Raw genomic sequence first — 230,686 nt, forward strand, 5'->3', positions numbered from 1 at the left:
CAGCGCATGCGCTATGCCCAACTGTGTGACGTTGCTGGCCCGGTACCGGCCGACATGGACGAGATACTGCGCCAGGCGCGTAACGAACGTCGCTTCCCGGGTGATGGCGATGCTGACCTGGTTGGCCTGTTACGCGCCTTGCCGCCGAGCATGCCGCTGAGCCTGGAAACCCCTACGCGGCAATTGCTGGAGCAGGGCATCAGCGGCGAACAGCGTGCGCGCATGGCGCTGGAGAAAGCCAAGGCGGTGCTGGCCGCAGTCTGATTGGGCGAACGTGGTGCATGGCACCGGCTACGTCACGTCCGTGGGGCAACCCGCTCACACACCGAACGTTGCAGTGGCGTTGTCCGCTTCTCAAAAATACCAGGCCAAAAAAAGGGCCCGCAAGGGCCCCGTAGAGGTAAGTGGTTAGCGCTCTCAGGCGCTCTCGACCTTGCGCGGTGCCATGAAATACATCCACACCAGCGCCAGGAAGTACATGGCGGGGATCATGGTAAACAGCACCGCATAGTTGTTGTTGGTAGCGGTCAGCACGCTGCCGACAATCTGCGTCATGAACATCCCGCCAATTGCCGCACACATGCTGCCGAAGCCGAATACGGTGCTCACCAGGTGCTTGGGTGTGTAGTCCATCACCAGGCTCCAGATATTCGCCGTCCACGCCTGGTGCGCGCCCACCGCGATCGAGATGGCCGCCACCGCGACCCACAGCCCACTGGCGTTGGCGGCAAAGATGACGCTGAGCATGGTGCAGGCGAAGATCAGCATGGACACCAAGCGCGCTGTCGTAGCACGCACGCCACGGCCAATCAGCCACGACGACAGGATGCCTCCCCCGATGCTGCCGAAGTCTGCCGTCAGCCAGATGATGATCAACGGGATCCCCATCTGGGTCACGTTGATGCCCAGGCTGTATTGCTGGTTCAGGAACGGCGGCAGCCAGTACAGGTAGAACCAGAACACCGGTGCGGTCATCGCATAGGCCACTGCAAAAGCCCAGGTGCCACGCAGGCGCAGGATACGGCTGAACGGCACGCGGGTCGGCTCTGGCTCATCATCCTGCTGGATGTACTGCACCTCGCTCTGACGCACGCGGGGGTGGTCTTCAGGGTTGTAGTACTTCAGCACCCAAAACACGACCCACACCAGGCCCAGGCTGCCCATGGCGATGAACGCAGCCTGCCAGCCCCACACAGCCAGGATCAGCGGCAACAGCGCGGGGGTGACCATGGCACCAACGTTGGTACCGGCGTTGAACAGCCCCGTTGCAATTGCCCGCTCACCTGCCGGGAACCACAGGCGCACGGTCTTGACGCAGGCCGGGTAGTTGGCGGCCTCAGTCAGGCCGAGGATGAAGCGGCAGACCATGAAACCTGCCGCCGAGGTGGCCAGGCCGTGGGCACCCGTGGCCAGGCTCCACAGCAATACAGCGAAGAAGAAGGCCCGTTTGACCCCGACTTTGTCGATCAGCCGGCCTTGCAGCAGAAAGCCGATGGCGTAGCCGACCTGGAACCAGAAATTGATGTTGGCGTAGTCCATCGCCGTCCAGCTCATTTCCTTGGCCAGCACGGGCTGCATGATGCCAAGGGCGGCTCGGTCGATGTAGTTCAGGGTGGTGGCGAAGAACACCAGGGCGAGCATGCCCCAACGGGTCTTGCCGACGCCGAAGGCGCCGCGAAGCTTGTCGCCGATCGAACCCTGGGACATCCGGGGCGCGGCGGGGGGGATCTTGGAGTGGTTCATAGACTGCTCGTTTCTTGAAATTGTATTCAGCTGCGGTGCTACGGGTGCGTGATCGTTTTCCAGGCAGGGGGCACGCAAGGCCGGTGCATGGTGAGCAGTGAAGACAGCAGCGTCAATTCGAGAGACGGGCTACTGTTCGGTTATCGAACGGTTGCGTTGGCCTGTGGGCGCGGCAGGTATTCACGTCACTGAAGGGTAGAAGGCTTGGGCCCTGGTTGCCTGATGGGCGCAGGTCAGGAGGGTGAGGGCAGGCTGTGATAGTTGTGCCGCACAGGGTATGGGATGCCTACAAGCCAGGTTTGTGTGAATACAGAGACCATGCAGTTGCCCAGCTCTCGACTTCGGCGCGGCCGTACTGCTGAATCCAGGACCGCACGGTTTTATGCAAGGTGCTTTTTGCTTCCACTTTCTCCCCTGTATAAGGGTTTATATAGTATTTGCTTTGCCGAGCCCTGTAACGTGGGGGCTGTGCGACAGGGCGGCATTGTTGATAGACATCCTCATCATTGCTCATGTGTTCGCTCTCGATGATCGCCAGTACATTCGACAGATTGAATTGATATTCGGCCAGCAGGTTGTGCAGCTTGCTTTCAAACTCGAATTCGCGGATGAGGCGAGGGTCGATTTTAATGAAGGAAAGCTCGTTTTTTTTTGCCGCTAGTAGTCGCTCGAGGGCGCGAAACTCTGCGAGTCGGGACATGTCTTATCTCCATCGGGTGATGGGCTTAGTGTTAGTGGTTGTTGGGCGTGAATGCAAGCGGTGAAATAATTTGATGGATTTTTCTTGGTGGTTAACGATGCTTTTTAAAGCGTGGAATTGTTTGGTGCCAGGTGCTCTGTGTAAGAATATTCCCACACTTTTGGCATTAATGATGTCACTGGTGTCTCGTGCCTGTGAGCGCTTGCCCGCTATTTGACGGGACGCCCCATAACTGTTGACTCACAGGCTTCGTCATCAAAGGAGTGGTTTCGTATGAACTCTGACGTTTAATCGCCTTTGGCTCAGAGGTCGGTAGTTGCTTCAATCAATGAGCCAACCCGGGTCCCCCTCGATCAAAGTCCCTCCATGGCTGGTAGTGTCACCCAGCCTTGCTGCGGGTTGGCCCTCGATAATCGTGCAGGCAGCGCCGGTTTCGATAATGGCACCACAATTGATGCGATCGCCCACGCGTGCGACGGCCTTGCCATCTACTAATGTTGCACTTGCGCCGGTTTCCACAGTGCCTTCGCCATGGAGCGGGCAGCTATGACGATGGCCTACCAGTACGATGGGTTTCATTTGCGCTTCCTTTTGCCGGGTTGAACGGGGGCTTCCTCAAAGGCAGCGGGTGGCGGGGGCGCTGCTTGGACATTGAACAGGCGGCAGATGCCATACCAGCAGAGGGCAACGGAGAGGTTGTAGGGAAACAGCACAGCCCAGAACGGCAATTGCCAGTTCTTTTTGCCCTGCATTTCACCGGGCTCGCCGGTTCGCCAGGGAGCATAGTGGCGCCAGGCATCTGCCGGGGTCAGGCAGATGGCGTGGAGTGGCTTGTGCCACCAGTTGGGTTCACCGGGCGGAGGGAGTTTGTCCGGGCCGTGGTCCATGAAGTGGCGGAGGTATTCCCATACCTCGGCGACATGCTTGACGCCCGGTTCGGTGGGTTCGTTGCTGTCGACCCAGAGGCAGTCCTTTTGATGCAGGCTGCCGTCTTCCCGGCGGGGGGCGAAGGCGAGGGCATAGCTGGTGGTGAAGGAGGAGCCGCCGTATTCGGTGCGCTTGAAGATGCCACCTCCGGTGTTGGCCCATTCGAGTACGAGTACTTTGCTCAAACGTTGGTAGTAGATTTTTTGGGTTGAACGATTGAAGCAGAAGCTTGATAAGCGTTTTATGAAATATATTCGATAAATGAGGAAAGGTAGGAAAGTGAAAGGCATAAGCAAGAATCCGGTGGCTAATAATGGAGCGGATTCGTACATGCGCCATATGTCTCTAGAGAGTAAGTGTGGGTAAAAGCCGGCAATTGAAAGAATAGTAATCGCGCAATACAGCTTTCCCATGAAGACAGAGTCTGTGACCCATGGATTCCTTAAGCATAAAATAGTGTCAGATAAGCTTAATAGTTGTCCTGTGATAGTGGGCTTGTGTCCAGAGTCTGACATTGAGTTGAATAGCCAGATGGTTGCCATGATCAACGCTCCAGACGAAAAACTGACAGGGTCTCATTATCTTCGTCCAGGCCTTGATTGGCGTTGTAGGTTAGATGAAGTGAGACATGATTTTGGTTGGCTAGGGTGTTTTCGAAATGTAGAACTAAGCCAGCACCTACGAGGTGGCCGGTCGGGCTGATTGGAAAAACGTCAATTCCGTGGTCGTCACGGACGGAGCTCAAACCTCCTGACCATTCACTTACGCCTAACCTGAACGCAGGCAACAGCACTGTGAATTCTACGGTTGGTTGGGATGTGACTACTTCGTTATGTGTGATAGCTGTCCAGTCTGGCGGCGACCAGTGGTTATTCTGATGCCATCGGGTGTCGGCTTTAGTTATGCCGAGGGATAGGGCCTGCTCGGTGGATAGTAGCTTGGGTCCATAATGTTCATTGTGCCAAGCCTTAATTTCTGTTTGCAGTGAGGTGAAGTAGGGTAGTTTTTTCTCATAGTCCAAGGTAATGCCAGGGTGCACTTCTCCATCATTTTTGCGATTCCCGAAAATACTACGTGCTGCCCAAAGTTCAATTGGCCTGTGGAGACGCTCATGTGCCTTGGCGTGTAGGTAGAGGCCTCCTGCAATGATGGCTACTCCTACGAGGACAAGGGCTGCTGCGGCCCATCCGGCAAAGGGCACAATCGATGTCACGCCCGCAATTGCAAGTCCTGCTTCAAGGACGACAGCGGAACTGACAGCCATGGTGAAACCACCAGTCAACGTGTAATCGGCAGCCGCTTGATTGCCGTTCGCTCTCTGGCGCCTTGTTTTGGAGATATCAGAAAGCAAGCTAAATGCTATTGCCGGGTAACCGGCTAACCGCGCAAACAGATTGCTACTCAAAAACTTGATAACCCCATTGGCAAAGGCCATGCCCGGCGCTGTGGCACTTAATATCAGCATGACGGCCTTTTGCGTTGCCCGTACGCTGGCCAACGTTGCCGCCGCTGCACCAAGCACCCTCTCGCCCAAAGGGCCTTCCATGAACACGTAGACATAGCCCGGTCGCAAAGCGCGGAGGGTGTAGGCCGAGTGCTGCAGTGGAGTGAAGCCTTGTTCCAGGTTGAAGCCTGCATCGGCATAGCGGCAGGCGGGCGTGTCGCCGGTGCGTGGCACGATGGCGTAGCGCACTGGCAGGATGGGTATACGAGCACTGCAAGCTGGGCCGGAGGTGGCGCGGCTGACGGAGGCGTCGCTCATGTACGCTTCCTTTGGGTTGAATGCGCTGGTGCCTCCTCAAATGCTTCGGGAGGCGGTGGCGCTGCTCGGACGTTGAACAGGCGGCAGATGCCATACCAGCAGAGGGCGACGGAGAGGTTGTAGGGGAACAGCACAGCCCAGAACGGCAATTGCCAGTTCTTTTTGCCCTGCATTTCACCGGGCTCACCGGTTCGCCAGGGGGCGTAGTGGCGCCAGGCTTCTGCCGGGGTCAGGCAGATGGCGTGGAGTGGCTTGTGCCACCAGTTGGGTTCACCGGGCGGAGGGAGTTTGTCCGGGCCGTGGTCCATGAAGTGGCGGAGGTACTCCCACACTTCGGCGACATGCTTGACGCCGGGTTCGGTGGGTTCGTTGCTGTCGACCCAGAGGCAGTCCTTTTGATGCAGGCTGCCGTCTTCCCGGCGAGGGGCGAAGGCGAGGGCATAGCTGGTGCTGAATGATGAGCCGCCGAATTCCGTGCGTTTAAAAATACCACCGCCGGTATTGCTCCACTCAAAGACCAGTACCTTGCTTAAACGTTGATAGTAGATTTTTTGGGTCGCCCGATTGAAGCAGAAGCTTGATAAGCGTTTTATGAAATATATTCGATAGGCTAAGAATGGGAGGAAGATTAAAGGTGCAATTAGTGTAAGGAGGATAAAGGTATAACTAAAGGTGTATGGGTTCCAGGCTTCACTGGTTAGTAAGTAAGGGTAGGTGAAGATAATGAGCGCAATGGTCATTGCACAGTATAGCTTTCCCATAAAGACTGAGTCTGTTACCCAGGGGTTTCTCAGGCATAAGGTGGTTTTTGACAAGCTTGATAGTTGCCCGCCGATAGCGGGCTTATGCCCTGAACTTGAGCTTGAGTTGAATATCCAGATGGTTGCCATGATCAGCGCTCCAGACGAAAAATTGACAAGGTCTCAGCCATGGCCGGGAAGTCGCGGGTGCATGGCGCGTTGGTGTAGTGCACCGTCAGGATGTGTACGCGTGAGCTGCAGACAGGGCCCGGAGGTAGCGCTGCTGACGGAGGCGTCGCTCATGTACGCTTCCTTCGGGTTGAATGCTCTGGTGCCTCCTCAAATGCTTCGGGAGGCGGTGGCGCTGCTCGGACGTTGAACAGGCGGCAGATGCCATACCAGCAGAGGGCGACGGAGAGGTTGTAGGGGAACAGCACGGCCCAGAACGGCAATTGCCAGTTCTTTTTGCCCTGCATTTCACCGGGCTCGCCGGTTCGCCAGGGGGCATAGTGGCGCCAGGCTTCTGCCGGGGTCAGGCAGATGGCGTGGAGTGGCTTGTGCCACCAGTTGGGTTCACCGGGCGGAGGGAGTTTGTCTGGGCCGTGGTCCATGAAGTGGCGCAGGTATTCCCACACTTCGGCCACATGCTTGACGCCGGGCTCGGTGGGTTCGTTGCTGTCGACCCAGAGGCAGTCTTTTTGATGCAGGCTGCCGTCTTCCCGGCGGGGGGCGAAGGCGAGGGCATAGCTGGTGCTGAATGATGAGCCGCCGTATTCGGTGCGTTTGAAGATGCCACCTCCGGTGTTAGCCCATTCGAATACGAGTACCTTGCTCAAACGTTGGTAATAGATTTTTTGGGTTGATCGATTGAAGCAGAAACTTGATAAGCGTTTTATGAAATATATACGATAAATAAGGAAAGGAAGGAAGGTGAAGGGGGCGAGTGTGAAGCCGGACATTAATACGGGGTTGGAATTAAAGTAGCCCAAGAATTCTCTGCCAAATAGATTTGGGTATAAGCCGATTATTAATGATAGAGTCATTGTGCAGTACAGTTTCCCCATGAATACAGAATCTGATACCCAAGGATTTCGCAGGCATAAAGTGTTTTTTGATAAGTTTGATACTTGCCCGCCAATAGCGGGCTTATGCCCTGAAGCTGACGTTGAATTGAATATCCAGATGGTTGCCATGATCAGCGCTCCAGACGAAAAATTGACAGGGTCTCATTGTCTTCGTCCAGGCCTTGATTGGCGCTGTAAGCTAGATGCAGTGAGATATGTTCTTGGTTGGTAAGCGTGTTCTCGAAATGCAGAACCAGGCCAGCACCTACGATGTGGCCGGTCGGGGCAATTGGGAATACGTCCATTCTTTGGTCATCATGGAGGGAGCTCAAGCTTCCTGACCATTCGCTTACGCCTAACCTGAAGCCAGGTAGCAGGACTGTGAACTCAACGGTTGGTTGAAATGTGCCTACTTCGTTATGTGTGATAGCTGTCCAGTTTGGCGGAGACCAGTGATTGTTTTGATTCCATCTTGTATCGACTTTGGTTATGCCGAGTGTGAGGGCTTGCTCAGCTGAAATTAGCTTTGGTCCAAAATGCTCATCATGCCAAGCTTTGATTTCTGCATGCAGCGATGGGAATGCAGGCAGTTTTTTTTCATGGTCCAAGATGATTTCAATGCGGATTTCTCCATCGTTAATACGATTGCCGAAGATGCTACGTGCTGCCCAAAGTTCAATAGGGCTGTGAAGATGTTCATGTGCCTTGGCATGTAGGTAGAGCCCCCCTGCAATGATTGCAATACCTACGAGTACAAGTGCAGCTGCTGCCCATCCAGCGAAGGGAATAATGGATGTCACGCCCGCAACTGCAAGTCCTGCTTCAAGGGCAACAACAGAGCCAGTAGCCATCGTTACCCCGCCGGCCAAGGTGTATCCGCCTGCAGTTGAATTACCACTGTCGAGTTGGCGCATTCCCTTAGATAGGTCAGAAAATAGGCTAAATGCAATTGCCGGGTATCCGGCTAAACGCGCAAACAAATTGCTACTCAAAAACTTGATAACCCCATTGCCAAAGGCCAAGCCCGGCGCTGTGGCACTTAATCTCAGCATGACGGCCTTTTGCGTTGCCCGCACGCTGACCAATGTCGCCGCCGCTGCACCGATCACCCCGAAAACAGATGAAGCGAACCCCAGGGTGTATTCCGGTGCATCGCTCTTCTGCAGGCTGCTGTACGCCGTCTTGAGCGATAAGATGTTGAACCACAGCATCCCTGCGTTTAAACCACCACCACCACCTGAGGTGAGTAACCCAAGGAAGTTAGGTTTCGCACGCGCAGTAGTGGTCAGCTCGATGGACACCGTGCGGCTACCCGAGATGCGCAACGCTTTCATCTCTTCAACCTGCGCCATGCCGCTCTTCAAATACCGCTGCACCTCCTGGCTAAAGGGGTTTTCCGTAATGGCCTGCTCGGTGATTCGATAGCGTGCCGCCAACAACCCCAGCGCTTTCTCGGCATTGGCCTCACGCGCTGCCAACTGCACCTGCCGCCGCAGGCCATGACTGGCATCCCAGCGGGTCTGCCCGCGCAGGCGCTTGAGCACCACGGTATTGACCGACTGGGCGGTGAGGTCGGTGATGTCAGCCATGGCCGGGAAGCGACCGGCCAGCCCTTCGATCACGTTGTCGCTGGCGCCGAACAAAGAGCCGATCGAATCGGCTTTGTCCTTGAACGGGTTGAACGGCGCCAAGGCGGTGTAAAGCGGGCTGTCGTGCTGGTCCAGCCATTGCTCCAGGCGTTTGAAACGCCGGTCATGATCTTCGGTGCCGGGTGTCGGCTGGCCCATTGGGTGAATCAGCAACGCCAGTGAGATTTCCAGACCGCGGGCGGAGGTGCGTTCGTTGCGGTCGTAACAGGCCAGCGCCGCAGCGAGGCTGTAGGGGTTATCGATGTGTTGGGATTCGGCCGTCGCCAGCCAGGCGTCATGATCGTTGCTGGCTTGCAAGGCCAGGTTGCGCAGGGCGGCAATCCGCCGTTCCAGCGCGTCGCGTTCGGCGAGGAAGCGCCGGTATTTGTCGACATCGAGGCGCTGTGCCAGGCGCGCGCCGTTGGGGGAATAGTCTTCATGGGTGAGGGCCTGGAAATGGGACTCGGCCGGTGACAGGGCGGGCCCCCGGCGTGACGTGCCCAGCCTGAACGCGGCCAGTTCTGGTGAGGGGGCATCCGCCGGGTACAGGCTTTCCAGCGTCTTGTTCAACAGCATGGCGACCAGGTTGCGATGGTGAAAGTCGCGGCTCTGCGGGCTGAGCTGCTCGGCATCCAGCCGGTAGCATGCCGGCACGCGCTCCTGCTCGGGAGGTTGAGCGGGTTTTGTGTGTTCCAGTTGCTCGGCGGGCATCAGGTCACGCAGTTGATGCTGGTAGGCCGAGACCGACAGGCTCAGGTCCAGGGCCATGCCTTCGGCGTCGGCGAGCGCCACCACCACTGGCACTTTCGGCTGGGTCCAGGGGTAGTGGCGGGCGATGGCAGTGAGGTTGCCGATGGGCAAGGTTTCGGTGACCGGGTCGCTGCTCCAGGTCAGCGGCATGCGCCGCTCGGTTGGCTTGAAGTCTTCGACCCAGGTTTGCAGGGCACTCACTGGCAACACATGGGGCTGGGTGGACGGCGCCTGGTTGCCGCTCACCAGCTCGGCCATGTCCAGCTGGCGCATGTGCCGTTTGCGCAGGGCTGGCGAACCGGTGATACGGGCGGTGATGGCGTTGGTCCACAGGTGCGGGCTGTAACCGATCCACACTTCCTTGGCGGTGTCCTGACAGGTGTCGGCCCACACCCAGCCCGTGCTCTGGCCGGACAGGTAGCGGCCACGCTGGTGGTAGTCCTCCAGCCCTTGGTAGCGCAGCTCCTTGTAGAGGCCCGCGCCGACGTGCTCATGAATGACCAGCTTTTCGCCCAAAGGGCCTTTCATGAACACGTAGACATAGCCCGGGCGCAAAGCGCGGAGGGTATAGGCCGAGTGCTGCAGTGGAGTGAAGCCTTGTTCCAGGTTGAAGCCTGCATCGGCATAGCGGCAGGCGGGGGCGTCGGCGGTGCGGGGCACGATGGCGTAGCGCACTGGCAGGATGGGTATGCGTGCGCTGCAGGCTGGACCGGAGGTGGCGCTGCTGACGGAGGCATTGGTCATGCGAGCTCCTTGCTCAGAGAGACAGTCTTTTCGAACCAGAGACGCACTGCGGCAACTTTCAGTACTGACAAGACTGAAATAGCGTTATTCATACTGTGCTGGATTTAAGCCCCAGATCTATGCTGTAAGAAGTTTCCTACTTACTTGCTGAAATGAACGGGTGGCCTAGTACCTGGAACTCAAGTGAAAGACAATGCCTCGAACGCTGCTTTTTGGTCGAGTTTGAAAGTGTAAGATTTTATTTGAATATATATTGTATTTGCGCAGCTTCGTGTGAAAAGTTGCAGTGTGTTTGTAGGAAGTTTCTTGCAGTAAGTTTTTATATGTTCAGTTCTTGCACTTGGCCAGCACTACCTGGCAAGTCCTGGGCGTGCCTCCCGAGCGGCTGGCATAACGCACGCAGTTGTTCAGCGATTTCTGTTGCGCAATGCTCAATGTATTGCCCCAGGCCAGGCCGCCTTCACCGATAGTGGGGACGGCCTTGGCGAAGCAGTTGGAGCCCACTGCAGGCGTGGCGTAGCGTGCCTGGCTGGCTTTGCTGGAGCAACCAGCGGTAAGTGCCAGGCTGAGGCCTAACAGGGTGGCCAGTACCCAGGACGTAGTAGGCCTGCTCATGTATTCCCCTTCTGCACTTGGCAGCAAATTCCTTGCAGGATATTTCATTACAGCGAAGCGGTGAACTATCTCGGCGTCAAGAGGCTCCTTTGCTAAGCGCACCCTGCGTTTACCTGATGGCGCAAGACCATCAGCCCTGGGTCACTGAATGAAAAGGAGGCACCGTGACCGCATCAGATCAAACCCTCTACCGCTGTACGCCCAGCCCGCTGCATGCCTTGCTGCTGGCAGGCAGTGTGCCGTTGTTCCTTGGCGCGCTGTTGAGCGATCTCGCCTACTACAACAGCTACCAGATTCAGTGGAGCAACTTCGCTGCTTGGCTGATCGCCGGTGCCTTGGTGTTCTGTGGGCTGGCACTATTGTTCGCGCTGGCCAACCTGATCCGCGCCGAGCGCAAGGGCGGGCGCGCTACGTTGTACTTCGTACTGCTGCTGGTGACCTGGGTGCTTGGGCTGATCAATGCCTTTGAGCATGCCAAGGACGCCTGGGCGGTAATGCCTTCCGGGCTGATGTTGTCGGTAATCGTGACAGTGCTCGCAGTGGTGGCCGCCTGGATCGGTTTGAGCAACCTGCGTTCAGGAGGTGTGGCATGAAGCCTTTGCATGCATTTAGCCTGTTGGGCGTGGCGCTATTGCTGAGTGCCTGTGGTGGCGACGGCGAGCCGACCCAGGCCCACGGCCCGGATCCGAAGCTGCCGGAACCTCAGCGCGGCTTGCTGCCGAGCATGAAGATTGCGCAACCGGCTGCCTGGGGCGAACTGAAACCGACCGTGCCGGAGGGCTTCAGTGTCACCGCCATCGCCACCAACCTGAAAATCCCGCGCCAGAGCCTGGTGCTGCCCAATGGCGACATTCTGGTGGCTGAGGGTCGGGGGGCAGCGCGGCCAAGCTCAAGCCCAAGGATGTGATCGCCAGCCAGATCAAGGCCAAGGGCAATACCCAGGTCAAGGGTGGCAACCGCCTGACCTTGCTGCGCGATGCTGACGGCGATGGCAACTACGAGCTACAGGCCGTGTTTGCGGAAAACCTCAACGCACCGTACGGCTTGGCCTATGCCAACGGCAAGCTGTATGTAGCCAACCAGGATGCGCTCGTGCGCTTTGACTACCAGGAAGGCCAGACCCAGGCCGACGGCCCGCCAACCAAGATCACCGACCTGCCGGCCGAGATCAACCACCATTGGACCAAGGCGCTGACCATCAGCCCGGATGGCCGCTTCTTGTATGTGGGTATCGGCTCGAACAGCAATATCACCGAGCGCGGCCTGGAGGTGGAGATCGATCGGGCCATGGTCTGGCAGGTCGATGCCGAGAGCGGGGCGCACCGGCCCTATGCCTCCGGCTTGCGTAACCCGACGGCATTGGCCATTCAGCCGCAGACCGGACAGTTGTGGACGGTGGTCAACGAGCGGGATGAGTTGGGCCCTGACCTGGTGCCCGACTACCTTACCTCGGTGCGTGAGGGTGGCTTCTATGGTTGGCCTTACAGCTACTGGGGGCAGCATGTGGATGAGCGGGTGCGGCCGCAGAACCCGGACATGGTGGCGGCGGCGATCAAGCCGGACTACAGCCTGGGTTCGCATGTGGCCGCTCTGGGTGTGGACTTCTCGACCCCGGCAATGGGCGAGCGCTTTGCCGACGGTGTGTTCGTGGGCGAGCACGGCAGTTGGAACCGGCCCAACCCGGTGGGGTACAAGGTTATTTTCGTGCCGTTCAGCAATGGCAAGCCTGCTGGGGAACCGATCGACTTCGCCACGGGCTTTCGCGGTGAGGATGGCAAGACCCGGGGGCGACCGGTTGGAGTGACGGTGGACCCGCGGGGGGCGTTGATCATTGCCGATGACCTGGCGAATACGGTGTGGCGGGTGACGCGTAATCGCTGAATGCTATCGGGGCAAATCGGCAAAGCTTGCTGGCGATGGGCCGCAGAGCGGCCCAATTGCTGACTGGCAGGCATTGCACACGGGTCAGAAGCGGTAGTTGAAGCTGGCTTCCAGCGTGCGCGGTGCCCCTGGGGTGATCAGGTCGACCGAGCCATGTGCCGAGGCATAGTAGTCACGGTCGAACACGTTCTTCAGGCGCAGCGCGGCATCCCACTGCGGCACGCTGTAGAGCAGCGCGGCGTCGAAGATGGTATAGCCCGGCATCACCACCACATTGTCGAGCGCTGTGTAGCGTTCGTCGACGTAGTTGGCGCCGGCGGCCACACGCCACTCCGGTGTCAGGGTATGTACCAGCCAGACGTTGGCGCTGTTGCGCGGCGTCAGGGTAGGGGTCTGGCCTTCGTTCGCCACGCCATTGGTCTTGCTGTTGGACTTGGTGATTTCGGCGTCCAGGTAAGCGTAACCGGCATAGATCTGCCACTTGTCGGTGAGATCCCCGCTGATGGTGGCTTCGAAGCCATCGGTACGCTGTTCGCCAGCCAATACGGTCAGGTTGGGGTTGGCCGGGTCGGCAGTCTTCATGTTGGTGCGCTCAAGGCGGAACACTGCGGCGGTCAGTGACAGGCGGCTGTCGAGCAGGTCCCATTTGGCGCCGATTTCATAGTTGGTGGTTTCTTCCGGCTCCAGGTGCTGGTTGCTCGGGCTCACCGCGAACACTTCGCCCGAAGGCTGGTAGCTGCGGCTGACCGACACGTAGTAGGACTGGAATGCGTCTGGCTGGTAGACCAGGCCGGCACGCGGGCTCCAGGTCTTGTCGGTACGATCAAGGTCGATGTTCTGCACGCGGTCGTCGTTGTACTCCTGGCCAAAGATGTCATAACGCACACCGACCAACGCCTTCCAGTGCGCGTTCAGCTCGATCATGTCCTGCACGTACAGACCGGTGGTCTGCTGGAAGTTGGTGCCCTTGGAAGACAGGTTGGCGGCATGCTCCGGTATCGGCACCAAGGCATCGCGGTAAACCGGTACCTGGGCCACGTTGGTCTGGCTCAGCACGCGCTGGTACTTGTCCTGAAAGCCTGCTTCCACGCCATACAGCAGGTTGTGCTGCATGCCGGCCAGTTGCGCCTGTTGCTTGAGCTCCGTCTGGTTGAACACACCGTACTCATCGCGAGCGACGTTGCCGCGGTTGAGCTTGATCAGCAGTTCACCATCAGGCGCGGTGACGAAGCGCGTCGGGCTGCTGTCGGCCAAGGTGTTGTTGCGGTCCAGGTCGTAGCGGTAGTAACGGCTGGTGTTGGTCAGGGTGAAGTTGTCGTTGATGCGGTAGTCCAGGCTGGCTGTAAGCGAGAACACCTCGCTGCGGGCGTAATCCTGGTCAGCATCGCCAGAGCCGAAGCGTTTGTCGCGGTCCACGTCCACCGGGCGGTTGCCCAGGGCCGGGATGCCGAAGTCGATCAGGCGCTTGTCGTACAGGTAGGTGGCGCCCAGGTTCAGTTCCAGGTCGTCCGAGAGACGGAAGTAGGCCGACGGTGCGATGGCCTTGCGGTCGATGTAGCCATCATCGCGGAAGGTGTCGCTGTCTTCGAAGGCACCCGTTACGCGGTAGGCCTGGTTGCTTTGCGGGTCGGCCCAGCCGGTGTCGAACTGGGTTCGGCGTTTGCCTTCGCTGTCGAAGTTCATGCCGACTTCGCGCTTGGGCGTGAAGCTTGGTTTCTTGCTGATGCTGTTGATCAGCCCGCCCGAGGAGCCACGGCCATACAGCACCGCGGCCGGGCCCTTGATCACCTCGACGCGCTCGATGTTGGACAGGTCGCGGAAGTACAAGGCGTCGTCACGCACGCCGTCGATGTACATGTCGCCAATGGCGCTGAAGCCACGGATGGTCACCTGGTCGCGCTGGCCGTCACCGTTTGACAGGCCGATGCCGGGCACGTTCTTGAGCACGTCTTCCATGGACTGTGCGCCCTGGTCCTTGATCACGCTTTCGGGAACGACGTTGACGGTTTGCGGGATATCGCGCAGCGGTGCGTCGATTTTCATGGCGGTGCGGCTTTCACTGGCCTTGTAGCTTTGCTGCTCATAGACGCTGGTGACGGCGGTGGCAGGCAGGGCGAGGCTACTTTGCGTATCGGTTTGGGCGGCAGCGTGTACAGCAGGCACAACGAGCAGGCCAAGCATGGAAATTGATGCTGTGGCAACAGACTTTTTTGCCATTACAGGCGACTCTTTGTTGTTATCGGGAGTCACGAATAGTAATGATTTGCAAATGTAAAGCAAGTGTAAAGAATTCGTATTAGCTATAACAGTGGTTTCGGCGCCGAAATGCGTCGCGCGCCGGAAGGGCCGGCAAGGCGGCAGGTAATGGCTATGCTTGATATCGCGTGAACCTTTCACGCGCCTATTCGGACTTGATCACAGGGAAGCACGCCTATGAACCCCATTCTTACTCTCGCTCGTGCTGTAGCCCTTGCCACGCTGGCCTCTGCTGCCAGCTTCACGGTACAGGCTGCCGGCATCCCCATCGGGAGCGAGGCGCTGGAAAGCCATGTCACCACACAGGTAACGGCTATCGACCTGGCCACCCGCCAAGTCACGGTGAAAGGCCCTGACGATAAGAAGGATGTGACGTTCCAGCTGACCGAAAAGGCCAAGGCGCTGCCCAACCTGAAAGTCGGTGACCAAGTCGACATCTACGTGACACGCGCCGTGGCCTATGTGCTCAATCCGGACGTGGGTGGGGCGCCGAAAGCGACTGAAGAGTCCGGTACCATCCGTGCAACCGAGCAAAACCCCAACCCGGGCGGCGAGGCGTTCCGCCAGGTCAAGGTTACCTCTCAGATCAAGAAGATCGACCTCAACACGCATGAGGTGAGCTTGTTGCCGCCGGAGGGCAAGCTGCAGGTGGTCAAGGTCGAGAATCCAGACCTGCAGAAACGGATGAAGAACCTCAAGGTTGGCCAGACGGTCGACGCGATCTACACCGAAGTGCTGCGCGTCGAAACCTCGCGCTGACCTCAGCCGTTGCCGACCTCGGTTACTCGCCTACGATCGGGCATTTACGGTCCGGGCAGCCCGGTGCCGGGGTGCGGGCCTCAGTGGCCCGCGGCTTCGATCAAAGCCTGGGGTTCGGCACGCTCGGAGTAGTCGACATTGACGAAGGCATGGCGAATGCGGCCATCCTGGCCGATGACGAAAGCGCTGGCCATCGGCAGGCTGAGGTCGTCGCATTCGTTCAGTGCCTTGAGGTCGGCGCCAAGTGCTCGGTATACCGCCTCCAGCTCTGGCTCCAGCTCGAAGACGATGCCGTACTGGCGCGCCAGCTGGTTGCCCGGATCGCTCAGCAGTTGGTAGCGCACGCCCAGGGATTCGCGGGTTTTCAGGGTGGCAGCGCGGCTCTGGGCGGAGACGGCGACCAGCGTGGCACCGCTGGCGGCCAGATCGCCTGCCATCTGCTGGTATTCGCTAAGCACTACATTGCAGAACGGGCACCACAGGCCGCGGTAAAACACCAGTACCAGCGGGCCGCGTGCCAGCAGGGCCCGCAGGTCCACGGCCTTGCCATCGGCATCCTCCAGCACGGCCAGCGGGGCGTTGTCGCCGGCTTTGAGCACGTGGTCCTCAGGATGCCTTGCGATCAGGGCTTGCAGCGAAGCGCCAAATTTTTCCAGCACCTCGGTGGGCAGTTGGGCCATCTGCTGTTTGACGGCGTCGAGTTTTTCCTTGAGTGACATGCTTGTTTCCTTGTGATGGTTCACTGGGGCAGGCTTCGGGTAGCACGGGCTTGTATGCGCTGCGAGGCCTTGCAGGCCGGGGGATGGCGCTGAAACAGCTGAAGTACCCAGTCGGGACGGGTCTTGCTGGCATCATTGAGCCAATTGGCGACCGAGTCCTGGGCATATTTCTCGGCTTCGGCCAGCAGCGGTACCAGCAACGGCTCGGCCACTTCTGGATGTTGCTTGAGCGTTGCAATGTGCTCGCACCAAACGCCGCGCGGGCGCAGGATCTCGATGCAGAACCGACGCACCAGTGGGTCTGCATCGCCGGTATGGCGACCAAGTAGCGCCAGGGCGGCTTCAGGGTGCTGGGCCAGGCGCGGGCGCAGGGCAATCCAGGCCCATTCACGCACGCCGAAATGCTCATCGCGGGCGAAGCGAAACTGCGCCAGCAGGGCATCTTCCACAGGCTGCGAGCGTGCAAGGTACGCCTGGGCGAACGCCGCCCAGCTGCGCACGGTATCGGACGGGTGCGTACAGCATTGCTCGAACACCTGCTGGCGCAAAGGCTCGGGGGCCTGCTCCAGCCACTTGCCCAGCGCCAGGCCAATGGCCGCCACTTTTTTTGACAGGCCCAGTGCCTGGGCCTGGTCTGCACTGGCAGCGAGGTGCTCTACCAACGCTGCGGGCAGTTGGCCTGCCAAGGCGTTGACCAGGGCGGCTTGATCCACCGCCAGGCACTCGGCCAGGTTGCGGGTTGGCAGTTGGCCAAGGTCGATCAGGGACTTTCGGTCGTCGCTCATTGCTGAGGTTCCATGGCGGTGGCACGGTGCACTCGATGACCGGCCAGGCACGTGTACAGCCTCGTTGATGTGCACATCCTCCAGTGGACGGCCCAGTGCCGAATCTTCGATGGGCGAAAGCTGAAACCCTCGATGGCCAGTGGCTGTCTGGCAAGGCGGCGGATGAACAGTCGCCGGTAAAGTGCCGCTGGCAGGCAGGCCTCGAGCCAAGGTTGGCGACGACTTGGCTGGTCGTGTTCGCTATGTACCCGGGGCTTCCTGCCAAGCCGGGCCAATACGCTCTGATTCTGCAACATTATCCACCTCCATGTGGTCTTGCGGGTGTGCCTTGGGTTCAGTGCTTGTCCGGTGGCAGTGCCAGGGCAGGACTGGCCGAGAGTGCCTGTAGCGTGATGGACAGGGCGTCGCGTTGCGTGTTGTCCAGTGACTGCATGATCGTGCCGATCCAGTCGGTGTGTTCGGCGAATACGGCGTCGAGTACCGCTATGCCTGCCGAGGTTAGGCTGATGCTCAGCTTGCGACGGTCATGGGCGTCCTTGCGGCGCTTGATAAAACCATCACCCTGCAGGCCGTCGAGCAGGCCGGTTACGGTGCCCGAGGTGATTGCCAGGCGCGTTGCCAGCTCCAGCGGTGTCAGGCGGCCGCCTGCGCCTTGCAAGGTCAGGAGGATTGCGAACCGCCCTTCCGACAGGTTATGGCGGGCCAACCGTGCGGCGCATACCCGGTTGATGGCCGCTGCAGCGGACAGGAGTTCGAAACACAGGCGCACGTTCTGTCTGGCGTCAGCGGGGGCCTCGGTCAGTGCATCGAGCATGATGTGATGCTTGTTCTCAAGCGTATTCATAAGGCGCAGTTTATCTTGGTGCCTTACTAAGTCAACAGCCCAGATGTCTCAGGGTGAAGACAGCCATGCGCACGCCGGCCGGAAGGGATGTTTCACTATGCAGGGTACGAATAGTTCAAGTGCAGGATTTTGATTTCTATCAGTACTGGGGAATGCAGCATCATGGTGGCCATAGATACCTTGGATGAGGATTGCCATGTTCAGTAAATCAATGCTCCTGCTGGCGCTTCCTGTGGCCATGGCGTTGCTTGCCGGTGCTGTATTGCCGTTTCAGGCCGCGGGTAATGCTGCGGTAGGCCGGGTACTTGGGCACTGGCTGTGGGGGGCTTTCACATCGTTGACGGTAAGCATGCTGGTGGTGATTGCTGCCCTGCTGATCATCCGGGTGCCGGCGCCAGACATGGGAAAGGCCCTGCAGGGGCCCTGGTGGTTGTGGATTGGTGGCGTGCTCGGGGCAATGTATGTAGCCGGCGCCGCAGCACTCACCCCCAAACTCGGCGCAGCAGGGTTCCTGGTGCTGGTGGTGGCAGGGCAGATCATCACGGCAGTGCTTGCCGACCACTTCGGGGTGATGGGCCTGGGTGGCAAGCCGCTTAGCCTGACCAAGGTGGCAGGCGTGGTGCTGATCCTGTGCGGAGTGCTGCTGGTACAGGGCTCTTGGGCAACGGCGTCACCGGCCCATTCCACGGCAGCTGTGAAGGGACAGGAAAACTGATCAGCGCCCTGGCTGGCTACAGGCCCATACGGTTTCGCGCAGCCAGCGGTGCCCGGGGTCACTGTCCTTGCGGTTGTGCCAGGCTTGCTGATAGTCGAAGGAGGGAATGGCCAGTGGCGGCGTGAACTGGCGCAGTGTCCTGTGCTGGCGCAACGACCCCACTGCGCGGCTGGCCACCGTCAGGATCAGGTCAGTGCCGGCCAGCACTTCAACCGCCGCACTCCAGTGTGGCAAGGCCAGGGCAATGCGGCGTTGCAGGCCCCGGGTGGCCAGCGCACGCTCGATTTCATCGAAAGCATCCGGACGCATGGCCATCAATACATGTGGGCGTGCCAGCCAGTCTTCCAAGGCCATGCCGCCGCTGGCAGGCAGGACCTGGCGATCGGCAACGCTGATGAAACGATCGGCAAACAGGGACTGGGCGGTGATGTTCTGAGGCAGTTCGGGGAACAGGCCCAGGGCCAGATCCAGTTCGCCATCGAGCAACTGCGCCAACATGGTTTCACGGCTGGCCTGGCTGATGGCCAGGTCCACTCCGGGCGCGACTTGGCGCAGGTGGCGCAGCAGGTGCGGCAGGATGATGCGCGAAGCGTAGTCGGACAGCGACAGCCGGAATCGGCGCTGGGCCCGGGCTGGGTCGAACAGCGGGGTGGCCAGCAGGCTGTCGAGATTGCTCAGTGCATCCTGTAGTGGCTGTGCCAGCGACTGGGCGCGGGCAGTGAGGACCATGCGGCCGCCTTGGCGTACCAGCAAAGGGTCGTCGAAGTGTTTGCGCAACTGCGCCAAGGCGTGGCTGACCGCTGGTTGGCTGCGGTGCAGACGCAAGGCTGCACGGGTCACGTGCTTTTCGCTGAGCAGGGCGTGCAGCGCGAGCAGCAGGTTGAGGTCGATCTTGCGCAGTTCATCCATCGGGTGAATGGCCTTGGTCAATTCTGGCGGCTTGAATCAGCTTATCAGATGCTTGAGTGTTGCACGCGCTTACAAACTGCTGGCGATAGAGGCCGCTTCGCAGCACATGGACTCTACTAAATGACTTTATATTTGCTATGTAATTTACTGATAAAAATAGAATTATCTTCTTGCAGTCGCATGCTGAACACACTGCTCAAAGTAAGTCCGCTTTATCGCTGCCGGCTTGAGCCGCGAGCGGCTGTTGTAGGTTTGTTCGGTAATGCCGAAGGCAGTCATGCGCATCCACGGTTTGGGAAACTTACGCACCTGAAGCTTCTTGCGTGTGGCGTACAGCGTTACCCCGGAAAGCTTGGCCTGCTGGGCCTCGGCGGCTATCTGCGCGCCCCAGCCACAGGTGTGGCGATCGTTCTGGCTCAGTGGCCTGGCCTGGGCGCCGAAAGCGAGGGTGGCCAGCAGGCAGCCGGCCATCGTTGCTAGAATTACTCGCATGTTGCTGTCCTAAGCATCTGAAAGAAAACGGAGTTTGCCTTCGCTTTCCGGTGCTGTGGGCCAGCAATTTGCCGTCAGGTCACCGCCATGCGCAGAGGGCTGGCCGCGGGCTTGCGCAAGCTTGTCCAGGCCAGGCTGGCAACCCAGAGCACCGACACGCCATAGTTGAGGCGTTGATACAGGCCGAACAGCTGGCCACTCTGCGCCGCCTGGCCCATCAACGCGACGGTGGTGATCGCCAGTACCACGCAAGCCAGCGAAAACAGCGCCAGAGCGGGGGAGCCGGCAATACGGTTGCCCAGCCATGCCCATAGGGCGCTGGCCAAGGTCAGCGAGAGGAACATCAGCAGGCCAAACAGGTTATGCAGTTGCTGCGAGGTAGATGGCTGTGCCGGTGCACAGCCCTGGTCGCAGGGGAACCAGCCGGTGCCCAAACTGCCCATGCCATGCAGCAACACCAGGCCCGCACTTAGCAGCGCCAGCTTCGAGCTGTGCCAGCGCCGTACCAGGCCCCAGGCGAACAGGGTAAACAGCAGGGCTAGAGGGTAGTTGTTGACCCGTGGCGACCAGCTGTGGGTGGGCGAGCCGGCCGCGCCAAGCTGGCTCATGGCCTGTTGCAGGTGGTCATAGCCAGGGTAGGCCTGGGCGGTGAGCCATACGCCCGCCAGCAGCCATAGGGGGATCAGCAGGCCACTGCCGAGCAAAAGGCGGTCGAGGGTTTTCATACTGCAGATTCCTTCCATGGATCAGTGAGCGTGAAGGCATACAGTACAGGCTCGCGCAGACCATGGGCCAGTGATTCTGCGCGTTTTTTCATGGGCCAGGGTCTACAAAGATGGGCAATAAATACCGCACCGGGTGTATGTGATCGTACAACCGCTTGCGCTATGATGAGCGCTGTCTTTCAAGGTGAAATACAGGGCAATGACAGAGCAGCAGGTACAGGCAAGGACCCGGCGCAAGCCGCGCAGTCTGGCCCAGGAACTGGTCACGGTGCTGACCGAACGCATTCGCAGCGGCCAGCTCAAGCGCGGCGACAAGCTGCCGACCGAATCGCAGATCATGGCCGAAGAGGGCGTCAGCCGCACGGTGGTGCGTGAGGCGATTTCGCGGCTGCAGGCTGCCGGGCAGGTAGAGACCCGCCACGGCATCGGCACCTTCGTGCTGGATGCGCCGGCTACGGGCGGTTTCCGTATCGACCCGGCCACCGTGGTCACCCTGCGCGAAGTGCTGGCGGTGTTGGAGTTGCGCATTGCCCTGGAGATCGAGTCGGCCGGGCTGGCGGCCCAACGGCGAAGCGACGAAGCCCTGGCCGGTATGCGGGCGGCGCTGGACGAACTCAACGAGGGGGCGGCCCACGCCACTGATGCGGTGTCGGCGGACTTCCAGTTCCACCTGCGCATTGCCCAGGCCAGCGGCAACCACTACTTCGCCGACATCATCAACCACCTGGGTACCAGCATCATCCCGCGCACCCGGCTGAATTCGGCGCGCCTGGCCCATGATGACCAGGCGCATTACATGAGCCGCCTGATGCATGAGCACGAGGCGATCTATGAGGCGATTGCCCGGCGTGACAGCGAAGGGGCGAAGATGGCCATGCGCATGCACCTGAGCAACAGCCGCGAGCGCTTGCGCCAGGCGCATGAGGCGGCGGAAGCACAAGGGACCTGAAGCCTTTGCTGCCTGTAATGGCCTCTTCGCGGGCAAGATAGCCCTGTAGGAGCGGGCTTGCCCGCGAAGAGGCCGGTACAGTCAAAAAGAAAAGCCCGCCGTGCGCAGGGCTTTCTTGTTGCTTGCAACCAGTCAGATCGCCCCGTCACTCCACTGCCCGTTCACCAACCGCCGCAGCCCCAGCGGGTTGCCGTCGCGCAGTGCTTCAGGCAGCAGTGTCTGCGGGTAGTTCTGGTAGCACACCGGGCGCAGGAAGCGGTCGATGGCCAAAGTACCGACCGAGGTGCCTCGCGCATCGGAGGTCGCGGGGTACGGGCCGCCGTGCACCATCGCATCACAGACTTCGACACCGGTCGGGTAGCCATTGACCAGGATTCGACCGACTTTCTCCTCCAGCAGCGGCACCAGCCAGGCGAAGGCATCGAAGTCCTCCGCTTCGCCGATCAGCGTTGCGGTCAGCTGGCCACGCAGGCCGAGCAGCGCGTCGCGCAGTTGGTCGTTGTCCTGCACCTCTACGGCCACGGTGGTGGGCCCAAACACTTCTTCCTGCAACAGCGGGTCGGACTCGACCAGCAGGCGTGCATCGGCCTTGAACAGCTGAGCGCGCGCCTGGTTGCCGTCCTGCACCTGGCCGGCCGCATGCTCGATACCGGCATGGGCATGCAGGTGTTCAAGGCCGCCAACGTAGCTGCGCAGGCCGCCAGCGTTGAGCATGGTTTGCCCGGCTTGCTGATCCAGGTACTGGCCAAGGTCGGCGAGCAACTGGCTGTACTGTGGCGACTGCAAGCCAATCACCAGCCCAGGGTTGGTGCAGAACTGCCCGGCACCCATGCACACAGACCCCGCCAACTCGCGGGCAATGGCCTCGCCACGTTTGGCCAGGGCGCCCGGCAGGATGATGACCGGGTTGATGCTGGACATCTCGGCGAATACCGGGATTGGCTGCGGCCGCTCAGCGGCCATGCGGCAAAGGGCATCGCCGCCTTTCAGCGAGCCGGTGAAGCCAACCGCCTGGATGGCGGGGTGCTTGACCAGCCACTCGCCCACGCCGCCACCAAACACCATGTTGAACACGCCCTTGGGCATGCCGGTACGCTCAGCGGCGCGCATGATAGCGCAGCCGACCAGGTCGGCGGTGGCCATGTGGCCGCTGTGCGCCTTGAATACCACCGGGCAGCCTGCGGCCAGGGCGGCGGCGGTATCCCCCCCGGCGGTGGAGAAGGCCAGCGGGAAGTTGCTGGCACCGAACACCGCGACCGGGCCCACGCCGATGCGCATCTGGCGCAGGTCTACGCGTGGCAGCGGCTGGCGCTCGGGCAGTGCCAGGTCGATGCGCGCTCCGAGGAAGTCGCCGCGGCGCAGCACCTGGGCGAACAGGCGCATCTGCCCGCTGGTGCGGCCGCGCTCGCCCTGGATACGGGCGGCGGGCAGGGCGGTTTCGCGGCAGACGATGGCGACGAAGGCGTCATCCAGTTCGTCGAGTTCAGCGGCAATGGCGTCGAGGAACTCGGCCCGACGTGCCGGGGCCAGCTGGCGGAACTCGGCGAAGGCAGCGGCAGCGGCCTTGGCGGCCTGGTCCACTTCGGCTTCGGTGGCCTGGGTAAAGCTGTAGGGCAGGGCTTCGCCAGTGCTGGCGTCCAGGCTCTGCAGGCGCTGAGGGCCAGCGGCACTGCGCTGACCGGCGATGAAATTATGGCCGAGGATCTCAGGCATGGGGTGCTCCTGTGGGATTGAGAGTGGAGTGCGTGAATGCGTGGTCAGGGCTGCGGCATCAGGTAATGGGCGCCGGGTTGAACAGGGTGATGTCGTTGTGCAGCCGGTGTTGTTCGGCCCAGGTCTGCTTGCGGCCGCTGGCCACGTCCAGGTAGTAATGGAACAGCTCCCAACCCAGCTCCTCGATGGTCGAGCGACCACTGGCGATGCGACCGGCGTCGATGTCGATCAGGTCGGGCCAGCGTTGGGCCAGTTCGCTGCGGGTACACACCTTGACCACCGGTGCCATGGCCAGGCCATAAGGGGTGCCGCGGCCGGTAGTGAAGACGTGCAGGTTCATGCCAGCCGCCAGTTGCAAGGTGCCACAGACAAAGTCGCTGGCCGGGGTGGCGCAAAAAATCAGGCCTTTGCGGTTGACCCGCTCGCCTGGGCCGAGCACGCCCTGGATAGCGCCGCTGCCCGACTTGACGATCGAACCCAGCGACTTCTCGACGATGTTCGACAGCCCGCCTTTCTTGTTGCCCGGCGTGGTGTTGGCGCTGCGGTCGGCAGCGCCTTGCTGCAGGTAGCTGTCGTACCAGTCCATTTCGCGCACCAACGCGTCGGCAACGTCCTGGTTTTCCGCGCGCGAGGTCAGCATGTAGATCGCGTCGCGCACCTCGGTCACTTCAGAGAACAGCACAGTGGCGCCAGCGCGGACCAGCAAGTCCGCGGCATAGCCCAGTGCCGGGTTGGCGGTGATGCCCGAGAAGGCGTCGCTGCCACCGCATTGCATGCCGAGGATCAGTTCGCTGGCCGGGACCGTTTCGCGGCGGCGCTGGTCGAGCCTCTTCAGACGGGTTTCGGCCAGGTCCATGATCTGCTCGATCATTTCTACAAAGCCAAGGCTGGCATCTTGCAGGCGGTACAGCCATGGGTCGCTGAGGTCCACCGACGGGTCGTTGTCGTGCATCACCTGGCCGGCTTGCAGTTTTTCACAGCCCAGGCTGATCACCAGTGCCTCGCCGCCGAGGTTGGGGTTGCGCGCCAGGTTGCGCACGGTGCGGATCGGGATGTAAGCGTCGCGGGCGTTGATTGCCACGCCGCAGCCGTAGCTGTGGGTAATGGCCACCACGTCGTCGACGTTGGGGTATTTGGGCAGCAGCTCGTTGCGAATGCGCTTGACCGCATGTTCCAGCACGCCGGTCACGCATTGCACGGTGGTGGTGATGCCGAGGATATTGCGGGTGCCGACAGTGCCGTCGGCATTGCGATAGCCCTCGAAGGTGAAGCCCTCCAGCGGCGGCAGCGGCTGTGGCACGGCGTCGCAGCGCGGCAGGCTGTCCAGTTCCGGGGCGGCCGGCATGGCCAACTGGCTTTCCTGTACCCAGCTGCCTTGGCGCAGCTCTTCCAGCGCGTAGCCGATGATTTGCCCGTAGCGGCGTACCGGCTCGCCCTTGGCGATGGCCACGGTGGCCACCTTGTGACTTTGCGGCACGTCTTCGACCAGGGTCAGGCCGTCGGCAAAGCGGGCGCCTTCGCCCAAGCCGCCGTCGTTGACGACCACCACGACGTTATCGTCGTCGTGCAGGCGGACGTAGCGGGGCGAGTCGGAATGTTCGATCAACTGCATGTTTGGGCCCTACTTGTCAGGTTCTCAGGCTTTTGTACATCCGCCTGCGCCGGGTGACCCGGCGCGGGCGTGTTCTTTCAGTGACGTGAGCTGGCCAGTTCGCCGTCGGTGGCAGGCTCAGCGTGTGGCTTTGGGGCGGCATCACGCAGCTCGATGCGCTTGATGGGGCCGACGATAACCAGGTAGCTGAATACCGCGACCAGCGCGTTGGCACCCACGTACACAAGCGCCCACTTGAACGAGCCGGTGGCGCTGATGATGTAGCCGATCACGATAGGGGTGGTGATCGAAGCGATGTTGCCGAAGGTATTGAACAGGCCACCGGACAGCCCGGCGATCTGCTTGGGCGAAGTGTCCGCCACCACCGCCCAGCCCAGCGCACCGATGCCCTTGCCGAAGAACGCCAGCGTCATGAAGCCAACCACCATCCACTCGGCATCGACGTAGTTGCAGAACACCATGGTGGTGGACAGCAGCAGGCCACAGACGATCGGCAGTTTGCGCGAGAAGGTCAGCGAGTTGCCGCGGCGCAGCAGCCAGTCGGAGATCACGCCACCCAGGACGCCACCGATGAAACCACACACCGCCGGCAGCGAGGCGATGAAGCCGGCCTTGAGGATTGTCATGCCACGTTCCTGCACCAGGTACACCGGGAACCAGGTGAGGAAGAAGTAGGTGATGGCGTTGATGCAGTACTGGCCCAGGTAGACGCCCAGCAGCATGCGGCTGGTCAGCAACTGCTTGATGTAACCCCATTTCGGGCCGTCGCTGCCGCGCTTCTGGTCCATGTCGACCAGGCCGCCGTTCTGCTCGATGTGCTCGAGTTCGCTTGGGCTGATGCGCGGGTGTTGGCGCGGGTTGTAGATGGTTTTCAGCCACACCATCGAGAAGATGATGCCTATCACACCCATGACCACGAACACGTGCTCCCAGCCGAAGCTGAACACGATCCAGCCCATGATCGGGGCGAACAGTGCAGTGGCGAAATACTGCGCCGAGTTGAAGATGGCCGACGCCGTGCCGCGTTCCTGGGTCGGGAACCATGCGGCGACGATGCGCGCGTTACCCGGGAATGACGGGGCTTCGGCGAAGCCCACCAGGAAGCGCAGGGTGAAGAGGGTGACCACGGCCCAGGCAACCGGCAGGCCACCGACAAAACCCTGCAGCAGGGTGAACAGCGACCAGGTGAAGATGCTGAAGGCGTAGACGTTCTTGGAACCGAAGCGATCGAGCAGCCAGCCACCAGGAATCTGGCCAGCCACGTAAGCCCATCCGAAGGCGGAAAAGATATAACCGAGGGTTACGGCGTCAATGCCGAGGTCTTTCTGCAGGCTGGAGCCTGCGATTGCAATGGTCGCGCGGTCGGCATAGTTGATCGTGGTCACCAGAAACAGCATGAACAGGATCAGGTAGCGCACATGCGTTTTCTTAGTCGCTTGCATGCTGGCAATACTCCCACTAGTTATTTTTGTGCGGGCTCACGAATTGTAACCGGAGTGGGGCAGGCCCACTCCGGGCGCGGCATCTGGCAGGCCGCGGGCAGCGCTTACTGCGGGCCCATCTTGTCCATCAACGCGGCGAGCATCTCGTACTCTTCGGCGGTGAGGTCGGTCAGCGGAGTACGCACCGGGCCGGCGTCGTAACCGGCAATTCTGGCGCCAGCCTTGACGATGCTGACGGCGTAGCCGGCCTTGCGGTTGCGGATGTCCAGGTACGGCAGGAAGAAATCGTCGATCAGCTTGGCCACGGTGGCGTGGTCGTCCCGGGCGATGGCGTTGTAGAAGTCCATGGCGGTTTTCGGCACGAAGTTGAACACCGCGGAGGAGTACACCGGTACACCCAGGGCCTTGTAGGCGGCCGCATACACTTCGGCGGTCGGCAGGCCACCCAGGTAGCTGAAGCGCTCGCCCAGACGACGACGGATCGACACCATCAGCTCGATATCACCCAGGCCGTCCTTGTAGCCGATCAGGTTCGGGCAGCGCTCGGCCAGTTTTTCCAGCAGGTCGGCGTTCAGGCGGCAGACGTTGCGGTTGTACACCACCACACCGATGTTTACCGATTTGCACACCGCTTCGACGTGGGCGGCGACGCCGTCCTGGCTGGCTTCGGTCAGGTAGTGCGGTAGCAACAGCAGGCCCTTGGCACCCAGGCGCTCGGCTTCTTGCGCGTATTCGATGGCCTGACGGGTGGAGCCGCCGACACCGGCGAGGATCGGCACCGAAGTGGCGCAGGTGTCAACCGCGGTCTTGATCACCTGGCTGTATTCGCTGGCGGCCAGGGAGAAGAATTCACCGGTACCGCCGGCGGCGAACAGCGCGCTGGCGCCGTAGGGGGCCAGCCACTCAAGGCGCTTGATGTAGCCAGCCGGGCTGAAGTCGCCCTGGGCGTTGAAGTCGGTGACCGGGAAGGACAGCAGGCCGTGGGAGAGGATGGATTTGAGTTCTTGTGGAGTCATTGTTGTTGGCATCCTGGGGCGCTTGGGTGAAGGGTGTTGTCTTGCGTCGGAGGTAAGTTATCGTACAACCTATTCGATGACTAGTCCTTTTTCAGAATTTTGTGTTCTCGCCAGGGTGGCCGTCTGGATAGGTGTGTTGTGGCGCAGATCGAGCGCCGCCCGCGCGGCGCTCGATTTCACAGGCGCAGCAGGTACGACGACAAACACATGGCAGTCATCGTATCTCTTGAGGGGAAGAAAAAAACGATCGCGGAGACAGGCACAAGCCCGCCGCCCGATTCCACGGGAAGTGTTCTGGGACCAGCAGAGGGTGACCGGGGAAACGGGGGCGGCCTTGCACCGCCCCGCGATCAAAGCAGAGGAAACTGAAGGTCAGGCCGCGTGCTGACGCTTGGTTTGCGCCTTGCGTACCTGGGCCCGGCAAGCGTCGCCGAAAGCCTGGAAGATCTTTATCGAATCAGGGTTCTTCGCCGCTTGCCATTCGGGGTGCCACTGCACGGCGAACAGGAACGGCGAAATGCTTGGCGCGTGAATCGCTTCGACCAGGCCGTCTTCGGCACGGGCGATGGCTTCAATACCGGCGCCGAGCTTGTGCAGGCCTTGGCCATGCAGCGAGTTGACGCGAATCTCGTCGGTACCCAGGGTGTCGTGCAGCCAGCTGCCCGGCTGGATCTTCACCCCATGCACCTGGGCGTACTGCACTTCGACCGGGTCTTCGGGGTTTTCCCGGTGGTCATTGAACCCAGGTTCGGCATACACCTTCTGGTAAATGTCACCACCCAGGGCTACGTTGATTTCCTGCATGCCACGGCAGATGCCGAAGATGGGCAGGCCACGCTTGATCGCCGCCTTGACCAGCGGAATGTCGAACAGGTCGCGGTTTTGGTCCTGGCCTTTGCCTGGGGTCTGGTTTTCCTGGCCATACAGGGCTGGGTCGATGTTGCTGCCAGCGCCAGTCAGGTACACGCCGTCGGCCATGTCCAGGTAGGTCTCGAGGTCTTCAGTGCCGAAGCAGGTGGGCACCAACACCGGGACGCAATCGGAGAACTCGACCAGCGGGCTAATGTATTTGTGGGTCATGACCTGATAGTCATGGCCTTTGCGCTCTTGGGTGCCCATGGTCATCAGGACGACGGGTTTGCGCAGGGAAGGTTGCTTGTTGCCAATGTTGCTGTTGGACATATGTCACCTTGGGACAGGTTCGACCTGTCGTTGTTGTGCAGGCGCACGGCGCGGGGCCCTGAGTGCTGCCTGTGGCCCCGAGCACTGCCGGCTCGTCAGAGGCGACGATTCCGGTCGGGGCTTGTAGATAGCTTGCCAGAGCCGTTCGATATGTCAAACGACGGAAGCGGGCTTTAACGCGGGGAATACGCCGTTTTTTGGGGGCTGAAACCGATGCGGGCCTGTGGCGGCGTGGGTTTGGCAGGGGCTGCGGTCAATAATATTTAACGATGCAGTCGGGTCATTGCAGCGGTGCAATGAGTAGGTGACTTGAAGTCACCTCGGTCCTTGGAGGAGCAACTGTCTTGCTCAACTTCTAAAAGCTGGCGCGATCCCTGTGGGAGCGGGCTTGCCCGCGAACACGGGCGAAGCCCGTGCCATGCACGGCGGTGTCTTCTTCGCGGATAAACCCGCTCCCACAGGCTTTCAATCAATGCAGGATCTGCGCCAGGAATGCCTTGGCCCGCTCGGTGCGCGGCTGGTTGAAGAACACCTGCGGCGGGCTGTCCTCGATGATCTGACCCCCCTCAAGGAACAGCACCCGCTCGGCTACCTGCCGGGCAAAGCCCATTTCATGGGTGACGCACAGCATGGTCATGCCCGTCCCAGCCAACTGCACCAATACATCCAGCACTTCGGCGACCATTTCCGGGTCCAGCGCCGAAGTGGGCTCGTCGAACAGCATGATCCGCGGCTTCATGCATAGTGCCCGGGCGATTGCCACGCGCTGCTGCTGGCCGCCGGACAGCTGGCTGGGGTATTTGTGCGCCTGGCTTTCGATGCCGACTTTGCTCAGGTACATGCGTGCCCGCTCCTCGGCGTCCTTGCGTGACAGCCCGCGCACGCTGGTGGGGGCCAGCAGGCAGTTGTCGAGCACGCTCATGTGCGGGAACAGGTTGAAGTGCTGGAACACCATACCGATGTCGCTGCGTACCTGTGCCGCCTCGCGCGTGGTGGCCGCCAGGTCGATGCCGTCCACCTGGATGCTGCCCTGCTGGGCGACTTCCAGGCGGTTGATGCAACGGATCAGGGTCGACTTGCCCGAGCCGGACGGCCCGCACAGCACGATGCGTTCGCCTTCGCGCACCTGCAGGTCGATGTCGCGCAGCACGTGGAACGCGCCATAGTGCTTGTTCAGGCCTTCGATGCGGATCAGCACCGGACGTGGGTCGGGTTCGGGGGCAAGGGTGGCAAGGCTCAGTGGTGCGGTCATCTTGTTGTTCTCCCGCATGGGTTCAGTCGAAACGGGTCGCGCTGTAAGGCGCGGGGTCGGTGAAGGGGGGCTCGCCAGTGAGCAGCTCGGCCAGCAGCCGGCCGCAGACCGGGCCCAGCGTGAGGCCGTGATGGGCATGGCCGAAGTTGAACCACAGCCCTGGGTGGCGCGGCGCCGGCCCGATCACCGGGCGCATGTCGGGCAGGCAGGGGCGGCGGCCCAGCCAAGGCGTGTCGTCCAGGCGCTCGCCGAGGGCCGGGAACAGCTTGCGCGCCAGGGCCTCGCAGCGGCCCAGCTGGATCTGGTTGCCAGGCGCACTGGCTGCGTCGAACTCGATGCCGGTGGTCAGGCGCACACCACGCGCCATCGGCGCCAGAACATAGCCACCTTGGGTGTCACAGATGGAGTGCTCCAGCTGAGCGCCGTCACGGGTGCTGTAGTGCATGTGGTAGCCCCGCTTGATTGCCAGCGGGATCTGGTAGCCCAGGCCGCTGAACAGGTCGGCCGACTGTGGGCCGAGGCAGGCCACCACTTCGTCAGCAGTGATCGGGCCGCGACGGCTCTCTACCCGCCATTGGCCATTGGCCTGGCGCAGGCTGCGCGCATCGCCATGCACGAACTGCCCGCCGCGTTGCAGGAACAGCGCCGCATAGCCACGGGTGAGCGCGCCGGGGTTGTTCACGGTTTTCGGGTCGAGCCAGTGGATGCCACCGACCACGGTGGCGTCCAACTGGTGTTCACGAGCCTGTAGTTGCCCGCATTCGAGGATTTCGAATTGCAAGCCGTAGCGGCTCAGGCCCTTGGCATCGGTTTTTGCCTGCTCGAACAGCGCTGGGTCGCGGAACACTTCGATCCAGCCTTTGGCTTGCACCAGACTTTCCAGGCCGGCAGCAGCGATCAGCGCGTCATGCTCTTCGACACAGCGCTGCACCAGCGGCAACATATCGGCGGCGGCGCCGGCCAGACGCCCGGGTGCCGACTGGCGCCAGTAGCGCCACAGCCACGGTGCGGCCTTGGGCAGGTGCGTCAGGCTGTAGCGCACATCGGGCTGGCGGTTCAGGCCGTAGCGCAGCAGTGCGCTCAATTGCCGCGGAAAGGCATAGGGGATGACACTGGAGCGCTCGATCAGCCCGGCGTTGCCATGGCTGGTGCCGCTGCCCGGTTCGTCGCGGTCGATCAGAATTACCTGGCGCCCGCGTGCCTGCAGGTGCAGCGCGGTGCTGACGCCGACGATGCCGGCGCCAAGGACAAGGGTCTGGCAATGCATGAAACGTATCCTTCGGTCAGTTCAGGTGGCGGCCCAGGCGGGCTTCCAGGTGTTTCAACAGGCGCCGCACCAGTTCGACGATCACCAGGTAGAGCACGGCGGCCCACAGGTAGATCTGGAAGTCGAAACTGCGCGAGAAGGCCAGTTTGGTCACGCCCATCAGGTCGTAGATCGTCACCAGCGAGGCGATCGCACTGGCCTTGATCATCAGGATCAGTTCGTTGCCCAGCGGGCCGATGGCCACCAGCAGCGACTGCGGCAATATCACCTTGAAGAAGGTGGTCGAGCGTTTCAGGTTCAGCGCCCGCGCCGCTTCATGCTGGCCAGGCGCAACCGCCATCAGGCTGCCGCGGAAAATCTCGGCCTGATAGGCGGCGGTGTTCAGGGTGAACGCCAGCAAGGTGCAGAACCACGCTTCGCGGAAGAACCACCACAGGCCGACGTCCTGCCAGAAGCCCTTGAGCGAACCCAGGCCGTAATACAGCAGGAACAATTGCGCCAGCAGCGGCGAGCCGCGGAAGAAGTACACGTAGCCGGCAGCCATGCGCTGCAGCAACAGGCTGCGAGACATGCGCGCAAGTGCCAGCAGAAGGCCGAGCACAGCGCCCAGGCTGAAGGAAATTGCCACCAGCTTGGCGGTGACCAGCAGGCCGTCGATGAAGCGTGGGCCGTAGCGCTCCAGCAGGTCGGGGTCGAGCACCATTGCCAGCAGTTGATCGAAGCTCATGCGCGTGCTCCTTGCAGGTGGCGGTTGCTGCGCCGTTCGATGTAGGCGAACACGCGCCCGGACAGTGCTGCGAACAGCAGGTAGCCCAGGCAGGCGACGCCGTAGAAGAACATCGGCTCCTTGGTTACGCTGACCGCCAGATTGGTCTGGCGCATCAGGTCGACCAGCGAGATGGTCGACACCAGCGAGGTGTCCTTGAGCAGCGACAGCCAGTTGTTGGACAAGCCGGGCAGGGCGATGCGGGTCAGTTGCGGCAGCAACACCTTGAAGAAACCGGTGCGCTTGCTCAGGCCAAGCGCCGAGCAGGCTTCCAGCTGGCCCTTGGGCAGGGTCTTGAAGGCGGCCAGCCAGATCTCGCTGGAAAACGCGGCGAACACCAGGCTGAAGGCGATCATCGCGGCGAGGAAGGTGTTGATGATGAACTCACCTTGATAACCCATGGCGGCGAGGATCTTCTGCGCGGCGATCTGGCAGCCGTAATAGATGATCAGCAGCGTCAGCAGCTCGGGCAGGCCGCGGAACACGGTAGAAAAGGTGGTGGCCCAGGCCCGTGGCAGGCGTTTGCGTGAGCGCGCCGCCAGCGCGACCACCAGGCCCAGTGGCAGGCCGATGGGCAGGCAGGCCAGGGCCAGGGAAACGGTAACCAGCGCGCCGGCCAGCAACGCCTGGCCCCAGCCTCCGCTGGCGAAAGACAGCAAGGACAATTGATCGAGCATGACGAACCTCTTGGGCAGGTTATGCGGCCTTGTGGGAGCGGCCTTGCGTCGCGATAGGGCTGCGTAGCGGCCCCAGGGTTTATGCAACTGCAGAGATTATCGGGGCCGCTACGCGGCCCTATCGCGACGCAAGGCCGCTCCCACAGGGCGTTCGCACAACTTCCTGAAGATCAGTTGTAGATATCGAAAGCAAAATACTTGCTGGCGATCTTCTGATAGGTACCGTTGGCCACGATCTGTTGCAGCGCGGTATTCAGGCGCTGGCGCAGGGCTTCGTCGTCCTTGCGCACAGCGATGGCGGCATCGGCCTTGGTGTCGGCCACGTCGCCAAGGATCTTGCAGCAATCCCCACCGTTCTTGTTCATCCACTCGTGCAGCGGGAATTTGTCGGCAATCACGCCGTCCAGGCGGCCGGCCGCCAGGTCTGCGTTGGCTTCGTCCATGGTCGGGTACAGTTTCACGTCGGCACCAGCCTTGCCATACACGTCTTCGGCGTAGATGGCCTGGGTGGACGAAGACTGCGCACCGACGGTGTAGCCGACAAAGTCGGTCTGGGCGCTGTCGATCTTGCTGTCCTTGGCAACCGCCACGGTCAGGGGCGTGCGGTAGTAGCGGTCGGTGAAGGCGATCTTCTTGCGTCGCTCTTCGGTATCGATCATCGACGCTACCACCGCGTCATACTTGCGCGCCATCAGGGCGGGGATGATGCCTTCCCAGTCCTGGGCCACCAGCGTGCATTCGACTTTCATCTGTTCGCACAGGGCATGGGTGATGTCGACATCGAAGCCATGCAGCTTGTTATCGGCGTCTACATAGTTGAAGGGCGGGTAGGCACCCTCGGTGGCGAACCGCAGGGTTTCAGCGCTGGCGGCACCCGCCAGCAGCAGGGCGCACGCACCCACCAAGGCCATGGACTTGTTCATCTCTGCACCTCATTGCACTCTTGCTATTGTTGTTTGCCCGTCGACCACGAGGTGTAGCCGACGAATTCGTTATGTAGAGCGGCAGTTGCTTCCAAGCGTTTTTCAACATCTGGCCCGAGCTTCTTGCAGACCTCGTTGACCATCAGATGCACCCACGACAACATCGTCGAGGTGGATTCCCAGAACAGGTTGAACTCGGTGGGGATGCGGAACACCTCGTCGGCATTGGCATCCGCCCAGTCACAGAAAGTGTCGGTCACCAAGGTGACCGCAATGCCAGCCTCGCGCGCCTTCTGGCACAGCATCAGGGCATGGCGGGAATAACGGCGCGCCTCGAACACCACCAGAGCGCTGTCTTCGGCACGGCCCAGCAGCACTTCGCCGAAGTGCCCGGCGCTGATGTCGACCAGTTGCACACCATCGCGCAGGTATTGCAGCAGGTGGCTCATGCACATGGCGATGCCACGCTCGGTCTGGAAGCCGGCGATGAACACTCGCGGTTTGCTCGCCAGGCGTTGCGCCACGTTGTGCCAGGCCGGGCTCTGGCGGTACTCGTGTACGCGCACCAGGGCGGCGATTTCCAGCTCCAGGCTGCCGGCGTTGTCGCTGGCGTCCTGGTTCTGGCGGTAATCTTGCAAGCGATCACCCACCAGCCACGGGCCATCGCCCAGATCGTTCTGCAGGTCCTGCTTAAGCGCCTTGAGGTGGGCATAACCCAGTGAGCGACAGTAGCGCCCGACGCTGGATTCGCTGACGCCCAGCTTGGCGGCAATGCTGGCCGAGGTCTGGAACGGCAGTTCGTGCAGGTTGGCAAGCATGTAGGTGGCGATCTTGCGACCCGAGGCAGCGGCCCCTTCGAGGCTGTTTTCCAGGCGTTGCTTGATCAGTTGGCTCATGCTGCGGCTCCAGGGGTGAGGCTTGGGAAGAAAATGAATGTTTTCTGTCATCAAGTCAATATTTGACAGATTGCTGTCACATGAAGGAAAGTTTTTGTCGTTGCAACGCTGTAGCCATTCCAAAATCAACAAGGAGCTTCAGATGTCCGCACCTGCCACCAGCACCGTTGTGCGCATGCCGTTTACCGAGCTGCAAAGCCTGTTGCAGGCCATTTTCCAGCGCCATGGGTGCAGCGAGGCCGTGGCCCGGGTGCTGGCCCACAACTGCGCCAGCGCCCAGCGTGATGGCGCCCATAGCCATGGGGTGTTCCGCATGCCCGGTTATGTCTCGACCTTGGCCAGCGGCTGGGTCGATGGCCAGGCCACGCCACAGGTCAGCGACGTGGCCGCCGGTTATGTGCGTGTCGATGCTGCGGGCGGTTTTGCCCAGCCAGCACTGGCGGCGGCCCGTGAGCTGTTGGTGGCGAAGGCACGCAACGCAGGCATTGCCGTGCTGGCGATCCACAACTCGCACCACTTCGCTGCGTTGTGGCCGGATGTAGAGCCGTTCGCCGAAGAGGGCCTGGTAGCCCTCAGCGTGGTCAACAGCATGACGTGCGTGGTGCCGCATGGTGCGCGCAAGCCACTGTTCGGTACCAACCCCATCGCTTTTGCTGCGCCTTGCGCTGAGCATGACCCGATTGTTTTCGACATGGCCACCAGTGCCATGGCCCATGGCGATGTGCAAATTGCCGCGCGTGCCGGCCAGCAATTGCCGGAGGGCATGGGGGTGGACGCCGATGGCCAGCCGACCACCGACCCAAAGGCGATTCTGGAAGGCGGCGCCCTGCTGCCATTTGGCGGGCACAAGGGCTCGGCGTTGTCGATGATGGTCGAGCTGCTGGCGGCGGCGCTGACCGGCGGTCATTTCTCCTGGGAGTTCGATTGGTCCGGGCATCCGGGGGCGAAAACGCCATGGACCGGGCAGTTGATCATCGTCATCGACCCAGGCAAGGCCGAGGGCGAGCGCTTTGCCCAGCGCAGCCGCGAACTGGTGGAGCAGATGCAGGCAGTCGGGCTGACCCGCATGCCGGGTGAGCGGCGCTATCGTGAGCGTGAGGTGGCCGAAGAGGAGGGGGTGGCAGTGACCGAGCAGGAGTTGCAAGGCCTGAAAGAGCTGCTTGGCTGATCTGGCCCTTTCGCGGGTTAACCCACAGGTGCCTGAGCTGTTCCCAGGCTGTGCGCTGAACCCGTAGGAGCGGGTTTACCCGCGAAGAATCCAGCACGAATTTCCAGCCATGCAATGTTGCATAGACAACCTTGCACAATAGTGGATGTTCCTGAGCCCTCTCTCCGGGTATGCTCAGGGCTGACTTTCCGTACCGTCCTGATCCAAGGAGCTGCACGCTGTGTTCAAACATGTCGATGCCTATGCCGGCGACCCGATCCTCTCGTTGATGGAAACCTTCAAGGCCGACCCGCGCGCCGACAAGGTCAACCTGAGTATTGGCCTGTACTACGATGAGGCCGGCGTGGTGCCGCAATTGGCGGCGGTGGATGCGGTGGAAAAACGCATTGCCGGTCAGGACCACGAAGCCTCCCTTTACCTGCCGATGGAAGGCCTGGCCAGTTACCGCCAAGCCATTCAGGCGCTGCTGTTCGGTGCCGATCACCCGGCCGTGACCGGCGGCCGGGTGGCCACCGTACAGACCGTGGGTGGCTCCGGCGCCCTGAAGGTCGGTGCCGACTTCCTCAAGCGCTACTTCCCGCAGTCTGAAGTCTGGGTCAGCAACCCGACCTGGGACAACCACCGCGCCATCTTTGAAGGTGCAGGCTTCAAGGTCCACACCTACCCGTACTTCGACCAGGCCACCCGTGGCGTGGACTTCGACGGCATGCTGGCCACCTTGCAGAGCCTGCCGGCCAACAGCGTGGTGCTGCTGCACCCGTGCTGCCACAACCCTACCGGTGCCGATCTGGAACAGCACCAGTGGCAACAAGTGGTCGAAGTGGTCAAGGCGCGCCAGCTGATCCCGTTCCTCGACATCGCTTACCAGGGCTTCGCCGAAGGCCTGGTGGAAGACGCCTACGCTATCCGCGAAATGGCCCGTGCGGGCGTTCCGTGCCTGGTCAGCAACTCCTTCTCGAAAATCTTCTCGCTGTATGGTGAGCGGGTGGGCGGCCTGTCGGTGGTGTGCGATGACGAGGCCACTGCCCAGAGCGTGCTTGGCCAGCTGAAGGCCACCGTGCGCCGCAACTACTCCAGCCCGCCCAACTTCGGCGCCCAGCTGGTTGCCGGCGTACTGAGCGATGCTGGCCTGAATGCCCAGTGGACCGAAGAAGTCGAAGTGATGCGCAAGCGTATCCTCGACATGCGCCAGGCGCTGGTCGATGCCCTGGCCGTGCTGCTGCCGGGCCAGGACTTCCAGTTCTTCCTGCGCCAGCGCGGCATGTTCAGCTACACCGGCTTCAGCGTCGAGCAGGTACGTCGCCTGCGTGACGAGTTCGGCGTTTACCTGATCGACAGCGGCCGTGTGTGCATGTCCGGCCTGCGCCCGGCCAACCTGCAACGGGTTGCCGAAGCGTTCGCTGCCGTTCAGAAGTAACTCGCCAGCCACGGACCCTCCTGCGGGGCGCGGTTGGACTTTGTGGGAGCGGCCTTGCGTCGCGAAGGGGTGCGGAGCGCCCCCACGATTGCAGCTTTGCCGCTGACATTGCTGGGGCCGCTTTGCGGCCCTATCGCGACGCAAGGCCGCTCCCACAGGCGGCCCCACAGGCCCCCAGGCCGCTACATTCCATCGAACGACACCAGCAATGCCTTCCGCTTGTAAAGACAAGTGCAACCGCTCCTCGGAAAAGGGCTTCGCAAGTGCAACCTTTCCGTGCACAATCGCGCCCCTCTTTTCCGGTTGAGTTGGGCGAAACGTCTATTTCGCCATTCTCAGCCTGTTGCAGTCTTGCGAGTGGAGCTTCACCGGAATGAATGAGCAGGCCCCAAGCGTTGAACAACGCTTTGCAGAATCGACCCCCGCCACCCTAGGCACTTGGGCGCGTCAAGACACCACCTGGATGCTGGGCCTGTTCGGCACAGCCATCGGCGCCGGGACACTGTTCCTGCCGATCAACGCGGGCCTTGGCGGCTTCTGGCCGCTGCTGATCCTGGCCGTGCTGGCCTTCCCGATGACCTATTTCGCCCATCGCGGGCTGACCCGTTTCGTCCTTTCCGGGCGCGATGGAGGTGACATCACCGAAGTGGTCAAGGAGCATTTCGGCGTCACCGCCGGCGCCTCGATCACCGTGCTGTACTTCTTCGCGATCTTCCCGATCCTGCTTATCTACAGCGTGGCGCTGACCAACACCGTGTCCAGCTTCATGGAACACCAGCTGCACATGCAGCCGCCGCCACGGGCAATCCTGTCATTCGTGCTGATTCTTGGCCTGCTGGCCATCGTGCGCTGCGGGGAGCAGGCCACGGTCAAGGTCATGAGCCTGCTGGTCTACCCGTTCATCGTCGCTCTGGCGTTGCTGGGCCTGTACCTGGTGCCGCACTGGACCGGTGGCATTCTCGACAGCGCCACTCAGGTGCCGCCGGCCTCGGCCTTCCTGCACACCCTGTGGCTGGCCATTCCCGTGATGGTGTTCTCGTTCAACCATTCGCCGATCATTTCGGCCTTTGCCGTCGACCAGAAGCGCCGTTACGGCGAGCACGCCGACGAGCGCAGCGGCCAGATCCTGCGTCGTGCCCACCTGCTGATGGTTGCGATGGTGTTGTTCTTCGTGTTCAGCTGCGTCCTCACCCTGAGCAGCGCCCAGCTGGCCGAAGCCAAAGCGCAGAACCTGTCGATCCTGTCGTACCTGGCCAACCACTTCAGCAACCCGACCATCGCGTTCGCTGCGCCGTTGATCGCCTTCGTGGCCATCGCCAAGTCGTTCCTCGGCCACTATATCGGTGCCAGCGAAGGCCTGAAGGGCATCATCGCCAAGACCGGTGCGCGTCCGGGCGCCAAAGCCCTGGACCGCGTGGTCGCTGCACTGATGCTGGTGGTGTGCTGGATCGTTGCCACGCTCAACCCGAGCATTCTCGGCATGATCGAGTCGCTCGGCGGCCCGATCCTCGCGGTGCTGTTGTTCCTGATGCCGATGTACGCCATTCGCCGTGTGCCATCGATGCGCAAGTACAGCGGTGCGGCCTCCAACGTGTTCGTCGTTGTGGTCGGCCTGGTTGCGCTGACTTCGGTGGTGTACGGCCTTGTAAGCTGATTCACCCGTTTCATTCAAGAATGCCCGGGGCGCTTGTCGTCACCCGGGCATTTTTCTGCCTGATCAAGGTTTCAACAGCGTTGCATTCCATCGTTCTTGGTGCGTGCAAGCAGCCACCACCCGCAAAGGCTGACCACCACGAACAGCATGCCCAAGCCTGCCGGTAGCTCGCTTTCCAAAGCTGCGACCACACTGCTCGTCAAACCGGCACCGGCGAACAGCAATGTCGCATTGAGCGACGCTGCCGCACCTGCCTGACGCGGATAGCGCGCCAAAGCCTGGGTTGTTGCGGCGGGGCGTACCAAGGTTGTCCCGGTGGTACAGACAATCATCGGCAGTAGAACCCCCAGCACAGATAAACCTGCTACCCGCCCCCACATCAAAAGGGTAATGCCCGCAGTACTTATAAGCAGCAAGCCTGCTTTTATTTGATTTTGCGGGCTTACGCGACTGTTCAAGTAGGTCGCAGCCATGCCGCCGGCGATGTATGCCAACCCATAGCCGATAAAGACCAGAGAGAATTGATAGGCCGTCAGCTCCAGCCTGCCCATCAGCAGCAAGGGCGCTATGACGATAAAGGAAAAATGGCAGGCAAAGGCGAGGCTGGACAGCATGGAATGCGCGAGATAGTCCGTGTCTCGCAGCATCACCCGATAACTGGACATGCTTGGCGCCCGGTCGCGCGCCGCAGGTGTGTCATGAAGCAGCACACACGATAAAAGTGAAACGATTGCAGCGATGATCACGAATACCGTAAAGCTTGCCTTCCAGCCAAACGACTGTTGAAGCAAAGCACCTGCCAGCGGTGACAGGGAGATGAACAACCCGCTCGCGCTTGTTAACAGGATGCGCATGGCATTGCGTTGTGTACCGCTGTAGAGGTCCTGCACAAGCGCCTGGCCTAGCACGAGGCTGCCGCAACCCAGGGCCTGCACCAAGCGAAAGGCCATGAACGTTTCATAATGGGTTGAAAATACGCAACCGAGCGCCCCCACAATGGATACGCTCAACCCAGCGAGCAACAAACGCTTGCGCCCGATGCCATCCGACAGTGGGCCGATCACGATTTGCGCCATGGCCACACCAACAGCAAAAAAGCTCACCGAGTACGCAATCTGTTTTGTGTCGACTCGAAACTCATTGGCCAGCGCAGGGAATGACGGGAGGATCACGTCCAGGGGAAACACACCCAGCAGACATAACAGAATCAGCAGCGTCGAACACAGATAGCGCCGAAGCGAACCAGCGGGGCGGTGCACGCTGCTAACCACGGGCCAGGCTGGCCGGTTTTTCAGGTCTCGTGTTGGTAGCGTTCATCTATGTATTCCCCTTGTTGTCAGGCGTCTGATGGTAGCGCTGCCTTGAGGATGCACAAGCCGAACTCAGTGGCGAAATTTCTGATAGCGTTGTAGGTTTCTGCCGAGGGCTTATTGGCAGCCGTGAAGCAACTGGCCGTGACAGTCGGGGGTCGTCATTTTGTCCACAAAAATCGTCCGGCAATAGAACAATTTCACCTGCCCCCATAGGCACCCGGCTGCCTTCATGCTTAACTCAGTGTCCTTTTCAAACCCCGCATAAGGATTTCGTCATGGCTCAAGTGACCCTCAAAGGCAACCCGGTCCAGGTCAACGGCAACCTGCCACAGGCCGGCGCCCAGGCTCCGGCTTTCTCCCTGGTAGGTGAAGGCCTGGCTGACAAGTCGCTGAAAGACTACGCCGGCAAGCGCAAGGTGCTGAACATCTTCCCGAGCGTCGATACCCCGACCTGCGCCACCTCGGTGCGCAAGTTCAACGCCCAGGCCAACGACGTCGCCAACACCGTGGTGCTGTGCATCTCGGCTGACCTGCCGTTCGCCCAGGCACGCTTCTGCGGCACTGAGGGGCTGGACAACGTGAATAACCTGTCGACCCTGCGTGGTCGCGAGTTCCTCGAAAACTACGGCGTAGCCATCGCCGACGGCCCGCTGGCCGGCCTGGCCGCCCGCGCCGTGGTGGTGCTGGACGAGAACGACAAGGTGCTGCACAGCGAACTGGTTGGCGAAATTGCTGACGAGCCGAACTACCAGGCGGCGCTGGCTGTACTGAAGTAAGGATTGCGTGGGGCAGGGCGGGCGTCTGTAGCCTGTGATGGCCTCTTCGCGGGTAAACCCGCTCCTACAACGTGCGGCACAGTTTTCAAAGGCTGTGACATCCCCGTAGGAGCGGGTTCACCCGCGAAAGGGCCAGACCAGGCAACCGAACCTTCAGGCCCGTCACCGCTCCAAGCAACACCCTGTAACGGCCCGGAACACGTTCCGGGCCGTTTTCATTTAAAATTCCGCCTCTTGGCAACGTCAGGCAAAGGTAAACCTCTGGTAAAGGCCCTTTGCTAAAACGATGGCAGTGCTTATCGTTCATCCTCCCCAAGTCGTCATTCCGAACAAGGTTCGTTCAACCCATGCAAGCGTCCAATTCCCGTTCCCTCCGTCGCTGGCTCGTCGGCCTGCTGATCCTGCTGCTGGTGGCTGCACTGGCCTGGTGGCTGTGGCCCGCAGCGACGCCTGCGCATAAAGAAGCCAGTGGCGGGCGCGGTGGCAAGGGCATGATGGGCGGTCGGCCAGGTTTTGGCGGTTCCAGCGACCCGGTGCCGGTACGCGTCGTGCCGGCGCGGACAGGCGACTTCCCGCTCTACTACAAAGCCTTGGGCACGGTCACCGCGACCAATACAGTCAATGTGCGCAGCCGCGTGGCTGGCGAACTTGTGAAAATCCACTTCAAGGAAGGCCAGCGCGTCAAGGCCGGCGATCTGTTGGCCGAAATCGACCCGCGCCCTTATCGCATCGCCCTGCAGCAGGCCGAAGGCACCTTGGCGCAGAACCAGGCGCAGTTGAAGAACGCTCAGGTTGACCTGGCCCGCTATAAAGGCCTGTACGCCGAAGACAGCATCGCCAAGCAAACCCTGGACACCGCCCAAGCCCAGGTTGCGCAGTTCCAGGGGCTGGTCAAGACCAATCAGGCGCAGGTCAACGACGCCCGCCTGAACCTCGATTTCACCCAGATCCGTGCGCCGATCAGTGGCCGGGTGGGCCTGCGCCAGCTCGATCTGGGCAACCTGGTAGCCGCCAACGACACCACCGCGCTGGTGGTGATCACCCAGACCGAGCCGATCAACGTCGCCTTCACCCTGCCGGAAACCGAACTGAGCACTGTGCTGGAGCGCTACCGCAGTGGCGCCAGCCTGCCGGTCGAGGCCTGGGACCGCAGTGACAGCAAGCTGCAGTCCACCGGTGTGCTGGGCAGCATCGACAACCAGATCGACACCACCACCGGCACCCTGAAGTTCAAGGGCCGCTTCGAGAACAAGGACCTGGCCCTGTTCCCCAACCAGTTCGTCAACGTGCGCTTGCTGGCCGACACCCTCAAGCAGGTGGTCATGGCCCCGGCCGCAGCCATCCAGTTCGGCAACGACGGCACCTTCGCCTATGTGGTCAACGAGCAGAGCACCGTCAATGTCCGCAAGCTGAAGGTGGGCGCCAGCGATGGCGAGAACAGCGTCATTCTCGACGGCCTGAAGGCCGGCGACCGCCTGGTGCTGGAAGGCACCGACCGCCTGCGCGAAGGCACCCAGGTGGAAGTGGTCGAAGACAGCTCGCAAGTGCCGACCAGCCCAGGCCAGCACCTGCAAGGGCAGGAAGCCAAGGGTGCGGCCCAAACAACAGGTGAAGCACAACCTGGCAACGCAGCAGGCAAGGCGGGCGCATGAACCTGTCGCGCCTGTTCATCCTGCGCCCGGTCGCCACCACGCTGAGCATGCTGGCCATCGTGCTGGCCGGCCTGATCGCCTACAAGTTGCTGCCGGTTTCCGCCTTGCCGCAGGTGGATTACCCAACCATTCGCGTCATGACCCTGTACCCCGGCGCCAGCCCGCAGGTGATGACCAGCGCCGTCACCGCGCCACTGGAGCGCCAGTTCGGCCAGATGCCGGGCCTGGAACAGATGGCTTCGACCAGTTCTGGCGGCGCGTCGGTGCTGACCCTGCGTTTCAACCTCGACATGAACATGGACGTTGCCGAGCAACAGGTACAGGCCGCGATCAACGCCGCCAGCAACCTGCTGCCCAGTGACCTGCCGGCACCGCCGGTGTACAACAAGGTCAACCCGGCCGACACCCCGGTGCTGACCCTGGCCATCTCCAGCAAGACCATGCCGCTGCCCAAGCTCAACGACCTGGTCGATACCCGCGTGGCGCAAAAGCTTGCGCAAATCAGCGGTGTGGGCATGGTCAGCATTGCCGGTGGCCAGCGCCAGGCGGTACGCATCAAGGTCAACGTCGACGCCCTGGCGGCCAATGGCTTGAATCTGGATGACGTGCGCACGCTGATCGGTGCCTCCAACGTCAACCAGCCCAAAGGCAACTTCGACGGCCCGACCCGGGTGTCGATGCTCGATGCCAACGACCAGCTGCGCTCTCCCGAGGAATACGCCAACCTGATCCTGGCCTACAACAACGGTGCGCCGCTGCGCCTGAAGGATGTGGCCGAAATCGTCGACGGCGCCGAAAACGAGCGGCTGGCTGCCTGGGCGAACGAGAACCATGCTGTGCTGCTGAACATCCAGCGTCAGCCGGGTGCCAACGTGATCGAAGTGGTCGACCGCATCAAGGGCCTGCTGCCGTCGATCACCGACAACCTGCCGGCCGGCCTCGATGTGTCGGTGCTGACCGACCGCACCCAGACCATTCGCGCCGCGGTCAAGGACGTGCAGCACGAACTGCTCATCGCCATCGTTCTGGTGGTGATGGTCACCTTCGTTTTCTTGCGCCGCTTCAGCGCCACCCTCATTCCGTCGATTGCCGTGCCGCTGTCGCTGATCGGGACGTTCGGGGTCATGTACCTGGCCGGGTTCTCGGTCAACAACCTGACACTCATGGCCCTGACCATCGCCACCGGCTTTGTGGTCGATGATGCCATCGTCATGCTGGAGAACATCTCCCGGCATATCGAAGAGGGCGAGACGCCCATGCAGGCGGCGCTCAAGGGCGCCCGACAGATTGGCTTCACCCTGATTTCGCTGACCTTCTCGCTGATTGCGGTACTGATCCCGCTGCTGTTCATGGCGGACGTGGTCGGTCGCCTGTTCCGCGAGTTCGCCATCACGCTGGCGGTGGCGATCCTGATTTCCCTGGTGGTGTCCCTGACCCTGACGCCGATGATGTGCGCGCGTCTGCTCAAGCGCGAGCCCAGGGAAGAAGAGCAAGGCCGCTTCTACCGTGCCAGTGGCGCCTGGATCGACTGGCTCATCAAGCACTACGGCAGTGCCCTACAGTGGGTGCTCAAGCACCAGCCGCTGACCCTGCTGGTGGCGGTGGCCAGCCTGGCGCTCACGGTGCTCCTGTACATGGTCGTGCCCAAGGGCTTCTTCCCGGTGCAGGACACCGGGGTGATCCAGGGTATTTCCGAAGCGCCGCAGTCCACCTCGTTCGCCGCCATGAGCGAACGTCAGCAGGCCCTGAGCAAGGTCATCCTGCAAGACCCGGCCGTGCAAAGCCTGTCGTCCTACATTGGGGTAGACGGCGACAACGCCACGCTCAACAGCGGTCGCCTGCTGATCAACCTCAAGCCCCACGGCGAGCGCGATGTCAGCGCCAGCGAAGTGATCAGCCGCCTGCAGCCGCAAGTCGACCGGCTGGTGGGCATCCGCCTGTTCATGCAGCCGGTGCAAGACCTCAGCATCGAGGACCGGGTCAGCCGTACCCAGTACCAGTTCAGCTTGTCGTCGCCGGACGCCGACCTGCTGGCGCAGTGGAGCGGCAAGCTGGTGCAGGCGCTGCAGCAGCGCCCGGAACTGGCCGATGTGGCCAGCGACCTGCAGGACAAGGGCTTGCAGGTGTACCTGGTGATCGACCGTGATATGGCCAGCCGCCTGGGGATCAGCGTGTCGCAGATCACCAATGCCCTGTACGACGCCTTCGGCCAGCGGCAGATCTCGACCATCTACACCCAGGCCAGCCAGTACCGCGTGGTGTTGCAGTCCCAAGACGCCGCCACGATCGGCCCGCAGGCGCTGGAGTCGATCCACGTCAAGGCCACCGATGGCGGTCAGGTGCGCCTTTCGGCGCTGGCGCGGATTGAGCAGCGTCAAGCGCAGCTGGCTATTTCCCACATTGGCCAGTTCCCGGCGGTGACCTTGTCGTTCAACCTGGCCCACGGCGCATCGCTGGGCGAAGCCGTGCAGGTGATCGAGCAGGTGCAGAAGGACATCGGCATGCCGCTGGGCGTGCAAACCCGCTTCCAGGGTGCGGCCGAGGCCTTCCAGGCGTCGCTGTCGAGTACCTTGCTGCTGATTCTGGCGGCGGTGGTGACCATGTACATCGTGCTGGGGGTGCTGTACGAAAGCTACATCCACCCGGTCACCATCCTCTCGACCCTGCCGTCGGCGGCGGTCGGTGCCTTGCTGGCCTTGCTCATCAGCGGTAACGACCTGGGCATGATCGCCATCATCGGCATCATCCTGCTGATCGGTATCGTCAAGAAGAACGCGATCATGATGATCGACTTCGCCCTGGAGGCTGAGCGCAATCAGGGCATGAGCCCGCGTGATGCCATCTACCAGGCGGCGCTGCTGCGCTTCCGGCCGATCCTGATGACCACCCTGGCCGCGCTATTTGGTGCGGTGCCGCTGATGCTTGCCACCGGTTCCGGCGCCGAGCTGCGCCAGCCACTGGGCCTGGTGATGGTCGGCGGGTTGCTGGTCAGCCAGGTGCTGACGCTGTTCACCACTCCGGTCATCTACCTGTACTTCGATCGCCTGGCCCGCCGCCTGCGCCCGGCCACTGACGTGAAGCAGGCCCAGGCATGAACCTGTCCGGGCCTTTCATCCGTCGCCCGGTGGCGACCATGCTGTTGAGCCTGGCGATCATGCTGCTGGGCGGGGTCAGCTTTGGCTTGCTGCCGGTGGCGCCACTGCCACAAATGGACTTCCCGGTGATCGTGGTATCGGCGAACCTGTCTGGTGCAAGCCCCGAGGTCATGGCGTCCACTGTGGCCACACCGCTGGAGCGCAAGCTGGGCAGCATCGCCGGCGTCACTACGCTCACCAGCAGCTCCAACCAGGGTTCGACACGGGTAATCATCGGCTTCGAGTTGGGCCGTGACATTGATGGCGCAGCCCGTGAGGTGCAAGCGGCGATCAACGCAACCCGCAACCTGCTGCCCAGTGGCATGCGCAGCATGCCCACCTACAAGAAGATCAACCCGTCGCAGGCGCCGATCATGGTGCTGTCGCTGACCTCGGATGTGTTGCAGAAAGGCCAGCTGTATGACCTGGCCGACACCATCCTTTCACAGAGCCTGGCTCAGGTATCGGGGGTAGGGGAGGTGCAGATCGGTGGCAGTTCGCTGCCGGCCGTGCGCATTGCCGTCGAGCCGCAATTGCTCAACCAGTACAACCTGTCGCTGGACGAGGTGCGCACTGCGGTGTCCAACGCCAACCAGCGCCGGCCCATGGGCTTTGTCGAGGACGCCGAGCGCAACTGGCAGGTGCGGGCCAACGACCAGTTGGAAAGCGCCAAGGACTATGAGCCGGTGGTGATTCGCCAGCAGAACGGCACCATTCTGCGCCTGTCTGACGTGGCGACCGTCACCGACGGTGTTGAAAACCGTTACAACAGCGGTTTCTTCAACGACCAGGCAGCGGTGCTGCTGGTGGTCAACCGCCAGACTGGCGCCAACATCATCGAAACGGTCGACCAGATCAAGGCGCAGCTTCCGGCACTGCAGTCGCTGCTGCCAGCCAGCGTGCAACTGAACGTGGCCATGGACCGCTCGCCCGTGATCAAGGCCACCCTCAAAGAGGCCGAGCACACCCTGCTGATCGCCGTGGTGCTGGTGATTCTGGTGGTCTACCTGTTCCTCGGCAGCCTGCGCGCCTCGCTGATCCCCAGCCTGGCGGTGCCGGTATCGCTGGTGGGTACGTTCGCGGTCATGTACCTGTGCGGTTTCTCGCTCAACAACCTGTCGCTGATGGCGCTGATCCTTGCCACCGGGCTGGTGGTGGACGATGCCATCGTGGTGCTGGAAAACATCTCCAGGCACATCGAGAACGGCCAACCGCCGATGAAGGCGGCCTACCTGGGCGCCAAGGAAGTGGGCTTCACCTTGCTGTCGATGAACGTGTCGCTGGTGGCGGTGTTCGTCTCCATCCTGTTCATGGGTGGCATCGTGCGCAACCTGTTCCAGGAGTTTTCCATCACCCTGGCAGCGGCGATCATTGTCTCGCTGGTGGTGTCGCTGACCCTGACACCGATGCTCTGCGCCCGCTGGCTCAAGCCGCACCAGGCCGAGCAGAGCCGCCTGCAGCGCTGGAGCGACAAGCTGCATCAGCGCATGGTTGCTGCCTATGACCGCAGCCTGGGCTGGGCCCTGCGCCACAAGCGCCTGACCCTGCTCAGCCTGCTGGCCACCATCGGCGTCAACATCGCCCTGTACGTGGTGGTGCCCAAGACGTTGATGCCCCAGCAGGATACCGGCCAATTGATGGGCTTCATCCGGGGCGACGACGGCCTGTCGTTCAGCGTGATGCAGCCGAAGATGGAAATCTACCGCCGGGCCTTGCTGGCCGACCCGGCAGTACAGAGCGTCGCCGGTTTCATCGGTGGCAACAGCGGTACCAACAACGCTTTTGTGCTGGTGCGCCTGAAACCGATCAGCGAGCGCAAGATCGATGCGCAGAAGGTGATCGAGCGCCTGCGCAAGGAACTGCCCAAAGTGCCCGGCGGGCGCCTGTTCCTGATGGCCGACCAGGACCTGCAACTGGGTGGCGGTGGGCGTGACCAGACCTCTTCGCAGTACCTGTATACCCTGCAAAGCGGCGATCTTTCGGCATTGCGCGAATGGTTCCCCAAGGTGGTCGCGGCGCTGCGTGCACTGCCTGAGCTGACCGCCATCGACGCCCGCGATGGTGCTGGTACCCAACAGGTGACGCTGGTGGTCGACCGTGACCAGGCCAAGCGCCTGGGCATCGACATGGACATGGTCACCGCGGTACTGAACAACGCCTACAGCCAGCGGCAGATCTCCACGATCTACGACAGCCTCAACCAGTACCAGGTGGTGCTGGAGATCAACCCGAAATACGCCTGGGACCCGAGCACGCTGGAGCAAGTGCAGGTGATCACCGCCGACGGCGCCCGGGTGCCGCTGTCGACCATCGCCCACTACGAGAACAGCCTGGCCAACGACCGGGTCAGCCACGAAGGCCAGTTCGCTTCGGAAGACATCGCTTTCGACGTCGCCGAGGGCTACAGCCCCGACCAGGCCATGGCGGCGCTGGAGCGCGCGGTGGCCAAGCTGGGCTTGCCCGAGGAGGTGATTGCCAAACTCGGCGGCACTGCCGATGCCTTTGCCAAGACCCAGCAGGGCCAGCCATTCATGATCCTTGGCGCACTGCTGCTGGTGTACCTGGTGCTGGGCATTCTGTATGAAAGCTACATTCACCCGCTGACCATTCTCTCGACACTGCCTTCGGCGGGCGTCGGAGCCTTGTTGGCGCTGTACGTCACCGGTGGCGAGTTCAGCCTGATCTCGTTGCTGGGGCTGTTTCTGTTGATCGGGGTGGTGAAAAAAAATGCCATCCTGATGATCGACCTGGCCTTGCAGCTGGAGCGCCATCAGGGCTTTTCGCCGGAAGAGTCGATCCGCCGGGCCTGCCTGCTGCGCCTGCGGCCGATCCTGATGACCACCCTGGCGGCGATCCTTGGCGCATTGCCGTTGCTGCTGAGCCAGGCTGAAGGCGCAGAAATGCGTCAGCCGCTGGGCCTGACCATCATCGGTGGCCTGGTGTTCAGCCAGATCCTCACCCTTTATACGACGCCGGTGGTTTACCTGTACCTGGACCGCCTGCGCCACCGTTTCAACCGTTGGCGCGGCGTGCGCACCGACGCCGCCCTGGAAACCCCGCTATGACTTTTGCCCAGACCCCACTTCATCGTGCCCTGCAAGCACTGGCCCGTGGCCGTGGCTCGCGCCTGCTCGGCGCCGGGTTGTGCCTGGCCTTGCTCAGTGCCTGCACCCTGAGCCCCGATTACCACCGCCCCGAGCTGAACAGCACGGCGGCGCAGTTCAAGCACGCCGAAGGCTGGACCCAGGCCTCGCCGTCCGACGCCATCGCCCGCGGCGCCTGGTGGGAAATCTACGGCGATGCCGGGCTCAACGCGTTGGTCGAAGAGCTCAACCGCAGCAACCAGACCGTGGCGCAATCAGAAGCCCAGTATCGCCAGGCCCAGGCGCTGGTGCGCAGCAGCCGTGCGGCGCTGTTCCCCAGTCTGGACCTGAGCGCCAGCAAGAACCGCTCGGCGCAGGGAACCGGCAGCTCCAGTTCCAGCCTGTCCAATAACAGCAGTGGCATTCGCAACACCTACAACGCCCAGTTGGGCGTGAGCTGGGAGATCGACCTGTGGGGCAAGCTGCGCGAAACCCTGAATGCCAATGAGGCCAGTGCCGAAGCCAGTTTCGCCGACCTTGCGTCTATCCGCCTGAGCCAGCAGTCGGAACTGGTGCAGAACTACCTGCAATTGCGGGTTATCGATGAGCAGAAGCGCTTGCTGGAAGCCACCGTGGCGGCTTATGAACGCTCACTGCGAATGAACGAAAACCAGTACCGTGCCGGGGTCGCCGGCCCGGATGCCGTGGCCCAGGCCCGCACCCAGCTCAAAAGCACCCAGGCTGACCTGATCGACCTGATCTGGCAGCGTGCGCAGTTCGAAAATGCCATCGCCGTGCTGCTGGGCAAGGTTCCGGCCGACTTCGCCCTGGCCGACAGCAAGGCTATTCCCGCGTTGCCGCAAATACCGGTTTCGCTGCCTTCGCAACTGCTGGAGCGCCGCCCGGACATCGCTGCGGCCGAACGCAACGTGATGGCGGCCAACGCCAACATCGGGGTCTCGCGGGCAGCCTACTTCCCGGACCTCAGCCTGAGCATGAGTGGCGGGTATTCCAGCAGCAGCTTCAGCAACTGGATCGAGCTGCCCAACCGCTACTGGTCGGTAGGCCCGCAGTTGGCGCTGACCCTGTTCGACGCCGGCAAACGCAGCGCCGAGGTCGACCGCACGGTGGCCGTGTATGACCAGACGGTGGCGCAGTACCGCCAGACCGTGCTGGACGGCTTCAGGGAAGTGGAAAACCTGCTGGTTCAGCTGAAGGTGTATGGCGATGAAGCCGTGGTGCGCCAAGAGGCGCTTGATGCTGCCCGCGAGTCGTTGCGCCTGACCGAGAACCAGTACCGCGCCGGGCTGATCGGCTATCTGGATGTGGTCAACGTGCAAACCACGGCGCTGAGCAACGAGCGCAGCGTGCTGAACCTGCTGCAAGGGCGCCTGGTGGCCAGTGTGCAACTGGTGGCTGCGTTGGGCGGCGGCTGGGATGCAGAGCAGGCGTTTGCCGAGCAGAATTGACCACGCGCAGAGGGGGGCATTTGCGGTTATTGGGCCCATCCCCATTCGCAAAAACCCCGTGCGTTTCGCTTAAGCTTGAGTACAATCGTCAGCTTTTGCCGGCCCCCTGTTCCGGCGCTGGAACTTTCAATGCTGACCGGTAGCTACTCTTCTTCGCTGGTGTTGATTTCGCTGTGCGTGGCGATCCTGGCATCCTATACCGCTCTTGACCTGACTGGCCGCATCGCCACGGCCAAGGGCCGAGCTGCCTACCTGTGGATGGGCGGCGGTGCATTGGCCATGGGCATCGGCGTGTGGTCGATGCACTTCATTGGCATGCTTGCCTTCAGCTTGCCCATCGACTTGGGTTACGACCTGGCCCTGACCGCGTTCTCGCTGCTGATCGCTGTGCTGTCCTCGGGCTTTGCCTTGTGGCTGGTCAGTCAGCCGAGCCTGCCAGCGCTGCAGTTGGGGTTCGGCGCGCTGATCATGGGCTCGGGTATTGCCTGCATGCACTACACCGGCATGGCCGCACTGCGCATGCTGCCGGGCATCGACTACGACCCGACGTTGTTCGGTGCTTCGCTGCTGATTGCCGTAGGCGCCTCGGCGGCGGCATTGTGGATCGCCTTCCGCCTGCGCAAACACACCCCCTATGTACGGCAGATCCGTGGCCTGGCGGCAGTGGTGATGGGCTTTGCCATCGTTGGCATGCATTACACCGGCATGGCAGCGGCGAACTTCCCCGAGGGCAGCTTCTGCGGCGCGTTGGGGGGCGGGCTGCAGGGTGACAGCCTGGTTTACCTGGTGCTGATCACCACGCTGGCAGTACTGGCAGTGGCTCTGCTGACTTCGGTGCTGGATGCTCGCCTGGAGGCGCGTACTGCCGAGTTGGCTCGTTCGCTGACCTTGGCCAACCAGGAGCTGACCCAACTGGCCCTGCACGACACCCTCACGGGTCTACCCAACCGTACCTTGCTCGCCGATCGCATCGAACAGGCCATCGCCAAAGTGGCGGAGCAGGGCGGCTGTTTTGCCCTGATGTTCATTGATCTGGACGGCTTCAAGCCGGTCAACGATGCCTTTGGCCACCATATCGGAGACCTTCTGCTCAAGGCAGTGGCGGCCCGCCTGCGCGGCCACCTGCACAGCCAGGATACGCTGGCACGGATTGGCGGCGACGAGTTCGTTCTGCTGGTGGAACTGCAGGAGCCGAACGATGCCATGGACGTGGCGGTCAAGCAGGTCAACCTGGTGTCCCGGCCTTTCCGCGTGGCCGAGCACGACCTGCAACTGTCGGCGAGCCTGGGCATCGTCCTGTACCCGGGCAACGGCCAGGACCAGCACGAGCTGCTGCGTAACGCCGACGCTGCCATGTACCATGCCAAGAGCGCAGGCAAGAACGGTTACAGCTTCTTCGATGTGTCGATGAACAGCAATGCCCGCCAGCAGTTGCAACTGCTGCAGGACTTGCGCCTGGCGCTGGAGCAGCGCCAGTTCCGCTTGCATTACCAGCCCAAGTTCGACGCCCAGGCCTGCCAGCCGATTGGTGCCGAAGCGTTGCTGCGCTGGGAGCACCCGCAGCAGGGCCTGCTGCTGCCTGACCGCTTCATCGGCCTGGCGGAAAAGACCGGCCTGATCATACCCATTGGCGAGTGGGTACTCATCGAGGCCTGCCGTCAGATGCGCCAGTGGCTGGACCAGGGCCACCATGGCTGGCGCATGGCGGTCAACCTGTCGGCCATCCAGTTCTGCCACGCCGGCCTGGTCGACAGCGTGGCCCGCGCCCTGCAGCAGAACGGCTTGCCGGCCAACTGCCTGACACTGGAAATTACCGAAACCACCGCCATGCACGATGCCGACGCCAGCCTGACTGTGCTGCAGCGTCTGTCCGACATGGGCGTGGACTTGTCCATCGATGACTTTGGTACGGGCTATTCCAGCCTGATGTACCTCAAGCGCCTGCCAGCCAACGAGCTGAAAATCGATCGTGGTTTCGTCCGCGACCTGGAGCAGGACAGTGACGATGCAGCGATTGTTTCGGCAATTGTCGCACTGGGCCAGGCCTTGGGCCTGCGTATCGTTGCCGAGGGGGTTGAGACCGACAAGCAGCAGGACTTCCTGACCCGTCTGGGCTGTGATTCGTTGCAGGGCTACCTATTGGGCCAGCCCGTGCCGGCCGAGCAGTTCATGAGCAAGTTGCAGGCCATGGGCCCGGAATTCACCGCTGCGGGCTAAGCTCTGTATGAAAAGCCTTGATACTCGGTGAAGCTGCGTTGAAAACAGCGCCTAGACTGCATCGCGCAGGGTAAAGGCGGGTATGAAGGCATCCATTTCCGCCTCGACGGCCTCGATGATGCGCTCAACATCGGCAGCGGGCATGATCGCCGCACAGGGGATGCCCGCAATCGCCAGCAAGGTTTCACCGCTGGCGCGGTCGAACAGCCGCGCGACCATGCTGCGTGGCGCATCCATGCTGGCCTCGAAACCCAATGGATGGAAATGCCAGCGCATCACCTGGCAGGCGTTGGGGAACGTCATCTTGTTCATGCCAGCCTCCTTGTCCGTCCCCGGACGTGATGAGCGGGTGGCCACATCGATGCGGCCGCCGGGAACATAAAGATAGCACCTGCCATGCGCGATTTTCGGTTGTCGGCACGACAAATGTGTTAATGCATGACAGTGGTCACATCCTGGTCATGGGCGCTATGTGTCGACTGGTTGCATGGCAAACGTTTTCCCGGCCGGATGGTGCCAGGTAACCATTGGGTTTCGTGGATTTCGCTGACATACGACGCGCAGGTTTTTCAGACGAGCGGCTTGGGGGAGGGGCCGGCGACGGAAAGCCATGGGTTCCATTATCCAGGGGTATTGTTTCTACGCGAGACCGTTTACGCGCCATCACGCTTTGATGCGGTTCTGCAAGGGCGACGTGCACTGGCTGATTCTTTGATGCCCCCATCGCACGGCATTGCAACTCTCAGTACACTGCACGCTCCAACACCAACATCCGTTGAACTCGAGGTTTTGCATGACGCTCAGTCCTTTGGCAGGCAAGCCGGCTCCGACCAGCGTGCTGGTCGATATTCCCCGGCTGCTCACCGCCTATTACACCGGCCGCCCAGACGCTGCCGTGGCGGCCCAGCGGGTGGCCTTCGGCACCTCGGGGCACCGGGGCACTTCGCTTGAATTGAGTTTCAACGAGTATCACGTCTTGGCCATTACCCAGGCTATCTGCCTGTATCGCCAGGAAAAAGGTATCGATGGCCCGCTGTTCATCGGCGCCGATACCCACGCTCTGTCGGCCCCGGCTACCGCTAGCGCCCTGGAGGTTCTGGCCGCCAACGGCGTGCAGGTGATGCTGTCCAAGGATGACGAATACACGCCTACGCCGGCGGTTTCCCACGCCATCCTCTGCCACAACCGTGGCCGCACGCAGGGCCTGGCTGACGGTATCGTCATCACTCCGTCGCACAACCCGCCGCAAAGCGGTGGCTTCAAGTACAACCCGCCCAACGGCGGGCCGGCCGACAGCGACGTGACCAAGTGGATCGAGGGCAAGGCCAACGAACTGCTGGTGGCTAACCTGGCCGGCGTCAAGCGCATGGACCATGCCCAGGCGCTGCGGGCGCCGACCACCCACCGCCACGACTACGTCAGCAACTATGTGGCCGACCTGGAAAACGTCATCGATTTCGATGTCATTCGTGGCGCCGGGTTGCGGCTGGGCGTCGACCCGCTGGGCGGGGCAGGGGTGCGCTATTGGTCGGCAATTGCCAAGCACTACCAGCTTGACCTGGAAGTGGTGAACACCGAGGTCGACCCGACCTTCCGCTTCATGACCGTCGACTGGGACGGCCAGATCCGCATGGACCCTTCCTCGCCGTATGCCATGCAGGGCCTGATAGGCCTGCGCGAGCGCTTTGACGTGGCCTTCGCCTGCGACCCGGACCACGACCGCCACGGCATCGTTACCCCAGACGGCTTGCTGCAACCCAACAACTACCTGGCCGTGGCCATCGACTACCTGTTCCGCCACCGCCCGCAGTGGCGCAGTGACGCCGCCGTGGGCAAGACAGTGGTCTCCAGCGGCCTGATCGACCGCGTTACCCAACGGCTGGGCCGCGATCTGTATGAGGTGCCGGTGGGCTTCAAGTTCTTCGCTCAGGGCCTGTTCGACGGTTCGCTCGGTTTTGGTGGCGAAGAAAGTGCAGGGGCTTCGTTCCTGCGCCGCGATGGCTCGGTGTGGGCCACCGACAAGGACGGGTTGATCCCGGCCTTGCTGGCCGCCGAAATGACCGCCCGTACCGGGCGTAACCCGAGCCAGGCCTATGCTGACCTGACCGAGGCGCTGGGCAAGCCGTTCGCCACGCGTGTCGAGGCCAAGGCAGATGCGCGGCAGAAGGCGTTGCTGAGCAAACTGGCGCCGGAGCAGGTGAAGTCGACCGAGCTGGCCGGTGAGCCGATCGTGCAGATCCTCAGCCACGCCCCAGGCAATGGCCAGGCGATTGGCGGGCTCAAGGTGATGACGGCCAATGGCTGGTTCGCCGCGCGCCCGTCGGGCACTGAAGACATCTACAAGATCTACGCCGAAAGCTTCATCGACGAGGCGCATTTGCAGCGTCTGGTGCAGGAAGCACAAGTGCTGGTCGATGAAGCAATCGCCTGACCGGTAACAAACCGCTTGGTTCTGTGGCGCGATGTAAATTAGAATTAATCTTATTTACTCCGCCGCAGGACCCTCCTCATGATCGACGCCGCGCCGCCACCGGAGCCTGGCCTGCCTGCCCTGTACCGGGAGCATCGCGGCTGGCTTGAAGCCTGGCTGCGCCGGCGTATGGGCAATGCCTGGGATGCCGCCGACCTCAGTCAGGATACTTTTCTGCGCATTCTGGCCAGCGCCCAGCCGCTGGCAGACATACGCGAACCGCGCGCCTATCTGCTGACCGTCGGCAAGCGCCTGCTGAGCAACTTCCACCAGCGACGTAGCCTGGAGCAGGCCTACCTTGATGCTTTGGCGCAGTTGCCCGAGCAACACGTGCCGTCGCCAGAACAGCGCTGGGTACTGCTGGAAACCCTGCAAGCACTGGATGAATTGCTCGACGGCCTCAAGCCGGCGATACGTAAGGCCTTTCTCTGGAGCCAGCTGGAAGGCTTGGGCTACGCCGAGATTGGCCAGCGCCTGGGCGTTTGCCAGCGCTCGGTGAAACGCTACATGGCGCAGGCTTACGAACATTGCCTGTTGGCCGATTTGCAATGAGCCCCCACTCCCCAGAAACCCGCAAAGCGCTGCGTGCTGCGGCCCGTTGGCTGGCATTGCTGGATTCTGGCGACGCAAGCGAAGCTGACCTGCTGCGCCTGGCGCAATGGCGCGCCAGCAGTCACCTGCACGAAGACGCCTGGCAAAAGGCATCGCTGCTGCGAGCGCGGTTTGCCGGGTTGCCCGGCGCATTGGCGATGGCCGCCCTGGATCGTCCGGATGCCGGTCGTCGGGCATTGCTCAAACAAGCCCTGGGAGTGTCGTCGTTGTTGCCGGTGGCCTGGCTGGTGAGCCGTGAGCTGCCGCTGGATGCCTGGACCGCCGACATGCGCACCGCAGTAGGAGAGCGCAGGCAGGCTCTGCTGAGCGACGGCACCTGGTTGCAGTTGAACACCGACAGTGCGGTCGATATCGAGCTGGGTGCAGGCCGCGTGGCACTGCTGCGCGGTGAAGTGGCCGTCAGTGTGCCCGCTAACCTGAGCCTTACCTTGCAGGTGCCTTACGGCCGGGTGGTGCTTAGTGAGGGCGAGGTGTGCCTGCGCCTGCTTGATGAGGCCTGCCGGGTGTCGGCGATCAAAGGGGCGGTCAGCCTGCAACCGTTGCGTGGTCCAGCCGTGATGCTGCAGGCCGGCCAGCAGGCCAGTTTGCAGGCGACCGGCGTTGGCCCTGTCAAAGCCTTCGACGAATGGCAACTGGGCTGGCGCGAAGGCGCACTACGGCTGGACGACCGCCCGTTGGGCGAGTTGCTGCACGAACTGCGCAGGTATCGCCCCGGCGTACTGCGCTGGGCACCGGAACTGGAGCGCTTGCGTGTGACCGGCACGTTCCGCCTTGACGACACCGACCGGGTGCTGGCCTTGCTCGCCGCCAGCCTGCCGTTGCAGGTGCAGAGCCGCACGCGTTATTGGGTGAGCCTGACCGCACGAGAAAAACGAGCATGAGGCTGTCCCCTTTTTTTCACTCGCCGGTCATTACCGGTAGGAGAAAATAAAAGGGGAGCCTTGTTCAATGCCTGCAGTAAAATCTTGCCGCCTGCGCCCACTGGTGCGCGCCGCACATCCATTGTTCGCGATGAGCCTGCTGTTGTGTGCGCCCACCTGGGCCGATGAGCCGGCCCGGCGTACGTTCCAGGTGGCGCCAGCCAGCCTGGGTGCTGCTTTGACCCATTTCGCCGACCAGGCCGGTGTCAGCCTTTCGCTGGACCCGGCATTGGTAGAGGGCCGGCAAAGTAACGGCTTGTCCGGTCGTTACAGTGTCGATGAAGGCTTCAGCCAGTTGCTGCGCAGTAGCGGCCTGCAGGCGCTGCCGGTGGGTGAGGGGGCCTTCACCTTGATGCCGGCCCCCCAGGCCAGTGGCGCTCTGGAAATCGCCCCCACCCGCATCGTCGGCGGCCTGGCCGCAGGCAGCGAAGCGCAGCCGTATGCCGGTGGCCAAGTGGCACGCCAGGGCGCGCAAGGCATGCTCGGTTCGCGCGACTTCATGGAAACCCCGTTCAGCATCACCAGCTACACCAGCGAACTGGTCAAGAACCAGCAGGCGCGCACCTTGGGCGAGCTGATTGCCAGTGACCCTTCGGTGCGTGCTACCAACCCGGCGGGCGGGCGTTTCGAGCAGTTCACCATTCGCGGCTTCAGCCTGTTCAACAGTGATGTGGCTTACAACGGTCTCTATGGCATCTTGCCGACGTACTCGATCGACATGGAAATGGCCGATCGGGTCGACATCATCAAAGGCCCCAGCCAGTTGATCAACGGCATTTCGCCGCGTGGCAGCGTGGGCGGCGGTATCAATGTGCAGCCCAAGCGAGCCGCTGACAAACCGATCACCGAATTCACCGGCAGCTACGCCTCGGCAGGCCAGACAGGCGGCGCAGTGGACATCGGCCGTCGCTTTGGTGAAGGCCAGCAGTTCGGCGTGCGCTTCAATGGTGTGAAGCAGGCCGGTGATACCGAATGGGACCACCAGCGCGTTGACCGCGAAATGGCGGTGCTGGGCCTGGATTTTCGAGGCGAGCGCCTGCGGCTCTCGGCAGACCTTGGCCACACCGAACGCGACACCGACGCCCCGCAGGAGCGTGTGCTGGTCGGTGCCAATGCCAAGGTGCCCAATGCCAATGACGTACGCCACAACTACGCCCAGGCCTGGAGCAAGGCGCGTACCAACGACACTTTCGGTGCGCTGAACGCCGAGTACGATATCAGCGAATCGCTGCTGGCCTATGGTGCGGTCGGTGCGCGCAAGAGCAACCACGACTTCCTGCGCCATAACGTGTCGATCACCAACGATGCCGGCGACTTCACTGTGCAGCCGCGTGACTTTACCCGGGACGAGTCGGTGCGCACCGCCATGGCCGGTTTGCGTCACTGGTTCCATACCGGGCCGGTGAGCCACGAGCTGAACCTGGCCGCCAGCTATTACTACATGGACTTCACCAACGGCGGGGCGCGCTATGCCTCGGCGCCGAGCAACCTCTACAACCCGGTGGCCGCAGCGACACCCGCTACGCCAACCCGCCTCGACCCCGAGGTTTACACGGAAAATCGCTTCTCCGGCGTGGCCCTGGCCGACACCCTTGGTTTTTTTGACGACCGCCTGCTGCTGACCCTGGGGGCGCGCTGGCAACGGGTGCAGGTGGATGACTGGAGCGACGGCGTCAAAGGCGAGACGGCCTATGACGAAGAAAAGCTCTCGCCTTCGGGGGGGATATTGCTCAAGGTCACCGACCAGCTCTCGTTGTACGCCAACTACATGGAGGGCTTGAGCCAAGGCAAGATCGCCCCATCGACCTCGATCAACGAAGACCAGATCTTCCCGCCGTTCACCAGCCGTCAGATCGAGGTGGGGGCCAAGTACGACCTCGGCCAGGTGGCCTTTACTGCCAGCGCCTTCCGCATTCGCCAGCCGGCCTACGAGACCAACCCCGTCTCGCGGGTGTTCGGCCCCAATGGCAAGCGTGACAACCGCGGCATCGAGCTGAGTGTGTTCGGTGAGCCAGTGCAGGGCGTGCGGGTGCTGGGTGGGGTGATGTATCTCGACAGCGAGCTCACCGACACCATCGGCGGTGCCTACGATGGCAACCGTGCGCCGGCCACGCCCGAATACAACGTCAATCTGGGGGCTGAATGGGACGTGCCAGGGGTGAGCGGCCTGACCTTCACAGCGCGCGGCATTCACTCCAGTTCGCAGTACCTGGACCAGAACAACAGCAAGCGCATCGATGGCTGGGAGCGTTATGACCTGGGCGCACGTTACGCCTTCAAGGTGGACGCCACCGAGGTTACCTTGCGGGCCAGTGTCGAGAATGTGCTCGATGATCGCTACTGGAGCTCGGCGGGGGCGTCGGATGACAGTGAGCCGGGATTGACCCTGTCTACGCCGCGGACCTACCTGCTCTCGGCCACGGTCGGCTTTTAAACCGAACCCTTGTATACCTACCCAGCGGGAGCGGGTGCGACCGGGAATCTGGCGACTCGGTGGGGCGGTTGCGTAGATGGTCAGCCCGGCGCAAGCGCCCGCCCCAGCTTCTGCGCCTGCCCCTGCAACACCCGCATCAACTGCAGCGCTGCATGCGAGGGCGGCTCGAAGCGCGAATAGACGAGGCTGATATCGAAGTGAATCTCATCGGCCAACGGCACCATCGCCAGCCCGCTGTCCTGTGCAACGAACTCGTCGATCACGCTGATTCCCATGCCTTGCTTGACCAACGCCACAGCCTCGTTTGCATTGGTGAACGACAACAGTGATTTCAGCTGTAGCCCGCGGCGCCCGATGTGTTCGGCCAGCAATTTGCCAAACGGCATGTCGGGCCGGAACAGCAGCAAGGCATGGCCCTCCAGCTGCTGCAAGGTCAGCGCGGGCTGACCGGCCAAAGGGTGGCCCGGCTGCATCACCACCATGCGTCCACGCATGAACGCTTGTGAATGCAGGTGGTCGTGCACCACCGGCAGGGCGGCTATCGACAGGTCGACCTTCTTCGACAAGATCTGGTTGGGCATTTCGCCCATCAGCGAGGTTTGCCACTCGATATTCAGCGCCGGTGATTCACGCTTGAGCTGGGCCAGGGCCATCGGGATCACCACCGTGGACAACGATGCGCTGCACGAGATACGCAGCTTGCGCTGGCCGCCAGCGCCCAGCGCGAGTGCGCATTCGTTGACCTGCAACGCTGCCTGGTACACCCGCTCGACCTCGCGAAACAGCACCTGCGCTTCGGCACCCTCCGGCCAGGAGGTCGCCACCCAGGCGCAGTTCACCCGAGTGATGGACGCTTACGGCGTGCAACATGCCTTGCTGGTGGGACCCAACAGCGGCTACCACACCGACAACCGCTGCCTGCTGCATGCCTTGGCCAGCGGGCAGGGGCGGATCAAGGGGGTGGCGGTGGTCAGGGCGGACATCAACCTCAGTTTGCCGCAGCGGATGCCTTGTTCGAACAAAGCAGTGCATACGTGCAGGCCCTGCTCGAAGCCTTTGGCGCCCAAGCCTGTGTGTGGGGTTCGGACTGGCCGTTCATTCGCCAGCCCGCGCGGGTGGACTACGGCCCGCTGCTGAAGCTGGCCGAGCGCCTGATGCCGGATGCCCGGCTGCGCCGCACGGTGATGTGGGAGACCCCTCGGCGATTGTTCGGGTTTGCCTAGCCGGTGGCCTGTGTGGCATTGGCCTGGCGACAGCCTTTACCACGGGTTTTGTGTTCGGCCTCGGCGGAGGGAGGGCGGCCTATTGAATGGGCAGGACCTGGCACACCTGACGGCGTTGGAGCTGGCGCCGGGTAGCCAGCCGCGCGCGAACTGCGGGCGACGTGTCAGCGTGGAAGTGTCGTCCGTTGGCGTGCCCGCACCTCAGCGCTTGCACGCTGCGGCACAAGCAACCCAGGCGTGGCTGGACGGCAGGTGGCAGTCGCCACCCACCATTCAGGCCTGCGGTCATTGCTGATCGGGTACCACGGCAATCACGTCGATCTCCATCAGCCACTCGGCCTGGGCCAACCCGGCCACCACCAGCCCGGTGGAAATCGGGAATACGCCCTTGAGCCACTTGCCCACCTCTTTGTACACCGGCTCGCGGAAGCGCGGGTCGGTGATGTAGGTGGTGGTCTTGACGATGTGCGACAGGTCCGAGCCGGCTTCTTCAAGCAGTTGCTTGACGTTCTTCATCGCCTGTTCGGTTTGTGCGCGCGGGTCACCCAGGCCTACCAGCTTGCCTTCGAAGTCGGTACCGACCTGGCCACGCACGTAGATGGTATTACCCGCCCGCACGGCCTGGCACAAGTCGTTGTCCAGGGTCTGGTTGGGGTAGGTTTCCTTGGTGTTGAACATGCGGATGCGAGTATGGGTAGGCATCAGTGGGCTCCGAGGGTGCTGACATTGCTGATCTTGGCGGTTTGCTGCTCATCCGCTGCGCGTTGCTCGCGGTCGCGGTAGGCGGTGTAGGTACGCTGCGTGGCGATGTGGCCGGCGACGTGCTTGGCGTCGTGCCACACCCCCCAGATGAACGATGAACCACGGCGCGACAACCACGGCAGGCCGAGGAAGTACACGCCCGGTTCGCGGGCTACACCGCGCTGGTGCTGGGGCTTGCCGTTGGCATCGAAGGTGTCTACCTGCAGCCAGCTGAAGTCCACGCCGTAACCGGTGGCCCAGATGATGCTGCTGACGCCGGCTTTGGCCAGGTCCAGTTGCTGCAGCGGGTTGCGCATGCACTCCGGGTCGGCCAGGCGCTGGCGGGCTTCGGGCTCTTCCGGCAGGTCCAGGCCGTTGCGTTCGATGTAGGCATCGGCCGCATCCAGCAGGGCCAGGTAGTTTTCGTCGCCGCGGTTGATGTTCTCGACCAGGTTGTCCTGGAAGCGCGCTACGCCGTTTTCGAACGACTGGGTCAGGCCGACCAGGGTCATGCCTTGGTGGGCGAGGGCGCGGAAGTCCACGGTGTGGCCACCACGGGCGCCGCTGACCGCGATGGTCACATGCTCGCGACCGGGCTTGGCAATTTCCGCGTCCCACTCGCCCAGCACGCCCAGCCACCAGCAGAAGTCGCGGTTGCGGTAGGCACGCGGCGGGCGGTCGTGGGCGCCAACCGACAGGTACACCTGGCGCCCGGCGCGCATCAGTTCTTCGGCGATCTGCACGCCGGAGGAACCGGCACCGACCACCAGTACCGCGCCTTCAGGCAACTGCTCTGGGTTGAAATAAGCCGCGGAATGAATCTGGTGCAGGTTGCTGTCTTTCGGCGCGATGGCCGGGATCACTGGCTTCTGGAACGGGCCGGTGGCGGCGACTACGCGGTTGGCGCGAATCACGCCTTCATTGGTTTCGATGGTGAAGCCGGGGCGGTCGCTGTTACGCACCACGCGCTTCACTTCAATGCCGGTGCGCACGGGCAGGTTGTACTTGCGTACGTACTGCTCGAAGTAGTCGGCCACTTGGTCCTTGCCGGCGAACGCATCGGCGTCAAGGTTGAATTCCAGCCCTGGGAAGCGGTCGTGCCAGACCGGGCCGTTGGCGACCAGCGAGTCCCAACGGCCGGTACGCCAGGCCTGTGCGATGCGGTTGCGCTCCAGTACCAGGTGCGGCACGCCAAGCTTGCTCAGGTGTTCGCTCATGGCCACGCCGGCCTGGCCGGCGCCGACGACGAGGGTGTCGATTTCGAGGTTGTTCAGTGTCATGTCCGAGCCCTTGTTCAGGCGGTTATTGTCAGGTCGGTTTGGAGGACCGCCGTTGCCTGGAGCCAGACTAGGGATGCCGTGGAAATGGCGAAAATAGTATTTAGCTGGTACTTGCCGATAAAACGGCGAAGGCCTTGAGTTCTCTGGCCTGTGGGGTGGGTTGGTCGGGTGGGTGCCGTGGTTTTCCGGGGTGGTGCAGAGGTCCAGCGCCTGAGCATAGTTTTTTCCTGCCTACCCCCTCGGAAAAAGGTCGTTTCGCCCACCCGAAGGTTCCACTCAGAATGCCGTGTATCGCACAGCACAACAGGAACCATGACATGACGTTCTCCATCATCGGTCGTTGCCAGGAAACCGGCCAGGTCGGTATTGCCATCAGCTCGTCGAGCATCGCCGTGGGTGCCCGTTGCCCCTGGGTGCGTGCCGGTGTGGGCGCGGTCTCTACCCAGAACATCACCCTGCCGGCGCTGGGCCCGCAGATTCTCGATGCCCTGGAGCATGGCCAGTTACCGCCTGCCGCTGCGCTGGACAGGGTGCTCAGTGCCAATGGCTGGAGTGAATACCGCCAGGTCACGGTGATCGACAGTCACGGCCAGGTGGCATTGTTCACCGGGCGGGAAGCACTGGGCACACACCATGCAGTGGCCGGCGAACAATGCGCGGCGGCTGGAAACCTGCTGTCCTCGACCCAGGTGATCGAAGCCATGGTACTGGCCTTCGAGCAGGCCGGCGGCCACCTGGCCGACCGCCTGTTGGCAGCCATGCACGCGGCGATGGCCGCGGGTGGTGAAGCCGGGCCTGTGCACTCGGCGGCGCTGAAGATTGCGGGCGAGCTGACCTGGCCGCTGGTGGACCTGCGCGTCGACTGGGCCGATAGCGACCCGGTCGGCGCGCTCGATGGCCTGTGGCAAGCCTATCGCCCGCAGATGCAGGATTACGTTACCCGCGCCCTCAACCCGACTGCCGCGCCAAGCTATGGGGTGCCGGGCGATGAGTGAATTTGTCAGCCGCACGCTGCTGGCCCGGCTGATCGGCTTTGCCACGGTGAGCCGCGACTCCAACCTGGCGCTGATCGGTTTTATCCGTGATTACCTGGCCGAGTTGGGAGTGGAATGCGAGCTGTTCCATAACCCGGAGGGCACCAAGGCCAACCTGTTCGCCACCATCGGCCCCAGAGATGTTGGCGGTGTGGTGCTGTCTGGCCATACCGATGTGGTGCCGGTGGATGGCCAGGCCTGGACGGTCGAGCCATTTGCCCTGAGTGAGCGTGACGGCCGCCTGTATGGCCGCGGCACGGCCGACATGAAAGGCTTTATCGCCTCGGTGTTGGCTGCTGTGCCCGCTTTTCTCGCCCAGCCGTTGCGCATGCCGATACACCTGGCATTTTCCTATGACGAAGAAGTTGGTTGCCTGGGCGTGCGCTCGATGCTGGCTGCCCTCGAACAGCGCCCGTGTAAACCACGGCTGTGCCTGATCGGTGAACCCACCGAACTCAAGCCGGTGCTGGGGCACAAGGGCAAGCTGGCTATGCGTTGCCAGGTACAGGGCGCAGCGTGCCATTCGGCGTACGCGCCGTATGGGGTGAACGCCATCGAATATGCGGCGAAACTGATTGGCAAGTTGGGTGACATCGGCGATGCCCTGGCACTGCCGGCTCATCACGACGAGCGCTTCGATCCGCCGTTCTCCACGGTGCAGACCGGGGTGATCAAAGGGGGCAGGGCGCTGAACATCGTGCCGGCCGAGTGCGAGTTCGATTTCGAAATACGCGCGCTCCCTGGGTTCGAGGCGCAGGCGGTGGCCGACCAGTTACAAACGTATGCTGAAGCCGAGTTGCTGCCGCGTATGCGCAAGGTCAATACCGCCAGCGCTATTCGCCTGGAGCCGCTGAGCGCCTATCCGGGGCTGGCGACACCGGAGGACAGCGAGGCTGCGCGGTTGGTGGCGTTGCTCAGTGGTTCGGATGCGTTCGGTACCGTAGCGTTTGGTACCGAAGGTGGTTTGTTCGACCAGGCGGGCATCCCCACCGTGGTGTGCGGGCCTGGCAGCATGGACCAGGGCCACAAGCCGGATGAGTTTGTCAGTGTCGAGCAGTTGCGGGGTTGTGATGCCATGTTGCTGAGGCTGGTGGACTACCTCAAGCAGGCTTGATGGTTGCGACGGTGGATGGGCCGCAGCGCGGCCCCGGTGACTCAGAAGGTCGCCTTGACCTGCAGGCCAACCACCAGTGCGTTGTCGATGTCTTTGCCCGAAAACGCCCCTGGCTCGATGATGTATTGCACATCCGGGCGCAGGTTCAGCCATGGCGTGGCCTGGTAGCCGTAGCTCAGTTCGATCAACTGCTCGGCGCTGTCGATATCCGGGAACTGCTGGCCCGCGTCGAAAGCGGCATCTTCCAGCACATCGCGGCTACGCGGGTTGGGCACGGCCCGGCCGTAACCCAGTGCCACGGTATCCTTCGGGCGGCCTTCGAACGGTTTGTACAGCACCACGCCGGCGCCATACCACTTGGTGAACGGCGAAGCAGCCTTGCTTGACGCCGAGTACTGGCCGAAGGCGTGCAGGCTTCGGCCTGGGGAGGCCTGGTCGTTCCACACCGCTTGGTCGACCAGCAGGTAATGGCCACCTCGGCCGGACACTTCATCGTCGCTGCCGATGCGTTTCACATCGGAGCTGTCGTAGTAGTAGCCCAGCTTGTACTCGCCTGGCAGTTCACCTTGCAGCTTGTAGATAAGCTCTACCGGTACCACGGTGCCGGTGGTGTGTTTGGGCCCCAGGTGCCAGGCGCGGCTTGAGTTGCCGTTGCTTTCGGGGTCGACGTTGAACGCCGCCACGCGCAGTTGCCAGGCGGGCGACAGGTCGTACTTCACCCGCACACCGAGGTGAGCGTTGGGGTAGTTGGCCCAGCCACTGCCGCCGGACATGTTCAGCGGGTGGCCGCAGAAGCCGGCGTTCATGAAATTGCACAGGATGCCGCTGTCCAGGCCGCCGAGGTCGTTGCCCATGGCCATGTAGCCGAGCTTGACGTTGAGCGCCGGGGTGAACAGCGTGCGCTCGTAGCTCAGCTCGGTCAGGCGAGTGTACAGGCCACCGAAGTTTTCCTGAATCGGCAGGCGGTTGCCTACCAGGTCTTCCGAGGCGCTGTTACCGCGGCGGTCGTTGATGGTCAGCTGGATCTTGCCGCCGTTGTCCAGGCCGTACAGTTTCGACAGGTCGAACTGCACGCCCAGCTTGACGTTCTGCGAATAGCGCGCCGAGCGGTGCAGGCCACCGTGGGCGTTGTAGGCAGTTTCACCGCTGTAGTCGCCGGTGATCTTGACGCCGTCCTCTTCGAGTTGATGACGCAGGCCGCCCCAGTCACCGGTCAGGGTGCTGCGGGTCATGAGGTCGTCGTTGGCAAGGGCAGTGGTGCTGGCCAGGGCCAGCAGCAGGGTGGGGGTGATGCGAATTGCGGATGGCATTACAGAATCTCGGATTGTCTTTGAGGGGCATTCGCGGGCAAGCCCGCTCCTACAGGGGCCTTGTAGGAGCGGGCTTGCCCGCGAAGCAGGCGACGCGGTCTTACGGCAGAGCGTAAGAAATCACGTAGTCGCCACGGTCAGTCGACTGGCGTGCACCGCCAGCAGTGATCACCACGTACTGCTTGCCGGTTTTCGGCGAGACGTAGGTCATCGGGCCGCCCTGGCTGCCTACTGGCAGGCGAGCCTTCCAGATTTCCTTGCCGTTGCTGCTGTCGTAAGCGCGCAGGTAGAAGTCCTGGGTACCGGCGATGAATACCAGGCCGCCTTGGGTCGACAGGGTGCCGCCAAGGGTTGGCAGGCCGATCTTGATCGGCAGGTGCATGCGGATGCCGAGCGGGCCGGTGTCTTCAACGGTGCCGACCGGTACCTGCCAGGCCACCTGGCGGGTCTTCATGTCGATGGCGGTCAGGGTGCCGAACGGCGGTGCCTGGCATGGAATGCCGGCGACCGACAGGAAGCGGTTCTTGTTCACGGCATACGGGGTGCCCTTGAGCGGTACCGCGCCCATGCCAGTGTTCAGTGCTTCGCCACCGGACGCTGCGCCACCTTTGTTCTGCGACGGGATCATCTGGATCCACAGGCCCAGGCGCATGTCGTTGACGAAGATGAAGCCATGTACCGGGTCGGTAGAAATGCTGCCCCAGTTCATGCCACCCAGCGAACCCGGGAAGCTCAGCGACAGGTCGGTGCCCGGCGCGGTGTACAGGCCGTCGTAGCGCATCTTCTTGAAGTCGATGCGGCACAGCAGCTGGTCATACGGGGTGGCACCCCACATGTCCGATTCGGTCAGGGTCTGCGCGCCAATCTGCGGCATGCCCACCGACTTGGGCTGGGTAGGGGAGTACGGCTCGTTCGGGATGTTGCTTGGCTTGACCGGTACTTCGTCGACCTGGGTCAGCGGCTTGCCGGTGGCGCGGTCGAGCACGTAGATCTGCCCGGCCTTGGTGCCGATCACCACCGCAGGTACCGACTGGCCGTCGTCCTTGGTGAAGTCGATCAGGCTCGGCTGCATGGGCAGGTCGAAGTCCCAGAGGTCGTTGTGCACGGTCTGGAACACCCACTTCTGGTTGCCGGTGGTGGCGTCCAGGGCCAGCACCGAAGCGCCGTACGTGTGGTCCAGTTTGCTGCGCTCTACGCCGTAGATGTCGGTGGACGACGAACCCATGGGCAGGAACACGGTGTTCATCGCCGGGTCGTAAGACATCGGCGCCCAGCTGTTCGGCGTGCTGCGCACATAGGTGCTGTCGGCTTGTGGTGCCTGGCGATCTTCCGGGTTGCCCGGGTCGAAGGCCCAGCGCATTTCACCGGTGATCACGTCAAAACCACGGATCACGCCACCTGGCATGTCGGTCTGGACGTTGTCGGCAACCCGGCCGCCGACCACTACGGTAGTGCCGGCCATCAGTGGTGCCGAGGACAGCTGGTAGTAGGAGTCCGGTACATCACCCAGGCCGGCCTTGAGGTCGACCTGGCCATTGTTGCCGAAGCCCTGGCAGAACTCGCCGTTGTCGGCGTCGACGGCAATCAGGCGGCCGTCGATGGTGTTGGTCAGCAGGCGACGCTGGCAGTTGGCACCGGCTGGTACGCTAACGCCGGTGATCGGCGAGCTGTTCGGCTGGGTTGGCTGGGCGATGGCGGCAGTGGCGTCGAAGTAGGCCATGCCACGGCAACGCTGCCAGACCTTGGACTGGGCGTTGATTTCGTTCTTCCACAGCTCTTTGCCGGTGTCGGCATCGAGTGCGATCAGGTTGTTGTGCGGGGTGCAGATGAACACCTTGCTGCCGATCTGCAGCGGGGTGAGCTGGTCTTCGGCACCGTTGCCGTCACTGATGGCGACGTCGCCGGTGTGGTAGGTCCAGGCCACTTTCAGCTTGTTGACGTTATCCCGGTTGATCTGGTCAAGCGCGGCGAAGCGGCTGCCACCTTCGGTGTTGCCGTAGTGGGCCCAGTCTTTCTGTTCCTTGCCGGTTTCGACCGGGGTCATGCCCGGGCCTTTGCCGTTGGGGGCGACGCTTGGGTGGGCAACGAACATGTTGCCGACCGCGATCACCAGTACCACGGCCATTACCCCGGCGACGCCGTAGGCACCGCGCCCGGCGCTGGCGCCGTTGGCACGCGCCAGCAGCGGGTAGACCAGCGCCACGACCATGCCGATTGCGCCGAACATGAACAGGCGCGAGAACAGCGGCCAGAACACCAGGCCTGCATCGATCACCGCCCAGATGGCAGTGCCGACCAGGAACACGGCATACAGCCAGGCGCCAGCCTTCTTGCGCCGAGCAATGAGGACACCGGCGATGGCCATGGCCAGGCCGCCGATCAGGAAGTACCAGGAACCGCCCAGACCGGCGAGCTTGACGCCGCCAGCAGCCAGGAGGAGGCCGAGCAGGGCGATGATCACGCCCAGGCCGACCAGGATGAAGTGTGTGGCGCCAGAGGCGCGCGGTATTTCTTTCATGCCAGGGATCTCAGCAGGTGGAATGCGCGCAGTTTAAGCCCTTAGCTTGCTAATTAACAAGTTGGTACATAATTGAGCGAGGCTGATTGTCGCAGGGCTGAACTTACGAAGATGTGGCTAAAAGTATAGATAAGGTGCTGAAAAACGCATTGAACGGGGCGTTAATGCGCATGTTCGATTTGTATTCATGCTTTGGTCGTAAGCCCAACCTTGCACGGCTACGTAACAACAGCGTCATGTGCATGGCCCTTCATGCCGGTCATGGGGTGCTGCTGCTATAGAACACCGCGAGCCAGATGGTGGCCGTGCCGGGTGCGGTCCATTCCACGCGGTGGCGGTGGTGCGGGGGGATGTCCAGACAATCGCCCGGCGCCAGCAGGCGGGTGTGGTGCTCGTGCTCGAAACGCAGGGCGGCAGCCCCCCTGAGCAACATGATCCACTCACCTTCAGCCTGGTCGTACCAGAAACCGGGTGGGCTGGCTTGCCCGCTGGAGACGATACGCTTCACGCGCACGCCTGGGCGGCTGAGCAATTCGTCGACACGTTCGGCGCTGGCGGGATCGCAGGGCGGCAGGGCGGTCAGCAGGTTGTTCAGGGTCATGGCAAGCCTCCTTGGAATTGGGTTGATTTCACTATGGACGCAATTGCCGTGGGGCGCGCTGCTTGACCCGCCCGGCTGTTTGTAAGAACTTTCCGGTTTTTGGAAGACGGGCTGAACATGGACAAGCTGCTGGCGATGAAAATGTTCGTGGCCACTGTCGATGCCCAAGGCTTTTCTGCTGCCGCGCGCAGGCTAGGGCTGGCGACATCGTCGGTGACACGTCTGGTCGATGCCCTGGAAGCGTCGCTGGGCGCCACCTTGCTCAACCGCTCGACGCGCCAGGTCAGCCTGACCGAGGCCGGCGCCCGTTACTACCAGCGGGCACGGGGCATTTTTGAAGCACTGGACGAGGCTGATGCCAGCATCGCCGATCGCGGCGAGGAGCCTGTGGGTGTACTGCGCCTGAGCCTGCCAGTGGAGTTTGGTCGGCGGGTCATCGCCCCGCACCTGGGGGCATTCCTGGCGCAGCACCCGGCACTGGAACTGGACATCGACCTCAGCGACCGCCTGGACGACTTGCTTGACGGGCGCTATGACCTGTCGATTCGCCTGGGCGACCCCTCGCCCAATGACGAGCTGGTGTGCCGCCGGCTCGGCGGTTTTCAGCGTTGGCTGGTGGCCAGCCCGGCCTACCTGGTCGGGCGTGAGCCACTGCAGCATCCCCGGGAGTTGCTTGACCATGCCTGCCTGCGCTTTCGCTATGGGCAGAAAGCGCGCCCCTGGCGCCTGACCTGTGGCCAGGACAGCCTGGAGCTGGACGTAAACGGGCCACTGCGCAGCGCCAACGCCGACCTGTTGCGTGAAACGGCACTGGCAGGCAGTGGTATCGCACTGCTGGCCGACTGGCTGGTACGCGACGATGTGCTGGCGGGGCGCCTGCAGCGGGTTTTCCCCGACTGGCAGGCCAGCCCTGGCACAGCCAATAGCAGCATCAACGCCTTGTATATGCCCAACCACCGGGGCTCACGGCGGGTAAACGCATTCATCGACTTTTGCGAAAATTTGCTCATACGCGGCAACTAGTGTTGCGCTGTGCGCAAAGCCGCATTGCGCCACCGCCGGATTCTCGGCGATGGCGTCCATGGGTAAGGTAGCCGGCATCTCCCCATCCCATGTCGAGGAACTTCGCATGAACCCCTCCCTTGCGACAGCGCAACCGGCAGCCGCCAGCCTGAGCCGGGCTCTGGTAGTGCTGTTGGCGTTCTGCTGCGGCGCGATCGTCGCCAACATCTACTACGCCCAGCCCATCGTCGGGCTGATCGCCCCGGACCTGGGGCTGTCCACCGAGCATGCCAGCCTGATCGTTTCTCTCACTCAGCTGGGCTATGCCTTGGGCCTGTTGCTGCTGGTACCGCTGGCCGACCTGCTGGAAAACCGCCGCCTGATGGTGGCCACCGCGGTCCTGGCGTGCGTCAGCCTGCTGCTGGCGGGCACCAGCAGCAGTGGCCAGGGCCAGCTGTTCCTGGGTTATGCACTGCTGATCGGCTTTAGTTCGGTGTCGGTGCAGATGCTCATCCCGCTGGCGGCGCATCTGGCGCCGGAGCAGCAGCGTGGTCGTGTGGTCGGTAACATCATGGGCGGCTTGTTGCTGGGCATCCTGCTGGCACGACCGCTGTCGAGCCTGGTGGCCGACCACTTCGGCTGGCGTGCAGTGTTCATTGGCGCCGCCGGGGTAATGCTGGCGATCATCCTCTTGCTGGTGTTGACCTTGCCGCAGCGGCGTCCCGAGCACAAAGCCAGCTATGCCGGGTTGATGCTGTCGCTGCTCACACTGCTGCGTCGTTATCCGCTGTTGCGCCAGCGTTCGTTGTACCAGGCATTGATGTTCGCAGCGTTCAGCCTTTACTGGACGGCGGTGCCGATGGCGCTCGCCGGTGAGCATGGGCTGTCACAAAGCCAGATCGCTGTGTTCGCCCTTGTTGGCGCGGTGGGCGCCGTTGCTGCACCCTTGGCCGGCCGCCTGGCCGATGCCGGGCATGCCCGGGCCGGCTCGCTGCTGGCGCTGTTGCTGGCGCCGGCGGCCTTGTTGCTGGGGCTGACAGTACCGGGTTACAGCGTGATTGGCCTGGGCCTTACCGGCGTGTTGCTGGACTTTGCGGTGCAGATGAACATGGTCATCGGCCAGCGCGAAGTATACGCACTGGACCCTGCCAGCCGCGGGCGGCTGAATGCGGTGTACATGACCAGCATCTTCCTCGGCGGGGCGCTGGGGTCGGCGGTGGCCAGTGCGCTGTTCAGCCAGTTTGGCTGGCATGGCGTGGCACTGGTGGGGGCGGGGTTGCCGGGTGTGGCGCTGGTTGTGTTTCTACTCAAACCACGCCGGGGTTGAACCGGTACGCGATGGAGGGCACGGGCTTCGCCCGGTTTCGCGGGCCCGCTATCGGCCAAGCGGCAGCGCCAGGCCAATCAAGGCAAACAGGCTCCCGCAGCAACGATTGAAACCTTTGCCACCCTTGGCCAGCCATGGCCGAATGCGAAACGCCAGGCGCGCCAGCAGGTATTCGACCAGGAACTCAACGCTGGCAAAGGTCGCGGCCATCACCGCAAATTGCAGCACCAGCCCTCGCTGTGGGTCGATGAACTGCGGCAGGAAGGCGCCATAGAACAGCAGCACCTTGGGGTTGGCCATGGCCGAAAGCAGGCCCTGGCGAAACAGCCCGGCATTGCCGCGCCGCGCGCTTTGCTCGGTCAGTTCCAGCAGCAGGCCTGGGCTGCGCCACAGTTGAATGCCCAGCCAGATCAAATAAGCCCCACCCACCCACTTCAGTACGCCCAGCACCGACGCCGAGGTTTGGAGCAGTGCGCTGAGGCCGAACATGGCCAAGGCGATGAGGGCGCTGAAACCCAATACCCCACCCACGATGGTAAACAGCGTTCGCCGCGCGCCATATAGCGCGCCATGGGTCAACGCCAACAGGCTGTTAGGCCCCGGGGTCAGCGAGAGACCGATGCTGGCCAGCAGGTAGATGAGCCAGGTTTCCAGCGCCATGTTGAAAAATACCTTGTTCGAGAGAGGGCGCCAGTCTATGGCGCAACGCTCAAGCTGGAAGAGTATTATCTGGTCATAGAAGGGTCTTTTCTGGACGTGATTTCATGCCGCCCGACATCCGCTTGCTGATCATGCCGTTACCGGATTTTGCCTTGCTGCCGTTTGGCGCCTTTCTCGACAAATTGCGCTTCAGCGCCGACGACGAGGACTACAGCCAGCAACGCTATTGCAGTTGGACGGTGGCGGGGCTCAGCCTCGAGCCGGTACCGTCAAGCAGTGGCGCGGTGCTGCAGGTCGAGGCCATTGCGGATCAGCTCGAGCTGAGCCGTTTCGACTACCTGGTGGTGTTTGGCGGCCGCAGTGCCTTGGCCACCGTGGAGCTGGCGCCACGTTATCGGGCTTTGCTCAGGCAGGCCGCCAAGGCAGGTGTCAAGCTGGTGGGGGTCGACAATGGTGCCTTCCTGCTGGCGGCCTGCGGCCTGCTGCAGGGGCACAAGGTGGTGGTGCACTGGCGTCACGAAGCCGAGTTTCGTGCTGCTTTTCCGCAGTTGCAGCTGCTGCGCGAGCAGTTGTACTGCATCGATGGCAACCGCATCACCTGCGCCGGTGGCACTGCCGCCATCGACCTGGCCGTTGCCCTACTGTCACGTGCTTGCGGGCGAACCCGTGCGCTCAAAGGGCTGGCTGACATGCTGGTGGACGAGACCCGCGACAGCCGTCACGCCTTGCGCTCGCTGGAGCTGGGAGCCGGTCAGGGACGCCAGGTGCAGCGGGCGCAAGCACTGATGCGTCATCACCTGGGCACGCCGTTGGCCGTGGAGCAACTGGCGGCGGAACTGGGCATTAGCCGGCGTCAACTGGACCGGCAGTTCCAGGCCAGCCACGGCATGAGCGCCAAGGCCTGGTGGCTGGAGATGCGCTTGCAGCAGGCGCGCTGGCGTTTACTCAACTCCAGCCACAGCCTGGCGCAGATTGCCGATGAGGTGGGCCTGGGGGATGCCAGCTACCTTGGCAAGTGTGTGCGGCGTCGGTTTGGTTGTACGGCCTTGCAGTTGCGTGCAGGCAATTGCCCCTTTACCTGACCTACTGCGGCGTCCCGAACACGCCTGTCCAGTAGATCCCGGCATCACTCTTGGGGTCTACCGCATACGCAGCGCCCAGTTCCCGGAAGGCCGGATTCATCAGCGTGGCGCAGTGCCCCGGGCTGTCCAGCCAGCCGTTGACGACCTTTTGCGCGGTGTCACGCCCGGCAGTGATATTTTCGCCGATCTGCTGGTACAGGTACCCGGCCAGTTCCGCCCGGTCACCGGGTGTGCGGCCATCTTTGTCGATGTGGTCGAAGAAGTTCTGGTTGGCCATGGCCCGTGTGTGGTTGGCTGCGACCCCGGCCAGCACTGTGCTCCAGCTCAGTGCCGGGGCGGCGGCAAACGGCTGGCCGCCGCATTGCCGTGGCACCTTGCGCGCGGCGTTGACCTCCTGCAGCACCTTCTGCCCCTCGGCCTGCCAGTCGCCCAGGCGGCCGGTGAGCAGCGGCCGTGCCAGTACGATGCGCCAGTCGCGGCCCTCCTGGCTGACGCCGATATCGACGAATTGCGGGTCGAGCACCACTTGGCAGAAGCTTTCCTCGATGGCATGCATGGCGGCGCGTGCATCGCGTGGCCCCGACAGGCTGATGGCCTGGACGCTGACCATCGGGTAAGCGGCGCGGGTCATGGCCTGTTGCAGGTCGCGGGTGCCCTCTGGCGACAGCGCAAGGCGTGTGTCGCTATTGAGCGGTGGCAGTTCCAGCGACGCCCCGCCACCGCAGGGCTGGGCCTTGCTGCGGTAGACATTGATCGAATCGATCAGCTGCGCCTCTTCGCCGGTGGCTGCCAGCGCCCCGGTCGAAACGACCAGGCTCAGCGACAAGACGACGGATGTCAGGACGCGCATGTGGATCTCCCTTTGACTGGCAGCGTCGTGGTATGCGCTGCTCATCCTACACAAGCCCGCGGCTTTTGGCCCGAGGTCGTGCAAGGCAATGAAAACGCCGGCAATCGTTACTGGCGGCAAAAGAGGGGGTAGACCCCTGGTCGATGGAAAAGTGCGGTCAGTTGCCAATCATTCGTATCAGGCCAGCGTTGTCAGCCGTTTACGCGTCAATGGGCCAACGCCTGGTCTGGCTTGTAGAACAGGAAGTGGGTCGTCTGCGCGGTCTTTCGATATGCCTTCGCCCAGTCGGGGCGCACAGTGCGATCGTGAAAGTACAACGCACCGCCGGTGGGGTCTTTCAACTGCTGGTTCAGTGCCTTGCGTGCGATCTCTTTGGCAACATCGTAGCGTTGCGGCTCCTCGACCTGGTCCGGGCGCCCGTCACACCACCATGAGAACTGGCAGGCCTTGGTCTCCACACCCTGTTTGACAACCCCGCAGATGGTATCGGGAAAGCCATCGTGGCCCAGGCGGTTGAGCACCACGCTGGCCACTGCGGTCATGTCTTTGGCGTCGGCGCCTTTGGCTTCCCAGTAGAGGGTACGAGCCAGGCAGGTGATGCTGTCATCCAGCGGCGCCTTGCCAGCCGGGTCCACTGCCTGAGCTTCGCCGGGGGTCAGTTTCTCCGCTTTTTTGGGGGGAGGCGCATCTTCAACGACTTTTTCTTCAAGCACTTCGGCCTTGTCCTCGGCAACGGCGGCTTTGGCCGGGTCAGCGGCAAACAGGGGGCCTGTGAGCAGGGCCGAGGTCAAGCCGATCAGCATGCAGTAAAGGCGCATGGGTGAACTACCAGGCGGTGGGCAGAATTTCAGTCTAGCCAAGCGTAAGCATTAACACCAAAGGCAAGGTGGCGGCGGCAGCCACGGTCTGCAGAGCGATGATGGTGGCCATCAGTGGCGCATTGCCGCCCATTTGCCGGGCCATGACATAAGACGATGAAGCGGTTGGCAGCGCCTGGAACAGCACCGCCACCACCGCTGCCTGGCCACTCAGGCCGAGCAGCCGGCAAAGGCCCCAGGTGGTCATTGGCATGACCAGGAACTTGAACGCCGATGCCGCCATCAGCGGGCGCACCTGCTGGCCGAGGCTGGCGCCGCCCAGTGCTGCACCGACACACAGCAGGCCCAGAGGCAAGGCGGCGTGGCCCAAGGCCTTGACCGTGGCGTCGATACCGGTTGGCAAGCCCAGCCCCGAGACCCGTAGCATCAGCCCCCCAGCGCAGCCGATGATCAGCGGGTTGGCGAAGATCGCCCGAAGCACTGTGGCAGGGGAACTGTGACGGGCGCTGAAGCGGGCAAACACCAGCACGCAGAGCAGGTTGACCAAGGGCACGATGGCCGCGTTGGCCACCGCTGCCAGGGCAATCCCGGCGCTGCCATAGATGCCCGCAGCCAGGGTGGCGCCGATGTAGTTGTTGAAGCGGATACCGCCCTGAAACACTGAAGTGAAGTCGGCTCCATCATGGTTCGCCGTGCCCTGATACAGCACCAGCAACACGGCACCTGCCAAGGTTGAGAGCATCAGGGCGCCGGCCATGCCCAGCACCGGTATGCCATCGAGGTTGGCAGTGGCCAGGCCATGGAGGAACAGCGACGGCAGCAGGACGTAATAGCTCAGGCGCTCGGCGCCAGGCCAGAAGTTCTCGGCAAGAAAACCGCGAAGTCGCAGGAAGGTACCCAGGGCAATCAGCAGGATGATGGGTAGCAGGGTGGTCAGCAGCAAGTGCAGCATGGTCAGCATTCCGTGGTCGGGTACGGGCATAGACTACGGGTGCGGATCAATCTGGAAAAACGTTGTTTTCTTCAGTGACCGTTGAGGAAAAGTGCATGTTGGTGGGTGCTCGTCTCGCCCTGGAGCAGCCCGGCTTCAGGCTTCCAGGGCGGTCTTCAACACCGCACTCAAATGCCGCCGCTGGCTTTTTTCATGCTCCAGCAACACCACCCGCCGGGTCAGCTGCGGCTCGCCAAACGGCAGGCAGGTGGCGGGTGGCAAGCGTTGCAGGTCGTCGTCCGCCATGGGGATGATCGCCACGCCCAGGCCCATCACCGCCATGCGCGCCAGGGCTTCCTGGCTGTCCAGCTCCATCAGTTCGCTCACCTGTACATGCTGGCGGCGTAGCTCCTGCTCGATCTGCCGGCCGGCCCAGGCACGCTTGTCGAAGCGCAGGAATGGCTGGCTGGCCAGCAACTGCGGCACGCTATACCCGGCCAGCTCAGGGCTGGCAATGGCCCAGAAACGGTCCTCGAACAGCGGTGTGAAGTCCAGGTTTTGCGGGTAAGGGCTGACCGGTTCGGTAGTGATTGCGGCATCGAGCTCACCGTCTTCCACGCGCCGCGCCAGCTCCGCCGACATGCCTGAGGCCACGCTGATGTGTAGCTGCGGGTGGTGGGCCTTGATCCACACCAGCGCTTTAGGCAAACGCCGCGCCAGCACCGTGTGGATCGCCCCCAGGCGCAAGCGGCCGCGCAGGCTTGGGCCGCTGGCCAGGGCATCGGCCAGTTCGTCATAGGCAGCCAGAAGGCTCTCGGCGCGGGCCACCGCCAACTGGCCGGCTTCGGTCAGCACCACCTGCCTGCGGCTACGGTCGAACAAGGCCACCTTCAGTTCGTCTTCGAGGGTTTTGATGTGCAGGCTGACCGCCGAGGGGGTGAGACTGAGCAGGTCGGCGGCGCGGGCAAAGGTGCCGTGGCGGGCGATGGTCACCAAGGTGCGCAGGGCTTTCAGGGACATGCGGTTGAGGTCCGGTTCTCAGCTGACAGAGGCGTATTGTCAGGCCCGGCCCTCTCGCAGCACAAGGCTGCTCCCAGGCCTTGGCGATACGGTTCAGCGACTGCTGCGCCCATAGGCCTGGCTGATCCGGTCGATCACCATGGCCAGGGCGACAATTGCCAGCCCGGCCTCCATCCCTTGGCCAACATTCAAGGTCTGGATCCCCGCCAACACATCCTCACCCAACCCACGGGCGCCGATCATCGACGCCACCACCACCATCGACAGGGCCATCATGACCGACTGGTTGAGCCCGGCCATGATGCTTGGTAGCGCCAGGGGCAGGGCGATGCGCCGCAACCGCTGCCAACGGCTGGCGCCAAGGCCGTGTGCCGCCTGTAACAACGAGGGGTCGATCTGGCTCAAGCCCAGTTCGGTCAACCGCACCAGCGGCGGCAGGGCGTAGATCAGCGTGGCGAACACGGCAGGCACCTTGCCCAGGCCAAACAGCATCAGCACCGGGATCAGGTAAACGAACGCAGGTAGCGTCTGCATCACATCGAGTACTGGCAACAGGAGCCGCCTGGCCAGTGGCCGGGCGGCCAGCAGGATGCCCAGCGGTACCCCCACCAGTACGCACAGGCCGGTACTGACCAGCACCAGGGCCAGGGTCTGCAGCAGTTTGTCCCACAGCCCGAGCATACCGATCAGGGCCAGCAGCGCGACCAGCACGGCGCTGCGCAGCAGGCTGCGGCTGGCGTGCCAGGCCAGCAGCCCCACCAGCAGCAACAGCAGCCACCAAGGCAACAGACGCAGCAGGTTCTCCAGGCCGACCAGCAGTTGCAGCAACTGGTCAGAAAAACCGCGCAGGTGGTCGCCGTAGTTCAATACCAACCAGTCGACCAGGCGGTTGACGCTGTCGGCAAAGGAAAACTGCAGGGTTTGCGGGAAACCGCTGCTCACAGGCTGGCCTCGACCTTGGCGGCGATGTCCGCCGGCAGCCAGGCTTTCCACACCTCGCGGTTATCGCGCAGGAAGGTGAGGGCGGCTTTGCGCGGGGGCGTGCGTTTTTCGCTCATGACAGCCAGGGCCTTGTTCAGGCGATCGATGGGCAGGTTGACCTGTTCGAACACGCTGACCAGGTCTGGGTAGTTTTCGCGGAAGGCTTTGGACACGCCAATCGACAACTTTGCCGGCAGCGAGCGGCTGCCCTTCGGGTTGGGATTGGCGGGGTCGGTGAGGGTGGCCCAGGCCTGGGCATCGAACGGTGGCTCTTCCAGCCGGATGAGCTTGTAGCGCCCCATCAGCGGGGTCGGGTTCCAGTAGTAGAACAGCACGGGTTTGCCACGGCGGATTGCCGAACCGATCTCGGCGTCCATCGCGGCGCCGGAGCCACTGCGGAAGTTGCTGTAGAGGCCATCCAGGCCATAGGCCTTGAGCTTCTGGCTGTTGACGGTTTCAGACGTCCAGCCGCTCGGGCTGTTGAGAAAACGCCCTTTACCGGGTGATTCGGGGTCGGAAAATACCTGCGGGTAACGCTTGAGGTCCTCGACACTGTGCAGCTCAGGCGCCACGGGTTTCAGATTACGAGCGGCATCACCCTCGATCACATAGGCTGGTACCCACCAACCTTCCTCTGCATGCTTGACCGTATCGCCCAGTGCGAACACCTGGCCGGCCTGTTCGGCCTTGACCCAGGCAGGGCTGCGCCCGGCCCATTCCTCGGCGATCACTTGCAGGTCATTGCGCGCCAGGGCCACTTCCATGCTGACCGTGCTGCCAGGCAGGGTGTCGGTACGGTAGCCGTAGCCGCGCTCCACGATCAGCCGCAAGATCTCGGTAGTGAGGGCGCCGCTTTCCCAGCCGATGGCACCAAAATGGATAGGTGCAGGCTGTTCTGCCGATGCGGCGCTGTCCGTGCTGGCCAGGCCCACCGTCAACAGCAGCCCGGCCAGCAGCGCTGGAATTCGCTTCATGTAAACCTCGTCGTTCGCACCCCTTGGCGGTGGGGGCAAGTGTAGACGACGAGGTTTTGTCGGTTTCAGGGCCACTGGCGTGGCCCCGTTCGCTTCAGACGCGGAACTGGTCCATCAGCGCTTGCTGCTGGTTGGCCAGGCTGTTCAGCGACTGGCTGACCCGCGCCGACTCGTTGGCCTGGCCTGACAGGGATTCAGTGACGTCACGAATGGTCGCCACGTTGCTGTTGATTTCCTCGGCTACCGCGCTTTGCTCCTCGGCGGCAGAGGCAATCTGCAGGTTCATGTCGGTGATCACCGTCACTGCCTGGCCTATGCGCTGCAATGCCGTGACGGCTTGGCCGACCTGCTCCACGCCACCTTGGGCCTGGCGGTGGCTGTGGTCCATGGCGCCGACCACTTCGCGGGTGCCGTTCTGCAGTGCTTCGATGACCTGACGGGTTTCTTCCACCGACTCCTGAGTGCGCTGGGCCAGGTTGCGCACCTCATCGGCGACCACGGCAAAGCCACGGCCGGCCTCACCGGCGCGGGCAGCTTCGATGGCAGCGTTGAGTGCCAGCAGGTTGGTCTGCTCGGCGATCGAGCGGATCACTTCCAGTACCGAGCCGATCTTCTCGCTGTTCTGCGCCAGGCCTTCTATTTCGGCCATGGTGTCGCTCATGTTGGCGGCCAAGGCACCGATGCTGCTGGTGGTGCGGTCGATTACCGCCAAGCCCTCGCGGGTGGCCTGGTCGGCATCGCGTGCAGCCTGTGCAGCCTGGGCGGCGCTGCGGGCAACGTCCTGGGCGGTGGCGCTCATTTCATGCGAGGCGGTGGCCACCTGGTCGACCTGGCGGTACTGCTGTTCCATGCCGGCGCTGGTTTCAGTGGCAATCGCCGAGGATTGGTCGGCCGTGCCTCGGGCGGCCTGCACCGAGCTTTTGACCTCGGCGATGGTTGGCTGCAGCTTGTCGAGGAAGCGGTTGAACCAGCCGGCCAGTTCGCCCAGTTCGTCCTGCTTCTGGTAGGTCAGGCGACGGGTCAGGTCGCCTTCGCCGCTGGCAATGTCCTTGAGCATGGCGGCCACGCCAAGGATCGGCCGGGTAACGCCGCGAGCCATCAGCCAGACCAGCAGCAGGCCGGCAATGGCTGCCGCCAGGCCCAGGCTCAGTTCCAGCAGGGTGCCACTGGTGTTGAGGGCGTCAAGTTCCTGCTTCAGGGTTTCGGCCGGCCCGGTCAGGGCGTTTTCCGGCACATCCAGCAACACGCCCCAGGGCTGGGCGTCCGGGATTGGCCGGAATGCCGCCAGCACCTTCAAGCGCTGGCGGTCGTGGAGGATGCTCAGTTTGCCATCGGCCAGCTTGCGCACCAGCTCGGCGCCTTTGGCCGGGTCTACCTGGTCGAAGCGCTGGGCCAGCTTGCTGGCATCGGCGCTGTAGCCTGCCAGCAGGCCGACCGGGGTGAGAATGCCGACCGTGGTGCGGCCTTCGTAGAGGCTGCGGCTGGCCTCCTGGCTCAGCGCCTGCAGGCTGTTGAGGTTGATGTCGATGGACAGGGTGGCAATGATCTTGCCGTTGACCGTCAGCGGGAACACGATGCTGGTCATCAGTACCTGCTGGCCGTCGATGTCGTAGAAGTAGGGCTCCACCACACACACCTTGCCGGATGTGCGAGGGCACACCCACCAGGTGTTGGCCGGCTGGCCGCTGGGGCCGATCTCGGTGTTGGCCATGTCATGTTCGGGCAGGGCCATCGAGGTCAACTGGCCTGCGCGTGGCTGCGACCAGTACAGGGCAAAGCGCCCGGTTTCGTTGCTGCCCAGTTCTGCCTTGCCGGCAAACAGGCTGTCCTTGTCGTCCAGGGCATTGGGCTCGAACACCAGTGACAGGCCAAGCAGGTCGGGGTTGGCTTGCAGTGCGGCGCGCACCTGGCGGGTCATGTCCTCGCGCAGGTCGAAGGCATCGAGAAAGCGCTTTTCGGCCTGCTCGCGCAGGAACAGCACCTGGCGGGCGAAGCCGGCGCCGTACTGGTAGGCATCCATGAACTGGCGGCGGATGTTCAGTGCTTGCACTTCACCTTGTGACTCGATACGCGACTGCGCCGCCTCGGTCAGCATCTGCATGCTGCTGGCCTTGACCAGGTCCGAACTGTGATCCATGCGGTACAGCGACAGGCCGACGAGCAAGGTGACGATAGCGGCCAGACAGAGACCGGCGAGCAGGGTGATCTTCCACTGGATGGAGAGTTGTCGCAAAGGCATGGGGGCGGATCCCTTTTTTGGCAGTAAGGGTTATGGCTTCATCTGCGGTGGGGCCGGGAGGTGCCAAAGCGCTCCAGCCAGGCACCTCGCTGCCTCTCACGGTATCGGCTCAAGCCGTTTTTTCTTTATTCAAACATTCAATTTAAATTCGACCGTCAGTTAACGCGCCGTATCAAGGCGCTTTTGACATCTGCCGCCTACTGCTTCAGAGTTCGCGCTTTTTTCTGTCGTAATGAGGTAAGCCAACCATGAATGCAGTGATCGCCGCGGTCGGCATCATGCTGATACTCAGCCTGTCCCGCGTGCACGTGGTCATCGCCCTGATCATCGGCGCCCTGGTCGGTGGGCTGGTGGGCGGCCTGGGCATCGAAGGCACGCTCAAGGCCTTCAACGGTGGTCTCGGTGGTGGTGCCACGGTGGCTTTGTCCTATGCACTGCTGGGTGCCTTTGCCGTGGCGATTGCCAAGTCTGGCCTGGCCCATGCGCTGGCCGACCGCGCCCTGGCCATGATCGATCGACGGGGCGACGCCAGTGGCGGCAAGCTCAAATGGCTGATGATCGGCCTGATGCTGGTGGTGGCCGTGTCGTCCCAGAACATCCTGCCCATCCACATTGCCTTCATCCCGCTGCTGGTGCCGCCTCTGTTGTACGTGCTCACGCGCCTGCGCATCGACCGCCGGCTGATCGCCTGTGTGATCACCTTTGGCCTGATCACCCCGTACATGTTCCTGCCGGCGGGCTTCGGCAATATCTTCCTCAACGAGATCCTGCTGGCCAACGTTGCCCGCGCTGGTGTCGATGTGAGCGGCGTCAACGTCACCCACGCCATGGCTATCCCGGCAGCCGGTATGCTCGTCGGCCTTCTGGTGGCCGTATTCATCAGCTATCGCAAGAAGCGTGAATACGACCTGGCGCGCATCCAGCAGGTGGAACAGGTGGGCGTGCAGTACAACCCGCTGACCTTGCTGGTGGCCGGGCTGGCGATCGCTTCAGCCTTCATCGTCCAGCTGTTGCTGGACTCGATGATCATCGGCGCCATGGTCGGTTTCCTGATCTTCTCGCTGTCGGGCATCGTCAAGTGGAAAGATACCGACGACCTGTTTACCGAAGGCATGAAGATGATGGCCATGATCGGCTTCATCATGATTACCGCGTCCGGCTTTGCCGAGGTCATGAAGGCCACCGGTGAGGTGATGAGCCTGGTGGAAACCTCGGCGCAGTGGATCAACCACAGCAAGGGCATCGGTGCCTTGCTGATGCTGCTGGTAGGTCTTCTGGTGACGATGGGGATCGGCTCGTCGTTCTCCACCGTGCCGATCCTGGCCGCGATCTTCGTGCCGCTGTGCGTGCAACTGGGCTTCGACCCGTTGGCCACGGTGTGCATCATCGGTACCGCCGGTGCGTTGGGCGATGCCGGGTCGCCGGCCTCTGACTCGACCCTGGGTCCGACCTCGGGCCTGAACGTGGATGGCCAGCATCACCACATCTGGGACACCGTGGTGCCGACCTTCATCCATTACAACTTGCCGTTGATGGCGTTCGGCTGGTTGGCAGCGATGACCTTGTAAGGCGGGGAGGGCGTCAGCCCTTGTCGGGCGGCGGCGAGATGCGATTGAGCACGGTGCTGCCGTCCTTGCTGCGGGTCAGGTAGACCGGTAGGACTTTGGGCAGGTTGTTGACCAGACGCCCCACTTCACGGGTGTTGTAGATGCCGCTGATGCGGATGCGGCCGGTGCTGGCATCGGCCAGTAGCAGCGGGGCGTCGAGGTAGCGGTTGATCACCGGCAGCGCCTGTTCCAGGCTCAGGTTGTCGAGCACCAGCTTGCCGCTGCGCCATGCCAGGCTGTTGCCATAGTCGTCGCTTTGCTCCAGCTGCGGCTCGAAGTCGCCCTTGTGGTAGCTGGCCTGCATGCCAGGGCCAAGGCGGTAGCCACCGGCACTGCCCTCACTGGACACCAGCACTGAACCTTCCACCAGGGTGACCTTCACCTGGTCTTGGTACTTCCACACGTTGAACTGGGTGCCGGTGACCCGGGTCTGGCCACTGCCGGCACGCACGATGAACGGGTGGCTGCTGTCGTGGCGCACCTTGAAGAACGCTTCGCCGCGCTTGAGTGTGACCCGGCGCTGGTCCTTGTAGTTGAGGAAGGTGAGCTCGGTGTGCAGGTTGAGCTGTACCGTGCTGCCGTCGCTGAGCTCCACGGTCTGCATGCCGTCACCGGTTTCAACGTGCTGGTAGTGGTTGGGCAACCAGCCCTGTTCCCACCCCATCCACCCGGCCAGCGGCAGCACTGCCAGGGCGATGGCCGCAGCAGATGCCAGCGGCCGCCAGTTGCGAGGGCGGGCGGCGTGTCTGGCGGGTGGGTTGAAGTCGATGACGGTGGCGCTGCGCGGCAGCAGGTCGGCGGTTTGCCAGATTTCCAGCATCGCCTGGTACTCTTCGGCATGCCGCGGGTCGGCCGCCAACCAGTCAGCGAATACGTCACGCTCGGCCTGCGTGCAATCTTCGGCGTGCAGGCGCATGCACCAATGCGCTGCGGCGTCGGTGATGGCATCGTCTGGGTTGGGATTGAGGCGGTCGTGGTTCATTGCGGCTCCGGGTTTTGCGCATTCTACCCTTGCGGGAGGGCTCCCGAGAACCAATGTAATGGCGAATGACTATCAGTTGTGCCGGTTTTTCGTCGGATTAGCCATGGTTTTTCAGCGTTTGAGAACCCTTCGCGGGCGCATGGCGTTGTCTGCAATCGTTTCTGCAGGGGTAGCCTGATGCTGCGAAGAGGCCCTTCGCAATCCTGTACCGGACTCTTCGCAGCACACGGCACCCCTTGCAACAAGCGCGTCAGCGACACACCGGTCAGAACTGTGCGGCCTCTAGTCCATAAAGGCTGCCACTGCCGGCCCGTATACTCGCCTCCAGCCCCAACCCCCGCGGCAAGACCCGCTGGAAGTAGAACGCCGCACACGCAAGCTTCGCGCCATGAAACGCATCATCCTCATCACGTTTGGCCAGCGCCACCGCCGCCATCCGCGCCCACATGTACGCATATGCGGTCAGCCCGAACAGCTGCAAGTACTCAACCGCCACCGCGCTGACCAGATTGGCATCCTCGCCAGCCTGCTCCCGCAGCCAGCTGCTGGTGGCCTCCAGCCGCGTCAGGCTCGCCTGCAGGGCCTCGCGGTGCAAGGGCGCATCCACACTGAAGGCTCGCACTTCGCGGGCAAAGCTGGCCAACGCCTGACCACCGTCGGCCAGCACCTTGCGCCCCAGCAGATCAAGGGCCTGGATGCCGTTGGTGCCTTCATAGATCTGAGCAATGCGCACGTCTCGCACGCGTTGTTCCTGGCCCCATTCGCGGATGTAGCCATGACCGCCATACACCTGCTGCCCAAGCACGCAGCTTTCCAGGCCGTTATCAGTGAAGAATGCCTTGGCCACCGGCGTCAGCAGTGCCACCAGGCGCTGGGCATGCTCGCGCTCGCCGGCGTCCTCGGCATAGCGTGCCACGTCCAGTTGCTGGCCAACGTACACGGCGAACGCCCGACCCGCTTCGGTGAGGGTGCGCATGGTCAGCAGCATGCGCCGGACATCGCCATGGTGGATGATCGGGTCGGCCGCCTTGTCGTGTGCCCGCGGGCCAGTCGCTGCGCGGCTCTGCAGGCGCTCGTTGGCGTAGCGGGCGGCGCTCTGGTAGGAGGCTTCGGCACAACCGATGCCCTGTATGCCGATGGACAGGCGCTCGTAGTTCATCATGGTGAACATCGCTGCCAGGCCCTTGTTCGGCTCGCCCACCAGGTAACCGATGGCACCATCAAAGTTCATGACACAGGTCGCCGAGGCCTTGATGCCCATCTTGTGTTCGATCGAGCCACAATGGACAGCGTTGCGCGCGCCCAGACGGCCATCGGCCTCGACCAGGAATTTCGGTACCAGGAACAGCGATATGCCTTTGGCACCGGCGGGCGCGTCCGGCAGTTTGGCCAGCACCAGGTGGACGATGTTCTCGGTCAGGTCCTGCTCGCCGCCGGTAATGAAGATCTTGCTGCCACTGATGCGCACGCTGCCATCGGCCTGGGGCTCGGCGCGGGTGCGGATCAGCCCCAGGTCAGTGCCGGCATGGGGTTCGGTCAGGCACATGGTGCCGGCCCAGCGGCCTTCGTACAGTGGTGGCAGGTAGGTGGCCTTGAGCGTTTCACTGGCGTGGGCATCGATCGCCAGGCAACTGCCGGCGCTCAATGCCGAATACAGGCTGAAGCTGCAGTCAGCGGCGTAGAGCATCTCTTCGAACAGCACGCCGAGCATCTTTGGCATGCCCATGCCGCCGTGTTCCGGGTTGCCGCCCAAGCCGACCCAGCCACCTTCGCGGTAGGTGTTCCAGGCCTCGCGGAAGCCATCAGGGGTGGTGACCTGGCCTGCGTCGAAGCACACACCTTGCTCGTCACCGTTGCGGCTGAGCGGGGCAATCAGCTGGCCGGTGACTTTGGATGCTTCCTCGAGAATGGCGTCAGCAGTATCGGCATCGATGCGTTCGGCCAGGGCGGGCAGGCGGGCCCACAGGCTCGAAGCGTTGAACACGTCATGTAGGACAAAGCGCATGTCGCGCAGGGGGGCGGAATAGGTGGTCATCGGCAGCTCTTGCAATAGTGGGGGATGGTTGGGCGTGCGCTGAACCTTCAGGCGCAGCCTAGTGCTGCGCGCCTGAAGGGGGAACGACTACGGCATCAGAGCGCCTTGGCCCGGTCGCGCAGCACGTATTTCTGGATCTTGCCGGTCGAGGTCTTGGGCAGCTCGCCGAACACCACGGTCTTCGGCACCTTGAACCCGGCCAGGTGTTCGCGGCACCAACTGGTGATGTCGGCTTCACGGGTGTCCTCCCGGCCCGGCTTCAGGGCGACGAAGGCGCACGGGGTTTCCCCCCATTTTTCATCCGGGCGTGCCACCACGGCGGCTTCCAGCACTGCCGGGTGCTTGTACAGGGCGTCCTCGACCTCGATGGTGGAGATGTTCTCGCCACCGGAAATGATGATGTCCTTGAGCCGGTCCTTGATCTCGATATAGCCGTCGGCATGCCACACGGCCAGGTCGCCGGTGTGGAACCAGCCGCCACGGAAGGCTTCGGCGGTGGCTTCAGGGTTTTTCAGGTAGCCCTTCATCACCGTGTTGCCGCGCATGAAGATCTCGCCCAGGGTATCGCCGTCGCGGGGCACCGGCTGAAGGGTTTGCGGGTCGGCCACCATCAGGCCGTCGAGGGTCGGGTAGCGCACGCCTTGGCGAGACTTGATCCGGGCACGCTCTTCCAGCGAAAGCGCATCCCATTCGTCATGCCAGGCACACACGGTCACCGGGCCGTAGACCTCGGTCAGGCCATAGGTGTGGGTGACCTTGATGCCCATTTGCTCCACGGCGCCGATGACCTTGGCCGGTGGTGCGGCGCCGGCGACCATGGCCTGCACCGGGTGCTCGATGGCTGCCTTGGCCGCCTCGGGCATGTTGACCAGCGCGTTGAGCACGATCGGTGCACCGCACAGGTGGCTGACTTTGTGCTCGCGGATCAGGGTCAGGATTTTCTGCGGGTCGACCCGGCGCAGGAACACATGGGTGCCGGCCAGGGCGGTGATGGTCCAGGGGTAGCACCAGCCGTTGCAGTGGAACATCGGCAACGTCCACAGGTACACCGGGCGGTGGCCCATGGCCCAGGTCATCTGATTGCCCAGTGCGTTCAGGTAGGCGCCACGGTGGTGGTAGACCACGCCCTTGGGGTTGCCGGTGGTGCCAGAGGTGTAGTTCAGCGAAATGGCCTGCCACTCGTCATCGGGCCATTCCCAGGCAAATTCCGGGTCGCCTTCGTTGAGCAGTGCCTCATAGTCCAGCTCGCTGACCGCGCGGCCTTCGCCGTACTCCGGGTCATCTACATCAACCACCAGCGGCGGGTGTTCAAGCAGTGCCAGAGCGCCTTCGATGACTGCATGGAACTCGCGGTCGGTGATCAGCACCTTGGCCTCGCCATGCTGCAGCATGAAGGCGATGGCCTCGGCATCCAGGCGCACGTTCAGGGTATTGAGCACGGCACCAGTCATGGGTACGCCGAAGTGCGCCTCGAGCATGGTCGGGGTGTTGGGCAGCATCACTGCCACGGTGTCGCCGCGGCCAATGCCACGGCCGGCCAGGGCGCTGGCCAGGCGCCGACAGCGTTGGTAGGTTTCTTGCCAGTTGCGGCGGATGGCGCCGTGGATGACGGCCGGGTAGTTGCCGTAAACGGCAGCGGTGCGTTCGATGAAGCTCAGCGGGGTGAGGGCGACATGGTTGACGGCAGCGGGCATCAGGCCCTGGGCATAGATCGACATGCGGTAATCCTGTAAGGGAGGCAGACGCAGCCTGTGCACCTGACCCCCGATGGCTGATTGTTAGCTCTGTTCAGGGTGCAGTGGGGGCGGACGGTGGGCCGCCCCTCTGTCGCAGTTTTACGCGAGTCGCTATGGTATTAGGAATATCGACTATAGCAATATAGTAAAACTACTATAAAAAACAGGCCGCCTACTGTGGATGACACTGCTTACCCCTTGCTCACCAACGACCCACAACCCAGTCTGTTGCTGGCCAGTGATGCAAGCCCGCTGGCACTCAACCCGGCACTGCAGGCCTGGGTCGCCGAAGGGCCTGAGCTGGCTCGCTGGCTGCCGGCCAATTGCGCTGCACTGGTACGTGCCTGTTTGCGCCAGCATCGGGCGATCAGCGATGTCGAGGTGCAGGTCGGCGAACGCATCGTGTTGTGGACGTTCATGCCGGACAACCAGGGCCAGCAGGTGCTGGGCCGCTGCCGCGATGCCAGTGAAGAGCGCCATGGCGCACGCGAAGCCAGCCGTGCCCGGCGCCTGTATCGGCTGATCATCGAAAACACCACCGACCTGATTTCCCGGCACAGCCCCGATGGCCGCTTTCTCGATGCCTCACCGGCAGCCTACCGCCTGCTCGGCCTGTGGCCCGAGCAGCTGCGTGGCATGCCTGTACATACCCTGCTGCATCCGCGCGAGCGGCGTCAGGTGCTGCGTCAGGCCGCTGCCGCGCTGGACCAGGACGGCTACCACACGATGACTTGCCGGGTGCGCCAGGCGACAGGTGGCTACCGTTGGTTCGAAATCGCCAGCCGGGCGATCCGTGAGACTTACACCGGCGCGGTGGTGGAGGTGGTCAGCGTGTCCCGCGACATCACCTTGCGCATCGAAGCGCAGGAAAGCCTGGCGCACAGTGCCCGCCTCGCTACCCTGGGCGAGCTGGCCTCGGGTATCGCCCACGAGATCAACCAGCCACTGGCCGCCGTGGTCAACTATGCCAACGCCAGTCAGCGTTATCTGCAGGGCCTGGACCGTGACCCCCAGGCTCGCGAGCGAGTAGGCCAGGGTCTGCAGCGTATCAGCGAGCAGGCCACCCATGCCGCCGAAGTGATCCGCCGCCTGCGTGCCTTCCTGCGCAAGGGGCCGCGCCGCCTGGAGGCGCTGGATGTGGCCGAGCTGGCTGGCGAAGCCATGCGCCTGTGTGCCTGGGAAGCCGCGCGGGACCAGGTGCAGGTGGAACTTCGCATGAGCGCTCAACTGCCCTTGGTGTATGCCGACCGGGTGCTGCTGGAGCAGGTGCTGCTCAACCTGCTGCGCAATGCCATCGATGCCAATCGCGAGCAGCAGGGGGAGCGGCCGTCACGTATCCTGCTCTGCGCGGCGCGCGATGGCGATGGGGTACTGGTCGAGGTAGCCGACCAGGGCCCGGGCGTGGCGCCGGAGCGGCTGGATGAAATCTTTACGCCGTTTACCACCAGCAAGGCCGACGGCCTGGGCTTGGGCTTGAGCATGAGTCGAAGCCTGATCGAAGGCTTTGGTGGCAGCCTGTGGGCGCGGGCGGGTGACAACGGCGGTCTGGTACTGTGCTGCCGGCTGGCGGTCAGCAGGGAATAAGGGGAGGCGGTGTTGCAAGCAAAAGTGTATGTGGTCGATGACGACCAGGGGATGCGCGACTCTACGGTCTGGCTGCTGCAGTCGGTGGGCCTGCAAGCCTTGCCGTTCGCCAGCGGGCAGGCGTTTCTCGACGCCTGCATCGATGATGGGCCCGCTTGCGTCTTGCTGGATGTGCGCATGCCGGGTTTGGGCGGGTTGGCTGTGCAGCAGGCGATGCGTGAGCGTGGCCTGATGGTGCCGGTGATCTTCGTCAGCGGTCATGCCGATGTCCCGATCGTGGTGCGGGCGTTCAAGGCCGGCGCCTGCGACTTCATCGAAAAACCCTACAACGACCAGTTGCTGCTCGACAGCGTTCAGGCTGCGCTGGAGCACGCCGGGCTGGCGCGACAGGGCGATCAGGCGCTGGCCTTGGTGCAGGCGCGAATCGATGGCCTGACGCCGCGTGAGCGAGACGTCTTCGTACCCTTGGCCCAAGGGTTGAACAACCGCGAGATTGCCGAGCAGTTGGGCATCAGCGTCAAGACCGTGGACCTGTACCGAGGCCGGGTGATGAAGCGGTTGCAAGCGGGCAGCCTCGCAGAGCTGGTGGGAATGGCGATTGCTTGCGGGGCGGTGGAGGCGTTGGGCCTGCGAGCACGTTAACCGCCTTTACGCACACCCTTGCAGGCGCGGCCTTGTGTGTAGCAATGGGCCGCAATGCGCGCCTGCTGGGAGCGGTGAGACTGGCAGAAGACATGAAATATTTCATAGCTTGCTAATGAAGGCTTTGACATTCACTGCCTAGGCAGTAATATTTCTACACACTTAACTGAGCAGTCAAAGATGGCCCATTTCTCCCCCGAAAACTTCCAGACCTGCGCCATCGGCATGTTGCTTGGCCGCGCAGCGATCCTCAAAGACCGCATTCTTGACTGGCACCTGGAGTCAGAGGGCGTCACTGCCGCGCAGTTCAAAGTGCTGATCATCGTCACCCAGTACCAGGTGGATACCCCGGCCGAGCTGTGCCGGTACCTGGGCCTGGACAGCGGTTCGATGACTCGCATGCTCGACCGCCTCGAGCAGAAGGAGCTGATCGTGCGCAACCGCTGCGCCGACGACCGTCGCCAAGTGCGCCTGGCACTCACTGCCGACGGCCAGCGCCTGGCCAACCGCCTGCCGGAAATCGGCGCCGCCGCCATGAACGAGTTGTGCGGCGTGCTGGCACCAGAGGAGCTCAAGACCCTGGAAGGCCTGCTGGCCAAGGTGCTGCTCGGTGCTGGCGACCCTCTGACGATCCGCCGCTTCGGCGACCGTTGAACCCTGTAACGAATTATCCAAGGTATTGTCATGGCCACACCTACAGATACCCCGACTCCCTCCGTCGCGCCTGAGCCGTCACGCAAGCGCAAGGTCTGGCTGCTTGGCCTGCTGTTGCTGCTGATCCTTGCCGGGGCAGGCACCTGGGCCTGGTACAGCATTGTCGGGCGTTGGCACGAAAGCACCGACGATGCCTATGTCAACGGCAACGTGGTGGAGATCACCCCGCTAGTCGCTGGCACCGTTACCAGCATCGGGGCCGATGACGGCGACCTGGTCCACGCCGGCCAGGTATTGCTGCAATTCGACCCGGCCGACAGCGAAGTCGCCTTGCAGTCCGCCGAAGCCAAGCTGGCACGCACCGTGCGGCAGGTGCGCGGGCTGTACAGCAACGTCGACTCGCTAAAGGCTCAACTGGAAACGCGCCAGGCCGAACTGCGCAAGGCGCAGCAAGACTTCAACCGGCGCAAGGTGCTGGCTGACAGCGGTGCGATTGCCGCAGAAGAACTGTCCCATGCCCGCGACGACCTGACCGTTGCCCAGGCCGCCGTCAACAGCGCGCGCCAACAGCTCAGCACCAGCAGTGCGCTGGTCGACGACACCGTGGTGTCCTCGCACCCCGACGTCATGGCTGCTGCTGCCGACCTGCGCCAGGCCTACCTCGACCATGCCCGCACCACGTTGGTCGCGCCGGTCACCGGCTACGTCGCCAAGCGTACCGTCCAGTTGGGCCAGCGCCTGCAGCCGGGCACCGCGACCATGGCGGTCATCCCGCTGGATCAGGTGTGGATCGATGCCAACTTCAAGGAAACCCAGCTGCGTGAGATGCGCATCGGCCAGCCGGTGGAAATCACCGCTGATTTGTATGGCAGCGAGGTCAAGTACAGCGGCACGGTCGACAGCCTTGGCGCGGGCACCGGCAGCGCCTTTGCCTTGCTGCCGGCGCAGAACGCCACCGGTAACTGGATCAAGATTGTTCAGCGAGTACCCGTGCGCATCCACCTCAGCCCCGACCAGCTCAAGGACCACCCCCTCCGTATCGGCCTGTCCACCGTGGTCGAAGTCGACCTGCATGACCAGAGCGGTCCGGCCTTGGCCCAGCAGCCACCGCAGAAGGCCAGCTACACCACCCAGGTGTATGACCACCAGCTGGTCGAAGCCGACAACCTGATCGCTCGGCTGATTCACGAAAACAGCGCAACCGGCAAGACGGCGCAGCGATGAGCAACAACGCCGCTGCCCAGTTCACGCCGCCGAGTCTGCTGCTGACCACCATCGGGCTGTCGCTCGCGACGTTCATGCAGGTGCTGGACACCACCATCGCCAACGTGGCCCTGCCGACCATCTCCGGCAACCTGGGGGTAAGCTATGAGCAAGGCACCTGGGTCATCACCTCGTTCGCGGTGAGCAACGCTATCGCCTTGCCGCTGACCGGCTGGCTGAGCCGGCGCTTTGGTGAAGTGAAGCTGTTCATCTGGGCCACGCTGCTGTTCGTGCTGGCGTCGTTCCTGTGCGGTATCGCCCAGTCGATGCCCGAGCTGGTCGGGTTTCGCGTCTTGCAGGGCGTGGTCGCCGGGCCGCTTTATCCGATGACCCAGACCCTGCTGATTGCTGTCTATCCCCCTGCAAAACGGGGGATGGCACTGGCGCTGCTGGCGATGGTCACGGTGGTGGCGCCGATTGCCGGGCCGATTCTTGGGGGCTGGATCACCGATAGCTACAGCTGGCCGTGGATCTTCTTCATCAACGTGCCCATCGGCCTGTTCGCTGCTGCCGTGGTGCGCCAGCAGATGCGCACGCGCCCGGTGGTCACCAGCCGCCAACCGATGGATTACATTGGCCTGTTGACCCTTATTATCGGCGTCGGTGCCTTGCAGGTAGTGCTGGACAAGGGTAACGATCTGGACTGGTTCGAGTCGTCGTTCATCATTGTCGGCAGCCTGATTTCGGTGGTGTTTCTGGCGGTGTTCGTGATCTGGGAGCTGACCGACCGGCACCCGGTGGTCAACCTTCGGCTGTTCGTGCACCGCAACTTCCGCATTGGCACTATCGTGCTGGTTGGGGGGTATGCCGGGTTCTTCGGTATCAACCTGATCCTGCCGCAGTGGTTGCAGACGCAGATGGGCTATACCGCGACCTGGGCAGGCCTGGCGGTGGCGCCGATCGGCTTGCTGCCGGTGATCATGTCGCCGTTCGTGGGCAAATATGCGCACCGGTTCGACCTGCGGGTGCTGGCTGGGTTGGCGTTCCTGGCGATCGGCACCAGTTGCTACATGCGTGCCGGTTTCACCAGCGAGGTGGACTTCCAGCACGTGGCCTTGGTGCAGTTGTTCATGGGGATTGGCGTGGCGTTGTTCTTCATGCCGACCTTGAGCATCCTGCTGTCAGACCTGCCGCCGCACCAGATTGCCGACGGTTCGGGGCTGGCGACTTTCCTGCGGACCTTGGGCGGGAGTTTTGCGGCTTCGTTGACTACCTGGATCTGGATTCGTCGGGCGGACCAGCACCATGCCTACCTGAGCGAGCACATCAGCCAGTTCGATCCGGCGACGCGGCATACCCTTGAGCAGTTGGGCGGCGTCAGCCCGCAGAGTTATGCGCAGTTGGAGCAGATACTCAATGGGCAGGCTTACATGATGTCGACGGTGGATTACTTCACCTTGATGAGCTGGGTATTTGCCGGGTTGATTCTGCTGGTGTGGTTCGCCAAGCCGCCCTTTACCGCCAAGGCGGGGCCGGCATCGGCGGGGCATTGAGCTAAACAAGGCAAGATCCCGATGCTCTCGGTCTCGCTTCGGCTTTTGATTTTGCTTCTAAGCGCGCGATAGCCCAGGCGCCGCGGATTGCGACTTCAGGAGGCCGAGCGCAGGGCTTGCGAAGGGAGGTGACGGGCATGGATGCCCGTCAAGCGCTGGGCCCCAGGATGGGGCCTGCAGCGCGGTCCTCCCGGGAGCAAGCCCGGAGCGAGGGAACCCCGGAGCGTAGCGCAGGGGCCGGATGATAGGAGCCAGCGTTTTTTGGTTACTTTTTGTCGCGTTTGACAAAAAGTGACCCGCCGTAAGGGCGGAAAGGTGACTATGCGCCACCTGCGTGAATGAATACCTACTCGATGTGGATGCCCACATCCAAGAAGCAAGAAGCAAGAAGCAAGAAGCAAGAAGCAAGAAGCAAGAAGCAAGAAGCAAGAAGCAAGAAGCAAGAAGCAAGAAGCAAGAAGCAAGAAGCAAGAAGCGAACTCGTCTGTTTTGACTCAGCGAACAGTCCATTCGCGATGGCGACACTGACTCACCTTTTCGCCCTTACGGCGAGTCACTTTTTGTCAAACGCGACAAAAAGTAACCAAAAAACGCTGCGCTCCCATCATCCGGCCCCTGCGCTGCGCTCCGGGGTCCCCTCACTCCGGCCTTGCTCCCGGCAGGACCGCGCCGAAGGCCCCATCCTGGGGCCTCAGCGCTTGACGGGCATCCATGCCCGTCACCTGCCTCCGCAAGGCCTGCGTTCGGCCTCCTGAAGTCGCGAAGATCAAGATCAAGATCAAAAGCCAGATCAAAAGCCACATCAACAGCCAGATCAACAGCCAGATCAAAAGCCAGATCAACAGCCAGATCAAAAGCCAGATCAACAGCCACATCAACAGCAGAGGGTTGGCTGTGCTGATCTTTGTCATTTCAACGCAGCGCCATTTCGCCTATTGTCGATGCTCCCTTCCCAAAACCATTGGCAAACCCATGGAGAACGTCATCGTCATCACCGGCGGCAGCCGCGGCATCGGCGCCGCCACTGCGCTGCTGGCCGCCCGCCAGGGCTACCGCATCTGCATCAACTATCACGCCGATGACCAGGCCGCCGAAACCATCCTCAGCCAGGTCCACGCCCTGGGCGCCGAGGCCATCGCGGTGCGCGCCGACGTCAGCGTCGAGGATGAAATCATCCAACTGTTCCTGCGCGTCGACGATGAGCTCGGCCCGGTCACCGCACTGGTCAACAACGCCGGCACCATCGGCCAGCAGAGCAGGGTCGAGGACATGTCCGAGTTCCGGCTGCTGAACGTCATGAAGACCAACGTCGTCGGCCCCATGCTCTGCGCCAAGCACGCCCTGCGGCGCATGGCGCGCCAGCATGGCGGGCAAGGCGGATCCATCGTCAACGTATCATCGGTAGCCGCACGCCTGGGTTCGCCCAATGAATATGTCGACTATGCCGCCTCCAAGGGCGCGCTCGACACCTTCACCATCGGCCTGGCCAAAGAAGTGGCAGGCGAGGGCGTGCGCGTCAATGGCGTACGACCGGGCTATATCCATACCGGTTTCCATGCGCTTTCTGGTGATCCGGACCGCGTCAGCAAGCTTGAATCTGGCTTGCCCATGGGCCGAGGGGGGCATCCCGAGGAAGTGGCCGAGGCCATCCTCTGGTTGCTTTCGGACAAAGCCTCCTATGCCACCGGCAGCTTCATCGACCTGGGCGGCGGGCGCTGAACGCGCCCGTCAAGTCTCCAGCAACTCGCGAACCCGCTCCGCCAGTGCTTCCAGTTCGAACGGTTTGGTCAACACCAGCGTACCTTGCAGCGGTTGGCCGTCGCTGAGCGCCGCGCTCTCATCGTAGCCGGTGATCAACAGCACCTTGAGGTCCGGGTAGCGCTCACGGCAGCGTTCGGCTACCTGGCGGCCATTCAGGCCGCCAGGCAGGCCGACATCGCTCAGCAGCAAGTCTGGCCGTTCGCCACTTTGCAGGTGGGCGAGAGCAGTCGGACCGTTCTCGAAGGCGTCCACCCGATAGCCCAGCTCTTCCAGCACTTCGCCGATCACCAGGCGCAAGGCGGTCTGGTCTTCAACCAACAGAATGCGTTTTGCAGTCTCGCCGCTTCTTCGCGAAGGCACGCGCTGCGGTTTGCTGATTGGCGTCTGGGCTGGCGCGTGGTGGCGGGGTAACAGCAGTTCGATACGGGTCCCCTCGCCAGGCACCGAAAGCACCCGTAATTGCCCGCCCGACTGACGCACGAAGCCATAAGTCATGGACAGCCCCAGGCCGGTGCCCTGGCCCATCGGCTTGGTGGTGAAGAACGGCTCGACTGCGCGCTCGACGACGTCAGCCGACATGCCGCTACCGTTGTCGACGATGCTCAGGCGCACGTACTCCCTGGCCGGCAGTTCCAGTGCCAGGGCCTGCTCGTCGTCAAGCGGCAGGTTGTCGCCAATGATCTCGATCACACCACCGGCAGGCATGGCATCACGCGCGTTGATGCATAGGTTGAGCAGGGCGCTTTCCAGTTGTGGAGGGTCGATGAAGGTCGGCCACAGCTGGCTGGCGAAGCGGCTGCTCAGGGTAATCGCCGGGCCGATGGTGCGGCGCAGAAGGTCTTCCATGTCGGCCACCAAGGTGGCCACTTGCGTGGAGCAGGGTTGCAGGGTCTGCTGGCGGGAGAACGCCAGCAGCCGATGCACCAGCGACGAGGCCCGCTGCGCCGCGCTGTTGGACAGCTCCAGCAAGGGCGCCAGGGCGTCGAAGCGTGACTGGTCCAGGCGTTGCCGCATCAGCTCCTGGGCGCCAAGGATGCCACCCAGCAAATTGTTGAAGTCGTGGGCAATGCCGCCACTGAGCTGGCCTACGGCCTCCATCTTCTGTGCCTGGCGCAGCGCCGCTTCGGCCTTGGCCAAGCGTTCCTGCTCCTGCACTCGCTCACTGATGTCATAGGCGAACAGAAACGCGCCCTGTACCTCGCCTTCTGAATCGCGCAAGGCGTTGAAGCGCAGCTCATAATGGCGCAGCACGGGGGGCTTGCCAAAGGTGCCGATCTCGATGAACTGCTCGCCAGCCAGGGCGCGCTGCCACATCGGCAGAATTGGCGTCTGGTCGGCGGTGCCATCCTCGAACAACCCGGGCAGGTAGTCGCCGATTTCGGGTGTCCTCCCGTACAGCAGGTGGAAGTCATGCTTGGCCTGGCGATTGACAGCCAGCCAGCGCAGGTCCCTGTCGACCACATGCACATTGACCACACTGTGATCGACCAGCTCGGCAAACAAGCGGCGCTCCGCCAGTGCGGCAGTCACCCGTTGTTCGAGCTCTTCGTTAAGGCGCTGAAGGGCCTGCTCTGCACGCCGGCGTTCGGTGACATCCTTGAACAATACCGCCACCTGGCGTTTCTCGGCAGGTTCTATGCGAAAAGTGGTCACCGACAGCACGCGGCCGGTGGCAACCAGCTCTTGCTCGAAGTGCAGTGGTTCGCCGGTGCGAAGTACAGCGCCATAGCGGACCACCCAGTCATCCGCCTCATCGGGCACCATCTCGCGCAGTTTTTGCCCGACCACGTTGGGGATGCCGGCGTGTTTGGCATAGGCGGCGTTGGCCAGCACGTGCACGTAATCACTCAGCGGGCCATGGGGGCCGTCGAAGAACTCGATGATGCAGAAGCCTTCGTCCATGGTGTCGAACAGTGAGCGATAGAAGTCCTGGCCGTGCCCCTGGAGGCTTGCAAGCCGTTGCTCCAGCAGCGTGTTCTGTCGCTGGAGGTCTTCGACTTGTTGGCGCAGTGAGTTCAGATCACGAGAAGGCATGCCTGCGTCCGGCAACTGAAAAATCCAGACTTTAACGTGTTCACCTGCAGGCGAATAGCCGCTCAGTGCGACTGGGCAGTGCTCCCCAGCAACCGTTCAAGCACTTGGGCAAGTGCTTGCAGATCGAAGGGCTTGGCCAGCAGCTCGGTGCGCGTGTCGGGCACCTCGCTATCAGAACGAGCGAATGATCCGCCCGAGGGTTTCCATGGCCTGTTCGGCGCCGTCATGCCAAGGGCTGCCGTAATTCAGGCGGATGCAATTGCCGAAGCGTCGGGTGGGCGAAAAGATTGGCCCTGGCGCGATGCTGATGCCTTGGGCCAGGGCCATATGGAACAGCTTGAGGGCATCCATCTGCTCGGGCAGTTCCAGCCACAGGAAGTAACCGCCGGAGGGCTGGCTGACCCGTGTCTGCGCCGGGAAGTGGCGGGCGATGGCTGCCAGCATGTTGGCCTGCTGGCCCTCCAGGGCGTAGCGCAGCTTGCGCAGGTGGCGGTCGTAGCCGCCGTGTTGCAGGTAGTCGGCGATGGCTGCCTGGGCCGGCATGGAGGCACAAAGGGAGGTCATCAGCTTCAAACGCTCGATCTTCTGCGCAAAGCGCCCAGCGGCCACCCAGCCAATGCGATAGCCCGGCGCCAGGCTTTTGGCGAACGAGCCGCAGTGCATGACCAGGCCCTGGGTATCGAAGGCCTTGGCGGGTTTGGGCGCCTGTTGCGAGTAGTACAGCTCGGCGTACACGTCGTCTTCGATCAATGGCACCTGATGGCGCGCCAGCAACTCCACCAGCGCCTGTTTCTTGGCCTCCGGCATGCTTGCACCTACAGGATTCTGGAAGTTGGTCATGCACCATACGGCTTTTACCGGGTGCTTCTCCAGGGTCTGCGCCAGCACCCCGAGGTCCATGCCCTCGCGCGGGTGCACGGGGATTTCCACGGCCTTGAGCTTGAGCCGCTCCAGCACCTGCAGGCAGGCATAGAAGGCGGGGGCCTCGATGGCTACCAGGTCGCCCGGCTGGGTCACTGCCTGCAGGCACAGGTTCAGGGCCTCCAGTGCGCCGTTGGTGATCAGCAGCTCTTCCATCGGCAGCATCAACCCACCGACCATATAGCGCAGGGCTATCTGCCGGCGCAGCTGAGGGTTGCCCGGGGACAGATCGGTCACCACCATGCGTGGGTCCATGCTGCGGCTGGCGCTGGCCAGTGAGCGCGACAGGCGTTGCAGCGGGAACAGTTCAGGGCTGGGGAAGGCTGAGCCGAAGGCAATGGTGTTGGGGTCCTTGATCGAGTCGAGGATCGAAAATACCAAGGCGCTAACGTCGACATCGGTAGACTCGCTCACCGGCTGCAGCGCCTGCGGCTCGCTGAACTGGCGCGGAACGTGGGCGTTGACGAAATACCCGGAGCGCGGCCGGGCCCGGATCAGCCCACGCCGTTCCAGCAGGTAATAGGCCTGGAACACGGTGGACGGGCTGACCCCGTGGGTCTGGCTGGCGTAGCGCACGGACGGCACGCGCTGGCCGGGGCCCAGCACCCCGGAGCGGATCAGTTCGGCAATGTCATCGGCGAAGCGTTCGTAGCGTTTCATTCTGGCCTTCTGTCGAAGCCTGGCAGGCAAGGTGGCGTGAGTGTAAGGGATCAGCGGTTCATCGGGGCGACGAAGCGACTGTGCGCCACGCTGCGGATAGCGGGGTCGTCACGCTCGCTGATTTCAAAGCTCAGCGTCTGCGAGCTGCTGGTCGGGCGCTCGGCGAGCATCGCCACCGACACCGGCAGTTCGCTCATTTCGCCAGCAGGGATGACCAGTGCGCTATTGCCCTGCAGGGTGAAACCGTCAGCGTCCAGCAGGCGCAATTGATAGTGCTGGGTACGTTCGGTCTTGTTGATGACCTTCAGCAGGTAAATGTTCTCGATCTGGCCTTGGGCGTTTTCGCGGAACAGGCCGCGGTCCTTGATCACATCCAGCGATACCATCGGGCGCAGTTGCAGGGCCATCACCAGTGCCCCGATCATGACCAGCAGCGCGGCAGCGTAGCCCAGCAGGCGCGGGCGCAGCCAGTGAGTGGTACCGCCTTGCAGGCTGTGCTCGGACTTGTAGCCAATCAGGCCGCGGGCATACCCCATCTTGTCCATTACCCCGTCACAGGCGTCGATGCACGCGGCACAGCCGATGCAAGCCATCTGCAAACCATCACGAATGTCGATGCCGGTGGGACACACCTGCACGCACAGCGTGCAATCGATGCAGTCGCCCAGTCCCTGGGCACCGACATCACTGCCTTTCTTACGCGGACCACGGGCCTCGCCACGGCGCGGGTCGTAAGCGACCGCCAGGGTGTCCTTGTCGAACATCACGCTCTGGAAGCGCGCATATGGGCACATGTGCAGGCACACCGCTTCACGCAGCAGGCCGGCATTGATGTAGGTAGCGGCCGTGAAGAACAGCACCCAGAACAGTGACACACCGCCCAGTTGCAAGCTGAGCAATTCCGCGGCCAGTGGCCGGATCGGGGTGAAGTAGCCGACGAAGGTCAACCCCGTGAGCACACCAATGGCCAACCACAGGCTGTGTTTGAGCGTGCGACGGGCCAGTTTGTTCAGGCTCCAGGGCGCCGCGGCCAGCTTGATGCGCTGGTTGCGGTCGCCCTCGGTAACCTTTTCGCACCACATGAACAGCCAGGTCCAGGTACTTTGCGGGCAACTGTAACCGCACCAGACACGCCCGGCGTAGACGGTGATGGCGAACAGGCCAAAGGCACAGATGATCAGTAGCGCCGACAGCAGGATGAAGTCCTGTGGCCAGAAGGTGGCGCCGAAGATATGGAACTTGCTGTTTCCCAGGTCCCACAGTACGGCCTGGCGGCCGTTCCAGTTCAGCCAGGCCGTGCCGAAGAACAGCACGAACAGGGCGCCGGCAAAGCCGATGCGCAGGTTACGGTAAAACCCGGTAAAGCTGCGGGTATGGATACCGCTGTCGGTGCGTCGTGCTTGGATGCTGGCTGGGGCGGTGGCGATCTCTGCAAAAGGGATTCTATCGTTCATGGTTCGGTGCTCATCAGGCCTCGATCAGGCATGAGCACTATGGCGCTGAAGCTGTTATCAGCACAGGTTCAGATTTTACGATAAAAACCATATCAGATTTGCCGCATAGCCCCGCCAGGCCTCATATCACCGAGCCTGGCGCGCTGGCCTTCAGATGCCTGCGGCTATCCACCGCACCCGCCACGGTCAGTGCATCGGCCTCGGTTTCGGTAATGGGCACGCGTTGGCCGGCCAGAATGGCCACCGACATGCGCAATTGCTCGTCGGTGATGATCTCGATATCCGGGCCTTCGCCCTCGATGCGCAGGTCTTCGCCGGTCAGTGTGCAGCGGCGGGTGGTTTCGTCGATTTCAATGGGCATGGTGGGGGCCTCCTGGGGTGGTTACAGGGTGGACCGCGGTCAGGGGCCAGTTGCTGCATCGGCAGGCTGAGCGGCACTTTGCATTGCGTGCAGAGGTCAACCTGAAAACACATGCTCAGGCAGGGGAGCACCGCGATGGATGTCATCTGGCAAGCAATCCAGGCCGAATTCGCCGATGTCACCGATGAGCGCGAGGTCACGCAAATCCTTGTGCGCTTGCTGATGGCTGCTGTGCTTGGCGCAATACTGGGCTTCGAGCGTGAACACAAGGGCAAGTCTGCCGGGGTGCGTACCCACATGCTGGTCTCGCTGGGCGCCGCCCTGTTCATGCTGTCACCCAGCATGGCGGGGGCCGATGACCAGGCACTCAGTCGGGTGATCCAGGGCATCGTTGCCGGTATCGGGTTTCTCGGTGCGGGTACCATTCTGAAGGGCAACGGCCAGGACACCAGCCATGTGAAAGGCCTGACGACCGCTGCCGGGCTATGGATGACGGCTGCCATCGGTACGGCGGCCGGCATGGGACGCGAAGCCACGGCGCTGATCAGCACGGTACTGGCCCTGCTGGTACTGGGCACGATGCCGTTGATGGTGGAAAAGGTCGAAGGGCAGGATGAGGAGAAGCAGGAGGAGGAAGAGGGCAGGAAGCACTGAGGGGAGCCGAAGCTCCCCTCAAAGCGTTGTTGCCTGCTCTTTTTTTATTATTGGGACCGGCCTTTTGTTGTTTTTGTCGGCTTGTCCTGGTGCTGCGGGCGACCCCCATGCGGGGTCAAGAGCAAACGTATTTTTTTGAGCGCTGACCTGCTGTCATCATCGCTGATCCGAACCTGGCTGCCGCTACCTTGAGGTAGTTTTATTGTTCTGTGCCAGCCCGCGGGGCGAACCCCTGAAAAGCGTGTCGACTCCAAAAAAATCTGCTTGCTACGCCTCTGCCGTGTTGTTCTTGTTATGTCAGAGCCGTTACCTGTTGTTTTTATTGGGTATCGCGTTTTTTTTGTTGTTGTACCAGAGATATAGCAGGGTGCGTGCCAACTTTTAAAAACCCTTTTAAATCAATGATTTAAGAATTTTGATCGACACCACCCAGCCTGAAATTCTGCCGATTTGTTTCCCTGTTACCCGATTTTTTGCTGTGAAATGTGCGGGAGGTAACACTTCACCCACACCGATGTGACATCCGTGTGACCTATTAAGCGCTACACGCCCGCGCTACCCGCGACCCATTGTCGCGGCCCAGCACGCTGCTGATGCGCTGGCCGGCGGCTATCAGCCGGCCCAGGTCGATGCCGGTTTCAATGCCAAGCCCTTGCAGCAGGTACACAACATCCTCGCTGGCGATATTGCCGGTAGCACCCTTGGCGTAAGGGCAGCCGCCCAACCCGGCTACCGAGCTGTCGAACACGCTGATGCCTTCAAGCAGGCTGGCATAGACGTTGGCCAGGGCCTGGCCGTAAGTGTCATGGAAGTGTCCGGCCAACTGCTCGCGCGGCACCTGGGCCGACACCACCTCGAACAGGCGCCGGGTGTCACCTGCAGTACCGGTGCCGATGGTGTCACCCAGCGAAACCTCATAGCAGCCCATGTCGTGCAGGGCGCGGGCCACCGGGGCCACCTGCTCGGCGCTGACCTTGCCCTCATAAGGGCAGCCGAGCACGCATGACACATACCCGCGCACGCGCACGCCGTGGCTGCGCGCAGCGTCCATGATGGGTTCGAAGCGCTTGAGGCTCTCGCTGATCGAGCAATTGATGTTGCGTTGCGAGAACGCTTCGGAGGCTGCAGCGAATACCGCTACTTCCTTGACCCCCGCAGCCAGGGCGTCCTCGAAACCGCGCAGGTTCGGCGCCAGCGCGGCATACGTCACACCGGGGCGCTGCTGGATGCCGGCGAATACCTCGGCAGAGCCGGCCATCTGTGGCACCCACTTGGGGGACACGAAACTGCCCACTTCTATATAGGCCAGGCCTGCTTCGGTGAGGTCGTTGACCAGGCGCACCTTGTCGGCGACGCTGATGGGCTGGGCTTCGTTCTGCAGGCCGTCGCGGGGGCCGACTTCGACCAGGCGGACGTGTTTAGGCAAGGACATGGCGGATTTCCTGTGGCGTTCAGCGGTGGTCTTTGTTGTTCAGGGTGGCGGCCAGGGCTTGTTCGCAGCGCTCCTGGGCGGTATCCAGTTCCAGTTGCATCTGGTGAATGTCCAGCATCTGCTGCTCCAGCTGGGCGCGGCGCTCGGCGATCTTCGCCAGCATGCTGTTGAGCTGTTTGAGGTTGCCGCTGGTGGGGTCGTACAGTTCGATCAACTCGCGGCACTCGGCCAGGGAAAAGCCGATGCGCTTGCCGCGCAGGATGAGCTTCAGGCTGACCTTGTCGCGCGGTGAGTAGATGCGTTCCAGGCCACGACGCTCAGGGCTGAGCAGGCCCTGTTCTTCGTAGAAGCGGATAGCGCGGGTGGTGATGTCCAGCTCGCGGGACAGGTCGGAGATGCTGTAGGTCTGAGTGCTCATGCTCGGGCTCGGCGTGGGGTATGCGGATATCCTGAGGGCAGGTTGACGTATACGTCAAGAAGAGGCCGGTATGGATTATTCAGACAACCCCGATCTGCGATACCCATTGGGCGTCTGCCCACTCAAGCGCTTGAACCACCGGGCGAAGTAGGTCGGGTCGGTAAACCCCAGGCTGTCCGACAACTGCCCGATGCTCATCCGCGTGTAGATCAGGTTGCGTCGCGCCTCCAGCAACAACCGCTGGTGCACCACCTGCAACGCAGTCTGACCACTCAGCGTCCGGCACAGCTGGTTCAGTTGCAAGCTCGGAACATTCAGCCGCGCGGCATAATCTTCAACCGACAGATGCTCGCGGTAATGCGCTTCGACCAGGCGCAAGTACTGCCCCAGCAACAGGCGGTCACGTTCATCGCGGTTACGCGGCGCCAGCCCTAGCTGCTGGCGGCGGCTGATCCACACCATCAGCGCGGTCACCAACGCTTCGAGCATCGCCGCGCGAGCCGGGGCATTGCCTTGGTACTCCCGCTGCAAGGTGTCGACCAGGCTGCGCAGGTGCACGCGGTCATGGCCCAGGGGGTAACACGCTGGCTGGGCCAGCACCGTCAGTGGCGCGCCCAGGCGCTGTTCCAGGTTCGCTACAAGGGCGGTACCAAAGGTCAGTACATAGCCCTGGATGTCGGCGCTGAAGCGAAAACCATGCACGGTCATCGGCGGCACTACCTGGATCGCCGCTTCGCCGATGGCACTGCGCATCCCCTCAATCTCCACCTGTGCCTGACCCCGCTGTACATACAGCAGCTGGAACAGCTCGGCATGCTGGTGCGGCTTGATCTCCCAGTGATGCAGGCGGCTGCGCGCCGGGATCGATTCGCAATGCAGCAGGTCGGTACCGGGCCAGGCCTGATTTTCGCCATACAGCTTGAACAACGGGACGCCGGGGAGGGTGGATTTCATCTGGGCTGACCTGTCCGTTAATCGAACGCTTTTCGTAAAAGTGCAGGTTTTTTATGGAATAGCACACTTAAAAAGCGTTTTCTGCCAGTAAAAATGCAATGGCAAACCCTAACAGCAGATGCCGCCCCGCTGCCAGTTCCGGGCCGGTATCGTCCGAACAGAGACAACAACAATGAAAACTCAGGTTGCAATTATTGGTGCAGGTCCGTCTGGCCTGCTGCTGGGCCAGCTGCTGCACAAGGCCGGTATCGATAACATCATCGTCGAACGCCAGACCGCCGAGTACGTACTAGGCCGCATCCGCGCCGGGGTGCTGGAGCAAGGCACGGTCGACCTGCTGCGCGAGGCCGGCGTGGCCGAGCGCATGGACCGTGAAGGCCTGGTGCACGAGGGTGTCGAACTGCTGGTTGGCGGGCGCCGCCAACGTCTGGATCTCAAAGCCCTGACCGGCGGCAAGACGGTGATGGTCTACGGCCAGACCGAAGTCACCCGTGACCTGATGCAGGCCCGTGAAGCCAGTGGTGCGCCGATCATTTATTCCGCCAGCAATGTCCAGCCGCATGAACTGAAAGGCGAGAAGCCCTACCTGACCTTCGAAAAGGATGGCCGGGTGCAGCGGGTTGACTGCGACTATATCGCCGGCTGCGATGGCTTTCACGGCATCTCGCGGCAGAGCATCCCGGAGGGCGTGCTGAAGCAGTATGAGCGGGTTTACCCGTTTGGCTGGCTGGGCCTGCTGTCGGACACACCACCGGTCAATCACGAGCTGATCTACGCCCACCATGAGCGCGGTTTCGCGTTGTGTAGCCAACGCTCGCAAACACGCAGCCGCTACTACCTGCAGGTACCTTTGCAGGATCGGGTCGAGGAGTGGTCTGACGAGCGTTTCTGGGACGAACTGAAAGCCCGTTTACCCGCCGAGGTAGCGGCGGACCTGGTCACAGGCCCCGCGTTGGAAAAAAGTATTGCGCCGCTGCGTAGCCTGGTGGTCGAACCCATGCAGTATGGTCACCTGTTCCTGGTGGGGGACGCGGCGCACATCGTCCCCCCTACCGGTGCCAAAGGCCTTAACCTGGCGGCCTCGGACGTCAACTACCTGTACCGCATTCTGGTCAAGGTGTACCACGAAGGGCGCGTCGACCTGCTTGCGCAATACTCGCCGCTGGCACTGCGCCGCGTCTGGAAGGGCGAGCGCTTCAGTTGGTTCATGACCCAACTGCTGCATGACTTCGGCAGTCACAAGGATGCCTGGGACCAGAAGATGCAGGAAGCTGACCGCGAGTACTTCCTGACCTCGCCGGCGGGGCTGGTGAACATTGCCGAGAACTATGTGGGGCTGCCGTTCGAAGAAGTGACCTGATCTGTCATTGCGCAAACCTGGCAATCACGCAGAGAGCAAGGGCTGCATTGGTCAGCGAATGGCTTGCCGGTAATTACACCAAGGCTTGAAGTCAAGACTGCGTATGACCGACAGTGCTTCGCTGAATAGGTGATGGCAGGATGCATGACGATGAAATATCCCACCCCGCTGATCGGCGCTCTGTGCCTGCTGGTTACCAGTAACTGGGCCGGTGCCGACCAGGTATTACCCGCACCACCGGAACTGGCCTCCGGCTACCGTAGCGGTTTGCAGCCGGTGCACGCCAGCCGGCACATGGTCGCCGCAGCCAACCCGCTGGCCAGTGAAGCGGGGCGGGCGATGCTGCGTGCCGGCGGCAGTGCGATTGACGCCGCCATTGCCATGCAAATGGTACTGACGCTGGTCGAGCCACAGTCCAGTGGGATCGGCGGCGGGGCGTTCATCCTGTACTGGGATGGCAAGCGCGTGCAGGCATTCGACGGGCGTGAGGCAGCGCCTGCGGCGGTGACGGAAGCGCTGTTCCTGCATGCCGATGGCACATCCATGCCGTTCCGGGTGGCGCAAATCGGTGGGCGTTCGGTGGGCGTGCCCGGGGTGCTGCGTGCCCTGAAACTGGCCCACGAGCAGCACGGCAAGTTGCCCTGGCACGCCCTGTTCGCCCCGGCCATCGCCTTGGCACGCAACGGCTTCGCGGTTTCCGAGCGCCTGCACACACTACTGGCCGGGGACCCCTACATTGCCCGCTCACCCGCAATGGCCCGTTACTTCCTGGATGAACAGGGCAGGCCGCTGGCCGTGGGTACGATCCTGCGCAACCCTGAGTTGGCACAGACCTTGGAGCAGATCGCCGCACAGGGGCCCGAGGTGTTCTACGGCGGTGAAATTGCCGAAGCCATCGTCGCCAAGGTGCGTGGCCATGCCAATGCCGGGTATCTGTCGTTGCAGGACTTGCAGCGCTACCAGGCCAAGGAGCGCGAGCCGTTGTGCGGTCCCTACAAGGCCTGGCGGATCTGCGGCATGCCGCCGCCCTCATCGGGTGGGGTGACCGTCCTGCAGACCTTGGGCCTGCTCGAAGCCGTGCAGCGCACCGCGCCGCAACGCGACCTGGCAGCGTTGCGACCGCTGACTACCTCGTCTCCGGCCCGCCTGGAAGCCCCGCCGTTGGCCGTGCACCTGATCGCCGAGGCCGAGCGCCTGGCCTACGCCGACCGCGCTCAGTACCTGGCCGACAGCGACTACGTGCCGGTCCCGGTCAAGGCCCTGACCGATTCTGCTTACCTGGCCAGCCGCGCGGCGCTGATCGGCGAGCACAGCATGAAGCGCGCCGGCCCGGGCCGCCCGCAAGGAGCGGAGCTGGCGCTTGCGCCCGACCGCTCGCCACCGCGCATCTCCACCTCTCACCTCAGCGCGGTGGATGACAGCGGCCAGGCCCTGGCCATGACCACCTCGGTGGAGGCCGCATTTGGCTCGCACCTGATGGTCAAGGGCTTCCTGCTCAACAATCAGCTGACCGACTTCTCGTTCATCCCCCACGAGCACGGCAAGCCGGTGGCCAATCGGGTGCAGCCGGGCAAACGCCCGCTGTCGGCCATGGCGCCGACGTTGGTGTTCTCGCGTGCCACTGGCGAGTTTGTCGCGAGCCTCGGTTCGCCGGGCGGCTCGCAGATCATCGGTTACGTGAACAAGGCACTGGTCGGCCTGCTGGATTGGCAGCTCGACCCGCAGCAGGCAGCCGGCCTGCCCAACTTCGGCAGCCGCAATGCCGGCACTGAAGTGGAAGCAGGGCTGAGCAGCCCGGCGCTGATCCGCCAGTTGGCAGCGTGGGGGCATGAGGTGACACCGATGACCATGACCAGCGGCATGCAGATCATCCAGCGCAGCGGCGAGGGTTGGTCAGGCGGTGCCGATCCTCGGCGGGAAGGAGTGGCCCTCGGTGACTAGCCGTGATAGAACGCAGACTTGCCATTCAGTAGTTGAATACCCAGATGTCTATCAGCGTGAAATCGAATAGGGCCCTGTTCGACCTCGACCTGCTACGCGCCATTGTCGTGGTGGCCGACTGCGGCAGCTTCACCACCGCTGCCGCGCGGCTGCATTCGACCCAGTCGACGATCAGCCAGAAGGTGCGCCGCCTGGAAGACATGGTCGGCCACCGCCTGCTGGTGCGGGGCAACCGTGACGTGCTGCCGACCGACGCCGGGCAGACTTTGCTCGGCTATGCCCGGCACATGCTGGCCCTGAACGATCAGATGCTTGAAGCCCTGGCCGGGGCGATGGTGGGCACCACGGTACGGCTTGGCGTGCCCGAGGACTTCGTGGGCGGGCGTACCACCAATGCGCTGTCGGCATTCAGCCGGCTGCACCCACAAGTGAAGCTCGAAGTGACCAGTGGCTTGTGCCGTGACCTGAGCCAGGCCTACGACAATGGCGAGCTTGACCTGGTGCTGCTCAAGCAGCGGCGCAACAGCCGTGAGGGCGTGGCCTGCTGGCCAGAGCGTCTGCAGTGGATCGACAGCGCGCGCACGCCTGCCTTCGAGCTGGACCCGATCCCGTTGGTCACCTTTCCGCCACGTGGCCTGTATCGCGAGGACATGATCAGCGCCATCGAAGGCATGGGCCGGCGCTGGCGCATCAGCTTTACCAGCTCCAGCCTCAGTGGCATCCAGGCTGCGGTCGCCGATGGCATGGGTATCAGCCTGCTGCCGCCCAGGGCGGCCACCGGTGAGCACAGGGTGTTGGGGGCCGGGCAAGGGCTGCCGGAGGTCGACAGCTATGAGATCGTCATCGTGCACCGGCCGACGGCGGATGTGATGGTCAAGGCGTTGGCCGAGGTGATGACGCAGTTGCTGGCGGGCGGTGGGATCTGACGATCTGGGGGCGATGCGCTTGCACATGACCCAAAGCCCACACACACTTTCGACCAGCCCGATTCAATGTCAGGCAACCCGTCGGATGCGCCTTTTGCCAGCGCGGCCTCGGGTGTGGCTGAACAGGTCTTTCGGGTCGTCCTCAACCCACGGCACCAGGTCGATCTTGGTGCCCATCCCGCGTTTTTCGGCTTGCTGTAGTACGTACCGTAGTACGGTGTAGTCTTCCAGGGCGAAGCCAACCGAATCGAATACAGTGACCTGGCTGTCGCTTTGACGGCCTTCGGTTTCACCGCGCAGCACGCGCCACAGGTCGACCACTGGGAAGTCCGTCGGCAGTTGCTGGATCTCACCTTCGATACGGGTTTGCGGCTCGTACTCGACGAACACTCGGGCGTTGCGCAGTACATCAGCGTGCAGCTCGGTCTTGCCTGGGCAGTCACCCCCCACGGCGTTCAGGTGCATACCGGGCTCCAGCATGTCGGGGGTAATGATGGTGGCGTAGGCCTTGTCGGCCGTCACCGTGGTGATGATGTCCACGCCTTTCACTGCCTCGGCTACCGAGCTGGCCCGGCGGATGGTCAAGCCGCTGTATTCCTTGAGGTTGGCGATAAGCTTGGCGGTGGCCAGCGGGTCGGTGTCGTAGGCGACGACTTCTTCGATGCCCAGGTGCGTGTGGAAGGCCAGGGCCTGGAATTCGCTTTGTGCGCCGTTGCCGATCAGCGCCATCTTGCGCGCGTTCGGGCGGGCCAGTGCCTGGGCAGCCATCAGCGAAGTTGCTGCGGTGCGCAGGGCGGTGGCGATGGTCAGTTCGGACAGCAGCACCGGGTAACCGGTGTCGACATCGGCCAGCACACCGAAGGCCATCACCGTATGCAGGTCGCGTGCAGTGTTGGCCGGGTGGCCGTTGACGTATTTGAAGGCATAGCGGCTTTTGTCGGCGACCGGCATCAGTTCGATCACGCCCACTTCCGAGTGGCTGGCAACGCGCGCGGACTTGTCAAACGCCTGCCAGCGTTTGAAATCGTCCCGCAGGGCAGCGGCAAGCTCGCCAATAAACGGCGCTACGCCAATGTCATGCACCAAGTCCGACATGGTTGGAACATCAATGAAATACGTCATGCTCTTGCACCTTGTTGTTGTGCGCTTGCCCCAGCAACGCGGGGTAAGCGCTTGAGATTATCGAAGTGAAGCCGCATGAACATTTTGATGACAGACTGCGTCAATCGGAAGCATGCAGGTTGTCAGTTTCGTCAGGCTTCTGGACAATCTGCTAACCCAACGTAGCAATCTGATTATTTGGCAGGCTTATGGACACGATCGATCGGGAACTGATTGCACTGTTGCGGGACAACGCGCGTACCCCTGTGCTGACCCTGGCGAAGAAGCTGAAGGTGGCCAGGGCAACGGTGCATAACCGCATCACCCGGCTCGAAGAGCAGGGTGTGATCATCGGTTACACGGTACGTTTGCGCTCCGATGCGCTGGACCAGGGCGTGCGGGCAATCACCAGCATCGGCATCAGCGGCCACCATGCCGCAGAGGTCAAGCACGCGCTGCGCGGGCATCCCAATGTGGTGGCCATCCACACCACCAATGGCCGCTGGGACCTGATGGCAGAGCTGCGCGCCGACACCCTCGAGGCGTTCGACCGGGCGCTGAACGCCATCCGCTCGATCCCGCATATCGAGAATACCGAGACCAGCATCCTGCTTTCGACTTACAAGATGTGACCGCTGAGCCAGGCCTTGGCAGGTGTATTGCGCAAAATACACCTGCCAACCTGCTGTGGGACTGCGGCGTGGCGGCACTTCAAGGTTGGCGCTCAGCCACCGCCCGCAACGTACGCAGCGTGACCACCGCTGTATCCACCATGAACCGGTTGGCCAGCCAACTCGGCACATCCCCGGCAGGGGCGGCCTGCAACTGGTAGGTCACCTCGGTCACCCGTTCGCCCAGTGGCTTCATCCGCCACTTGCCACTCAGGTGCCGTACCCGGATCAGTCCGTCAACCTTGGGGATCCTGTCGGGCTCGGCGCTCAGGTGACGCACCAGGGTACCGTCGGCCAGGCGTTCGCTGGTCACTTTCAGCACGATGTCCCGCGGCCTCGTCGGCCATGGTGGGTTGGTGGTCAGGTACACCCAGGTGCTGTCACCTTCCACATCCAGCAGTCGCATCTGGTCACAGGCATACAGCCACTTGCAGGCTACGCGCAGGTTATCCTGCAGGCCAGTGAGCGTGCGCACGCTGGCTTTCATGGTACTGACACCACGAAACTGCTGGTAGGGCGTGGCGCTTGGGTCCTTCAGGTACACGCGAATGCCTTCGCGGTCGTAGGCCAGGTCCCAGCCATCGGTGGCCAGGGCAGAGGTGCACAGCAGCAAGGTCGCGATCAGCAGGCAGCGGTTCATGGCCGTACCCTGCAGGGGTGGGTGTTTTCAGTATGCGCGGCAAACAGAAAGCCCGCCAGGTTGGCGGGCTTGCGGGCGTCAGCCTGGGCTTAGCGCTTAGGGTTCAGCGTCAGGTGTACGTGACGGTTCACGTCCTTGTACAGCAGGTAGCTGAAGTTGCCAGGTCCGCCGGCGTAGCAGGCCTGCGGGCAGAAGGCGCGCAGCCACATGAAGTCGCCGGCTTCCACTTCGACCCAGTCCTGGTTCAGGCGGTACACCGCCTTGCCTTCCAGCACGTACAGGCCGTGCTCCATCACGTGGGTTTCTGCGAACGGAATCACACCGCCCGGCTGGAAGGTGACGATGTTCACGTGCATGTCGTGGCGCATGTCGGCCATGTCGACAAAGCGGGTGGTTTTCCAGCGGCCTTCGGTGCCCGGCATCTCGATGACGGTGGCGTTGTCGCGGTGGGTGACGAAGGACTCCGGTACATCCAGGCCTTCAACCTTCTGGTAGTGCTTGCGCAGCCAGTGGAAGGTGACGTTGGACTTGCTGTTGTTGCGCAGGCTCCACTCGGCGCCCGGGGCCAGGAAGGCGTAGCCGCCAGGTACCAGGGTGTGGTGTTTGCCTTCGACGGTGATGTCCAGTTCGCCTTCGACGATGAACACCACGGCTTCCGCATCAGCGTCCAGCTCTGGGCGCTCGCTGCCGCCTTCCGGGGCCAGCTCGACGATGTACTGGGAGAACGTTTCGGCAAAACCGGTCAGCGGGCGGGCAATGACCCACATGCGCATCTTGTCCCAAAAGGGCAGGTGGCTGGTGACGATGTCACGCATCACGCCTTTGGGGATGACGGCATAGGCTTCGGTGAACATGGCACGGTCAGTCAGCAGCTCGGTTTGAGCCGGGTGCCCACCGTGGGGGGCGAAGTACGAATGGTTCGACATGGACGATCTCGACTTGTTGTTCTCTCCCCATGCCTTGAACCGCACCGGCCGGTGCGGCGCAGGGGATGTGACCACAGAATAGGGGCGAGCGCGGGCCATCCACAAATTAAATGTTGGAATACCCGGTATTAGAATGATGAATGCTGACTTGGCGCCCCACGTGCTGTTCCGGCAGCTGGCCACCGCGGCCATACATCATGCTTACCCGACCAACAGCGCGCTTCCCTGCATGGCCGCGCTAACGGATAATCCCCCACATTCCAATAAACAGCCTGTGAGTGGGTATGAGTGATTCCGTAGTCGGCCTCGGCCAGCCTGAAACCGAAGGGGTGCGCAAAACGCGCAAGAACAACCCTGAGAAAACACGCGAGGACATCCTCCAGGCCGCCATCAACGAGTTCGTTCAGCAAGGGCTGGCCGGCGCCCGCGTCGACGCCATCGCCGAGCGCACCGCCACTTCCAAACGCATGATCTACTACTACTTCGGCAGCAAAGAGCAGTTGTATTGCGAGTGCCTGGTGAAGTTGTACGGGGATATCCGCAAGACCGAGCAGAGCCTGGACCTGGAGTCGTTGCCGGCTGAGCAGGCGATCCGCCGGCTGGTGGAGTTTACTTTCGATCACCACGACCGCAACGTCGACTTCGTGCGCATCATCTGCACCGAAAACATCCACTATGGCGAGTACGTCAAGCAGTCGCCGGCCATTCGCGAAATGAGCAGCCTGGTGCTGGAGGCCTTGGGCAACACCCTGCGCCGTGGCGTTCAGGAAGGCGTGTTCCGCGCTGGCATCGAGGTCATCGACCTGCACATGCTGATGAGCTCGTTCTGCTTCTACCGGGTGTCGAACCGCCATACGTTTGGCGAGATCTTCCAGATCGACCTGTCGGATGAGCAAATAAAACTGCGCCACAAAGCCATGATCTGTGATGCGGTATTGCGGTATATCCAGCTCGAGCCGCGTACCTGAGATTGCTCGAGCGCCTGGGCTGACTCGAAGCCTGGGTCACTCGCCCAGCCGTTGCTCGCGCGACGGCGGGTAGCCGAAATACGCCGCATAGCATTTGCTGAAGTGCGACACCGAGACAAACCCGCAGGCCACTGCCACTTCCATCACCGACAGGTCGGAATACTGCAGCAGCCGGCGGCTCTTGGTGATGCGCAGCTCCATGTAATAGCGCCGGGGCGACGTGCCCAGCTGGGCCTGGAACAGGCGGTCGATCTGCCGCCGCGAGCGCCCGCTATAGGCGGCCAACTGGTCGAGGCTGAGGGTTTCCTCCAGGTTATTTTCCATCAGCTCGACAATGGTGCGCAGGTGCAGGCTCATGGACTTCTTCGCCCCTGGACCCACCTGGCGGTAGCGCGCTCCGGAAAATGACAGGATTTCCTCGACGCCTTCGGCCAGGCCATCACCGTACAGCCGGCGCACCAGGCCCAGCATCAGCTCCATGGCGCCATTGGGGCTGGCGGCGCTGAGGCGGTCACGGTCGAGGGTGAAGCTGGCCGGGGTGATGCGGGTTTGCGGGCTGCGTTCGGACAGGCTGGCGCGTTGCTCGGGGTGGATGCTGCAACCGTAGTCGTCCAGCACCCCGGCGCGGCCAAGGAACCAGGCGCCGTTCCACAAGCCGCCCAAGGCCATGCCGTGGGCCGCGCAATCGTCCAGCAGGCGATCGAGTTCCGGGTACTTCAGGGGGGTGCGCAAGCCGCCACAGACCACCAACAGGTCCAGCTCCTTCAGTGCCGCAGCGGACAGCTCGGTGGCTACCAGCTCCAGCCCCAGGTCGCTGAGCACCCGGTCTCCGTCCAGCGACAGCGGAGTGAACTGGAAACTGTCGGCACGTAGCAGGTTAGCCGTGACCAGCACGTCCATGGCCACAGTGAAACTGGCCATCGAGAAGTGTTCGAGCAGGATAAAGTCGACCCGATAGGGCGCCTGGACATTGGCGCTGCTTGTTTTCAGCCGTAGCATGTTGCTGGTGCTGGTCTTTTTGCTGAACTGGCGTGGCGTGGGCACTCTGGACTCCGCTTCCTGGCTGGCCCGCAGAGTGTGGACGGTGCCCGGAGGAAAGACAATCTCCCTGGTGGCTGTGTCGTATTACAGGTCGTGTTCAGGCAAACCAGCCTTTCCTGGTGCTTTACCGCTATGCTGACCTCCCGTCATTGAGGATGCCCCTGATGAGATATGCCGCTGTCGTGTTGCTTAGCCTGTTGCCGTTTCTGGCCAACGCCCTGGAGCAGGGCGACAAGCTCGCCCCGTTCACGCTGCTCGACCAGTACGACCAGGCCTACAGCCTTGCTGCCGACACGCAGATTCTGCTGGTGGCGCGCGATATGGACGGTGCCAAGCTGGTCAAGGCGGCACTGGCCGAGCAGCCCAAGGGCTACCTGGAAGCACGCGCCGCTGTATTCGTGGCCGACATTCAGCGCATGCCTGCGCTGATCAGCAAACTGTTCGCGGTCCCGGCCATGCGCGATTACAGCTACCGGGTGCTGCTCGACCGTGATGGGCGAGTGGCCAGCCGTTACCCCGGGCAGGAGGGCCAGGTGCAGTGGTTGCAACTGCAGCAGGGTGTGCTGGTCAGCCAACGGGCGTTCACCGATGCAGCGGCGTTGAAGGCTGCACTGGAGAATGCACCACGGCAATGAGGCCCTATCGCCGCGCCTGCAAAGAGGCGCGGTGAGTCAAATCAATCTGAACCCTCAGCGCTTGCAGCAACCCAACCCAATACATGCCATTGGGAGAGCGCTCATGGAAATCGGTACGATCTGGATCATCATCGCGGCCTTGGTCATCCTGCTGGAGATCTGGGCCATCTGGCACATCATCGGCAGTGAACGGCGCGCTGAGCGCAAGATGCTGTGGATCGTCTTCGTGGTCTACGCGCCATTCCCCGGTTTGCTGTTCTGGGCCTGGCGCGGGCCGCGAGCGGTGAAGGGCAGGGCGGTGTTGCAGGAAAAATGACGGTTTGCGGCCTCGGGCGCGGGGGCGCCTGAGGCCGTCGAGGTTCATTTGGGCAGGATGTTGAAACGCATGGCAGGGCCCAGCCCGTCCACCATCAGGCAGCCGTAGAACTTCACGGTAGAGAGTACGCGCAATTCCTTGAGCGCGTCATGGATGTAGTCGCGGACCAGCTTTTCAGCTTCCCGCTTGCGGTCAGCGAGTGTAGGGCCTTTGAGCGTGAGCACGCCAAGCAGTGTGGTTTCAATGTGCTCGACGGTGTCCAGGCCGAGCTTTTCCCGTAGGTGCAGACGCGCCTGTGCCGCATCGGTTTCGTCGTCTGGAGCGTTGTGCGGCTTGATGGTATAGGCCAGCTGAAAATCAAATTTGCTCATGGGTTTTTCCTTGTTGGTTAAAGGCCTCCATGCCGGGCTTTGCAATCTTGGCTCTGTACGAAAAGCCTTGATACTTGTTCATGGTGCGTTGAAAACAGCCTCGGAATGCTCATGTACTCCAGTACAGTCGGGCGCGACCCCGGCCGTTCCTCGGCTGTTTTCGCCTTGCCTGACCTGCATCTCAAGACTTTTCGTACAGAGCCTACGGCCTTACAGCCTCCGCGCAAACACACGCGTGGTTCTGACATGACGATGCTTTGTACGAATTCTCCTACTTTATGCTTGACCTCGAGTTAACTTGAGGTCCGATACTCCGACGCTCTTCCAACCGAGCGAGGGCTTGTCGTGACCCCATCAAGCGCATTCCAGCTGAGCAACCCCGAAGGCCTCTACGACCCCAGTGGCAACGCCTACTCCCATGTCGCCGAAGTGCGCGCTGACAGCCGTCTGCTGTTCATCGCCGGTCAGGGTGGGGAGGATAGCCAGGGCCAGTTGTCACCCTTGTTCGCCGAACAGGCCCGTCAGGCGTTGGCCAACCTGGAACTGGCCCTGGCGTCGAAAGGTGCCAGCCTGGCCCAGGTGTTCAAGCTGACCCTGCTGGTTGTCGAGCACTCCGAAGCGCGCCTGCAGCAATGGGTGGCCGAGGCCGACAGGGCCTGGGGGCGGCACATGAAACCGACCTGCACGCTGATACCGGTGCCCCGGCTGGCGCTGGATGGCATGCTGGTGGAAGTCGAAGCCGTAGCCGCCGTCTTGCTCAAAACCTGAAAAGCCGGCGCGGGTTTACCCGCGAACACCGGCGTAGCCGGTGCCATAAGGCAGTGCCCTGTTAGTTTTACCAGTTGTTTTATCTGTATCAGCGCCTAAGATTCAGAGCGACATGCGGGAGCTAACAGATGGTCGACTCTGAAAGAACTACGCACTTTTTCTTGCAACAGGATAAAGTTCATACAGCTTTATCGGGTACATCAGCCATGGTGTGCGTTAGAGCGCAACCTGAGGTATTAGCCGAAACGCGGCTAGAGCAAGAATCTACACGCACGGCGTTATTGGCTACAGACGTAATGCAGACAGTGGTCGTGGTCAAATCTCAGGCGCAGGGTGAGTCGGTTGCCTACAATGCTTATGGCTATAACACCCCCCATGACATTCCTCCGCACCGGCCAGCATTCAATGGGCACTTGCTGGTGAACAGCCAGTATTTACTCGGCAATGGCTATCGCAGCTATAACCCTGCCTTGATGCGTTTTCACAGTCCGGACAGTTTCAGCCCCTTTGGCGCAGGTGGATTGAACTGTTACGCCTACTGTATGAACGACCCGGTCAACTTCAGTGACCCCGATGGGCATTCACCAAGATTGAGGTCAAACAGCCTGCCCGGGCTCAAGTCGGAGGTGAAGATGAATAGCATTGTGTCGGGGAGGGTTGAAAAAAGGCCAAGACGTAGTAGCGAAGGCTTTCACATGTCGTCATCGCTCATGGATGAAACAGTGCAAGACATATTGAATGGGCAGCCGGGTTGGAACACCTCAGGTGCACCTGTACAAGGTAGCCTGCAGCGTGGTCAGGCATCAAGCTCTGGTCAGGTAACGTCATCCTCGATGGCTGGTATGAGAGCAGGAAAAGGCACGGTGGCTTCGGACTCCTGGATCTATAGGCGCCAGGAGCTTAATAATACCGATATTGAAGAACTTAGGAACTTCAATGCTAAGAGTAGGCATGTTTTTTGGGGTTTGGATCTAGAGAAATCACATGAGCTGCGAGTAATTGCGATCGATGCTCTTGCTGCTGGGATTAATGTGCGGGGAGCGCTTAGGGGTAGTAAACTTCAGCCGGCGCATTCAACGGCTGACAGGGTTGCAGATAATATTTCACGTGCACTCCGCAGAATTCGTGATAAGAGGGGGCAACCAGTTGGCGTTCTGATTGATGTTGTAGTGGTCAGCGGGTCTGGGTACTCTATTGCAGCAGGTGGGGGCGAGTATATTTACGTTTAGTCAGGTTTCAGACAGCGCGTAGAGCGAATTTTTGTGTTGGGGGCATGCATAGAATCGCGAAAGTTTTAGGTACGCGCTGTACCGGTGGAAGCAACTGTCTTGCTCAAAACCTGAAAAGCCGGCGCGGTCGCACGTAGGCGCGGGTTTACCCGCGAACACCGGCGTAGCCGGTGCCATCCTGCACGGTGGATTCTTCCTTGTATATCGGTGCCGGTCCTGACTAAATGCCGCTATAACAACAATCCCGCTCAGAGGTGACCACACCATGAGTACAGGCACGACAACGCTTACTGACCGCAAGACCAGAGCCTGGCTTTGGCCTGCCCTTTTCAGTCTGGTGGCGTTTGCCGCCAACTCGGTGTTCTGCCGGCTTGCGTTGAAAGACGGGGCTATCGACCCGGTATCCTTCACCGTGGTACGCCTGGCCAGTGGTGCGCTGTTTCTGTGGGTGCTGATTCGCCTGCGCAAACCGGTGCAAACCATGGGCGGCAGTTGGTGGGGCGGCCTGGCCCTGTTCCTGTACGCGTTCCTGTTTTCTGCGGCGTACCTGCAACTGGGCGCAGGTGCAGGGGCGTTGTTGCTGTTCGGTGCTGTACAGATCACCATGTTCGGCTTTGCCTGGTACAGGGGCGAACACATCACGGTACGCATGCTTCTGGGCATGCTGATCGCCTTTGCCGGCCTGCTGGTGCTGCTGTTGCCCGGTGCTTCGGCACCTTCGTTGGCCAGTGCCTTGCTGATGGCCCTGTCCGGGGTGGCCTGGGGGGTGTATACGCTACTGGGCAAAGGCTCGCCCAGGCCGCTGGCCGACACTGTCGGCAATTTTTCCCGCAGCCTGCCTTGCCTGGTGCTGCTGCTACCGATGCTGTTGCTGGGTGCCGGCCCGCACCTCACACCGCTTGGCTTGTTGTATGCCTTGGGCTCCGGTGTGCTGGCTTCTGGCGCAGGCTATGCCGTGTGGTATGGCGTGGTCAGGCAGGTCAGTGCACAACAGGCGGCGACCCTGCAGCTGAGTGTGCCGGTGATTGCCGCACTGGGCGGGGTTGCCCTGATCGGCGAGCCGCTGTCGTTGCGCTTGTTGATCGCCTGTGCGGTGGTGTTGGGCGGCATTGCCCTGGCGCTGGCACCGCGCCGTTAAAAGAAGTTGCGCTGGGCCTTGAGGGTGACCACGCTGTCGCAATAGGTGTTGATACCTGAGTACGCATCGCAGCCGTCACCACTCAAACTCGAATTGCTGTAGATCAGGTTCAGGTCGATGCCCAGCCAGGGCCGCGACAACTCCAGCGACCAATCGGAAAAGGTATTCACCTGGCTGCCATCACCAATGGTGAACGGTGTGCCCAGGCGGTGGTGGGCGAGTTTGACGCTGAAGTCGACGTCGAACATCGGCAGATGGCCGAAGTCGGCGAACAGCGTGCCCGTGCGGTTGTCGGGGTTGTCACGCAGTGCTCCGCCGAAGCGGCTGCCCAGCACCGAAATACCCCCATACAGGGCGTAGCTGTCGGGGCCTGCGATATTTGGCTGACTGTAATGGATCAACCCTACCTCGTAGCCCAGGCTGCTGTCGAAATGGTGCTTGTAGCCAAGGTAGCTGTCCAGGCGCAGGGTCGAGTTGGGAGTGACCCCCATGCTTGGGGCGTACTGGCCCAGGTACCAGCCATTGGGGTGGCTAAGGTCGAGCCCGCCATGGAATGCGCCGACGGCGCTGGGTGAGATAAGCCCTTGCGCCATGCTGCGCGAGGGAGTGGTGCCGAGTGTAAAGTCGAAATCGCCCAGTTGGCGTTTCATCTGCTGGGCTAGCGACACGGAGCTGAAAAGCAGCGCAGCACTCAGCAACAGAAGGGGCCTGATCATGGTCTCCGTCCTGGAAGGCTTGCGGTTAAGCGGTAGAGGATACCTGCGCAAGTGGAGGGAGGGAACCGCCGGCTAGCCCGTTCAGCCTTTGGTCGAAGGTTCATTGTCGGTGGTCTCGGTCACCACAGGCAGCTTGCCGGCACGCAGGATCACCCGCCGTTGCTGCTCGTAATTGTCCAGCGACAGGCCGCGGCGCTGTAAGGCTTCCAGTTGCAACTGGCGGGTTTCCTCGGCGGTGTACGGGCGCAGTTCAGGGTGGCTGGCACAGCCGCTGATCACGGCGATGGCGAAAACGAAAAGGGTGGCGGAAAGCTGGCGGGCCAGGGCATTCATCGGTCAGCTCCAGGGCAGGCTAGTAGGCAGCGAGGGGATGGAGCTAGGTTATGCGGCCACAGCGTTCGGTAGAAATTGCCCTGCTCGATAGTGACTATCGACGGTTCCGAGGAAGCCCACCTAAATCGCATCCTGGACGCACAGGGCCCATCCACTTTCCGTTGCTTTATCAGTGCGTACGCGTAGCCCGCACTTCGCTTGCCGTGCACCCATACTGCTGGCGAAACGCCCGGGTGAACTGCGCCTGGTCGGCAAAACCCCAGCGAAATGCCAATTCGCCGATGGCCGAGTGGCAATGCGGGTCGCGCAGTTGCCGGTGCACGGCCTCCAGGCGTTGACGGCGTACCCACTCGCCAAGGGTGTAGGGTGTGATCGCGAACAGCTTGTGAAGGTAACGCAGCGACAGCCCACAGGCGCTGGCGATGGTTTGTGGCGACAGCTCGGGGTCCCCCAGGTTTTGCTGCACATACTGCTCGACCCGCGTCAGGTGCAGGGTGCTGAGGTTGCTGCCTTCGCTGCCCAGCACGCGCTCATCCTGTTGCAAGGCCAGCAGCAGGGTGGCAGAAGCCTGTTCCAGCAGTAAATGTCGGGCGGCTGCGGGGCTGGTGTCGAAATGGCGGGCACACAGGTCGAGTTGCTCAACAAAGATGCGCCCCAGGCCCTGACGGGCATCGAAGCAATGCCGGGTATAGCGCTTGTGCCCCAGCAGGTTGGCTTTGAGTGCACGCTCGGGCAGCTTGAGCACCCACAAGTCGTTCTGCGTGCCGTAGTGGAAGCGGTAGGGTGCATCGCCGCGCTCGACGATGAAACCGCCCGGGCTGCAACTGATCTGGTGGCCGTCCTGTTCGAAGTGCACCTCGCTGCGATGCGGCACGGTCACCAGGTAGAACGCTTCATGGTCCTGGCCAATGTGCGCTTTGCTGCGCGAGTAACCCAGCTGGCTGGAGCGCAGGCGCGACAGGCTGAGCGGTGTGCTCGGCGTACTCCAGCGCTGCAGGTGGCCATCGAACGGCTGTCCGGCAGCAAATTCAAGGCTCAGCGGAAAATAGGTGTCACTGATGGCTTCGGCCCAGCGTACCTGGTGCTCTGGCTGTGGCCAGCCGTGGGTCGAGAGTTCTGTGGGCATGGGGTGGGTCCTTTTTCAAAGAGGGCAGCATTGAAAAAAGGAACTGCAGGCAAGCTACTCAAGCAGCTCTTGTTATTGTACGAACCGCCCGGCAGCGCAAAACTGCCGGGCGGTTATCTGGCCCATGATCGGCGCGCGCCGACCGCAAGATCAACCCCCGCGTGTCACCCGGTAGGTGGCCGAAGGCTCCAGGCGCGCCTGCCAGCCGGGTGGCAGGACAATGTTGGTGGTGTCTTCCTCGATCACGCAGGGGCCATGCACGGTCTGCCCAGGCAACAGGTGGTTGCCGTTGAACACCGGTGTGGGCTGCGATTCACCATCGGCACTGAACAGCATCGGGCGGACGGATTGCGCGGTGGGGGCGGGGGGCTCGGCCGGCCCCTGCAGCTCGGGTTGCGGCGGGCGTGGCAGGTGGCCGATCACCGAGCACTCCAGGTTCACCAGCTCCACCGGGCTGGCGGGTTCGCTGTACGAGTACAGGGTCTGGTGGCGGCTGTGGAAGCGGCTGATCAGCGCGGCCAGCCCTGCCTCGTCCATGCTGTGCTGCTGCAAGTCCACACTGCACTCATGAATCTGCCCCAGGTAGCGCATCTCCAGGGTGTAGTGGCAGCTGCTGGCCTGGTCGCCAAAGCCGTCTTCGCGCAGGTTGGCCAGGCCTTGCTGACGCAGTTTGGCGAGGGCCTGGTTGAGTTGCGCCAGGTCGACGTGCCCGGCGTCCAGGCGCATCGACAGGCTGGTGAGCTGGTCGTAGCGCACGTCGGACAGGATCTGGCCGAACGCACACAAGCCCGAGGCCACCTTGGGGATCAGCACGGTGTGCATGCCGATTTCTTCGGCCAGGCGCACCACATGCATGCCCGCCGCACCGCCTGCGCCGATCAAGGCGAAGTCACGCGGGTCGTGACCGCGCTCGATCGATACGCGGCGGATGCCGTTGACCATGTTCAGGTTGACCAGGGTGGTGATGCCGAATGCCGCGCGTTCCACACTGATGCCCAACGGTTCGGCGACCTTGCTCCGGATGGCGTCCAGCGCGGCCTGGCGGTTCAGGCGGATACTGCCGCCCAGCAGTGCGCCGTCGGGCAGGTAGCCAAGTGCCAGGTTGGCGTCGGTGACCGTGGGTTCGCGGCCACCCTTGCCGTAGCACACCGGCCCAGGCATGGCGCCGGCGCTGCGCGGTCCGACCTGGAGCATGCCAAACTCGTCCAGATGGGCGATGGAGCCACCGCCGGCACCCAGGGTCTCCACCTGGATCATCGGCACGCCGATGCGCTGGCGCAGGAAGTCCACGTCCTTGCTGAAGTTGGTGCGTCCGGCATTGGTCAGGGTGATGTCGAACGAGGTGCCGCCCATGTCCACGGTAATGACGTTGTCGATTCCGAACGGCCTCGCGACCGCCAGCCCGGCTTGTGGCGCTGAGGCCGGACCAGAGTTGATCGCGTTGACGGCGCGCTCACGCATCAGGTGCCCGGGCGCCAGCCCGCCATTGGACTGGAAGTAGCGTACCGGCTGCTGTGCGCCAAGCTCCTGGAACAGGCTGTCGATACGCGCCACGTAACGTGCCATTACCGGGCTGAGGTAGGCGTTGACCACCGTGGTGGAGGTGCGGGTGTACTCGCGGATCTGCGGGAACACCTCGCAGCCGGTGCAGACGAACACCTCGGGCAGGGCAGCCCGTACCAGTTCGGCGGCCCGCTGTTCGTGGCTGGGGTTGCGCACCGACCACAGGAAGGAAATGGCCACGGCCTGCACGCCTTCGGCACGGAAGTAGTCGATGGCGGCATGGATGGCGGCTTCGTCCAGCGGGCTGTGCTCACGACCATCGCCAAGGATTCGGCCACCGATCGGGCGGCGCAGGTGGCGTGGGGCAAGCATGTGTGCCGGCGGGTAGTGGGCGTCGTAACGGTGGCCCTCTTCTTTGTGGCCCAGGCGGATTTCCAGGCTGTCCTCGTGCCCCTCGGTGCACAGCAGGCCCACCTTGACGCCGGTGCGCTCGATCAGCGCATTGAGGGCTACGGTGGTGCCGTTGATGCACAGGTCACAGTTGGCGATCAGTTCGGCCGGGCTGCGCCCGGTGGCGTCGGCGATCTGTGCCAGGCCGGCGCGAATGGCCAGGGTGCCGTCCTGGGGCGTGGACGGGGCCTTGAACAGCTGCACGCCGCCGTCGCGATCGGCCAGGATGAAATCGGTGAAAGTGCCGCCGGCGTCTACGCCCAGGCGATATTGGTTACGCATGCGTGTTCTCCGGTTAGCGCGGGGCGCGGGCAAGGCGGGTGGCTGTTTCGTCCAGTTGGCCATCGGCATCGAGGACCACGCCATATTCCAGGGCTGCGCCTTGTGGCGAGACCAGGCCGTTGCGCACGTCCTCCAGTACTGCTGCGACCCGACGGCGCAGCGGGTCGCCGTAGCCACCACCCCCTGGGTTGATGTTGATGATGCGTTCGCCGGGCTGCAGGGTGAGCATGGGGTTCTGCGTGTAGTGGTCTTCGCGGCCATCGGCGTGGCGATGGATCAGCCGGCCCAGTTTGGGCTCGAGCAGGGCATTGCGAGCCCCGGCGGCACCGGCGGTGGGCAACTGGCGGCCCTCGCCGAAGCCAACCACGGTCATGGCGTGGTCCAGCGGCTCGATCTCCAGGCGGGTGCCCGAACCCCCGCGCAACTCACCGGCGCCACCACTGTCGGCCATCAGGCTGTAGCGGTGGATCAGCACCGGATACGCGTGTTCGAGCAGCTCGATGTCACCGCTCATCAGCGCCCCGAAGCAGCACAGCGGGCCGCAGGCGTGCCAGCCATCCATCACCTTGTTGGCACCGGCACCGGAAATGATCGAGGCGAGCACCATCGTAACGTACTCGCTATTGCCGTTACGCGGGTCGCGGCCGGCAATGTTGATACCGCTGGTATGCCCCCATGAGGCCGTTACCCGCTGTGGCGAGGCCTGTTCCAGCGCAGTGCGCACGGCATCGGCGAGGGTTTCCATCGGCGTAGTGGTGCAATTGACGTGGGGCGCGGGTTCCTCGGCATTGCACAGCGTGCCCCTGGGGCCGACATCGACCGTCACGCAGCGATACAGGCCTTCGTTGTAGGGCGGCGCCACCTGGGCGAACATCATCAGCCCCAGGTACACTCCGGATACGGAGTTGCCCTCATAGGAATTGATGAAGTACGGCACCTGTGGCGGGCTCTCGATGCGTACATGGGCCTGGTCGCCACGGATCTGCACATGGGCGGTGATGGCCAGTTCACCCAGGCCGTGGCCGGCATCTTCGAGCACGGCGGTGCCGCTGTAGTCTCCATCCGGCACATCGCGCAACAGCGCCCGCATGTGTCGGTCGGCCATGTTCTTCAGTTCGGCGATGCAGGCACGCACCTGTGCCACGCCGTATTTGTCGAGCAGCTCCAGCAAGTGCCGCTCGCCGACCTTGCAGGCGCCATACTGGGCATTGAGGTCACCTTCCTGATAAGGGCGGGCGCGCATGTTGGTGAGCATGAAGTTGATCACGTCCTCACGACGCTTGCCCTTTTCCCACAGCTTGACCGGTGGAATGCGCAGGCCCTCGGCATAGATCTCCTTGGCATCGGGGTTGTAGCCCGCCGGCACCGGGCCGCCGATGTCGGTCAGGTGGCCCTTGCAAACGGTCCAGAACACCAGCTCGCCTTGGTAATACACCGGTTTGTACATGCAGCAGTCGAGAATATGGCTGCCCTTGTAGGCGGGGTCGTTGTGGTAGATCACGTCGCCTTCGGCGATGTCGTCGCCGAAGAACTCGGCCACGCATTTCATGGCCGGGATCAGCGAGCCCAGGTGGATGGGAATGTCCTGGCCCTGCAGGATCATTTCCGGCAAGTGGTCGAACAGCGAGTTGGAATAGTCGTGGGCCAGGTTGAACACACTGGAGCGCCCGGTCTTTTCCAGGGTCAGGGTCATTTCGCGTTGCGCTGTCTCCAGCGCACCCCGGACAACCGCAAGGGTGATCGGATCTACTGTCTGCATAGGTCACCAACGTTTGTTCTTGTGCTTTGGGTGCGTGCCGCAGCGGGGCGGCGCGTGGTGACAGGCTAAGGGGCAGGGTGGGGGGAAGGCTTGTCGCTGGGTGTACCGGTTGTTGTGTCTGGGCGCACTTCAAGTTCGGGCAGGCGACACAACTATTGTCCCAACATCTGTCGCACCAGCCATTGCCCGGCCGGCCCCAATGCACGCCGACTCGACCAGGCCACATCCATATCCACCCGTCTGGGGTAACCCGCTATCTGCAACTCCACCAGCTCGTTGCCAAACCGTTTTACCAGCGCCCTGGGCAGTTCGGCCCAGCCAAACCCGCGCACGGCGAACTCCAGCAGGGTCAGGTAATCCGGTGCCGACCACGCTTGGCCACGGCCGTGGTGCAGGCTGGGGGCATAGGTCTTGATATACAGCTGTCGCGCGTTCTCCAGATGCTGTGCCTGTACCTGCGCCAGGTTCGCCAGCGGATGCTCGCTGGCGACATACACGCCGAACTCTGCCTGCTCCGGCAAGCGCGCCACGGCCACGTCGGCGGGATAGCCAGGCTGTGTGGCAAGGATGCCGACATGGGCCAGGCCCTGCTGGACCATCTCGATCACATCAGCGTCCTCCGCCGGGCCGCAGCGTAGCTCGGTATGGGGGTAGTGCTGGGCGAAACGAGTCATCACCGCCCCCTGGAACGTTACGCTGTAGCTGTCCGACATCACCACAGATACCAGCGCCTCGACATTTTGCGCCAGTCGCACTGCCAGCGCATCGAGCTGGGCGCTGGCATCGAGAATCGCCTCGACATGGCTCAGCACCTGCCTGCCCGCCTCATTGAGCGTGGGGTGGCGGCCACTGCGATCAAACAGCGGGCAGCCGATGTCGGCCTCGAAATTGGCGATGGCGATGCTGACGGTGGACTGGCTTTTGCGCAGCTTGCGCGCCGCCGCAGAAAACGAACCTAGCGAGGCGGCTTCAGTAAAGGCGACCAGAGCTTCGGGAGAGTAACGCATGGTATTGATAAAACCGATGGTAGCTATATCGCGAGTATCAGTTCTGTCAAAGAGAATGGGAAGCACGACTCACGCAATGGATGGAATTTGCAATGAAAAACGTGTCTTTCACCGAACGCCTGGTCCACGCGGTTGGCTATGAAGTTTTCGCGGTACTGCTGTGTGCGCCGCTGCTGTCCTGGGTCATGGGGAAGTCGCTGGCAACGGCGGGCGCGCTGGCGGTGACCCTGTCGGTAATCGCCATGCTGTGGAACATGGTCTACAACGCACTGGTCGATCGCTGGGTGCAAACCGAACGCATCAACTGGAAGGCCGGTACGCGTTTCGTGCACGGTCTTGGCTTCGAAGCCGGCCTGGTGGTGTGGTGCCTGCCGGTGGCGGCTTGGATGCTGGAGATTTCGCTGCTGCAGGCGTTCATGGTGGAGCTGGGCTTCTTCGTGATCATCCTGCCCTACACCGTGGTGTACAACTGGGCGTTCGACAAAGTCCGGCACCTGCTGGTGCAGCGGCGCCTGGCATGATTCTGTCACCCGACGCGGTTCACTGATCGGGGGTGGTCACAGGTCGGTGGTTGGACAGAGGCCGTCGTAGGAGCGGGTTCACCCGCGAAAGGGCCGGCCCTGCTGGCCAATTTCACCCGCCGTTCACCGTTGCTGCCGCTACCGTATTCGCGGGTAAACCCGCTCCTACACCTGATCGGGGGTGGACACACATTGGTGATTGGTCACAGGCCGTCGTAGGAGCGGGTTCACCCGCGAAAGGGCCGGTCCTGCTGGCCAATTTCCACCCGCCGTTCCCCGTCGCTGCCGCCACCGTATTCGCGGGTAAACCCGCTCCTACCACGGTGGTGAACACACATCTCGGGTTGGGCACAGGCCGTCGTAGGAGCGGGTTCACCCGCGAAAGGGCCGGTCCTGCTGGCCAATTTCCACCCGCCGTTCCCCGTCGCTGCCGCCACCGTATTCGTGGGTAAACCCGCACCTCAAGGTGGCCGTGTAAACCTACGAAAAACGGGGCATGCCATTACTGGCATGCCCCGTTTTCATACAGCTGATGCGACTCAGGCGACCTTGACGATCCAGCCTGCCGGTGCCTCTACATCGCCGCTCTGGATACCGGTCAGCTCGTTGTAGAGCTTCTGGGTAACCGGGCCGACCTTTTCCAGGTCGTGGAACACGTGCAGCTTGCCGTTGTACTCGATGCCGCCGATCGGGGTGATCACGGCTGCGGTACCGCAGGCACCGGCTTCGACGAAACGGTCCAGCTTGCTGATCTCGACATCGCCTTCGATCACGGTCAGGCCCAGACGCGATTGCGCCAGCTCCATCAGCGAGAGGCGGGTGATGCCTGGCAGTACCGAGGCCGATTTCGGGGTAACGAACTCGTTGTTGGCGGTGATGCCGAAGAAGTTGGCCGAACCGACTTCCTCGATCTTGGTGTGGGTCAGCGGGTCGAGGTAGATGGCATCGGCGAAGTTGGCCTTCTTCGCTTCAGCGCCCGGCTGCAGGCTGGCAGCGTAGTTGCCACCGACCTTGGCCGCGCCGGTGCCCTGCGGGGCAGCACGGTCGAAGCTGGAAATCTGGAAGCTGTGCGGCTTCATGCCACCCTTGAAGTACGAACCAACCGGGATGGCGAACACCGAGAAGATGAACTCGGGGGCGGTGCGCACGCCAATGTTGTCGCCGGTGCCGATCACGAACGGGCGCAGGTACAGGGCGCCTTTGCCGTGTGGTGGCACGAACTTTTCGTTGGCCTTGACCACTTGCTTGCACGCTTCGATGAACACATCGGTCGGCACGTGCGGCATCAGCAGGCGTGCGCAGCTGCGCTGCATGCGGGCCGCGTTCTGGTCCGGGCGGAACAGGTTGATCGAGCCGTCCTTGCAACGGTAGGCCTTCAGGCCTTCGAAGCACTGCTGGCCGTAGTGCAGGGCCGTGGAGCCTTCACTGATGTGCAGTACGTTGTCTTCGGTCAGGGTGCCCTTGTCCCACTCGCCATTGCGCCATACGGACAGGTAGCGTTTGTCGGTCTTGATGTAGTCGAAACCCAGCTTGTCCCAATTAATGCTTTCGTTGCTCATGACACCCTCATTGTCTTGCAAGTGCCCGATCGCTCGGGCTGCTGTTATATGCGCACCATGCCACCTTAATACATCCTTGGCGGATCGGGAACGGCCAGTCACGAATTGATAGGCTGCGATGCTTTTTTTTCGGTTTCTACAACCGCAAGTACTCATCCAGCGCCAGGTTTTCCAGCAATACCGCATCATGGGACGCCACTATCAGCGCCCCGCGAAACTGCCCAAGCATGCGTTCCAGGGCTGTCAGCGAAGGCAGGTCCAGGTGGTTGCCGGGTTCGTCCAGCAGCAACAGGTCGAGCGGCCGTTCGCGGTACAGCACGGCGGCCAGCGCCGCCTTCATACGCTCACCGCCGCTAAGCAGGCCACTGGGCAGTTCGATACGGGCCGCATCCAGGCCCAGTTGCGCCAGGCGGCTGCGCAATTTCCCCTGGGCCATCGTCGGGTTGGCTTGGCGTAGGTGTTCGAGCACGCTACGGTTGCCTGCCAGTGTGCTGCAGTGCTGGTCGAGCAGGGCGGTCTCACCACTGAGGCGCACATTGTCGGGCGATGCCGGCAATTCCCCATTCAGCAGCCTGAGCAGGGTGGACTTGCCACTGCCATTGGCGCCGATCAGCCCTACGCGCTGGCCCAGGCACAAGCGCAGGTCAAGCGCTTTACGGGTGCCATGGGGCAAGCAAAGTGCCTGCAACGCCAACACTTCTCGGCCCGGATGACGCTGAGGTGTGGGCGTGTGCAAGGTAATAGCGCTGTCATGCTCCATCTCGCGGGCGGCGTCACGCACTTTGCCCATAAGCGTTTGCCGAGCATCGCGATGCTCGCGGTGCTGCTTGCCGGCAGTGGCCTGGCTGCGCTCCTGCTTGCGGTCGACCAGAATCTTGGCCTGGTTGGCGTGCTTGGCTTGGCGCCCGGCCCGGGCCTGATGGCGCTCCAGGTCTTCGCGTTGGCGCTGCAGTTCACGGGCCTGTCGTTGCTGCGCCTGCTTCAGCCGGGCAAGTTGCTGCTGGGCCTGCGCCGTCTGGTTGGTTTTTTGCGCACTATAGAGGCTGTAGTTGCCACCATAGGCCTGCAAGCCCAGGCTGGATAGTTCGACAATGCGTGCCATGTGCGCCAGCAGGCTGCGGTCGTGGCTGATCACCAGCAAGCCACGGTCCCAGGCTTCGATCATGCTCAGCAACTGGGCGCGGGCGTTGCTGTCCAGGTGATTGCTTGGCTCGTCGAGGATCAGGTAATCGGCACCGCTGAGCCACGCGCCAATCAGTGCCACGCGCATGGCTTGGCCACCGCTCAGGGTCCGAGCGGGCTGGCGCCAGTCAAGTTGACCCAGGCCGTGGCCCTGAAGCTGCAGCTGCAATTGCTCGCGCATATCCCAGCGTTCGCCAACGGTGTCGAAATCCTGGGGCTCGATGCTGCCTTGCTCGATGCGCTCCAGCGCCGCAATCACCGGTCCCACTTGGGCCAGGTCGGCCAGCGTGGCGCTGCGCTCGATGACTTGCTGGTCCAGCAAATGGACAGGCCCGAGGCGCCGACAATGGCCGCTGCTCGGTTCACGCTGGCCGGCAAGAATCTGCCCTAGCAGGCTTTTGCCCACGCCATTGCGCCCGACCAGGCCGGTGCGGCGTTGGTCGAAGGTTTCGTTGAGGTTGCTAAACAGCGGCCTGCCATCAGGCAAGGCCAAGGAGACGCTGTCCAGCGTCAGAATCGACGTGTTCGTCATGCACAACTCCACAAATGCCGCGACATCTCCGGTACGAACCGGAGGCTGAAGACTGGCCGTCGAACAGACGGCGGCATCAATGGCGCATTGGACGAACACCTCGTAATTTAGAGAATGCGTAGCCTAACGGACCGTCTGGGGCCGGGTAAAGCACCGGCTGCCGGTTGGGGCTCAGCGCTGCGTCTGCAAGCGCTGAGCCCAGTCTCCGCCGTGGCCGTGCGCGCAGGCTTCTTCACTGTCGAATCGCACATGCCAGGCCGGATGGTCCAGCTGAATGCCGGCTTGCTCCAGCGCCAGGCCGGTAAGCGCCAGCATGCGCGCCTTCGCATCACCGACCACGGCCGCTGCCTTGTCGGCCTCTTGCTCGAATACCCAGGTGATACGCAGGCTGCTCGGAAAGTCCTCGGGGTCGAGGCGATGGGTAAGCCAACTGAAGCCGACAATTTCTGCCTTGGCGGCTTCGCAGGCATCGGTCAGGCACGCAACCAACCCCCGCTCCAGGCGACTTATCTCGCGTTTGCCCAATGCCTTCATGAGTTGGCCTCGTCATCGATCTGCTGGCAAAAGCGCAGGCGGTTGCCGAACGGGTCCCATACCTGCATCTGCAGGCCCCAATCCAGGCGCTCGGCCTCGGGCCGGGCGAAACCGTACTGTTTACCCTGCAATTCACCCTCCAGCGCGCGCAGGTCGTCGAGGCGGGCGAACACGGTCGAGCCAGGGCAGGCATCGCCATGGTGCTCTGAAAGGTGCAGGATCAGGCCATCACGGTGGATCTGCATGTACAACGGCAAGTCCGGGCTGAAGCGGTGCTCCCAGTCCAGGCTGAAACCCAGGAAGTCGAGGTAGAACTCCTTGGCCTTGTCGATCGAGAATATGCGCAGTACAGGTATGGCGGGGGCGAGGGGCATGGTGCGTCCTTGACCGTGGATAAGGCGCCACTGTAGCGCACTTGCGCCCAGCGTTGTCGACCGGCCCCGCAGCAATGGTTGACCACCCGCCAGCCACTGCGTAGCCTTGCCACTTCGAGGTTCTTCGGCCTGGCCGAAGCTAAGACGGGAACGCGGTACAAGCCGCGGCTGCCCCCGCAACTGTAAGCACCGACAACGGATCGACACAGCCACTGCGCCAGCGCGCGGGAAGGCGTCATCCCGCCAGCCCGCCGTTCGACTGAACGGGGCATGGAACGGTGCAAGCCAGGAGACCTGCCTCGTCACGTTTTCGACTTTCAACCGGGCGGGGTGATCCGGTGGCGAACAAGCCCGGCCAGCCTGGCCTGCGGCTGTCGTCCTGCATGCCCGCGCCACACTGCCAAGGGCAATGCGACATGAAAACACTGGCCAAGCTACCCGTCACCATCGTCACCGGCTTCCTCGGCTCGGGCAAGACCACCTTGCTGCGCCACATGCTCGACAACGCCCAGGGCCGCCGCATTGCGGTCATCGTCAACGAATTTGGTGAACTGGGCATCGATGGCGAAATCCTCAAGCAGTGCAGCATCGGTTGCACCGAGGAAGAAGCCAGCGGCCGCGTCTACGAGCTGGCCAACGGCTGCCTGTGCTGCACCGTGCAGGAAGAATTCTTCCCGGTGATGCGCGAGCTGGTGGCCCGTCGTGGCGACCTCGACCACATCCTCATCGAAACCAGCGGCCTGGCCCTGCCCAAGCCATTGGTACAAGCGTTCCAGTGGCCGGAAATCCGCAACGCCTGCACCGTCGATGCGGTCATCACCGTGGTCGACAGCCCGGCCGTGGCCGCTGGCACCTTTGCCGCCTACCCGGACCAGGTCGATGCCCAGCGCAAGCTCGACCCTAACCTGGATCATGAATCGCCCCTGCACGAGCTGTTCGCTGACCAGTTGGCCAGTGCCGACCTGGTGGTGTTGAACAAGGCTGACCTGATCGACGCCGAAGGCCTGGCCAAGGTGCGTGCCGAGGTGGCCGAAGAACTGCCGCCGGCGGTGAAAGTGATCGAGGCCAGCAGCGGCAAGCTGCCACTGGAGGTGCTGCTGGGCGTGGGTGCCGAGTCCGAGGCGCATATCGATGGCCGCCGAACCCACCACGATTCGCACCACGATGGCGACGATCATGACGATCATGACCACGACGCTTTCGACTCCATCTCCATTGACCTGCCTGAAGCCGACGAAAGCCTGCTGCTCGATGCATTGACCCAGCTGGTGGTGGAGTTCGGTATCCTGCGCGCCAAAGGCTTCGCCGCCATCCCGGGCAAGCCGATGCGCCTGCTGGTACAAGGCGTGGGCACCCGTTTCGACAAGCACTTCGACCGCGCCTGGCGCGCCGACGAGCCGCGCATCACCCGCCTGGTGCTGATCGGCCAGGACCTCGATGCTGCCCAGCTGGAGGCGCGCCTGCGCCAGGCGCTGGGCGCCTGACCCATGCACCTGCTGCGGACTCAGCCCGGTGGTTTCGTACCGGATGACAGCATTGCCGACCTCGGCCAGACACCCGCCGAGCTGGTGATTCTCTGCAGCGGCGATTCACACCTGGCATTGCTCGCCGACACCGCCGAGCAATTGCCCGCAGACTTTCCCAGCCTGCGCCTGGCCAACCCGATGCAGGTGCAGAACCATGCCTCGGTCGACCTGTATGTCGACCAGGTGCTGCGTCACGCCAAGGTCATCCTGGTGTCGCTGCACGGTGGCGTTGGCTACTGGCGCTACGGCGTCGAACAACTGGTCGAGCTGGCCGCCCGTGGCGTCCAGCTGATTCTGGTGCCGGGCGATGACCGCCCGGACCCGGAACTGACCAGCCTGGGCAACGTCCGCGGTGAGCAGGCCGAGCGGCTTTGGCATTACCTGCGCCAGGGCGGCAAGGCCAATGCCATCAACCTGTTCAACTGCCTGGCCAGCCAGTGGCTGGGCCGCGACTATGCCTGGGACGAGCCGCAGCCTTTGCCGCGCACCGCGGTATATCACCCCGCCAAGGGCAGCGCGACACTCGAAGATTGGTACCCGCACTGGCACCCCGAGCAGCCAGTGGCGCCGCTGCTGTTCTACCGTTCGCACCTGCAAGCGGCCAATACCGCGTTCATCGACGTATTCTGCCAGCGCCTGCAGGCTGCCGGCCTGAACCCGTTGCCGATCGCCGTGGCCAGCCTCAAGGAAAGCGCCTGCCTGGAACAGGTCGAAGCCTGGCTGGACGAGGTCGGCGCCGAAGTGCTGGTCAATACCACCGGTTTCGCCTTGTCCAGCCCCGAGCGCCCCAACCTGCGCCCGTTCCGCCGCGACATCCCGGTGCTGCAGGCCATCTGCGCGCAGGACAACCAGCCTGGCTGGGAGGCCAGCGAACAGGGCCTGGGCGCGCGCGACCTGGCCATGCACATTGCGTTGCCGGAGCTGGATGGGCGCATCATTACGCGCCCGGTCAGTTTCAAGGACATGGCCTGGCGCAGCGAGCGCAGCCAGTCCGACGTTGTCTGCTACCGCGCCCACCCCGAGCGCATGGACTTTGTCGCCGAGCTGGCCCGCCGCTGGGTCGAGCTGGCCCGTCTGCCCAATGCCCAGAAGCGTGTGGCCCTGGTGCTGGCCAACTACCCGACCCGCGATGGCCGCATTGGCAATGGCGTCGGCCTGGACACGCCCGCCGCCGCACTCAACATCCTCAAGGCGCTGCAGGCCGAAGGCTACCCGCTGGCCGAACTGCCGGGCAGCGGTACGCAACTGATCCAGCAGTTGCTCGGTGGCGTGACCAACGACCTCGACCACCTCGACCAGCGCCCCTGTGCCCAGAGCCTGAGCCTGGCCGATTACCAGCTGGCCTTCGAGCGCCTGCCGCAGGCCAACCGCCAGGCAGTGCTGGAACGCTGGGGGCCGCCCGAACAGGACCCGATGTATCGCAGCGGCCGGCTGATGGTTGCCGGCCTGCGCTTTGGTTTGACCTTCGTCGGTATCCAGCCGGCGCGGGGCTATCAGGTAGACCCCAGCGCGGTGTATCACGACCCTGACCTGGTGCCGCCGCACGGCTACCTGGCATTTCACTTCTGGCTGCGTCACGCATTTGCCGCCGATGCGGTGATCCACGTCGGCAAGCACGGCAACCTCGAATGGTTGCCCGGCAAAGGCGTCGGGCTGTCGGCGCAGTGCTGGCCGGACGCGCTGCTCGGGCCGCTGCCGAACATCTACCCGTTCATCGTCAACGACCCGGGCGAGGGCGCCCAGGCCAAGCGGCGCACCCAGGCGGTAATCATCGACCATCTGATGCCGCCGCTGACCCGTGCCGAAACCTATGGCCCGCTGCGCCACCTGGAACAACTGGCCGACGAGTTCTACGAAGCGCAGTTGCTCGACCCTCGGCGTGCCCGCGAGTTGCAGCGTGACATCCTCGAGCTGGTCAAGGCCAACCACATCGACCGTGAGTTGCAACTGGAAGGGCAACTGGACGATGCGGCGCTCTGGCTGCCGCGCCTGGATACCTACCTGTGCGACCTGAAGGAGTCGCAAATTCGCGATGGCCTGCACGTGTTTGGTCAGTCACCTGAAGGGCGGCTACGCCTGGATACGCTGCTGGCGTTGTTGCGGGTCGAGCGTGGCGACGGTCGTGGCGGCAATGCCAGCCTGCTGCGGGCCCTGGCGAAAGCACTGGTGCCGGGCTGGGACCCGCTCGATTGCGACCTTGGGCAGCCGTGGCAGGGCATACGCCCTGAACAGCTGCAGGCCATGAGCAATGAGCCCTGGCGCACTTGTGGCGACACCCGCGAGCGCCTTGAGCTGTTGGCACTGCAGCTGATCGGGCAGGCGCTGGAAGGCACAGCACAGTTACCCGACCTGAGTGAGTGGCAACCGGTGCACGCTGTAGTGCAGGCCCTGTGTGAAGCGGTAGCCCCCAGCCTGGACGCCTGCGGCACGGCTGAAATGAATGGCCTGCTGGCGGCACTGGCCGGGCGCTTCGTGCCAGCCGGCCCCAGTGGTGCGCCTAGCCGAGGGCGCCTCGATGTGCTGCCCACCGGTCGCAACTTCTATACCGTGGACGTGCGCAACCTGCCCACCACCACAGCCTGGCGCCTGGGCTTCGCCTCGGCCAGCCTGATCCTCGAACGCCATCTGCAGGACCACGGCGATCACTTGCGCCAGCTCGGCCTGTCGGTGTGGGGCACGGCGACCATGCGCACCGGCGGCGACGACATCGCGCAGGCCATGGCGCTGATGGGCGTGCGGCCTGTCTGGGCCACCGGCAGCCAACGGGTCGACGATTTCGAAATCTTGCCGCTGAGCCTTCTCGACCGCCCCAGGGTGGACGTGACCTTGCGTGTTTCCGGCTTCTTCCGCGATGCCTTCGGTAACCTGATCCGCCTGTTCGACGCCGCCGTGCAGGCAGTGGCCGCGCTGGACGAACCTGACGACCTCAACCCACTGGCTGCCCGTGTGCGCAGCGAGCGGGCAACGCTGCAGGCTCAAGGCATGGATGCCGAGCAGGCCGCACGTCAGGCTGGCTGGCGGGTGTTCGGCGCCAAACCCGGGGCTTACGGTGCCGGGGTGCAGAACGCCATCGACGGGCGCTTGTGGCACAGCCGCGACGACCTGGCCGAGGTCTACCTCAATCACGGCGGCTATGCCTACGGCGGCAGCGACGACGGCACCCCGGCCCGCGCCCAGTTCGCCCAACGCCTGGCCAAGGTGCAGGCAGTGCTGCAGAACCAGGACAACCACGAGCACGACCTGCTCGATTCCAACGATTACTACCAGTTCCAGGGCGGCATGCTGGCGGCCTCGGAAACCCTGTCCGGGGCGGTGGTGGCCAGCTACCATGGCGACCACAGCCAGGCCGACCGACCGCGCGTCCGTACCCTCAAGGAAGAGCTGAACCGGGTAATCCGTGCCCGTGCGCTCAACCCCAAGTGGATCGACGGGGTCAAGCGTCACGGCTACAAGGGTGCCTTCGAGATGGCAGCGACAGTCGACAACCTGTTCGCCTTCGACGCCACCACGCACCTGATCGACGACCATCATTACCAGGGGCTGGCCGATGCCTATGTGCTCGACCCGGCGACCCGCGATTTCATGCGCGAGCACAACCCCGAGGCCCTGCGCGACCTCACCGAGCGCCTGCTGGAGGCCCAGCAGCGCGGCTTGTGGCAGGCGCCGGGCGACTACCGCGAAGCCCTTGAGGACCAACTGCTCGACGGCGAGGAACAGGCTTGAAATGAGTGAACCCGTACAATTTCCGCTGGCGGCCGTGGTCGGTGCAGACGACCTCAAGCTGGCGCTGTGCCTGACCGCCATCGACCCCAGGATCGGTGGTGTGCTGATCGAAGGGCCGCGTGGCATGGCCAAGAGCACCCTGGCCCGTGGTCTGGCCGACCTGCTTGGCGAAGGCCCGTTCGTCACCTTGCCATTGGGCGCCAGTGAAGAGCGGTTGGTCGGCACCCTCGACCTGGATGCCGCGCTGGGGCAGGGCAAGGCGCAGTTTTCCCCGGGCGTGCTGGCCCAGGCCGACGGCGGTGTGCTGTATGTCGATGAGGTCAACCTGCTGCCCGACACCTTGGTCGATCTGTTGCTTGACGTGGCTGCCAGCGGCACAAACCGCGTCGAGCGTGACGGTATCTCGCACCGGCACAGCGCCCGCTTCGTACTGATCGGCACCATGAACCCGGAAGAGGGCGAGCTGCGCCCGCAGTTGCTCGACCGTTTCGGCCTGAACGTGGCGCTGGAGGGCTTGCCGGAGCCCGAGGCCCGGCAGCAGATCATTCGCCGCCGCCTGGCCTTCGACAGTGACCCTCAGGCGTTCTGCGCACACTGGGCCCAGGCCCAGGCGCAACTGCGCGAGCGCTGCCAGGCGGCGCGCCAGGCCTTGGCCGACATTGCCCTGGATGACCAGGCGCTGGCCTGGATTACCGAGCGCTGCTACGCCGCCGGCGTGGACGGCTTGCGCGCCGACCTGGTGTGGCTGCGCGCTGCGCGCGCCCACTGTGCCTGGCGCGGCGCTGCGGCTATCGAAGAAGTGGATGTCGAGGCGGTGGCCGAATTCGCCTTGCGCCATCGCCGCCGTATGACGCCCCAGGCCAACCCGCCGTCGGCGCCACCGCCGCCTGACCAGCAGCCTGGCGCCGGCAACCCGGGTGAACGGGGCGGGCAGGGCGACTGGGGGGCATTACCGGCGCAGCCGGTTGCCAGCGGCGCCCGCCGTGAGGTGCCGAACTGGGCAAAAAAGCCCTGAGCATCCCCCAGCCACCAGCCAAAGGGGCGGATGCCAGAGCGGGCACAGGCAAGCAGAACGGTACCCGCCGTGGCCCCGTGCATCATGCGGCGGACGGCCGGGTGGCCTGGCTGCCGACCTTGCTCAAAGGGCGGCCGCGTCAGCGACAGGACCTGTGCTGGCAGCAGCGCAAGGGCAGGCCTGCAGAGTTGTGGCTGGTGATCGTCGATGCCTCGGCTTCAACCCGGCGTCATCAGGCGCTGGCGCAGAGCAAAGGGTTGCTGGCGGCATTGTTCGACCAGGCCTATCGCCAGCGCGCCCGCTTGGCCCTGCTGACTGCCAGCGGGCGCACGCCACAGTGGCAGCGCCACGGGCTGAAAGCATCCGCTGCCTTGCAACCTTGGCTGCAGGCCTTGGGGGCCGGTGGGGGCACGCCGCTGATCGCCGCACTGGAGCAGGCGCGGCACTGGCTACAGGCGCGGCAGCGAGCCCACCCGCAAGAAGCCTTGCGTTGCCTGGTCTTCACCGACGGTCGCCTGCAGTACAGCAATATCGTGCAGCCGATGCCATGCGCCACGTTGTTGGTCGATATGGAGCTGGCGCCAGTGCGCCTGGGGCGCGCGCAGCGTCTGGCAGAACAATTGCAGGCCGATTACCAGCATTTGCAACAATTCAAGGTGGTGGATTGAAAGGGCGGGTTGCGACACTATGTCGCAATCAGAAAAGTTGTCGCAACAGCAACAGAGAAGTTGCACAAGTGCGTGACAGTGCACGCACTTGTTGTGCCAGCCGATATTACTTTGGCATCGACCACGGTTGCAGGTCGTAACCCTTTTCACACAGTTCGGCGCGCACTTCTTCGATCAGGCTGGCCCATTGGGCCGGGTCGGAGTAGATGCGCGACGACACTTGCTTGGCGCCGATGCGGGTGCTGGTCCGGTCGATCACTGCCAGGCTCAGTTCACCAGTACCGTTGGGCGCATCCCAGGCTACGCACTGGAACGGTTCGAAGGCGTGGTCGGCAATCAGCAGTGCTTCGTTGACACGGAGCGGGGCATTCATGGTTCGGTCTCTCTATGGTCCCAAACATCGAAGTGAAGTCCGCGTTGCTTCAAAGTCGCCTCATGTATCGCGAAGTGCAGCGCGGGGTTGTGTGTACTGATGCTCGTTGTTAGTGGATAAGTCACACATTGGTTGTAAATTTTTTTCCAGGGGCGCCGCTGTTCTTGCCTGCGCCGCCTTGTGATGTCGATAAAGTGCGAAAATTCCCGTAGAGGTTTGTAAAAAAATGATTCGGCAGACAAACGGTACTGGGAACCGTCAACTTCGTTGCTACTGTTAAACGAGCGCCACAACTTGCTGTTTTACTTCAAAAAACCAAAAACTGGCGCCAAGGACCGGTCATGCAGCAGCCTGCCGCTCAACGCCGTTTGCTTATCGTCGACCCCTGCGACGATTGCCACCGTTTGTTACCTGGCCTGCGCAACGCAGGCTGGGATGTGGACAGCTGTCTGCTCGGGGCTGCGCTGGACCACACGTGCGATGTCGGGCTATTGCGCTTGCAGGCTTCGCACCTGAGGCACCCGGATGCGGTCAAGGACATGATCAAGCGCAGCAACACCGAATGGATTGCCGTGCTCAGCGCCGATCAGCTGCGCATGCCGGCGTTCGGCGATTTTGTGTGTGAATGGTTTTTCGACTTCCATACCCTGCCGTTCGACGTCTCCCGTGTGCAGGTAACCCTGGGCCGGGCCTTCGGCATGGCGCGCCTGCGCGGCAAGGGGGCTGTCAAGGTCGATGAGACGACCCATGAATTGCTCGGCGAAAGCCGGCCTATCCGCGAGTTGCGCAAGTTGCTGGGTAAACTGGCACCCACCGAATCGCCGGTGCTGATCCGCGGTGAGAGCGGCACCGGCAAAGAGCTGGTGGCGCGCACCCTGCACCGCCAGTCGCAACGCAGCGAGCAGCCGTTCATCGCTATCAACTGCGGGGCGATCCCCGAGCACTTGATCCAGTCCGAACTGTTCGGCCATGAGAAGGGCGCCTTTACCGGCGCCCACCAGCGCAAGGCCGGGCGTATCGAAGCGGCCGATGGCGGCACGTTGTTCCTTGATGAAATCGGCGATTTGCCGTTGGAGTTGCAGGCCAACCTGCTGCGGTTCCTGCAGGAGAAGCACATTGAGCGGGTGGGTGGCAGCCAGCCAATACCGGTGGATGTACGGGTACTGGCGGCCACCCATGTGGACCTCGAGCGGGCCATCGAGCAAGGGCGTTTCCGCGAAGACCTGTATTACCGCCTGAACGTCTTGCAGGTGGTGACCGCGCCGTTGCGCGACCGGCATGGTGACCTGTCGATGCTGGCTAGCCATTTCGCCCATTTCTACAGCGTGGAAACCGGGCGTCGGCCGCGGTCGTTCAGCGACCATGCCCTGGCGGCGATGGGGCGGCATGACTGGCCGGGCAATGTGCGCGAGCTGGCCAACCGTGTGCGCCGCGGGCTGGTGCTGGCTGAAGGGCGGCAGATCGAGGCGCAGGACCTGGGGTTGCAGTTGCTCGACCCGGAACAACAGCCGCTGGGCACGCTGGAGGAATACAAGCACCGCGCCGAGCGGCAGGCGCTGTGCGATGTGCTCAACCGGCACAGCGACAACCTGAGCGTGGCGGCCAAGGTGCTGGGCGTTTCGCGGCCGACGTTCTACCGCTTGCTGCACAAGCACCAGATACGCTGAGCGCTGCTGAGGTACGCTTGCGCCGTTCTTTGAAGCCGCTCTTACACAAGCCCGTGTAGGAGCGGGTTCACCCGCGAAAGGGCCGGGCCTGCTAGCCAGTTTCCACCCGCCGTTCACCATTGTCGCAGCTACCGTATTCGCGGGTAAACTCGCTCCTACAGGGCCTGTGTAGGAGCGGGTTCACCCGCGAAAGGGCCGGGCCTGCTGGCCAATGTCCACCCGCCGTTCACCATTGTCGCGGCTACCGTATTCGCGGCTAAAGCCGCTCCTACAGGGAACCAGCCCGTGTAGGAGCGGGTTTACCCGCGAAAGGGCCGTGCCTGCTGGCCAATTTCCACCTGCCGTTCACCGTTGTCTCGGCTACCGTATTCGCGGCTAAAGCCGCTCCTACAGGGAACCACAAGCCCGTGTAGCGAAGAGGCCCTGCCAGGCGAACTCAGTGCGGTCCGCGCGGGATGGTCTTGAGCAAGTCTTCCGGGCTGATATGCCCCACCACCTGGGCCACCGCGCTGCCCGGGGTCGGCAGGTCGATGATGTGGCTCTTCATCTTGCCGATCACATGCATCTCGCACGGCTTGCAGTCGAACTTCAGGGTCAGCACTTCGTCACCCTGAATCAGCTGCATCGGGGCCACCTTGGTGCGCACGCCGGTCACGCCCTTGGCCTGCTTGGGGCACAGGTTGAAGGAGAAGCGCAGGCAGTGCTTGGTGATCATCACCGGCACTTCGCCGTGTTCTTCGTGGGCTTCATAGGCCGCATCGATCAGTTGCACGCCGTGGCGGTGGTAGAAGTCGCGGGCCTTCTGGTTATACACGTTGGCCAGGAATGACAGGTGCGACTCGGGGTACACCGGCGGTGGTGTGCTCTCGGCCTTGCGCCCGCCACGCGGATGCGCCTGCACACGCGCTGCAGTCAGCGCCTCGATGGCTTCGCGGCGCAGGGCCTTGAGCTGCGAGTTGGGAATGAAGTACGCCTGTGGGGCATCCAGTTCGATGCGGTCGGCGTGGTACAGGGTGGTGCCCAGCTGGCCGAGCAGGTCGTGCAGCTGCTCCAGTGCCTGCTGCGGCTTGTTGGCTACGCCGAACGGGCCGTCCAGGGCCACCTGCACACTCACGCCTTCTTCACTGCTCAGGGTCAGCATCAAGCGCTGCTCGCGCAGGACCGCGTGCCACTCCACGCCGACCCGGCGTTCGGAGGAGGTGCGTTGCAGGGCCTGTTGCCAATTGTGGTCGAGGTTGCGCGACAGCGGGTGGTTGGGCCGCAGCTTGTGCAGGCCTTCGGGCATTTCGTTGGGTTCGACGCGATAGCGGTAGCGCTTGTGGCCGTCTTCTTCGAACTCGCCACGCGGTTCGGCGATGTTGGCGCGGAAGCCCACCACTTCGCGCTTGACCAGCACATTGAGGCCGTCGCCGTTGGTCAGCGGTACGTCGGTAACCACGTGCATGTCACGCTTGCCGACCTTTTCCACTACACCCACCGGCAGGCCGGTGAAGGTTGGCGAGTCGAAGGCGCCGATATCGACCTTGCGGTCGGTCACGAAGTAGTCGGTGCTGCCGCGGTGGAAGGTTTTGTCCGGGTCGGGCAGGAAGAAGTGTTCGGTACGGCCGCTGGACGCGCGGGCGTACTGAGGGCGGTCTTCAAGGATGGCATCGAGCTCTTTGCGGTAATGGGCGGTGATGTTCTTCACATAGCCCATGTCCTTGTAGCGGCCCTCGATCTTGAACGAGCGCACGCCGGCATCGACCAGGTCAGCCAGGTTGGCAGTCTGGTTGTTGTCCTTCATCGACAGCAAGTGTTTCTCGAACGCAACCACGCGGCCCTGGTCATCTTTCAGCGTGTAGGGCAGGCGGCAGGCTTGCGAGCAATCACCGCGGTTGGCGCTGCGGCCGGTCTGCGCATGGGAAATGTTGCATTGGCCGGAGAACGCCACGCACAGTGCGCCGTGGATGAAGAACTCGATGGCAGCATCGGTTTCGGCGGCGATGGCGCGGATTTGCTGCAGGTTCAGCTCACGCGCCAGTACCAGTTGCGAGAACCCGGCCTGGTCGAGGAACTTGGCCCGCTCCAGAGTGCGGATGTCGGTCTGGGTGCTGGCATGCAGCTCGATCGGCGGGATGTCCAGCTCCATCACCCCGAGGTCCTGCACGATCAGCGCGTCAACGCCTGCATCGTACAGCTGGTGAATCAGCTTGCGCGCCGGTTCCAGCTCGTTGTCGTGGAGGATGGTGTTGATGGTGGTGAACACGCGTGCATGGTAGCGATGGGCGAACTCGACCAGTTCGGCGATATCGCTGACTTCGTTGCAGGCGTTATGGCGCGCGCCAAAGCTCGGGCCGCCGATATAGATGGCGTCAGCGCCGTGCAGGATCGCTTCACGGGCGATGGCCACGTCACGGGCAGGGCTGAGCAGTTCCAGGTGATTCTTTGGAAGGGACATGTCGTTATATTTTCGGGCTGTCACGGTTTAGGCGGGCATTGTAGCGGTGAAACGGGCTGGCGGCATCATTGGGGTGCCGGGAGGTGCGGGATCGGCTGGGAGTACGCGCAACTGTGGGAGCGGCCTTGGGTCGCGAACGGGCCGCAGAGCGGCCCCGGCGGTTTTGCGTTGGGGGCGCTGCGCACCCCAACAAGCGCAGCTCAGCGCTTGGCAGCCATCGCCGTCACTTCCACACGCATGCCTTCAAATGCCAGCGAAGCCACGCCCACCGCCGCACGCACCGGCCAGGGCTTGCTGAAGAAGCGCTGGTACACTTCGTTGAACGCTGCGCGGTCGGCCATGTCGGTGAGGTAGATGGTCAGGTGCAGCACGCGGTCCATACCGCTGCCGGCCTTTTCCAGGGCCACTTTCAGCGCCTGCAGGGTGCATTCGCTTTGCTCGACGATGCCGCCCAGTTCCAGGCTGCCGTCGGCGTGGGTCGGGATTTGCGTGGTGACCAGCACGCCGTTGTACTCGGCAACGTCGGAGGAAATCGACTCGGCGTCCGGGTCCGGGGTGTAGATGATGTCTGCATTTGCCATGGTGTGTTTGCCTTGCAACGGATGGAAAACGGCAAGCCTACGCGAGCGCACCGGCCCGGTCGAGGGTACCTCGGTGTTTGAAATGCGCGGCGTTCGCCGTCAGAATCGCGGCCGATTGCAAAACCAGGGGTTTACGTTGAACGAACAGACTTTGTCCAGGCGCCTGGAGCGCGTGGCCGCCCATGTACCGCAGGGCGCGCGCTTGGCCGACATTGGCTCGGACCACGGCTACCTGCCGGTGGCCTTGATGCTGCGTGGCGTGCTCGAGGCCGCTGTGGCGGGTGAGGTGGCGCAGACGCCGTTCGCCTCGGCCCAGCGCAATGTGCGCAAAAACGGCCTGCAAGAGCGGGTCACCGTGCGCCTGGCCGATGGGCTGGCAGCGGTCGAGCCGCAAGACCGTATCTCGGTGGTGAGCATCTGCGGGATGGGCGGCGACACCATGTGCGAGATACTCGAGGCCGGCAAGCTGCGCCTTGGCGGCGTCACTCGCCTGGTACTGCAGCCCAATGGCGGTGAGCGCGAACTGCGCCAGTGGCTGGCGGGCAATGGTTACCAGATCGTCAGCGAAGAGCTGCTGCGGGAAAACCGCTTCGATTACGAGATCATCGTCGCTGAGCCGGGCAGGGGGGTGTATAGCGCTGAACAACTGTACTTCGGCCCCGTGCTGATGCAGGAAAAAAGCGAGGCGTTTGTGGTCAAGTGGCGGCGCATGCTGCGGCAGAAGCAGCAGACCCTGGCCAATTTCCAGCGGGCCCGCGATGCGGTGCCTCAGGCGAAGATCGACGATTTCAATCAGCAGGTGGGCTGGATCACTCAGGTACTGGCCTGACTCACTGCTGCGAGCAGTTGCCCATTTCCCGGTAGTCGATTTCGCGCTTCTGGCCCTGATGGTCGACGTACACCATGTGTGCGGTGCCCACCTGGCAGTCGGCGGCGTTACTGGCCGGGGTGATGGAGATGACCTTGGCCACGTCCAGCGGCATGCCGTATTCATATTGGCTGCTGACGGGCTGGTTGTTGCCGGCATCGGCAAAAGCACCGAACGAGGCGAAGGCAGCGGCAATGGCAAGGACAGTGATCGAGCGTTTCATGACAGGCTCCTTTTTTAATGGATGGCTAATGATCTATTCATTTGTCATCCACAATAAATGGGCTAAACCGTGATAGATTCCTGCTTTTAACGCAACAATAAGGAGCACCCCTTCATGGACATGCTGCATGCCATGCGTACCTTCACCCGGGTGGTGGAATGTGGCAGCTTCGCTGCAGCTGCCAATGCTCTGGATATTTCTGCAGCGCAGGTTTCGCGCATCGTTGCCGAGCTGGAGAACCAGCTGCAGACCCGCCTGCTGCACCGCACCACCCGGCGCTTGCGCATGAGCGAGGCGGGTGAGCGGTTTCTGGAGCGTGCGCGGCAGATCATGCTGCTGACCGAAGAAGCCGTGGGCGAAGCGCGAGGGGCGCACCTCACGCCTCGCGGCCATCTGCGTTTGCACTGCCCACACGGCATGGGGCTGTTGCTGATGCCGCTGGTGGCCGGCTACAACACGCTATACCCGGAAGTGGTGATCGAGCTGACGCTGTCGCAGCGCAACCCCGACCCGCTGGCCGAAGGGCATGACGTGGTGATCACTGTGGATGGTGCGCTGCCGGATTCGCAGCTGATCGCTGTGCCGCTGGGCAACATTTTCAGCATCCCCTGCGCGGCCCCCGGTTACCTGGATACCCACGGTGTACCGGAGCGCCCGGAAGACTTGCACGGCCATCGCTGCCTGCGCATGGCTTACCCGATGTACGAAGGTGACTGGGTGTTCCCGCAAGGGGTTGACCAGTGCGTGATTGCCCCGAACGACAGTTTCTCTACCAACGTCGCCGACGCCATGCTGGTGGCCAGCGAGCTGGGCATGGGCATTGGCCTGCTGCCGTTCTACACCGCCAGCCAGGCGATCGGGCAGGGGCGCTTGTGCCGGTTGCTGGCACCGTATCGGCTGCGGGAAAGTGCGCTGTATGCGATGTATCCGTCACGCCATTACCTGGACGCCAAGGTGCGCACCTGGATCGACTACCTCAAGGAGCAACTGCCGGCGCTGTTCGAGGGGCATGCCAGGGTGGTGGATGATACGCGGTATTGGCGCTGAGGCGAGAAGTTTGCCGCTGATACATCCCGGTGGGAGCGGGCGCGCCCGCGAACACCGGCAAAGCCGGTGCCAGCCACCGCGTCGCCCGCTCCCCCAAAAACCGCGCTGCCTTTGCGTTACAGCGGATAGTGCTTCAATTCCCGCGCAATCAGCATCCGCTGGATCTCGCTCGACCCTTCATAGATCTGGGTAATCCGCGCATCCCGGTAATAGCGCTCCACCGGGTAATCTTCCAGATAACCATACCCACCATGCACCTGGATTGCCATCGAGCACACCCGCTCGGCCATTTCCGAAGCGAACAGCTTGGCCTGTGACGCTTCCGACAGGCACGGCTTGCCGGCGCTGCGCAGGCGGGCGGCATGCAGGATCAGCAAACGCGCGGCGTTCACCTGCACCTGCATGTCGGCCAGCAGGTTGGCGATGCTCTGGTGTTCATTGATCGGCTTGCCAAACTGTATGCGCTCACGTGAGTAGACCAGCGCCGCTTCGAATGCAGCGCGGGCGATGCCCAAGGCCTGGGCGGCAATGCCGATACGGCCGCCTTCGAGGTTGGACAGGGCAATGGCCAGGCCCTTGCCACGCTCACCGAGGATATTGGCGGCAGGAATGCGGCAGTTGTCGAAAGTGACCGCGCAGGTGTCGGAGGCGCGGATGCCCATCTTGTGTTCGCTGCGGTCAACCTTGAACCCAGGGTTGTCGGTGGGCACCAGGAACGCCGACAGGCCTTTCTTGCCCAGCTCCGGGTCGGTCACTGCGAAGACGATCGCCAGGCCGGCACGGCGGGCATTGCTGACGAACTGCTTGGCACCGTTGATGACCCACTGGCCATCCACCAGTTCGGCGCGGGTGCGCAGGTTGTGCGCCTCGGAGCCAGCCTGTGGTTCGGTCAGGCAGAAGCAGCCAATCACCTCGCCGCTGGCCAGGCGTGGCAGCCACTGCTGTTGCTGTTCGGTGGTGCCGTAGGCCAGCAGCGGGCCGCAACCTACCGAGTTGTGGATGCTCATCATCGCCCCGGTGGCGCCGCAGCCGGCGGCGATCTCTTCCACGGCCAGGGCATAGGCGACATAGTCGGTGTAGCTGCCGCCGAAGTCCTCTGGCACCACCATGCCCAACAGGCCCAGTTCGCCCATCTTGCGCACCACGCCATCATCGATCCAGCCGGCCTTTTCCCAGGCCTGGGCATGGGGTGCGATCTCGCCACGGGCAAAGTCCCGGGCCATGTCGCGGATCATGATCTGTTCTTCGCTCAGTTCGAGGTCTTGCATCTGTGTACTCCCGGGCTCACAGGCCTTCGAAGAATTGTTCGACCCGCTGGCTTTGCAGCGCGGCCAGGGTCGGCGGGTTCCAGCGGGGCTGCTTGTCCTTGTCGATGATCAGGGCACGCACGCCTTCGATGATGTCGCCGTGCTGGAACCACTGGCGGTCCAGGTGCAGTTCCATGGCAAAGCAGTCGTCAATGCCCAGCTCGCGCCCTCGGCGCAGCATCTCCAGCGTAACCGCCATGGCCAGAGGCGAGCGTGTTTCCAGCTGATCGGCGGTGGCCACCGCCCAGGCGTGGCTGTCGCCAAGGCTCACCGCACGCAGTTGCTCGACGATGGCTGGCAGGTCGGGCAGGGCGAAGAAGTGGTCGATGGCCGGGCGCAACTTTTCCAGTGGCGCATCATCCAGTACCTGGGTACCGAGCCTGGCCAGCAGGTTTTGCAGGTCCTTGAGCGGGTGGTCGCTGAAGTCGAGCTGGTCGAGGCCCTGGTCGAAGGCGGCGAGCTGGTCGCTGGCCAGGTACCAGTCGGCCAGGCCGCAATACAAGGCGTCGGCCGCCTGGATCTGGGCACCGCTGACACCCAGGTAGATGCCCAGCTCGCCGGGGATGCGCGAGAGGAAGTAACTACCGCCTACGTCCGGGAAGTAGCCGATGCCGACCTCGGGCATGCCCAGCCGGCTGCGCTCGGTGACCACGCGCAGGTCGCAGCCCTGGGCCAGGCCCATGCCGCCACCGAGGGTGAAGCCGTCCATCACCACCAGTATTGGCTTGCGGTAGCGGTGGATGACCAGGTCGAGGGCGTACTCTTCGACGAAAAAGGTTTCATGCAGCGTGTCGCCGGCCTTGAAGCTGTCGTACAACGAGCGGATGTCGCCACCGGCACAGAACCCCTTGGGGCCTTCGCCGCGCAGGACCACGGCGTGCACGTGCGGGTTGTCGGCCCACTGATCCAGGTGCTGACGCAGGCTGCGCACCATGTCCAGGGTCAGGGCATTGAGACCGGCCGGGCGGTTCAGGGTCAGGTGGCCGATCTGGTTGCGGACCTCGGCCAGTACGTGGTCGGTTGCTGCCGGGGTATGAGCGTGCGCAGTCATTGCGTTCTCCCTGCTTTGTTATTGATTTTCCAAGTGAAGTCTGGAGTTCGCTGGAGGATCGCTGGATCCTGGCATGCGAATTTGCCTTGTACAATCGACAATTGTGCAAGGGTACCGTGCGTTTTTACCTTGTGCGAGGCCAGCGCGCGCCTGGGGCGTAGCCTTTACCCTCACGGGATTTCGCCCCCCGATTCGGGGGAACCCGCTGGGGGATCCTCCCCAACCTGATTCGGTTGACATCGCAAGTTGCTGACGGATATGAAATTTTTCTTCTGGCACACACCTTGCTCCAGCTCCCCACAGAGATCCTGTGTCCCGGAGGTGCAGCATGTCGACGCCGCTCAAAGGCCCCATCGTGTCATCACTCGTACTGGCCTTGCTTGGCTGGGAAGCAACCAGCGAGGCGGCTGTGCAGTGCCAGCGCACTCTGGTCGCCAACGTGGTGGCACTGGATCAGCCACTGATGTTCAACCGCCTAGGCGCGCAGAACGCCAACGGCATGATGTTTGCCCTGCGCGAGGATGTGGTGGACGACAAGCTCGTCCCGCTGAGCATGGGCGGGGCCGCCGTGCCGGGCAAGGTCACCCTGCGCCCGGACAAGCGCCCGCGGCCTATTGTGCTGCGCGTGGCGGCCGGTGACTGCCTCACGGTCAACCTGAGCAACCTGCTGGCCTACCAGGCCAACCCCAACAAGCATGGCATCGAGGCCGAAGAGCCCGAGGGTGAGGAAGAGGGGCCGGAGGTTGAAAACGAAGGCGGCGAAGGCTTTGTCGCCGACGAGCAGGTGGCCGAGCGCATGGTCGGCTTCCAGGTCAACGGCATGCAGGCGGTGAACAGCATTGCCGATATTTCCGCCTATACCGGGCGCAACGGCAACTTCTTCGTCAGCCCCGGCAGCACCCGCAGCTACACCTTGTATGCCGAGCGCGAAGGCGCCTTTGCCGCCACCAGCAAAGCCGCTACATTCGGCGGCGAGGGCACGGCGGGCAACGTTTCCAATGGCCTGTTCGGCCAGGTGGTAGTGGTGCCCAAACTGGGCCGTACCTACCGCAATACCCTCACTGAAGAAGAAATGCGCCTGGCCACCACCGGTCGAACCGCCACCGGCCAGCCCGTGATCGACTACGAAGCCCGTTATCCGCAGGTCGAGCCGTGGATCGCCGAAGGCAAGGCCGGCAAGCCGATCATTGCCATGGTCAACGGCAACGAGATCATCAGCAGCGAGACCGATGCCATCGTCATGGGGCCCAACCCCGACGGCAGCTTCCCCAGCTCTACTTACCCGCTGGAAAGCACGGGCAAACGCAACCCGGCGCTGCCCAACCGACTGGAGGCGTTCCGTGATTTCGCCTCGCAGTTCGCCGACGAGGTTGCCGGTACCCAAGCCTTCCCTGGCTATTGGGCCGACCCGGTGATGGGCCATGTGCTGGAGCCTACGCGCGATTCGTTCATGATCAATTACGGTTCTGGTGGCATGGGCGCCGAAGTGGTGGCCAACCGCTTGGGGGTGGGCCCGATGCACGATTGCCTGTCGTGCGCCTATGAAGAGTTCTTCCTCAGCGCCCACACGGTTGGCGATATCGGCACCCTGGTGGATGTACCGGCAAACGTCGGCCTGGAACACATCCGCCCGGGCGAAGTGCCGCCGGCCAGTGCCGTCGGGGTCAAGGCCAGCATGGCCCTTTACCCCTCAGAGCCTGCCAACGTGCACCACAGCTATATCGGTGACTTCACCAAGTTCCGCAACACCCACAACGGGCACGAGCAGCACATCTTCCACTTGCACGGCCACCAGTGGCTGTTCAACCCCAATGACGACAACTCCGACTACATCGATGCCCAAGGCATCGGCGCTGGCGTCGGCTACACCTACGAAATCGCCAACGGTGGATCGGGCAACCGCAACCGTGTTGCCGGTGATGCCATTTACCACTGTCACTTCTACCCGCACTTCGCCCAGGGCATGTGGGCCATGTGGCGGGTACATGACGTGTTCGAAGAAGGCACGCGCCTGGAGGTAAGCGGGCAGGGCGAGAATGGCTTCCACAGTACCCCGTTCGCCCTGCGCAGCGGTAAGCCGGCCGTTGGCGCCCGGGCCCTGCCCGATGGCGAGATCATTGCCGGTACGCCTATTCCGGCCATCGTGCCGTTGCCCGGCAAGGCAATGGCGCCCATGCCCGGCAAAGTCGTGGTCGTGCCCAAGCTCTCCGAGGCGTTGGTTGCCGCCAACGATGATGACCACGAAGACGAGGATGATGACGACTACGCCAGTGAGGCGCCCGTGCGCAAGGCCGTGGGCTCGCTGGCGCTGGTCGACCGCACCGAGGCCAACCGCAACGCCGACGGCACGTTGAAAAACCCAGGCTACCCGTTCTGGATCGGCGGTATGGAAAGCAGCGTCGGCAATCGCCCGCCAACCCCGCCCCTGGACATGCTCGACCCGGCCCTGGCCCGGCAACTGAAAGACAGCGGTAAAGCCCTGTGGGCCAACCTGGATGCGAACCAGGTCGATGGCTGGGACGGCGGCCTTGGCCGCCATGCACTGGACGGTGTGTCCGCCGGTGGTGTAGCGGATACCACCACCACCAAACTGGACTTCACCAAGGTCGTGCACAAGGCCAAGCCCATCTACCTGCCTGAAGAGGGCACCGATGTCGAGCAGGCAGCCATGCAGTTCCACGCCATGGGTGAACACCCCAGCTATGCACTGATCCCCGGTAACCAGCCAGTGGCCAAGGCGTTCCGCACCAACGGCGCCTTGCCGACTGCGGGTGCGCCGTACTACGAGCCCTGCATGGATGACCGTGGAAAACGCCTGACGCAGTCCTCCGGGGTCGGTGAGTTCAACAGTGGAGAGAGCCTGACGGGTGTGAACTTCCGTGGCGCCTCGGCCTTCACTGCCGACCGCCCACGCATCTACAAAGGGGCCAATATCCAGTTCGACGCGGTGTACAACAAAGTGGGCTACCACTTCCCGCAGGCACGCATCATCGCCCTGTGGGAGGACGCCTGGCCGGTCATTACCAAGCAGCGCCCGCCAGAGCCGCTGGTGATGCGCATGAACACCTTCGACTGCGCGATGTACCAGCACACCAACCTGATCCCGAACATCTATGAGATGGACGATTACCAGGTGCGCACCCCGACCGACGTGATCGGCCAGCACATCCACCTGCCCAAATGGGACCTGACCGCCGCCGACGGCTCGGCCAACGGCTGGAACTACGAAGACGGCATTCTTTCGCCCGGTAGCGTGGTCGAGCGTGTGCATGCCATTCGCACTTATAACGGTTGCACCGAAGGGGATAGCCGCGATGGCACCGCTGCCTGCCCGAAAGCCAGGCAGCACCCGTACTTCGGCCGCTTTGGCCGCGCCGACTGGCTGGGCGCACGTACAGCCATGCAGCGCTGGTTCGCCGACCCGCTGGTGAACGTGCATAACGTCGACCGTGGCCTGGGCACCATCTTCACCCATGACCACCTTGGCCCATCGACCCACCAGCAAGTGGGCCTGTATGCCACCGTGCTGGCCGAACCGGCCGGCTCCACCTGGTACCACGCCGAAACCGGCGAGCAGCTGTACAACCCGGCCACGCGCCAGGACGGCGGCCCGACCTCGTGGCAGGCGGTGATCCAGACCGGCGACCACGATGGCGACGGCAAGAACGACAGCTACCGCGAGTTCTTCCTGGAGTACAGCGACTTCCAGCATGCCTATGAAGCCGGCGTGTACGTTGGTGCCGGGCCGGACGGCATTCCCAATGCCCAGTCGTACCCGGCCACCGCCGACAGCTTCCGCTACGCCATCAACCCGCCCGTGCGTGGCAAGGCGTCGAGCCTGCTTGAGGCCATCGTCGAGGAACGTGGTGGGATCAACCCTGGCTGCCCAAGCCGGCCATGCCCGCAGGCGATCTCGGTGGATGACCCGGGGATGTTCGTCGTCAACTACCGTAACGAGCCCCTGGCCCTGCGCGTGTATGACCCGAACAAGGTTGGCCCGGACGGCAAGCGTGGCATGCAGGCCGACGGCCTGGCCGGCGACCTCAGCTATGCCCTGCAAACCCGTACCGACCGCGCTATCCCGGCGATGAACCTGTCGCCATCGGCGATCACCTCAGCGGTCGGCCCCACCGGCGGCACCACGCTGTTCCCGCCACATATCAACACGGCTGGCGCCGAGCCGGGCGACCCGTTCACCCCGTTGCTGCGTACCTACTCCGGTGACAACGTGCGCCTGCGCATGCACGCCGGAGGCCACGAAGAGGAGCACAACGTCACCCTGCACGGCGTGAAATGGCTGCAGAATGGCTCTGGCTTTGGCAACAGCTCCAACTCGGGCTGGAAATCGTCGCAAATGATCGGCATCTCCGAGCAGTTGGGCTTCATGGCGCCGGTGTCGATGATCTCCAGTTCGGCAGCCACCAACGGCGACTACCTGTACTCGCTGGACGCCGCCCTGGAAGGCTACTGGAACGGTATCTGGGGCATCATGCGCAACTACACCGCGCAGCGTGCCGACCTGTTCCCGCTGCCCAACAACCCGCAGCCGGTGGCCATGCGCAACACCGTGAACTTCAACGGCATCTGCCCGAAAACCACGGCCAACCCCAACGGCATCGGCACCCGCACCACGGTCAAGCGCAACTACGAGATCGTCGCGGCGCTGGCCAACGACATCCTCGAAAACCGTAACGGCGTCAGCATCAATGACCCGGCGGGCATCGGCCAGCATGTCGGAGGCGCGCTCAAGGCCGACGGTGGCACCCTGGTGTTCAATAGCCGCAAAACCGCCATCCCGCTGGTCAGTGGGGTAGACCCTGAAGATGGGGCGACCTTCACCATCGGTGGTCACAGTGCGCCGCTGCATGACCCGACCGCGATCCTGTACGTGCGCAAGGCTGACCTCGATGCCACCACCGGCAAGCTCAAGCCGGGTGTTCCGGTAGAGCCCCTGGTACTGCGCGCCAATGCCGGCGACTGCATCAGCATCACCCTGGAGAACCGCTTGCCACTGGTGATGCCAGACCTGTCGAGCACTGCAGTGATGCACAACGTGGTCAAGCGTGACCGCTTCGACAGCGAAGGCTCCACCGCGTTTGCCAACAACCTGATGCGGCCGTCCAGCCACGTGGGCCTGCATGCGCAGCTGCTGGCCTACGACATCACCAAGTCCGACGGTGCCAACGTTGGCCTGAACCCGGTGCAGACCGTGCCACCGCGTGCCGGCACCAGCGGCGCTTACCCTACCAAGGAGTACCAGTACTACGCCGGCCACCTGGAGCGTGAAGGCAAACCGGTGTCGCAACTGGGCCGCACAGTGGACAACATCAAGACCACGCCTATCGAGTTCGGTGGCCTCAACCTGACCCCGTCAGACTTCATCAAACAGCCGCAGAAAGGTCTGGTGGGTGCCATGAGCATCCTGCCGCAAACCGCCACCTGGACCGAGGATACTGCGACCCGTACCCAGGCCACGGTGAAGGTCAGTGGCCAGCCGGACTACCGCGACTTCGTCACGGTGTGGCAGCGCGCACTGAACATGCGCTGGGCCGACGGTCGTCCGGTAGAAGGTATCAATGTTGAAGGCAACGGCGCTGCCGGTGACCCGCAAGACAACGGCAACATGGCTGTCAACTACAAGACCGAACCGTTGTGGCTGCGCTTCGGCATGGCGCCCGACTCGCCATTCGGCCGCGCCAATGGCCTGGGCTTTGGTGATGTACCCAACGCCCACATGGCCTACGCCAACGCCCTGGTCGGTGGCGACCCGCAAACCCCGGTGCTGTACGCCAAGCCAGGGCAACCGGTGCGCAACCATATCGTGATGCCCAGTGGTGGCAGCCGCGGCATGGTCTACCAACTGGACGGGCACGTATGGCCGCTGCACAACTACCAGGCCGAGAAGAGCGATGCGGACGGTTACCCGATGAGCATGCCTGGTATCGGTTCGGTGCGCTTTGGCTACAACCCGATGGCCATGTACATCGGCGCGCAGGAAAGCGTACTGCCAGCGGCGCACTTCAGCTTCATGCTGCCGAGTGCCGGCGGTGCCAACGCGGTGGCGGGTGACTACCTGTTCCGCGACTACGCCGCCTACGGCAACCTTTCGGGGCTGTGGGGGATCTTGCGGGTGACCAACGAAGCGCCGCCGGCAACGGCCCCGGCGCAGTGACGGAAGGGGAACGCGAGCATGAACAAAAAGACTCGCCCTGCTTACCTGGGGGTAGTGTTGGGGGTGGCGCTGATCGGCCTGGGCGTGGCGTACGAAAAGCTATGGTGCGACCCGCGCGAGCTGTTGCAGGAACGGGCCAATCCGCAGGCCTTGCATCGGCTCAGCCGGGACGGCGTAACCGTGGAGTTCGAGGCCCGGCCATTGGCCGGAGGGGAACTGAAGGAGGGCGATTTCGCCAACATCCGCTTCAAGCTCAGCGACCAGACCAGTGGTCAACCGCTGTCGGGCATGGCCCCGGGGGCCTGGATCGACCCTGTGCAGTCGGCCCCGGCGGGGGACCGCGAGCAGAGCTGCAAGGCGCGGGTTGCGCTGTTTCTCAAGAGCAGCATCGGGGCCCGGCCGCTGCTCGACCTGAACAGCTACTTCTTGCTGATGTTGAACAATGACGCCAGCCTCACCGTGATCGACCCGACGGTGTCGGTGGGGGGCGTGACCAGCACCATGGCCCGCATCGAGCTGCCAGGCCGGCCCATGGACTGGGCGGCCATCAGCGATGACAAGCAGGTTTTCGTGTCGATACCAGAGCGGGGCAAGGTTTCGGTGATCGATACCGAGACCTTCACCCGCGTGGCCGACCTGGATGCCGGTGACCAGCCGCTGCGCGTGGCCCTGCAACCGGACCAGCTTCGGCTGTGGGTCGGCAACAACAGCAGCGACCCGGCCAAAGGCGGGGTAACAGTGATCGACGTGCCGGGGCGCAGCGTCCTGAAACACTTCAACACCGGTACCGGGCACCACGAAATCGCCTTCAGCGCCGACTCGCGCTATGCCTACGTCAGCAATCGCGACAGCGGTACCCTGAGCGTCATCGACATCCCGGAAATGCGCCTGGCCAAGACCATCAAGGTGGGCCCGCACCCGCTGTCGGTCAGCTATTCGGCGCTGTCCCAGGCCGTGTACGTGGTCGATGGCGAGGAGGGCAGCGTAAGGGTGTTCGATGCCCGCAGCCACCAGTTGCGCCACACGGTCCAGGCCGAGCAGGGCCTGGGTCCGATGCGCTTCAGTCAGGATGGCCGCTACGGCATCGTGCTCAATACTCTGGAGAACCAGGCCCTGGTCATAGACGCCAGTACCGACAAGCTGATCCACCACGTTCCGGTGGCGGCCGAACCGTACCAGCTGACGTTCACCAAAGGCTATGCCTACGTGCGGGGCCTGGCCTCACCGAGAGTGAGCATGATCAATCTGGCCAGCCTGGGAGAGGGGCGCTCGCCAATCGTGCAAAGCTTCGAGGCCGGCCCGGCAGCGCCGCGCCAGGCCGGTGACCTGCCACTGGCCCAAGGGCTGTCGGTATCGCGTGATGACAATTCGGTGTTCGTGGTCAACCCGGTGGACAACAACACCTACTTCTACACCGAAGGCATGAATGCGCCGATGTCCAGCTACAACAACCGCGGCCACCAGGCCCGCGCCGCCCTCGTCGTTGACCGCAGCCTGCGCGAAGTGGCACCTGGAGTGTATGGCTCGACGGTGAAGCTGCCCGCTGCCGGCAAGTTCGACGTTGCCTTCCTGCTCAACCAGCCGCAAATCATTCATTGCTTCAGCACCGAGGTGGCCGCAGGGGCCAATACCAGCGAACGCAAAGGCGCGCGTGCCGAGTTCATCGGCCTCGACCAGCCGCTGCCGCAGCACAGCGACTTCACCGCGCGAGTACGGATTGTCGGTGACGACGGGCAGCCGCGCCTGGGCCTGAACGACCTGAGCCTGCGCTACTTCCTGGCGCCATCGTCGATGCCGCGCAACCTGCAGCTGCAAGAGGTGGGTGAGGGGGTCTACCAGGCGGCGCTGAACTTGCCTGAGGCCGGTGCCTGGTACCTGCATGTGCAGTCGCCCTCGTTGGGGCGCAAGTTTGCCGAAGAAAACTACACCAGCCTGCGCGTCCTGCCGGCTGCTGCAACCAATGCTTCCCAGACTGACGTGAGGAATGTGCGATGAACGCCAAGCATGCTTGCACACTGTTGGCTTTGAGTCTGGCATTTGCCAGCAACCTGGTAATGGCCCACGCCGGTCACGACCATGACGGCCACGCCGGGCAACCGCCGGCGGCGCATCAGGAAAAGACCAGCGTGCGCTTTGCCGATGTTTCCCTGCTGAACCAGGACGGCATGCCGGTACGCCTGGAGAAAGACCTGGTGAATGACCATCTGGTGGTCATGGGCTTCATTTACACCAGTTGCACCACGGTATGCCCGGTGGTGTCGTCGATCATGGGCAAGGTCCAGCAGCAACTGGGCGGCCGGGTAGGCGAGGAGGTCCGCATGGTGTCGATCAGTGTTGACCCCCAGCGTGACGACGCCAAGCGCCTGCAAAATTATGCCAAGGCATTCCAGAAAGGACCGGGCTGGAGCTGGCTGACCGGTACCCCGTACGCCATCACCGAAACCCTGAAAGGGCTGGGCAGCTTCAACGCCGACCTTAGCCAGCACCCGCCGCTGATACTGGTGGGTGACGGGCGTAGCGGGCACTGGACGCGTTACTACGGCTTCACCGACCCGGCTGTATTGATCGAGGAGATCAACCGCCTCAGTGCCCGCCGGGTACATGCCAAGAGCACCGCCATCGCCGACCATCACGAGGTGCAACCATGAGCACTGCTACCGCCCACCGCGCTGGCATGCGTGCTTTCGACTGGCTGGTGCTGGGTGGCTGCCTGTGGATCCTCACGTCGGTGGCGTTCGCCCACGAAGGCCATTCGCCGCAACCCCCCGAGCCGCAGCCGGCACCGCAGGCGATGGCCAGTGGTGGCGGTACACGCGACGCCAAGACCTGGTTCACCGACACCGTGCTGAAGGACCAGAATGGCCGCGAGCTGCGCTTTTACAGTGACGTGCTCAAGGACAAGGTGGTGATGCTTAACGTGATCTTCACCCACTGCACCGATGCCTGCCCGCTGATTACCCGCAAGCTGCGCGAGGTGCGCGAGGCCATGGGGCCAGCGCTGGCCGGCCAGGTGACCTTCGTGTCGATCAGCAGTGACCCGCTGAACGACACCCCCGAGGTGCTGAAGGCGTTCGCCGCCAAGCAGGGGGTGGATGGGCCGAACTGGTTGTTCCTGACTGGCGACAAGGCCAACGTCGACCTGGTACTTGGCCGTATAGGGCAGTTCCTGCCGAGTCCCGAGCAGCATTCGACGCAGCTGATTGCCGGTGATGTTGCAGGTAAACGCTGGAGCAAGATTCGCCCGGATGCACCGCCAGTGGCCATTGCCCAGCGCATGCAGCTGCTGACCCAGCCGCTGGCCGGTCGGTGAGTATCATGGGCCGCCTGGGGAATTGGCGTCTGTGGCATCAGCTGTTGTGGGAGCGGCCTTGCGTCGCGAAAGTAGCGCGCAGCGCTCCCCTCTTTCTGCGCTTGAGCTACCACTGCCGGGGCTGCTGCGCAGCCCTTTCGCGACGCAAGGCCGCTCCCACAGGGCTAGCGATTTGGCTCACATGCGCGCTTGGCATGGCATCTTCGACCTCAGCCTTGGCCCTGAACCTGACCGACCACGAACAAGCCGGCAAACGCCTTTACCGCGAGGGCGTTTCCAGTAGCGATGCTCAATTGCAAGCCCGGGTGGGCGCCAGCGACATCACAGTCCCCGCCAGCGTGCTGCCCTGCGCCAGTTGCCACGGCAACGACGGCCGTGGCCGTGCCGAAGGCGGTGTGCGCCCCCCCGGCCTCGACTGGCAACGCCTGGCACTCGGCCAGGGCCTGCGCGAGGCCAACGGCCGTCGCTACCCAGCCTATACCGACAGCAGCCTGGCGCGGGCCATCCAGCAGGGCATTGACCCGGCTGGCAATCGCCTGGACCCGGCCATGCCACGCTTCGAACTGACCTTGGCCGACCAGCGCAACCTCACCGCCTATCTCAAACGCCTGGCCCAAGAACGCGACCCTGGTGTGGAGGAGGGCGTGCTGCGCCTTGGCACCCTGCTGCCCGCGAGCGGTCCGCTGGCCGAAGCCGGGCAGGTAGTGCGTGCCGTGCTGGAAGACGGCGTGGATCAACTCAATCAGCAAGGCGGCATTCACGGGCGGCGCCTGGAGCTGGTCGTACTAGACCCAGGTTCCGACCCGGTCAATGCCGAACGCGCCCTGCAACAGTTGCTCGAGCAAAAGCGGGTGTTCGCCCTGATCGCGCCATTGGCGCCCATGCTGGACCTGCGCCTGACGACCTTGTTGGCGCCACAGAACGTGCCGATGGTCGGCAGCACCCCACGCAGCGGCGGCAGCGAACAGATCTTCGACCCGCTACCTGGCTTGCCCGAGCAGTTGCTGAGCCTGGCGGAGCATGCCCGTGGAGCGCTGGGCCTGGCACCGGATGAGTTACGTGTAGTGTTTGCCGGTAACGAACACGCAGCCTTGGCCGAGCAGGTACGCGAGCGCTTACGACAGCAGGGCTGGGCGCCACCCGCTATCCTGGCTTTCGACGGCCAGGCCGTGGACGGGCAGGGTATCGTCTTTCTTGGCCGCGCCCAGGCCTTTGCCGAGTTGGCGGCGGCGTTACAGGAGGCCGGCCGCGAGCCCTACCTGTTCGCCGCCTCCAGTCAGGTAGCCGGCGCTGTGGCGCGATTGCCGGCGCAGTGGTCGCAGCGGCTGTTTCTGGCCTACCCCTACGTGCCTGAGGACTGGACCGAGCAAGGCCTGGCTGCGCTCGCCGGGATGCAGCAGCGCCAGGGCCTGGACCCGCGCCAGGCGTCGTTGCAGGTCAATACGCTGTGCGCGTTGCGCCTGCTGAGCGAAGCGCTGAAGCAGATTGGTCGTGATGCCAGCCGCGAGCAACTGATCGCTGCGCTCGAAGGCCTGCACGATGTGCCCACCGGCCTGACCCCGGCACTGGGCTTTGGCCCTGGTCGCCGCCAAGGCATGGCAGGTGCCCATGTGGTGGCGGTGGCCCTGCCCGGGCCGCGCTTTACTTCGGTCAGCCCCTACCGGCCAGTGCCGGTCAGCCCTTGAGCGGAGGTTGTCATGCGTATCCTGTGGTTGTGCCTGTTGCTGGTGCTGGCCAGGGCGAGCTGGGCCGATGTGCCGGCGGCGCGGGTCAATGGTGTCGAGATCGGGTTGATGCGACTGGAACGCTACTTCAGCGAGTATCTGGACGCCCAGGGGCGGGCGGTGACCAGCATCCGCAACCCAGGCCTGTACAAACGCCTGCGCGACCAAGTGTTGGACGAGCTGATCGACAAGGAGCTGTTGTGGCAGGAAGCGCAACGCCAAGGCATTGCTGTCAGCGATGAACAAGTGTCGGCGCAGGTTGGCGAGATCGAAGCGGCATTTGGCAGCCCGGCGCTATTCGAAAGGCGGCTGGCAGAGGCGGGCTTCGACAGGGCGCAGTACACTGAATACACCCGGCATGAGATGGCGGCACAGCAAGTGTACGCCCTGCTCAGCGCAGTCGACGCGCCGAGCCAGGGCGAAGTGGAGGCATTTTATGATGCCAATCAGGAGAGACTGCAAGGAGCGCAGAACCAAAGTGATAATCCATCGGTCATACGCGAGCAAGGCCTGGCCTTGGCCAGGGCAACGCTCATCGGTCAGCGGGAGGCGCAGGCGCGCCAATCCGTGCGCCAACGTTTGCGCGAGTCCGCTAAAGTGGAAATCGCCGACTGAGCCCGTTGATGGCGCTTGCCCCAATGCTGGGGAATTAAGGTTTGGCAATATGCCATCATTTTCCCCGCTTGTGGGGAACGGGTGCGGTGCGCCTGCTCAGCGTATGCCGGTTACTGGCCGGCACCCTAGTAAAATCAGTTGCTTACAGTGGTGCAACATGACTATTCACGCCTGGCACGAAGCCTGCTCAAGTCTTTACAAGGGCGTACTTCGCAGACCGGGGAACCGGGCAGTATTTGGGAGTCGACCTTGGTGAACAGAGTATTGGTAGTCGATGACGAACAGACTCTTGCGCAGAACCTGCAAGCGTATCTGCAGGCGCAAGGCCTGGAAGTTCATGTTGCCCACGACGGTGCCAGTGGTATCGAACAGGCTGAAAGCCTGGCACCGCAAGTAGTTGTGCTGGATTACCGCCTGCCCGACATGGAAGGTTTTCAGGTGCTGGAGGCTGTACGCAAGAACAGGCAATGCCACTTCGTGCTGATCACCGCCCACCCCACCGTCGAGGTGCGTGAGCGGGCCGCCGAACTCGGTGTGAGTCACGTCCTGTTCAAGCCGTTCCCACTGGTGGAGCTGGCGCGTGCGATCTTCGACCTACTGGGCATCGAGCGCCGGCGCAGGGCTACGGACAATCCGGCCGAAGGGTTCGTCGAACGACGCCAGAACAGGAACGAATCGTTCCCCCTGCAGTTGTACGATGGAAGCTGGGTGCTGGCCGACCGCCGCCGTAATGGCGCCAAGCCACCGGAGCCCGACGACGATCAACTGCTCACAGGGGAATAGCGGCGCCCGCACCCCTGGCCGAGCCAGCCTGCGACGCGCCCCTGAGCGGAGTCGCAGGCCATGCCAGAAGCATTCGATGCAACCCCGGAATCTGCAAAGCCTGCACCGATGTCTTCGCGGGCATGCCCGCTCCCACAGGATGTATGCAGCCCACAGACCTGTGATGTACCTGTGGGAGCGGGCATGCCCGCGAAGAACCCAGCAAAAATTTCCGCCTACCCCCGCGAACTGCTGGCCCAGGCCCGTCTGCAAGCCACTGACGAGCGCCTGCTCGACTGCCTGGAACGCCTGGCCTGCGACACCCCCGACACCTTCACCCGGCGCCTTGGCCTGACCCTGCATTACCCGGTACTCGACAGCCACAGCCTGCTGGCCAGCACCCCACGCTTCGACAAGGTGGCCTTGGCCCAGTGCCTCAAGCGCGAATGTGTGCTGATCGAAGAGGGCGGCCAGTTGCTGGGCGTGTTCGCCGACCCCTTCGATCCCGCTCGCCTGGCCTGGATCGACGACGTACTGCAAGGCGCGCCGCTTTACCTGGCCCACGCCGCCGACCTGGCCACCTTCCTGGCCCGTCATGAAGAAAGCTTCCACGCTGTCGATGCCCTTGACCACGACGCTGAAGCCAGCAGCGAAAGCGACCCGCTGCAACGCCTGTCGCTGGCCAGTATCAGCGAAGATCAGAGCCGCGTGGTCAAGCTGGTCAACTCCACCCTGTACGACGCCCTCAAGCTGCACGCCAGCGACATCCACCTGGGCATGACCGGCCAGGGCCTGACCATCAAGTACCGCATCGACGGCGTGCTCAACGGTGCAGGCAAGGCCAGTGGCAGCGCCTTCGCCGACCAGGTGATCTCACGCATCAAGGTCATGGCCGAGCTGGACATCGGCGAAAAACGCGTGCCCCAGGACGGCCGCTTCAAGGTGGCCGTGGGCGACCGTCAAATCGACTTCCGGGTGTCGATCATGCCTAGCATCTTCGGTGAAGATGCCGTGCTGCGGGTGCTCGACAAGCAGGACTTGTCCGACCGGGTCAGTGGCGTGCAACTGCAAGCCTTGGGCTTTGCCGACGAGACCTTGCGCGCCCTGCGTCGGTTGGCGGCAGAACCCTACGGCATGATCCTGGTCACCGGCCCTACAGGCAGCGGCAAGACCACCACCCTGTACGCCATGATCAGCGAGATCAACCATGGCATGGACAAGATCATCACCATCGAGGACCCGGTCGAGTATCAACTGCCCGGCGTCCTGCAGATCCCGGTCAACGAGAAGAAGGGCCTGACCTTCGCCCGCGGCCTGCGCTCGATCCTGCGTCACGACCCGGACAAGATCCTGGTCGGCGAAATCCGTGACCCTGACACCGCCCAGATTGCCGTGCAATCTGCGCTCACTGGCCACCTGGTGTTCACCACCATCCACGCCAACAACGTGTTCGACGTGATTGGCCGCTTCAGCCAGATGCAGGTCGACCCCTACAGCTTCGTTTCCGCGCTCAACGCGGTGCTGGCCCAGCGCCTGATTCGCCTGGCCTGCCCGCACTGCGCCACGCCCTGTGAACACGATGACGACACCCTGTATGGCTCAGGCCTGACCCGCGAGGGGGTGGCCGGCTGGACGTTCGTCCGCGTCAAGGGCTGCGGCCATTGCCGTGGCAGTGGTTACCGCGGCCGCAGTGCGATTGCCGAACTGCTGCACCTGGATGATGACCTGCGGCAAATGATCGTGGAGCGCCGCCCGCTGGCGCAGATCAAGACGCTTGCCTGTCAGCGCGGCCTGCGCCTGCTGCGGGCCTCGGCCCTGGACCTGGTCCGCGATGGCCGCACCACCCTTGAGGAGATCAACCGTGTCACATTCATCTGACCGTTACTGCGCCGTATTGGGCGCCGAGGGTGTCGGCCTGGGTCGCTGGCACAAGAACCACCACCAATGGCTGGGCAGCCGCGCGTTCAGCAGCGACGCCACCCAACCGGCCTGGGATGCTGCCGTCGATGGGCTGGCCGCGCTGCTGGCCGAGCATGCGGTGCGGGGTGCGCAGTTGCGGGTGCTGCTGTCCGCCCGCTACAGCCGTTTCTGCCTGGTGCCCTGGAGTGACGCCATCGGCCACCCTCGCGAGCTGGACGCCTATGCCCGCGCTTGCTTCGAAAACCTCTACGGGCAGCCGTTGGACGACTGGCGCATCGTGCTGTCACCGGAGCCTGCCGGTGCCGCCCGCATCGCCACGGCGCTGCCCGAAGCCTTGCTGCAGCGGCTGCAGGCACTGGGCCAGGAAAGCCGCCTGAGCCTGCGCTCGGTGCAACCATACCTGATGGCTGCCTACAACCGCTGCTGGTCACAGCTGGAGCAGGGTGACTTCCTGTTCGTGCTGGCCGAGCCGCGCCGCAGTGTATTGCTGCTGGCCGCCGGCGGTGCCTGGCAGCAAGTGCTGGCACAAGGCTGCGCTGACAGCGACCAGGCCTTGCAAGCATTGATCGAGCGTACCTGTGAGCTGTACGGCGAGCACCTGCCACGGGTGTACCTGCATGCTCCGGGCCGCTGCGACGTGCCGCAACTGGCGGCCGTGCAACTGTGCCAGCCGGCCGGCGAAGCCGACCCGCTGTGCGCCATGTGGCGGGCGGTGGCCTGACATGCGCCGCCTCGACCTGGAATTTCAGCCACGACGCAGCGGCCCGCTGGTTTGGTCGCTGCTCGTCCTTGCCAGCGCCATGGTCGCCGGCCTGGTGCTGCTGCAGCAACGCTTGCAGACCGAGCAAGTGGCGCTGGAAGCCAGCGTCCATAGCCTGGAACTGCAACTGGGCCGCCGCCCGGCCAGCACCGAACCCAGGAACAGCGCCGCCAGCCGGGAGCAGGCTGAGCGCCTGGCACAAATGCGCAGTGTGTCGCAGCAACTGCAACGCCCCTGGCAGCAGCTGTTCGCCATGCTTGAAGCCATGCCGCAGGACGACGTCGCGCTGCTCGGTCTGACGCCGGATGCACGCAAGGGCCAGGTGCGCATCACTGCCGAGGCGCGCAACCTCGAGGCGATGCTGCAGTACCACCAGCGGCTGGAAGCCAGCCACGAGCTCAGCGACGTGTCGCTGCTCAACCACGAGGTGCTCGCTGCGCGGCCCGAGCACCCGGTGCGCTTCACCCTCACCGCCACCTGGGAGACCGGCCATGCGCGCCCTTGAATCGTTCAGCAGCCTGATCCTCCAGGAGCGCCTGCGCATTGTCGGCCCGGTAGGCCTGGCTGCCGTAGCCGTAGGCCTGCTCGCCATTGGCGTGGGGTGTGCCGGCGTGCTGCCGCAATGGCAAAGCGTACGCGAACTACGCGCCACCGAAGCGCAGGCCAGCGTACAGGTAGGGCGTGTCAAGCGGGGTGAGCTGAAGATTGCGACCCAGCCCGAGCAGCAGGCCCTCGACAGCCTGCGACAGCAACTGCCCGGGCAGCCCCAGGCCAGCGAACTGATCGAGCGTCTGTACCGCCTGGCCAGCGCCGAGCGCATCAGCTTGGCCCGTGGTGAATACGCGTTGGGCATCGACCCCAAGACCGAGCTGGCCCGCTACCAGATCGTGCTGCCTGTGCGCGGCAGCTACCCGCAGATTCGCGGCTTTATCAAAGGCCTGCTCAAGCAACTGCCGACCCTGGTGCTGGAAGACCTTGAGCTGCAACGCAAACGCATCGGCGACAGCGAGCTCAATGCCCGCCTGCGCATGACCCTTTACCTGTCGAGGTCGTGATGAACACACAACGTGCAGTCATCTGGGCCGGCTTCCTCGGCGTTAGCGCGGCACTGGCCTGGGCGCCGGACCATTGGTTTGGCCAGGACGATGGCGTCGCGGCCTTCGCGGGTACACCCGCTCCTGCAACAGAAAGCGCTGCGCCCATCGTAGGGGCGGGCTTGCCCGCGAAAGGGCCGGAGCAGGCCTCCCGCGACCTGTTCCCAACCCAGCAATGGACCCAACCCAAAGCCCTGGCCACGGTCATCGAACAGCCCGTGGTCGCCGCGCCAGTACTGGCACCCGCTCCGACCGCCCCAGCCTTGCCATTTGAATTCATCGGCCGCATGGGTGACCGCGACGACCTGCAGGTCTTCCTGCAGAGCGGCGAAAAACTCTACGTCGTGCGCCAAGGCGACGTGATCGAAGACACCTATCGCCTCGATCGGGTATCGGCCAGCGAGCTGAACCTGGTCTACCTGCCTTTGCACCAGTCGCAGACCTTGTCTGTCGGGAGCGCACCATGAAGTCGTCAAAGCTGTGCAAGCCTGCTCCGTTTCTGCTCGTTGCGCTGTGCGTGGCCATTGCCGGTTGCGGCTCCAGCGCGGTACGCAAGGACAGCGATCAATTGATGAAGGAGGGCCAGTACGAAGCCGGCATCGCCCGCCTGGAAGAGGCGTTGCGCGACGACCCGCGTGACACAGAGCTGAACATCGCCCTGGCCCACAGCCGCCAGGCGGCTGTCGAGGCCCTGATTACCCAGGCCGACAGCGACCGTGTCCGCCACGACTTCGCCAACGCCCGCATGGGCTATGGCCGGGTGCTCACCCTGGAGCCGAACAACCGCCGTGCCCAGGAAGGCATTCGCCAACTGGAGCTGATCCGCACCCTGGACGAACGCGTCGCGCTTGGCCAGGCGGCACTGCGCCAGGGCGACCTGTTCGGTGCCGAACGCTACATGCGCGAAGTCTTGCGTCTGGACCCGCAGAACCAGAAGGGCATGACCCTGCGCAGCGAAATCGAAAACGTGCAGGCACGCACTGCACAGCCGTACCCGCAATTGCGCAGCAAGCTCGAGCGGCCGGTCACCCTGGAGTTTCGCGATGCCAACCTGAAGACCATCTTCGAAGTGCTGTCGCAGGTGGCCGGCATCAACTTCATCTTCGACAAGGACCTGCGCCCGGACATGAAGGCCACCATCTTCGTGCGCGAGGTGCGCATCGAGGACGCGATAGCGCTGCTGCTGGAACAAAACCAGCTGCGCCAGAAGATCGTCAACGACAACACCGTGATGGTCTACCCCGACTCGCCGCAGAAGACCAAGGACTACCAGGAACTGGTCATGCGCACCTTCTACCTGACCAGCATCGATGCCAACACCGCGCTGAACATGGTCAAGACCATGCTCAAGACCCGCGACGTGTTCGTTGACGAGCGCCTCAACACCCTGACCATGCGTGACACCCCGGACGCCGTGCGCATGGCCGAGAAGCTGCTGCAATCGCAGGACCAGTCCAACCCCGAGGTGGTGCTGGAGGTGGAAGTGATGGAAGTCGCCACCTCGCGCATCCTTGACCTCGGCCTGCAATGGCCCAACACCTTCGGCGTGCTGAGCAACGACGGCAAACCGGTCAGTGTGCTTGACCAACTGAGGGGCATCGACTCCGGCCGCATCAGCATTTCGCCGTCGCCGCAGGCCAAGATCAACGCCCAGGACAAAGACATCAACACCCTGGCCAGCCCGGTGATCCGCGTCAGCAACCGCGAACAGGCGCGCATCCACATCGGCCAGCGGGTACCGATCATCAGCGCCACCTCGGTGCCGTCAACCCAAGGCCCGGTCATTACCGAGAGCGTCACCTATCTGGACGTCGGTCTGAAGCTTGAAGTGCAGCCCACCGTGCACCTGAACAACGAAGTGGCGATCAAGGTGGCGCTTGAGGTGAGTAATGCCACGCCGCTGGAAGCCACGCGCCAGGGCACCATTCCGGTTCAGGTCGACACCCGCAACGCGCAGACCAGCCTGCGCCTGCATGATGGCGAAACCCAGGTGCTGGCCGGCCTGGTGCGCAACGACCACAACGCCAGCGGCAACAAGATCCCCGGCCTTGGCGACATCCCGGGCCTGGGCCGGCTGTTCGGCAGCAACAAGGACGACATGAGCAAGAGTGAGCTGGTGCTGGCGATCACCCCGCGCATCGTGCGCAACCTGCCGTACCAGAGCCCGTCGGACATGGAGTTCTCCACGGGCACCGAGTCGGCCATGCAGGTGCGCCAGATGGCGCCACTGCCGCCGATGGACATGCCCGGTAACGCGCCGGCCACTGATGCACCGGTCGTGGACAGCCAGATGGCGGTCGTCCCGACCAACGTGAGCCCACGGCCATGAACACCCGGCGCCGCATGCACGGCTTCAGCCTGATCGAGGTGGTGCTGACCCTGGCACTGCTCGGGCTGCTCGCCAGCATGGCCGCGCCGCTGACCGAAACCGTGGTACGCCGCGGCAAGGAGCAGCAACTGCGCGAGGCGCTGTACCAGATTCGCGACGCCATCGATGCCTACAAGCGTGCCTTTGACGCCGGCTACATCGAGAAACGCCTGGATGCCAGCGGCTATCCGCCGAACCTGCAGGTGCTGGTAGAGGGCGTGCGTGATGTGCGCAGTGCCAAGGGCGCCAAGTTCTACTTCCTGCGGCGCATCCCGCACGACCCGCTGGTGGCGGCAAAGGATGAAGACGAAGGCGGCTGGGGCCTGCGCGCCTACGACAGCAGCCCAGACAACCCGCGCGAAGGCGAAGACGTGTTCGACGTGTATTCCAGGGCCCGCGGCAAAGGCCTGAACAACATCCCTTACGGCCAATGGTGACAGCCATGAAACGCAGCAAAGGCTTCACCCTGATCGAACTGCTGGTGGTGATGGCGATCATCGCCACGCTGATGACCATCGCCATGCCGCGCTACTTCAACAGCCTGGAAAGCTCGCGCGAGGCCACCCTGCGTCAAAGCCTGGCAGTGCTGCGCGAGGCGCTGGACCACTACTACGGTGATACCGGCCACTACCCCGATTCACTGGAACAACTGGTGGAACAACGTTACCTGCGCAACACGCCGGTCGACCCGATCACCGAGCGCAGCGATGCCTGGCAGTTGGTGCCACCGCCCGAGGGCGTGGCCGGCGGTGTGGCCGATATCAAGAGCGGTGCCACAGGGAGGGCGCGTGATGGCAGCCTCTTCGCTGAATGGTAAGGCCAATGACGGCTTCACCTACCTCGGTGTGCTGCTGCTGATTGCGGTCAGCAGCGTGGCCCTGGCCGCCACCGGCACGATCTGGGCGAGCGCCGCCCAGCGCGACCGCGAACGCCAGTTGCTGTGGGTCGGCGGCCAGTATGCCCAGGCCTTGCGCAGCTACTACCGCGCCTCGCCAGGGCTGGCCCAGTACCCCCAGGATCTGGCCGACTTGCTGCAGGACAACCGCTTCCCGCAGGCCAAACGGCACATCCGCAGGCTCTACCCTGACCCGATCAGCAACAGCGACGAGTGGGGCCTGCTGCGCTCGATCGACGGCCGTATCACTGGCGTCTACAGCCGCTCGGACGCTACCCCTTTCAAGCGCAGTGGCTTCAGCGCCGAATGGAGCGGTTTCGAGGGGCTGGAACACTACAGCGACTGGCAGTTCGTCGCCGAGCAGGCCTTTACCGAAAGTGCACGCGGTGTGCAGACGAATGCGGGCCCGGGAGACACGCCATGAAGCGCCTGGCTGCGCTGTGCCTGAGCCTGCTGCTGATGGCAGGGGTGGCCACCTGCGCCAAGGCGGGTGCCGAAGACGAGATGCAGGGTTTTATCGTCGATAACACCATCTCGCACATCGGCCACGAGTTCTACTACTACTTCGCCGACCGCCTGCGCGCCACCAGCCGTCTGGACTTCAACCTGGTGGTACGCGAACGCCCCGATGCCCGCTGGGGCAGCCTGGTGACGGTGGAGTTCGAGCGTGAAGTGGTGTATCGCCGGTTCCTGCCACCGAACACCACCGAGCTCAAAGACGAGGCCGTCGCCGCCGCCGACCTGGTCAAGCAGCAGATCATTCAACGCAAGCTGCAGCGCCTGCTACAGGACACCACCGACTTGGAGAGGGACGAGCTATGAACCACCGCATTCCACGTTGCATTGCCGCCTGCCTGCTGGCCAGCGCCTGTGCTGCCCAGGCCACCGAGCTGGTGTACACCCCGGTCAACCCGGCCTTTGGCGGTAACCCGTTGAACGGCACTTGGCTGTTGAACAACGCCCAGGCGCAGAACGACTACGACGACCCGGACCTCAAGGACCGTGCCTCGGCCTTTACCGGCACCACAGCCCTTGAGCGCTTCAGCAACCAGCTGGAGTCGCGGATGTTGTCGCAGTTGCTGGACAACATCAGCAACGGCAACACCGGCAGCATGGCGACCGATGCGTTTCTCATTGACGTCATCGACGATTCCGGGGCCTTGAGCATCAAGGTCACCGATCGTGCCACAGGAGAAATTTCGATCATTGAGGTCAGCGGCCTGAACCCCTGAGAGGGAAGGGCTTTTATGTTGGGGAGAGAACACCATGAAACGTCTGCTGAGCACGCTGCTGATCCTCACCGCCCTGGGCCTGCAAGGTTGTGGCCTGCGCGAACCGATGCCCGCTGAACAGGACTCGGAAACCCCGACCCTGACCCCAAGGGCCTCGACCTACTACGACCTGATCAACATGCCACGCCCCAAAGGCCGGCTGATGGCCGTGGTGTACGGCTTCCGCGACCAGACCGGGCAGTACAAGCCCAACCCGGCCAGCTCGTTCTCCACCAGCGTCACCCAGGGCGCGGCCAGCATGTTGATGGATGCCCTGAGTGCCAGCGGCTGGTTCGTGGTGCTGGAGCGTGAAGGGCTGCAGAACCTGCTGACCGAGCGCAAGATCATCCGTGCATCGCAGAAAAAGCCGGATGTGGCGGAAAACATCATGGGCGAGCTGCCACCGTTGCAGGCCGCCAACCTGATGCTCGAAGGCGGCATCATCGCCTACGACACCAACGTGCGCAGCGGTGGCGAAGGTGCCCGCTACCTGGGGATCGACATCTCCCGCGAGTACCGGGTGGACCAGGTCACCGTCAACCTGCGCGCCGTGGACGTGCGCACCGGGCAGGTGCTGGCCAACGTGATGACCAGCAAGACCATCTATTCGGTAGGGCGCAGTGCCGGGGTGTTCAAGTTCATCGAGTTCAAGAAGCTGCTGGAAGCCGAGGTGGGGTATACCACCAATGAACCGGCGCAGCTGTGCGTGCTGTCGGCGATCGAAGCGGCGGTGGGGCACTTGCTGGCGCAGGGGATCGAGCGGCGGCTGTGGCAGGTGGCGGGGGATCCAGCTGATGGCAAGGCCACGGTGGACAAGTTCTTGAGCCAGAATCTGCAGCCGTGATTGACTGTTAGGGAAGCTCTGATCAATTCAGCACAGGCCGCCTGACCTGTGCTGAATTTGCTTGAAAACATTGCGAATTTCAGGTTTCGGGCAACTTGATTGGAGTTTCCCTAAAGCATTTCGAGACTTTGGCTTGTTCGATGCAGGCAATAGTACAAGCTACCGGCTAGGCGATCGGCTTTCATTGAGTTAGTGAGAAGTTGAAATGGGATGAGTGCGTTCTGTTTCTTAGTATTTTTACCTGCTCCTGATAGTTGCGCCCGTGAAGCGCACTTGGCCTGCTGAGTAGAGTAGTGGAACCCACTGTAGGGGGGGCATATAGGTTACTGATCTCAAGCAATCCACGGTATAGTGGTATGATTTCAGGGTCTGTCGGGGGCTTGCCAAGATATATCGCATCTCTAGCTTGGTCTCGTTGCTCTAGTGTAACTTCGTCGATACCTGCTAATATTAAGCGGTCTCGGTGCTTCTTTATTACCAGACGGCTGAAATCTTTGCTTCTAACCGAAAAGTAAGCATCACGTGCCGACGCTTTGATCATGACTTCTGTGTGTGGTCCCTTGAATATTTCGAGACTCTCCATGGTGTAGAGGTTTGGCTTTTTTTTGTTTAATATTTTTATGTAATCATCATACATTAATTGGGATGACCGCAGGTTGGATGCTCTTAAATTTCCTAGCCTTGACGAAGGCGGTAATTTTTGCGCGGCCAGAATTTGTAGTGGCAGAACGCTGGAATGGCCACTTGGATCAACAAAGTTGATCGGGTCTCCTTGGCAGTAGGCGTAGCTGTTGATGCCGCCTGATTGAAATGGACTTAAATTGTCCGGCGAACAAAAGCGCATCAAGCACGGCTTGTATCCGCGCCGACCATTCCCAAGTAAATATCCATCGGATATTTTATCGAGCGGCTGATCGTTGAATGCGAGGGTTGAGTGGTTAGCCGCCATGTGCCAACCATAGGGGGTATAGCGTAGCATCGATCATTGCCCCTGGTTTATTTAATATTGTAGGTATATATAGATTAGTGAATAACGGGCCGCAATCGTTATTTTTAACAGTTGACATATACTGTTGGGGTGTGGGGGCGGGTTAATCCATGCCAGTGGCTCTCACAGTTTTACCTAATATCGCCTCCGGCGCTCAAAGAGGATCTGGTAAGTATGGCCCGCGAGGGGGGACGGTCCCCGAATGAGATGGTGCGGATTGATAGGGAATCGCTCCGGCGTTTTCGTCCAGGCCTCACCGATCACCTTGAAAGGAGTGCGCCATCGCAGCCCTATCGCGACACAAGGCTCCCACATCGGCCGCAGCAGCCGGCCAGGAGTGCGATCAGGCAACAGAAGTGTTACTGCGCATGCCCTCAGCTTGAAACCCTTCCCTGACCTCGGTAGTCTTTGCCCGCTGCTGTCAATCCAGCAGTCGGGTTTGGTCACCCGCAATCATCAAGGCGCACAAGCGCCCGCTCTGCGATACAGTTGGCGCTTTTTTGTGCCCGGCTGTTTCGTTTTATGGCGGCTGTGCGTGGGGCGCCTCCGTGCGCGCCGGTTTCCTTGATTCCCGGTTGACCAACCCGCGTACAGTCGCCACCCATTCGTTTGGTCACGTTGTGTGGCGACTCCAGTGAATCAAGGAGCGACACAATGACAAAAGGCTTACCTGATCCTCCTGTACGCGCCACCACGGCGGCCTCCAGTTTTTCCACCTGCGAATGCAGCCATCCACCGTTGTTCGCGGTTCGTTCGGGCGTGGATTACGAAGATGCGCTGGTGCACCTGTCCACGCTGCTGAAAGGGGCGTTTGCGACCAACCTCAAGGCGCTGGAACTGGCCAAGGGCACCTGCCGTGATCTGCTGTTGAGCAATGACCATGGGTTGGATTCGGCCAAGGCGGTGGTGGAGGCGTTGCTGGATGGGGTTGAGAGGCAGCAGCTGGCTGGGCGGAAGGCGGCGTCGAGTGCCTGACGGGGCTTGGGTATTGGTGATAGCGATCGATATCCCTGATTGACCTCGAGGGCCTCTTCGCGGGCTCGCCCGCTCCCACAGGTACAGCGCAGTCCTCAGGCTTGGTGCGAACCCTGTGGGAGCGGGCAAGCCCGCGAAGCAGGCGACGCGGTGGATCGCACCGGCAACGCCGGTGATCGCCGGCAAGCCAGCTTCCACAGGGATTGCGCCAGCTTCAAGTAACCTGGCCAGCTACACCCCAATCCATCCACTACCAGATGACGCCCAGCCATTTCTCCCGCACACTGCGGAAAATTCCCAAGCCCGTACCCCGTCACATTGCGGGGCACAGCCGGAGTAGAAAATGGCGCGACAACTAATAACAAACGCCCACGACCCGCTGCACGAATCCCGCGAGGCCCGCCTGAAGCTGGCCAGCGAAGGCGAACTACCGCTAGGGATGCTGCGCGACGAGATCGACGCCTCCTGGCGCCGCAGCCTGGGCCACGGCCTGGACTGTCTGCAGGGCGAACAGGTCGGCCTGGGCCTGGAACAGGGCCATGACCTGCGCCTGCTGCTGGAGCGCAACCGCCTGCTGATCGATGCCGTCGCCCCTGAACTCGACTATCTGGTCGCGCGCCAGGGCAAGGCTGGCATCGTCATCCTCGGCGACGCCCAGGCCAACGTGCTGGCCATCGAAGGCCAGAAGCACGTGCTGCAGCGCGAGGGCCTGCGCGATCTGCACCCTGGCAGTTGCTGGAGCGAATCGCTGCGTGGCACCAACGCCATCGGCACGGCCGTGGTCGAAGGCCGGCCGACGCTGATCAACTGCGGCGAACATTACCTTGACCGCCTGAGCCCGTTCTCCTGTACTTCCGTGCCATTGCGCGACCCGCGCGGCGAGGTGATCGGCGTGCTCGACATCACCCGCGAAGGGGTGATGGCGCAACCGCAGGACAGCCTGTCGACCCTGATGCTGGCGGCCGGCAACATTGAAAGCCGCCTGTTTGGCCTGTGCCATCCGGAGCACCTGGTGCTGGCCTTCCACAGCCGCCCGCAGTACCTCAACAGTGCCTGGCACGGCCTGTTGGCCCTGAGCCTGGACGGCGAAGTGCTGGCTGCCAACGACAGTGCCTGCCAGCTGTTGCAGGTGCCGCGTCACGAACTGATTGGGCGGCGCAGCACCGACCTGCTGGGCGAACGTTCCCCGGCCTTTATCGCTCGCCTGTGGCAGGGCGGGGTCAGCAGCGTGCAGACGGCCAAAGGCGAGTTCTATTTCCGTGCCCTACAGCTGCCGCGCCATGGCCGGGTAACCCCCAGCACACCATCCAGCAAGCCGGCCTTGAGCAAACAGTCGCCTGCACTCGATGCTCTGGCCGGTGGTGATCAACGCCTGGCGCGCAACCTGCGCATGGCTCGCCAGGGGCTGGGCAACGGTTTGCCAGTGCTGCTGCTGGGCGAAACCGGTACCGGCAAGGAAGTGGTCGCTCGGGCCTTGCACCAGGCCAGCCCGCGTGCCGACAAACCGTTCGTGGCGGTCAACTGCGCGGCCATTCCCGAAGGGCTGATCGAGTCCGAGCTGTTCGGCTACCGTGAGGGCGCCTTCACCGGTTCGCGGCGCGGTGGCATGGTCGGGCGGCTGATGCAGGCCCATGGTGGCACGCTGTTCCTCGACGAAATCGGCGACATGCCGCTCGCCCTGCAAGCACGCCTGCTGCGGGTACTGCAGGAGCGCCGCGTAGCACCCTTGGGGGCGGGTGACGAGCAGGACATCGACGTGGCGCTGATCTGCGCCACCCACCGCGACCTCAAGCGCCTGGTCCAGGAACAACACTTCCGTGAAGACCTGTTCTACCGGGTCAACGGCGTGTCGCTGCGCCTGCCGGCCCTGCGTGAACGTGAGGACCTGGCGGCGATCATCCAGGGCCTGCTGGACAAGGCCGATGCGCGTGGTGTAACCCTCGACCCGGCGTTGACCGCGTTGCTCGAAGGCTTCGACTGGCCTGGCAACATCCGTCAGCTGGAAATGGTGGTGCGCACCGCGCTGGCCATGCGCGAGGATGGCGAGCAGGTGCTGACCCTCGATCACCTTACCGACTGCCTGCTGGACGAACTGGCCAGCAGCACAGCGCCCTCCGGCAGCCTCAAGGACAGTGAACTGGAACAGATTCGCGGTGCCCTGGCGCGCCACCAGGGCAACGTCTCGGCCGCCGCCGCGGCACTGGGTATCAGCCGGGCGACGCTGTACCGCAAGCTCAAGCAGTTGCGCGGCTGACGTGGGCGGCCTGTTCGCAAGGCTGGTGGATTCCAGCGACCCTGTACTCATGCGCCAGGCGTTGGCCTGGCTGTATGGTTTCGTGCGCCCCCATCGGCGTGCCATCGGCCTGTTGCTCAGCTTGTCGCTGGGTGCATCGCTGCTGGCGCTGGCGCAGCCCTGGCTGGTCAAGACCCTGATCGATGAAGGGCTGCTGGCCAAGGATTACCAGACGCTTTGGCACATGGCGGCAATCATGATCGGCGCGGGCCTGCTGGGCACGGTGCTGTCCGGCGTCAACCGCTACCTGCATACGCGCTTGTCGGGGCGCATCCTGTTCGCCTTGCGCGACGATCTTTACCGCCATCTGCAGCAGTTGTCGCCGACCTTTTACGGGCGGCGGCGTATCGGCGACATTCTTTCGCGGCTGGATGGCGATGTGGCAGAGATCCAGCGCTTTGCCGTGGACTCGCTGTTCTCGGCGGTGTCGGCGGTGATCGGCCTGGTGGGCGCGGTGACGTTGATGCTGATGCTGTCGTGGCAGTTGTCGCTGTTGCTGGCGCTGCTGGTGCCGATCGAAGTGCTGTGGCTGCGCTGGATGCGGCGCAAGGTGGAGCGCGAAGTGCGCAACTTGCGTGAGCGCTCGGCGGATGTGTCGTCTTTCCTGGTCGAGACCCTGCCGGCGATGAAGTTCATTCAGGCGGCCGGCCAGCAAGGCCGGGAAGCAGGGCGCCTGGACCAGCTTGGGCAAGGTTACATGCGCCAGTTGCTGAAGGTGCAGGTGACCGAATTCTTCACCCAGGCCATCCCCGGCACGCTCACCTCGTGGTGCCGCGCCTGTGCGTTCCTGGTCGGTGGCTGGTGGGTGATCCAGGGCACCTGGCAACTGGGCGCGTTGATCGCTTTTTCTACTTACATGGGCATGGCGGTTGGGCCGGTGCAGAGCCTGTTGGGCTTGTACGTGGCGGTGCAGCGCATGGCTGTCAGCCTGGGAAGGGTGATGGAACTGAAGCAGGAAGCGGTAGCGGTGCATCAGACCGCCAACCCGCAGCCCATCCCCGATGGCCCCGGCGAGTTGCGCCTGGAGGCGCTGAGCTTTGCCCATGAGGGGCGTCAGGGTGCGGTACTGAACAACGTGCGGGTGAGCATCCCGGGTGGCCTGAAAGTCGCCATCAGCGGTGCCTCCGGGGTGGGCAAGTCAACCCTGATCGACCTGCTGCAGCGCTTTTACGACCCGGACGCCGGGCGCATCCTGCTGGACGGCGTCGATCTGCGCGACCTTGATCTGGCTGCACTGCGCAGGCGAATCGCCGTGGTCAGCCAGGACATCGTGCTGTTCCGTGGCACCCTGGCGCAGAACCTGGCTTATGGCGTGCCCGAGGTCAGCCGTGATGAACTGGAACGGGTGGTGCGCCTGGCGCGGCTGGACAGCCTGGTCGACAGCCTGCCGTTGGGCCTGGATGGCTTGCTGGGCGAGCGCGGCCAGCAGTTGTCCGGGGGGCAGAAACAACGCATCGCCATTGCTCGTGCAGTGTTGCAGGCCCCGGCGATTCTGGTGCTGGACGAGGCCACTTCGGCGGTGGACGAAGCCACCGAACGTGAAGTGATCGCGGCCATCGACCAACTGTTCTCCGGCCGCACGCGCATCCTGATCAGCCACCGGGCTTCGACCTTGGCCGATGCCGACCTGCACCTGCAACTGCATGACGGCCAGTTGCAGGTACTGGCGCAGGAGGTGATCAATCATGGGCACTGACGTGCGCGTTGGTATCATCGACAGCGGCTGCTCGCCGGAGCAGGCCAACGGCTTGCTGGACGCCCGCCGTTTCTGGCTGGAAGACGGCCAGTTGCGCGAAGGTGAAATGCTCCCCGACCCGCTTGGGCACGGCAGTGCAGTGCTCGCCAGCTTGCAACACGAGGCCGGTCCGGTGTCGGTGCTGGTGGCCCAGGTGTTCAGTGCCCAGGCCAGCACCAGTGCGTTGCAGGTGGCTGCCGCATTGCTGTGGCTGGTGGAATCGGGGGCCACGCTGGTCAATCTCAGCCTGGGCTTGCAGCAGGACCGGCCCGTGCTGCATCAGGCTTGTGCCGAGGCGCTGGCAGCTGGCGTGCTGTTGTGTGCATCCAGCCCGGCGCAGGGTGGGCCGGTGTACCCGGCCAGCTACCCTGGGGTATTTCGATTGACCGGTGATGCGCGTTGTGCGCCCGGCCAGTGGTCCTGGCTTGGCACCCGACAGGCGGACTTTGGCGGTTATGTGGGGGCGGGCGGCCGAGCGGGTGCGAGCTTGGGCTGTGCAGCTTTGAGCGGAAGGATTGCGGCTTTGCTGCGTGACGAGCCGGGTAGGGATCGCCAGCAGGTCCATGACTGGTTGCGCGATCACGCGGCGTTCATCGGCCCAGAGCGTCGGGGGCCCAGCCATGGTTGAGCCGCGCATTGTGGTGCTGGGTGCCGGCCCTGCGGGTGCCGCCACGGCCATTGGCTTGCGGCGGCTGGGTTACACCGTGACGGTGGTGTCGGAGTGGCGCCGTTTCGCGGCCGTAGAAGGCGTTTCGCAGCGGGTGCTGGAGGGCTTGCGTCATGCAGGCCTGGGCGGGGCCTTGAGCCAGGCGGCCATGCCGGCCACCCGCCAGGTGCACTGGAATGGCCAGCATCTGCAGATGAACCAGGAGTTTTTGCTCGACCGGCAACGTTTTGACCAAGCGCTGCGCGAAGACCTTCAGCGCGCAGGCGTGAGTGTGGTCGAGGGGCGGGTGCGTGAGGTCGTGCAGGGGGGCGGTCATCATGTGCGCCTGGACGATGGGCAGGTGCTGAGCGCTGATTTCCTGGTCGAGGCCCGAGGCCGCCAGGCACCCCTGGCCGCAGACCGCCTGCGTGGGCCGGAAACGGTCAGCCTGCTCAATGTCTGGCAAGGTAGCCCGGGTGCGCCTGCGTCGGCGGTGGAAAGCCTGGAGGATGGCTGGGCGTGGATGGCACGGCTGGAAGATGGCCGCTGTTACTGGCAAGTCACCCAGGACGCTGCCGGGCTGCCGGGAAAGGCTGGGTTGGCAGCGTACTGCGTTATGTTGCGGGGCCGCAGCGCATTGGTCGCCGAACTGTTCGACGATCAGGCATTGATACCGGCACAGGTGCATGCACGCAGCAGTACCGCCATTCTGGCAGGAGAATGTGTCGGGCAGGACTGGATCCGGGTGGGCGATGCGGCGATGGCCGTTGACCCGCTGTCGGGCAACGGGATTTTTCAGTCGCTCTCTTCGGCATTGCAGGCGCCGGTGGTGATCAATACGTTGCTGCGCAGGCCTGAGCGGGCCGAGCTGGCGCGGCAGTTTCACCAGCAGCGGGTCGAGCAGCTGTTCTTGCGTTTTGCCCGCATTGGCCGGGATTTCTATGCCCAGGAACAAAGCCGGGTGGGGCAACCGTTCTGGGCCCGGCGCCAGGGTTGGCCGGATGCGCAACCCCTGCATGAGGCGCCTGATTGGCAAGCGGTGCGGGTTGAGCGGCGGCCTGTACTGCGTGATGGGCTGGTGGATGCGGCCGAGGTGGTGGTGACAGCGGATCAGCCGTTGGGGGTGTGGCATTTGCAGGGGGTGGAACTGGCGCCTGTGGTGCGACAAATACGCAGTGGGCGGCCTGTTGAGGCGGTGTTGTCGGGGCTTGCGGGTGAACAGCAGAGGAGGGTGCGGCGGTGGCTAAGGGAGCAGGGGTTGGCTTGGTTTGAGATCACGAAGCGGTAAATCAGCTCTACTGGACACCGCACTTGAGGTCTGGGTCATGGGGTGGCACGTTCACTCTTACGGCCGTCTGATGTTATTGCTTAATGAGTAATTATCCCTGGGGTGAAGAGCTAAGGCCTCTATATTGCCTGGAGAAATTGTCACCGGATGGTAGAGAAATTTCTTATGGTTTTCTGAACCTGGCTTGAAAGTGTTGGATTCGACAATTTCGATTGCATAGCGGTCAGGGGTATACACCTCACGGACGTGTACGGGGCCCTGATATCCCGTCACAGATGATTGAGTCTTGTTCATGAGTTGTTCCATCATCGAAAGTCCACCGCCATGAGGACGGTTTGCAGAGTAACAGGAGATTAGATGGATGGGTTGTTGGGAAGCATCGATGCCCAGCTCATCGTTGAGGGCCGCTAGCATCTTGGTACCCGATATCATGTTACCCCGACTTATCTGAATTTTTCCTGGTGCTCCATGCCCGTAGATGTTCAAGACGAGCCCGGTGGGACTTGACAAGTCCGAGGTCCAGAAAACTGCAAGATCATCCAACCTCGCAGCCCAGCCTTTATAGCTAAAGGCTATTTTTCCGATACCGATGGGTTGATGCCCAGAAGGGTCTCGTAAGTTTATGGGGTCGCCCAACACGTAGGTATAGGCATTAATTCCACCCCGATCGAATGGAGCATCATGATCGGGACTTTGGAATCGCATAATAACCGGATTGTATAGCCTGTAGCCGTTGCCCAGAAGATAATTTCCCGTGAGTGTATCGCGGTATTCTCCTTTGAATCCGAAATAGATGGGGTTTTTCAGTCCGTCATGGCCATAAGGGGAATAGGCGATAGCTCTGCGTTCATGTTCAAAAACGGAGTTGGCCACGTCTGTTGGCATTAACGAGGTACGCGGCAGCAAACCTGATTGCTGCAGTGCGAGCAGTTGCTCGCCCTGGCGAAAAGCTGTACGGGCAGTGGTTTTCTCGATGCAGCTATGTTGATGTGCGCCTTGATAAAAAAATCTCATGTCAATCTCCGGTTCTCTCAGAAAATCATCCATGGGAGATGAATGATGTGCAGCTTGAGAGACAAGAAGCTACTGGCAAAATTGACAGGGTCTATGGAGGCATTGCCTGCTGAAGCTCAGAGCTCACTCGTTCGTGGCTCGATCAATAAATTCACCCGGTTGATTGTCGAGTGTTAAATTGCTGCCTACATTGCCCGAAGACATTAAAGTCTGGGCGCGACAAGGCGGACCACGAGCGTATTAACCAATATATGGGGGCTTCCTCGCGGTGTGCCGGTCAGGTACTGCAGGATGAAAAGTATGAGCAAAAAATCGGCGAGCCATTACGCTTGAACGCCTGGTTTGGCAGATGTGCTGATGGGCCGCAAAGCGGCCCGGGATTTCTAATCAGAAAAAGGTCCCGACAATCAACTGCAGGTAAGTCCCGGTATCCCGCCCACCCAGCTGCGTACCGCCATTGGCCGCACTGCGCTCCGGCTTGTAGAACCCCACCACCGGGCTGATCAGCAGGTGGTCGTTGACCATCCATTCCACATACAGGTCCAGCTCGCGTCCGCCAAGGTTGCCCTGGTCGGTGTCCAGCGTGTCGAAGTCGAAATACAGTGCGCCGACGGTCAGGTTGTCCCGTGGCTTGCCCTTCAGCGCTACATGGTGCACTTGGCTGTTCTTGTTGAACGGCCCGGCATAGTTGGCTGCCACTTCACCCTGGAACCAGGTGCCGTAGCCCCGGCTCAGGCCATAGAACAGCGGGTCGAAGCCTTCTGAGAAGCGGCTGTAGCGATAGGTGGCGGTAGGTGACCAGGGCAATTGGGAGAAGGTCCAGTTGCCCTCCAGGTACCAGGCATTCTCGCGCCCGCCGGTCTTGTCCTGGGTCACGTACTCGGCGGCCAGCTCCAGGTCTTTGACGCCCAGGTTGCCGCGCCCGCGCAGGCTGGCGGTGTCCATGCCGTCGCGGTGTTCCAGGCCCATGATCTGCGCGTAGCGCTGGTCCACGTCGAGGCCGCGGATCCAGCTCAGGCCGACGGTACCGGTGTCGGCGACGTGCTCCAGGTTGGCTACCGCCAGGGAAGTGTCGGCTTGGTAATGGTTGTCGGACTTCAACCACATCAGGTCACCGCGCCAGCCCTGGTTACCGCCCAGGCGCAGCACGGCGGTGCGGTCGAAGGCCTTGCGCGCGGCCAGGTAGTAGGCACCGCCGCGATCGAAGTTGCCCCCCAGGTCGACCTTGCCCAGGTTGACCGGGTCACCCTGGATCAGGAAACCATCACCCAGGGTGACGACCTGGCGGCCACCGGAAATGTCGACGCCATCTTCGCCCAGCGCCGGAAACAGGTTGGCCGAGCGCCAGCCCAAATACAGGTCTTCGGTGGCGGTGCGGCGTTCGTCGCCCAAGGTCAGGCCGGCGGCGTCGCCATCGCCCCAGGTGGCGGAACTGAGCAGGCTGAAGGCGCCGTAGAGGGTGCCGCTATCGGCCAGGGTCTGGCTGCCGCTGAGGCCGTATTTTACGTAGCCTTCCTGCCAGGCGGTGCTGCCGGGTTGGCGGTTGCCGGCCTGGTTGAAGCTTTCGTCGCTGTGGAAGACACCGAACAGGGCTTCGAGGTTGGCGTTGAGGCTGGTGCCATCGTGGTTGTACAGCTCGTAGGCTTGGGTGGCGGGGGCGGTTAACAGCAGGGCCAATGTGCAGGCGAGTGTGTGCCTCATGGGTTTGCTCCATGGTTTTTATTGTTGTTTTTTTGTTGCCTGTGCCGGCCTCTTCGCGAGTGAACCCGCTCCTACAGGGCATGTGATACCTGGTGTAGGAGCGGGTTTACCCGCGAAGAAGCCGGTACAGGAAAAAGATCAGAGCTTGATCAACACCGATTTCAGCTCCGTGTAATGCTCGATGGCCGCTGAACCCATCTCACGACCAACGCCAGACATCTTGTAGCCACCAAACGGCAGCGCCGGGTCGAGCGCGCTGTGGCAGTTGACCCACACCGAGCCAGACTTGATGCGCGGGATCATGCGGTGCACGGCGGCCAGGTCGTTGGACCAGATGCTTGCACCCAGGCCATAGGGGTTGTCGTTGGCCATGCCGATCACTTCGTCGATGTCATCGAATGGCATCGCCACCAGCACCGGCCCGAAGATTTCTTCCTGTACCAGGCGGTGACGCTGGTTCACATCGACAATCACCGTCGGCTTGACGAAGTAACCAGGCCCGAAACCTTCACCCCCGCAGGCGATGGTGGCGCCCAGTTCGCGGCCAAGCTCGATGTAGCCAGTGACGCGGTCCTGCTGCTTGGCTGAAATCAACGGGCCCATCTGCACCGCCGGGTCCAGCCCGTTGCCCAGCTTCATGGCATTGGCGATCCCGGCGATGTCGGCCACCACGTTGTCGAAGTGCTTGCGGTGCACATACAGCCGCGAGCCTGCGCAGCACACCTGGCCCTGGTTGAAGAAGATCGCCGTGGCCGCACCGGCTGCGGCTTCCTGCAGGTTGGCGTCGGGCATGACGATGGTCGGCGACTTGCCGCCCAGCTCCAGGGTGACGCGGGTCATGTTGTCCATGGCCGCCTTGCCGATCAGCTTGCCGACCTCGGTGGAGCCGGTGAAGGTCAGCTTGTCTACGCCGGGGTGGCGGCTGAGCGCGGCGCCGGCGTTCAGGCCGGTACCGGTAACCACGTTGAACACACCGGCCGGGTAGCCGGCCTCGTCGACCAGCTCGGCCAGCTTGAGCACGCTCAGTGGGGTTTCATCGGCAGGCTTGAGCACCACGGTGCAGCCGGTGGCCAGTGCCGGGCCGAGCTTCCAGCAGGCCAGCAGCAGTGGGAAGTTCCAGGCAACGATGGCGCCAACCACGCCCACTGCCTCGCGGCGCACGAAGCCGTGGAACTGGTCGTTGGGCATCAACGGCATGGACGCTTCGACGGTGCTACCCTCGATCTTGGTAGCCCAGCCAGCCATATAGCGCAGGAAGTCGATGGCCAGTTGCACGTCCATCACCTGGGCCACGGCGGCGCTCTTGCCATTGTTCAGGCATTCCAGTTCGGCCAGCTGACGCGCATCGCGCTCCATCAGGTCGGCCAGGCGCCACAGCAGGTTCTGCCGCTCGCGTGGGCGCATGCGGCTCCAGGGCGAGTCGTCGAAGGCCTGGCGCGCAGCGCGCACGGCGCGGTCGACATCTTCGGCCTCGGCGGCCGGCACTTCACCCAGCACTTCGCCGGTGGCCGGGTTGCGGAACGACAGGGTGCGACCGCTGGCGGCGTCCTGCCAGTCGGCACCGATGCGCATCTTCAGCTTGCGTTCGAGAAAGGCGCGGGTGGTGGGCAGGATGGGCAGTTCGGAAAGCATGGGGCTGTGCCTCTTGTCATTGGATGTGACGGGCACTGGCGCAATGGCCGTGCCAACCTGGGCTGATGGCCGCAAAGCGTTGTGGGCGTTGGGTTTTGCCTGAGCGCAAGGTTGCGATTGCCGGGTTGCGTTGTTGCACATTGAGACGGTGTGAGACGGTGGTGAAACAGTGGCTGTTCGGCCTCTTCGCGGGCCCTGTCTCAACATGAAACACCCTGTCGCGAAATGGCACGCTGCAAATGGCCATCCCGGCTCCTGGCCAAGCCCCGAAAACCGCTTAATAGGTTGAAAGGAAACGCTTTTACCCTAACTGGCACAGTTCCTGTATCACAACCGTCACATGCACACCTGCTGTACCAAAGCGTGCGAAAACGATAAGAACAACAACCGTGGAGGTCTGACCTTGAAGACGACTCGACTCCGGCGGCATGCGGGCAAACTGGCGCTGGTCGCCGCCGCGCTGCTGAGCACCCAGGCCATGGCGGCCGAGCAGGGCCCGAGCCTGTTGCAGAACAAGTGCATGGGGTGCCATATCCCCGAAGGCAACGACACCTATAGCCGCATCAGCCACCAGCGCAAGACACCGGAAGGCTGGCTGATGAGCATCGCCCGCATGCAGGTGATGCATGGCCTTCAGATCAGCGACGACGACCGTCGCACGCTGGTCAAATACCTGGCCGACAAACAGGGCCTGGCGCCCAGCGAAACCGATGGCGTGCGTTACGCCATGGAGCGCCGGCTCAATACCGTCGAGCACTTCGACACCCAGCTCAGTGAGACCTGTGGCCGTTGCCACTCGGGTGCCCGTGTCGCCTTGCAACGGCGCCCGGCCAAGGAGTGGGAACACCTGGTCAACTTCCACCTTGGCCAGTGGCCGTCCCTTGAATACCAGGCCCAGGCGCGTGACCGCGACTGGTTGCCGATCGCCTTGCAGCAAGTGGTGCCGGACCTTGCCAAGCGTTACCCGATGGAAAGCGCGGCCTGGGCCGAATGGCAGAAGGCCAAGCCCAAGGCGGACGTACTGCCGGGGCAGTGGGCATTCAGCGGCCATATGCTGGCCAAGGGCGATGTACGTGGGGTGATGAGCGTCACGGCCGGAGAGGGCGATTCCTTCAAGGTCGAGGTCAAGGGTGCTTACGCCGACGGTACACCCTTCAACGGCAGCGGCTCGGCCATCCTGTACAACGGTTATGAATGGCGCGGCAATGTGAAGGTTGGCGATACCAACCTGCGCCAGGTGTTCGCCGCGCTCGATGGCGAAATGAAAGGCCGTATGTTCGAAGCCGATCACGATGAGCGCGGCTTGGACTTCAGCGCCGTGAAGGAAGGCAAGGCGCAGTTGCTGGCGGTACAACCGGCGTTCATCAAGGCCGGCGGCGAAAGCGAAATCACCCTGGTTGGCAGCGGCCTGACTGGCAAGCCGGACCTGGGCGCCGGGGTGGAAGTGACCGAAGTGCTGGAGCAGACCCAGACCTTGGTAAGGGTCAAGGCCCGCGCCGCATCCGATGCCAGGCCAGGCCTGCGCGAGGTGGCGGTAGGTGCGCTCAAGGGCGTGAACCTGGCGGTTTACGACAAGGTCGACGAAGTGAAGGTCGTGCCGGCGTTCTCCATCGCACGCATTGGCGAGAACGGCGCCTCCGTGCCGAAAGTGCAGGGGCGTTTCGAGGCCGAAGCCTGGGGCAAGGATGCCGATGGCCAGCCGCTGCGTATCGGCTACCTGCCGGCCAGCTGGAGGGTCGAGCCGTTCAACGAGCGTGCTGTCGAGGATGAAGACGTCAAGTTCGCCGGGCAGATGCAGGCCGACGGCGTGTTCGTGCCTGGCGGTGCCGGGCCCAACCCGGAGCGCAAGATGATGACCAACAACGCCGGTAACCTCAAGGTCATCGCCACGCTGGCCGACGGTGGCCAGACCGGCGAAGGGCACATGATCGTCACCGTACAGCGCTGGAACAACCCGCCGCTGCCATAACGGCAGGCTGCAACGGTTTTCCAACGAATCGATTATCGGGAGGTCGCCATGGGCGTACTACTGAACCTGGTCGAACGCAACCTGCACGAAGTACAGGTTGATGCCGACCGCATGCTGTTCCATATCCCCAGCAGTTCGCTGTTCACCGCTGATGCGGTGACCGGCGGCATCATCGACACCTTGCGCCAGCAAGGCTGCTCGGCCGAGGAGCTGATGCAGCGCCTTGGCCAGCAGTTTGCCGGCGAGGATATCCAGGACACCCTGCGCGAGCTGATCGCGCTGGAGCTGGTCAGCGACGGCTCGCCGCTGACCCCGGAAATCGCCCTCAGGCAGGTCGAGCGCACCGCGCTCAACACCGTGGTGCTCAACGTCAACACCGGCTGCAACCTCAGCTGCACCTATTGCTACAAGGAAGACCTGGACAAGCCTTCCGCCGGCAAGAAGATGAGTACCGCCACCGCCGAAGCCTCGGTGGAGATGCTGCTCAAGGAGTCACCCAACGAGCAGCGCTACAGCGTGGTGTTCTTCGGTGGCGAACCGCTGTCCAACCGGCCGTTGATCGAGCACATGGTGGCTTACTGCGAGCGGCGGTTCGCCGAGGCGGGCAAGCAGGTGGAGTTCATCATGACCACCAACGCTACCTTGCTGACCGAAGAAATCATCGATTGGCTCAACGCCCACCGCTTTGGCCTGTCGATCAGCATCGATGGCCCCAAGACCGTGCACGACCGCAACCGTATCACCGTGGGCGGGCAGGGCACCTATGACGTGGTGCGGCGCAAGGCCGACCTGCTGCTGTCCCGCTACACCAGCCGGCCGGTGGGCGCGCGGGTCACGCTGACCCGTGGCATTACCGACGTTGAAACCATCTGGAACCACCTGTTCAACGAAATGGGTTTTGCCGAGGTTGGCTTTGCCCCGGTTACCTCCGGTGACATGGCCGACTTCAACCTCACTGGCGAAGAGCTGGTGCAGGTCTTCGCCAACATGAAGGCACTCGGCCGGCGCTACCTGGAGGCGGCACTGGAGCACCGCAACATCGGCTTCTCCAACCTGCACCAGTTGATCACCGACATCCACGAAGGCCACAAGAAGGCCCTGCCGTGTGGCGCCGGGTTGAAGATGCTGGCGGTGGACCATGAAGGTGAGCTGAACCTGTGCCACCGCTTCACCGGCTCCAGCCTGCCCACCTTCGGTAACGTGCACCAGGGCGTGAAGCAGGCGCAGCTCAACGACTTTCTGTCGCAGCGCCTGGACCGCAGCAACACCGGCTGTGAAAGCTGCCGCATTCGCAACCTGTGCTCCGGCGGCTGCTATCACGAGAGCTATGCGCGCTACGGCGACCCGCAGCACCCGACTTATCACTACTGCGAACTGATGCGCGACTGGGTGGATTTCGGCATTGAAGTCTACAGCCGCATCATGGCCGCCAACCCGGCCTTCATCGATCGCTACATCACCCCGCGGAAGGCGCACTGACATGAAGCACTTGAAGCCCCTGAACAACAAGGCGCGCATCCTGGAGCAGGCCGCCGCCGAAGACCGTGTCGAAGAAGTGATGGCAATGAGCGCGGTGGCAGGCTGTACGGCCACTACCGACCCGGGCTGGGAGGTGGACGCCTTTGGCGGCGTGAGCTCGCTGTGCCAGCCGATGGAAGCCGACCTCTATGGTTGTTCGGACCCTTGCTGGTGGCCGGCCCAGGTGCCGGACATGATGAGCACCTACCAGGACTGGAACGCCCAGGCGACCAACTCGGCAGAGGACTGGCGCAACCTCGGCACCGTGTTCCCGAAAGACAAGTGACGGCCCAACAAGAATGACAAGGGGAAACCGCATGAAAGCTGGACGCTGCGCGCCATTGGCGCTCACCATCGCCGCCATGGCTTGCGCCGGGCTGGCACAGGCCGACGACACTGGCCCGGCACTCAAGGCTGGCCACGAATACATGATCGTGACCAACTACCCGAACAACCTGCATGTGGTCGATGTGGCCAGTGACACGGTCTTCAAAAGCTGCCGGATGCCCGACAAGTTTGGCCCTGGCACCGCAATGATGGCGCCGGACAACCGCACCGCCTACGTGCTCAACAACCATTACGGCGACATCTACGGCATTGACCTGGACACCTGCAAGAACACCTTCCACGCCAACCTGTCCAGCGTAGCCGGTGAAGTTGGCCGGTCGATATACTCGTTCGCCATCAGCCCCGATGGCAAAGAGGTGTACGCCACGGTCAACCCGACCCAGATGCTGAACGACCATTACGTGGTCAAACCACCGCGGCTGGAGGTGTTCAGCACCGCTGATGGCCTTCAGGCCAAGCCCGTACGCACCTTCCCGATGCCGCGACAGGTGTATCTGATGCGCGCCTCCGACGATGGCAGCCTGTACGTTGCCGGGCCGGACATTTACAAGATGGATGTGAAGACCGGCAAATACTCGGTGGCCCTGCCGTTGCGCAACTGGAACCGCAAAGGCTACAGCGCCCCGGATGTGCTGTACTTCTGGCCGCACCAGAGCCCGCGCCATGAGTTCACCATGCTGTACACCATTGCCAAGTTCAAGGATGACAAGCAGGACCCGGCCACCGCCGAACCGCTGTATGGCTACCTGAGCATCGACCTGAAGACCGGCAAGACCCACACCCAGGAGTTCGCCGACCTGACCGAGCTGTACTTCACCGGCCTGCGCTCACCCAAGGACCCGAACCAGATCTACGGCGTGCTCAACCGTCTGGCCAAGTACGACATCAAACAGCGCAAGCTGATCAAGGCGGCTAATCTGGAGCACACCTACTACTGCGTGACGTTCGACAAGAAGGGCGACAAGCTTTACCTGGGCGGCACCTTCAACGACCTGGCGGTGTTCAACCCGGATACGCTGGAAAAGGTGAAGAACATCAAGTTGCCGGGTGGTGACATGTCTACCACGACGCCGCAGGTGTTCGTTCGCTGAAACGGTGTGGGCTTCTTCGCGGGTAAACCCGCTCCTGCAAAAACCACCGCAGGCCCCAAATGTGGTGCCGTCCGGTGTAGGAGCGGGTTCACCCGCGAATAAGCCAGCACAGAAAACACAAGAACAACAAGAGAACGCCCATGCCCCAGCCAAGCTACACCCAGGGCAACCAGGACAAGCCCCTGCTGACCCAATGCATCGGCGACGCGTTCGATGCCACCGTGGCCCGCTTCCCCGACCGTGAGGCGCTGGTGGTGCACCATCAGGCCCTGCGCTACACGTGGCGGCAACTGGCCGACGCCGTCGACCAGCACGCCCGCGCGCTGATGGCCCTGGGGGTGCAGCCCGGTGACCGTCTTGGCATCTGGGCACCCAATTGCGCCGAGTGGTGCATTACCCAGTTCGCCAGCGCCAAGGTTGGCGCGATCCTGGTCAACATCAACCCGGCCTACCGCTCCAGCGAACTGGACTATGCCCTTGGCCAGTCCGGCTGCCGCTGGGTGATCTGTGCCGACGCCTTCAAGACCTCCGATTACCACGCCATGCTGCAGGGCCTGCTCCCGGGCCTGGCCAGCGGCCAACCGGGCGCACTGATCTGCGAGCGCTTCCCTGAGCTGCGTGGCGTGGTCAGCCTGGCGCTGTCGCCACCGCCAGGGTTTATGGCCTGGCACGCATTGCAGGCCCTTGCCGAGGTTGTCAGCGGCGAGGCCCTGGCCGAACGCCAGGCACAACTGCGTTGTGACGACCCGATCAACATCCAGTACACCTCAGGCACCACCGGTTTCCCCAAGGGAGCCACCCTTAGCCACAGCAATATCCTCAACAACGGGTACATGGTCGGTGAAAGCCTGGGCCTTACCGAGCACGATCGGCTGGTGGTGCCGGTTCCGCTTTACCACTGCTTCGGCATGGTCATGGCCAACCTTGGCTGCATGACCCACGGCAGCGCAATGATTTACCCCAGCGATGCCTTCGACCCGCTGGCCACGCTGCGCGCAGTGGCGCAGGAAAAAGCCACTGCGTTGTATGGCGTGCCGACCATGTTCATTGCCGAGCTGGACCATCCGCAGCGTGGTGAATTCGACCTGTCGAGCCTTCGCACCGGGATCATGGCCGGCGCGACCTGCCCGATCGAGGTGATGCGCCGGGTGATTGGCGAGATGCACATGGCCGAAATGCAGATTGCCTATGGCATGACCGAGACCAGCCCGGTGTCCTTGCAGACCGGTGCCGCTGACGACCTGGAGCGTCGCGTGACCAGCGTCGGTCGTACCCAGCCCTGGCTGGAGAGCAAGGTGGTGGACGCCGAAGGCAACACTGTCCCGCGTGGCGAGATCGGCGAACTGTGCACCCGCGGCTACAGCGTGATGCTGGGTTACTGGAACAGCCCAAAAGCCACCGCCGAGAGCATTGACGCAGACGGCTGGATGCACACCGGCGACCTGGCGGTGATGGACGAGCAGGGCTATGTGCGTATTGTCGGGCGCAGCAAGGACATGATCATTCGCGGCGGCGAGAACATTTACCCGCGCGAGCTGGAGGAGTTCTTCTTCACCCACCCGGCGGTGGCCGATGTGCAGGTGATTGGCGTGCCGTGCAGCAAGTACGGTGAAGAGATCGTGGCCTGGGTGCGGCTGCACCCGGGGCATACTGCCAGCGAGGCAGAGTTGCGTGAGTGGGCGAGGGCAAGGATTGCGCACTTCAAGGTGCCCCGGTACTTCCGTTTTGTCGACGAGTTCCCGATGACGGTTACGGGCAAGGTGCAGAAATTCCGGATGCGCGAGATCAGTGTCGAAGAGCTGTCTGCCAGATGACCTTTTACGCGCGCAAGGTGAAAGCAACAGCCTTGTGCGCGGTAGCCTGTAGGAGCGGGTTTACCCGCGAAAGGGCCGGCCCTGCTAGCCCGTATCCCTGGTCATTCAATGTTGCCGCCGCCACCGTATTCGCGGGTAAACCCGCTCCTACACCTGATCGGTGGCGGACACACATCGGTGGTTGGACACAGGCCGTCGTAGGAGCGGGTTTACCCGCGAAAGGGCCGGCCCTGCTAGCCCGTATCCCTGGTCATTCAATGTTGCCGCCGCCACCGTATTCGCGGGTAAACCCGCTCCTACACCTGATCGGTGGCGGACGCACATCGGTGGTTGGACACAGGCCGTCGTAGGAGCGGGTTTACCCGCGAAAGGGCCGGCCCTGCTAGCCCGTATCCCTGGTCATTCACTGTTGCCGCCGCCACCGTATTCGCGGGTAAACCCGCTCCTACACCTGATCGGTGGCGGACGCACATCGGTGGTTGGACACAGGCCGTCGTAGGAGCGGGTTTACCCGCGAAAGGGCCGGCCCTGCTAGCCCGTATCCCTGGTCATTCACTGTTGCCGCCGCCACCGTATTCGCGGGTAAACCCGCTCCTACACCTGATCGGTGGCGGACACACATCGGTGGTTGGACACAGGCCGTCGTAGGAGCGGGTTCACCCGCGAAGAGGCCGGCCCTGCTGGCCAGTATCCCTGGCTATTCAGCGTTGCAGCGGCCACCGTATTCGCGGGTAAACCCGCTCCTACACCTGGATTGGTGGCGGACACACATCGGTGGTTGGACACAGGCCGTCGTAGGAGCGGGTTTACCCGCGAACACCGGCAGAGCCGGTGCCATCCACCGCGTTGGTTTCTTCACGGGCATGCCTGCCCCCACGAGATCACCACAGTCCTGAAGTGTTATGGATTACCTGTGGGCGGTGTCATGCCCTCAGTCCTGCAGCCGTTCCGGGCTGTTGAAGTTGCTTAGCCGGCGATCACCCTCGGCGCACTCCAGCCCTTGCACCGCCTCGCGCAGCAGGGCCTTCTGCAAACTCCGCTCACCCGCTGCCCAGGCCTGCTCCAACACCGGCAACACCCGCTTGGGCAGTACGCTGAACATCGGCTGCCAGAAACCACCCTGACGCACCATTGCCGCGCTGTTACCGGTCACTGCCAGCCGCAGCAGGTCCTCGATCAATTCGCGATCAACCAGGGGCGCATCGCAAGCCAGCAACACCACCCACCCATGACGTGCCACCTTGAGCCCGGCAATCACCCCCGCCAGTGGCCCGGGGAAGTCGGCTTCTGCATCGCCCACCAACCGGTCGGCGTAAGCCCGGTAAGCCGCCTGGTTGCGATTGCAGGAAATCACCAGGTCGTCGCTCAATGGCCGCACCACTCGATGAACATGTGCAATCAATGGCTCGCCTTGCCAGTCCACCAGGCCCTTGTCACGGCCACCCATGCGCTGGCCACGGCCACCGGCGAGAATGAGGATGGAGCAAGGGGGGAGTGCGTCAGGCATGAAAAAGGGTTCCGGGCAGTCATTGCCGGGAACCCTCCCATTTCACGTCGGGCTTGTCCAGTCAGCTTTCGCGGGGCACGGGTTGCCCGTCGCTGTCATGCGCCTGGCGTCGCCCGGACAGGCGCATCACCACCACGAAGAACACCGGCACGAACACCACCGCCAGGGTGGCGCTGAGCATGCCGCCGATCACCCCGGTGCCGATCGCCTGCTGGCTGGCAGAGCTTGCGCCGTTGGCGATGGCCAGGGGCACCACGCCGAGGATGAACGCCAGCGAAGTCATCACGATCGGCCGCAGGCGCAGGCGGGCCGCTTGCACGGCGGCGTCGGCGGCGTCCACGCCCTGGTCTACCAGATGCTTGGCGAACTCGATGATCAGGATGGCGTTCTTCGCCGACAGGCCGATCAGGGTAATCAGGCCAACCTTGAAGAACACGTCGTTGGGCATGCCGCGCAAGGTCACCGCCAGCACCGCACCGAGCACACCGAGCGGAACGACCAGCAGCACCGCAGTCGGGATCGACCAGCTTTCGTACAGCGCAGCCAGGCACAGGAATACCACCAGCAGCGACAGCGCCATCAGCAGAGGGGCCTGGCTACCGGACAGCCGCTCCTGCAGTGACAGGCCGGTCCATTCCAGGCCGGTACCGGCCGGGAGCTGCGCCACCAGCCGCTCGACTTCGGCCATGGCCTCGCCCGAGCTGTAGCCGGCGGCTGGCTCGCCTGAGATCGATACCGCCGGGTAACCGTTGTAGCGGGTCAGCTGCACCGGGCCGCTGACCCACCGGGCCTGAACGAATGCGCCCAGTGGCACCATCTTGCCGCTGTCGTTGCGCACGTGAATGTTCAGCAAGTCCTCGACCTGGCTGCGCTGGTCACCTTCGGCCTGCACCACCACCCGCTGCATACGGCCCTGGTTGGGGAAATCGTTGACGTAGCTGGAGCCCACGGCCACGTCCAGCACCGTGCCGATATCGGCAAACGACACGCCCAGTGCATTAGCCTGACGGCGGTCGATTTCCAGTTGCACCTGCGGGCTTTCCGCCAGCGAGGCTTCGCGCACGTTGGTCAGCACCTTGCTTTTGCTGGCGCTTTCGAGCAACTGGTCACGGGCTGCCATCAGTTCGGCGTGGCCCATGCCGCCACGGTCCTGAAGGCGAAATTCGAAGCCGGTCGACTCACCGAGGCCGTCGATGGGCGGCGGCAGTACCGAGTAGGCTATCGCGTCCTTGAGCTGGGTGAAGGCCATGGTCGCGCGGTCGGCGATCGACTGCGCACTGTCGTCGGCGCTGCGCTCGGACCAGTCCTTGAGGGTGGTGAAGGCCAGCGCCGCGTTCTGCCCGCTACCGGAGAAGCTGAAGCCGAGGATCAAGGTGGTGTTGCCCACGCCCGGTTCTTCGGTGTTATGCGCCTCGATCTGCGCGGCTACCTGTTCGGTGCGCATGCGGCTGGCGCCCGGCGGCAGTTGAATGTCGGTGATGGTGTAGCCCTGGTCTTCGGTGGGCAGGAACGCCGTAGGCAGCTGGCTGAAGCCGTAGCCCAGCACCGCCAGCAGCACCGCGTACACCAGCAGGTAGCGGCCACTGCGCTTGAGCGCCTGCACCACCCAGCGCTGGTAGCCGTCGCTCATGCTTTCGAAGCGGCGATTGAACCAGCCAAAGAAGCCTTTGCGTTCATGGTGCTCGCCCTTGGCCACGGGTTTGAGCAGGGTGGCGCACAATGCCGGGGTCAGGCTGAGGGCGAGAAACGCCGAGAACAGGATCGATACCGCCATCGACAGCGAGAACTGCTGGTAGATCACCCCCACCGAGCCTTGCATGAAGGCCATGGGCAGAAATACCGCCACCAGCACCAGCGTGATGCCGACGATTGCACCGCTGATCTGGCCCATGGCCTTGCGCGTGGCTTGCTTGGGCGGCAAGCCTTCTTCGGCCATGATGCGTTCGACGTTCTCCACCACCACGATGGCATCGTCGACCAGAATGCCGATGGCCAGCACCATGCCGAACAGTGTCAGCACATTGACCGAGAAGCCCAAGGCCAGCATCACGGCGAAGGTGCCCATCAATGCCACCGGCACTACCAGGGTCGGGATCAGCGTGTAGCGCAGGTTCTGCAGGAACAGGAACATGACTGCGAATACCAGCAGCATGGCCTCGAACAGGGTGTTGATGACCTGCTCGATCGACACCTTGACGAACGGCGAGGTGTCGTAGGGGATGTCGTACTTGACGCCTTCCGGGAAGTAGCGCGCCAGGTCCTGCATCTTCGCCCTTACCAGGGTGGCGGTTTCCATGGCGTTGGCGCCGGGCGACAACTGCACGCTGAAGGCGGTGGCCGGTTTGCCGTTCAGGCGCGTGCCGTACTGGTATTCCTGGGCACCGATTTCAACCCGGGCGACATCCCCGATGGTGACCGTTGAGCCGTCCGGTTTGGCACGCAGGACAATCGCAGCAAACTCTTCGGGGCTGCTCAACTGGCCTTTGACCACCACGTTGGCGGTGATTTCCTGGGTGCTGCGGCTGGGCAGGTCGCCGATGCTGCCAGGGGCGACCTGGGCGTTCTGCGCGGCGATGGCTTCGGCCACATCGTTGGGCGTGAGGTTGAAACCGATCAGCTTGCGCGGGTCGATCCAGATGCGCATGGCCCGTTCGGAGCCATACAACTGGGCCTTGCCGACGCCCTTGAGGCGGCGGATTTCGTCCATCACGTTACGTGCAAGGATGTCCGACAGCGCGGTTTCATCGAGCGTGCCGTCTTCGGAGGTGAGGGTCGCCAACAGCAGGAAGCCGGTGGACACTTTCTCTACCTGCAGGCCCTGCTGGGTGACTGGGCGTGGCAGGCGCGACTCGACCACTTTCAGGCGGTTCTGCACATCGACCTGAGCCAGGTCCGGGTGGGTGCCCGGAGCGAAGGTGGCAGTGATGGTGGCGCTGCCCAGGCTGCTCTGCGACTCGAAGTACAGCAGGTTGTCGGCGCCGTTGAGCTCCTGCTCGATCAGGCTGACCACGCTTTCGTCCATGGTCGCTGCCGAGGCGCCTGGGTACACGGCGTAGATTTCCACCTGCGGCGGTGCCACGTTGGGGTACTGGGCCACCGGCAGTTGCGGGATGGCCAGCGCGCCGGCCAGCAGGATGAACAGTGCGACCACCCAGGCGAATACCGGGCGATCGATGAAGAATTGCGGCATGAATCAGGCCCTCACTGGCCGGTATGCTGTGCGATGGGGGGGGCAGCGGGTGTATTGTCAACCTGCACCTGGTCACCGGCCTTGACGTGCTGAAGGCCCTCGACCACCACCCGCTCCCCGGCCGCCAGGCCCTCGCTGACGATCCAGCGGTCACCCTGGGCGCTGCCCAGTACAACCTGGCGGTCGCTGACCCGGGCTTGCTGGTCTACCACAAGCACCTTGGGCACACCGGCGCTGTCGCGCAGGATGGCGCGTTGCGGCACGCTCAGGCCCTTGGGTTGCACCGCTTGCTCCAGGCGTACCCGCACGTAGCTGCCTGGCAGCAGGTCGAGGTCCGGGTTGGGGAACTCGCTGCGCAGGGTGATCTGGTTGGTACTGGGGTCGACGCTGATGTCGGAGAACAGCAGCTTGCCCGGCAGCGGGTAGGCGCTGCCGTCATCCTGGATCAGCGTGGCGCGTGCCTGGCCGTCGCCCACCTGCTGCAATTCGCCGGCGCGCAGGGCGCGGCGCAGGGCGTTGAGCTCGCGGGTAGACTGGGTGACATCGGCATGGATCGGGTCCAGTTGCTGGATGGTCGCCAGCGGGGTGGTTTCGTTTTGCCCGACCAGCGCGCCTTCGGTGACCTGGGCGCGGCCGATACGGCCGGAAATCGGCGCGGTCACGGTGGCATAGCCGAGGTTCAGCCGGGCGCGCTCCAGCGCCGCCCTGGCTTCGGCCACTTCGGCATCGGCCTGCAGGAAACTGGCCTTGGCGTTGTCGTACTCCTGGCGGCTGACGGCTTTATCGTCGACCAGCTCGCGGTAGCGCTGCTCTTGCAGGCGCGCCTGGTACCGGGTGGCCTCGGCCTTGGCCAGCGTGGCGCGGGCGCTGTCATGGTCGGCCTTGAACGGCGCCGGGTCGATCAGGAACAGTACATCACCCTGCTTGACGTCGCTGCCTTCGCGGTACACTCGTTTGAGCACCACGCCTGCGACCCGCGCACGCACTTCGGCGGTGCGTGGAGCGAGGATACGGCCGCTGAGTTCACTGCTGATGGCCAGTGGCTGCAGTTGCAGGGTTTCCACGCGCACTTGCGCAGTGGGGGCCTGTTCGTCTGGTTCGGCGCTGTCGCTGCAACCGGCCAGGGACAGGCTCAGGAATGCCATGAGCGCCAACGGGCGCAGGCACGGGGAGAGGGTAGTAGGCATGCGGATCTTCCGATGATGACCCTGTATATGCTAAGGCACACGCTGCCTGGGCGGCTGTTAATACCTGTAGGGCGAGTGTGAAAAAGTGTGAAGAATGATCCTGTCGAGTGGTTGGGTTCTATATTCTGCATGGGCCTGTGCCGGCCTCTTCGCGGGTAAACCCGCTCCTACGGGGACCTGCAGGAGCGGGTTTACCCGCGAAGAGGCCGGCACAGGCTTACTTCAACCCAGACGCCCAAGCACCTATGCCGAACATTTTCCTGGTCGAAGACGACAGCGCCCTGTCCGAGTTGATCGCCAGCTACCTGCAACGCAACGACTTCCATGTCCAGGTGATCGCCCGGGGCGATCATGTGTTGGACGAGTACCGTCGGCAAAGGCCTGATCTGGTCATCCTTGACCTGATGCTGCCGGGCATCGATGGCCTGCAGCTGTGCCGGCTGCTGCGCCAGGAGTCGCAGACCCTGCCAATCCTGATGCTGACCGCCCGCGACGACAGCCATGACCAGGTGCTTGGCCTGGAAATGGGGGCCGACGACTACGTGACCAAACCCTGTGAGCCACGCGTGCTGCTGGCCCGGGTGCGCACACTGCTGCGCCGCAGCAGTGTCAACGAACCGCGTTTGGACAACGACCTGATCCTGATTGGTGGCCTGCGCATCGACCTGGCCGAGCGTACGGTGAGTTGGCGCGGCGAGGAGGTGGAGCTGTCCAGCGGCGAGTACAACCTGCTGGTGGTGCTGGCGCGCAATGCCGGTGAGGTGATGAACCGCGACCGTATTCTGCAACAGCTGCGTGGCATCGAGTTCAATGGCACCGATCGCTCCGTTGATGTGGCCATTTCCAAGCTGCGGCGCAAGTTCGACGACAACGCCGGCGAAGCGCGCAAGATCAAGACCGTGTGGGGCAAGGGCTACCTGTTCAGCCGTGTCGAGTGGGAGTGCTGATCGGCCATGCTCAAGATCCTGGTGCGGCTGTATCTGGTGATCATCGTCGCCTACGCCGGCGCGTTGCTGTTCATCCCTGACACCATCGTCGGCCTGTTCCGCGACCGGTTCATGGCCTACAACCTGGACCAGGCCAAGGGTGTACAAGCGTTGATCGTGCGCCAGTTCCGCCAGGCTCCGCGCGAGCAGTGGCCAGCGGTGGAGCAGGAACTGGCCAGCGATTTCGCGCCGCTGCAACTGCAGCTGCTGCGCATGGATCAGGCCGGTTTGAGCGATGAGGAGCAGGCGCGCCTGGAGCATGGCCTTTACGCTGTGCGCATTGCCGAGTGGGGCTATTACGAGACGGTGCTGGCGCCGCTGGACAAGGAGTGGCTGGTACGCCTGCATTCCCCGCCAGACCCGCTGGACATCAACGTGCTGTCGTGGGGCGTGACCGTGTTGATTGGTGCAGCCATGCTGGGGTGCCTGCTGCTGTGGGTTTGGCCGCACTGGCGTGATCTGGAGCGCCTCAAGGAGACCGCTCGGCGCCTGGGCCAGGGGCAGATGGCCGAACGTACGCACATTTCGCCTCACTCCAACATTGGTGAACTGGCCGGGGTATTCGACACCATGGCCAGTGACCTGGAACGCCACGTCAACCAGCAGCGTGAACTGCTGAATGCGGTTTCGCACGAGTTGCGCACGCCACTGACCCGGCTGGATTTCGGCCTGGTGCTGCTGTTCGACGAAGTGCCGCCAGCCAGTCGCAAACGCCTGCTGGAGTTGGTCGGGCATGTGCGCGAGCTGGATGAACTGGTGCTGGAGCTGCTGTCCTACAGCCGGTTGTACAACGCCGACCAGGCGCGGGAGCGGGTGGAGGTATCGCTGCTGGAACTGGTCGACAGTGTGCTTGGCGGCTTTGCCGAGGAACTCGATGGGCGCGGTATCCACTGGGAAGTGCGGGCCGAGGGTGAGTTGCCGCGCTTTGTACTGGACCCGCGGCTGACGGCGCGCGCGGTGCAGAACCTGGTGCGCAATGCCATGCGCTATTGCGATGAAAGCCTGTTGCTGCGCTTGCGCCTGGAAGCCGATGGCGCCTGCCTGCTGACGGTGGAGGATGACGGGATTGGCGTGCCTGTGGAGGAGCGCGAGCGGGTGTTCCAGCCGTTCTACCGTCTGGACCGCAGCCGCGATCGCAACACCGGTGGTTTTGGCCTTGGGTTGGCGATCAGCCGGCGGGCGATCGAGGGGCAGGGTGGCACCTTGACCCTGGCGCAGTCGGCGCTGGGTGGGGCGCAGTTCAGGATTCGTTTGCCTGCCGGATCATAGGTTGGTTGCAACCGCGAAGGGGCCGGGCCTGCTAATCCTGCTCTGCCAGTTGGCTGGACCACAATACAAAGCGATCCTTGCCGGTGTGTTTGGCTTCATATAGCGCCTGGTCGGCGCGGACCAGTGCTGTAGTCAGGCTCTCTCCTCGGTCAACCCTGGCCAGACCAATGCTGATGGTGACCGGGTGCTCGCCAACGTCTTCGCGCACGCGCTGGCACAGCGCTGCCACTCGCTGCTCGGCCCCTTGCTGATCCAGCCCTTCAAAGAAGATCGCAAACTCTTCACCCCCCAGTCGGGCAAACGCTTGGTCGGCCATGCTCGCCTTGATATGCAGGGCCACGCGCTTGAGCACCTCATCGCCGACGTCATGGCCGAAGCGGTCATTGACCCGCTTGAAATTGTCGATATCGATCATTGCCAGGTACTGCCCGGACGTCGCCATCCGTAGTTGGCGGTCGGCCTGGGCCATGAACGAGCGGCGGTTGGGAATGTCGGTCAGGGCATCGACGTAGGCTTGCTCCAGCAACACCTTGGACAGGTAGAAATTGTGCAGCTTGGCCTTGCGGATCTGTAGGTAGCTGTAGCTGACCAGGCCGCTTAGAAACACGGCATAGCTGATCAGCATGGCGCCTTCGAGCGCATGGGGCTCGATGCGGGTGTGGTAGAACGGATTAAGCATCACCCAGGTGATGACCATGGCGCAGAAGAATGACCAGCGCCGCACTGGCAGCACCGACATGGCATACAGCACGGTGGAAACCCCAAGTACCAACCACACCGGGCGCAGGGCCATCGGGAGGCCTTCGATCACCAGGCGCATACCCAGGGTAATGACGGTAATGAACAGCAGGTTGAGCACGTCGAAGTGATGGCTGCGGCGGGTGAAATGCAGCACTACGATCAGGCCGCCGAGCAGGGCGATGAACAGAAAGGACAGCCAGGTGAAGCCTTGGCCGCCGAGGAAGCTGACGATCAGGTCGAAGACCAGCCAGATCGAGACGCTGATGCAGAACACCAGCAGGCAGAACGAGCGCATGGACTCGAATTCGTGCTGGCGGAACTCGGTGCGCAGGGCAGCAGGCGCGACCTGCTGGCGTACGTGTGCTTCGATGGTCTTGAGCATCGGTGGGCTCCTGAGGCTACTACTTTTTCAGGCCTGGACCTTTCGCGGGTAAACCCGCTCCTACAGGGACCGTACGGTGTGGGGGACCTGTGGGTTTATCCGCGAAGAGGCCGGCCCTGGCGACTCATTGCTGTGGCAAGACACCCCTGGCCCAGGGCCGGTAGCGCAAGGCAAACACTGCCTCGGCATGGCACCCGCTACCCAGCCGGGGCTCGGCAAGCTCCGCCCGAAACGCCTGCTCGGGCGCGCTCACCTGGCGGAACGCCTCACGCACCACACCCACCCGGCACGGCAGGGCCTGCTCATAGCCCTGACGCACCAACGCCGGCAAACGTCCGGTGCCGGCGCCATCCTGCCACCACACAGTCAAGCCCAAGCCGGCCAGTTGATCCAGCCAGACGGCATTGACCCGCGGCGACAGCTTGCCCGTGCTGAAGGCGCTGATATGCAACGGCTTGTCCAACCGGCGGTTGAAGGCCTGTAGCTGGCTGTACAGCGCATCACGCCGTTCGGCCTCGCGTAGATGCTGGTCGTCCAGCTCCATGGGCAGGTACCAGCCGTCCACTGGCAACTGCCAGGCCTGGCGCAGTTGCTGGTACTGGCTGAGCGAACGCCCCAGCTGCGCTTTCCAGTAGCTGTTCAGGCCTTCGCCATCCAGCTCGTCGAGGCGCTGGTAGTAGGCCGGGTCCATGTACAGCCCCAGCACCAACTGCAGGCCTTCGGCACGCGCCGTGCGCAGGCTGTTGGCCAGCCAGCCTTTGGCTCCGCCGAAATCGCTGTCGCCATAGGCACTCCATTGCACGATCAGGGTTTTGCCACCTTGGGCCGCGGTGGTTTGCCACAGGTGCTGCCACTGGGCGGGCGTGACGCTGGCATCGCGGTTCAGGGGTTGATAGAACAGGCGCTGGTCAGCTGTGGCCGGTAGGCACAGGGCTAGCAGGCAGAAGGCGATGAGCGCACGCATCAGAAGGTCATCTCCGCACCGACCAGCACGCCGTTGGCGCGCTCGTAAAGGTTACCGCCCAACGATTGCTGGTACTCGGCACGCACTTTCAGCGAGCCGCGGTAGGCGTTGTAGCGGTCGTCGTCGAACCACCATTGCCAGCGCACGCCGACACCGGCGCGGGCGTCCTGGCGCCAGTCGTTGCCAGGGTCCTGGCTGGAGAACTCGACAAAGCCGTAGGGCATGAGGGTTTGCGGCGAGCTGCCCGGCAGCTTCCAGGCGTGGCCTTGCTGGTAGCGCGACAGCCAGGCATGGTCGCCGGCGCGGGTCCACCAGGCAGCATCGAGGTAGAGGAACCGTTCGTTCCAGTCGTCCTCATCGATGCGCCAGTCGTTGCGCCAGCCTCCCTGGTCGAGGAACGAGGCGGTGGCGCGCAGCAGCAGGTCATTGCTCGATTCGGCGTGGTGGCGCAAATCGCCCCAGTTGCCGCCGACCTTGGCCGGGCTCAGCAGTTGGCCAAGGCTGAGGCCGCGGTAGTGGGCTTCGTCGACCTGCCGCTGGTGGTAAAGCTCGGCATACAGGTTGAGGTTGGCCTGGCCGAGCGGTTTGTAGCGCAGGCCGACACCGGTACCCATGCTCTGCGCATAGTCGGTGCGGCTTTGGCCACCGAACAGTACCCGGCCATACACTGACAGGGTGCTGCCATTGCGGCTGGGCTCCTCGCCCAGAGCATGGTCCCACATGGCCAACTGCACGTTCTGCGATTGCGCCCGGCGCAAGCTGCCGCTGCGCTGGCCGTTGTCGAGAAATTTGTCGTTGGTCGAGGTGCCAGCCGGCGACCAGGTGCTGGCCAGGGTAATGGTGTCGCGACGTGACAGGCTCTCGTGAGCGCGGCGCTGGCGGTACTTGCGGGCCTCCAGGCTGCCGTATTCGTCATCACCGTCGATCAGGTTCTGCTCTACGTCGAGGATGCGGCGCAGTTCGCGGCGTGCCGCAGCGCTGTCTGCATGTTCGTCGTAGCGCAAGGCAAGTGTTTCGCCAAGGCGGTAGTCCTCGGGGAAGTCGCGAGTGGCGCGCTCAAGGTAGGGGATCGATTGCATGCGCTGAGCCTTGTCCGTCGAGCCAGCCAGGCGCATGCCGTAGTCGGCGCGATAGCGCGGCTGGTCGGGAGCCAGGCGCACGGCTTCGGCTAGCCAGACGGTGCTCTGCGCACTGTTACCGGCCAGTTGCGCAGTGCCGGATGCGGCGTAGTAGTGATCGGCGCGCGGGTTGTGCGCCAGCGCCTGGCGCTGGAAGCCCAGCGCGGTCTGCGGGTCACCTTGGCGCTGGGCGATGGCGGCGCCCAACGCCCAGTCGTCGGCGCTTTGGTGCGCGGCAGCGTCCCAGTAGCGGCGCGCTGCATCGGCGTCGCCTGCATTCAGCGCGCCGCGTGCGGCGGTGAGGCGGGCATTATCGGTAAAGGCGCTGTCTGGCAGGCTGCGCCAGATGGACTGGGCGGTTTCGGAGTCGCCGGCCGCTTCGAGTGCGTAGGCCAGCGGCAGACGGTTGCCAGGGCCGCCCAGGCGCTCGGCAGCCTGGTAGTAGACCACCGCCTCACCCGGCTGGTCGGGCATGGCACAGCGCCCCAGGGCACGGTACTGGCCAGGTTCGCTCGGGTTGGCCGGCACTGCCTGGCGTACGGCATCGCACTGGCCGGCTTCGGCCAGCCGTCCGAGCAACTGGGCGCGGGTGTTGGCGTTGACCCGGGGTATCAGGCCGAGCATGCGGCGGCTGTCCAGGGGCCCGTCGTTGCGGGCATACAGGTTGCCCAGCCGCTGTAGCAGCGATGGGCCGAGGCGGCCCTGGCGGCGGTCGTAGGCCTGCTCCAGCAATTGCCGTGCGTGATCGCCGTGGCCCTGTTCGGTCAACAGGAAGGTGGTTTGCTCCAGTGCGGCGAGGTCGCCGGTCTGTCGATAGCGTTGTTCCCATTCTGCGGTGGTGCGCGGCTGCGGCGGTGGGGCGCCATACAGGCGCTGCTTGAGCACGGCATAAGCCCGTGGGTCGGAGCTGGCGGAGCAGCCCTTGAACTGTTCCCGGGCCAGGTCCGGGTCTTGATGTGACAGCCAGTCGACCGTTTCGAGGCAGGGGCGCTGCAGGTCGTTGCTCAGGCGTCGCACCAGCGCCGCATCGTCGCCTTCGCGGGCCAGTTGCCAAAGTTGCTGGCGCTGTTCGGGTTTCTGCAGTTGATCAGGCGGTAGCGACTGCAGCCAACGTTGGGCCTGCTGGTGGTGGCCGACGGCAATGGCGCGGTTGGCCATGGCCAGCCGCGTCTGGTTGGCCGCTGCGGGGGAGGGGGCGTGGGCCAGCAGCGCAGTCAGGCCCTTTTCGTCAACTTGCTGGATATAGGCATTGGCCAGGCGTTGCCAGTCTTCGGCAGGCAACTGGCCTGTGTCGGCCAACGGCTGCAGTTGCTCGATGGTTTCCTTCCAGTTGCGCAGCTGTTCGGCGAAGTTGGCCCGGGCCAGGCGCAGTACCTGGCCGTCGCCCCCGGGCGGTAGCTGGTTGAGCCATTCCAGCGCTTTGGCAGCGCCTCCAAACTTGGCCAAGCTCAGGCTGTAGGCCTGCCACAGGCGTATCCGGTGGTTGCCGTCGCTGGCGACCAGCCATTGCTCCACCTGGCTGGCCGGTGGCGGGTCCTGCTCGATCCAGGTCAGGCGCAGCTCCAGCAGGGTGTCGGCGTATTCGGGGCTGTCGCCTAGCTGTTCGGCCAGCGCTTGAGCCTCCTTGTAACGGCGCTGGCGGGCCAGGGCTTCGACCAGCAGGGCGCGGGCTTCGTCGTTGTTCGGCACCCGGCCCAGCACATGGCGGGTCAGGCGCTCGACTTCAGCCCAGTTATCTTTCCTGGCCTCGCGATAGCTGCGGTCCATGAACGGAAAGCTGGTGAACCGCTGGAAGTCGGTCATCGGTGCCGAAGCGGCAACGGGCAGGGCAGCGGAGCACAGCAGCAGGCCAGTGAAAGTAAGGGAAAAACGCGGCTTCATGCCACCTCCCGGGTCAGATCAATAGCCACTTGCTGTTCACTGGCCTGTTCGATCAGGGCCTGCTCCAGCACCTGCCTGGTGATGATGCCGCGGGCGATCAGGTGCTCGCCGAGGCTTTGGTGTTCGGGATCGAAGTCGATCAACGCCTGGTTGAACAGGGTGACAGGGACCATACCGCGCACCTGCAGTAGCGCGCCTAGCATGACTTGGTGATGGCTGACTCGCTCCAGCAGCGCTTCGTCGTCCTGGTGGCGTTCGAGCACGGCCAGCATGTCTCGGGTTTCTTGATGCTGCCAGGGGCTTGGGTAGTGGTAGCGAAGCCCCAGTGTGACCCGGCCCTGGGGGGCCAGGCGTGCCTTGACCGGGCGTTTCAGCTGGCGGCTGATCACACCCAGCGACACCTGGCTGACCGGGCTTTCACTGGCCAGGATCAACGTGTCGCCGTCTTCGTCCACTGGCAGTACACCGTAATGGGTGGCCAGCTTGCGCGGCAGTTTGGCGATCAGTTGCGGGTCGAGCTTGAACGGGTTCAGCGGTGCCCAGGGCAGGTCCAGTTGCTCGGCCAGGGTGGCCACCAACTGCTCACTGTTCAGCCAGCCACGCAGTAGCAGTTCGCGGCCCAGGCGCCGACGAACCGGGCTGGTGATGGCCTGCTGCAGTTGTTCGTCGGTGATCAGGCCCTTGGCCACCAGGCGCTGGCCCAGTGGTGTGCGAGCCGGGGTGGCGATGGCGGGGAACTCGTGGGTGGTCTTGTCCCAGGCCACGCGCCGCGAATCGCCCATTTCCATTACCTGGCGCAGGGCACGCAGGTTGGCGAAGAAGTTGACGAAGTTGCTCCACATCATCCGCGGCGCTGACAGCAAGCCCTCGCCAATGCCATAGAAGCGGGTGACGAACCAGGCGCGCTGGAACAGCCGGTTGAGCAGCAACAGGCCGTTCAGCCACAGCAGGGTCGACAGCAACCAGCTGTCGCTGAGGATCGACATGAAACGCCATGACTCCGGCGCAATCACCGTAACTAACCACATGGCCAGCAACACCAGCAGCAACAGGTTGACCAGGAAGCTCAGCAGGTAGGCGAACAGCCCGCGGCGGTCACGCCAGAGGAAATAGTTGAGCGCACCTTTTCGGCTCCAGCCGAGGTTGCTGGTGCCCTGGAACACGATGCCGACGATCCAGCGCGACTTCTGTCGGATGGCATGCTGCCAGTCACGCGGGAAGTGCTCGCGCACGCAGATCACCTGGGAGAATTCGCGGCTCATGCCCGGGCGCCATTCCTGCTTCAGGGTCAGCGCCGGATCGGTGATGGAATAGCGGGCGAAAATGCACTTCATGCCTTTTTGCTTCAGGCGAAAGCCGATGTCGTAGTCCTCGGTCAGGCTCTGTACGTCAAAGGCGATGCCGTCACCGTCCTCGAGCAGTGCGCTGATGGCGCGGCGGCTGAAGCAGGTGCCGACGCCAGCACTGGGCACCTGGCCGGTCAGCGCTTCGCGCACGATCACGTCCTTGCCGTGGTTTTCGGCAAACTCGTCGACATAGTGGCCGGCAGTAAAGCCCTTCCACGCCGGTGCGTAGGGATACACCGGGATCTGGATCATGTCCTTGCTCGGCAGCAGGTAGTTGAACAGGCGCAGCTCCATCGGCGAGATCACGTCTTCGGCGTCATGCAGGATGAAACCGGCGAACTCGATGCCGGCGTCCTGCTGGAAGCGCAGCAGCGCGTCGATGATGTTGTTCAGGCAGTCGGCCTTGCTGGTGGGGCCGGGGCGGGCGCAGACCACTTTGTGCACGTTGGGGAAGTGCAGGCACACCGCGTCCACGTCGGCCTGGGTTTGCGGGTCGTTGGGGTAGGTGCCGACAAAGATCTGGTAGTTCTCGTAGTCGATGGTCGAAGCGGCCAGGCGGGCCATTTCACCGACCACGCCGACTTCGTTCCAGGCGGGGACCATGATGGCCAAAGGTTTTTCCGGGACTTCGTACAAGCGCTTCTCATCGGCCCTTTCGAACTTGCCGTAGATGCGAAAACGCCGGATCAGCGTGCGTCCCCAATAGCACAGATCGATGAACAGGTCGTCCAGGCCCAACAGGAACATCAACGAGGCAAGGGTGATCGCCAGGAGCTTCAGGCCGAACAGCAGGTAAGTGAGAAAATCGATGAATACCAGGCTCATGTGTCAGCCACCGGCAGGGCAGAGTGGGCCATCGTCTTATCCTCGCTCGTTCCCTCGACGAAGGTGCAGGAGATGTCACTGTCATGTACGGAATAGATACAAGCAGCCGAACGCGGGATTGTCCAAATTTCGGGCTGTTTCTTGCGGGCTGCATCTTGTAGCTTTACAGGTCGTTCATTCAGGGAGCTGAACATGCAAGGCAAGGCCCGCAAGATCGTCCAGGCCATTCTCTATGAGGCCATCGCCGTCGCCTGCGTGGCGCCCGCACTGGAGCTGGCGTTCGGCGCCGGCATGGCGCAGTCGACCCTGCTGTCGGTGCTGATGTCAGGCATCGCGATGAGCTGGAACATGGGTTACAACTGGGTATTCGAACGTTGGGAAGCGCGCCAGCACAAGCGTGAGCGCACTTTCCTGCGGCGCCTGCTGCATGCGCTGGGCTTCGAGGGTGGGCTGGTGGTGATTCTGCTGCCGCTGGTAGCGTACTGGCTGGACGTGAGCCTGTGGGCGGCACTGCTGACCAACCTGGCGCTGTTCGTGTTCTTCTTCGTTTACGCCTTTGTCTTCCAGTGGGGCTTCGACAAGGTGTTCGATGTGCCGCTTTCGGCGCAGCAGGCCAAGTGTTGACTTTCGGCCGCGAGGCAGGCTAAGTTCCTGCACCATGAATACATTCCCGCACGTGAACGCCATTATTATTACCGCCATTATCAGCTTGGCGGGCTAGCGCGTACGTGCACCGAACCCGCCCTGGAGGCGGGTTTTTTCTCTCTGACTCCTGGGCAACGTGAAAATAGCCAAGGAGTCATCGATGACCAGCTTCAGTGTCCCTCGTACTACCGTCACCCCTCAGCAACTGCTGTCGGAGCAGGTGCGGCGCATTCTTGCCGCGCCGGTGTACGACCTGGCCATCGAAACGCCCCTGCAAGCGGCTCCGGCCTTGTCTGCCACACTGGGCAACCAGGTGTTGCTCAAGCGCGAAGACCTGCAGCCTACGTTTTCGTTCAAGATCCGGGGTGCCTATACCCGCCTGTCGCGTCTGACCGATGCGCAGCGTCAGCGCGGGGTGATCACCGCGTCGGCGGGCAACCATGCCCAGGGAGTGGCTTTGGCGGCATCGCACCTGGGTATCAAGGCAACCATCGTCATGCCCACCACCACGCCATCGTTGAAAGTCGAAGGCGTGCGTTCGCGCGGCGGGCATGTGGTGCTGCAGGGCGAGAGCTTTCCGCATGCGCTGGCCCACGCACTGAAGCTGGCCGACAGCGAAGGCGCGACCTTCGTGCCACCGTTCGATGACCCAGATGTGATCGCCGGGCAGGGTACCGTGGCCATGGAGATCCTCCGTCAGCGCCCGGGGGCGCTGGACGCTATCTTCGTGCCCGTGGGCGGTGGCGGCTTGATCGCCGGTATTGCCGCCTATGTGAAGTACCTGCGTCCTGAAGTGAAGGTGATCGGCGTCGAGCCGATGGATTCCAACTGCCTGCAGGCTGCCATGGCCGTCGGCGAACGTGTGATCCTGCCGCAGGTCGGCACCTTTGCCGATGGCGTGGCGGTGGCGCAGATCGGTGCCCATTGCTTCGAGCTGTGCCGCCACTTCGTCGACGAGGTGGTGACGGTGAGCAGTGACGAGCTGTGCGCGGCGATCAAGGATATCTACGACGACACCCGTTCGATCACCGAGCCGTCCGGGGCCCTGGCTGTGGCAGGTATCAAGAAGTACGTGGCGCGTGAAGGTGTACAGGGGCAGACCCTGGTGGCCATCGACTCCGGCGCCAACGTCAATTTCGACCGCTTGCGCCATGTGGCCGAGCGGGCCGAGCTCGGTGAGCAGCGCGAGGCGATCATCGCCGTGACAATTCCGGAACAGCCGGGCAGCTTTCGTGCCTTTTGCCAGGCACTGGGCAAGCGGCAGATCACCGAATTCAACTACCGCTACCATGCAGGCAAGGAGGCGCGCCTGTTCGTGGGGGTGCAGACCCACCCGGTGCACGACCCACGTGAGCAGTTGCTGGCCAGCTTGCGGGAGCAGGGGTACAGCGTGCTCGACCTGACCGACAACGAGCTGGCAAAGCTGCATGTGCGCCATACCGTAGGCGGGCATGCCGCGCCAGGGGCGGATGAGCGGGTAATGCGCTTCGAGTTCCCCGAACGGCCAGGGGCGTTGCTGGGGTTTCTGGAGCGGTTGGGCAAGCGCTGGAACATCAGCCTGTTCCATTACCGCAACCATGGTGCGGCGCAGGCTCGGGTGTTCGCTGCTTTGGAAGTGCCAGCGGACGAGCTGGCGAGCTTGCCGTTGACGCTGGATGAGATGGGGTATCAGTATTGGGACGAGACTGACAACCCGGCGTACAAGCTGTTCCTGGGCTGACGCACACGTGTGGCCAATGCAAGCGTGTCTAGCCGCTTGCTTGCCGCCTTTGATCGCTGCGTGAGCCAACGAATGGGTTTCAACGCTCGCGCATGAAAAAACCGGCAACGAACTTGCGGAACGTTTCCAGGCTTTTGAAGTCGGCGTAGCGCTTGAAGTTCTCGGTGTCCGGCTCGGGGCCGATGGGCTGTTCCAGCAGCGACACTGACAACACCCGGTCCTGGTCCGAGGTCAGCACCAGCTCATCCATCACCTGCCCACCGATCACGGGGCGACGCATCTGCACCTTCACGCCTTTACTGGCCATCCAGTCGATCAGCGACACCAATGCCTTGAGCGGCTCGCGCTCTTCATCGCGGTACACCGGGAACAGGTGCGCGCGCGACAGCACGGGCACACTGGCCACATGGATCAACTCATAGAAATGGCTACCGGCGCTGGTTGGCGAGTAGATCATCAGGGCCAGCAACGGCCCGGTGGTGCGGCTCCCGCCCCAGTACAGGTGATGCCCCTGGAAGTCGAAGCCTTCCTCGCTGCGGTTGTTGAACAACTTGCGCCCTTTGATCTGGTCGACGCAGTCCAGCAGCAGGCCGTGGCGGCGATGGTTGCCGAACACGGAGGCTTCGCGCAGGCGGGACTTGAGCATCATCATGTGCTTCATGTCCAGGCGGGTTTCCAGGTAGTTGCTGGCGGGCACCCGCTCCAGCAGCGGATAGCGGCTGGCCACGCTGCGCAACTCGGCAAATTGTGTGGTCAGGTCTTTTTTCAGGTGAGTGGCGTAAAGGTTGAGCCCGCTGGTTTCAATCCAGGTCAGCAGCAGTGACAGCAGGCGCTGCTGTTCGCGTCTGTCGTTGCCATCGCCGACGCTACCGGCCGTGCCAGCACGGAAGTCGCTGATCAGGCGCAAGGGTGTATCGGGTGGCAGCCAGGCGGCGGGGGGGACAGGATCGTTTTCACGTTCGGCGGCTTCCCGCTCGTCCTTGGTGAACGGGCAGCCTGGCGCGTGCTCGGCGGTGCCCGGGTTGTTCTTGAGGAAGAGCGTGCCGGTGCTGCCGTTGAGGGTGACGTTGAGCACCGGCAAGGCATCGTTGCGGCAGTCGCAAGCCAGCCACTGGTTGGCGTTGCGCACGTTCATCAGTAGCTGGTTGGCCTGTAGCAGGCGCGGGCCGGCGAGGCTGCCGGTGGCAAAGCCGACCAGCAGTTCCTCTTCGGCGGGGGTCAGGCTGCGCACCTGAGTGGCGGTTTTGTCGATGATTCGCATGAAGCAGCTCCAAGCTACGAGCCTCAAGCTTCAAGCAAAGTCGCGCGGCTTTCAACTCGCCGCTTGGCTTCCGCCGAACATCTTCGCGGCGCGGGCGCGAATCTCGTCGGGGGTCAGGTCCTCCTTGTGGGTGGAAACGAACCAGATGTTGCCAAACGGATCTTTCAGGGTGCCGCTGCGGTCACCGTAAAACTGGTCGGTCAAGGGGTGTAACTGGATGCCCCCGGCGGCCAAGGCCTGGGCGTAGACCTTGTCGCAGTCTGCAACATACAAGTGCAGGCCTACACCCGCACCGCTGAGTTTCTGGCTGGCGGTGAGGCCGCCTTCCATGTCGCAGGGGTCGCCCAGCATCAGCGAAGAATCGCCGATTCTCAGTTCGGCATGGCCAACGCGACCGCCTGGGGCATCGAGGCGGAACATTTCCACCGCCCCAAAGGCTTGCTTGTAGAACTCGATGGCCTTGGCGGCGTCGTTGATGGCCAGGTAGGGCGTGATGCTGTGCTGGCCTTCGGGGATAGGTTTGACTGCCATGTTCGACTCTCCTGTGCAATGGGCGCCGGACGGCGCCCTGTTGCTTAGAGTCGTTCGCCCAGATGGAAAATCGACAGTGACGCTAGATCGATTGTCTCTAAGCGCGGCGGGTCAGAAGATGTAGTCGGTGGTCAGGAAGCCCGACTGGCGGTTGCGGATGATCTCGCTGATCAGCGCTTTGTTGGCCTCCTGGAAGCGTGTGGCGACCAGCGTCCGGATGGAAAACACACGCAAAGCGTCATCCACGGACAGCGTGCCCTCGGCACTGTTCTTGCGGCCGTTGAACGGGTAGGTGTCCGGCCCGCGTTGGCACTGGGCGTTGATGTTGATGCGCCCGACCTGGTTGGCAAAGATGTCGACGAGGCTGCCGATGGTGGCCGGGTCGTTGCCGAACAGGCTCAGTTGCTGGCCGTAGTCGGAGTCCAGTACATAGTCGATCACCGTTTGCAGGTCGCGGTAGGGCACCACCGGTACCAGTGGGCCGAACTGCTCCTCGTGGTACACGCGCATTTCCCGGCTGACCGGGTACAGCAAGGCCGGGTAGAAGAATGAACCGCGGCTGTGCCCGCCATTTTCGTTGAGCACGCGTGCGCCCTTGTCCGTCGCATCGGCAACCAGGCCATCGAGGTAGTCGACCTTGCCGGGTTCGGGCAACGGCGTCAGCGCCACGCCAGGTTCCCACGGCATGCCGGGCTTGAGCGCGGCCAGTTTGCGCTGGAATTTGTCCAGGAAGGCCTCGACCACATCCTCATGGACGAACAGGATCTTCAGTGCCGTGCAGCGCTGGCCGTTGAACGACAGCGCGCCGGTGACGGCCTCTTCGACAGCGTTGTCGAGGTCGACCTGGGGCAGCACGATGCCCGGGTTCTTGGCGTCCAGGCCCAGTGCGGCGCGCAGGCGATGCGGGCGTGGGTGCAGTTTCTTCAGGTCGCTGGCGGCTTTATGGGTACCGATGAAGGCGAAAACATCGACCTTGCCGCTGGCCATCAGCGCGCTCACCGTTTCCCGGCCACGACCATAGATGACATTGATCACGCCTGGCGGGAAGCTGTCGCGGAACGCTTCGAGCAAGGGGCGAATCAGCAGTACGCCGAACTTGGCCGGCTTGAACACCACGGTGTTGCCCATGATCAGCGCCGGGATCAGCGTGGTAAACGTCTCGTTCAGTGGGTAGTTGTAGGGCCCCATGCACAGGGCCACGCCCAACGGGACGCGACGGATCTGGCCGAGGGTGCCTTGTTCCAGTTCGAAGCGGCTGGAGCGGCGGTCCAGGTCCTTGAGGGCGTTGATGGTGTCGACGATGTAGTCGCAGGTGCGGTCGAATTCCTTTTCCGAATCCTTCAGGTTCTTGCCAATCTCCCACATCAGCAGCTTGACCACGGCCTGGCGCTGTTCACGCATGCGTGCAAGGAAGGTTTCGACATGCTGGATACGCTCGGCCACGCGCATGTTCGGCCAGGCGCCACGGCCTTTGTCATAGGCCTGCACGGCGGCATCGAGGGCGGTAAGCGCGGTCTCGGCATCCAGCAGCGGGGCGCTGCCCAGTATGACCTGATGCTCTTCGTCGCCTTGCTTGAGCCACACCGGGCTGCGCACCGTGGCCAACGGGCCGTCCCAGCGCCTGAGCTCTCCGTTGACCAGGTAGTCGCGTTGTTCCAGTGGGGCCCCCAGGCGCCAGGTTTCCGGGATGTTCTCGGCGCTGGGGAAGAGTGAATCGAGCAAACGGTCCATGGGTACTGCACCTCACATCAAAGGGCGGTTTTCAAGTCGGTTGAATCGTTTCAGCTACGAGCATGCACTGGCTGCCGGAAAAACACCAGTCTGGCTCAACATCGCTGCCCATGCCTGGCGGCAAGCAGTCGGCAACCTGACGGTCGTTTATGCTAAGAGAAGGCGTCAAAGGTTATTCATTGATAGCGAAATGGGCGGCGGACGCTTGATGGGCATGGTTATAGCAAAAGTTATGCTGAGCACCGGTTTGATGCGGGTAATTTGACGCCATGAAACTTGATCTGAAGTCAGCCAGAAGCCGCTTGCCAAAGCGTTTGCAGGCATCTTAAATTGTTACTGAATGTGATAATAAAGTTTCAAGTAAAACAATAAAAATCAAAGTGTTAAGTGATTTTGCCGGGTTTTTTCTCTTGTTCCGATTGGCCAACAGTGCACTTCAAAGGACGTCGAAGAAAAAATGAAAAAGACCTTGACGACTGTGGCGCGCAAGCTCCTGTCGCCCTCCACGCGCTACGAAGTCAGGCTGCTGGCCTGCAAAGTGCGAGAAATGATGGCGCGTGCCTGTCTCTGGCGTTGGGAAGTTGCGAGGTTTCGCCCGCAACAGGAAAGCCCGTACGAAATCCTCTACATCGGCCGCAAGCAGCAACGGGAAATGGCCAAGCTGCTGATCGGTGGCAAGGGCCAGGGCAGCGCATCGATCGTAGACAGTGCAAGTGCCACTGCGGCTGCCAGCCACGTCGTGGTCATCAGTGAAATGCCCACGTCGGGGGCGCTGTCAGTGCCGCATTACCTGAGTGCGGTGGTGCCGCTGGGGCGCCCGCTGGAGGACATCACTGCCCGCTACGACAGCGAACTGCGGCGCAGCATTCGCAAGAACCGGCCCCTATATCACATGCGCCAAGCCCTTTCGGACGAAGAAATCGCCATGGCCGACCGGGAACTGCTGCGCCCATACGCTTCGGCCAGGCAGGGCATTCACGCCGCGCAGTTTCCTACCCAAGAGGTGTTCCGTATTGCCAAGAGTGTCGGCCGGCTTGACTTGATCATGCTGGGCGATGAGGTGATCGGCTGCCACCTGGGGTGTGAAGTGGTACGCGACGGCAAGCGTTACTGGAGCACGTTGCGCTTTGGTTATTGTGAAGCGGTGTTTTCCGATGCGAAGAAATTGCGCGAGGTGAATTCGATCACCACCTTCATGGCGCTCGAGTGGGCACTGGAGCAGGGCTTCGATTATTACGACATCGGCCTGTGTCTGGCGCGCCCGGACGACGGCCTGCTGAAGTGGAAGCGCCGCCGCGGTGGTGATATCGATTCGCTGGGTAACCATGCGTACCTGTTTGTCCGTTTGCCCAAGACCGGTACGGCAAAATTCCTGTGGGACACGCCGATGTTCGCGGTCGAAGGCGACAAGCTGACGTTGCATCTGGGGTTGCCGGATGGCCCAAGCGATGAGGAAGTTGCCAGTCGCTATCACGAAATGGTGTTTGGTGGCCTGCACAAGATTTATCTCTACGGAGGGAGCGGGGCAGGCGAACCGTTTGTGGAAACGTTGCGCAGCCGTTACGCCAGCTTGCAGTCACCGCCCACCATGGAACGAGTCACGAGCAATTGACTAACTGCCAGGGATGCTTTGATCTGGCGCCGGGCTCCAGTCTTCGTCATCAGGGGGGACGCTTCATGGGAAGCGACATCTCGCAGTTCAGTGCATCGCCCGCAGCCAGGCAACACACCTGGACCTTGGCCGCCTACCGCCACATGCTGCGCAAGCGGCTGAGCAGGAAAGCGGCGATTGACATCAAGAGCCTCGCCACCAAGAGTTGGGACATTGCCCCGGGCGAGGCCACAGTTTCGCCGCCGGCCATTTTCCTGCCTGGCCAGCTCGATCGGGTGACGGGCTGGGAAGGCAAGCGGTTTTACCCTTACGTGCACCCGGCGCAGACCATGGGGGGAGGTGTCCACACGTTGCAAGGGCCAACCCGCGGCTACCTGGTCAAGGATGTATGGCTGGTCGATGGGGCGTTGTACAAGGGCAAGGCCAGCCATTGGCTGTCGCAGAAGCCGTGTACCTTCCCGACCATCCTCATCGACCATGAAATCGACCGCGCCGCGATCTACTGCACACAAAACGGTAACGCTTGGTTCGGCACCTGGCTGATGGAGGATTGCCCGACCTATGCGCTGGCCTGCAACGAGGGCATCCCGGTGACCACTGCCCCCTCTGTCAGGTATCCACTGTTTACCCAGGCACCGGCCTATGAAGACTGGCTGGACATGAAGCCTTTGCGCCTGCGCAGTGCGTTCTTCCGTGAGGTGGTGCTGTTCGATGACCAGAGCAACAACCGCAGCCGGCATGCTCGCTACCGAGCCATGGGTGACAAGCTGCTCTCGCATGTGTCGCACACGCAGCACCCGGGGGTTTTCCTGTTGCGGGGCGGAGATGGTGACCTGCGCCTGCTGCGCAACGAGCTGGAGCTTGCCGAGCATTTGCGCACTACCCGCGGTTTTCGCATCGTCAACCCGCTGAAGTCCGATGTACCCAGTATTGTCGCGGCGTGCGCCGGGGCTAAAGTGGTCATCGGGGTGGAGGGGAGTCAGTTGGTGCATGGCGTGAATGTGCTCCAGGCTGGCGGCTGCCTGCTGACTTTGCAGCCGCCAAACCGTTTCGTCAGTTACTACAAGTACCTGACGGATCGTGATCACCAGCATTTCGGCTTTGTGGTTGGCCTACCGGAAGGCGACGGTTTCAGGATTGATATTGGCGAAGTGGAGCGCACGCTGGATCTGTTTCCACGATAAGTGTGTAGTATTCGTGCATACGTCAGCGGCGAGCAGGGCTGTAGAGGATGATGGAGGTCTCACGGTTTTGGCGCGATCCTGCCTTGCCGTTCGTCGAAGCCCGACGGGTAGGGGACGGGCGCAAGGTGTGCTACGCCGCGCACTCCCACGAGAGCTTCTCCATTGGTGTCATCACGGGGGGGCGTAGCACTTATATCAACAGTGACCAGTGCGTTGAGGTTGGGGCGGGCACCACAGTGCTGATGAACCCGGGCGTGGTACATGCCTGCAATCCTGTTGCCGGGGATCCCTGGTCTTACCTGATGCTGTTCGTCGATCAGCCTTGGTTGCAGTCAGTAGGCTTTACCCTGCCAACGCAGACCTGGAGCCGCTCGCCTGTGTTGTATCGGCGGCTGTTGCAGGCCTTTGCCGACCTGTTCGATGCCAGGCTGCCTGATCGCGAGGCCCGTCTGGTGGCCCTGTTCAGCGAGTTGCCGGGCATGCTTGGTGGTAATGCCAACGAGGTTGACGAGGGCAATCCTCGGCTGGATGCAGCGGCAGCTTTCATACGCGCCCATCGCAGTGACCCGCTCAGCCTCGAGGATATCTGCGGGGCTTGCGGCCTGTCTCGGTCCTACCTGATTCGTGCTTTTCGCCAACGCTTTGGCCTGACACCGCATGGCTACCTGCTAGACCAGCGCGTGCAACTGGCCCGGGCGCAGTTGCGCCAGGGCCGGGCCATTGCTGACGTTGCACAGGAGGCAGGGTTTGCTGATCAGGCGCACCTGCAGCGGGCATTCAAACAGCACCTGGCGGCGACACCGGGGCATTACAGAAACGCCGTCGCTAGCCTGGGCGCTCCTGCAGGAGCCGGGCATGCCTTAAAGGATCAGGTAAACCGCGCTGGCGACCAGTAACACGGCCAGGCTCCGATTGAGCATGCGCAGGTGACGTGGGTTGTCCAGGTACTGGCGAATCACGCTGCCGGCCCAGGCCCAGCAGGCCACCGAAATGAAACAGATTGGGCCATAGATCCAGGTAAACAGCCACAGCAAGTGCTGTTCACCGCCGGTGTAGGCTCCCACCCCGGCAACGGCTGCCAACCAGGCTTTGGGGTTAAGCCACTGCATTGCTGCGCCGTGCCAGGCTGAAGAGGGTCGGCCAGACTGAGCGTTGTTCAGGTTACCGTCGTCACTGGCCAGCTTCCACGCCATGTACAGCAGAAAAGCCACCCCGCCCCAGTGCAACATCAGGCCCAGCAAAGGCCAGCGCAGCAGCAGTTGATGCAGGCCCAGCCCCACCAGCACCAGCAGCAGGCAGAAGCCCAGCGTGGCACCGGCCACATGCGCCAGGCTGGCGCGCAGGCCATGGCGGGCACCGCTGCCGAGTGCGACGATGTTGACCGGGCCGGGGGAGATCGAGGCCGCAAGCGCGAAGGCGGCCATGGACAGGTACAGGCTCATGAGGAAGATCCGCGTGGTTGGGGAGGCGTTATCCTTGCGTGGCTGGCGTTCTGATGTATTGAACAAAAGTACCTGCGCACGACTCGCGCCTGCAGGGCTAATGGCGATGCAGGGGTGTTACAGGTTTTGTAATAGTTTTGCGCTACTACAGAAACCTGCTGTGCTTGTAGCATCGTCCTCCCAATTTTTTATCAAGGTCTATATGAGCACCTTCGCGGAGCCCCCCAGTCTTCGGCTTTTCCGGCCATCCTTCCCTCGTCCTTGTGACGTTTCCCTCGTGAGTACCCGCTAATGGAATGGCTAGCCGACCCCACGGCCTGGCTAGGCCTGTTGACGCTTATCGTCCTCGAGCTGGTGCTGGGTATCGACAACCTGGTGTTCATCGCCATCCTCGCCGACAAGTTGCCGCCGCATCAGCGCGACCGCGCGCGGGTCATTGGCCTGAGCCTGGCGCTCATCATGCGTCTGGGCCTGTTGGCCAGCATTTCGTGGATGGTCACCCTGACCGCACCGCTGTTCGAAGTGTTCGACAAGAGCTTCTCTGGCCGTGACCTGATCATGCTGTTCGGTGGTGTGTTCCTGCTGTTCAAGGCCACCATGGAGCTACACGAACGTCTGGAAGGTCACGTGACCCAGGCCAGTGGCACGCTGCGCCATGCCGCGTTCTGGCCGATCGTTGCCCAGATCGTGGTACTGGACGCGGTATTCTCGCTGGATGCCGTGATTACGGCGGTGGGCATGGTCGATGAACTGTCCGTGATGATGATCGCGGTGATCTTCTCGATCGGTATCATGATCGTTGCCAGCAAGCCGCTGACCCGCTTCGTCAACGCCCACCCCACGGTGATCATGCTGTGCCTGGGCTTCCTGATGATGATCGGTTTCAGCCTCACCGCAGAAGGTCTGGGCTTCCATATCCCGAAAGGCTACCTGTACGCGGCCATCGGCTTCTCGATCCTGATCGAGATGTTCAACCAACTGGCCCGTGCCCGCCGCAAGCGCAGCTTGCAACAGCATCGGCCGTTGCGCGAACGGACTGCCCATGCCGTGCTGCGCCTGCTGGGCGGCCGCCGGGTCGAGGCTGACGAGGTAGGCGAGGAAATTGCCGACCTGGTCGAGGGCGGCGGGGAACACGTGCTGTTCGACCGTCGTGAGCGGGTCATGATCAGCGGCGTGCTGAACCTGGCCGAGCGGCCGATTCGTACGGTGATGACTGCCCGTACCGAGGTTGATGTGATCGACCTGGCGCAACCGGCCGATGCCATTGCCCAGGCCCTGGCCAATTCGCCGTACTCGCGCCTGCCACTCATCCGTGATGGTCGCGTGGACGAGCCCTTGGGCTTTGTGCACAAGAAGGAACTGCTGAAAGAACTGCTCTCGGGCAACCAGCCCGACCTGGAAAACATGGCCCGGGCGCCATTGAACCTGCTGGAGAGCTTCAGCATCCTCAATGCCCTGGAGCAAATGCGCGGTCAGTCGACCCACATTGCCTTCGTTGTCAACGAGTTCGGTGACTTCACCGGGCTGTTGACCATGACCGACATCCTTGAGTCGATTGCCGGCGAGCTGCCGGATGCCAGTGAAGTCGAAGGCCCGGGCATCGTTCAAGAGGGGGAAGGCTTTGTGGTCAGCGGCGCGCTGAACCTCAGCCAGGTGCAGGCGCGTACTGGCTTCAGTGCCCGTGCTACCGAGGATTACCAGACCCTTGCGGGCCTGGTGATGAGCTTGCTCGACCGCCTGCCGATGGTCGGTGACCGGCTGGCCTGGAATGGCTGGACGCTGACCGTGGAGGCGGTTGAAGAGCGACGGGTACGCCAGGTTCGGCTTACACCGAACGGCGACGCTGACGTAGCAGGTGCTTGAAGCCCTCAAGCACCAGCACCAGTACCGCGGCCCAGATTGGCAGGTAGGTCAGCCACTGATCCGGGCCGATGGTTTCGCCCAGCAGCAACGCCACGCCTACCAGCAGCACGGGCTCGACGTAGCTGAGCAGGCCGAACAGGCTGAATGGCAGCATGCGGCTGGCCAGCACGTAGGCAATCAGCGCTGAAGCGCTGATCGCACCAAGGATCGGGATCAGCACATAGAGCCCGGGGTGTGCTTGCAGATCGGCGCTGGAAAGTGGGCTCTGGATCACGAAGTAAAGCGCCCACGGCAGCAGCAGGCACATGTCGCACCACAGGCCGCCCAGGTGGTCGGTGCGGCAGCGTCGGCGCAGCACGAAGTAGATCGGGTAGCCCACCGTTACCAGCAGGGTTTCCCAGGCAAAACTGCCATTTTGGTACAGCTCGTGGCCCACGCCCAGCGCGGCGCAGGCCACGGCTACCGTCTGCAGGCGAGACAGGCGCTCGCCATATACCAGCCGCCCGGTCAGGACCATGGCCAGTGGCAGCAGGAAGTAACCCATTGACACTTCCAGGCTGCGCCCATGCAGGGGCGCCCAGAGAAACAGCCACAGCTGCACCCCCATCAACCAGGAAGTGCCGACCATGCCGAGCAACAGCACCGGCGTACGTTTTACCCGGCCCATCAGTTCGCCCACCCGCTTCCAGTCTTTCGAGACAAGCATGAACAGGGTGAGGCAGGGCAGTGTCAGCAGGGTACGCCAGCCAAAGATTTCTTCGCCATCAAGTGGCTTGAGCAGGGAGGTATAGAAGTACATCACAGCGAACAAACAGGACGCCATGACCGATGAAACAATGCCTTTTGACACGAATGCCTCGAATAAGGGAATTGAGCGGGTTGATCAGCCGCGCATGATCTCAGGGGGCGCGCCTTGCGGCAACTGCGTTGCGCCCGGGCGAGTGGCCAGGGCTTCGAGGAACTGGGCGGCCGGCATGGGCCTGGCGAACAGGTAACCCTGCTGGAAGTCCACCCCGTGCGCGGCCAGGTAGTCGCGCTGCAGGTCGGTTTCCACTCCCTCGGCAACGATGCCCAGGTCCAGCTTGCCCGACAGCTCGATGATGGTCTCGAGTATGTGCACTGACAGCGCATCGGCGCCGATCATGGCAACGAAGCTCTGGTCGATCTTCAGGTAGTCGACCTTGAATTGCCGCAGGTAGTTGAGGCTCGACTGGCCGGTGCCGAAGTCGTCGAGGGCGATCATCACGCCCATGGCATGCAGCTTTTCGAATAGCTCAAGGGTGACCGGCGTGGGCTCGATCAGCTTGCGCTCTGTCAGTTCCAGGGTCAGCACCACCCGGCCGGGCGGAAAGTGCTGCAGGAACGTGCGGCAGTCATCCAGCAGGCTGAGGTCGCGGCAGTGGTCAGCGGTGATGTTGACACCAATATGGAAGCCGTCTTCCAGCAGCCCGGCATAGGGCGCCAGGCTTTGCGCGGTATGTGTCAGCAGCGCGCGGGTCATGGCGACAATCTGCCCGCTGTGTTCGGCATAGGGGATGAACAGGTCGGGGCGAACCAGGCCTTCTCGTGGGTGGTGCCAGCGCATCAGCACTTCCGCGCCGGCCCAGCGGTAATCGCCCTTGCGCACCACCGGCTGAAAATACGGCAGGAATTCATCGGCCTGCAGGGCACGCTCCAGTTCGGCACGCGGTGAGGTGGCGCGGCGAATCTGCCAGCGGCACACCAACGCCGCCAGGGCACCCAGTACCAGGAGCAGACTGAGCAGGCCAGGGTAGTGGCTACGTAACAGTTGCCCCTGCTTGTCGGCACTGTAGCCGCCCTGCACACTGAAAGGGTAGCGCGTCGAGCCTATCAGCACGTTGGCACTGGGGGCGGCAGGGGATAGGCCTTTGTGGACCACACCGTCCTTGCCCATCCAGGCGTCGCCCACGCGGATTTGCAGTTCTTCATCGGGGCCGATCAGGCGCAGTGCTGTCAGCAGGTGGTCGCCATCCACCGTGGTGATTGCACCGTGGTCGCCGTCGCTGGCACGGTAGACCAGCAGCGGGTGGCCCGGCGTAACCGAGTTGCCGTCCATCAGCCATAACTTGCCGTCGACGTAATCGCCAGGATTGACCGGTTCTTCGAACTCGCCGAACAGGGAGGTGCAATAAAGGTTGTTGTGCCTGAACAGGTTGGTCGAGCGCACGAAGGCGTTGCGGGTAACCTGGGCCCGTAGCATAAGCTTGGCCTGCTCGCATGGGCTGTCAGTCAGTGGAAGCAGCGAATTGGCGGCACGGGACAGGTCGTCGAGAATGTGTTCGACGTGCTCCAGTGCCTGGCGGGTGGTGGCCTGGCTGCTGGCCTGCATTTCACGCTCGACCTGCCAGTTCATCACGGCCAGGCCGCACATGACCGGCAGCACGCCGACGACCCAAGGCAAGAGCGAGCGCCAGCTGAGTGCGGCGCGGCGTTTGACGGTAAGGGGCATGCTGACCTGACTATCATGAAGTAAAACGAGAGGATAGCCGTTTGTCGGCGCGTACGAGCAACTAAAAACGCGACAAACCATTTTACGCACTGTAGAATCGATTTACGAATACAACAATAAGGTCCTTCACTTCCGAAGGATCAAGCCCGCCGAGAATGGGTCCATATGACATACCATGGGTTCAAGCTGATCATAGGTGATTACCTCGCCCGTAGCGTGCGGGGCATTCCGTGCTCACCGCCGTTCCTGTTCCACATCCCACGCAATCAATAATTTTCGCTGCAGATGAGAACACGAACATGGCTGATATCTTCGAAAATCCAATGGGCCTGATGGGCTTCGAATTCATCGAACTGGCTTCGCCGACCCCAGGCGTACTTGAGCCTGTATTCCAGATACTGGGCTTCACCAAAGTGGCCACCCACCGTTCCAAGGATGTGCACCTGTATCGCCAGGGTGACATCAACCTGATCCTGAACAATGAACCCAAAAGCATTGCCTCGTACTTCGCCGCTGAACACGGCCCGTCGGTGTGCGGCATGGCCTTCCGCGTGCGCAATGCCCATGAGGCTTATGCCCGCGCCCTGGAACTGGGCGCCCAGCCGGTAGAAATCGAAACCGGCCCGATGGAACTGCGCCTGCCGGCGATCAAGGGTATCGGCGGGGCACCGCTCTACCTGATCGACCGCTTCGAGGAAGGCAGCTCGATCTACGACATCGACTTCAACTTCATCGAAGGCGTGGATCGCAACCCGGTAGGGGCCGGCCTGAAAATCATCGATCACCTCACCCATAACGTTTATCGCGGGCGTATGGCCTACTGGGCCGGTTTCTACGAGAAGCTGTTCAACTTCCGTGAAATCCGCTACTTCGATATCAAGGGCGAATACACCGGCCTGACCTCCAAGGCCATGACTGCTCCTGATGGCATGATCCGCATCCCGCTCAACGAAGAGTCGTCCAAGGGCGCGGGGCAGATCGAAGAATTCCTGATGCAGTTCAACGGTGAAGGTATCCAGCACGTGGCCTTCCTGACCGATGACCTGCTCAAGACCTGGGATGCCCTGAAGGGGTTGGGCATGCGCTTCATGACCCCGCCACCGCAAACCTACTACGAAATGCTCGAAGAGCGCCTGCCTGGCCATGGTGAGCCGGTCGACCAACTGCAAGCGCGTGGCATCCTGCTCGATGGTGCCTCGCAACCCGAAGACAAGCGCCTGCTGCTGCAGATTTTCTCGGAAACCCTGCTTGGCCCGGTCTTCTTCGAGTTCATCCAGCGTAAAGGCGACGATGGCTTTGGTGAAGGCAACTTCAAGGCACTGTTCGAATCCATCGAGCGTGACCAGGTACGCCGTGGCGTGCTGAGCACAGACTGACCGCCCCTGGAGTACCGTCGTCGTCATGCTCGTTCGGCGGCGGTACCCCGCCTGTTGGCACGCGCCCTGAACAGGGCCAGGTAGACGATCGAGCCGGTCACGATCCCCACCAGCATCAGTGAGGGCGCTATCTGTAGCACCGACTGGCGGATTTCATGAGCGGTGAAACCCTCTGGGTAGCCACCTTTGACCGTATACCCATACCTGGCCGACATTGCGCTCGTAAAAAATTCGGCCTGTGAAGGGCGTTCAAGGTCACGGCTGTCACCATTGCTCCATATGTAGCGGTCGCCAAATTCGACCAGCAGTATCAGCCCATCCTGAAAGCCATCCAGTTCGTTGCGGATCTGCGTGGCATAGGCTGTCACGATTACGCCATTGTTTCTGCCCTTCTGGTGAAAGTCTACCAGCAGCTTCTGGCGCGTATCAGGAGGGCCGTAGGACAGTGCGACCCGCTGGCCGGACAACGCGAACGATGAATAATGCTCCAACGAACCTGAAACTGTGCTGCAGTAAGGTTGCTTGTCTTTCAGCAAGGTCAGTGACCTGACGATGGAGCGATGGGCAACCTGGTCCTGCAAGGTACTTTTGACGTTGTCGCAAGGTTGACCTGCAAATGGCAGGGTGCGCAGGGCCGTCTCGTGCATTCTGTCCAGTGCATTGTCGACGCTGAACACCGCCTCCTGAACGGAGATGTTCGCGTTTTCTGCAAGTTTTGCTTCCAGCTGGAAAGCCATCACCAGCAAACCGGAAACCACAGGCACCAGCGCCACTGCGATGAGCAGCAGCAGCTCCACCATGCTGCGCCCTGCGTGCATGATTTTCGACATAGGCTAACAGTTCTCCGCTCTGAAACTGTTCGTGGTGAACAGCTGAGCCCTGAGCCTATGTATTTACTGATCAGGCTGCTGTAGTCCGGCTGCAGTTGAAGTGGTAGGAAATCGAGCGCCTCGGTGTAGCTAACTGCCATTGAGCTTTTTGAGCACTGCATCGGCCAGCAAGGCAGTGGAGGCGGGGTTCTGTCCGGTAATCAGCCGGTCATCGTCGACCACGTAAGGCTTCCACGGCTCATCATGCTTACTGTACTCACCGCCGCGAGCCCCAAGTTCGTTCTCCGTCAAGAAAGGCACTACGTCGTCCAGTTCGACCAGTTTCTCCTCTATATTGGAAAAGCCGGTCACCTTGCGGCCTTTGAGAAGCAGGCAGTTGTTACTCAGCTTGATGTTCAGCAGGCCGACAACGCCGTGACAGACTGCCGCAACAATGCCATTTTTTTCGTAGACCTTGCGCGCCAGTTCCTGCAGAGGTTGGTTTTCGGCGAAGTCGTACATCACCCCATGCCCTCCGGTGTAGTAGATGGCACTGTATTCGTCGGCCTTCACCTGCCCTGGGGCCAAAGTATTGCCCAGGCGCGTCATGAAGCGCTTGTCGTCGTACCATTGCCAGTCCAGGTCAGGGGCCATCTGCAGGCTGTGCGGGTCCACGGGAACGTAACCGCCCTGTGGGCTGACATAGTCGACCGTGTAGCCGGCCTTTTCGACTTTATCGACAAAGTGAACGGCTTCACCCAGCCACAACCCGGTCGCCCGTTTGAGGGTTGGATACTTCGCTGTATTGGTCAGCACCACCAGAATTTTCTTGCTCATGACCCTGCTCCCGTCGGCAACCTGAATGGGCCGGTGCTCCCTGGCCCGAGGGAAAACCTAAATAGCATAGCTGCCACCTGCAAGTACGCCATGGTGTGCGCGATATGCTGTGCTAACTTGAACCCATCCACCGGCGAGCGTGCCAGACTTGGCGGCGCTATGGTCAACCTTGAGCATTGCTGGAGTCACGATATTGGTCGCTAACGGTAAACCACGCGAGCCTGCGTCGCAGGTCATCCTGCAGTCGCCTGTTTTGCCATCAATCGAGCCGATGGGGGAGTGGATTGCCCAGTTCGACTGGTGGCGTACCTCGCTTGGGCCATTGTCGCGCTGGCCTGCCTCGTTGCGCATTGCTGTGGACATGATGCACTTGTCACCCTTCCCGTGTGCGGTGGTGTGGGGGGCAGACCTGTGTGTGGTGCATAACGATGGCTACCGAGCGTTGCGGGCATTACCGGATGCGCTGGGCATGGCGTTCGATACCCTGTGGAGTGATATCTGGCCAGCAGTGGGGCCCTGGGTGTTCAAGGCACTGGAAGGCCACTCGAATTTTGTCGAGGACCCTCCACTGCGCATCGTCCGCAGTGAGGGCGCCGAACCGCTATGGTGCGCATTCGGTTATGCACCCCTGCACGATGAGCTCGGTAACGTGGCGGGGTTTCTGCATACGGTGATCGAGACCACGGCCAGCGTCGAGGCACACCGCCATTGGCGTGATCAGGTGCAGAGCTTTGAACGCCAGGTCGAGCGCCATGTGGCCGAGCGAGAGCAGTTCTGGTTGCTGTCGCGCGAAGCGATGATGATGCTTAGCCCTGAATTGAGACTGCATGCTGCCAACCCGGCCTGGTACCGCATTCTGGGGTGGACACAAGAGCAGGTGCAGGCGATGTCGGTAATGGAACTGGTGCATCCGACAGAGCGTGCCGAAGTGCGACTGGCAGTGTCCGCGCTGCTGCAATGCAGCCACGCGGAGCAGTTGGAGATCCGTCTGCGACACCACGATGGCCACTACCACTGGTTTCGCTGGAGTGCGCGGTTTGACGGCAGCCTGCTGACTGCGGTTGGCCGGGACATCACCGCAGACCGTGAAGAGGCGGCGCGTCAGGCAGAGGCGCTGATGCGCAACAGCGAGCGCATGGAGGTGGTTGGTCAGTTGGCTGGCGGCATGGGTCATGAAATGAACAACTTGCTGTCCGGTATCGGTGGCAGCCTCGAACTGCTGCAACGGCGCCTGCAGGAGGGGCGGCTGGAGCGGGTGGGGGCCTACGTGGACGTTGCGCGCGACTCGGTGCAGCGGGCCATGGACCTGACCCATCGGTTGATTGCGTTTTCTCGCCATCAACCATTGGCCCCTCGGCCACTGGACTTCAATCGGCAGTTGCGGTTGAGCGAGCCCTTGTTGCTGCGGGCCTTGGGGGCAGAGATGCGTTTGCACTGGCAGCTGGACGTTGCGCCTTGGACAGTGAGCCTGGACGTGCCCCAGTTAGAGAATGCCTTGATCAACTTGTGTGCCAATGCGCGTGAAGCGTGCCTGGAACAGGGCAATGTCACCATCAGCAGCGTCAACGAACGGCTCACAGCCTTTTTCCCGGATGAAGGTGGCTTGCCGCCAGGCGACTATGTGGCCGTGCATGTCGAGGACGATGGCCATGGCATGTCAGCGGTGGATATCGCCAGGGCTTTTGAACCGTTCTATACCACCAAGTCGCTCGGGCACGGGGCCGGGCTTGGTCTGTCGATGGTGTATGGCTTCGTCCGTCAGTCGGGCGGGTATGCCTGGATCGAGTCGGTACCGGAACAGGGCACCAAGGTGTCCATGCTTTTCCCGAGGAGCCATGAGCCGGTTCCCGATGAGCCCGAACCGGTGCCGCTTTCGCAACGCATGGCACGGGGCGAGCGCCTTCTGCTGGTGGATGATGAGCTTGATCTGCGCGCAGTCATGCGCGAGTACCTGACTGAGCGTGGTTTTGACGTCACGGATGTAGGCGATGCCAATAGCGCACTGGAGCGCTTTCGCCATGGCGGCCCTTTCGATCTGGTCATCACCGATATCGGTTTGCCGGGTGGGTTCAGTGGTCGGCAAGTGGCCAAGGCCATGCGCATGCAGCTTGCACAGCAGAAAATTCTATTCATCACCGGTTATGCGGATCAGTCCATTGAAGCGCAATTGCTCGATCAGCCGGGCACGGCATTGCTGAACAAGCCGTTCTCGCTGGCGCATCTTGCCGATGAGGCGCTACGCATGCTTGACGCGTAAGGCGCTTCAAGGCTTGCCTAGAATCTGTGTCACTCGAGCCTGCAACTGCTGCAACTCGAACGGCTTGCAGATCAGGTGCATGTCAGCGTCCAGGAAGCCTTCGCGGGCCATGGCCGTTTCCGCGTAGCCGGTGATGAACAGCACCGGCAATCGTGGGCGCAGCCTGCGGGCAATTTCCGCCAGTTGCCGGCCATTCATGCCGGGCAAGCCCACATCGGTGATCAGCAAATCCACCGGTTGTGCCGAGCGCAGCACCTTCAGGCCCTCGTTGGCGTCGGCTGCGCTTTGGCAGGGGAAGCCGTTTTCGCGCAGCGCCTGGCAAAGCAGTTGGCGCACATGGGGATCGTCCTCGACGATCAGCACGTGTCGGCTGCAGCCGTCTTGCCTGGGCGCCACAGGCTCGCTGGATGGCAGGGTCTGGTCGACATGGCGTGGCAAATACAGCTCCACCTGGGTTCCCTGGCCAATCTCGCTGCGGAGGGTGATATGCCCATGGGATTGCTTGCTGAACCCGTACACCATCGACAACCCCAGGCCAATGCCCTGGCCGGTCGCCTTGGTGCTGAAGAACGGTTCGAAGGCGTGCTCCAGCGTGCTTTGCGCCATGCCCTGGCCGCTGTCGATGATCTGCAGGCGCACATAATCGCCCGTACGCAGCGCGCTGCCGGCGAACTGCTCGGTGGCGATGTGATGATTGTTCGCTTCGATGCGTAGCAGGCCACCGTTGGGCATGGCCTCGCTGGCATTGAGCAGGAGGTTGTCGAGGGCTTCTTGCAACTGCTGGTCATCCGCCTCCACGTGCCACAGGTCTTTGGCCGCATGCACTTGCAGGGTTATCGACGGGCTCAGGCAAGCCTTCAGGCGCTCTGCGTCGAGCAAGGGATGCAGGTCTATACGTTGGCTGTGTAGCGATTGGCGGGAAGAGAAGGCAAGCAGGCGGTGAGTCAGGCGGGCGGCGCGTGAAACGGCCTCGCGGCCCATGCCCAGAACGCCGTCCAGGCCGTCGTCGCGGCCTTGCCGCAGGCGCCGCTGGATGAGTTCGAAGCTGCCGCTGATGCTGGTGAGCAGGTTGTTGAAGTCATGGGCGACGCCGCCGGCCAGTTGGCCGATGGCCTCCATCTTGCGTGCCTGGCAGCGGGCGAATTCACTGCGGTCCTGCTCCTGGCCCGGCGTTGAAGGCCGGCTGTCCAGGCGCTGCTGCATGCCATAGAGCTGGTCACGTGTAACGTACTGTCGACGCCGGTTGCGCAGCGCGGACCGGGTCATGTGCAGCAACTGGGCATTCTCGTAGGGCGCAACCAGCCATAGAAGATTGCCCACAGGATGATGACTCACGCCAGCGGCCGACCAGGCGCCCTGGGTCAGCAGCACAATGGGCAAATCCGACCAACTCGGTTGCTGGTCAATGAATGCCTGCAGCAAGGCGCTTGGGCCTTGGCTGAACATCTGCTCGGCAATGATCGCCAAGCCTGCACCCTCGGCCAGACGCGCCTGCAGGTTTGCCAGGTCGACCGCGCAGAGGCTGTTGATGCCGGCGGAGGTAAGCAGACGTGAGGTGTCCGCCGCCAGTTGTGGCGGTGCGAGGATCAAGGCACGTTCATCCAGCGCCAACGAACTGGCCAAAACGACTCTCCTTTAGGGTGGCCTGATACCCACTGGACCCTGGCACAGCCTCAGGGTTCAACTGAATCCAGGTACTGCCTACAGGCCCTGTTGCAGTGCAGGGTCGTCCGGGTTCTGGCGCTCCAGTTCGGCTAGCGATACTTGCACGTTCTGCAACTGTCCGGACTCTTTCCAGTACTGAATCAGCAGCACCCGTGCCCGGCGATTGGCTGGCTGCCGATTGAGGATGGTTTCCAGTTGCTTCTGGGCAGCGTCGAGCTGGTCAAGCTGATGCAGGGTGACCGCCAGTGTATAGCGGTAGTCGGCGTTGTCCGGGTCCAGTTCCACCGCGCGGGACAGGGCCAGCAAGGCATACTCGCGCTGTTCGTGGCGCTTCAGCCAAAGCCCTAGTTCATACTGCAGAAAGGCCGAGTCGGGGCTCAGCGCCAGGGCTTTGCCCAATACCTGGCGGGAGGCGTCGTGGTGGCCCTGGCGCTCAAGCAGACGTACCTGAGTCGCCAGTGCATCGAGGTTGGCAGGTGCAACCTCGAGCGCACGTTGCAGGGCCGCAGCGGCCTGCGTGTAGTCGTTTTCGTGCAGGTACAGGCGCGCCAGGTGCACCTGGGCGTCGGCATCTTCGGGTTGTTGCTCGAGGGCCTTTTGGTATTGCTCCAGGGCTGACTGCAGCGGGCCGAAATAGAGGCCGATGGCGTCGGGATCGAGGCCCAGCAGGGCATCCACGGCGGCAAAACGCACGCTTTGCTCACTGTCGTCCAGCAGCGGGCCGAGTACCAGGCTGCGCTGTGCCGGCGGTAACAGGCGGCGAATACTGGCAATGGCCGCTCGACGCACCAGCGGCTCGGCGTGTTCCAGGTCCTGGCGGGCCAGTTTCAATGCCTGCGGTGAAGGGTAGTTGGGCAACTCGGCGTAGAGCGCCGCACGGCGGATGGCGGGCAGGTCGTTGCGCTGCAGTTGCTGGTACAGCACCCGTGCGGCGCCGGGCTGGCCGTCGTGAGCCTGGCGCAGCGCTTTGGCGTAGCTGTGTGCTGGCAAGTTCGGCGGGGTTGGCGGGGCGTCGCGCCACAGGTAGCCGAACAGGGCCGATACCAGAATCGACAACAGCAGGGCGATCAGGTAGCGGTTGCGTCTGGGCATCGGACGATCCGTGGCGGCGGGAAGGGCAGAGCTTGGGCCAGCCGGGGGGTAAATGCAACCGAACCGGGCACGCCGCTGGCCAGGCACCAGGCCTACGGTGGCATTCCAGGCACTGCGTATTGGGGTGAATACGATGGCAAACATAAAAAAGCCCCGCGGGCCATGGCCTGCGGGGCAAACGGTTGGGGGAGGAGCCAACCAAAGGAGTCGTTGAAATGCGGTGTGTCAGTGTGCGCTGGCCAAGGTCTGCGGTTGCCAGCCGCCACCCAGGGCCTTGTAGATCGAGACGATGCCGCGGTACAGCTCGACTTCACCTTGGGCTTGTGCATCCTCAGCACTTAGCCGCTCACGCTCGGCATCGAGCAGTACCAGGTAGTCCACGGTACCCTCGCGATATCGAATCGAGGCCAGTTCTGCAGCCTTGCGGCTGGCGTCGCTCTGGCGCATCAGCGACAGCAGACGCTGCTGGGTCTTGTCGTAATCGCTGAAGGCGTTGGCCGACTCTTCCAGCGCCAGCAGCACCTGCTGTTCGTAGTTGGCCAGTGCCCCTTCGGCATCGGCCTTGGCGCCGCGCAGGCGGGCCCGCACGCTGCCCAGGTCGAAGGCTGCCCAGGTAATGCTCGGGCCCAGCGCCCAGGCGTTGGCCGCCGAAGAGCCGATCTGCGAGCCGCGGGCGGCGGTAAAGCCGAGGAAGCCACTGAGGCTGACACGGGGGAACAGGTCGGCGGTGGCCACGCCAACGTTGGCGGTGGCGGCCGCCAGTTGGCGTTCGGCGCTGCGGATGTCCGGGCGGCGGCGCAGCAACTCACCTGGGTCACCTACCGGCAGCGCCTTGGCGATGGCCGGCAGCGCCTTGGGCGACAGGTCTACGCTGAGCGCGTCAGGGCCCTGGCCTAGCAGGGTGGCGATGCGATGCCGCGCCCGTGCCTGTTCGGCTTGCAGTTGCGGCACGGTGGCTTCGACCCCGGCCAGGCGCGCATCGGCACGCACCACGTCAAGGTCATTGCCCACGCCCGCATCGCGCAGGGTTTCGGTAATGGTGCGTGATTCCTGCTGAGTCTTCAGGTTGGCCAGGGCGATCTTCTCGCGCAACTGGGCGCCGCGCAGTTGCCCGTAGGCATCGACCAGTTCGGCGATCAGGCTGACCTGCAACTGCTGCAGGTCGGCGGCGGCCACCGCTTCCTGGGCTTCGCTGGCTTCGATCTGGCGCTGGATGCGGCCGAACAGGTCAAGTTCCCAGGCCATGTCCAGGCCCAGGTCGTAGCGCTCGCTGTTCACCCGCTGCGTGGTCTGGCCGGGGATCTGGCCTTTGCCAAGATCGCTGCTGGCACGGCTGGTGACCACCGGGAACGGGTCGTTTTCGGCGTCTTCGCGGATCGAACGGGCCGATTTCAGGCGGGCGAAGGCCACGCGCAAGTCACGGTTGCCGTCCAGCGAAGCCTGCACCAGCTGGTTCAGCACCGGGTCGTCGAACTGCTTCCACCACAGGCTCTCGAAGCGGCTACGGTCGTAGGCCTTGGCCTGCACATCGCTGCCCAGTTGTGCAGGTTCGGTGGCTGGCGCCTGGTAGTCAGGGCCTACCGCACAGGCCGCCAGGGCCAGTGCCAGCAGGCTTGGGGTCAAGGGTTTGAGCAGGTTCATGCGTGGTTCTCCAGCACTTGAGCGTGTTCAGCCTTGCGGGCCTGGCGACGCTCGACGAAACGGCGGATCAGGAAGAAGAACACCGGGGTCAGGAACAGGCCGAACACGGTGACGCCGATCATCCCCGAGAACACCGCCACACCCATGGCATGGCGCATTTCCGATCCTGCACCGGAGCTGAACACCAGGGGCACCACGCCCATGATGAAGGCGATCGAGGTCATCAGGATCGGCCGCAGACGCAGGCGGCAGGCTTCCAGCACCGCAGCCAGCGGGTCGAGGCCCTTGGCCTGTTCATCCTTGGCGAATTCGACGATCAGGATCGCGTTCTTGCACGCCAGGCCCACCAGTACGATCAGGCCGATCTGGGTGAAGATGTTGTTGTCGCCACCCGATACGATCACACCGGTGATGGCCGACAGCAGGGTCATTGGCACGATCAGGATCACCGCCAGCGGCAGGCTCCAGCTTTCGTACTGGGCAGCCAGCACCAGAAACGCCAGCAGCACGCACAGCGGGAACACCAGCAGTGCGGTATTGCCCGAGAGGATCTGCTGATAGGTCAGGTCGGTCCACTCGAAGGTCATGCCGTTGGGCAGTTCCTCTTTCAGCAGTTTCTCGATCGCAGCTTCCGCCTGACCAGAGCTGTAGCCCGGTGCGGCGGCACCGTTGATCTCGGCAGTGATGAAGCCGTTGTAGTGCATGACCCGGTCCGGCCCCGAGGTATCGCTGACCTTGAGGAAGGTCGCCAGCGGGATCATCTCGCCAAGGTTGTTGCGCACCTTCAGTTGGCCGATCTGCTCGGCATCAAGGCGGAACTGCTGCTCAGCCTGGACGTTGACCTGATAGGTACGGCCGAAGCGGTTGAAGTCGTTGGTGTACAACGAGCCCAGGTAGACCTGCAGGGTGTCGAAGATGTCGGTGATCGCCACCCCGTGGGTCTTGGCCTTTTCCCGGTCGATGGCGGCATCGACTTGTGGCACGTTGACCTGGTAGCTGGTGAACAGGCCGGCCAGCTCTGGCACGTTGTGGCTCTTGGCGATGATGTTCTGGGTTTCCTTGTACAGCGCTTCGTAACCCAGATTGCCACGGTCTTCGATTTGCAGACGGAAGCCGCCAATCGTGCCCAGGCCCTGTACCGGCGGCGGTGGGAAGATTGCGATGTAGGCGTCCTGGATGTCGGCGAACTGGGCATTCAGCGCGGCTGCGATGGCTGCCGCCGACTGGCTCGGGTCCTTGCGCTCATCGAATGACTTGAGCGGGGTGAACACGATGCCGCTGTTCGGGCTGTTGGTGAAGCCGTTGATCGACAGGCCCGGGAAGGCCACCGAGTCGGCCACGCCAGGCTGCTTGAGGGCGATTTCGCTCATGCGCTTGATCACCGCTTCGGTACGGTCGAGGCTGGCCGCGTCCGGCAGTTGGGCGAAGGCCACCAGGTACTGCTTGTCCTGGGCCGGCACGAAACCGGTCGGGGTGGACGAGAAGCCCAGGTAGGTCAGGCCCATCAGGCCGGCATACACGAACAGGGCGATGCCACTGGAGCGGATGACCCGGCGCACGCCACCGACGTAGCGGTTGGACGCACGGTCGAAGAATCGGTTGAACGGAGAGAACAGCCAGCTGCCCAGCAGTTTGTCGAGGAACCGCGAGAAACGGTCCTTGGGGGCGTGGTGCTCCTTGAGCAGCACCGCGGCCAAGGCTGGCGACAGGGTCAGCGAATTGAACGCCGAAATGACGGTCGAAATGGCGATGGTCAGGGCGAACTGCTTGTAGAACTGCCCGGTCAGGCCGGAAATGAACGCTGCAGGTACGAACACCGCGCACAGCACCAGGGCGGTGGCGATGATCGGCCCGGTCACTTCGCTCATGGCCTTTTGCGTGGCTTCCAGCGGTTTCAGGCCCAGCCCGATGTTACGTTCGACGTTCTCCACCACGACGATGGCATCGTCAACCACGATACCGATGGCGAGCACCAGCCCGAACAACGACAGCGCGTTGAGTGAAAAGCCGAACAGGTGCATGACCGCGAAGGTACCGATCAGCGAGACCGGCACAGCCAGCAGCGGGATGATCGAGGCGCGCCAGGTCTGCAGGAACAGGATCACCACCAGCACCACCAGCACCAGGGCTTCGAACAGGGTGTGCACCACCGCTTCGATGGAGCCGCGCACGAAGATGGTCGGGTCATAGACGATGCTGTAGTCCATCCCTTCAGGGAAGTCCTTTTTCAGCTCGGCCATTTTCGCCCGCACCTCGTCGGAGATCTCGATGGCGTTGGAGCCTGGGCGCTGGAAGATCGGGATGGCCACCGCCGGCTGGTTGTTCAGCAGCGAGCGCAGGGCGTACTGGCTGGAGCCGAGTTCGACCCGGGCGATGTCCTTCAGGCGGGTGATCTCGCCATCGGCCCCGGCGCGGATGATGATGTTCTCGAACTCTTCCTCGTTGACCAGACGGCCCTGGGTATTGATCGACAGCTGGAAGCTGGTCGACCCTGGGGCAGGCGGTGCGCCCAGCTGGCCGGCAGCCACCTGGCGGTTCTGCTCGCGGATTGCGGCGACCACATCACTGGCTGTCAGGTTGCGCGAAGCGGTCTTGTTCGGGTCCAGCCATACGCGCAGCGAGTAGTCGCCCATGCCGAACAGTTGTACGTCGCCGACGCCGCCCAGGCGCGCCAGCTCGTCCTTGATGTTGAGGATGGCGTAGTTGGACAGATAGAGCATGTCGTAGCGGTTGTCCGGCGAGGTCAGGTGCACGACCATGGTCAGGTCAGGCGAGGCCTTGTCGACGGTGATACCGATACGGGTCACTTCCTCGGGCAGCTTGGGCTGGGTACGGGTGACGCGGTTCTGTACCTGCACCTGGGCGTTGTCCAGGTCGGTACCCAGGGCGAAGGTGATGGTCAGCGTCAGCTTGCCATCGGCAGTGGACTGGGAGGACATGTACAGCATGTTCTCCACACCGGTAATGGCCTGTTCCAGCGGCGCGGCGACGGTTTCGCCGATGACCTTGGGGTTGGCGCCGGGGAAGTTGGCGCGCACCACAACGGTGGGCGGCACCACTTCGGGGTATTCGCTGATCGGCAACTGGAACAGCGAGATAGAACCCGCAATCAGCAGCAACAGCGACAGCACCGCGGCGAAGATTGGCCGGGTAATGAAGAATTTCGAGAAGTTCATCGGTAGGGGTCCCTTAACCGCGTGGCGCCTGGGCGCCGGCGACTTTCACGTGATTGCCCGCCATTTTCGGCGCCGGGTTGCTGGCCTCCAGGGCCTGACGCTGCCGTGCGAGGGCGGCGAGGGTTTGCTCGCTGGCCATCGGTGTTTCCTCCGGGGTTACCGGCGAACCAGGGCGCACGCGCTGCAGGCCCTTCACCACGATGCGTTCGCCCTTGTCCAGGCCGCTGCGTACGATGCGCAAGCCTTCAAGTTTCGGCCCCAGTTCCACGGTGCGGTAGGTGGCTTTGTTGTCCTTGCCCATGACCAGCACAAACTTCTTGCCAAGGTCAGTACCCACGGCTTCGTCGTTGATCAGCATGGCGTCGTACTGGGCGCTGCCGACCAGTTTCAGACGCGCATACAAGCCTGGTGTGAACTCGCCGTCGCTGTTGTCGAATACTGCGCGACCGCGGATGGTGCCCGTGCGCGGGTTGACCTGGTTGTCGACGAAGTTCATGTGGCCCAGGTGCGGGGTGCCGCTTTCGTTGGTCAGCCCCAGGTATACCGGGGTGCTCTGGCCACGCTGGCCTTCACGGGCCAGCTGGGTGTACTTGAGGTACACGCGCTCGTCGGCGTCGAAGTAGGCGTAGACCTTGTCGGTGGACACCACGCTGGTCAGCGGGGTGACATCGGCGGTGACGATGTTGCCGGCGGTGAACTCGGCGCGGCTGACACGGCCGCTGATGGGCGCAGTGACGCGGGTGAAGCTGAGGTTCAGGCGCGCCAGATCGAGCTGGGCCTGGATTGCATCGACCCCGGCACGGGCCTCGGCAGCGGCACTGCTGCGCGATTCGGCCAGCTCGGCGGAGATGGCGTTGCTGTCACGCAGGCGCTCGCCACGGCGGGCTTCGTTGGCGCTGCGGATGGCGGTGGCCTTGGCCTGTTGCAACTGGGCTTCGAGGCGGCGGACTTCTGCCTGGAACGGGCGCGGGTCGATCTGGAACAGCAGGTCGCCTTTCTTGACCTGGGCACCTTCAGTGAAAGCCACCCGGTCGATCTGGCCGGAGACCCGCGGGCGCACTTCGACGGTTTCCGGGGCTTCGAGGCGGCCGGTGAACTCGTCCCATTCGGTGATCGGTTGCTCGATCACCTTGGCCACACTTACCTTCGGCGCGGCGGGAGCCTGCACGGCGTCGGGGGTTCGACCGCAAGCGCTGATCACCACCACTGCCAGGGCAGCGAGGGGGAAGCGCAAGGGTTTGAGTGATTGTTCCATGGAGAACTCCGCCAATGTATTAGTAGTGGGCGGAGTGTGAGTGTGTTGCGCGTGAGGTACGAATCGAACAGGGCGAAGGTTACTATCACGCCGAATGATAAGTGGGGATCAGTTATCGATGGCGGCCATGGTTGGGCACAGCGCACTGCCTGTGCAGGCACCCCGTTACGCGAGAGCCTGGGCCTGGCCATTCAGTGAATGCTTGAGGCCAGTTCGAAGATCGGCATGTACATGAGGATCACGATCAGGCCGATCAGCAGGCCGATGAAGGTCATCAGCAGCGGCTCGAACAGTTTGACGAACCACTCCACCCAGCGGCCGATTTCCTGGTCATGGAAGTCGGCGCAGCGCTCCAGCATCTCGCCCAGGTTGCCAGACTGCTCGCCAGCCCGCAGCAGGCGCAGTGATACCGGCGTCACCAGGTGCCCGGCCGCCAGTGCATCCGAGAGGGGCAGCCCT

General features: G+C 62.9%; 187 protein-coding genes, 5 pseudogenes and 1 riboswitch (2 of these 193 running past the window's edge). Of the genes and pseudogenes, 92 read left to right on the top strand and 100 right to left on the bottom strand.

The genetic code is table 11. From position 1 onward, the window contains the following. Positions 1-264, top strand: partial view of a sugar phosphate isomerase/epimerase gene (locus J3A98_RS08640; protein WP_209965338.1) — the end only. Its footprint begins 552 nt before the window's first position; the window shows 264 of its 816 coding nt (coding positions 553-816); the start codon falls outside the window, past its left edge; it ends in the stop codon at positions 262-264. A gap of 153 nt (positions 265-417) precedes the next feature. Here J3A98_RS08640 and J3A98_RS08645 read toward each other — a convergent pair whose 3' ends face one another. The 10 genes and pseudogenes from J3A98_RS08645 to J3A98_RS08685 form a co-directional block, all read right to left on the bottom strand. Further along, positions 418-1,743, bottom strand: coding sequence for an MFS transporter (locus tag J3A98_RS08645; protein WP_209965341.1), 1,326 nt, complete (start codon positions 1,741-1,743; stop codon positions 418-420). Positions 1,744-2,029: 286 nt separating this feature from the next. Further along, the gene (locus J3A98_RS08650) at positions 2,030-2,443 is read right to left on the bottom strand and encodes a histone-like nucleoid-structuring protein, MvaT/MvaU family (RefSeq protein WP_209965344.1); all 414 of its coding nucleotides are present in this window, start codon (positions 2,441-2,443) and stop codon (positions 2,030-2,032) included. Positions 2,444-2,764: 321 nt separating this feature from the next. Beyond that, entirely contained in the window at positions 2,765-3,022 is a 258-nt protein-coding gene (locus J3A98_RS08655; RefSeq protein WP_209965346.1) for a PAAR domain-containing protein, read from the bottom strand. Further along, a complete protein-coding gene (locus J3A98_RS08660; protein ID WP_209965348.1) occupies positions 3,019-3,912 on the bottom strand; it encodes a DUF6708 domain-containing protein in 894 nt (297 codons plus the stop codon). The genes J3A98_RS08655 and J3A98_RS08660 overlap by 4 nt, the downstream gene beginning before the upstream one ends. 2 nt (positions 3,913-3,914) lie before the next feature. After that, a pseudogene (locus J3A98_RS08665) lies at positions 3,915-4,892 on the bottom strand (hypothetical protein); the annotation flags it as partial. Positions 4,893-4,922: 30 nt separating this feature from the next. Continuing rightward, a pseudogene (locus J3A98_RS27145) lies at positions 4,923-5,132 on the bottom strand (toxin VasX); the annotation flags it as partial. Then, entirely contained in the window at positions 5,129-6,022 is an 894-nt protein-coding gene (locus tag J3A98_RS08670; protein WP_209965350.1) for a DUF6708 domain-containing protein, read from the bottom strand. The gene J3A98_RS08670 and the pseudogene J3A98_RS27145, both read right to left, overlap by 4 nt. 149 nt (positions 6,023-6,171) lie before the next feature. Next, a complete protein-coding gene (locus J3A98_RS08675) occupies positions 6,172-7,065 on the bottom strand; it encodes a DUF6708 domain-containing protein (protein WP_209965352.1) in 894 nt (297 codons plus the stop codon). Between the two features lie 2 nt (positions 7,066-7,067). After that, complete coding sequence (locus J3A98_RS08680; RefSeq protein WP_209965354.1) at positions 7,068-10,058, bottom strand: T6SS effector BTH_I2691 family protein; 2,991 nt, start codon at positions 10,056-10,058, stop codon at positions 7,068-7,070. Positions 10,059-10,385: 327 nt separating this feature from the next. Next, positions 10,386-10,673, bottom strand: coding sequence for a hypothetical protein (locus tag J3A98_RS08685; protein ID WP_209965356.1), 288 nt, complete (start codon positions 10,671-10,673; stop codon positions 10,386-10,388). A 164-nt stretch (positions 10,674-10,837) separates the two neighbouring features. On the opposite strand from J3A98_RS08685, the gene J3A98_RS08690 reads away from it, so the two are divergent. Both J3A98_RS08690 and J3A98_RS08695 read left to right on the top strand, forming a co-directional pair. Then, positions 10,838-11,266: a DUF2231 domain-containing protein gene (locus tag J3A98_RS08690; protein ID WP_209965359.1), complete on the top strand. Its 429-nt coding sequence runs from the start codon at positions 10,838-10,840 to the stop codon at positions 11,264-11,266. Beyond that, positions 11,263-12,554: pseudogene (locus tag J3A98_RS08695) on the top strand (sorbosone dehydrogenase family protein). Before J3A98_RS08690 ends, J3A98_RS08695 begins: the two are co-directional and overlap by 4 nt. Before the next feature lie 84 nt (positions 12,555-12,638). On the opposite strand, the gene J3A98_RS08700 reads toward J3A98_RS08695, so the two are convergent. Continuing rightward, positions 12,639-14,771 (bottom strand): TonB-dependent siderophore receptor, encoded by a 2,133-nt coding sequence (locus tag J3A98_RS08700; RefSeq protein ID WP_209965360.1) that lies wholly within the window; start codon positions 14,769-14,771, stop codon positions 12,639-12,641. Positions 14,772-14,987: 216 nt separating this feature from the next. Here J3A98_RS08700 and J3A98_RS08705 point away from each other — a divergent pair, with 216 nt between their 5' ends. Next, on the top strand, positions 14,988-15,569 hold the full coding sequence (locus J3A98_RS08705) for a hypothetical protein (RefSeq protein WP_209965362.1): 582 nt from the start codon (positions 14,988-14,990) through the stop codon (positions 15,567-15,569). Positions 15,570-15,649: 80 nt separating this feature from the next. Here the strand turns inward: J3A98_RS08705 and J3A98_RS08710 are convergent, their stop codons facing one another. The 3 genes from J3A98_RS08710 to J3A98_RS08720 form a co-directional block, all read right to left on the bottom strand. Next, positions 15,650-16,288 (bottom strand): peroxiredoxin-like family protein, encoded by a 639-nt coding sequence (locus J3A98_RS08710; protein WP_209965364.1) that lies wholly within the window; start codon positions 16,286-16,288, stop codon positions 15,650-15,652. Positions 16,289-16,308: 20 nt separating this feature from the next. Then, the gene (locus J3A98_RS08715) at positions 16,309-17,073 is read right to left on the bottom strand and encodes a hypothetical protein (RefSeq protein WP_209965369.1); all 765 of its coding nucleotides are present in this window, start codon (positions 17,071-17,073) and stop codon (positions 16,309-16,311) included. Positions 17,074-17,407: 334 nt separating this feature from the next. Continuing rightward, complete coding sequence (locus J3A98_RS08720) at positions 17,408-17,887, bottom strand: MarR family transcriptional regulator (RefSeq protein ID WP_209965371.1); 480 nt, start codon at positions 17,885-17,887, stop codon at positions 17,408-17,410. 226 nt (positions 17,888-18,113) lie between these two features. Between J3A98_RS08720 and J3A98_RS08725 the strand changes: the two genes are divergently transcribed. Then, positions 18,114-18,632 carry a DMT family transporter gene (locus J3A98_RS08725; RefSeq protein WP_209965373.1) on the top strand — a complete coding sequence of 173 codons (519 nt, stop codon included), beginning with the start codon at positions 18,114-18,116 and terminating at the stop codon, positions 18,630-18,632. Here J3A98_RS08725 and J3A98_RS08730 read toward each other — a convergent pair whose 3' ends face one another. The 3 genes from J3A98_RS08730 to J3A98_RS08740 all read right to left on the bottom strand — a co-directional run bounded on the left by J3A98_RS08730 (position 18,633) and on the right by J3A98_RS08740 (position 20,758). Next, positions 18,633-19,541 carry a LysR family transcriptional regulator gene (locus tag J3A98_RS08730; RefSeq protein ID WP_209969788.1) on the bottom strand — a complete coding sequence of 303 codons (909 nt, stop codon included), beginning with the start codon at positions 19,539-19,541 and terminating at the stop codon, positions 18,633-18,635. A 162-nt stretch (positions 19,542-19,703) separates the two neighbouring features. Further along, a complete protein-coding gene (locus J3A98_RS08735) occupies positions 19,704-20,033 on the bottom strand; it encodes a hypothetical protein (protein WP_209965375.1) in 330 nt (109 codons plus the stop codon). Between the two features lie 74 nt (positions 20,034-20,107). Beyond that, complete coding sequence (locus J3A98_RS08740) at positions 20,108-20,758, bottom strand: DUF998 domain-containing protein (protein WP_209965378.1); 651 nt, start codon at positions 20,756-20,758, stop codon at positions 20,108-20,110. A 199-nt stretch (positions 20,759-20,957) separates the two neighbouring features. Between J3A98_RS08740 and J3A98_RS08745 the strand changes: the two genes are divergently transcribed. Then, positions 20,958-21,707 carry a FadR/GntR family transcriptional regulator gene (locus J3A98_RS08745; RefSeq protein WP_003247694.1) on the top strand — a complete coding sequence of 250 codons (750 nt, stop codon included), beginning with the start codon at positions 20,958-20,960 and terminating at the stop codon, positions 21,705-21,707. Positions 21,708-21,839: 132 nt separating this feature from the next. Here the strand turns inward: J3A98_RS08745 and J3A98_RS08750 are convergent, their stop codons facing one another. From J3A98_RS08750 to J3A98_RS08800, 11 genes are all read right to left on the bottom strand, one after another. Beyond that, positions 21,840-23,420 (bottom strand): aldehyde dehydrogenase (NADP(+)), encoded by a 1,581-nt coding sequence (locus J3A98_RS08750; protein WP_209965380.1) that lies wholly within the window; start codon positions 23,418-23,420, stop codon positions 21,840-21,842. Positions 23,421-23,478: 58 nt separating this feature from the next. Continuing rightward, positions 23,479-25,032, bottom strand: coding sequence for a galactarate dehydratase (garD, locus tag J3A98_RS08755; protein ID WP_209965382.1), 1,554 nt, complete (start codon positions 25,030-25,032; stop codon positions 23,479-23,481). Between the two features lie 77 nt (positions 25,033-25,109). Continuing rightward, a complete protein-coding gene (locus J3A98_RS08760) occupies positions 25,110-26,474 on the bottom strand; it encodes an MFS transporter (RefSeq protein WP_209965385.1) in 1,365 nt (454 codons plus the stop codon). Between the two features lie 104 nt (positions 26,475-26,578). Next, positions 26,579-27,490, bottom strand: a complete 912-nt coding sequence (gene kdgD, locus J3A98_RS08765; protein WP_209965387.1) for a 5-dehydro-4-deoxyglucarate dehydratase — start codon at positions 27,488-27,490, stop codon at positions 26,579-26,581. A gap of 372 nt (positions 27,491-27,862) precedes the next feature. Then, on the bottom strand, positions 27,863-28,672 hold the full coding sequence (locus J3A98_RS08770) for a type 1 glutamine amidotransferase (protein ID WP_176683276.1): 810 nt from the start codon (positions 28,670-28,672) through the stop codon (positions 27,863-27,865). Between the two features lie 469 nt (positions 28,673-29,141). Beyond that, on the bottom strand, positions 29,142-29,924 hold the full coding sequence (locus tag J3A98_RS08775; RefSeq protein ID WP_010954443.1) for an amino acid ABC transporter ATP-binding protein: 783 nt from the start codon (positions 29,922-29,924) through the stop codon (positions 29,142-29,144). Positions 29,925-29,946: 22 nt separating this feature from the next. Continuing rightward, positions 29,947-31,191 carry an FAD-binding oxidoreductase gene (locus tag J3A98_RS08780; RefSeq protein WP_176683277.1) on the bottom strand — a complete coding sequence of 415 codons (1,245 nt, stop codon included), beginning with the start codon at positions 31,189-31,191 and terminating at the stop codon, positions 29,947-29,949. Between the two features lie 16 nt (positions 31,192-31,207). Then, entirely contained in the window at positions 31,208-31,918 is a 711-nt protein-coding gene (locus J3A98_RS08785) for an ABC transporter permease subunit (RefSeq protein ID WP_176683278.1), read from the bottom strand. Then, entirely contained in the window at positions 31,915-32,634 is a 720-nt protein-coding gene (locus J3A98_RS08790) for an ABC transporter permease subunit (RefSeq protein ID WP_021781693.1), read from the bottom strand. The genes J3A98_RS08785 and J3A98_RS08790 overlap by 4 nt, the downstream gene beginning before the upstream one ends. Before the next feature lie 170 nt (positions 32,635-32,804). After that, positions 32,805-33,557, bottom strand: a complete 753-nt coding sequence (locus J3A98_RS08795; protein WP_176683280.1) for a transporter substrate-binding domain-containing protein — start codon at positions 33,555-33,557, stop codon at positions 32,805-32,807. Between the two features lie 23 nt (positions 33,558-33,580). After that, positions 33,581-34,453 (bottom strand): MurR/RpiR family transcriptional regulator, encoded by an 873-nt coding sequence (locus J3A98_RS08800; protein ID WP_012052078.1) that lies wholly within the window; start codon positions 34,451-34,453, stop codon positions 33,581-33,583. A gap of 142 nt (positions 34,454-34,595) precedes the next feature. Here J3A98_RS08800 and J3A98_RS08805 point away from each other — a divergent pair, with 142 nt between their 5' ends. From J3A98_RS08805 to J3A98_RS08815, 3 genes are all read left to right on the top strand, one after another. Continuing rightward, positions 34,596-35,621 carry an Ldh family oxidoreductase gene (locus J3A98_RS08805; RefSeq protein ID WP_176683281.1) on the top strand — a complete coding sequence of 342 codons (1,026 nt, stop codon included), beginning with the start codon at positions 34,596-34,598 and terminating at the stop codon, positions 35,619-35,621. Between the two features lie 220 nt (positions 35,622-35,841). Beyond that, positions 35,842-37,038, top strand: a complete 1,197-nt coding sequence (locus J3A98_RS08810; RefSeq protein ID WP_209965389.1) for an amino acid aminotransferase — start codon at positions 35,842-35,844, stop codon at positions 37,036-37,038. A gap of 373 nt (positions 37,039-37,411) precedes the next feature. After that, on the top strand, positions 37,412-38,692 hold the full coding sequence (locus tag J3A98_RS08815; protein ID WP_209965391.1) for a serine/threonine transporter: 1,281 nt from the start codon (positions 37,412-37,414) through the stop codon (positions 38,690-38,692). Between the two features lie 71 nt (positions 38,693-38,763). On the opposite strand, the gene J3A98_RS08820 is transcribed toward J3A98_RS08815, so the two are convergent. Beyond that, positions 38,764-39,951 carry a Bcr/CflA family efflux MFS transporter gene (locus tag J3A98_RS08820; protein ID WP_209965393.1) on the bottom strand — a complete coding sequence of 396 codons (1,188 nt, stop codon included), beginning with the start codon at positions 39,949-39,951 and terminating at the stop codon, positions 38,764-38,766. A gap of 329 nt (positions 39,952-40,280) precedes the next feature. On the opposite strand from J3A98_RS08820, the gene tpx reads away from it, so the two are divergent. The 6 genes from tpx (at position 40,281) to J3A98_RS08850 (ending at position 52,336) form a co-directional block, all read left to right on the top strand. After that, positions 40,281-40,781, top strand: a complete 501-nt coding sequence (gene tpx, locus J3A98_RS08825; protein WP_209965396.1) for a thiol peroxidase — start codon at positions 40,281-40,283, stop codon at positions 40,779-40,781. 347 nt (positions 40,782-41,128) lie between these two features. After that, positions 41,129-42,433 carry an MdtA/MuxA family multidrug efflux RND transporter periplasmic adaptor subunit gene (locus tag J3A98_RS08830; protein WP_209965398.1) on the top strand — a complete coding sequence of 435 codons (1,305 nt, stop codon included), beginning with the start codon at positions 41,129-41,131 and terminating at the stop codon, positions 42,431-42,433. Then, positions 42,430-45,528, top strand: a complete 3,099-nt coding sequence (locus J3A98_RS08835; RefSeq protein ID WP_209965400.1) for an MdtB/MuxB family multidrug efflux RND transporter permease subunit — start codon at positions 42,430-42,432, stop codon at positions 45,526-45,528. The genes J3A98_RS08830 and J3A98_RS08835 overlap by 4 nt, the downstream gene beginning before the upstream one ends. Next, positions 45,525-48,632 carry an efflux RND transporter permease subunit gene (locus tag J3A98_RS08840; protein WP_209965402.1) on the top strand — a complete coding sequence of 1,036 codons (3,108 nt, stop codon included), beginning with the start codon at positions 45,525-45,527 and terminating at the stop codon, positions 48,630-48,632. The genes J3A98_RS08835 and J3A98_RS08840 overlap by 4 nt, the downstream gene beginning before the upstream one ends. Next, positions 48,629-50,119: an efflux transporter outer membrane subunit gene (locus J3A98_RS08845; RefSeq protein ID WP_209965404.1), complete on the top strand. Its 1,491-nt coding sequence runs from the start codon at positions 48,629-48,631 to the stop codon at positions 50,117-50,119. Before J3A98_RS08840 ends, J3A98_RS08845 begins: the two co-directional genes overlap by 4 nt. Positions 50,120-50,248: 129 nt before the next feature. Then, positions 50,249-52,336: an EAL domain-containing protein gene (locus J3A98_RS08850; RefSeq protein WP_176683289.1), complete on the top strand. Its 2,088-nt coding sequence runs from the start codon at positions 50,249-50,251 to the stop codon at positions 52,334-52,336. A gap of 51 nt (positions 52,337-52,387) precedes the next feature. Here the strand turns inward: J3A98_RS08850 and J3A98_RS08855 are convergent, their stop codons facing one another. Continuing rightward, the gene (locus J3A98_RS08855; RefSeq protein WP_176683290.1) at positions 52,388-52,648 is read right to left on the bottom strand and encodes a DUF1652 domain-containing protein; all 261 of its coding nucleotides are present in this window, start codon (positions 52,646-52,648) and stop codon (positions 52,388-52,390) included. A 481-nt stretch (positions 52,649-53,129) separates the two neighbouring features. Between J3A98_RS08855 and pgm the strand changes: the two genes are divergently transcribed. The 4 genes from pgm to J3A98_RS08875 all read left to right on the top strand — a co-directional run bounded on the left by pgm (position 53,130) and on the right by J3A98_RS08875 (position 58,772). After that, positions 53,130-54,767, top strand: a complete 1,638-nt coding sequence (gene pgm / locus J3A98_RS08860) for a phosphoglucomutase (alpha-D-glucose-1,6-bisphosphate-dependent) (protein WP_209965406.1) — start codon at positions 53,130-53,132, stop codon at positions 54,765-54,767. A gap of 78 nt (positions 54,768-54,845) precedes the next feature. Further along, positions 54,846-55,358, top strand: coding sequence for a sigma-70 family RNA polymerase sigma factor (locus J3A98_RS08865; protein WP_209965410.1), 513 nt, complete (start codon positions 54,846-54,848; stop codon positions 55,356-55,358). Next, a complete protein-coding gene (locus tag J3A98_RS08870; protein ID WP_209965412.1) occupies positions 55,355-56,299 on the top strand; it encodes a FecR domain-containing protein in 945 nt (314 codons plus the stop codon). Before J3A98_RS08865 ends, J3A98_RS08870 begins: the two co-directional genes overlap by 4 nt. A 67-nt stretch (positions 56,300-56,366) precedes the next feature. Then, positions 56,367-58,772, top strand: a complete 2,406-nt coding sequence (locus tag J3A98_RS08875; RefSeq protein ID WP_209965414.1) for a TonB-dependent receptor — start codon at positions 56,367-56,369, stop codon at positions 58,770-58,772. Between the two features lie 80 nt (positions 58,773-58,852). Here the strand turns inward: J3A98_RS08875 and J3A98_RS08880 are convergent. Continuing rightward, positions 58,853-59,572: pseudogene (locus tag J3A98_RS08880) on the bottom strand (LysR substrate-binding domain-containing protein); the annotation flags it as partial. Between J3A98_RS08880 and J3A98_RS08885 the strand changes: the two are divergent. Further along, positions 59,571-59,995 (top strand): annotated as a pseudogene (locus tag J3A98_RS08885) (amidohydrolase family protein); the annotation flags it as partial. The pseudogenes J3A98_RS08880 and J3A98_RS08885 overlap by 2 nt on opposite strands. Before the next feature lie 285 nt (positions 59,996-60,280). Here J3A98_RS08885 and J3A98_RS08890 read toward each other — a convergent pair. Together J3A98_RS08890 and J3A98_RS08895 are read right to left on the bottom strand one after the other, a co-directional pair. Next, positions 60,281-60,697, bottom strand: coding sequence for a RidA family protein (locus tag J3A98_RS08890; RefSeq protein ID WP_014590706.1), 417 nt, complete (start codon positions 60,695-60,697; stop codon positions 60,281-60,283). Beyond that, complete coding sequence (locus J3A98_RS08895; protein WP_209965416.1) at positions 60,697-62,016, bottom strand: NAD(P)/FAD-dependent oxidoreductase; 1,320 nt, start codon at positions 62,014-62,016, stop codon at positions 60,697-60,699. The genes J3A98_RS08890 and J3A98_RS08895 overlap by 1 nt, the downstream gene beginning before the upstream one ends. A gap of 317 nt (positions 62,017-62,333) precedes the next feature. On the opposite strand from J3A98_RS08895, the gene J3A98_RS08900 reads away from it, so the two are divergent. Together J3A98_RS08900 and argE are read left to right on the top strand one after the other, a co-directional pair. Continuing rightward, positions 62,334-63,011 (top strand): DUF1028 domain-containing protein, encoded by a 678-nt coding sequence (locus J3A98_RS08900; protein ID WP_209965418.1) that lies wholly within the window; start codon positions 62,334-62,336, stop codon positions 63,009-63,011. Continuing rightward, positions 63,004-64,164 (top strand): acetylornithine deacetylase, encoded by a 1,161-nt coding sequence (gene argE / locus J3A98_RS08905; protein ID WP_209965420.1) that lies wholly within the window; start codon positions 63,004-63,006, stop codon positions 64,162-64,164. The genes J3A98_RS08900 and argE overlap by 8 nt, the downstream gene beginning before the upstream one ends. Positions 64,165-64,205: 41 nt before the next feature. On the opposite strand, the gene J3A98_RS08910 is transcribed toward argE, so the two are convergent. The 3 genes from J3A98_RS08910 to J3A98_RS08920 form a co-directional block, all read right to left on the bottom strand. Beyond that, positions 64,206-65,474, bottom strand: a complete 1,269-nt coding sequence (locus J3A98_RS08910; RefSeq protein WP_209965422.1) for a carbohydrate porin — start codon at positions 65,472-65,474, stop codon at positions 64,206-64,208. Positions 65,475-65,574: 100 nt separating this feature from the next. Then, positions 65,575-67,992: a glucose/quinate/shikimate family membrane-bound PQQ-dependent dehydrogenase gene (locus J3A98_RS08915; RefSeq protein ID WP_209965424.1), complete on the bottom strand. Its 2,418-nt coding sequence runs from the start codon at positions 67,990-67,992 to the stop codon at positions 65,575-65,577. A gap of 259 nt (positions 67,993-68,251) precedes the next feature. Beyond that, positions 68,252-68,593, bottom strand: coding sequence for a cupin (locus J3A98_RS08920; RefSeq protein ID WP_209965426.1), 342 nt, complete (start codon positions 68,591-68,593; stop codon positions 68,252-68,254). A gap of 117 nt (positions 68,594-68,710) precedes the next feature. On the opposite strand from J3A98_RS08920, the gene J3A98_RS08925 reads away from it, so the two are divergent. Both J3A98_RS08925 and J3A98_RS08930 read left to right on the top strand, forming a co-directional pair. Then, positions 68,711-69,616 carry a LysR family transcriptional regulator gene (locus J3A98_RS08925; RefSeq protein WP_209965428.1) on the top strand — a complete coding sequence of 302 codons (906 nt, stop codon included), beginning with the start codon at positions 68,711-68,713 and terminating at the stop codon, positions 69,614-69,616. Between the two features lie 106 nt (positions 69,617-69,722). After that, positions 69,723-70,922 carry an MFS transporter gene (locus tag J3A98_RS08930; protein ID WP_209965430.1) on the top strand — a complete coding sequence of 400 codons (1,200 nt, stop codon included), beginning with the start codon at positions 69,723-69,725 and terminating at the stop codon, positions 70,920-70,922. A gap of 48 nt (positions 70,923-70,970) precedes the next feature. On the opposite strand, the gene J3A98_RS08935 is transcribed toward J3A98_RS08930, so the two are convergent. Beyond that, positions 70,971-71,582 carry a LysE family transporter gene (locus J3A98_RS08935; RefSeq protein ID WP_209965432.1) on the bottom strand — a complete coding sequence of 204 codons (612 nt, stop codon included), beginning with the start codon at positions 71,580-71,582 and terminating at the stop codon, positions 70,971-70,973. A gap of 104 nt (positions 71,583-71,686) precedes the next feature. Here J3A98_RS08935 and J3A98_RS08940 point away from each other — a divergent pair, with 104 nt between their 5' ends. Continuing rightward, positions 71,687-72,664 (top strand): helix-turn-helix domain-containing protein, encoded by a 978-nt coding sequence (locus tag J3A98_RS08940; RefSeq protein ID WP_209965434.1) that lies wholly within the window; start codon positions 71,687-71,689, stop codon positions 72,662-72,664. 1 nt (position 72,665) lies between these two features. Here the strand turns inward: J3A98_RS08940 and J3A98_RS08945 are convergent, their stop codons facing one another. The 7 genes from J3A98_RS08945 to J3A98_RS08975 all read right to left on the bottom strand — a co-directional run bounded on the left by J3A98_RS08945 (position 72,666) and on the right by J3A98_RS08975 (position 80,477). Further along, complete coding sequence (locus J3A98_RS08945; protein ID WP_209965436.1) at positions 72,666-73,514, bottom strand: CAP domain-containing protein; 849 nt, start codon at positions 73,512-73,514, stop codon at positions 72,666-72,668. A 206-nt stretch (positions 73,515-73,720) separates the two neighbouring features. Next, on the bottom strand, positions 73,721-74,332 hold the full coding sequence (locus J3A98_RS08950; protein WP_209965438.1) for a cell wall hydrolase: 612 nt from the start codon (positions 74,330-74,332) through the stop codon (positions 73,721-73,723). A gap of 34 nt (positions 74,333-74,366) precedes the next feature. Further along, on the bottom strand, positions 74,367-75,284 hold the full coding sequence (locus J3A98_RS08955) for an AEC family transporter (protein WP_209965441.1): 918 nt from the start codon (positions 75,282-75,284) through the stop codon (positions 74,367-74,369). 135 nt (positions 75,285-75,419) lie between these two features. Next, positions 75,420-76,283 carry a LysR family transcriptional regulator gene (locus J3A98_RS08960; protein ID WP_209965443.1) on the bottom strand — a complete coding sequence of 288 codons (864 nt, stop codon included), beginning with the start codon at positions 76,281-76,283 and terminating at the stop codon, positions 75,420-75,422. 93 nt (positions 76,284-76,376) lie between these two features. Next, a complete protein-coding gene (locus tag J3A98_RS08965; protein WP_209965446.1) occupies positions 76,377-77,225 on the bottom strand; it encodes an ABC transporter permease subunit in 849 nt (282 codons plus the stop codon). Further along, positions 77,222-78,238, bottom strand: coding sequence for an ABC transporter substrate-binding protein (locus tag J3A98_RS08970; protein ID WP_209965448.1), 1,017 nt, complete (start codon positions 78,236-78,238; stop codon positions 77,222-77,224). Before J3A98_RS08970 ends, J3A98_RS08965 begins: the two co-directional genes overlap by 4 nt. Positions 78,239-78,332: 94 nt before the next feature. After that, positions 78,333-80,477 (bottom strand): methyl-accepting chemotaxis protein, encoded by a 2,145-nt coding sequence (locus tag J3A98_RS08975; protein WP_209965450.1) that lies wholly within the window; start codon positions 80,475-80,477, stop codon positions 78,333-78,335. Positions 80,478-80,725: 248 nt separating this feature from the next. On the opposite strand from J3A98_RS08975, the gene J3A98_RS08980 reads away from it, so the two are divergent. Next, positions 80,726-82,045: a Na+/H+ antiporter NhaC family protein gene (locus tag J3A98_RS08980; RefSeq protein WP_209965453.1), complete on the top strand. Its 1,320-nt coding sequence runs from the start codon at positions 80,726-80,728 to the stop codon at positions 82,043-82,045. A 13-nt stretch (positions 82,046-82,058) separates the two neighbouring features. On the opposite strand, the gene J3A98_RS08985 is transcribed toward J3A98_RS08980, so the two are convergent. From J3A98_RS08985 to J3A98_RS08995, 3 genes are all read right to left on the bottom strand, one after another. Beyond that, positions 82,059-83,066, bottom strand: coding sequence for a FecR family protein (locus J3A98_RS08985; RefSeq protein ID WP_209965455.1), 1,008 nt, complete (start codon positions 83,064-83,066; stop codon positions 82,059-82,061). Between the two features lie 265 nt (positions 83,067-83,331). After that, on the bottom strand, positions 83,332-85,101 hold the full coding sequence (locus J3A98_RS08990; RefSeq protein ID WP_209965457.1) for an acyl-CoA dehydrogenase C-terminal domain-containing protein: 1,770 nt from the start codon (positions 85,099-85,101) through the stop codon (positions 83,332-83,334). A gap of 95 nt (positions 85,102-85,196) precedes the next feature. Then, a complete protein-coding gene (locus tag J3A98_RS08995) occupies positions 85,197-86,819 on the bottom strand; it encodes an acyl-CoA synthetase (protein ID WP_019437073.1) in 1,623 nt (540 codons plus the stop codon). 195 nt (positions 86,820-87,014) lie between these two features. On the opposite strand from J3A98_RS08995, the gene J3A98_RS09000 reads away from it, so the two are divergent. From J3A98_RS09000 to J3A98_RS09030, 7 genes are all read left to right on the top strand, one after another. Continuing rightward, positions 87,015-88,421 carry an ATP-binding protein gene (locus J3A98_RS09000; protein ID WP_209965460.1) on the top strand — a complete coding sequence of 469 codons (1,407 nt, stop codon included), beginning with the start codon at positions 87,015-87,017 and terminating at the stop codon, positions 88,419-88,421. A 9-nt stretch (positions 88,422-88,430) separates the two neighbouring features. After that, the gene (locus J3A98_RS09005; protein ID WP_176683318.1) at positions 88,431-89,063 is read left to right on the top strand and encodes a response regulator; all 633 of its coding nucleotides are present in this window, start codon (positions 88,431-88,433) and stop codon (positions 89,061-89,063) included. A 180-nt stretch (positions 89,064-89,243) separates the two neighbouring features. Further along, a complete protein-coding gene (locus J3A98_RS09010; protein WP_003247811.1) occupies positions 89,244-89,717 on the top strand; it encodes a MarR family transcriptional regulator in 474 nt (157 codons plus the stop codon). Between the two features lie 30 nt (positions 89,718-89,747). Continuing rightward, positions 89,748-90,941 carry an HlyD family efflux transporter periplasmic adaptor subunit gene (locus J3A98_RS09015; protein ID WP_209965462.1) on the top strand — a complete coding sequence of 398 codons (1,194 nt, stop codon included), beginning with the start codon at positions 89,748-89,750 and terminating at the stop codon, positions 90,939-90,941. Further along, positions 90,938-92,473 (top strand): DHA2 family efflux MFS transporter permease subunit, encoded by a 1,536-nt coding sequence (locus tag J3A98_RS09020; protein WP_209965464.1) that lies wholly within the window; start codon positions 90,938-90,940, stop codon positions 92,471-92,473. The genes J3A98_RS09015 and J3A98_RS09020 overlap by 4 nt, the downstream gene beginning before the upstream one ends. A gap of 334 nt (positions 92,474-92,807) precedes the next feature. After that, the gene (locus J3A98_RS09025; RefSeq protein WP_209965466.1) at positions 92,808-92,966 is read left to right on the top strand and encodes a hypothetical protein; all 159 of its coding nucleotides are present in this window, start codon (positions 92,808-92,810) and stop codon (positions 92,964-92,966) included. Between the two features lie 479 nt (positions 92,967-93,445). After that, the gene (locus tag J3A98_RS09030; RefSeq protein WP_209969790.1) at positions 93,446-94,192 is read left to right on the top strand and encodes an SDR family oxidoreductase; all 747 of its coding nucleotides are present in this window, start codon (positions 93,446-93,448) and stop codon (positions 94,190-94,192) included. Positions 94,193-94,201: 9 nt separating this feature from the next. Here J3A98_RS09030 and J3A98_RS09035 read toward each other — a convergent pair whose 3' ends face one another. From J3A98_RS09035 to J3A98_RS09050, 4 genes are all read right to left on the bottom strand, one after another. Then, on the bottom strand, positions 94,202-96,268 hold the full coding sequence (locus J3A98_RS09035) for a PAS domain-containing protein (RefSeq protein WP_209965468.1): 2,067 nt from the start codon (positions 96,266-96,268) through the stop codon (positions 94,202-94,204). 171 nt (positions 96,269-96,439) lie between these two features. Beyond that, the gene (gene mapR, locus J3A98_RS09040; protein WP_003247831.1) at positions 96,440-97,849 is read right to left on the bottom strand and encodes a GntR family transcriptional regulator MpaR; all 1,410 of its coding nucleotides are present in this window, start codon (positions 97,847-97,849) and stop codon (positions 96,440-96,442) included. A 50-nt stretch (positions 97,850-97,899) separates the two neighbouring features. After that, the gene (ccoG, locus tag J3A98_RS09045; RefSeq protein ID WP_209965470.1) at positions 97,900-99,303 is read right to left on the bottom strand and encodes a cytochrome c oxidase accessory protein CcoG; all 1,404 of its coding nucleotides are present in this window, start codon (positions 99,301-99,303) and stop codon (positions 97,900-97,902) included. A gap of 121 nt (positions 99,304-99,424) precedes the next feature. Next, positions 99,425-99,664 carry a DUF3203 family protein gene (locus J3A98_RS09050; protein ID WP_209965472.1) on the bottom strand — a complete coding sequence of 80 codons (240 nt, stop codon included), beginning with the start codon at positions 99,662-99,664 and terminating at the stop codon, positions 99,425-99,427. A 135-nt stretch (positions 99,665-99,799) separates the two neighbouring features. On the opposite strand from J3A98_RS09050, the gene J3A98_RS09055 reads away from it, so the two are divergent. Then, complete coding sequence (locus J3A98_RS09055; RefSeq protein ID WP_176683323.1) at positions 99,800-100,318, top strand: MgtC/SapB family protein; 519 nt, start codon at positions 99,800-99,802, stop codon at positions 100,316-100,318. A 535-nt stretch (positions 100,319-100,853) separates the two neighbouring features. Here the strand turns inward: J3A98_RS09055 and J3A98_RS09060 are convergent. The 3 genes from J3A98_RS09060 to J3A98_RS09070 form a co-directional block, all read right to left on the bottom strand. Further along, positions 100,854-101,750, bottom strand: coding sequence for a hydroxymethylglutaryl-CoA lyase (locus J3A98_RS09060; protein ID WP_176683324.1), 897 nt, complete (start codon positions 101,748-101,750; stop codon positions 100,854-100,856). A 19-nt stretch (positions 101,751-101,769) separates the two neighbouring features. After that, on the bottom strand, positions 101,770-102,168 hold the full coding sequence (locus tag J3A98_RS09065) for a MerR family DNA-binding transcriptional regulator (RefSeq protein ID WP_176683325.1): 399 nt from the start codon (positions 102,166-102,168) through the stop codon (positions 101,770-101,772). 75 nt (positions 102,169-102,243) lie between these two features. Further along, a complete protein-coding gene (locus J3A98_RS09070; RefSeq protein WP_176683326.1) occupies positions 102,244-103,122 on the bottom strand; it encodes a helix-turn-helix domain-containing protein in 879 nt (292 codons plus the stop codon). Between the two features lie 172 nt (positions 103,123-103,294). Between J3A98_RS09070 and pobA the strand changes: the two genes are divergently transcribed. The 3 genes from pobA to J3A98_RS09085 all read left to right on the top strand — a co-directional run bounded on the left by pobA (position 103,295) and on the right by J3A98_RS09085 (position 107,349). Then, the gene (pobA, locus tag J3A98_RS09075) at positions 103,295-104,482 is read left to right on the top strand and encodes a 4-hydroxybenzoate 3-monooxygenase (protein ID WP_209965474.1); all 1,188 of its coding nucleotides are present in this window, start codon (positions 103,295-103,297) and stop codon (positions 104,480-104,482) included. Between the two features lie 150 nt (positions 104,483-104,632). After that, entirely contained in the window at positions 104,633-106,423 is a 1,791-nt protein-coding gene (gene ggt, locus J3A98_RS09080) for a gamma-glutamyltransferase (RefSeq protein ID WP_209965477.1), read from the top strand. Between the two features lie 44 nt (positions 106,424-106,467). Then, a complete protein-coding gene (locus J3A98_RS09085) occupies positions 106,468-107,349 on the top strand; it encodes a LysR substrate-binding domain-containing protein (protein WP_209965479.1) in 882 nt (293 codons plus the stop codon). Positions 107,350-107,418: 69 nt separating this feature from the next. On the opposite strand, the gene J3A98_RS09090 is transcribed toward J3A98_RS09085, so the two are convergent. After that, positions 107,419-108,471 carry an ornithine cyclodeaminase gene (locus tag J3A98_RS09090; protein WP_209965481.1) on the bottom strand — a complete coding sequence of 351 codons (1,053 nt, stop codon included), beginning with the start codon at positions 108,469-108,471 and terminating at the stop codon, positions 107,419-107,421. Between the two features lie 188 nt (positions 108,472-108,659). Between J3A98_RS09090 and J3A98_RS09095 the strand changes: the two genes are divergently transcribed. Continuing rightward, positions 108,660-109,082 (top strand): Lrp/AsnC family transcriptional regulator, encoded by a 423-nt coding sequence (locus J3A98_RS09095; protein ID WP_010954389.1) that lies wholly within the window; start codon positions 108,660-108,662, stop codon positions 109,080-109,082. Positions 109,083-109,161: 79 nt separating this feature from the next. Here J3A98_RS09095 and J3A98_RS09100 read toward each other — a convergent pair whose 3' ends face one another. Beyond that, complete coding sequence (locus J3A98_RS09100; RefSeq protein WP_176683330.1) at positions 109,162-109,761, bottom strand: START domain-containing protein; 600 nt, start codon at positions 109,759-109,761, stop codon at positions 109,162-109,164. A gap of 89 nt (positions 109,762-109,850) precedes the next feature. Beyond that, positions 109,851-110,687 (bottom strand): bifunctional allantoicase/(S)-ureidoglycine aminohydrolase, encoded by an 837-nt coding sequence (locus tag J3A98_RS09105; RefSeq protein WP_003247865.1) that lies wholly within the window; start codon positions 110,685-110,687, stop codon positions 109,851-109,853. Between the two features lie 284 nt (positions 110,688-110,971). Here J3A98_RS09105 and J3A98_RS09110 point away from each other — a divergent pair, with 284 nt between their 5' ends. Then, positions 110,972-111,655 (top strand): TetR/AcrR family transcriptional regulator, encoded by a 684-nt coding sequence (locus tag J3A98_RS09110; RefSeq protein ID WP_004577026.1) that lies wholly within the window; start codon positions 110,972-110,974, stop codon positions 111,653-111,655. A gap of 36 nt (positions 111,656-111,691) precedes the next feature. On the opposite strand, the gene J3A98_RS09115 is transcribed toward J3A98_RS09110, so the two are convergent. Next, positions 111,692-112,699: a GlxA family transcriptional regulator gene (locus tag J3A98_RS09115; RefSeq protein ID WP_103444295.1), complete on the bottom strand. Its 1,008-nt coding sequence runs from the start codon at positions 112,697-112,699 to the stop codon at positions 111,692-111,694. Positions 112,700-112,860: 161 nt separating this feature from the next. Between J3A98_RS09115 and J3A98_RS09120 the strand changes: the two genes are divergently transcribed. Continuing rightward, a complete protein-coding gene (locus J3A98_RS09120; RefSeq protein ID WP_209965485.1) occupies positions 112,861-113,331 on the top strand; it encodes an FAD/FMN-containing dehydrogenase in 471 nt (156 codons plus the stop codon). A gap of 103 nt (positions 113,332-113,434) precedes the next feature. After that, complete coding sequence (locus J3A98_RS09125) at positions 113,435-113,647, top strand: PLDc N-terminal domain-containing protein (RefSeq protein ID WP_003247877.1); 213 nt, start codon at positions 113,435-113,437, stop codon at positions 113,645-113,647. Positions 113,648-113,691: 44 nt separating this feature from the next. On the opposite strand, the gene J3A98_RS09130 is transcribed toward J3A98_RS09125, so the two are convergent. Next, entirely contained in the window at positions 113,692-114,018 is a 327-nt protein-coding gene (locus J3A98_RS09130) for a hypothetical protein (RefSeq protein ID WP_176683331.1), read from the bottom strand. A 345-nt stretch (positions 114,019-114,363) separates the two neighbouring features. Here J3A98_RS09130 and J3A98_RS09135 point away from each other — a divergent pair, with 345 nt between their 5' ends. From J3A98_RS09135 to J3A98_RS09145, 3 genes are all read left to right on the top strand, one after another. Next, positions 114,364-114,786, top strand: coding sequence for a RidA family protein (locus tag J3A98_RS09135; RefSeq protein ID WP_176683332.1), 423 nt, complete (start codon positions 114,364-114,366; stop codon positions 114,784-114,786). Between the two features lie 128 nt (positions 114,787-114,914). Beyond that, complete coding sequence (locus J3A98_RS09140) at positions 114,915-116,015, top strand: RHS repeat-associated core domain-containing protein (RefSeq protein WP_245355179.1); 1,101 nt, start codon at positions 114,915-114,917, stop codon at positions 116,013-116,015. Positions 116,016-116,280: 265 nt separating this feature from the next. Next, positions 116,281-117,153, top strand: a complete 873-nt coding sequence (locus J3A98_RS09145) for a DMT family transporter (RefSeq protein ID WP_209965487.1) — start codon at positions 116,281-116,283, stop codon at positions 117,151-117,153. On the opposite strand, the gene J3A98_RS09150 is transcribed toward J3A98_RS09145, so the two are convergent. The 6 genes from J3A98_RS09150 to J3A98_RS09175 form a co-directional block, all read right to left on the bottom strand. Then, on the bottom strand, positions 117,150-117,869 hold the full coding sequence (locus J3A98_RS09150; RefSeq protein ID WP_209965489.1) for a TorF family putative porin: 720 nt from the start codon (positions 117,867-117,869) through the stop codon (positions 117,150-117,152). The genes J3A98_RS09145 and J3A98_RS09150 overlap by 4 nt on opposite strands. Before the next feature lie 81 nt (positions 117,870-117,950). Continuing rightward, on the bottom strand, positions 117,951-118,202 hold the full coding sequence (locus tag J3A98_RS09155; protein ID WP_209965491.1) for a hypothetical protein: 252 nt from the start codon (positions 118,200-118,202) through the stop codon (positions 117,951-117,953). A gap of 169 nt (positions 118,203-118,371) precedes the next feature. Beyond that, positions 118,372-119,328: a helix-turn-helix domain-containing protein gene (locus J3A98_RS09160; protein ID WP_209965493.1), complete on the bottom strand. Its 957-nt coding sequence runs from the start codon at positions 119,326-119,328 to the stop codon at positions 118,372-118,374. 150 nt (positions 119,329-119,478) lie between these two features. Continuing rightward, positions 119,479-121,563 carry a hydantoinase/oxoprolinase family protein gene (locus J3A98_RS09165; RefSeq protein WP_209965496.1) on the bottom strand — a complete coding sequence of 695 codons (2,085 nt, stop codon included), beginning with the start codon at positions 121,561-121,563 and terminating at the stop codon, positions 119,479-119,481. A gap of 13 nt (positions 121,564-121,576) precedes the next feature. Further along, a complete protein-coding gene (locus tag J3A98_RS09170) occupies positions 121,577-123,322 on the bottom strand; it encodes a hydantoinase B/oxoprolinase family protein (RefSeq protein ID WP_012052132.1) in 1,746 nt (581 codons plus the stop codon). A gap of 152 nt (positions 123,323-123,474) precedes the next feature. Continuing rightward, complete coding sequence (locus tag J3A98_RS09175; protein ID WP_209965497.1) at positions 123,475-124,329, bottom strand: LysR family transcriptional regulator; 855 nt, start codon at positions 124,327-124,329, stop codon at positions 123,475-123,477. A 92-nt stretch (positions 124,330-124,421) separates the two neighbouring features. On the opposite strand from J3A98_RS09175, the gene J3A98_RS09180 reads away from it, so the two are divergent. Next, positions 124,422-124,850 carry a multidrug/biocide efflux PACE transporter gene (locus J3A98_RS09180; protein WP_209965499.1) on the top strand — a complete coding sequence of 143 codons (429 nt, stop codon included), beginning with the start codon at positions 124,422-124,424 and terminating at the stop codon, positions 124,848-124,850. Between the two features lie 539 nt (positions 124,851-125,389). Here J3A98_RS09180 and J3A98_RS09185 read toward each other — a convergent pair. From J3A98_RS09185 to J3A98_RS09200, 4 genes are all read right to left on the bottom strand, one after another. Further along, positions 125,390-126,409 carry a branched-chain amino acid aminotransferase gene (locus tag J3A98_RS09185; protein ID WP_176683341.1) on the bottom strand — a complete coding sequence of 340 codons (1,020 nt, stop codon included), beginning with the start codon at positions 126,407-126,409 and terminating at the stop codon, positions 125,390-125,392. Between the two features lie 136 nt (positions 126,410-126,545). Continuing rightward, a complete protein-coding gene (locus J3A98_RS09190) occupies positions 126,546-128,123 on the bottom strand; it encodes an ATP-binding cassette domain-containing protein (protein WP_209965502.1) in 1,578 nt (525 codons plus the stop codon). A gap of 171 nt (positions 128,124-128,294) precedes the next feature. Continuing rightward, on the bottom strand, positions 128,295-128,657 hold the full coding sequence (locus J3A98_RS09195; RefSeq protein WP_209965504.1) for a hypothetical protein: 363 nt from the start codon (positions 128,655-128,657) through the stop codon (positions 128,295-128,297). After that, positions 128,654-129,031, bottom strand: coding sequence for a glyoxalase superfamily protein (locus J3A98_RS09200; protein WP_209965506.1), 378 nt, complete (start codon positions 129,029-129,031; stop codon positions 128,654-128,656). The genes J3A98_RS09195 and J3A98_RS09200 overlap by 4 nt, the downstream gene beginning before the upstream one ends. A gap of 100 nt (positions 129,032-129,131) precedes the next feature. After that, a riboswitch (cobalamin riboswitch) is annotated at positions 129,132-129,348 on the top strand. 99 nt (positions 129,349-129,447) lie between these two features. On the opposite strand from J3A98_RS09200, the gene cobW reads away from it, so the two are divergent. The 4 genes from cobW (at position 129,448) to J3A98_RS09220 (ending at position 135,963) form a co-directional block, all read left to right on the top strand. Continuing rightward, positions 129,448-130,515 carry a cobalamin biosynthesis protein CobW gene (cobW, locus tag J3A98_RS09205; protein WP_003247913.1) on the top strand — a complete coding sequence of 356 codons (1,068 nt, stop codon included), beginning with the start codon at positions 129,448-129,450 and terminating at the stop codon, positions 130,513-130,515. Positions 130,516-130,518: 3 nt separating this feature from the next. Continuing rightward, positions 130,519-134,280 carry a cobaltochelatase subunit CobN gene (gene cobN / locus J3A98_RS09210; RefSeq protein ID WP_209965507.1) on the top strand — a complete coding sequence of 1,254 codons (3,762 nt, stop codon included), beginning with the start codon at positions 130,519-130,521 and terminating at the stop codon, positions 134,278-134,280. A gap of 1 nt (position 134,281) precedes the next feature. After that, the gene (locus J3A98_RS09215) at positions 134,282-135,295 is read left to right on the top strand and encodes an AAA family ATPase (protein WP_176683346.1); all 1,014 of its coding nucleotides are present in this window, start codon (positions 134,282-134,284) and stop codon (positions 135,293-135,295) included. A 77-nt stretch (positions 135,296-135,372) separates the two neighbouring features. Next, on the top strand, positions 135,373-135,963 hold the full coding sequence (locus J3A98_RS09220; RefSeq protein WP_209965509.1) for a VWA domain-containing protein: 591 nt from the start codon (positions 135,373-135,375) through the stop codon (positions 135,961-135,963). 106 nt (positions 135,964-136,069) lie between these two features. Here the strand turns inward: J3A98_RS09220 and J3A98_RS09225 are convergent, their stop codons facing one another. After that, a complete protein-coding gene (locus J3A98_RS09225) occupies positions 136,070-136,336 on the bottom strand; it encodes a hypothetical protein (RefSeq protein WP_003247923.1) in 267 nt (88 codons plus the stop codon). Positions 136,337-136,677: 341 nt separating this feature from the next. Between J3A98_RS09225 and J3A98_RS09230 the strand changes: the two genes are divergently transcribed. Then, positions 136,678-138,003, top strand: a complete 1,326-nt coding sequence (locus J3A98_RS09230; protein WP_176683348.1) for a sigma-54 dependent transcriptional regulator — start codon at positions 136,678-136,680, stop codon at positions 138,001-138,003. Between the two features lie 436 nt (positions 138,004-138,439). On the opposite strand, the gene J3A98_RS09235 is transcribed toward J3A98_RS09230, so the two are convergent. Further along, positions 138,440-140,440, bottom strand: a complete 2,001-nt coding sequence (locus J3A98_RS09235; protein ID WP_209965512.1) for a U32 family peptidase — start codon at positions 140,438-140,440, stop codon at positions 138,440-138,442. A 200-nt stretch (positions 140,441-140,640) separates the two neighbouring features. Then, positions 140,641-141,021 (bottom strand): RidA family protein, encoded by a 381-nt coding sequence (locus J3A98_RS09240; RefSeq protein ID WP_003247927.1) that lies wholly within the window; start codon positions 141,019-141,021, stop codon positions 140,641-140,643. 136 nt (positions 141,022-141,157) lie between these two features. Between J3A98_RS09240 and J3A98_RS09245 the strand changes: the two genes are divergently transcribed. Then, positions 141,158-141,850, top strand: coding sequence for a tRNA (adenine(22)-N(1))-methyltransferase TrmK (locus J3A98_RS09245; RefSeq protein WP_209965514.1), 693 nt, complete (start codon positions 141,158-141,160; stop codon positions 141,848-141,850). A gap of 1 nt (position 141,851) precedes the next feature. On the opposite strand, the gene J3A98_RS09250 is transcribed toward J3A98_RS09245, so the two are convergent. Further along, positions 141,852-142,112, bottom strand: coding sequence for a DUF2790 domain-containing protein (locus J3A98_RS09250; protein ID WP_004577522.1), 261 nt, complete (start codon positions 142,110-142,112; stop codon positions 141,852-141,854). Between the two features lie 114 nt (positions 142,113-142,226). Here J3A98_RS09250 and J3A98_RS09255 point away from each other — a divergent pair, with 114 nt between their 5' ends. After that, the gene (locus tag J3A98_RS09255) at positions 142,227-143,159 is read left to right on the top strand and encodes a LysR family transcriptional regulator (RefSeq protein WP_176683351.1); all 933 of its coding nucleotides are present in this window, start codon (positions 142,227-142,229) and stop codon (positions 143,157-143,159) included. 116 nt (positions 143,160-143,275) lie between these two features. Here J3A98_RS09255 and J3A98_RS09260 read toward each other — a convergent pair whose 3' ends face one another. Next, entirely contained in the window at positions 143,276-144,427 is a 1,152-nt protein-coding gene (locus J3A98_RS09260; protein ID WP_209965516.1) for an acyl-CoA dehydrogenase family protein, read from the bottom strand. A gap of 16 nt (positions 144,428-144,443) precedes the next feature. Beyond that, positions 144,444-145,517: an enoyl-CoA hydratase/isomerase family protein gene (locus J3A98_RS09265; RefSeq protein ID WP_209965518.1), complete on the bottom strand. Its 1,074-nt coding sequence runs from the start codon at positions 145,515-145,517 to the stop codon at positions 144,444-144,446. A gap of 328 nt (positions 145,518-145,845) precedes the next feature. On the opposite strand from J3A98_RS09265, the gene mnxG reads away from it, so the two are divergent. From mnxG to J3A98_RS09360, 19 genes are all read left to right on the top strand, one after another. Beyond that, positions 145,846-151,689 carry a manganese-oxidizing multicopper oxidase MnxG gene (gene mnxG, locus J3A98_RS09270; RefSeq protein WP_209965520.1) on the top strand — a complete coding sequence of 1,948 codons (5,844 nt, stop codon included), beginning with the start codon at positions 145,846-145,848 and terminating at the stop codon, positions 151,687-151,689. 18 nt (positions 151,690-151,707) lie between these two features. After that, positions 151,708-153,684 (top strand): cytochrome D1 domain-containing protein, encoded by a 1,977-nt coding sequence (locus J3A98_RS09275; RefSeq protein WP_209965522.1) that lies wholly within the window; start codon positions 151,708-151,710, stop codon positions 153,682-153,684. Further along, positions 153,681-154,337 (top strand): SCO family protein, encoded by a 657-nt coding sequence (locus J3A98_RS09280; protein ID WP_209965525.1) that lies wholly within the window; start codon positions 153,681-153,683, stop codon positions 154,335-154,337. Before J3A98_RS09275 ends, J3A98_RS09280 begins: the two co-directional genes overlap by 4 nt. Continuing rightward, positions 154,334-154,999: an SCO family protein gene (locus J3A98_RS09285; protein ID WP_209965526.1), complete on the top strand. Its 666-nt coding sequence runs from the start codon at positions 154,334-154,336 to the stop codon at positions 154,997-154,999. Before J3A98_RS09280 ends, J3A98_RS09285 begins: the two co-directional genes overlap by 4 nt. A gap of 194 nt (positions 155,000-155,193) precedes the next feature. Further along, positions 155,194-156,684 (top strand): ABC transporter substrate-binding protein, encoded by a 1,491-nt coding sequence (locus tag J3A98_RS09290; protein WP_245355177.1) that lies wholly within the window; start codon positions 155,194-155,196, stop codon positions 156,682-156,684. 12 nt (positions 156,685-156,696) lie between these two features. Continuing rightward, positions 156,697-157,338, top strand: a complete 642-nt coding sequence (locus J3A98_RS09295; protein ID WP_209965531.1) for a SurA N-terminal domain-containing protein — start codon at positions 156,697-156,699, stop codon at positions 157,336-157,338. Positions 157,339-157,587: 249 nt separating this feature from the next. Further along, on the top strand, positions 157,588-158,121 hold the full coding sequence (locus tag J3A98_RS09300; protein ID WP_176683360.1) for a response regulator: 534 nt from the start codon (positions 157,588-157,590) through the stop codon (positions 158,119-158,121). 183 nt (positions 158,122-158,304) lie between these two features. Next, positions 158,305-159,978: a GspE/PulE family protein gene (locus J3A98_RS09305; protein WP_176683361.1), complete on the top strand. Its 1,674-nt coding sequence runs from the start codon at positions 158,305-158,307 to the stop codon at positions 159,976-159,978. Then, entirely contained in the window at positions 159,962-160,741 is a 780-nt protein-coding gene (locus J3A98_RS09310; protein WP_209965533.1) for a hypothetical protein, read from the top strand. The genes J3A98_RS09305 and J3A98_RS09310 overlap by 17 nt, the downstream gene beginning before the upstream one ends. A gap of 1 nt (position 160,742) precedes the next feature. After that, a complete protein-coding gene (locus J3A98_RS09315) occupies positions 160,743-161,285 on the top strand; it encodes a pilus assembly protein (RefSeq protein WP_209965536.1) in 543 nt (180 codons plus the stop codon). Further along, positions 161,272-161,835 carry a type 4a pilus biogenesis protein PilO gene (pilO, locus tag J3A98_RS09320; protein ID WP_176683364.1) on the top strand — a complete coding sequence of 188 codons (564 nt, stop codon included), beginning with the start codon at positions 161,272-161,274 and terminating at the stop codon, positions 161,833-161,835. Before J3A98_RS09315 ends, pilO begins: the two co-directional genes overlap by 14 nt. Next, positions 161,835-162,341, top strand: coding sequence for a hypothetical protein (locus tag J3A98_RS09325; RefSeq protein ID WP_209965538.1), 507 nt, complete (start codon positions 161,835-161,837; stop codon positions 162,339-162,341). Before pilO ends, J3A98_RS09325 begins: the two co-directional genes overlap by 1 nt. After that, the gene (locus tag J3A98_RS09330; RefSeq protein ID WP_209965540.1) at positions 162,338-164,203 is read left to right on the top strand and encodes a secretin N-terminal domain-containing protein; all 1,866 of its coding nucleotides are present in this window, start codon (positions 162,338-162,340) and stop codon (positions 164,201-164,203) included. The genes J3A98_RS09325 and J3A98_RS09330 overlap by 4 nt, the downstream gene beginning before the upstream one ends. Further along, on the top strand, positions 164,200-164,679 hold the full coding sequence (locus J3A98_RS09335) for a type II secretion system protein (RefSeq protein ID WP_176683367.1): 480 nt from the start codon (positions 164,200-164,202) through the stop codon (positions 164,677-164,679). Before J3A98_RS09330 ends, J3A98_RS09335 begins: the two co-directional genes overlap by 4 nt. A gap of 5 nt (positions 164,680-164,684) precedes the next feature. Continuing rightward, a complete protein-coding gene (locus J3A98_RS09340) occupies positions 164,685-165,059 on the top strand; it encodes a type II secretion system protein (protein ID WP_003247965.1) in 375 nt (124 codons plus the stop codon). Further along, on the top strand, positions 165,034-165,561 hold the full coding sequence (locus J3A98_RS09345; protein WP_176683368.1) for a type II secretion system protein: 528 nt from the start codon (positions 165,034-165,036) through the stop codon (positions 165,559-165,561). Before J3A98_RS09340 ends, J3A98_RS09345 begins: the two co-directional genes overlap by 26 nt. Next, positions 165,558-165,959 (top strand): curli production assembly/transport protein CsgE, encoded by a 402-nt coding sequence (gene csgE, locus J3A98_RS09350; protein WP_209965542.1) that lies wholly within the window; start codon positions 165,558-165,560, stop codon positions 165,957-165,959. Before J3A98_RS09345 ends, csgE begins: the two co-directional genes overlap by 4 nt. Beyond that, positions 165,956-166,369: a curli assembly protein CsgF gene (locus J3A98_RS09355; protein WP_003247970.1), complete on the top strand. Its 414-nt coding sequence runs from the start codon at positions 165,956-165,958 to the stop codon at positions 166,367-166,369. The genes csgE and J3A98_RS09355 overlap by 4 nt, the downstream gene beginning before the upstream one ends. Positions 166,370-166,403: 34 nt before the next feature. Further along, complete coding sequence (locus J3A98_RS09360) at positions 166,404-167,252, top strand: CsgG/HfaB family protein (RefSeq protein WP_176683370.1); 849 nt, start codon at positions 166,404-166,406, stop codon at positions 167,250-167,252. Positions 167,253-167,433: 181 nt separating this feature from the next. Here J3A98_RS09360 and J3A98_RS09365 read toward each other — a convergent pair whose 3' ends face one another. Beyond that, entirely contained in the window at positions 167,434-168,231 is a 798-nt protein-coding gene (locus tag J3A98_RS09365; protein WP_209965545.1) for an RHS repeat-associated core domain-containing protein, read from the bottom strand. A gap of 747 nt (positions 168,232-168,978) precedes the next feature. On the opposite strand from J3A98_RS09365, the gene J3A98_RS09370 reads away from it, so the two are divergent. The 5 genes from J3A98_RS09370 to J3A98_RS09390 all read left to right on the top strand — a co-directional run bounded on the left by J3A98_RS09370 (position 168,979) and on the right by J3A98_RS09390 (position 175,177). Next, positions 168,979-169,215 carry a hypothetical protein gene (locus tag J3A98_RS09370; protein WP_029380666.1) on the top strand — a complete coding sequence of 79 codons (237 nt, stop codon included), beginning with the start codon at positions 168,979-168,981 and terminating at the stop codon, positions 169,213-169,215. Positions 169,216-169,558: 343 nt separating this feature from the next. Further along, positions 169,559-171,469 (top strand): sigma-54-dependent Fis family transcriptional regulator, encoded by a 1,911-nt coding sequence (locus J3A98_RS09375; protein ID WP_176683372.1) that lies wholly within the window; start codon positions 169,559-169,561, stop codon positions 171,467-171,469. 1 nt (position 171,470) lies between these two features. Further along, on the top strand, positions 171,471-173,204 hold the full coding sequence (locus J3A98_RS09380; protein ID WP_209965547.1) for an ABC transporter ATP-binding protein: 1,734 nt from the start codon (positions 171,471-171,473) through the stop codon (positions 173,202-173,204). After that, positions 173,194-173,871 carry a peptidase S8 and S53 subtilisin kexin sedolisin gene (locus J3A98_RS09385; protein ID WP_209965549.1) on the top strand — a complete coding sequence of 226 codons (678 nt, stop codon included), beginning with the start codon at positions 173,194-173,196 and terminating at the stop codon, positions 173,869-173,871. Before J3A98_RS09380 ends, J3A98_RS09385 begins: the two co-directional genes overlap by 11 nt. Beyond that, entirely contained in the window at positions 173,864-175,177 is a 1,314-nt protein-coding gene (locus J3A98_RS09390) for a tryptophan 7-halogenase (RefSeq protein WP_209965551.1), read from the top strand. The genes J3A98_RS09385 and J3A98_RS09390 overlap by 8 nt, the downstream gene beginning before the upstream one ends. A gap of 57 nt (positions 175,178-175,234) precedes the next feature. Here the strand turns inward: J3A98_RS09390 and J3A98_RS09395 are convergent, their stop codons facing one another. The 3 genes from J3A98_RS09395 to J3A98_RS09405 form a co-directional block, all read right to left on the bottom strand. After that, positions 175,235-176,224, bottom strand: coding sequence for an RHS repeat-associated core domain-containing protein (locus J3A98_RS09395; protein ID WP_209965554.1), 990 nt, complete (start codon positions 176,222-176,224; stop codon positions 175,235-175,237). 354 nt (positions 176,225-176,578) lie between these two features. After that, positions 176,579-177,892: a hypothetical protein gene (locus J3A98_RS09400; RefSeq protein ID WP_209965556.1), complete on the bottom strand. Its 1,314-nt coding sequence runs from the start codon at positions 177,890-177,892 to the stop codon at positions 176,579-176,581. 138 nt (positions 177,893-178,030) lie between these two features. Beyond that, positions 178,031-179,524: an aldehyde dehydrogenase family protein gene (locus J3A98_RS09405; RefSeq protein WP_209965558.1), complete on the bottom strand. Its 1,494-nt coding sequence runs from the start codon at positions 179,522-179,524 to the stop codon at positions 178,031-178,033. 403 nt (positions 179,525-179,927) lie between these two features. Here J3A98_RS09405 and peaA point away from each other — a divergent pair, with 403 nt between their 5' ends. The 5 genes from peaA to J3A98_RS09430 all read left to right on the top strand — a co-directional run bounded on the left by peaA (position 179,928) and on the right by J3A98_RS09430 (position 186,264). Further along, the gene (gene peaA, locus J3A98_RS09410) at positions 179,928-181,493 is read left to right on the top strand and encodes a quinohemoprotein amine dehydrogenase subunit alpha (RefSeq protein ID WP_209965559.1); all 1,566 of its coding nucleotides are present in this window, start codon (positions 179,928-179,930) and stop codon (positions 181,491-181,493) included. Between the two features lie 48 nt (positions 181,494-181,541). Next, on the top strand, positions 181,542-182,972 hold the full coding sequence (peaB, locus tag J3A98_RS09415; protein WP_064492342.1) for a quinohemoprotein amine dehydrogenase maturation protein: 1,431 nt from the start codon (positions 181,542-181,544) through the stop codon (positions 182,970-182,972). 1 nt (position 182,973) lies between these two features. Then, the gene (qhpC, locus tag J3A98_RS09420; protein WP_014590799.1) at positions 182,974-183,297 is read left to right on the top strand and encodes a quinohemoprotein amine dehydrogenase subunit gamma; all 324 of its coding nucleotides are present in this window, start codon (positions 182,974-182,976) and stop codon (positions 183,295-183,297) included. Positions 183,298-183,328: 31 nt separating this feature from the next. Beyond that, complete coding sequence (gene peaD, locus J3A98_RS09425) at positions 183,329-184,450, top strand: quinohemoprotein amine dehydrogenase subunit beta (protein ID WP_176683380.1); 1,122 nt, start codon at positions 183,329-183,331, stop codon at positions 184,448-184,450. A 140-nt stretch (positions 184,451-184,590) separates the two neighbouring features. Further along, positions 184,591-186,264 (top strand): fatty acid CoA ligase family protein, encoded by a 1,674-nt coding sequence (locus J3A98_RS09430; protein WP_209965561.1) that lies wholly within the window; start codon positions 184,591-184,593, stop codon positions 186,262-186,264. 931 nt (positions 186,265-187,195) lie between these two features. On the opposite strand, the gene mobA is transcribed toward J3A98_RS09430, so the two are convergent. The 3 genes from mobA to J3A98_RS09445 all read right to left on the bottom strand — a co-directional run bounded on the left by mobA (position 187,196) and on the right by J3A98_RS09445 (position 192,148). Further along, positions 187,196-187,771, bottom strand: a complete 576-nt coding sequence (mobA, locus tag J3A98_RS09435; protein WP_209965563.1) for a molybdenum cofactor guanylyltransferase MobA — start codon at positions 187,769-187,771, stop codon at positions 187,196-187,198. A 61-nt stretch (positions 187,772-187,832) separates the two neighbouring features. Further along, entirely contained in the window at positions 187,833-190,961 is a 3,129-nt protein-coding gene (locus J3A98_RS09440) for an efflux RND transporter permease subunit (RefSeq protein ID WP_209965565.1), read from the bottom strand. 11 nt (positions 190,962-190,972) lie between these two features. After that, positions 190,973-192,148, bottom strand: a complete 1,176-nt coding sequence (locus J3A98_RS09445) for an efflux RND transporter periplasmic adaptor subunit (protein WP_209965567.1) — start codon at positions 192,146-192,148, stop codon at positions 190,973-190,975. Positions 192,149-192,393: 245 nt separating this feature from the next. Here J3A98_RS09445 and J3A98_RS09450 point away from each other — a divergent pair, with 245 nt between their 5' ends. Together J3A98_RS09450 and J3A98_RS09455 are read left to right on the top strand one after the other, a co-directional pair. Continuing rightward, entirely contained in the window at positions 192,394-193,095 is a 702-nt protein-coding gene (locus J3A98_RS09450) for a response regulator transcription factor (RefSeq protein ID WP_019437505.1), read from the top strand. Between the two features lie 6 nt (positions 193,096-193,101). Then, positions 193,102-194,403, top strand: coding sequence for an ATP-binding protein (locus tag J3A98_RS09455; RefSeq protein WP_176683385.1), 1,302 nt, complete (start codon positions 193,102-193,104; stop codon positions 194,401-194,403). A gap of 31 nt (positions 194,404-194,434) precedes the next feature. Here the strand turns inward: J3A98_RS09455 and J3A98_RS09460 are convergent, their stop codons facing one another. The 4 genes from J3A98_RS09460 to nrfB form a co-directional block, all read right to left on the bottom strand. Beyond that, positions 194,435-195,526: a GGDEF domain-containing protein gene (locus tag J3A98_RS09460; protein ID WP_209965569.1), complete on the bottom strand. Its 1,092-nt coding sequence runs from the start codon at positions 195,524-195,526 to the stop codon at positions 194,435-194,437. Positions 195,527-195,650: 124 nt separating this feature from the next. After that, positions 195,651-196,490 (bottom strand): DUF4434 family protein, encoded by an 840-nt coding sequence (locus J3A98_RS09465; RefSeq protein WP_209965572.1) that lies wholly within the window; start codon positions 196,488-196,490, stop codon positions 195,651-195,653. Next, positions 196,490-199,489, bottom strand: coding sequence for a phage receptor (locus tag J3A98_RS09470; protein WP_209965574.1), 3,000 nt, complete (start codon positions 199,487-199,489; stop codon positions 196,490-196,492). Before J3A98_RS09470 ends, J3A98_RS09465 begins: the two co-directional genes overlap by 1 nt. Further along, positions 199,486-201,660, bottom strand: coding sequence for a cyclic di-3',5'-guanylate-activated glycosyltransferase NrfB (nrfB, locus tag J3A98_RS09475; protein WP_209965576.1), 2,175 nt, complete (start codon positions 201,658-201,660; stop codon positions 199,486-199,488). The genes J3A98_RS09470 and nrfB overlap by 4 nt, the downstream gene beginning before the upstream one ends. A 192-nt stretch (positions 201,661-201,852) precedes the next feature. On the opposite strand from nrfB, the gene J3A98_RS09480 reads away from it, so the two are divergent. Both J3A98_RS09480 and ilvA read left to right on the top strand, forming a co-directional pair. Then, entirely contained in the window at positions 201,853-202,284 is a 432-nt protein-coding gene (locus J3A98_RS09480) for a PACE efflux transporter (RefSeq protein WP_176683390.1), read from the top strand. Positions 202,285-202,465: 181 nt separating this feature from the next. Beyond that, positions 202,466-204,025, top strand: a complete 1,560-nt coding sequence (ilvA, locus tag J3A98_RS09485) for a threonine ammonia-lyase, biosynthetic (RefSeq protein WP_209965579.1) — start codon at positions 202,466-202,468, stop codon at positions 204,023-204,025. A 79-nt stretch (positions 204,026-204,104) separates the two neighbouring features. Here the strand turns inward: ilvA and J3A98_RS09490 are convergent, their stop codons facing one another. The 3 genes from J3A98_RS09490 to J3A98_RS09500 all read right to left on the bottom strand — a co-directional run bounded on the left by J3A98_RS09490 (position 204,105) and on the right by J3A98_RS09500 (position 207,548). Next, a complete protein-coding gene (locus J3A98_RS09490; RefSeq protein WP_209965582.1) occupies positions 204,105-205,286 on the bottom strand; it encodes a hypothetical protein in 1,182 nt (393 codons plus the stop codon). Between the two features lie 51 nt (positions 205,287-205,337). After that, positions 205,338-205,817: a VOC family protein gene (locus J3A98_RS09495; RefSeq protein WP_176683393.1), complete on the bottom strand. Its 480-nt coding sequence runs from the start codon at positions 205,815-205,817 to the stop codon at positions 205,338-205,340. A 111-nt stretch (positions 205,818-205,928) separates the two neighbouring features. Continuing rightward, positions 205,929-207,548, bottom strand: a complete 1,620-nt coding sequence (locus tag J3A98_RS09500; protein ID WP_176683394.1) for an NADP-dependent glyceraldehyde-3-phosphate dehydrogenase — start codon at positions 207,546-207,548, stop codon at positions 205,929-205,931. Between J3A98_RS09500 and J3A98_RS09505 the strand changes: the two genes are divergently transcribed. The 4 genes from J3A98_RS09505 to J3A98_RS09520 all read left to right on the top strand — a co-directional run bounded on the left by J3A98_RS09505 (position 207,547) and on the right by J3A98_RS09520 (position 211,240). Continuing rightward, entirely contained in the window at positions 207,547-207,813 is a 267-nt protein-coding gene (locus J3A98_RS09505; protein ID WP_176683259.1) for a hypothetical protein, read from the top strand. The genes J3A98_RS09500 and J3A98_RS09505 overlap by 2 nt on opposite strands. A 192-nt stretch (positions 207,814-208,005) precedes the next feature. Further along, complete coding sequence (locus J3A98_RS09510) at positions 208,006-209,160, top strand: hypothetical protein (RefSeq protein WP_176683395.1); 1,155 nt, start codon at positions 208,006-208,008, stop codon at positions 209,158-209,160. 65 nt (positions 209,161-209,225) lie between these two features. Continuing rightward, a complete protein-coding gene (locus tag J3A98_RS09515) occupies positions 209,226-210,344 on the top strand; it encodes a glycosyltransferase 61 family protein (RefSeq protein WP_209965584.1) in 1,119 nt (372 codons plus the stop codon). Between the two features lie 47 nt (positions 210,345-210,391). Further along, positions 210,392-211,240, top strand: coding sequence for an AraC family transcriptional regulator (locus tag J3A98_RS09520; RefSeq protein WP_209965586.1), 849 nt, complete (start codon positions 210,392-210,394; stop codon positions 211,238-211,240). Here J3A98_RS09520 and J3A98_RS09525 read toward each other — a convergent pair. Beyond that, positions 211,205-211,786, bottom strand: coding sequence for a LysE family translocator (locus tag J3A98_RS09525; RefSeq protein WP_176683398.1), 582 nt, complete (start codon positions 211,784-211,786; stop codon positions 211,205-211,207). The two genes, J3A98_RS09520 and J3A98_RS09525, sit on opposite strands and share 36 nt — an antisense overlap. Positions 211,787-212,077: 291 nt before the next feature. Here J3A98_RS09525 and J3A98_RS09530 point away from each other — a divergent pair, with 291 nt between their 5' ends. Next, positions 212,078-213,649, top strand: a complete 1,572-nt coding sequence (locus tag J3A98_RS09530; protein ID WP_209965587.1) for a TerC family protein — start codon at positions 212,078-212,080, stop codon at positions 213,647-213,649. On the opposite strand, the gene rarD is transcribed toward J3A98_RS09530, so the two are convergent. Then, positions 213,612-214,499 (bottom strand): EamA family transporter RarD, encoded by an 888-nt coding sequence (rarD, locus tag J3A98_RS09535; protein WP_176683400.1) that lies wholly within the window; start codon positions 214,497-214,499, stop codon positions 213,612-213,614. The two genes, J3A98_RS09530 and rarD, sit on opposite strands and share 38 nt — an antisense overlap. Before the next feature lie 33 nt (positions 214,500-214,532). Continuing rightward, positions 214,533-216,119, bottom strand: coding sequence for an EAL domain-containing protein (locus J3A98_RS09540; RefSeq protein WP_209965589.1), 1,587 nt, complete (start codon positions 216,117-216,119; stop codon positions 214,533-214,535). 299 nt (positions 216,120-216,418) lie between these two features. Between J3A98_RS09540 and hppD the strand changes: the two genes are divergently transcribed. Continuing rightward, complete coding sequence (hppD, locus tag J3A98_RS09545) at positions 216,419-217,495, top strand: 4-hydroxyphenylpyruvate dioxygenase (RefSeq protein ID WP_028697182.1); 1,077 nt, start codon at positions 216,419-216,421, stop codon at positions 217,493-217,495. 23 nt (positions 217,496-217,518) lie between these two features. Here the strand turns inward: hppD and J3A98_RS09550 are convergent, their stop codons facing one another. After that, positions 217,519-218,325 (bottom strand): CSS-motif domain-containing protein, encoded by an 807-nt coding sequence (locus tag J3A98_RS09550; RefSeq protein ID WP_209965591.1) that lies wholly within the window; start codon positions 218,323-218,325, stop codon positions 217,519-217,521. 129 nt (positions 218,326-218,454) lie between these two features. Beyond that, positions 218,455-219,141 (bottom strand): type 1 glutamine amidotransferase domain-containing protein, encoded by a 687-nt coding sequence (locus J3A98_RS09555; RefSeq protein ID WP_176683403.1) that lies wholly within the window; start codon positions 219,139-219,141, stop codon positions 218,455-218,457. A 193-nt stretch (positions 219,142-219,334) separates the two neighbouring features. Between J3A98_RS09555 and J3A98_RS09560 the strand changes: the two genes are divergently transcribed. Beyond that, the gene (locus tag J3A98_RS09560) at positions 219,335-221,398 is read left to right on the top strand and encodes an ATP-binding protein (RefSeq protein WP_209965593.1); all 2,064 of its coding nucleotides are present in this window, start codon (positions 219,335-219,337) and stop codon (positions 221,396-221,398) included. Between the two features lie 6 nt (positions 221,399-221,404). Here the strand turns inward: J3A98_RS09560 and J3A98_RS09565 are convergent, their stop codons facing one another. The 6 genes from J3A98_RS09565 to J3A98_RS09590 form a co-directional block, all read right to left on the bottom strand. After that, positions 221,405-223,021 carry a response regulator gene (locus J3A98_RS09565; RefSeq protein ID WP_209965596.1) on the bottom strand — a complete coding sequence of 539 codons (1,617 nt, stop codon included), beginning with the start codon at positions 223,019-223,021 and terminating at the stop codon, positions 221,405-221,407. 78 nt (positions 223,022-223,099) lie between these two features. Further along, entirely contained in the window at positions 223,100-224,155 is a 1,056-nt protein-coding gene (locus J3A98_RS09570) for a HEAT repeat domain-containing protein (RefSeq protein ID WP_176683406.1), read from the bottom strand. Positions 224,156-224,380: 225 nt separating this feature from the next. Further along, a complete protein-coding gene (locus J3A98_RS09575) occupies positions 224,381-225,796 on the bottom strand; it encodes a TolC family protein (RefSeq protein ID WP_176683407.1) in 1,416 nt (471 codons plus the stop codon). Then, positions 225,793-228,972: an efflux RND transporter permease subunit gene (locus J3A98_RS09580; RefSeq protein ID WP_209965598.1), complete on the bottom strand. Its 3,180-nt coding sequence runs from the start codon at positions 228,970-228,972 to the stop codon at positions 225,793-225,795. The genes J3A98_RS09575 and J3A98_RS09580 overlap by 4 nt, the downstream gene beginning before the upstream one ends. A gap of 13 nt (positions 228,973-228,985) precedes the next feature. After that, positions 228,986-230,227, bottom strand: a complete 1,242-nt coding sequence (mexE, locus tag J3A98_RS09585; RefSeq protein ID WP_209965600.1) for a multidrug efflux RND transporter periplasmic adaptor subunit MexE — start codon at positions 230,225-230,227, stop codon at positions 228,986-228,988. 191 nt (positions 230,228-230,418) lie between these two features. Further along, positions 230,419-230,686: the final stretch of a type II secretion system F family protein gene (locus J3A98_RS09590; RefSeq protein WP_176683410.1), read on the bottom strand. It continues 923 nt past the right edge of the window; 268 of the gene's 1,191 nt are visible here — the last part of the coding sequence; its start codon lies beyond the right edge, outside the window; it ends in the stop codon at positions 230,419-230,421.

It is taken from the genome of Pseudomonas sp. BP6 (assembly GCF_017875935.1).
Classification (GTDB): domain Bacteria; phylum Pseudomonadota; class Gammaproteobacteria; order Pseudomonadales; family Pseudomonadaceae; genus Aquipseudomonas; species Aquipseudomonas putida_Y.

What these genes read in the sequence shown, in the direction of transcription:
- J3A98_RS08645 (WP_209965341.1), bottom strand. Translation starts at nt 1,743, where the DNA reads ATGAACCACTCCAAGATCCCCCCCGCCGCGCCCCGGATGTCCCAGGGT.
- J3A98_RS08650 (WP_209965344.1), bottom strand. Translation starts at nt 2,443, where the DNA reads ATGTCCCGACTCGCAGAGTTTCGCGCCCTCGAGCGACTACTAGCGGCA.
- J3A98_RS08655 (WP_209965346.1), bottom strand. Translation starts at nt 3,022, where the DNA reads ATGAAACCCATCGTACTGGTAGGCCATCGTCATAGCTGCCCGCTCCAT.
- J3A98_RS08660 (WP_209965348.1), bottom strand. Translation starts at nt 3,912, where the DNA reads ATGGCAACCATCTGGCTATTCAACTCAATGTCAGACTCTGGACACAAG.
- J3A98_RS08670 (WP_209965350.1), bottom strand. Translation starts at nt 6,022, where the DNA reads ATGGCAACCATCTGGATATTCAACTCAAGCTCAAGTTCAGGGCATAAG.
- J3A98_RS08675 (WP_209965352.1), bottom strand. Translation starts at nt 7,065, where the DNA reads ATGGCAACCATCTGGATATTCAATTCAACGTCAGCTTCAGGGCATAAG.
- J3A98_RS08680 (WP_209965354.1), bottom strand. Translation starts at nt 10,058, where the DNA reads ATGACCAATGCCTCCGTCAGCAGCGCCACCTCCGGTCCAGCCTGCAGC.
- J3A98_RS08685 (WP_209965356.1), bottom strand. Translation starts at nt 10,673, where the DNA reads ATGAGCAGGCCTACTACGTCCTGGGTACTGGCCACCCTGTTAGGCCTC.
- J3A98_RS08700 (WP_209965360.1), bottom strand. Translation starts at nt 14,771, where the DNA reads ATGGCAAAAAAGTCTGTTGCCACAGCATCAATTTCCATGCTTGGCCTG.
- J3A98_RS08705 (WP_209965362.1), top strand. Translation starts at nt 14,988, where the DNA reads ATGAACCCCATTCTTACTCTCGCTCGTGCTGTAGCCCTTGCCACGCTG.
- J3A98_RS08710 (WP_209965364.1), bottom strand. Translation starts at nt 16,288, where the DNA reads ATGTCACTCAAGGAAAAACTCGACGCCGTCAAACAGCAGATGGCCCAA.
- J3A98_RS08715 (WP_209965369.1), bottom strand. Translation starts at nt 17,073, where the DNA reads ATGAGCGACGACCGAAAGTCCCTGATCGACCTTGGCCAACTGCCAACC.
- J3A98_RS08720 (WP_209965371.1), bottom strand. Translation starts at nt 17,887, where the DNA reads ATGCTCGATGCACTGACCGAGGCCCCCGCTGACGCCAGACAGAACGTG.
- J3A98_RS08725 (WP_209965373.1), top strand. Translation starts at nt 18,114, where the DNA reads ATGTTCAGTAAATCAATGCTCCTGCTGGCGCTTCCTGTGGCCATGGCG.
- J3A98_RS08730 (WP_209969788.1), bottom strand. Translation starts at nt 19,541, where the DNA reads ATGGATGAACTGCGCAAGATCGACCTCAACCTGCTGCTCGCGCTGCAC.
- J3A98_RS08735 (WP_209965375.1), bottom strand. Translation starts at nt 20,033, where the DNA reads ATGCGAGTAATTCTAGCAACGATGGCCGGCTGCCTGCTGGCCACCCTC.
- J3A98_RS08740 (WP_209965378.1), bottom strand. Translation starts at nt 20,758, where the DNA reads ATGAAAACCCTCGACCGCCTTTTGCTCGGCAGTGGCCTGCTGATCCCC.
- J3A98_RS08745 (WP_003247694.1), top strand. Translation starts at nt 20,958, where the DNA reads ATGACAGAGCAGCAGGTACAGGCAAGGACCCGGCGCAAGCCGCGCAGT.
- J3A98_RS08750 (WP_209965380.1), bottom strand. Translation starts at nt 23,420, where the DNA reads ATGCCTGAGATCCTCGGCCATAATTTCATCGCCGGTCAGCGCAGTGCC.
- garD (WP_209965382.1), bottom strand. Translation starts at nt 25,032, where the DNA reads ATGCAGTTGATCGAACATTCCGACTCGCCCCGCTACGTCCGCCTGCAC.
- J3A98_RS08760 (WP_209965385.1), bottom strand. Translation starts at nt 26,474, where the DNA reads ATGCAAGCGACTAAGAAAACGCATGTGCGCTACCTGATCCTGTTCATG.
- kdgD (WP_209965387.1), bottom strand. Translation starts at nt 27,490, where the DNA reads ATGACTCCACAAGAACTCAAATCCATCCTCTCCCACGGCCTGCTGTCC.
- J3A98_RS08770 (WP_176683276.1), bottom strand. Translation starts at nt 28,672, where the DNA reads ATGTCCAACAGCAACATTGGCAACAAGCAACCTTCCCTGCGCAAACCC.
- J3A98_RS08775 (WP_010954443.1), bottom strand. Translation starts at nt 29,924, where the DNA reads ATGACCGCACCACTGAGCCTTGCCACCCTTGCCCCCGAACCCGACCCA.
- J3A98_RS08780 (WP_176683277.1), bottom strand. Translation starts at nt 31,191, where the DNA reads ATGCATTGCCAGACCCTTGTCCTTGGCGCCGGCATCGTCGGCGTCAGC.
- J3A98_RS08785 (WP_176683278.1), bottom strand. Translation starts at nt 31,918, where the DNA reads ATGAGCTTCGATCAACTGCTGGCAATGGTGCTCGACCCCGACCTGCTG.
- J3A98_RS08790 (WP_021781693.1), bottom strand. Translation starts at nt 32,634, where the DNA reads ATGCTCGATCAATTGTCCTTGCTGTCTTTCGCCAGCGGAGGCTGGGGC.
- J3A98_RS08795 (WP_176683280.1), bottom strand. Translation starts at nt 33,557, where the DNA reads ATGAACAAGTCCATGGCCTTGGTGGGTGCGTGCGCCCTGCTGCTGGCG.
- J3A98_RS08800 (WP_012052078.1), bottom strand. Translation starts at nt 34,453, where the DNA reads ATGAGCCAACTGATCAAGCAACGCCTGGAAAACAGCCTCGAAGGGGCC.
- J3A98_RS08805 (WP_176683281.1), top strand. Translation starts at nt 34,596, where the DNA reads ATGTCCGCACCTGCCACCAGCACCGTTGTGCGCATGCCGTTTACCGAG.
- J3A98_RS08815 (WP_209965391.1), top strand. Translation starts at nt 37,412, where the DNA reads ATGAATGAGCAGGCCCCAAGCGTTGAACAACGCTTTGCAGAATCGACC.
- tpx (WP_209965396.1), top strand. Translation starts at nt 40,281, where the DNA reads ATGGCTCAAGTGACCCTCAAAGGCAACCCGGTCCAGGTCAACGGCAAC.
- J3A98_RS08830 (WP_209965398.1), top strand. Translation starts at nt 41,129, where the DNA reads ATGCAAGCGTCCAATTCCCGTTCCCTCCGTCGCTGGCTCGTCGGCCTG.
- J3A98_RS08835 (WP_209965400.1), top strand. Translation starts at nt 42,430, where the DNA reads ATGAACCTGTCGCGCCTGTTCATCCTGCGCCCGGTCGCCACCACGCTG.
- J3A98_RS08840 (WP_209965402.1), top strand. Translation starts at nt 45,525, where the DNA reads ATGAACCTGTCCGGGCCTTTCATCCGTCGCCCGGTGGCGACCATGCTG.
- J3A98_RS08845 (WP_209965404.1), top strand. Translation starts at nt 48,629, where the DNA reads ATGACTTTTGCCCAGACCCCACTTCATCGTGCCCTGCAAGCACTGGCC.
- J3A98_RS08850 (WP_176683289.1), top strand. Translation starts at nt 50,249, where the DNA reads ATGCTGACCGGTAGCTACTCTTCTTCGCTGGTGTTGATTTCGCTGTGC.
- J3A98_RS08855 (WP_176683290.1), bottom strand. Translation starts at nt 52,648, where the DNA reads ATGAACAAGATGACGTTCCCCAACGCCTGCCAGGTGATGCGCTGGCAT.
- pgm (WP_209965406.1), top strand. Translation starts at nt 53,130, where the DNA reads ATGACGCTCAGTCCTTTGGCAGGCAAGCCGGCTCCGACCAGCGTGCTG.
- J3A98_RS08865 (WP_209965410.1), top strand. Translation starts at nt 54,846, where the DNA reads ATGATCGACGCCGCGCCGCCACCGGAGCCTGGCCTGCCTGCCCTGTAC.
- J3A98_RS08870 (WP_209965412.1), top strand. Translation starts at nt 55,355, where the DNA reads ATGAGCCCCCACTCCCCAGAAACCCGCAAAGCGCTGCGTGCTGCGGCC.
- J3A98_RS08875 (WP_209965414.1), top strand. Translation starts at nt 56,367, where the DNA reads ATGCCTGCAGTAAAATCTTGCCGCCTGCGCCCACTGGTGCGCGCCGCA.
- J3A98_RS08890 (WP_014590706.1), bottom strand. Translation starts at nt 60,697, where the DNA reads ATGCCTACCCATACTCGCATCCGCATGTTCAACACCAAGGAAACCTAC.
- J3A98_RS08895 (WP_209965416.1), bottom strand. Translation starts at nt 62,016, where the DNA reads ATGACACTGAACAACCTCGAAATCGACACCCTCGTCGTCGGCGCCGGC.
- J3A98_RS08900 (WP_209965418.1), top strand. Translation starts at nt 62,334, where the DNA reads ATGACGTTCTCCATCATCGGTCGTTGCCAGGAAACCGGCCAGGTCGGT.
- argE (WP_209965420.1), top strand. Translation starts at nt 63,004, where the DNA reads ATGAGTGAATTTGTCAGCCGCACGCTGCTGGCCCGGCTGATCGGCTTT.
- J3A98_RS08910 (WP_209965422.1), bottom strand. Translation starts at nt 65,474, where the DNA reads ATGCCATCCGCAATTCGCATCACCCCCACCCTGCTGCTGGCCCTGGCC.
- J3A98_RS08915 (WP_209965424.1), bottom strand. Translation starts at nt 67,992, where the DNA reads ATGAAAGAAATACCGCGCGCCTCTGGCGCCACACACTTCATCCTGGTC.
- J3A98_RS08920 (WP_209965426.1), bottom strand. Translation starts at nt 68,593, where the DNA reads ATGACCCTGAACAACCTGCTGACCGCCCTGCCGCCCTGCGATCCCGCC.
- J3A98_RS08925 (WP_209965428.1), top strand. Translation starts at nt 68,711, where the DNA reads ATGGACAAGCTGCTGGCGATGAAAATGTTCGTGGCCACTGTCGATGCC.
- J3A98_RS08930 (WP_209965430.1), top strand. Translation starts at nt 69,723, where the DNA reads ATGAACCCCTCCCTTGCGACAGCGCAACCGGCAGCCGCCAGCCTGAGC.
- J3A98_RS08935 (WP_209965432.1), bottom strand. Translation starts at nt 71,582, where the DNA reads ATGGCGCTGGAAACCTGGCTCATCTACCTGCTGGCCAGCATCGGTCTC.
- J3A98_RS08940 (WP_209965434.1), top strand. Translation starts at nt 71,687, where the DNA reads ATGCCGCCCGACATCCGCTTGCTGATCATGCCGTTACCGGATTTTGCC.
- J3A98_RS08945 (WP_209965436.1), bottom strand. Translation starts at nt 73,514, where the DNA reads ATGCGCGTCCTGACATCCGTCGTCTTGTCGCTGAGCCTGGTCGTTTCG.
- J3A98_RS08950 (WP_209965438.1), bottom strand. Translation starts at nt 74,332, where the DNA reads ATGCGCCTTTACTGCATGCTGATCGGCTTGACCTCGGCCCTGCTCACA.
- J3A98_RS08955 (WP_209965441.1), bottom strand. Translation starts at nt 75,284, where the DNA reads ATGCTGCACTTGCTGCTGACCACCCTGCTACCCATCATCCTGCTGATT.
- J3A98_RS08960 (WP_209965443.1), bottom strand. Translation starts at nt 76,283, where the DNA reads ATGTCCCTGAAAGCCCTGCGCACCTTGGTGACCATCGCCCGCCACGGC.
- J3A98_RS08970 (WP_209965448.1), bottom strand. Translation starts at nt 78,238, where the DNA reads ATGAAGCGAATTCCAGCGCTGCTGGCCGGGCTGCTGTTGACGGTGGGC.
- J3A98_RS08975 (WP_209965450.1), bottom strand. Translation starts at nt 80,477, where the DNA reads ATGCCTTTGCGACAACTCTCCATCCAGTGGAAGATCACCCTGCTCGCC.
- J3A98_RS08980 (WP_209965453.1), top strand. Translation starts at nt 80,726, where the DNA reads ATGAATGCAGTGATCGCCGCGGTCGGCATCATGCTGATACTCAGCCTG.
- J3A98_RS08985 (WP_209965455.1), bottom strand. Translation starts at nt 83,066, where the DNA reads ATGAACCACGACCGCCTCAATCCCAACCCAGACGATGCCATCACCGAC.
- J3A98_RS08990 (WP_209965457.1), bottom strand. Translation starts at nt 85,101, where the DNA reads ATGACCACCTATTCCGCCCCCCTGCGCGACATGCGCTTTGTCCTACAT.
- J3A98_RS08995 (WP_019437073.1), bottom strand. Translation starts at nt 86,819, where the DNA reads ATGTCGATCTATGCCCAGGGCCTGATGCCCGCTGCCGTCAACCATGTC.
- J3A98_RS09010 (WP_003247811.1), top strand. Translation starts at nt 89,244, where the DNA reads ATGGCCCATTTCTCCCCCGAAAACTTCCAGACCTGCGCCATCGGCATG.
- J3A98_RS09015 (WP_209965462.1), top strand. Translation starts at nt 89,748, where the DNA reads ATGGCCACACCTACAGATACCCCGACTCCCTCCGTCGCGCCTGAGCCG.
- J3A98_RS09020 (WP_209965464.1), top strand. Translation starts at nt 90,938, where the DNA reads ATGAGCAACAACGCCGCTGCCCAGTTCACGCCGCCGAGTCTGCTGCTG.
- J3A98_RS09030 (WP_209969790.1), top strand. Translation starts at nt 93,446, where the DNA reads ATGGAGAACGTCATCGTCATCACCGGCGGCAGCCGCGGCATCGGCGCC.
- J3A98_RS09035 (WP_209965468.1), bottom strand. Translation starts at nt 96,268, where the DNA reads ATGCCTTCTCGTGATCTGAACTCACTGCGCCAACAAGTCGAAGACCTC.
- mapR (WP_003247831.1), bottom strand. Translation starts at nt 97,849, where the DNA reads ATGAAACGCTACGAACGCTTCGCCGATGACATTGCCGAACTGATCCGC.
- ccoG (WP_209965470.1), bottom strand. Translation starts at nt 99,303, where the DNA reads ATGAACGATAGAATCCCTTTTGCAGAGATCGCCACCGCCCCAGCCAGC.
- J3A98_RS09050 (WP_209965472.1), bottom strand. Translation starts at nt 99,664, where the DNA reads ATGCCCATTGAAATCGACGAAACCACCCGCCGCTGCACACTGACCGGC.
- J3A98_RS09055 (WP_176683323.1), top strand. Translation starts at nt 99,800, where the DNA reads ATGGATGTCATCTGGCAAGCAATCCAGGCCGAATTCGCCGATGTCACC.
- J3A98_RS09060 (WP_176683324.1), bottom strand. Translation starts at nt 101,750, where the DNA reads ATGTCCTTGCCTAAACACGTCCGCCTGGTCGAAGTCGGCCCCCGCGAC.
- J3A98_RS09065 (WP_176683325.1), bottom strand. Translation starts at nt 102,168, where the DNA reads ATGAGCACTCAGACCTACAGCATCTCCGACCTGTCCCGCGAGCTGGAC.
- J3A98_RS09070 (WP_176683326.1), bottom strand. Translation starts at nt 103,122, where the DNA reads ATGAAATCCACCCTCCCCGGCGTCCCGTTGTTCAAGCTGTATGGCGAA.
- pobA (WP_209965474.1), top strand. Translation starts at nt 103,295, where the DNA reads ATGAAAACTCAGGTTGCAATTATTGGTGCAGGTCCGTCTGGCCTGCTG.
- ggt (WP_209965477.1), top strand. Translation starts at nt 104,633, where the DNA reads ATGAAATATCCCACCCCGCTGATCGGCGCTCTGTGCCTGCTGGTTACC.
- J3A98_RS09085 (WP_209965479.1), top strand. Translation starts at nt 106,468, where the DNA reads ATGTCTATCAGCGTGAAATCGAATAGGGCCCTGTTCGACCTCGACCTG.
- J3A98_RS09090 (WP_209965481.1), bottom strand. Translation starts at nt 108,471, where the DNA reads ATGACGTATTTCATTGATGTTCCAACCATGTCGGACTTGGTGCATGAC.
- J3A98_RS09095 (WP_010954389.1), top strand. Translation starts at nt 108,660, where the DNA reads ATGGACACGATCGATCGGGAACTGATTGCACTGTTGCGGGACAACGCG.
- J3A98_RS09100 (WP_176683330.1), bottom strand. Translation starts at nt 109,761, where the DNA reads ATGAACCGCTGCCTGCTGATCGCGACCTTGCTGCTGTGCACCTCTGCC.
- J3A98_RS09105 (WP_003247865.1), bottom strand. Translation starts at nt 110,687, where the DNA reads ATGTCGAACCATTCGTACTTCGCCCCCCACGGTGGGCACCCGGCTCAA.
- J3A98_RS09110 (WP_004577026.1), top strand. Translation starts at nt 110,972, where the DNA reads ATGAGTGATTCCGTAGTCGGCCTCGGCCAGCCTGAAACCGAAGGGGTG.
- J3A98_RS09120 (WP_209965485.1), top strand. Translation starts at nt 112,861, where the DNA reads ATGAGATATGCCGCTGTCGTGTTGCTTAGCCTGTTGCCGTTTCTGGCC.
- J3A98_RS09125 (WP_003247877.1), top strand. Translation starts at nt 113,435, where the DNA reads ATGGAAATCGGTACGATCTGGATCATCATCGCGGCCTTGGTCATCCTG.
- J3A98_RS09130 (WP_176683331.1), bottom strand. Translation starts at nt 114,018, where the DNA reads ATGAGCAAATTTGATTTTCAGCTGGCCTATACCATCAAGCCGCACAAC.
- J3A98_RS09140 (WP_245355179.1), top strand. Translation starts at nt 114,915, where the DNA reads ATGGTCGACTCTGAAAGAACTACGCACTTTTTCTTGCAACAGGATAAA.
- J3A98_RS09145 (WP_209965487.1), top strand. Translation starts at nt 116,281, where the DNA reads ATGAGTACAGGCACGACAACGCTTACTGACCGCAAGACCAGAGCCTGG.
- J3A98_RS09150 (WP_209965489.1), bottom strand. Translation starts at nt 117,869, where the DNA reads ATGATCAGGCCCCTTCTGTTGCTGAGTGCTGCGCTGCTTTTCAGCTCC.
- J3A98_RS09155 (WP_209965491.1), bottom strand. Translation starts at nt 118,202, where the DNA reads ATGAATGCCCTGGCCCGCCAGCTTTCCGCCACCCTTTTCGTTTTCGCC.
- J3A98_RS09160 (WP_209965493.1), bottom strand. Translation starts at nt 119,328, where the DNA reads ATGCCCACAGAACTCTCGACCCACGGCTGGCCACAGCCAGAGCACCAG.
- J3A98_RS09165 (WP_209965496.1), bottom strand. Translation starts at nt 121,563, where the DNA reads ATGCGTAACCAATATCGCCTGGGCGTAGACGCCGGCGGCACTTTCACC.
- J3A98_RS09170 (WP_012052132.1), bottom strand. Translation starts at nt 123,322, where the DNA reads ATGCAGACAGTAGATCCGATCACCCTTGCGGTTGTCCGGGGTGCGCTG.
- J3A98_RS09175 (WP_209965497.1), bottom strand. Translation starts at nt 124,329, where the DNA reads ATGCGTTACTCTCCCGAAGCTCTGGTCGCCTTTACTGAAGCCGCCTCG.
- J3A98_RS09180 (WP_209965499.1), top strand. Translation starts at nt 124,422, where the DNA reads ATGAAAAACGTGTCTTTCACCGAACGCCTGGTCCACGCGGTTGGCTAT.
- J3A98_RS09185 (WP_176683341.1), bottom strand. Translation starts at nt 126,409, where the DNA reads ATGAGCAACGAAAGCATTAATTGGGACAAGCTGGGTTTCGACTACATC.
- J3A98_RS09190 (WP_209965502.1), bottom strand. Translation starts at nt 128,123, where the DNA reads ATGACGAACACGTCGATTCTGACGCTGGACAGCGTCTCCTTGGCCTTG.
- J3A98_RS09195 (WP_209965504.1), bottom strand. Translation starts at nt 128,657, where the DNA reads ATGAAGGCATTGGGCAAACGCGAGATAAGTCGCCTGGAGCGGGGGTTG.
- J3A98_RS09200 (WP_209965506.1), bottom strand. Translation starts at nt 129,031, where the DNA reads ATGCCCCTCGCCCCCGCCATACCTGTACTGCGCATATTCTCGATCGAC.
- cobW (WP_003247913.1), top strand. Translation starts at nt 129,448, where the DNA reads ATGAAAACACTGGCCAAGCTACCCGTCACCATCGTCACCGGCTTCCTC.
- cobN (WP_209965507.1), top strand. Translation starts at nt 130,519, where the DNA reads ATGCACCTGCTGCGGACTCAGCCCGGTGGTTTCGTACCGGATGACAGC.
- J3A98_RS09215 (WP_176683346.1), top strand. Translation starts at nt 134,282, where the DNA reads ATGAGTGAACCCGTACAATTTCCGCTGGCGGCCGTGGTCGGTGCAGAC.
- J3A98_RS09225 (WP_003247923.1), bottom strand. Translation starts at nt 136,336, where the DNA reads ATGAATGCCCCGCTCCGTGTCAACGAAGCACTGCTGATTGCCGACCAC.
- J3A98_RS09230 (WP_176683348.1), top strand. Translation starts at nt 136,678, where the DNA reads ATGCAGCAGCCTGCCGCTCAACGCCGTTTGCTTATCGTCGACCCCTGC.
- J3A98_RS09235 (WP_209965512.1), bottom strand. Translation starts at nt 140,440, where the DNA reads ATGTCCCTTCCAAAGAATCACCTGGAACTGCTCAGCCCTGCCCGTGAC.
- J3A98_RS09240 (WP_003247927.1), bottom strand. Translation starts at nt 141,021, where the DNA reads ATGGCAAATGCAGACATCATCTACACCCCGGACCCGGACGCCGAGTCG.
- J3A98_RS09250 (WP_004577522.1), bottom strand. Translation starts at nt 142,112, where the DNA reads ATGAAACGCTCGATCACTGTCCTTGCCATTGCCGCTGCCTTCGCCTCG.
- J3A98_RS09255 (WP_176683351.1), top strand. Translation starts at nt 142,227, where the DNA reads ATGGACATGCTGCATGCCATGCGTACCTTCACCCGGGTGGTGGAATGT.
- J3A98_RS09260 (WP_209965516.1), bottom strand. Translation starts at nt 144,427, where the DNA reads ATGCAAGACCTCGAACTGAGCGAAGAACAGATCATGATCCGCGACATG.
- J3A98_RS09265 (WP_209965518.1), bottom strand. Translation starts at nt 145,517, where the DNA reads ATGACTGCGCACGCTCATACCCCGGCAGCAACCGACCACGTACTGGCC.
- mnxG (WP_209965520.1), top strand. Translation starts at nt 145,846, where the DNA reads ATGTCGACGCCGCTCAAAGGCCCCATCGTGTCATCACTCGTACTGGCC.
- J3A98_RS09275 (WP_209965522.1), top strand. Translation starts at nt 151,708, where the DNA reads ATGAACAAAAAGACTCGCCCTGCTTACCTGGGGGTAGTGTTGGGGGTG.
- J3A98_RS09280 (WP_209965525.1), top strand. Translation starts at nt 153,681, where the DNA reads ATGAACGCCAAGCATGCTTGCACACTGTTGGCTTTGAGTCTGGCATTT.
- J3A98_RS09285 (WP_209965526.1), top strand. Translation starts at nt 154,334, where the DNA reads ATGAGCACTGCTACCGCCCACCGCGCTGGCATGCGTGCTTTCGACTGG.
- J3A98_RS09290 (WP_245355177.1), top strand. Translation starts at nt 155,194, where the DNA reads ATGGCATCTTCGACCTCAGCCTTGGCCCTGAACCTGACCGACCACGAA.
- J3A98_RS09295 (WP_209965531.1), top strand. Translation starts at nt 156,697, where the DNA reads ATGCGTATCCTGTGGTTGTGCCTGTTGCTGGTGCTGGCCAGGGCGAGC.
- J3A98_RS09305 (WP_176683361.1), top strand. Translation starts at nt 158,305, where the DNA reads ATGCCCGCGAAGAACCCAGCAAAAATTTCCGCCTACCCCCGCGAACTG.
- J3A98_RS09315 (WP_209965536.1), top strand. Translation starts at nt 160,743, where the DNA reads ATGCGCCGCCTCGACCTGGAATTTCAGCCACGACGCAGCGGCCCGCTG.
- pilO (WP_176683364.1), top strand. Translation starts at nt 161,272, where the DNA reads ATGCGCGCCCTTGAATCGTTCAGCAGCCTGATCCTCCAGGAGCGCCTG.
- J3A98_RS09325 (WP_209965538.1), top strand. Translation starts at nt 161,835, where the DNA reads ATGAACACACAACGTGCAGTCATCTGGGCCGGCTTCCTCGGCGTTAGC.
- J3A98_RS09330 (WP_209965540.1), top strand. Translation starts at nt 162,338, where the DNA reads ATGAAGTCGTCAAAGCTGTGCAAGCCTGCTCCGTTTCTGCTCGTTGCG.
- J3A98_RS09335 (WP_176683367.1), top strand. Translation starts at nt 164,200, where the DNA reads ATGAACACCCGGCGCCGCATGCACGGCTTCAGCCTGATCGAGGTGGTG.
- J3A98_RS09340 (WP_003247965.1), top strand. Translation starts at nt 164,685, where the DNA reads ATGAAACGCAGCAAAGGCTTCACCCTGATCGAACTGCTGGTGGTGATG.
- J3A98_RS09345 (WP_176683368.1), top strand. Translation starts at nt 165,034, where the DNA reads ATGGCAGCCTCTTCGCTGAATGGTAAGGCCAATGACGGCTTCACCTAC.
- csgE (WP_209965542.1), top strand. Translation starts at nt 165,558, where the DNA reads ATGAAGCGCCTGGCTGCGCTGTGCCTGAGCCTGCTGCTGATGGCAGGG.
- J3A98_RS09355 (WP_003247970.1), top strand. Translation starts at nt 165,956, where the DNA reads ATGAACCACCGCATTCCACGTTGCATTGCCGCCTGCCTGCTGGCCAGC.
- J3A98_RS09360 (WP_176683370.1), top strand. Translation starts at nt 166,404, where the DNA reads ATGAAACGTCTGCTGAGCACGCTGCTGATCCTCACCGCCCTGGGCCTG.
- J3A98_RS09365 (WP_209965545.1), bottom strand. Translation starts at nt 168,231, where the DNA reads ATGCTACGCTATACCCCCTATGGTTGGCACATGGCGGCTAACCACTCA.
- J3A98_RS09375 (WP_176683372.1), top strand. Translation starts at nt 169,559, where the DNA reads ATGGCGCGACAACTAATAACAAACGCCCACGACCCGCTGCACGAATCC.
- J3A98_RS09385 (WP_209965549.1), top strand. Translation starts at nt 173,194, where the DNA reads ATGGGCACTGACGTGCGCGTTGGTATCATCGACAGCGGCTGCTCGCCG.
- J3A98_RS09390 (WP_209965551.1), top strand. Translation starts at nt 173,864, where the DNA reads ATGGTTGAGCCGCGCATTGTGGTGCTGGGTGCCGGCCCTGCGGGTGCC.
- J3A98_RS09395 (WP_209965554.1), bottom strand. Translation starts at nt 176,224, where the DNA reads ATGGATGATTTTCTGAGAGAACCGGAGATTGACATGAGATTTTTTTAT.
- J3A98_RS09400 (WP_209965556.1), bottom strand. Translation starts at nt 177,892, where the DNA reads ATGAGGCACACACTCGCCTGCACATTGGCCCTGCTGTTAACCGCCCCC.
- J3A98_RS09405 (WP_209965558.1), bottom strand. Translation starts at nt 179,524, where the DNA reads ATGCTTTCCGAACTGCCCATCCTGCCCACCACCCGCGCCTTTCTCGAA.
- peaB (WP_064492342.1), top strand. Translation starts at nt 181,542, where the DNA reads ATGGGCGTACTACTGAACCTGGTCGAACGCAACCTGCACGAAGTACAG.
- qhpC (WP_014590799.1), top strand. Translation starts at nt 182,974, where the DNA reads ATGAAGCACTTGAAGCCCCTGAACAACAAGGCGCGCATCCTGGAGCAG.
- peaD (WP_176683380.1), top strand. Translation starts at nt 183,329, where the DNA reads ATGAAAGCTGGACGCTGCGCGCCATTGGCGCTCACCATCGCCGCCATG.
- J3A98_RS09430 (WP_209965561.1), top strand. Translation starts at nt 184,591, where the DNA reads ATGCCCCAGCCAAGCTACACCCAGGGCAACCAGGACAAGCCCCTGCTG.
- mobA (WP_209965563.1), bottom strand. Translation starts at nt 187,771, where the DNA reads ATGCCTGACGCACTCCCCCCTTGCTCCATCCTCATTCTCGCCGGTGGC.
- J3A98_RS09440 (WP_209965565.1), bottom strand. Translation starts at nt 190,961, where the DNA reads ATGCCGCAATTCTTCATCGATCGCCCGGTATTCGCCTGGGTGGTCGCA.
- J3A98_RS09445 (WP_209965567.1), bottom strand. Translation starts at nt 192,148, where the DNA reads ATGCCTACTACCCTCTCCCCGTGCCTGCGCCCGTTGGCGCTCATGGCA.
- J3A98_RS09450 (WP_019437505.1), top strand. Translation starts at nt 192,394, where the DNA reads ATGCCGAACATTTTCCTGGTCGAAGACGACAGCGCCCTGTCCGAGTTG.
- J3A98_RS09455 (WP_176683385.1), top strand. Translation starts at nt 193,102, where the DNA reads ATGCTCAAGATCCTGGTGCGGCTGTATCTGGTGATCATCGTCGCCTAC.
- J3A98_RS09460 (WP_209965569.1), bottom strand. Translation starts at nt 195,526, where the DNA reads ATGCTCAAGACCATCGAAGCACACGTACGCCAGCAGGTCGCGCCTGCT.
- J3A98_RS09465 (WP_209965572.1), bottom strand. Translation starts at nt 196,490, where the DNA reads ATGCGTGCGCTCATCGCCTTCTGCCTGCTAGCCCTGTGCCTACCGGCC.
- J3A98_RS09470 (WP_209965574.1), bottom strand. Translation starts at nt 199,489, where the DNA reads ATGAAGCCGCGTTTTTCCCTTACTTTCACTGGCCTGCTGCTGTGCTCC.
- nrfB (WP_209965576.1), bottom strand. Translation starts at nt 201,660, where the DNA reads ATGAGCCTGGTATTCATCGATTTTCTCACTTACCTGCTGTTCGGCCTG.
- J3A98_RS09480 (WP_176683390.1), top strand. Translation starts at nt 201,853, where the DNA reads ATGCAAGGCAAGGCCCGCAAGATCGTCCAGGCCATTCTCTATGAGGCC.
- ilvA (WP_209965579.1), top strand. Translation starts at nt 202,466, where the DNA reads ATGACCAGCTTCAGTGTCCCTCGTACTACCGTCACCCCTCAGCAACTG.
- J3A98_RS09490 (WP_209965582.1), bottom strand. Translation starts at nt 205,286, where the DNA reads ATGCGAATCATCGACAAAACCGCCACTCAGGTGCGCAGCCTGACCCCC.
- J3A98_RS09495 (WP_176683393.1), bottom strand. Translation starts at nt 205,817, where the DNA reads ATGGCAGTCAAACCTATCCCCGAAGGCCAGCACAGCATCACGCCCTAC.
- J3A98_RS09505 (WP_176683259.1), top strand. Translation starts at nt 207,547, where the DNA reads ATGGGTACTGCACCTCACATCAAAGGGCGGTTTTCAAGTCGGTTGAAT.
- J3A98_RS09500 (WP_176683394.1), bottom strand. Translation starts at nt 207,548, where the DNA reads ATGGACCGTTTGCTCGATTCACTCTTCCCCAGCGCCGAGAACATCCCG.
- J3A98_RS09510 (WP_176683395.1), top strand. Translation starts at nt 208,006, where the DNA reads ATGAAAAAGACCTTGACGACTGTGGCGCGCAAGCTCCTGTCGCCCTCC.
- J3A98_RS09515 (WP_209965584.1), top strand. Translation starts at nt 209,226, where the DNA reads ATGGGAAGCGACATCTCGCAGTTCAGTGCATCGCCCGCAGCCAGGCAA.
- J3A98_RS09520 (WP_209965586.1), top strand. Translation starts at nt 210,392, where the DNA reads ATGATGGAGGTCTCACGGTTTTGGCGCGATCCTGCCTTGCCGTTCGTC.
- J3A98_RS09525 (WP_176683398.1), bottom strand. Translation starts at nt 211,786, where the DNA reads ATGAGCCTGTACCTGTCCATGGCCGCCTTCGCGCTTGCGGCCTCGATC.
- J3A98_RS09530 (WP_209965587.1), top strand. Translation starts at nt 212,078, where the DNA reads ATGGAATGGCTAGCCGACCCCACGGCCTGGCTAGGCCTGTTGACGCTT.
- J3A98_RS09540 (WP_209965589.1), bottom strand. Translation starts at nt 216,119, where the DNA reads ATGCCCCTTACCGTCAAACGCCGCGCCGCACTCAGCTGGCGCTCGCTC.
- hppD (WP_028697182.1), top strand. Translation starts at nt 216,419, where the DNA reads ATGGCTGATATCTTCGAAAATCCAATGGGCCTGATGGGCTTCGAATTC.
- J3A98_RS09550 (WP_209965591.1), bottom strand. Translation starts at nt 218,325, where the DNA reads ATGTCGAAAATCATGCACGCAGGGCGCAGCATGGTGGAGCTGCTGCTG.
- J3A98_RS09555 (WP_176683403.1), bottom strand. Translation starts at nt 219,141, where the DNA reads ATGAGCAAGAAAATTCTGGTGGTGCTGACCAATACAGCGAAGTATCCA.
- J3A98_RS09570 (WP_176683406.1), bottom strand. Translation starts at nt 224,155, where the DNA reads ATGCCCAGACGCAACCGCTACCTGATCGCCCTGCTGTTGTCGATTCTG.
- J3A98_RS09575 (WP_176683407.1), bottom strand. Translation starts at nt 225,796, where the DNA reads ATGAACCTGCTCAAACCCTTGACCCCAAGCCTGCTGGCACTGGCCCTG.
- J3A98_RS09580 (WP_209965598.1), bottom strand. Translation starts at nt 228,972, where the DNA reads ATGAACTTCTCGAAATTCTTCATTACCCGGCCAATCTTCGCCGCGGTG.
- mexE (WP_209965600.1), bottom strand. Translation starts at nt 230,227, where the DNA reads ATGGAACAATCACTCAAACCCTTGCGCTTCCCCCTCGCTGCCCTGGCA.